The sequence below is a fragment of the Hylemonella sp. P2_B10 genome, assembly GCF_056404875.1.
Genome location: NZ_JBFUDE010000002.1, coordinates 392,561 through 619,620, shown reverse-complemented (window position 1 = coordinate 619,620; position 227,060 = coordinate 392,561). Strand labels below are relative to the sequence as shown.

Annotated in this window: 202 protein-coding genes and 1 pseudogene (2 of these 203 running past the window's edge); 115 read left to right on the top strand and 88 right to left on the bottom strand. The window is 66.3% G+C overall.

Annotated elements, in window-relative coordinates; all coding sequences use genetic code 11:
• Positions 1-1,343, top strand: partial view of an Ig-like domain-containing protein gene (locus AC1DX2_RS10685; protein ID WP_477196320.1) — the 3' portion only. 1,357 nt of this gene lie to the left of the window's left edge; the window shows 1,343 of its 2,700 coding nt (coding positions 1,358-2,700); its start codon lies beyond the left edge, outside the window; the stop codon is at positions 1,341-1,343.
• A gap of 12 nt (positions 1,344-1,355) precedes the next feature.
• On the opposite strand, the gene AC1DX2_RS10680 is transcribed toward AC1DX2_RS10685, so the two are convergent.
• A complete protein-coding gene (locus AC1DX2_RS10680; RefSeq protein ID WP_477196319.1) occupies positions 1,356-1,547 on the bottom strand; it encodes a hypothetical protein in 192 nt (63 codons plus the stop codon).
• Between AC1DX2_RS10680 and AC1DX2_RS10675 the strand changes: the two genes are divergently transcribed.
• The 4 genes from AC1DX2_RS10675 to AC1DX2_RS10660 all read left to right on the top strand — a co-directional run bounded on the left by AC1DX2_RS10675 (position 1,516) and on the right by AC1DX2_RS10660 (position 5,936).
• On the top strand, positions 1,516-2,430 hold the full coding sequence (locus AC1DX2_RS10675) for a diguanylate cyclase domain-containing protein (protein ID WP_477196318.1): 915 nt from the start codon (positions 1,516-1,518) through the stop codon (positions 2,428-2,430). The two genes, AC1DX2_RS10680 and AC1DX2_RS10675, sit on opposite strands and share 32 nt — an antisense overlap.
• Positions 2,431-2,564: 134 nt before the next feature.
• Positions 2,565-3,437 (top strand): DUF4394 domain-containing protein, encoded by an 873-nt coding sequence (locus AC1DX2_RS10670; RefSeq protein WP_477196317.1) that lies wholly within the window; start codon positions 2,565-2,567, stop codon positions 3,435-3,437.
• Positions 3,438-3,489: 52 nt separating this feature from the next.
• Positions 3,490-4,449, top strand: coding sequence for a homocysteine S-methyltransferase family protein (locus AC1DX2_RS10665; protein ID WP_477196316.1), 960 nt, complete (start codon positions 3,490-3,492; stop codon positions 4,447-4,449).
• Between the two features lie 14 nt (positions 4,450-4,463).
• The gene (locus tag AC1DX2_RS10660) at positions 4,464-5,936 is read left to right on the top strand and encodes a tetratricopeptide repeat protein (protein WP_477196315.1); all 1,473 of its coding nucleotides are present in this window, start codon (positions 4,464-4,466) and stop codon (positions 5,934-5,936) included.
• Between the two features lie 11 nt (positions 5,937-5,947).
• On the opposite strand, the gene AC1DX2_RS10655 is transcribed toward AC1DX2_RS10660, so the two are convergent.
• Positions 5,948-7,366 (bottom strand): tetratricopeptide repeat protein, encoded by a 1,419-nt coding sequence (locus AC1DX2_RS10655; RefSeq protein WP_477196314.1) that lies wholly within the window; start codon positions 7,364-7,366, stop codon positions 5,948-5,950.
• A 333-nt stretch (positions 7,367-7,699) separates the two neighbouring features.
• On the opposite strand from AC1DX2_RS10655, the gene AC1DX2_RS10650 reads away from it, so the two are divergent.
• The 3 genes from AC1DX2_RS10650 (at position 7,700) to AC1DX2_RS10640 (ending at position 10,642) form a co-directional block, all read left to right on the top strand.
• Positions 7,700-8,458 carry a PEP-CTERM sorting domain-containing protein gene (locus tag AC1DX2_RS10650; RefSeq protein WP_477196313.1) on the top strand — a complete coding sequence of 253 codons (759 nt, stop codon included), beginning with the start codon at positions 7,700-7,702 and terminating at the stop codon, positions 8,456-8,458.
• A 152-nt stretch (positions 8,459-8,610) separates the two neighbouring features.
• Entirely contained in the window at positions 8,611-9,768 is a 1,158-nt protein-coding gene (locus AC1DX2_RS10645; protein WP_477196312.1) for a GGDEF domain-containing protein, read from the top strand.
• A 22-nt stretch (positions 9,769-9,790) separates the two neighbouring features.
• Positions 9,791-10,642 carry a DUF4349 domain-containing protein gene (locus AC1DX2_RS10640; protein ID WP_477196311.1) on the top strand — a complete coding sequence of 284 codons (852 nt, stop codon included), beginning with the start codon at positions 9,791-9,793 and terminating at the stop codon, positions 10,640-10,642.
• 60 nt (positions 10,643-10,702) lie between these two features.
• Here AC1DX2_RS10640 and AC1DX2_RS10635 read toward each other — a convergent pair whose 3' ends face one another.
• Complete coding sequence (locus AC1DX2_RS10635; RefSeq protein ID WP_477196310.1) at positions 10,703-11,407, bottom strand: hypothetical protein; 705 nt, start codon at positions 11,405-11,407, stop codon at positions 10,703-10,705.
• Between the two features lie 84 nt (positions 11,408-11,491).
• Here AC1DX2_RS10635 and AC1DX2_RS10630 point away from each other — a divergent pair, with 84 nt between their 5' ends.
• Positions 11,492-13,132 carry a sensor domain-containing diguanylate cyclase gene (locus tag AC1DX2_RS10630; protein ID WP_477196309.1) on the top strand — a complete coding sequence of 547 codons (1,641 nt, stop codon included), beginning with the start codon at positions 11,492-11,494 and terminating at the stop codon, positions 13,130-13,132.
• A 30-nt stretch (positions 13,133-13,162) separates the two neighbouring features.
• On the opposite strand, the gene AC1DX2_RS10625 is transcribed toward AC1DX2_RS10630, so the two are convergent.
• From AC1DX2_RS10625 to AC1DX2_RS10615, 3 genes and pseudogenes are all read right to left on the bottom strand, one after another.
• Positions 13,163-13,510 carry a GFA family protein gene (locus AC1DX2_RS10625; protein ID WP_477196308.1) on the bottom strand — a complete coding sequence of 116 codons (348 nt, stop codon included), beginning with the start codon at positions 13,508-13,510 and terminating at the stop codon, positions 13,163-13,165.
• 8 nt (positions 13,511-13,518) lie between these two features.
• Positions 13,519-13,884: pseudogene (locus AC1DX2_RS10620) on the bottom strand (SRPBCC family protein); the annotation flags it as partial.
• 8 nt (positions 13,885-13,892) lie between these two features.
• Positions 13,893-14,396 (bottom strand): ArsR/SmtB family transcription factor, encoded by a 504-nt coding sequence (locus AC1DX2_RS10615; RefSeq protein WP_477196307.1) that lies wholly within the window; start codon positions 14,394-14,396, stop codon positions 13,893-13,895.
• Between the two features lie 316 nt (positions 14,397-14,712).
• Here AC1DX2_RS10615 and AC1DX2_RS10610 point away from each other — a divergent pair, with 316 nt between their 5' ends.
• From AC1DX2_RS10610 to AC1DX2_RS10570, 9 genes are all read left to right on the top strand, one after another.
• On the top strand, positions 14,713-15,642 hold the full coding sequence (locus AC1DX2_RS10610) for a branched-chain amino acid ABC transporter permease (RefSeq protein ID WP_477196306.1): 930 nt from the start codon (positions 14,713-14,715) through the stop codon (positions 15,640-15,642).
• Between the two features lie 13 nt (positions 15,643-15,655).
• Positions 15,656-16,795, top strand: a complete 1,140-nt coding sequence (locus AC1DX2_RS10605) for a branched-chain amino acid ABC transporter permease (protein ID WP_477196305.1) — start codon at positions 15,656-15,658, stop codon at positions 16,793-16,795.
• A 4-nt stretch (positions 16,796-16,799) separates the two neighbouring features.
• Positions 16,800-17,657: an ABC transporter ATP-binding protein gene (locus AC1DX2_RS10600; RefSeq protein WP_477196304.1), complete on the top strand. Its 858-nt coding sequence runs from the start codon at positions 16,800-16,802 to the stop codon at positions 17,655-17,657.
• Positions 17,654-18,391: an ABC transporter ATP-binding protein gene (locus AC1DX2_RS10595; protein WP_477196303.1), complete on the top strand. Its 738-nt coding sequence runs from the start codon at positions 17,654-17,656 to the stop codon at positions 18,389-18,391. The genes AC1DX2_RS10600 and AC1DX2_RS10595 overlap by 4 nt, the downstream gene beginning before the upstream one ends.
• A complete protein-coding gene (locus tag AC1DX2_RS10590; protein WP_477196302.1) occupies positions 18,388-18,972 on the top strand; it encodes a GNAT family N-acetyltransferase in 585 nt (194 codons plus the stop codon). Before AC1DX2_RS10595 ends, AC1DX2_RS10590 begins: the two co-directional genes overlap by 4 nt.
• The gene (locus AC1DX2_RS10585; RefSeq protein ID WP_477196301.1) at positions 18,972-19,874 is read left to right on the top strand and encodes a DMT family transporter; all 903 of its coding nucleotides are present in this window, start codon (positions 18,972-18,974) and stop codon (positions 19,872-19,874) included. Before AC1DX2_RS10590 ends, AC1DX2_RS10585 begins: the two co-directional genes overlap by 1 nt.
• Positions 19,875-20,014: 140 nt before the next feature.
• Positions 20,015-21,403, top strand: coding sequence for a crotonase/enoyl-CoA hydratase family protein (locus AC1DX2_RS10580; protein ID WP_477196667.1), 1,389 nt, complete (start codon positions 20,015-20,017; stop codon positions 21,401-21,403).
• Between the two features lie 89 nt (positions 21,404-21,492).
• Entirely contained in the window at positions 21,493-22,341 is an 849-nt protein-coding gene (locus AC1DX2_RS10575; RefSeq protein ID WP_477196300.1) for a hypothetical protein, read from the top strand.
• A gap of 86 nt (positions 22,342-22,427) precedes the next feature.
• Positions 22,428-23,729 (top strand): MFS transporter, encoded by a 1,302-nt coding sequence (locus AC1DX2_RS10570; RefSeq protein WP_477196299.1) that lies wholly within the window; start codon positions 22,428-22,430, stop codon positions 23,727-23,729.
• Between the two features lie 25 nt (positions 23,730-23,754).
• Here AC1DX2_RS10570 and AC1DX2_RS10565 read toward each other — a convergent pair whose 3' ends face one another.
• The 3 genes from AC1DX2_RS10565 to AC1DX2_RS10555 all read right to left on the bottom strand — a co-directional run bounded on the left by AC1DX2_RS10565 (position 23,755) and on the right by AC1DX2_RS10555 (position 27,302).
• Positions 23,755-25,419, bottom strand: coding sequence for an alpha/beta hydrolase (locus AC1DX2_RS10565; protein ID WP_477196298.1), 1,665 nt, complete (start codon positions 25,417-25,419; stop codon positions 23,755-23,757).
• Positions 25,420-25,537: 118 nt separating this feature from the next.
• Entirely contained in the window at positions 25,538-26,284 is a 747-nt protein-coding gene (locus AC1DX2_RS10560; RefSeq protein WP_477196297.1) for a polysaccharide deacetylase family protein, read from the bottom strand.
• A gap of 13 nt (positions 26,285-26,297) precedes the next feature.
• Positions 26,298-27,302, bottom strand: a complete 1,005-nt coding sequence (locus AC1DX2_RS10555) for a Bug family tripartite tricarboxylate transporter substrate binding protein (RefSeq protein ID WP_477196296.1) — start codon at positions 27,300-27,302, stop codon at positions 26,298-26,300.
• Positions 27,303-27,455: 153 nt separating this feature from the next.
• On the opposite strand from AC1DX2_RS10555, the gene AC1DX2_RS10550 reads away from it, so the two are divergent.
• A complete protein-coding gene (locus AC1DX2_RS10550) occupies positions 27,456-27,827 on the top strand; it encodes a hypothetical protein (RefSeq protein WP_477196295.1) in 372 nt (123 codons plus the stop codon).
• A gap of 679 nt (positions 27,828-28,506) precedes the next feature.
• Here AC1DX2_RS10550 and AC1DX2_RS10545 read toward each other — a convergent pair.
• Complete coding sequence (locus AC1DX2_RS10545) at positions 28,507-29,598, bottom strand: CDP-6-deoxy-delta-3,4-glucoseen reductase (protein WP_477196294.1); 1,092 nt, start codon at positions 29,596-29,598, stop codon at positions 28,507-28,509.
• Between the two features lie 44 nt (positions 29,599-29,642).
• On the opposite strand from AC1DX2_RS10545, the gene AC1DX2_RS10540 reads away from it, so the two are divergent.
• The 3 genes from AC1DX2_RS10540 (at position 29,643) to AC1DX2_RS10530 (ending at position 32,398) form a co-directional block, all read left to right on the top strand.
• The gene (locus AC1DX2_RS10540; RefSeq protein WP_477196293.1) at positions 29,643-30,551 is read left to right on the top strand and encodes an NAD-dependent epimerase/dehydratase family protein; all 909 of its coding nucleotides are present in this window, start codon (positions 29,643-29,645) and stop codon (positions 30,549-30,551) included.
• Positions 30,552-30,559: 8 nt separating this feature from the next.
• Positions 30,560-31,510: a TIGR02285 family protein gene (locus AC1DX2_RS10535; protein WP_477196292.1), complete on the top strand. Its 951-nt coding sequence runs from the start codon at positions 30,560-30,562 to the stop codon at positions 31,508-31,510.
• Positions 31,511-31,627: 117 nt separating this feature from the next.
• A complete protein-coding gene (locus AC1DX2_RS10530) occupies positions 31,628-32,398 on the top strand; it encodes a VOC family protein (protein WP_477196291.1) in 771 nt (256 codons plus the stop codon).
• 24 nt (positions 32,399-32,422) lie between these two features.
• Here the strand turns inward: AC1DX2_RS10530 and AC1DX2_RS10525 are convergent, their stop codons facing one another.
• Positions 32,423-33,475, bottom strand: a complete 1,053-nt coding sequence (locus AC1DX2_RS10525) for a S1C family serine protease (protein ID WP_477196290.1) — start codon at positions 33,473-33,475, stop codon at positions 32,423-32,425.
• A 161-nt stretch (positions 33,476-33,636) separates the two neighbouring features.
• Between AC1DX2_RS10525 and AC1DX2_RS10520 the strand changes: the two genes are divergently transcribed.
• Complete coding sequence (locus AC1DX2_RS10520) at positions 33,637-35,763, top strand: GumC family protein (protein ID WP_477196289.1); 2,127 nt, start codon at positions 33,637-33,639, stop codon at positions 35,761-35,763.
• 19 nt (positions 35,764-35,782) lie between these two features.
• Here the strand turns inward: AC1DX2_RS10520 and trxC are convergent, their stop codons facing one another.
• On the bottom strand, positions 35,783-36,232 hold the full coding sequence (gene trxC, locus AC1DX2_RS10515) for a thioredoxin TrxC (protein ID WP_477196288.1): 450 nt from the start codon (positions 36,230-36,232) through the stop codon (positions 35,783-35,785).
• A gap of 209 nt (positions 36,233-36,441) precedes the next feature.
• Between trxC and ahpC the strand changes: the two genes are divergently transcribed.
• The 11 genes from ahpC to AC1DX2_RS10460 all read left to right on the top strand — a co-directional run bounded on the left by ahpC (position 36,442) and on the right by AC1DX2_RS10460 (position 43,609).
• Positions 36,442-37,005, top strand: coding sequence for an alkyl hydroperoxide reductase subunit C (gene ahpC, locus AC1DX2_RS10510; protein WP_477196287.1), 564 nt, complete (start codon positions 36,442-36,444; stop codon positions 37,003-37,005).
• A gap of 129 nt (positions 37,006-37,134) precedes the next feature.
• A complete protein-coding gene (gene ahpF, locus AC1DX2_RS10505; protein ID WP_477196286.1) occupies positions 37,135-38,736 on the top strand; it encodes an alkyl hydroperoxide reductase subunit F in 1,602 nt (533 codons plus the stop codon).
• Between the two features lie 229 nt (positions 38,737-38,965).
• Complete coding sequence (locus AC1DX2_RS10500) at positions 38,966-39,094, top strand: hypothetical protein (RefSeq protein ID WP_477196285.1); 129 nt, start codon at positions 38,966-38,968, stop codon at positions 39,092-39,094.
• A gap of 56 nt (positions 39,095-39,150) precedes the next feature.
• A complete protein-coding gene (locus AC1DX2_RS10495; protein ID WP_477196284.1) occupies positions 39,151-39,858 on the top strand; it encodes a TerC family protein in 708 nt (235 codons plus the stop codon).
• A gap of 48 nt (positions 39,859-39,906) precedes the next feature.
• A complete protein-coding gene (locus AC1DX2_RS10490; RefSeq protein ID WP_477196283.1) occupies positions 39,907-40,359 on the top strand; it encodes a hypothetical protein in 453 nt (150 codons plus the stop codon).
• Between the two features lie 36 nt (positions 40,360-40,395).
• Complete coding sequence (locus AC1DX2_RS10485; protein ID WP_477196282.1) at positions 40,396-41,337, top strand: DUF6910 family protein; 942 nt, start codon at positions 40,396-40,398, stop codon at positions 41,335-41,337.
• A gap of 80 nt (positions 41,338-41,417) precedes the next feature.
• Positions 41,418-41,903, top strand: a complete 486-nt coding sequence (locus AC1DX2_RS10480; RefSeq protein WP_477196281.1) for a GFA family protein — start codon at positions 41,418-41,420, stop codon at positions 41,901-41,903.
• Positions 41,904-41,937: 34 nt separating this feature from the next.
• A complete protein-coding gene (locus AC1DX2_RS10475; RefSeq protein WP_477196280.1) occupies positions 41,938-42,297 on the top strand; it encodes a DUF2200 domain-containing protein in 360 nt (119 codons plus the stop codon).
• Positions 42,290-42,664 carry a VOC family protein gene (locus AC1DX2_RS10470; RefSeq protein ID WP_477196279.1) on the top strand — a complete coding sequence of 125 codons (375 nt, stop codon included), beginning with the start codon at positions 42,290-42,292 and terminating at the stop codon, positions 42,662-42,664. The genes AC1DX2_RS10475 and AC1DX2_RS10470 overlap by 8 nt, the downstream gene beginning before the upstream one ends.
• A gap of 3 nt (positions 42,665-42,667) precedes the next feature.
• On the top strand, positions 42,668-43,087 hold the full coding sequence (locus AC1DX2_RS10465; RefSeq protein WP_477196278.1) for a hypothetical protein: 420 nt from the start codon (positions 42,668-42,670) through the stop codon (positions 43,085-43,087).
• A gap of 21 nt (positions 43,088-43,108) precedes the next feature.
• Positions 43,109-43,609: a GFA family protein gene (locus AC1DX2_RS10460; RefSeq protein ID WP_477196277.1), complete on the top strand. Its 501-nt coding sequence runs from the start codon at positions 43,109-43,111 to the stop codon at positions 43,607-43,609.
• On the opposite strand, the gene AC1DX2_RS10455 is transcribed toward AC1DX2_RS10460, so the two are convergent.
• Positions 43,569-44,438, bottom strand: a complete 870-nt coding sequence (locus tag AC1DX2_RS10455) for a LysR family transcriptional regulator (RefSeq protein ID WP_477196276.1) — start codon at positions 44,436-44,438, stop codon at positions 43,569-43,571. The genes AC1DX2_RS10460 and AC1DX2_RS10455 overlap by 41 nt on opposite strands.
• Positions 44,439-44,551: 113 nt before the next feature.
• On the opposite strand from AC1DX2_RS10455, the gene AC1DX2_RS10450 reads away from it, so the two are divergent.
• A complete protein-coding gene (locus AC1DX2_RS10450) occupies positions 44,552-45,586 on the top strand; it encodes a zinc-dependent alcohol dehydrogenase family protein (RefSeq protein ID WP_477196275.1) in 1,035 nt (344 codons plus the stop codon).
• Between the two features lie 309 nt (positions 45,587-45,895).
• On the opposite strand, the gene AC1DX2_RS10445 is transcribed toward AC1DX2_RS10450, so the two are convergent.
• The 3 genes from AC1DX2_RS10445 to AC1DX2_RS10435 are packed head-to-tail and all read right to left on the bottom strand — an operon-like array spanning position 45,896 to position 49,530.
• Positions 45,896-46,537, bottom strand: coding sequence for an MAE_28990/MAE_18760 family HEPN-like nuclease (locus tag AC1DX2_RS10445; RefSeq protein WP_477196274.1), 642 nt, complete (start codon positions 46,535-46,537; stop codon positions 45,896-45,898).
• Between the two features lie 3 nt (positions 46,538-46,540).
• The gene (locus AC1DX2_RS10440) at positions 46,541-47,638 is read right to left on the bottom strand and encodes a GmrSD restriction endonuclease domain-containing protein (protein WP_477196273.1); all 1,098 of its coding nucleotides are present in this window, start codon (positions 47,636-47,638) and stop codon (positions 46,541-46,543) included.
• 53 nt (positions 47,639-47,691) lie between these two features.
• A complete protein-coding gene (locus AC1DX2_RS10435; RefSeq protein WP_477196272.1) occupies positions 47,692-49,530 on the bottom strand; it encodes a glutamine--tRNA ligase/YqeY domain fusion protein in 1,839 nt (612 codons plus the stop codon).
• Between the two features lie 77 nt (positions 49,531-49,607).
• Between AC1DX2_RS10435 and AC1DX2_RS10430 the strand changes: the two genes are divergently transcribed.
• Together AC1DX2_RS10430 and AC1DX2_RS10425 are read left to right on the top strand one after the other, a co-directional pair.
• Entirely contained in the window at positions 49,608-50,132 is a 525-nt protein-coding gene (locus AC1DX2_RS10430) for a metal-dependent hydrolase (protein WP_477196271.1), read from the top strand.
• Positions 50,133-50,269: 137 nt separating this feature from the next.
• Positions 50,270-50,722 carry a hypothetical protein gene (locus AC1DX2_RS10425; protein WP_477196270.1) on the top strand — a complete coding sequence of 151 codons (453 nt, stop codon included), beginning with the start codon at positions 50,270-50,272 and terminating at the stop codon, positions 50,720-50,722.
• A gap of 18 nt (positions 50,723-50,740) precedes the next feature.
• On the opposite strand, the gene AC1DX2_RS10420 is transcribed toward AC1DX2_RS10425, so the two are convergent.
• Entirely contained in the window at positions 50,741-51,652 is a 912-nt protein-coding gene (locus AC1DX2_RS10420) for a LysR family transcriptional regulator (protein ID WP_477196269.1), read from the bottom strand.
• A gap of 135 nt (positions 51,653-51,787) precedes the next feature.
• Here AC1DX2_RS10420 and AC1DX2_RS10415 point away from each other — a divergent pair, with 135 nt between their 5' ends.
• Positions 51,788-52,801, top strand: coding sequence for a zinc-binding alcohol dehydrogenase family protein (locus tag AC1DX2_RS10415; RefSeq protein ID WP_477196268.1), 1,014 nt, complete (start codon positions 51,788-51,790; stop codon positions 52,799-52,801).
• A gap of 37 nt (positions 52,802-52,838) precedes the next feature.
• Here the strand turns inward: AC1DX2_RS10415 and eutC are convergent, their stop codons facing one another.
• The 3 genes from eutC to AC1DX2_RS10400 form a co-directional block, all read right to left on the bottom strand.
• Positions 52,839-53,651, bottom strand: coding sequence for an ethanolamine ammonia-lyase subunit EutC (gene eutC, locus AC1DX2_RS10410; RefSeq protein WP_477196267.1), 813 nt, complete (start codon positions 53,649-53,651; stop codon positions 52,839-52,841).
• Positions 53,648-55,060, bottom strand: a complete 1,413-nt coding sequence (locus AC1DX2_RS10405; RefSeq protein ID WP_477196266.1) for an ethanolamine ammonia-lyase subunit EutB — start codon at positions 55,058-55,060, stop codon at positions 53,648-53,650. The genes eutC and AC1DX2_RS10405 overlap by 4 nt, the downstream gene beginning before the upstream one ends.
• Positions 55,061-55,121: 61 nt before the next feature.
• The gene (locus AC1DX2_RS10400) at positions 55,122-56,039 is read right to left on the bottom strand and encodes a DUF3667 domain-containing protein (RefSeq protein WP_477196265.1); all 918 of its coding nucleotides are present in this window, start codon (positions 56,037-56,039) and stop codon (positions 55,122-55,124) included.
• 193 nt (positions 56,040-56,232) lie between these two features.
• On the opposite strand from AC1DX2_RS10400, the gene AC1DX2_RS10395 reads away from it, so the two are divergent.
• The 7 genes from AC1DX2_RS10395 to AC1DX2_RS10365 are packed head-to-tail and all read left to right on the top strand — an operon-like array spanning position 56,233 to position 62,004.
• The gene (locus tag AC1DX2_RS10395; protein ID WP_477196264.1) at positions 56,233-56,886 is read left to right on the top strand and encodes a hypothetical protein; all 654 of its coding nucleotides are present in this window, start codon (positions 56,233-56,235) and stop codon (positions 56,884-56,886) included.
• A complete protein-coding gene (locus tag AC1DX2_RS10390; RefSeq protein WP_477196263.1) occupies positions 56,883-57,653 on the top strand; it encodes an ABC transporter ATP-binding protein in 771 nt (256 codons plus the stop codon). Before AC1DX2_RS10395 ends, AC1DX2_RS10390 begins: the two co-directional genes overlap by 4 nt.
• Entirely contained in the window at positions 57,650-58,873 is a 1,224-nt protein-coding gene (locus AC1DX2_RS10385; protein ID WP_477196262.1) for an ABC transporter permease, read from the top strand. The genes AC1DX2_RS10390 and AC1DX2_RS10385 overlap by 4 nt, the downstream gene beginning before the upstream one ends.
• Positions 58,874-58,900: 27 nt before the next feature.
• On the top strand, positions 58,901-59,644 hold the full coding sequence (locus AC1DX2_RS10380) for an outer membrane lipoprotein-sorting protein (RefSeq protein WP_477196261.1): 744 nt from the start codon (positions 58,901-58,903) through the stop codon (positions 59,642-59,644).
• A gap of 5 nt (positions 59,645-59,649) precedes the next feature.
• The gene (locus tag AC1DX2_RS10375) at positions 59,650-60,888 is read left to right on the top strand and encodes a hypothetical protein (RefSeq protein ID WP_477196260.1); all 1,239 of its coding nucleotides are present in this window, start codon (positions 59,650-59,652) and stop codon (positions 60,886-60,888) included.
• A gap of 50 nt (positions 60,889-60,938) precedes the next feature.
• Positions 60,939-61,463 carry a DUF2059 domain-containing protein gene (locus tag AC1DX2_RS10370; RefSeq protein WP_477196259.1) on the top strand — a complete coding sequence of 175 codons (525 nt, stop codon included), beginning with the start codon at positions 60,939-60,941 and terminating at the stop codon, positions 61,461-61,463.
• 25 nt (positions 61,464-61,488) lie between these two features.
• Positions 61,489-62,004 (top strand): DUF2059 domain-containing protein, encoded by a 516-nt coding sequence (locus AC1DX2_RS10365; RefSeq protein WP_477196258.1) that lies wholly within the window; start codon positions 61,489-61,491, stop codon positions 62,002-62,004.
• Positions 62,005-62,033: 29 nt separating this feature from the next.
• On the opposite strand, the gene AC1DX2_RS10360 is transcribed toward AC1DX2_RS10365, so the two are convergent.
• Genes AC1DX2_RS10360 through AC1DX2_RS10325 form a run of 8 tightly spaced genes read right to left on the bottom strand, consistent with a single transcriptional unit; the run spans position 62,034 to position 67,172 of the window.
• Positions 62,034-62,504, bottom strand: a complete 471-nt coding sequence (locus tag AC1DX2_RS10360) for a hypothetical protein (protein ID WP_477196257.1) — start codon at positions 62,502-62,504, stop codon at positions 62,034-62,036.
• A gap of 29 nt (positions 62,505-62,533) precedes the next feature.
• Positions 62,534-63,190 (bottom strand): LON peptidase substrate-binding domain-containing protein, encoded by a 657-nt coding sequence (locus tag AC1DX2_RS10355; protein ID WP_477196256.1) that lies wholly within the window; start codon positions 63,188-63,190, stop codon positions 62,534-62,536.
• A complete protein-coding gene (locus tag AC1DX2_RS10350; protein ID WP_477196255.1) occupies positions 63,187-63,582 on the bottom strand; it encodes a Rieske (2Fe-2S) protein in 396 nt (131 codons plus the stop codon). The genes AC1DX2_RS10355 and AC1DX2_RS10350 overlap by 4 nt, the downstream gene beginning before the upstream one ends.
• Entirely contained in the window at positions 63,583-64,212 is a 630-nt protein-coding gene (locus AC1DX2_RS10345) for a DUF924 family protein (protein ID WP_477196254.1), read from the bottom strand. It abuts the gene before it with no gap.
• A gap of 7 nt (positions 64,213-64,219) precedes the next feature.
• Positions 64,220-65,050 (bottom strand): LytR/AlgR family response regulator transcription factor, encoded by an 831-nt coding sequence (locus tag AC1DX2_RS10340; RefSeq protein WP_477196253.1) that lies wholly within the window; start codon positions 65,048-65,050, stop codon positions 64,220-64,222.
• Positions 65,047-66,105, bottom strand: a complete 1,059-nt coding sequence (locus AC1DX2_RS10335) for a sensor histidine kinase (RefSeq protein WP_477196252.1) — start codon at positions 66,103-66,105, stop codon at positions 65,047-65,049. Before AC1DX2_RS10335 ends, AC1DX2_RS10340 begins: the two co-directional genes overlap by 4 nt.
• Positions 66,106-66,155: 50 nt before the next feature.
• On the bottom strand, positions 66,156-66,722 hold the full coding sequence (locus AC1DX2_RS10330; protein ID WP_477196251.1) for a DUF6622 family protein: 567 nt from the start codon (positions 66,720-66,722) through the stop codon (positions 66,156-66,158).
• Between the two features lie 39 nt (positions 66,723-66,761).
• Positions 66,762-67,172, bottom strand: a complete 411-nt coding sequence (locus tag AC1DX2_RS10325; protein ID WP_477196250.1) for a DUF2306 domain-containing protein — start codon at positions 67,170-67,172, stop codon at positions 66,762-66,764.
• Positions 67,173-67,421: 249 nt separating this feature from the next.
• Here AC1DX2_RS10325 and AC1DX2_RS10320 point away from each other — a divergent pair, with 249 nt between their 5' ends.
• From AC1DX2_RS10320 to AC1DX2_RS10310, 3 genes are all read left to right on the top strand, one after another.
• On the top strand, positions 67,422-68,255 hold the full coding sequence (locus AC1DX2_RS10320) for an undecaprenyl-diphosphate phosphatase (RefSeq protein WP_477196249.1): 834 nt from the start codon (positions 67,422-67,424) through the stop codon (positions 68,253-68,255).
• Between the two features lie 168 nt (positions 68,256-68,423).
• On the top strand, positions 68,424-69,134 hold the full coding sequence (locus AC1DX2_RS10315; protein ID WP_477196248.1) for a calcium-binding protein: 711 nt from the start codon (positions 68,424-68,426) through the stop codon (positions 69,132-69,134).
• Positions 69,131-71,599: an RCC1 domain-containing protein gene (locus AC1DX2_RS10310; protein WP_477196247.1), complete on the top strand. Its 2,469-nt coding sequence runs from the start codon at positions 69,131-69,133 to the stop codon at positions 71,597-71,599. Before AC1DX2_RS10315 ends, AC1DX2_RS10310 begins: the two co-directional genes overlap by 4 nt.
• A 76-nt stretch (positions 71,600-71,675) precedes the next feature.
• Here AC1DX2_RS10310 and AC1DX2_RS10305 read toward each other — a convergent pair whose 3' ends face one another.
• From AC1DX2_RS10305 to mutS, 5 genes are all read right to left on the bottom strand, one after another.
• On the bottom strand, positions 71,676-74,045 hold the full coding sequence (locus AC1DX2_RS10305) for a TonB-dependent receptor (RefSeq protein ID WP_477196246.1): 2,370 nt from the start codon (positions 74,043-74,045) through the stop codon (positions 71,676-71,678).
• Between the two features lie 80 nt (positions 74,046-74,125).
• On the bottom strand, positions 74,126-74,842 hold the full coding sequence (locus AC1DX2_RS10300) for an energy transducer TonB (RefSeq protein WP_477196245.1): 717 nt from the start codon (positions 74,840-74,842) through the stop codon (positions 74,126-74,128).
• 209 nt (positions 74,843-75,051) lie between these two features.
• A complete protein-coding gene (locus tag AC1DX2_RS10295; protein ID WP_477196244.1) occupies positions 75,052-75,855 on the bottom strand; it encodes an alpha/beta fold hydrolase in 804 nt (267 codons plus the stop codon).
• Positions 75,856-75,865: 10 nt separating this feature from the next.
• Positions 75,866-76,693 carry a proteasome-type protease gene (locus tag AC1DX2_RS10290; RefSeq protein WP_477196243.1) on the bottom strand — a complete coding sequence of 276 codons (828 nt, stop codon included), beginning with the start codon at positions 76,691-76,693 and terminating at the stop codon, positions 75,866-75,868.
• A 60-nt stretch (positions 76,694-76,753) separates the two neighbouring features.
• Positions 76,754-79,348, bottom strand: a complete 2,595-nt coding sequence (gene mutS, locus AC1DX2_RS10285; protein ID WP_477196242.1) for a DNA mismatch repair protein MutS — start codon at positions 79,346-79,348, stop codon at positions 76,754-76,756.
• Between the two features lie 477 nt (positions 79,349-79,825).
• Between mutS and AC1DX2_RS10280 the strand changes: the two genes are divergently transcribed.
• The 5 genes from AC1DX2_RS10280 to AC1DX2_RS10260 are packed head-to-tail and all read left to right on the top strand — an operon-like array spanning position 79,826 to position 87,157.
• Complete coding sequence (locus AC1DX2_RS10280; protein ID WP_477196241.1) at positions 79,826-82,174, top strand: bifunctional salicylyl-CoA 5-hydroxylase/oxidoreductase; 2,349 nt, start codon at positions 79,826-79,828, stop codon at positions 82,172-82,174.
• 22 nt (positions 82,175-82,196) lie between these two features.
• Entirely contained in the window at positions 82,197-83,060 is an 864-nt protein-coding gene (locus AC1DX2_RS10275; protein WP_477196240.1) for an enoyl-CoA hydratase family protein, read from the top strand.
• A gap of 2 nt (positions 83,061-83,062) precedes the next feature.
• The gene (locus AC1DX2_RS10270; protein ID WP_477196239.1) at positions 83,063-84,229 is read left to right on the top strand and encodes an acyl-CoA dehydrogenase family protein; all 1,167 of its coding nucleotides are present in this window, start codon (positions 83,063-83,065) and stop codon (positions 84,227-84,229) included.
• A gap of 20 nt (positions 84,230-84,249) precedes the next feature.
• On the top strand, positions 84,250-84,645 hold the full coding sequence (locus tag AC1DX2_RS10265) for a RidA family protein (RefSeq protein WP_477196238.1): 396 nt from the start codon (positions 84,250-84,252) through the stop codon (positions 84,643-84,645).
• 13 nt (positions 84,646-84,658) lie between these two features.
• Positions 84,659-87,157, top strand: coding sequence for a two-component system response regulator (locus AC1DX2_RS10260; protein WP_477196237.1), 2,499 nt, complete (start codon positions 84,659-84,661; stop codon positions 87,155-87,157).
• Positions 87,158-87,576: 419 nt separating this feature from the next.
• Here the strand turns inward: AC1DX2_RS10260 and AC1DX2_RS10255 are convergent, their stop codons facing one another.
• A complete protein-coding gene (locus AC1DX2_RS10255; protein ID WP_477196236.1) occupies positions 87,577-90,714 on the bottom strand; it encodes an efflux RND transporter permease subunit in 3,138 nt (1,045 codons plus the stop codon).
• Between the two features lie 36 nt (positions 90,715-90,750).
• Positions 90,751-91,989 (bottom strand): efflux RND transporter periplasmic adaptor subunit, encoded by a 1,239-nt coding sequence (locus tag AC1DX2_RS10250; RefSeq protein ID WP_477196235.1) that lies wholly within the window; start codon positions 91,987-91,989, stop codon positions 90,751-90,753.
• 158 nt (positions 91,990-92,147) lie between these two features.
• Here AC1DX2_RS10250 and AC1DX2_RS10245 point away from each other — a divergent pair, with 158 nt between their 5' ends.
• Positions 92,148-95,129: a sensor domain-containing protein gene (locus AC1DX2_RS10245; protein WP_477196234.1), complete on the top strand. Its 2,982-nt coding sequence runs from the start codon at positions 92,148-92,150 to the stop codon at positions 95,127-95,129.
• 316 nt (positions 95,130-95,445) lie between these two features.
• The gene (locus tag AC1DX2_RS10240) at positions 95,446-98,310 is read left to right on the top strand and encodes a sensor domain-containing protein (protein ID WP_477196233.1); all 2,865 of its coding nucleotides are present in this window, start codon (positions 95,446-95,448) and stop codon (positions 98,308-98,310) included.
• A 12-nt stretch (positions 98,311-98,322) separates the two neighbouring features.
• Here the strand turns inward: AC1DX2_RS10240 and AC1DX2_RS10235 are convergent, their stop codons facing one another.
• Together AC1DX2_RS10235 and AC1DX2_RS10230 are read right to left on the bottom strand one after the other, a co-directional pair.
• Complete coding sequence (locus AC1DX2_RS10235; RefSeq protein ID WP_477196232.1) at positions 98,323-99,222, bottom strand: inositol monophosphatase family protein; 900 nt, start codon at positions 99,220-99,222, stop codon at positions 98,323-98,325.
• Between the two features lie 141 nt (positions 99,223-99,363).
• On the bottom strand, positions 99,364-99,933 hold the full coding sequence (locus AC1DX2_RS10230) for a hypothetical protein (protein ID WP_477196231.1): 570 nt from the start codon (positions 99,931-99,933) through the stop codon (positions 99,364-99,366).
• Positions 99,934-99,994: 61 nt separating this feature from the next.
• Here AC1DX2_RS10230 and AC1DX2_RS10225 point away from each other — a divergent pair, with 61 nt between their 5' ends.
• Both AC1DX2_RS10225 and cysE read left to right on the top strand, forming a co-directional pair.
• Positions 99,995-100,768: an RNA methyltransferase gene (locus tag AC1DX2_RS10225; RefSeq protein WP_477196230.1), complete on the top strand. Its 774-nt coding sequence runs from the start codon at positions 99,995-99,997 to the stop codon at positions 100,766-100,768.
• Between the two features lie 10 nt (positions 100,769-100,778).
• Positions 100,779-101,558 carry a serine O-acetyltransferase gene (gene cysE / locus AC1DX2_RS10220; RefSeq protein WP_477196229.1) on the top strand — a complete coding sequence of 260 codons (780 nt, stop codon included), beginning with the start codon at positions 100,779-100,781 and terminating at the stop codon, positions 101,556-101,558.
• Between the two features lie 306 nt (positions 101,559-101,864).
• Here the strand turns inward: cysE and mog are convergent, their stop codons facing one another.
• Together mog and yjgA are read right to left on the bottom strand one after the other, a co-directional pair.
• Positions 101,865-102,473: a molybdopterin adenylyltransferase gene (gene mog / locus AC1DX2_RS10215; protein ID WP_477196228.1), complete on the bottom strand. Its 609-nt coding sequence runs from the start codon at positions 102,471-102,473 to the stop codon at positions 101,865-101,867.
• The gene (yjgA, locus tag AC1DX2_RS10210; protein ID WP_477196227.1) at positions 102,470-103,120 is read right to left on the bottom strand and encodes a ribosome biogenesis factor YjgA; all 651 of its coding nucleotides are present in this window, start codon (positions 103,118-103,120) and stop codon (positions 102,470-102,472) included. The genes mog and yjgA overlap by 4 nt, the downstream gene beginning before the upstream one ends.
• A 38-nt stretch (positions 103,121-103,158) precedes the next feature.
• Between yjgA and pmbA the strand changes: the two genes are divergently transcribed.
• The 4 genes from pmbA to AC1DX2_RS10190 all read left to right on the top strand — a co-directional run bounded on the left by pmbA (position 103,159) and on the right by AC1DX2_RS10190 (position 109,467).
• A complete protein-coding gene (gene pmbA, locus AC1DX2_RS10205; protein ID WP_477196226.1) occupies positions 103,159-104,541 on the top strand; it encodes a metalloprotease PmbA in 1,383 nt (460 codons plus the stop codon).
• Positions 104,542-104,575: 34 nt separating this feature from the next.
• The gene (locus tag AC1DX2_RS10200) at positions 104,576-106,900 is read left to right on the top strand and encodes a xanthine dehydrogenase family protein molybdopterin-binding subunit (protein WP_477196225.1); all 2,325 of its coding nucleotides are present in this window, start codon (positions 104,576-104,578) and stop codon (positions 106,898-106,900) included.
• A gap of 34 nt (positions 106,901-106,934) precedes the next feature.
• Positions 106,935-107,723: a substrate-binding periplasmic protein gene (locus AC1DX2_RS10195; protein WP_477196224.1), complete on the top strand. Its 789-nt coding sequence runs from the start codon at positions 106,935-106,937 to the stop codon at positions 107,721-107,723.
• Between the two features lie 103 nt (positions 107,724-107,826).
• A complete protein-coding gene (locus AC1DX2_RS10190) occupies positions 107,827-109,467 on the top strand; it encodes a matrixin family metalloprotease (RefSeq protein ID WP_477196223.1) in 1,641 nt (546 codons plus the stop codon).
• Positions 109,468-109,527: 60 nt separating this feature from the next.
• On the opposite strand, the gene AC1DX2_RS10185 is transcribed toward AC1DX2_RS10190, so the two are convergent.
• The 15 genes from AC1DX2_RS10185 to AC1DX2_RS10115 form a co-directional block, all read right to left on the bottom strand.
• Complete coding sequence (locus AC1DX2_RS10185; protein WP_477196222.1) at positions 109,528-109,926, bottom strand: diacylglycerol kinase; 399 nt, start codon at positions 109,924-109,926, stop codon at positions 109,528-109,530.
• Between the two features lie 52 nt (positions 109,927-109,978).
• A complete protein-coding gene (locus tag AC1DX2_RS10180; protein ID WP_477196221.1) occupies positions 109,979-110,917 on the bottom strand; it encodes a hypothetical protein in 939 nt (312 codons plus the stop codon).
• 121 nt (positions 110,918-111,038) lie between these two features.
• A complete protein-coding gene (locus AC1DX2_RS10175; RefSeq protein ID WP_477196220.1) occupies positions 111,039-112,043 on the bottom strand; it encodes a S1C family serine protease in 1,005 nt (334 codons plus the stop codon).
• Positions 112,044-112,133: 90 nt separating this feature from the next.
• Positions 112,134-112,595, bottom strand: coding sequence for a GatB/YqeY domain-containing protein (locus AC1DX2_RS10170; protein WP_477196219.1), 462 nt, complete (start codon positions 112,593-112,595; stop codon positions 112,134-112,136).
• Between the two features lie 118 nt (positions 112,596-112,713).
• Positions 112,714-112,926 (bottom strand): 30S ribosomal protein S21, encoded by a 213-nt coding sequence (gene rpsU / locus AC1DX2_RS10165; RefSeq protein ID WP_006296472.1) that lies wholly within the window; start codon positions 112,924-112,926, stop codon positions 112,714-112,716.
• Positions 112,927-113,134: 208 nt separating this feature from the next.
• Positions 113,135-114,361: a BaiN/RdsA family NAD(P)/FAD-dependent oxidoreductase gene (locus AC1DX2_RS10160; protein ID WP_477196218.1), complete on the bottom strand. Its 1,227-nt coding sequence runs from the start codon at positions 114,359-114,361 to the stop codon at positions 113,135-113,137.
• Positions 114,362-114,389: 28 nt separating this feature from the next.
• Positions 114,390-115,514: a sterol desaturase family protein gene (locus AC1DX2_RS10155; RefSeq protein ID WP_477196217.1), complete on the bottom strand. Its 1,125-nt coding sequence runs from the start codon at positions 115,512-115,514 to the stop codon at positions 114,390-114,392.
• A gap of 104 nt (positions 115,515-115,618) precedes the next feature.
• A complete protein-coding gene (gene cobA, locus AC1DX2_RS10150) occupies positions 115,619-116,422 on the bottom strand; it encodes a uroporphyrinogen-III C-methyltransferase (RefSeq protein WP_477196216.1) in 804 nt (267 codons plus the stop codon).
• A complete protein-coding gene (gene ybiB, locus AC1DX2_RS10145; protein WP_477196215.1) occupies positions 116,419-117,324 on the bottom strand; it encodes a DNA-binding protein YbiB in 906 nt (301 codons plus the stop codon). Before ybiB ends, cobA begins: the two co-directional genes overlap by 4 nt.
• Before the next feature lie 68 nt (positions 117,325-117,392).
• Positions 117,393-120,437 (bottom strand): VIT domain-containing protein, encoded by a 3,045-nt coding sequence (locus AC1DX2_RS10140; protein ID WP_477196214.1) that lies wholly within the window; start codon positions 120,435-120,437, stop codon positions 117,393-117,395.
• Positions 120,438-120,582: 145 nt separating this feature from the next.
• Positions 120,583-121,416: an ABC transporter ATP-binding protein gene (locus AC1DX2_RS10135; protein ID WP_477196213.1), complete on the bottom strand. Its 834-nt coding sequence runs from the start codon at positions 121,414-121,416 to the stop codon at positions 120,583-120,585.
• Entirely contained in the window at positions 121,413-122,363 is a 951-nt protein-coding gene (gene ntrB, locus AC1DX2_RS10130; protein ID WP_477196212.1) for a nitrate ABC transporter permease, read from the bottom strand. The genes AC1DX2_RS10135 and ntrB overlap by 4 nt, the downstream gene beginning before the upstream one ends.
• 76 nt (positions 122,364-122,439) lie before the next feature.
• On the bottom strand, positions 122,440-123,684 hold the full coding sequence (locus tag AC1DX2_RS10125; RefSeq protein WP_477196211.1) for a CmpA/NrtA family ABC transporter substrate-binding protein: 1,245 nt from the start codon (positions 123,682-123,684) through the stop codon (positions 122,440-122,442).
• 390 nt (positions 123,685-124,074) lie between these two features.
• Entirely contained in the window at positions 124,075-124,743 is a 669-nt protein-coding gene (locus tag AC1DX2_RS10120; RefSeq protein WP_477196210.1) for an ANTAR domain-containing response regulator, read from the bottom strand.
• Positions 124,744-124,949: 206 nt separating this feature from the next.
• A complete protein-coding gene (locus AC1DX2_RS10115; RefSeq protein ID WP_477196209.1) occupies positions 124,950-125,702 on the bottom strand; it encodes a GNAT family N-acetyltransferase in 753 nt (250 codons plus the stop codon).
• Between the two features lie 78 nt (positions 125,703-125,780).
• Between AC1DX2_RS10115 and tsaD the strand changes: the two genes are divergently transcribed.
• Together tsaD and AC1DX2_RS10105 are read left to right on the top strand one after the other, a co-directional pair.
• Complete coding sequence (tsaD, locus tag AC1DX2_RS10110; protein WP_477196666.1) at positions 125,781-126,902, top strand: tRNA (adenosine(37)-N6)-threonylcarbamoyltransferase complex transferase subunit TsaD; 1,122 nt, start codon at positions 125,781-125,783, stop codon at positions 126,900-126,902.
• A gap of 56 nt (positions 126,903-126,958) precedes the next feature.
• Positions 126,959-129,610: a zinc-dependent metalloprotease gene (locus AC1DX2_RS10105; RefSeq protein ID WP_477196208.1), complete on the top strand. Its 2,652-nt coding sequence runs from the start codon at positions 126,959-126,961 to the stop codon at positions 129,608-129,610.
• 61 nt (positions 129,611-129,671) lie between these two features.
• Here AC1DX2_RS10105 and AC1DX2_RS10100 read toward each other — a convergent pair whose 3' ends face one another.
• Positions 129,672-130,049, bottom strand: coding sequence for an Hsp20/alpha crystallin family protein (locus AC1DX2_RS10100; protein WP_477196207.1), 378 nt, complete (start codon positions 130,047-130,049; stop codon positions 129,672-129,674).
• A gap of 96 nt (positions 130,050-130,145) precedes the next feature.
• On the opposite strand from AC1DX2_RS10100, the gene AC1DX2_RS10095 reads away from it, so the two are divergent.
• The 5 genes from AC1DX2_RS10095 to AC1DX2_RS10075 all read left to right on the top strand — a co-directional run bounded on the left by AC1DX2_RS10095 (position 130,146) and on the right by AC1DX2_RS10075 (position 134,786).
• Complete coding sequence (locus AC1DX2_RS10095; protein ID WP_477196206.1) at positions 130,146-131,465, top strand: branched-chain amino acid ABC transporter substrate-binding protein; 1,320 nt, start codon at positions 130,146-130,148, stop codon at positions 131,463-131,465.
• A gap of 114 nt (positions 131,466-131,579) precedes the next feature.
• Positions 131,580-132,125, top strand: a complete 546-nt coding sequence (locus tag AC1DX2_RS10090) for a CcdC protein domain-containing protein (RefSeq protein WP_477196205.1) — start codon at positions 131,580-131,582, stop codon at positions 132,123-132,125.
• Between the two features lie 70 nt (positions 132,126-132,195).
• Positions 132,196-132,930 (top strand): queuosine precursor transporter, encoded by a 735-nt coding sequence (locus AC1DX2_RS10085; protein WP_477196204.1) that lies wholly within the window; start codon positions 132,196-132,198, stop codon positions 132,928-132,930.
• A 91-nt stretch (positions 132,931-133,021) separates the two neighbouring features.
• Entirely contained in the window at positions 133,022-133,765 is a 744-nt protein-coding gene (locus tag AC1DX2_RS10080; RefSeq protein WP_477196203.1) for a hypothetical protein, read from the top strand.
• A 118-nt stretch (positions 133,766-133,883) separates the two neighbouring features.
• Positions 133,884-134,786, top strand: a complete 903-nt coding sequence (locus AC1DX2_RS10075; RefSeq protein ID WP_477196202.1) for an alpha/beta hydrolase family protein — start codon at positions 133,884-133,886, stop codon at positions 134,784-134,786.
• 10 nt (positions 134,787-134,796) lie between these two features.
• Here the strand turns inward: AC1DX2_RS10075 and AC1DX2_RS10070 are convergent, their stop codons facing one another.
• Positions 134,797-135,642 (bottom strand): enoyl-CoA hydratase-related protein, encoded by an 846-nt coding sequence (locus AC1DX2_RS10070; RefSeq protein ID WP_477196201.1) that lies wholly within the window; start codon positions 135,640-135,642, stop codon positions 134,797-134,799.
• 75 nt (positions 135,643-135,717) lie between these two features.
• Here AC1DX2_RS10070 and AC1DX2_RS10065 point away from each other — a divergent pair, with 75 nt between their 5' ends.
• The gene (locus tag AC1DX2_RS10065; protein ID WP_477196200.1) at positions 135,718-136,674 is read left to right on the top strand and encodes an MBL fold metallo-hydrolase; all 957 of its coding nucleotides are present in this window, start codon (positions 135,718-135,720) and stop codon (positions 136,672-136,674) included.
• Between the two features lie 88 nt (positions 136,675-136,762).
• Here the strand turns inward: AC1DX2_RS10065 and AC1DX2_RS10060 are convergent, their stop codons facing one another.
• Both AC1DX2_RS10060 and AC1DX2_RS10055 read right to left on the bottom strand, forming a co-directional pair.
• The gene (locus AC1DX2_RS10060; RefSeq protein WP_477196199.1) at positions 136,763-137,200 is read right to left on the bottom strand and encodes a group I truncated hemoglobin; all 438 of its coding nucleotides are present in this window, start codon (positions 137,198-137,200) and stop codon (positions 136,763-136,765) included.
• A gap of 41 nt (positions 137,201-137,241) precedes the next feature.
• Positions 137,242-138,447: a Y-family DNA polymerase gene (locus tag AC1DX2_RS10055; RefSeq protein WP_477196198.1), complete on the bottom strand. Its 1,206-nt coding sequence runs from the start codon at positions 138,445-138,447 to the stop codon at positions 137,242-137,244.
• Between the two features lie 55 nt (positions 138,448-138,502).
• On the opposite strand from AC1DX2_RS10055, the gene AC1DX2_RS10050 reads away from it, so the two are divergent.
• Entirely contained in the window at positions 138,503-139,837 is a 1,335-nt protein-coding gene (locus AC1DX2_RS10050; RefSeq protein WP_477196197.1) for an ABC transporter substrate-binding protein, read from the top strand.
• 8 nt (positions 139,838-139,845) lie between these two features.
• On the top strand, positions 139,846-140,253 hold the full coding sequence (locus AC1DX2_RS10045) for a hypothetical protein (RefSeq protein ID WP_477196196.1): 408 nt from the start codon (positions 139,846-139,848) through the stop codon (positions 140,251-140,253).
• 16 nt (positions 140,254-140,269) lie between these two features.
• On the opposite strand, the gene AC1DX2_RS10040 is transcribed toward AC1DX2_RS10045, so the two are convergent.
• From AC1DX2_RS10040 to AC1DX2_RS10000, 9 genes are all read right to left on the bottom strand, one after another.
• Positions 140,270-141,415, bottom strand: coding sequence for an alpha-hydroxy acid oxidase (locus tag AC1DX2_RS10040; protein WP_477196195.1), 1,146 nt, complete (start codon positions 141,413-141,415; stop codon positions 140,270-140,272).
• Positions 141,416-141,484: 69 nt separating this feature from the next.
• The gene (pbpC, locus tag AC1DX2_RS10035; RefSeq protein ID WP_477196194.1) at positions 141,485-143,782 is read right to left on the bottom strand and encodes a penicillin-binding protein 1C; all 2,298 of its coding nucleotides are present in this window, start codon (positions 143,780-143,782) and stop codon (positions 141,485-141,487) included.
• Positions 143,770-144,453, bottom strand: a complete 684-nt coding sequence (locus AC1DX2_RS10030; protein WP_477196193.1) for a hypothetical protein — start codon at positions 144,451-144,453, stop codon at positions 143,770-143,772. The genes pbpC and AC1DX2_RS10030 overlap by 13 nt, the downstream gene beginning before the upstream one ends.
• The gene (locus AC1DX2_RS10025) at positions 144,450-150,380 is read right to left on the bottom strand and encodes an alpha-2-macroglobulin family protein (RefSeq protein WP_477196665.1); all 5,931 of its coding nucleotides are present in this window, start codon (positions 150,378-150,380) and stop codon (positions 144,450-144,452) included. The genes AC1DX2_RS10030 and AC1DX2_RS10025 overlap by 4 nt, the downstream gene beginning before the upstream one ends.
• Before the next feature lie 128 nt (positions 150,381-150,508).
• Positions 150,509-151,963, bottom strand: a complete 1,455-nt coding sequence (gene creC, locus AC1DX2_RS10020; protein WP_477196192.1) for a two-component system sensor histidine kinase CreC — start codon at positions 151,961-151,963, stop codon at positions 150,509-150,511.
• 15 nt (positions 151,964-151,978) lie between these two features.
• A complete protein-coding gene (gene creB / locus AC1DX2_RS10015) occupies positions 151,979-152,716 on the bottom strand; it encodes a two-component system response regulator CreB (protein WP_477196191.1) in 738 nt (245 codons plus the stop codon).
• A gap of 16 nt (positions 152,717-152,732) precedes the next feature.
• Complete coding sequence (gene creD, locus AC1DX2_RS10010) at positions 152,733-154,178, bottom strand: cell envelope integrity protein CreD (protein WP_477196190.1); 1,446 nt, start codon at positions 154,176-154,178, stop codon at positions 152,733-152,735.
• A 101-nt stretch (positions 154,179-154,279) separates the two neighbouring features.
• Positions 154,280-156,502 carry a gluconolaconase gene (locus tag AC1DX2_RS10005; RefSeq protein WP_477196189.1) on the bottom strand — a complete coding sequence of 741 codons (2,223 nt, stop codon included), beginning with the start codon at positions 156,500-156,502 and terminating at the stop codon, positions 154,280-154,282.
• Between the two features lie 63 nt (positions 156,503-156,565).
• Positions 156,566-157,486 carry a LysR substrate-binding domain-containing protein gene (locus AC1DX2_RS10000; RefSeq protein WP_477196188.1) on the bottom strand — a complete coding sequence of 307 codons (921 nt, stop codon included), beginning with the start codon at positions 157,484-157,486 and terminating at the stop codon, positions 156,566-156,568.
• A gap of 170 nt (positions 157,487-157,656) precedes the next feature.
• On the opposite strand from AC1DX2_RS10000, the gene AC1DX2_RS09995 reads away from it, so the two are divergent.
• The 3 genes from AC1DX2_RS09995 (at position 157,657) to AC1DX2_RS09985 (ending at position 161,553) form a co-directional block, all read left to right on the top strand.
• Positions 157,657-158,853 carry an acyl-CoA dehydrogenase gene (locus AC1DX2_RS09995; RefSeq protein ID WP_477196187.1) on the top strand — a complete coding sequence of 399 codons (1,197 nt, stop codon included), beginning with the start codon at positions 157,657-157,659 and terminating at the stop codon, positions 158,851-158,853.
• Positions 158,854-158,873: 20 nt separating this feature from the next.
• Positions 158,874-160,127: a CaiB/BaiF CoA transferase family protein gene (locus AC1DX2_RS09990; protein WP_477196186.1), complete on the top strand. Its 1,254-nt coding sequence runs from the start codon at positions 158,874-158,876 to the stop codon at positions 160,125-160,127.
• A 172-nt stretch (positions 160,128-160,299) separates the two neighbouring features.
• A complete protein-coding gene (locus AC1DX2_RS09985) occupies positions 160,300-161,553 on the top strand; it encodes an EAL domain-containing protein (RefSeq protein ID WP_477196185.1) in 1,254 nt (417 codons plus the stop codon).
• A gap of 2 nt (positions 161,554-161,555) precedes the next feature.
• Here the strand turns inward: AC1DX2_RS09985 and AC1DX2_RS09980 are convergent, their stop codons facing one another.
• On the bottom strand, positions 161,556-162,437 hold the full coding sequence (locus AC1DX2_RS09980) for a DUF2817 domain-containing protein (protein ID WP_477196184.1): 882 nt from the start codon (positions 162,435-162,437) through the stop codon (positions 161,556-161,558).
• A gap of 187 nt (positions 162,438-162,624) precedes the next feature.
• Here AC1DX2_RS09980 and AC1DX2_RS09975 point away from each other — a divergent pair, with 187 nt between their 5' ends.
• The gene (locus tag AC1DX2_RS09975; RefSeq protein WP_477196664.1) at positions 162,625-163,068 is read left to right on the top strand and encodes a flavin reductase family protein; all 444 of its coding nucleotides are present in this window, start codon (positions 162,625-162,627) and stop codon (positions 163,066-163,068) included.
• 92 nt (positions 163,069-163,160) lie between these two features.
• Here the strand turns inward: AC1DX2_RS09975 and AC1DX2_RS09970 are convergent, their stop codons facing one another.
• Together AC1DX2_RS09970 and argH are read right to left on the bottom strand one after the other, a co-directional pair.
• Positions 163,161-165,062 (bottom strand): M61 family metallopeptidase, encoded by a 1,902-nt coding sequence (locus tag AC1DX2_RS09970; RefSeq protein WP_477196183.1) that lies wholly within the window; start codon positions 165,060-165,062, stop codon positions 163,161-163,163.
• 181 nt (positions 165,063-165,243) lie between these two features.
• Entirely contained in the window at positions 165,244-166,641 is a 1,398-nt protein-coding gene (gene argH, locus AC1DX2_RS09965) for an argininosuccinate lyase (protein WP_477196182.1), read from the bottom strand.
• Positions 166,642-166,661: 20 nt separating this feature from the next.
• On the opposite strand from argH, the gene AC1DX2_RS09960 reads away from it, so the two are divergent.
• From AC1DX2_RS09960 to AC1DX2_RS09935, 6 genes are all read left to right on the top strand, one after another.
• Positions 166,662-167,696 carry a sensor histidine kinase gene (locus tag AC1DX2_RS09960; RefSeq protein WP_477196181.1) on the top strand — a complete coding sequence of 345 codons (1,035 nt, stop codon included), beginning with the start codon at positions 166,662-166,664 and terminating at the stop codon, positions 167,694-167,696.
• A 13-nt stretch (positions 167,697-167,709) separates the two neighbouring features.
• Complete coding sequence (locus AC1DX2_RS09955; protein ID WP_477196180.1) at positions 167,710-168,459, top strand: LytR/AlgR family response regulator transcription factor; 750 nt, start codon at positions 167,710-167,712, stop codon at positions 168,457-168,459.
• Positions 168,460-168,595: 136 nt separating this feature from the next.
• Positions 168,596-169,633 (top strand): hypothetical protein, encoded by a 1,038-nt coding sequence (locus tag AC1DX2_RS09950; protein WP_477196179.1) that lies wholly within the window; start codon positions 168,596-168,598, stop codon positions 169,631-169,633.
• A gap of 90 nt (positions 169,634-169,723) precedes the next feature.
• Positions 169,724-170,359: a 7-carboxy-7-deazaguanine synthase gene (gene queE / locus AC1DX2_RS09945; protein ID WP_477196178.1), complete on the top strand. Its 636-nt coding sequence runs from the start codon at positions 169,724-169,726 to the stop codon at positions 170,357-170,359.
• Between the two features lie 9 nt (positions 170,360-170,368).
• Positions 170,369-170,755 (top strand): 6-pyruvoyl trahydropterin synthase family protein, encoded by a 387-nt coding sequence (locus tag AC1DX2_RS09940; protein ID WP_477196177.1) that lies wholly within the window; start codon positions 170,369-170,371, stop codon positions 170,753-170,755.
• A 3-nt stretch (positions 170,756-170,758) separates the two neighbouring features.
• Entirely contained in the window at positions 170,759-171,394 is a 636-nt protein-coding gene (locus tag AC1DX2_RS09935) for a hypothetical protein (protein ID WP_477196176.1), read from the top strand.
• A 39-nt stretch (positions 171,395-171,433) separates the two neighbouring features.
• Here AC1DX2_RS09935 and AC1DX2_RS09930 read toward each other — a convergent pair whose 3' ends face one another.
• Genes AC1DX2_RS09930 through AC1DX2_RS09920 form a run of 3 tightly spaced genes read right to left on the bottom strand, consistent with a single transcriptional unit; the run spans position 171,434 to position 174,349 of the window.
• Entirely contained in the window at positions 171,434-172,453 is a 1,020-nt protein-coding gene (locus AC1DX2_RS09930; protein WP_477196175.1) for an ATP-binding cassette domain-containing protein, read from the bottom strand.
• A complete protein-coding gene (locus AC1DX2_RS09925; RefSeq protein WP_477196174.1) occupies positions 172,440-173,327 on the bottom strand; it encodes an ABC transporter permease in 888 nt (295 codons plus the stop codon). Before AC1DX2_RS09925 ends, AC1DX2_RS09930 begins: the two co-directional genes overlap by 14 nt.
• Positions 173,327-174,349: an ABC transporter substrate-binding protein gene (locus AC1DX2_RS09920; RefSeq protein ID WP_477196173.1), complete on the bottom strand. Its 1,023-nt coding sequence runs from the start codon at positions 174,347-174,349 to the stop codon at positions 173,327-173,329. Before AC1DX2_RS09920 ends, AC1DX2_RS09925 begins: the two co-directional genes overlap by 1 nt.
• Before the next feature lie 103 nt (positions 174,350-174,452).
• Between AC1DX2_RS09920 and selD the strand changes: the two genes are divergently transcribed.
• Complete coding sequence (gene selD, locus AC1DX2_RS09915) at positions 174,453-175,547, top strand: selenide, water dikinase SelD (RefSeq protein WP_477196172.1); 1,095 nt, start codon at positions 174,453-174,455, stop codon at positions 175,545-175,547.
• A 77-nt stretch (positions 175,548-175,624) separates the two neighbouring features.
• A complete protein-coding gene (locus tag AC1DX2_RS09910; RefSeq protein ID WP_477196171.1) occupies positions 175,625-177,691 on the top strand; it encodes a PAS domain S-box protein in 2,067 nt (688 codons plus the stop codon).
• Here the strand turns inward: AC1DX2_RS09910 and ppc are convergent, their stop codons facing one another.
• Positions 177,692-180,562, bottom strand: coding sequence for a phosphoenolpyruvate carboxylase (gene ppc, locus AC1DX2_RS09905; RefSeq protein WP_477196170.1), 2,871 nt, complete (start codon positions 180,560-180,562; stop codon positions 177,692-177,694). It abuts the gene before it with no gap.
• 52 nt (positions 180,563-180,614) lie between these two features.
• On the opposite strand from ppc, the gene hemC reads away from it, so the two are divergent.
• From hemC to AC1DX2_RS09875, 6 genes are all read left to right on the top strand, one after another.
• Positions 180,615-181,583, top strand: coding sequence for a hydroxymethylbilane synthase (gene hemC / locus AC1DX2_RS09900; RefSeq protein WP_477196169.1), 969 nt, complete (start codon positions 180,615-180,617; stop codon positions 181,581-181,583).
• Position 181,584: 1 nt separating this feature from the next.
• The gene (locus AC1DX2_RS09895; protein WP_477196168.1) at positions 181,585-182,400 is read left to right on the top strand and encodes a uroporphyrinogen-III synthase; all 816 of its coding nucleotides are present in this window, start codon (positions 181,585-181,587) and stop codon (positions 182,398-182,400) included.
• Positions 182,397-183,458, top strand: coding sequence for a uroporphyrinogen-III C-methyltransferase (locus AC1DX2_RS09890; RefSeq protein ID WP_477196167.1), 1,062 nt, complete (start codon positions 182,397-182,399; stop codon positions 183,456-183,458). The genes AC1DX2_RS09895 and AC1DX2_RS09890 overlap by 4 nt, the downstream gene beginning before the upstream one ends.
• Positions 183,459-183,463: 5 nt before the next feature.
• Positions 183,464-184,741 carry a heme biosynthesis HemY N-terminal domain-containing protein gene (locus AC1DX2_RS09885; RefSeq protein WP_477196166.1) on the top strand — a complete coding sequence of 426 codons (1,278 nt, stop codon included), beginning with the start codon at positions 183,464-183,466 and terminating at the stop codon, positions 184,739-184,741.
• Between the two features lie 214 nt (positions 184,742-184,955).
• The gene (locus tag AC1DX2_RS09880) at positions 184,956-186,035 is read left to right on the top strand and encodes a GGDEF domain-containing protein (protein ID WP_477196165.1); all 1,080 of its coding nucleotides are present in this window, start codon (positions 184,956-184,958) and stop codon (positions 186,033-186,035) included.
• 8 nt (positions 186,036-186,043) lie between these two features.
• Positions 186,044-186,673 carry a TOPRIM nucleotidyl transferase/hydrolase domain-containing protein gene (locus AC1DX2_RS09875; RefSeq protein WP_477196164.1) on the top strand — a complete coding sequence of 210 codons (630 nt, stop codon included), beginning with the start codon at positions 186,044-186,046 and terminating at the stop codon, positions 186,671-186,673.
• Positions 186,674-186,719: 46 nt separating this feature from the next.
• On the opposite strand, the gene AC1DX2_RS09870 is transcribed toward AC1DX2_RS09875, so the two are convergent.
• Positions 186,720-189,752, bottom strand: coding sequence for an Rne/Rng family ribonuclease (locus tag AC1DX2_RS09870; RefSeq protein ID WP_477196163.1), 3,033 nt, complete (start codon positions 189,750-189,752; stop codon positions 186,720-186,722).
• Positions 189,753-190,327: 575 nt separating this feature from the next.
• Between AC1DX2_RS09870 and AC1DX2_RS09865 the strand changes: the two genes are divergently transcribed.
• The 4 genes from AC1DX2_RS09865 to AC1DX2_RS09850 all read left to right on the top strand — a co-directional run bounded on the left by AC1DX2_RS09865 (position 190,328) and on the right by AC1DX2_RS09850 (position 193,497).
• A complete protein-coding gene (locus AC1DX2_RS09865; protein WP_477196162.1) occupies positions 190,328-191,368 on the top strand; it encodes an RluA family pseudouridine synthase in 1,041 nt (346 codons plus the stop codon).
• A 76-nt stretch (positions 191,369-191,444) separates the two neighbouring features.
• Positions 191,445-192,113, top strand: a complete 669-nt coding sequence (locus AC1DX2_RS09860) for an HAD family hydrolase (RefSeq protein ID WP_477196161.1) — start codon at positions 191,445-191,447, stop codon at positions 192,111-192,113.
• Positions 192,106-192,489 (top strand): Rieske (2Fe-2S) protein, encoded by a 384-nt coding sequence (locus AC1DX2_RS09855; protein WP_477196160.1) that lies wholly within the window; start codon positions 192,106-192,108, stop codon positions 192,487-192,489. The genes AC1DX2_RS09860 and AC1DX2_RS09855 overlap by 8 nt, the downstream gene beginning before the upstream one ends.
• Complete coding sequence (locus AC1DX2_RS09850) at positions 192,490-193,497, top strand: S49 family peptidase (protein ID WP_477196159.1); 1,008 nt, start codon at positions 192,490-192,492, stop codon at positions 193,495-193,497.
• A gap of 507 nt (positions 193,498-194,004) precedes the next feature.
• On the opposite strand, the gene AC1DX2_RS09845 is transcribed toward AC1DX2_RS09850, so the two are convergent.
• Both AC1DX2_RS09845 and AC1DX2_RS09840 read right to left on the bottom strand, forming a co-directional pair.
• Positions 194,005-194,706, bottom strand: a complete 702-nt coding sequence (locus AC1DX2_RS09845) for an SAM-dependent methyltransferase (RefSeq protein WP_477196663.1) — start codon at positions 194,704-194,706, stop codon at positions 194,005-194,007.
• A gap of 74 nt (positions 194,707-194,780) precedes the next feature.
• Positions 194,781-195,386 (bottom strand): Maf family nucleotide pyrophosphatase, encoded by a 606-nt coding sequence (locus tag AC1DX2_RS09840; RefSeq protein WP_477196158.1) that lies wholly within the window; start codon positions 195,384-195,386, stop codon positions 194,781-194,783.
• A gap of 25 nt (positions 195,387-195,411) precedes the next feature.
• Between AC1DX2_RS09840 and AC1DX2_RS09835 the strand changes: the two genes are divergently transcribed.
• From AC1DX2_RS09835 to AC1DX2_RS09730, 22 genes are all read left to right on the top strand, one after another.
• Positions 195,412-195,960, top strand: a complete 549-nt coding sequence (locus AC1DX2_RS09835) for a YceD family protein (protein WP_477196157.1) — start codon at positions 195,412-195,414, stop codon at positions 195,958-195,960.
• A 220-nt stretch (positions 195,961-196,180) separates the two neighbouring features.
• The gene (gene rpmF, locus AC1DX2_RS09830) at positions 196,181-196,363 is read left to right on the top strand and encodes a 50S ribosomal protein L32 (protein WP_087496852.1); all 183 of its coding nucleotides are present in this window, start codon (positions 196,181-196,183) and stop codon (positions 196,361-196,363) included.
• Positions 196,364-196,462: 99 nt separating this feature from the next.
• Positions 196,463-197,515, top strand: coding sequence for a phosphate acyltransferase PlsX (plsX, locus tag AC1DX2_RS09825; protein ID WP_477196156.1), 1,053 nt, complete (start codon positions 196,463-196,465; stop codon positions 197,513-197,515).
• A gap of 2 nt (positions 197,516-197,517) precedes the next feature.
• A complete protein-coding gene (locus tag AC1DX2_RS09820) occupies positions 197,518-198,495 on the top strand; it encodes a beta-ketoacyl-ACP synthase III (protein ID WP_477196155.1) in 978 nt (325 codons plus the stop codon).
• A gap of 69 nt (positions 198,496-198,564) precedes the next feature.
• On the top strand, positions 198,565-199,521 hold the full coding sequence (fabD, locus tag AC1DX2_RS09815) for an ACP S-malonyltransferase (protein ID WP_477196154.1): 957 nt from the start codon (positions 198,565-198,567) through the stop codon (positions 199,519-199,521).
• Between the two features lies 1 nt (position 199,522).
• Positions 199,523-200,272, top strand: coding sequence for a 3-oxoacyl-ACP reductase FabG (gene fabG / locus AC1DX2_RS09810; protein ID WP_477196153.1), 750 nt, complete (start codon positions 199,523-199,525; stop codon positions 200,270-200,272).
• A 115-nt stretch (positions 200,273-200,387) separates the two neighbouring features.
• Positions 200,388-200,627: an acyl carrier protein gene (gene acpP / locus AC1DX2_RS09805; RefSeq protein ID WP_477196152.1), complete on the top strand. Its 240-nt coding sequence runs from the start codon at positions 200,388-200,390 to the stop codon at positions 200,625-200,627.
• Positions 200,628-200,756: 129 nt separating this feature from the next.
• Complete coding sequence (fabF, locus tag AC1DX2_RS09800; RefSeq protein WP_477196151.1) at positions 200,757-202,001, top strand: beta-ketoacyl-ACP synthase II; 1,245 nt, start codon at positions 200,757-200,759, stop codon at positions 201,999-202,001.
• Between the two features lie 57 nt (positions 202,002-202,058).
• Positions 202,059-202,556, top strand: a complete 498-nt coding sequence (locus AC1DX2_RS09795) for a hypothetical protein (protein ID WP_477196150.1) — start codon at positions 202,059-202,061, stop codon at positions 202,554-202,556.
• Positions 202,553-203,185: an RNA polymerase sigma factor RpoE gene (gene rpoE, locus AC1DX2_RS09790; RefSeq protein WP_477196149.1), complete on the top strand. Its 633-nt coding sequence runs from the start codon at positions 202,553-202,555 to the stop codon at positions 203,183-203,185. The genes AC1DX2_RS09795 and rpoE overlap by 4 nt, the downstream gene beginning before the upstream one ends.
• Positions 203,186-203,210: 25 nt before the next feature.
• Positions 203,211-203,843, top strand: a complete 633-nt coding sequence (locus AC1DX2_RS09785; RefSeq protein ID WP_477196148.1) for a sigma-E factor negative regulatory protein — start codon at positions 203,211-203,213, stop codon at positions 203,841-203,843.
• 34 nt (positions 203,844-203,877) lie between these two features.
• Positions 203,878-204,972, top strand: coding sequence for a MucB/RseB C-terminal domain-containing protein (locus AC1DX2_RS09780; protein ID WP_477196147.1), 1,095 nt, complete (start codon positions 203,878-203,880; stop codon positions 204,970-204,972).
• Positions 204,973-205,110: 138 nt separating this feature from the next.
• The gene (locus AC1DX2_RS09775; RefSeq protein WP_477196146.1) at positions 205,111-206,577 is read left to right on the top strand and encodes a Do family serine endopeptidase; all 1,467 of its coding nucleotides are present in this window, start codon (positions 205,111-205,113) and stop codon (positions 206,575-206,577) included.
• A 517-nt stretch (positions 206,578-207,094) separates the two neighbouring features.
• On the top strand, positions 207,095-208,906 hold the full coding sequence (lepA, locus tag AC1DX2_RS09770; RefSeq protein WP_477196145.1) for a translation elongation factor 4: 1,812 nt from the start codon (positions 207,095-207,097) through the stop codon (positions 208,904-208,906).
• On the top strand, positions 208,906-209,877 hold the full coding sequence (lepB, locus tag AC1DX2_RS09765; RefSeq protein WP_477196144.1) for a signal peptidase I: 972 nt from the start codon (positions 208,906-208,908) through the stop codon (positions 209,875-209,877). The genes lepA and lepB overlap by 1 nt, the downstream gene beginning before the upstream one ends.
• Before the next feature lie 22 nt (positions 209,878-209,899).
• The gene (locus tag AC1DX2_RS09760; protein WP_477196143.1) at positions 209,900-210,253 is read left to right on the top strand and encodes a DUF4845 domain-containing protein; all 354 of its coding nucleotides are present in this window, start codon (positions 209,900-209,902) and stop codon (positions 210,251-210,253) included.
• Between the two features lies 1 nt (position 210,254).
• The gene (rnc, locus tag AC1DX2_RS09755; RefSeq protein ID WP_477196142.1) at positions 210,255-210,938 is read left to right on the top strand and encodes a ribonuclease III; all 684 of its coding nucleotides are present in this window, start codon (positions 210,255-210,257) and stop codon (positions 210,936-210,938) included.
• Between the two features lie 3 nt (positions 210,939-210,941).
• Positions 210,942-211,916, top strand: coding sequence for a GTPase Era (gene era, locus AC1DX2_RS09750; RefSeq protein WP_477196141.1), 975 nt, complete (start codon positions 210,942-210,944; stop codon positions 211,914-211,916).
• 5 nt (positions 211,917-211,921) lie between these two features.
• Complete coding sequence (gene recO, locus AC1DX2_RS09745; protein ID WP_477196140.1) at positions 211,922-212,671, top strand: DNA repair protein RecO; 750 nt, start codon at positions 211,922-211,924, stop codon at positions 212,669-212,671.
• Between the two features lie 4 nt (positions 212,672-212,675).
• Complete coding sequence (locus AC1DX2_RS09740; RefSeq protein ID WP_477196139.1) at positions 212,676-213,431, top strand: pyridoxine 5'-phosphate synthase; 756 nt, start codon at positions 212,676-212,678, stop codon at positions 213,429-213,431.
• 7 nt (positions 213,432-213,438) lie between these two features.
• A complete protein-coding gene (acpS, locus tag AC1DX2_RS09735; RefSeq protein ID WP_477196138.1) occupies positions 213,439-213,843 on the top strand; it encodes a holo-ACP synthase in 405 nt (134 codons plus the stop codon).
• A gap of 3 nt (positions 213,844-213,846) precedes the next feature.
• Positions 213,847-215,046, top strand: coding sequence for a patatin-like phospholipase family protein (locus AC1DX2_RS09730; protein WP_477196137.1), 1,200 nt, complete (start codon positions 213,847-213,849; stop codon positions 215,044-215,046).
• A 40-nt stretch (positions 215,047-215,086) separates the two neighbouring features.
• Here the strand turns inward: AC1DX2_RS09730 and lysS are convergent, their stop codons facing one another.
• The 11 genes from lysS to AC1DX2_RS09675 form a co-directional block, all read right to left on the bottom strand.
• Entirely contained in the window at positions 215,087-216,631 is a 1,545-nt protein-coding gene (lysS, locus tag AC1DX2_RS09725; protein WP_477196136.1) for a lysine--tRNA ligase, read from the bottom strand.
• Positions 216,632-216,752: 121 nt separating this feature from the next.
• Positions 216,753-217,313, bottom strand: coding sequence for a sugar transferase (locus tag AC1DX2_RS09720; protein WP_477196135.1), 561 nt, complete (start codon positions 217,311-217,313; stop codon positions 216,753-216,755).
• On the bottom strand, positions 217,310-218,248 hold the full coding sequence (locus tag AC1DX2_RS09715; protein ID WP_477196134.1) for an NAD-dependent epimerase/dehydratase family protein: 939 nt from the start codon (positions 218,246-218,248) through the stop codon (positions 217,310-217,312). Before AC1DX2_RS09715 ends, AC1DX2_RS09720 begins: the two co-directional genes overlap by 4 nt.
• Positions 218,245-219,180: a glycosyltransferase gene (locus tag AC1DX2_RS09710; protein ID WP_477196133.1), complete on the bottom strand. Its 936-nt coding sequence runs from the start codon at positions 219,178-219,180 to the stop codon at positions 218,245-218,247. The genes AC1DX2_RS09715 and AC1DX2_RS09710 overlap by 4 nt, the downstream gene beginning before the upstream one ends.
• Entirely contained in the window at positions 219,180-219,773 is a 594-nt protein-coding gene (locus AC1DX2_RS09705) for a class I SAM-dependent methyltransferase (RefSeq protein ID WP_477196132.1), read from the bottom strand. The genes AC1DX2_RS09710 and AC1DX2_RS09705 overlap by 1 nt, the downstream gene beginning before the upstream one ends.
• 12 nt (positions 219,774-219,785) lie before the next feature.
• A complete protein-coding gene (locus AC1DX2_RS09700; protein ID WP_477196131.1) occupies positions 219,786-220,979 on the bottom strand; it encodes a glycosyltransferase WbsX family protein in 1,194 nt (397 codons plus the stop codon).
• Positions 220,980-221,047: 68 nt separating this feature from the next.
• Complete coding sequence (locus AC1DX2_RS09695) at positions 221,048-221,701, bottom strand: DapH/DapD/GlmU-related protein (RefSeq protein ID WP_477196130.1); 654 nt, start codon at positions 221,699-221,701, stop codon at positions 221,048-221,050.
• An 8-nt stretch (positions 221,702-221,709) separates the two neighbouring features.
• Positions 221,710-223,275, bottom strand: coding sequence for a lipid II flippase MurJ (locus tag AC1DX2_RS09690; protein WP_477196129.1), 1,566 nt, complete (start codon positions 223,273-223,275; stop codon positions 221,710-221,712).
• 2 nt (positions 223,276-223,277) lie between these two features.
• Positions 223,278-224,516, bottom strand: coding sequence for a glycosyltransferase (locus tag AC1DX2_RS09685; protein ID WP_477196128.1), 1,239 nt, complete (start codon positions 224,514-224,516; stop codon positions 223,278-223,280).
• 17 nt (positions 224,517-224,533) lie between these two features.
• A complete protein-coding gene (locus tag AC1DX2_RS09680; RefSeq protein WP_477196127.1) occupies positions 224,534-225,673 on the bottom strand; it encodes a class I SAM-dependent methyltransferase in 1,140 nt (379 codons plus the stop codon).
• Positions 225,674-227,060 carry the 3' portion of a phosphotransferase gene (locus AC1DX2_RS09675; RefSeq protein WP_477196126.1) on the bottom strand. It continues 185 nt past the right edge of the window, so 1,387 of the gene's 1,572 nt are visible here — the last part of the coding sequence; the start codon falls outside the window, past its right edge; it ends in the stop codon at positions 225,674-225,676.

Below are 227,060 nucleotides of genomic sequence, written 5' to 3'. Positions count from 1 at the left end.
CCTTTGACGTGGCCACCAGCACCGCGCTGACGTTCAACGGCCTGGTGCTGACCATCAACCCCACCAAGGACATGCCGGCTGACGCCACGCTGTCGTTCGATTTCCCCTATGGCAGCGTGCGCGACGCGGCCGGCAATGCCTGGGCGGGTTCCACCAACTACAGCTTCAGCACCGCCAAGGGCATTGCCGCCAGCCCCACCTTTGTCGGCACCGCCGGCAACGACACCCAGGGCGGCAGCGCGGGCAATGACTACATGACCGCGCTGGCCGGCAATGATGTGATGGTGACCTCTTTCGGCAACGACACGCTGGACGGCGGCACCGGCTCTGACCTGGTGGACTATTCCGGCGCGCCGGGCGCCGTCAACGTCAACCTGGCCACCGGCGTGGCCACCAAGGGTGGCGCCGGCACGGACAAGCTGATCAGCGTGGAGCGGCTGTTTGGCACCGGCTTCAACGACAGCTTCACCGGCAGCGCGGCCGATGAGACCTTTGAAGCCCTGGGCGGCAATGACACGCTGGACGGCGGCGCCGGGTACGACTATGCCGCCTACCGCTTTGCCAGCGGCCCCATCACCGCCAACCTGGCCACCGGCAAGGTGACGGGCGCAGCGGGCAACGACACGCTGATCAACATGGAGGACGTGGAAGGCTCCGAGTATGCAGACAGCCTCACCGGCTCGGACCAGCGCGACGGCCTGACGGGCTGGGGCGGCAACGACAGCATCAGCGCCGGTGGCGGCAACGACGAGCTGATGGGCGGCGCCGGCAACGACACGCTGGACGGCGGCAGCGGCCTGGACGTGGCTTACTTCAACGGCTTGCGCGGCAACTACACGCTGGGCAAGAGCGGGGGCGGCTTTGTCGTCACCGACAGCAAAGGCAGCGAAGGGGTGGACAACGTCAGCAACGTGGAGCGCCTCATCTTCACCGATGTATCGCTGGCCACCGACATGGCCGCCAGTGACGCCGGTGGCAAGACGGTGCTGATGATGGCCGCCGTGCTGGGCACCGGCTTCGTGGCCGACAAGAAGTTTGCCGGCCTGTTCCTGGGCTTTTTCGACAGCGGCGCCACGCTGCTGAGCGGCGCCCAGTTGCTGGTGGACACCGGCATCATGGCGGCCTTTGCCGGCGGCGCGGACAATGCGTCATTCGTCAAGTTTGTCTACGCCAACGTCAACGGCAGCGCGCCTGACGCGGCCACGCTGGCCAGCCTGGTGGCGCCGCTGAACGCGCACACCACCACGCAGGCGCAGTGGATGGCCGACATGGCCGCCTCTGCCGCCAACCAGTCGCATGTGGGGTTGGCGGGGTATGCCGGCACGGGGTTGGCGTACCTTTGAATCCCGCGCGCATCAAGCTGCCGGCAATGGCGATGCCTGCAAGTGCTCATCAACCGGGCGCAGTTCCATAGACCGCCAAACCGGCCATGCGTAGGGGTTTCTCCGCATCGCCTGCTCCTCGGTCAGTTTCTCTTCGGTGATCCAGGTTTCCTTGCCCTTGAAGGTGGAGGGCATGTTCCAGTGGAAGTGGGGTTCGAGCGTCATGGGGCCATGGTGCTGGGTGGGCACCCTGGCCAGGATTGATTTGCGTCAAATCGGCTGGGGCGATTGTGGCGGGATTGTGTACAACCTCTCAACGGGTCGCCAATTTGGCTCACCTCCTCTTGCCCTGGAAGTACGCTTCCAGCCTGGTCACGCTGTTGCCCACCATGCCATGCGCATGTTAGACAGCGAACAGACCGCTCGCGACGCCGATGCTCAAATCCATTCCTGTCGTTGGAGTCGAAGGATGGCTGTCACTTCTGTTGATCGATTGAAGACGGGGGCGTTCGAGTCATCCCCGCCCCTTGATACACGTCCGCGCATGCCAGAGTCCTTGGCTACAGCCAGTCTGATGGCGCGAGTCCAGCAAGCACGTGAATGTGTGCTCAGTTCAGCCCAGAGGCTTGACAGGCGGTTGCAGCCACGCGGTTGCGACGCTGCAACCGGTCTTCCCAACCGCAGTTCCTTTACCGCACACTTGGACAATGAGTTGCAACGCAGGTCCGGGCACCCGTGGCGGCTGGCCGTTCTCAGCCTGCGGGTGCCGGATATTGTGTTGGTGCGAGAACGCTACGGCAGCTTGATTGCGGACGAACTGTCTCGTGTTGTTGCAGCGCGGCTGACACGTCGATTGAAGACGGAACAAATGCTGAGTCGCCTGGCTGAGTGCGAATTTGGCTGCACGGCAGGCGCGGCTGAGGGGCGCAGGCGCTTGGATGACATTGCCATGGGTCTGCTGGATATGCTGGCGGACCCCATCAAACTGCTGGGTCGCCCTGTGTTGGTTCACCCCAACATTGGCATCGCTGAGGCTTGTCCACAACTGTCTGGCGGCGCGGCGCTTTTGCGGGCAGCCAGCAATGCCTTGGACCATCAGCCCCCTTGAATGGGCTAGCCCATCCTTTGGGCACGGCCACGCTCTCGATGTTGACACCCACGGGCAGGCCCTTGCTCTGGGCATACTCGCGGTATAGTTGTCGCGTCGTGCCTGAGCAGCACCCATTTTGTAGGAGAGATGCCATGAGTTTTCTTCGGTCAAGGGTGTTTGCCTCGGTAGGCAGTCTGGTGCTGGGTCTGGCGGGCTTGCTCGCTGGATGCGCGACGCAAGAGGCCGCGGAAGGCCCACCGCGCAAGGAAAGCCTGCATGTACTCACCCAAGACCTGCAACTGCTGACGGTCAACGCCGGTCAACCCGGCCGCGTGCTGCAGCGCGTCGCCCTGCAAAACCTGCCCGCCGGTGAGCGCCTGGTTGGCATGGACTACCGCATCAGCAAGGGCGTGCTGTTCACCCTGTCGCGCAGCGGGCGGCTCTACACCATCAACACCGATACCGGTGTGGTCACCCCCGTGGGCACAGCCGCCCCGGCGGCGCTGGAGGGCGCCGTCTTCGGTGTGGACTTCAACCCGGTGGCCGACCGCATTCGCGTGGTCAGCAACAGCGGCCAAAGCTTGCGCCTGCATCCCGATACCGGCGCCGTTGCCGCCGTAGACCCGGCGGTGGCCTACGAACCGGGCGACGCCCAGGCTGGGCAAAAACCCGCACTGATGGCGGCGGCCTACACCTACAACAAGAAAGACGAAAAACTCACCACCAACTACGCCATCGACGGCCGCAGTGGCATGTTGGTGCGCCAGGGTTCGGTGGAGGGCGTGCAGCCCGTGGTGTCCCCCAATACCGGGCGGCTGTTCACCGTGGGGCCTTTGGGCACCGGTGCACTGCAGGATGCGGCCCTGGACATTGCAGATGTCAGCGGCGCCGCCTTTGCCGCCCTGCAAACTGCGACGCAGGGCCCTTACCGCCTGTACCTGGTCAACCTCGATTCCGGCAAAGCCGAAGCGCTGGGCACGCTGGCGGGTGGCGCAGCGGTGGTGGGCATCGCAGTGATTCCCTGACGCACCCCGCGCGGGGTGCGGGCACTTCCCTCTGGCTGCAAGGAGTACCAACATGGCCAACGCGCTTCCTCAACTGTCGGGACAACTGTTCTTTGGCGATGGCGGGCTGGAGACCACGCTGGTCTTCCTCGACAAGGTCGAGCTGCCGCACTTCGCCGCCTTCACCCTGATGGCCGATGAGGTGGGGCGCGAGCGCCTGAAGGGCTATTACGTGCCCTACCTGGAGCTCTGCGCCGACACGCCGGGCGCGGGCTTCGTGCTGGAAACGCCGACCTGGCGCGCCAACCCGGACTGGACCACGCTGCTGGGCCTGGACGCGGCGGGCCTGCGGCAGGTGAACCTGGACGCCGCCCGCATGCTGGTGGCCCTGCGCGCGCGCTGGGCGCCACGGCTGAGCGGGCCGGTGGTGGTCAGCGGCGTCATCGGGCCGCGCGGTGACGGCTACATGGCCGACGCGCCCAACAGTGTCGAGGAGGCGGCCCGCTACCACCAGGCCCAGGCGCAGGCGCTGGCCGACGGCGGAGTGGACATGCTGTCGGCCGTCACCATGACGACGTCGGCCGAGGCCTTGGGCGTCTCGCTGGCGGCGCAGCGGGTTGGCCTGCCGGTGGCGCTGTCGTTCACGGTGGAGACGGATGGCCGGCTGCCCAGTGGTGAGTCGCTGGGCGAGGCCATCGCGCGCGTGGATGCGGCCGCGCCGCCGGCCTACTTTGGCATCAACTGCGCCCACCCCACGCATTTCGCCGACGTGCTGCGCGGCGCGCCGGCCTGGGCAGGGCGCATCCGCGCGCTGCGCGCCAATGCCTCGACCAAGAGCCACGCGGAACTGGATGAGTCGACGGAGCTGGACATTGGCGACCCGCGCGACCTGGCCCAGCGCTACCGTGGCCTGAAGGGCGCGCTGCCGAACCTGAATGTGCTGGGCGGCTGTTGCGGCACCGACTGGCGCCACCTGCGGGCGGTGCGCGAAGCCTGGACGGGGGCTGCATACAATGGCGCGCACACCACATAGGGAGTGAGAACGGCGTGGCAAAAGTCTTCAAGGCACAGCGCCACCCCTTGCAGGCTGAGGTAGCCGTGCCGCCAGCGGGCACTGCGCCCACCGCCGCACCACCGGGTCGTTTCTCCCGGCTGGTGGGCAAGCTCAAACACGTCAAGGGTGCCATCGTGGCCGTTGCCGGCGTGGGCGCGGTGCTGAGCGGCCTGGTGGGCTGGTACACCACCTACAGGGTTGTGGCCACCACGGCCGCCGCGCCGGCTGGCGCCAGTGCGCCGGCAGCCGATGGCATCAACCCGCTGTCGGTGATGGTGCTGCCGTTTGCCAACCAGACGGGTGATGCCGGCAAGGCCTACATTGCCGACGGCATGACCAGCTCCATCACCGCCGACGCCTCGCGCATACGCGACGCCGTGGTGCTGCCGGTGTCCACCGCGCAGAGTTACCGCGACAAGAACCTGGGGCTGAAGGAGCTGGGCCAGGCGGCGCGGGTGCGCTTTGTGCTGACCGGCGGCGTGCGCGCCAGCGGCGACACGCTGCGCATAGACGCCCAGCTGTCGGACACCGCCAGCGGCGCGCAGCTGTGGAGCGAGAGCTTCGAGGGCCAGCTGGCCAACCTGTTTGCGCTGCAAGACCAGGTGACGGCGCGCATAGGCAACAGCATGGGCTCGCAAATGGTCATCCTGGCCGCGCGCGACAGCCTGAAGCGGCAAGACTCCCCCAAGGTGGCCGACCTGATGTTGCGCGTGCGCGCCCTGGGCTTCCAAACCACCACCCTGGAGGCGTCCCGGCAGATGGAAAAACTGCTGCGCCAGGTGCTGGCGCTGGAGCCTCAGCACGCCGGGGCGCTGGTGCGGCTGGCCTTCGTGCTGAACGACAGGGGCATCAACTTTGGCCACCAGCTGGACGCACCGCAGCAGGCCAAGCTGAAGGAAGAGGCTGACCAGCTGCTGCTGCAGGCCCAGGCGCTGGACCCCGGCGACCCGATGCTGTACGGGCCGCTGAGCCGCTACCTGATACGCAGGGGCGACAGAACCGGCGCGCTGAAGGCGCTGGAACGCTGGGTGGAGCTGGACCCCAAGAACCCCAACGCCTACAACGGCCTGGGGCTGTTCCTGACGGTGGACGACCCGCAGCGTTCCATTGCGGTGCTGAAGCAGGGCCTGGCCTTGCAGGACCCGCGCCAGGTCACCTTCCTGTTCAACAACCTGGCGGCCTCCTACTTTGTGGCGGGCGACTACCGCCAGGCGATTGACTACGCCAACCGTTGCACGCAGAACAACCCCAAGTTCTCTTTCTGCCTGGAGCCCAAGGCCTGGTCTTATGCCCTGCTGGGCGAGCTGGACAACGCCAAAGCCGCCACCGCGGAGTTGCTGCGCCTGGACCCTGGCTACCAGACCTCCAAGGCGGCACTCTACCCGGAGAAGAACGCCACGCCTGCCCGCCTGGCGTTCAACAAGCGCGTCTTGCAGGCCGCCAAGCTGGCCGGCATACCCGAATGACGCCTGCTGCCTCAGGGCAGGCCGGCGTTCTTCCACTGCGGCACGTAGCGCGTCTGGTAATACGTGATGTAGCCCTGTGACATGCCCGCCGGCAGTGCCTCTATGCCGGTCTTGACGCCTGCCGCCAGCGCCAGGCGCTTGTATTCGGCGACATGCTGCTGGGCCTTGGCCATGTCGCCTTTGTTGGCGTAGGCGATGGCCAGATGCGTGTGGGAAGGGAAATAGTCGGCATCCTTGTCCAATGCCTTTTGGGCCCAGCTGATCGCGGCGTCGTCGTCCCCCAGCATCAAGCTGTTGTTGGCCATGTTGGCGAACACGGAAATGCTGCCCTTGGGGTGCAGTGCCAAGGCCTGCTTCAGCAAATCCATGGCGCGCTGCGGTTCGCCCAAGTAAGTGAGCACGGTAGACAGGTTGATGTAGGCGGACGGGTTCTTGGGGTCCAGCGCAAGCCGCTCCTCCATCATGCGCCGTGAGCCATCCAGGTCATTGTGCAGGCCCGCGTAGACGGACAGCGCGATGTAGATGTTGGGCAGGTTGGGGTCCAGCGGCTTGGCCCGCAGCGCCAGCTCCCGCGCTTCGTCCACCAGGGGCCCTTGCGCCGGGTCGCCGGTTTGCATGAAGTTGAAGGCGTGCAGTGCCAAGATGCTGGCCAGGTCCGCCATGGCGACGGCATTGCCGGGGTCCAGCGCCAGCACCTCGCGGTACAGCTTTTCCATCTGGATGAAGTTGGCCAGCGACTGGCGGTGCGCCCGCAGTGCGCGGGCGCGCAGCATCAGGTCGGCCACCTTGGGGCTGTTGGCGCGCTTGGCGCTGTCGCGCGCCGCCACCACCACCATCTCGGGCCCTATGCTGTTGCCTATGCGGGCGGTCACCAGGTCTTGCAGCTCGAACAGTTTGCCCAACTCGCCTTCGAAGGTGTCGTTCCACAACTGCGCGCCGGTTTGCGCGTCTGACAGCTGTGCGCCGATGCGCAGCTTCTCGCCGCTGGCCAGCACGTTGCCTTGCAGCACAAAGCGCACGCCGGCGGCCTGGCCGATCTGCTGCACGCTCAGGGCCTTGTCCTTGAAGGTGAACGCGGTGGCGGTGGGCACCACAAAGGCATCGCGTATGCGGTTGAGGTCGGCGCTGATGCTGGAGGTGAGTGCATCGGCGATGTAGGCCTTTTGCGCGTCGCCCGTCTGGTTGGCAAACGGCAGCACGAGGATGGAGAGTGGGGCCACCGGCGCGGCGCTTGCCACTGGCGCAGCGGGCCCTGCCACGGTTCTGTAAGTGGTGTACCACCCCACCAGGCCGCTCAGCACCGCCCCGACACCGGCCACCGCGACGACAACCGCTTTGAAGCGTTTCAGCTTGTCCAGCCAGCGCGTGAAGCGGGACGGTTCACGGGTGGTTGCGTTCGCGCTGACATCCGTTGCATGGGGGCTGGTCACGGTTTGGCACGCCTCAGTGGTTTGCCCCGGATTCTAGTCCGGTTGGACGTGCCAAAGCCCTCGACAAGCTCGAGCGTTTTGACGATATCCCGTTCAACCATTGCCGTATGTGCGCTACCCCACACAACAGTCGCGCTTGAAATGTCGAACCGTTTGACAGCGCCATTTCAAATCTGCAATGGATCGCCGCGCGCACTACAAAAAAGCTAGCAATATCAACCTCTCGCCTGATCACACCTTTTGGGGCTCGAATATTGCTTTGCAGTGCAAGACGCAGCTTTGCGTTTCCCTCAACCCCGCACTATGTGCGTCGTCACACAAAGGAGATTTAACTTGAACAAGATCAAATCACTCAGCCTCATCGCTGCAGCACTGGCTGCGTGCAGCGCATTCGCGGCCCCCGTGGGCACGATCACCAACGGCAACGTGACCCCCACGGTCATCTTCGGCACCGGCGGCAACCAGAATGGCGACTTCACCATTTCGAGCGTCAGCTCGTCCGGGCTGGAACTGGGCTTGCGTGGCCGGGTGCGCTTCCAGACCGAAACCATGGACCAGAACAACGGCACCTACGGCAGCTTTGCCACCAGCGCCGGCCCGCTGGCACTGTGGAATTTCGACTGGACGGTCAATTCCAACTACAACGGCAATGGCTCGAATCTGTCTGCCAACGGGTTGACCTATCTGCTGGGTATGGACTTCAACCCGGCTGTCGGCAACGCGTTCTCGTCTGTCCTCAACCTCAGCACCACGTGCATTGACAGCCAGTTCGGCAACAACGGCACGGCCAGCAATGCAGGCATCGCGGCCAACTGCACGCCAGGCAACTATGCCTCGCTGATGGCAGGCAACAATGCGATGCAGAACTCGGGCAACCTGGGTTGGTTCGCGGCACCGTTTGGCCAGACCTTCGACGCCTCTGCATCGGGTGAATACTCGTTCTTCCTGCGCGCTGTCGACGCTAACGGTGGCATCGTGGGTGAGACGGACATCACCATCACCGTTCCTGAGCCGGCCTCGCTGGCCCTGGTCAGCCTGGCGCTGGTTGGCGTTGGCGTGGCAACCCGCCGCCGCCGCAAGACCCAGGCTTGAGCTTCTGAGCTTTTGCCCCTGACAAAGAGCCCGGCTTGCCGGGCTCTTTGCTTTGGGGCGTGCAAACGCGCAACACCGCCTGGCGCGCAGTGGTGATACGCTCTGGAGCCATGTCGCTAGCGCCCACCCCACCCATGGCCCCGCCTACGCTCATGACCGCAATTCCTGCGGCGCCACATTCAGCTTCACCCATTCCCCCGCCGGACAACCCGCCTTCGCCCTACGAAACGCTGGTGCGCGCCGATACGCTGGCGCTGCTGTTCAAGCAGTCGTTCCCGGCGGTGTTTTACAGCCTGGGCATTGGCGCGCTGATGTGCTGGATCTTGTGGGGCCGCTTGCCGGCCGCGTCGCTGCAGCTGTGGCTGGGTGCGCTGGCGGGCGGTTTTGCCATCCGGCTGGCCATGTTCATCGTCTACTTTCGCGCCAAGCCGGCGGGTGAGGCGGTGCTGGGGTGGAAGTGGCCCTACATTGCCACGCTGGTGCTGGCCGCTGGCGTGTGGGGCTTTGGCGCGCCGTGGCTGCTGGCGCAGTGTGATGAGGTGGCGCAGCTGATCATCCTGTTTTTCATCATCGGCATGACGGCCGGCGCGGTGACCACGTATTCGGCCCACCGGGGCATCACCATCACGGCCATGCTGGTGGTGATGGTGCCCAGCATGCTGTGGCTGGTGCTGCAGCCGGGCCAGATGGCGCCGGGCATGGCGTTGGGGGGCACGCTGTTCATCCTGGGCGCGATACGCGGCACCCAGGTGCTGGCCGAGGCCATGCGCAACCAGATCGAGATTGGCTACCGCCTGAAGTCCGCGCACGACGCGGCGCAAAAGCTGGCGCGCGCCGACGCGCTGACGGGCCTGAACAACCGCCGCGCCTTCATGGAGGTGGGCGAGGGCCTGGCTGCGCTGTGCCGGCGCAATGCGACGCCGTGTAGTTGCCTGCTGGTGGATGTGGACCACTTCAAGCAGGTGAACGATGTGCACGGCCACGCCGCCGGCGACCTGGTGCTGCAGCACATTGGCAACCTGCTGACGCGCGAGTTTCGCGCCTCAGACGTGGCGGGCCGCCTGGGCGGTGAAGAGTTTGCGGTGATGCTGCCCGACACCGATTCGACCTCTGCCACGCAGGTGGCCGACAAGTTTCGCCTGGCGGTGGCGGCGCACAGCATCAAGTGGCAAAAAACCACCATCCAGGTGACGGTGAGCATAGGCGTGGCCACCCGCCACGACGGCCTGGCCGACCTGCTGCAGCATGCCGACGCGGCCATGTACCAGGCCAAGGGCACGGGGCGTAACCGGGTGGTGTGCCACGGCTGATAGAACAGAGGGAGGAAGAACAATGATTGGATTCAATGCGCGGCGCGCAGGCTTGCGCGTAGGCTCGTCGCTGTTGCTGGCTGTTGCACTGGCGGGCTGCGGCAACAAAGGCGAAGGCCAGGTCAAGGCCCTGGCGATGAAGGAGATGAAGCCGCTGGAGGCGGCGCTGCGCCAGGAAGCCACCGCCCAGGCAGTGAGCCCCAACCGTTACCTGGCTTATGAACACAGCCTGACCATCGACGTGCCGGCGCAGCAGGTGCCCACGGTGTTCGAAGCCGCGCAGGCCGCCTGCCGCGAGGCAGTGGCCGATGTGTGCGCGGTGCTGCATTCCAACGTCACCACTGGGCGGCACGCCGGTGCGTCGCTGAAGTTTCGCGCCAAGCCGGCTGGCATACGCAAGTTGATCGCGACGCTGGGCAAGCAGGGCGAGATCGTCAGCCAGTCCACCAGCGCCGAAGACCTGGCCGGCCCGATTGCCGACACCGACAAGCAGCTTGCCATGTTGAACGACTACCGCACCAAGCTGGAGGCGCTGCGCGGCCGCGCCGCCAGCGATGTGGACGCGTTGATCAAGGTGAACCGCGAGCTGGCCCAGGTGCAGAGCCAGTTGGAGGCCGCCACCGGCAGCCGTGCGCACCTGATGCAGCGGGTGGACACAGAGATTTTGAACGTCAGCATCATCTCCTACCAAAACCTGTCGTTCTGGCGGCCCATCAGCCTGGCGGCGGGGGACTTCGGCGGCAACCTGGCGCAGGGCATCTCATCCACCATCACCGGCATTGCCTTCCTCATCCCCTGGGTGCTGTTGCTCAGCCTGGCGGTGTGGGTGGGTCGCGTGTTGTGGCGCTGGCGCAAGCGCCGGGCGCAGGGCTAATGGATGCTGGTTGAAATGGGGTGCGCGGTTGTGCCGCCCAGGCCGCGTCGTGGCGCAACGTCACTGCGGCTGGCGTGGTGGCGGTAGCGGCGGGATGGAGGGTGCGGTGGGCGCCACTGGGGCAGTAGGCGCCACGGGCACAGCCTGCTCCTTCGCCTTCTCCCCCATCTTCAAGCACCCATGCGCCTGCATCAGCCCCTTGAGGTAGGCGCGTCTTGCCATGCCGGCGGCCAGGGCGGCGGCGACATCGCGCTCGTGCTGGTCGGCACCGCTCAGGCGGCGCACCCAGCCGCGAAAGGGCACCAGGTTTTCCACCGTGTTGCGAAAGGCGTTGACGGCCGCGTCGCCCACCACCTGGGTGCCGGTGTCGGCGGCGCTGCGGTCTTGCGTGGCGGGGGGTGGGGCGTCCACATCGGGGCCGAGCGCGGCGTCCAGCGCCAGCACGTCGTTCAGCATGGGGGCGCACTCCAGCTTGGCCGGGGTGGTGTAGGGGCGCGCCCGGGCTTCCAGCAGCACCGGGGGAATGTCGATCTGCATCAGGTTGAAGTCGTTCAGCGGTGACGCCACCGCTGCGCCCAGCTGCTCGCTGCGGGTGGCCGGGGCCTGGGCGCCAGCGGTGGCGGCGCGGGTGGCACAGCCGCTGGCCATGAATGCGGTGGCCAGCACGAGCGCAACCAGCGCTGCCTGGTGGGGGCGGGCGGCCAGCAAGGGCTGGCGGGTGACGCTGATGCCGCTGGTGCGCGAGGTGACAGACGCTGTGTCCATGCCCAAATGGTATCGCAGGCGGGTGGTGTTGGCGGGTCGTTTACACAGGGCGCGGCCATTTCACTGGTCTATGATGTTGCCCCAATGGCGCTAAAAATCAACAAGAGCATCGTCACCCGGCTGGTCGCATTCGTATTGCTGCTGGTGATTGCGGACGCGGCGGCGCGCTACTTTCTGCTGACCAACTTCCTGCGCGAGGATTTGACGCACGTGGTGGCGCGCCAGCAGGAGTCGCTGGCCAACTACGTGGCGCAGGACGTGGACCGCAAGGTCATGACCCGCAAGGTGGTGCTGCAGCAGATGGCCGAGGCGCTGCCGCTGGCGTTGCTGAGCAAGCCCGACGAGCTGAGCCAGTGGCTGGGCGAGCACTACAAGCTGCAGGCGCTGTTTTCCGAGTCGCTGTTCGTCACCGACACCGCCGGCATACCGATAGCCGACTACCCGCGCCGGCCCGAGCGCCGTGGCATCGTCTACGCCGACCGCGACTACATCCAGGGCGCGGTGAACGGCCACGCCACCATCGGCAGCCCGGTGGTGGGCAAGCTGGCGCGCAAGCCCATCCTGCCTATGGGTGCGCCCATCATGGACGCCAGCGGCCGCGTGCGCGCGGTGTTGGCTGGCATCACCGCCATTGATGACTCGGGCTTTTTGGCGTTTCCCGAGCAAAGCCGCATTGGCAACCATGGCGGCTTTTTGCTGGTGTCGCCGAACGACAAGCTGTTTGTGGCCGCCAGCCAGGCCAACATGGCGCTCAAGCCCACGCCGGCGGTGGGCGTCAACCTGCTGCACGACAAGGCCATGGCCGGTTACCGTGGCAGTGGCGTAACCATCAACGCCCAGGGGCGCGAGGAGATTTCGGGCATTGCCTCGGTGGCCACCACCGGCTGGTTTGTGGTGGCGCGCATCTCTACCGAAGAGGCGCTGGCCACGGTGGCGCGCACGCAGCGCTACCTGCAGTGGTCGAGCGTGGTGGTGGTGGTGGTGATTGGCGTGCTGGCCACGCTGGGGCTGCTGTGGATCTTTCGCCCGCTGCACCGGGCCGCCCAGCATGCTGACCGCATGACGCGCGGAGAGATCCCCATGGAGCCGCTGCCGGTGGCGCGGGCAGACGAGGTGGGCCATCTCACCGCCGCCTTCAACCGCCTGCTGGCGCGGCTGGGCGCCACCCAGACCGAGCTGCAGCGCGTGGCCCACCACGACCCCTTGACCGGCCTGGCCAACCGCACCTTGTTCGCCGACCGGCTGGCCAATGCGCTGGCGCGCAGCCAGCGCACCGGCAAGCGCATCGCGCTGATGTACCTGGACCTGGACGGCTTCAAGCCCATCAACGACGAGCTGGGCCACCAGGCGGGCGACGCCGCACTGGTGGAGGTGGCGCGCCGGCTGGCGGGCATCGTGCGCGAATCAGACACACTGGCGCGCGTGGGCGGCGACGAGTTCATGATGCTGATGGACCACATGGTGACGCAGCCGTCGGTGGCCGAGCTGGCGGCGCAGACGGTGGCCGGCAAATGCCTGGAGGCGCTGCGCCAGCCCATCGAGGTGATGGGGCAGACGCGGCAACTCACCGTCTCCATCGGCGTGGCCATTGGCAATGGCCAAAGCTCGGCAGCGGTGCTGCAGCGCGTGGCCGACGAGGCCATGTACACCGTGAAGCGCGCGGGGGGCGACAACTTCTGCATCACCCCGCAGGCGGAGACGACGGGGATGATGCCGCTGGCCTGAGTTTGTCCCAGTCCGTTCGGGCTGAGCGCGCTACAGCGCCCGCCCATCAAACTCCGTCACCGGCACCGCCTTCAGGTCAATGCCTTCAATGCAGCGCAGGTTGACGGCAGCCATGGGCTGGCCATTGGGCGCGGTGGCCTCGCCGTAGGGGTGCATGCCGCAGTGGGTGCAGAAGCGGTGCTGGATGTGGTGCTTGTTGAAGGTGTAGGTGGCTGCGTCCGCCTCGGGCGTGAGCAGCGTCAGCTGCTCGCGCGGCACAAACCACAGCAGCGAACCCCGGCGCTGGCAGATGGAGCAGTTGCAGGCCAGGGCGCTGGTGATCTCGCCTTCGACTTCGAATTTGATGCGGCCGCAGTGGCAGCTTCCAATGTGCTTCATGGTGTGTCTCAGGCCTCTTCTTGTTGCGCGCTGGCGTGCAGGCTGAGCAGGTACGCGTCCAGCTGGGCCATGGTCCGGTTCCAGCCGCGTTCGTGGTTGGCGCGGGCGGCGTCGTCAAAGAAGCGATCATGCACAAAGCGCATCTCGCTGCCCCAGGGCGTGGGCGCCAGGCTGATGCTGACGCGCGACACGCGCTCGGGCGTGCTGCCCCAGGCCCAGGTGAACACCAGGCGTTCAAAGGGGCGCACTTCCTGGTAGGTGCCAAAGACCTCGTTCTGTTCGCCATTGGCCATGGTGAAGCGCACGCGGTAGTGGCCGCCCACGCGCACGTCCAGCTCGGCGCTGTCGGTGGCGGCGGGCTTGCCGTCGGTGAACCAGCTGACTAGCGCTTGCGGCTCGGTCCACGCTTGCCAGACCCTTTCGGGCGCGGCGTCGTAGCTGCGGGTGAGGCGGACTTGGGCTTGCTTTTGGCGCTGGAAGGCGGGCTGGCTGGGTTGGGCGTGTTGGGAGGCTGTGGGCTCCATGGGGCGATCTCCTGCTGGTGGTAAAGGAAGCGGCCGAGCGCGTCCAGGCGCTCGTTCCAGAAATGGGCATAACGGTCTATCCACATGGCCGCCTCCTGCATGGGCAAGGCGTCGATCTCGCAGCGCACCACCCGCCCTTCCTTGGCGCGGGCAATCAGCCCGGCGGCCTCGAGCACGGCCAGGTGCTTCATGAAGCCGGGCAGCGACATGGCATGCCCCTGTGCCAGCTCGCTGATGCTGACCGGCCCGCTGCCCTGGTCCAGCTGCGCCAGCACGCGCCGGCGCGTGGCGTCGGACAGGGCGGCGAAGACGCGGTCGAGCTGGGCTTCGGCTTCGGGGGTGGCGGCGTTAAGGTTAACCATTTGGTTTAGTTTATGCGCGGTCGCCAGGCATTGTCAAGTGAGGCCCGGTAGAAATGGGCCTGCGCGGTTTGGCTCCATCGGGCCTGGTAGGGGATGCCCACTTAAAACACCGTTAAGACAGGGTTAACCCTCAAAGGCGGGCCAAAGCGCGTCTTTTGCTTCGGTACAATGCCCCGCAAACCCGCCCGGTTACCCTAGTGGCGGGTTTTTTGCTACCGGATGGATGGCGGCCAAACACGTGCACCAGAGTCGGGCAGCGGGCGGGGCCGCACCCACAGGGCGGAGGGCCGCCTTATTTCGGAGTCGGGAAAATATTATGGATATCTTGCTACAGCAGATCATCAACGGTCTGGTACTGGGCAGCATGTATGCGCTGGTCGCCCTGGGTTACACCATGGTGTACGGCATCATCAACCTGATCAATTTCGCCCACGGCGAGGTGCTGATGGTGGGCGCGCTCACCAGCTGGACCATCATCGGCCTGATGCGCGACGCCATGCCCGGCACGCCGGGCTGGATCATCCTGCTGGTGGCGCTCATCATTGCCTGCGTGGTGGCGGCGGTGCTGAACTTTGTGATCGAAAAGGTGGCCTACCGGCCGCTGCGCAACAGCCCGAAGCTGGCTACGCTGATCACCGCCATCGGCATGTCCATCCTGCTGCAGACGCTGGCCATGATCATCTGGAAGCCCAATTACAAGCCTTACCCCACGCTGCTGCCCAGTGCGCCCTTCAACATAGGCGGCGCCGTCATCACGCCCACGCAGGTGCTGATCCTCTCCGTCACCGCCATTTCGCTGGCCATTCTGAGCTGGGTGGTCAGCCGCACGCGGCTGGGCCGGGCGATGCGCGCCACCGCCGAGAACCCGCGCGTGGCCGGCCTGATGGGCGTCAAGCCCGACATGGTGATCTCGGCCACCTTCATCATCGGCGCCGTGCTGGCGGCCATTGCCGGCGTGATGTGGGCGGCCAACTACGGCACGGTGCAGCACACCATGGGTTTCCTGCCGGGGCTGAAGGCCTTCACGGCGGCGGTGTTCGGCGGCATTGGCAACCTGGCCGGCGCGGTGGTGGGCGGCATCCTGCTGGGGCTGATCGAATCGATCGGCGCCGGCTACATCGGCCAGCTGACCGGCGGCGTGCTGGGCAGCAACTACTCGGACATCTTCGCCTTCATCGTGCTCATCATCATGCTGACGCTGCGGCCTTCGGGCCTGCTGGGCGAGCGGGTGGCGGACCGGGCTTAAGGGAAGGCACGACATGACGAACTTCCTCGACAAACTGAGCCCGCAGCAAAAACTGGCCGCCATGCTGGTGGTCGCCGCGCTGCTGCTGGTGCTGCCGCTGGGCCTGCAGGGCTTTGGCAACGCCTGGGTGCGCATTCTGGACGTGGCGCTGCTGTACGTGCTGCTGGCGCTGGGCCTGAACATCGTGGTGGGCTATGCCGGCCTGCTGGACCTGGGCTACGTGGCCTTCTTCGCCATTGGTGCCTATGTGTATGGGCTGCTGGCTTCGCCCCACCTGACCGAGGCCTTTGAGGGCATGGCCGCGCTGTTCCCCAACGGGCTGCATGCACCGCTGTGGGTCATCATCCCGCTGGGGGCGGCGGTGGCGGCCGTCTTTGGGGTGCTGCTGGGCGCACCCACGCTGCGGCTGCGTGGCGACTACCTGGCCATCGTCACGCTGGGCTTTGGCGAGATCATCCGTGTGTTCATGAACAACCTGGACCACCCGTTCAACATCACCAACGGCCCCAAGGGCGTGGACCAGATCGACCCCATCCATTTCTTCGGGCTGAACCTGGGCCGGCCGGTCACGGTGGCGGGCTTCGAGATTGCGTCGGTGTCGCTGTACTACTACCTGTTCCTGGTGCTGGTGGTGGTGAGCGTGGTGATCTGCCACCGGCTCGAACTGTCGCGCGTGGGCCGCGCCTGGATGGCCATCCGCGAGGACGAGATCGCCGCCAAGGCCATGGGCATCAACACCCGCAACCTGAAGCTGCTGGCATTCGGCATGGGCGCCACTTTTGGCGGCGTGTCGGGCACCATGTTCGCGGCCTTCCAGGGCTTCATCTCGCCGGAGTCGTTCAGCCTAATGGAGTCGGTGATGATCGTCGCCATGGTGGTGCTGGGCGGCATTGGGCATTTGCCGGGTGTCATCCTGGGCTCGCTGCTGCTGGCGGCCTTGCCCGAGGTGCTGCGCTATGTGGCCGGCCCGCTGCAGAACATGACGGGCGGGCGGCTGGATGCGTCGATATTGCGCCAGCTGCTGATCGCGCTGGCCATGATTGGTGTGATGCTGTCGCGCCCGCGCGGACTGTGGCCGGCGCCCGAGCACGGCAAGTCGCTGCGCAACGCGGCCAATGCCGCTGCCGCTGCCGCTGCTGCCAACAAGGTCTGATGCCATGAGCAACACCGCATCCAACCCCAACACCATCCTGCACGTGGCCGGCGTCTCCAAGCGCTTTGGCGGCCTGCAGGCACTGAGCGACGTGGGCATCCACATCGAGCGCGGCCAGGTGTATGGCCTGATCGGCCCCAACGGCGCCGGCAAAACCACCTTCTTCAACGTGCTGACCGGCCTGTACGAACCCGACAGCGGCAGCTTCGAGCTGGCCGGCAAGGCCTACAAGCCCACGGCGGTGCACCAGGTGGCCAAGGCCGGCATTGCGCGCACGTTCCAGAACATCCGCCTGTTCGCCGACATGACGGCGCTGGAAAACGTGATGGTGGGCCGCCATGTGCGCACGCATTCGGGGCTGTTTGGCGCCATCTTCCGCACCCCCAGCTTCAAGGCCGAGGAAAAAGCCATCGCCGCGCGCGCCCAGGAACTGCTGGACTACGTGGGTATAGGCAAATACGCCGACTACAAGGCCCGCACGCTGAGCTATGGCGACCAGCGCCGGCTGGAGATTGCCCGGGCGCTGGCCACCGACCCGCAGCTGATCGCGCTGGACGAGCCGGCCGCCGGCATGAACGCCACCGAAAAGGTGCTGCTGCGCGAGCTGATTTCGCGCATACGCCAGGACAACCGCACCGTGCTGCTGATCGAGCACGACGTGAAGCTGGTGATGGGCCTGTGCGACCAGGTCTGCGTGCTGGACTACGGCAAATGCATCGCCCAGGGCACGCCGGCCGCGGTGCAGAAGAACGAGAAGGTGATCGAGGCCTATCTGGGCCACGGCGGCGCGCACACGGCGGCCAAAGCGACAGCCGAGACAGCCGCAACAGCAGCAGCGACAGCGGCCAAGGCAGCAACATGACGACGACTCCAATGACTTCTGACAAGGTGCTGCTCAAGGTCACGGGCCTGCAGGTGGCCTATGGCGGCATACAGGCCGTCAAGGGCGTGGACTTCGAGGTGCGCGAGGGCGAGCTGGTGTCGCTGATCGGCTCCAACGGTGCCGGCAAGACCACCACCATGAAGGCCATCACCGGCCTGCTGCCGATTGCCGGCGGCGACATCGAATACCTGGGCCACAGCATTCGCGGCAAGGGCCCGTGGGACCTGGTGAAGCAGGGCCTGGCCATGGTGCCGGAAGGGCGTGGCGTGTTCACGCGCATGAGCATCACCGAAAACCTGCTGATGGGTGCCTACATACGCAACGACAAGGCGGAGATTGCCGCCGACATCGAGCGTGTGTTTGGCATCTTCCCCCGCCTCAAAGAGCGCAAGGACCAGCTGGCCGGCACCATGTCGGGCGGCGAGCAGCAGATGCTGGCCATGGGCCGCGCGCTGATGAGCCGGCCCAAGGTGCTGCTGCTGGATGAACCGTCGATGGGCCTGTCGCCCATCATGGTGGACAAGATCTTCGAGGTGGTGCGCGACGTCTACGCCCAGGGCGTGACGGTGCTGCTGGTGGAGCAGAACGCCAGCCGCGCGCTGGACATCGCCAACCGCGGCTATGTGATGGAGTCCGGCCTGGTGACCATGAGCGGCGACGCCAAGGACATGCTGAACGACCCGCGCGTGCGCGCCGCCTACCTGGGCGAATGAGCATGGCGGAGCGGGCAGAAGCTGGACCACAAGCTGGTCGTGTTGTCCTGCAGACCGAGCGCCTGCGGCTGCGGCTGCTGACCGAGGACGACGCGCCTTTCTATCTGGCGCTGATCAACTCGCCCGGCTGGCTGCGCTTCATCGGTGACCGGGGCGCGCGCACGGTGGAAGATGCGCGCAAAATCATGCTGGAAGGCACCATGGCCCAGCAGCACAAATACGGCTTCAGCTTCTATGCGGTGGAGTTGAAGGACGCACCGGCGGGCACAGAGCCTTTGGGCATCTGCGGCATGGTCAAGCGCGACACGCTGCCCGACCCGGAGATTGGCTACGCCTTCATGGAATCGCACTGGGGCAAGGGCTATGTGAAAGAGGCCGCCAGCGCCGTGTTTGCCCACGCGCGCGACGTGCTGAAGCTGCCGCGCCTGCTGGCCATCACCTCGCCGGACAATGACGTGTCGATCGCCATCCTGCTGAAGCTGGGTTTGAGCTTTCAGCAGGTGATCCACATGAAGGCGGACGATCCGACCAACCTGTACCTGATCGAGTTCCCGCAGAACCAGCACAAGAGGATGGCCTGATGGGCACTGGGAGTGGCGCCGGCAAGGGCTTGGGCATGGGCTGGAGCGTGGCGATGCTGCTGGGCGTCACGCTGGTGTGGGGCACCACGTTTCCACTGCTGAAGGCCGCGTCCGCCTCACTGAGCGGGGTGGAGATCTCGGCGGTGCGCTTTTGCATCGCCGGCCTGTGCATGCTGCCGTTCGCCTGGGGCGCACCGCGCCAGACCTGGAAGGACGGCGTCATCCTCGGCGCGCTGGCGCTGGTGTCGTATGTGGCGCAGGCTTTCGGCTTGGAATACATCAGCAGCAACCGCAGCGCCTTCCTGACCGCGCTGAACGTGCTGATGACGCCGCTGCTGGGCCTGGCGTTCGGTGCCAGCCTGTCCGTGGTGGTGCTGCTGGCGGCGGGCATCGCGCTGGCCGGCATTGGCCTGATGTCGTGGGAGGGCGGCGCCCACCTGCTGGGCGACAGCGCCACCGTGTTGTGCGCGCTGGCCTATGCGCTGTATGTCATCGTGTTGTCGCAGCGCTCCAGCAATCACAATTCGCGCCAGTTGGCGGCGACGCAGATCGTGCTGATGGCGGCGTTCGCGCTGCTGTGGGTGCTGGGCAGTGGGGCCATCCACCCCGACGCCCTATTGAGCCTGCCGGCGCGCATCCTGCCACAACTGCCGCAGTTGCTGTACCTGGGCATCATCGCCACCGCCGGCATGCTGTTCCTGCAGGCCGTGGCCCAGCGCCAGGTGCCGGCCGACAAGGCGGCGGTCATTTACGCCATGGAGCCGGTGTTTGCGGCGCTGTTCGGCTGGCTGTGGCTGAACGAGACGCTGAGCATGCGGGCGGCGATTGGTGGGGTGATGGTGGTGGGGGCGGTCATCATCAGCGAGTTGAAGCCTGGCGTTGGCAAGAAGGCGCCCGCCTAGCTAGCAACTCCGTTCGGGCCGAGCCCCAACCGTTCGGGCTGAGCCTGTTGAAGCCTGGTCAAACCAAGCTGGCGCCGAACGTGTCCGGCTGGCAGGCGCGCCGGGCAGCCGTATCCGGACTGCCGGCGGACCGCGCGCAGATGATGTGTGTGGCACACCATGCAATTGGCGCGACCGCCATGGTCTGGGCGCGTGACTCTGTAGCATGCGTCGCATGCCACCGGCAACCCGGATACGTCAGCCCGGTGCGCCGCGTGTCTTGGCTGGCGGTGGTGGGCTTTCGCGCCGTGGTCTCTGGAGCTCTGCCGACTTTGCCCGGGCGGCGCAGCGGCTGTTGCTCACTTACGAAGAAGCGACCCGCAGGCGTGCCGGGTGGCTGTAGCCAGGTTGCCGGTGCCATTCGCGCATGCTACAGAGTCACGCACGCCAGCCAAGGCGGTCGCGCAGCCAATCCGCCTTACCAGAAGCGTCATCTGCGCGAGGTGCGCCGGCAGTCTGGCTACGGACGCCCGGTGCGCTCGCCAACCGGCAATCCCGGGCGAAGCCTACGTGACAGCGGCCACCCCGCCAAGCGAAGATACTGCGAACACAAGAGGAGACAGGACACCATGCCCACCTACACCACGCTGAAGATCGACAAGGACGCCAGCAACCCCCGCATCGCAAGGTTGCTACTTAACCGCCCCGACAAGCTCAACGCCATCAACGACGCCATGCCGCGTGAGATCCGCGCCGCGGTGGACTGGGCGGCGGCTGAAGACGAGGTGCACGTGATCGTGGTCGAGGGCGCTGGCAAGGGCTTCTGTGGCGGCTATGACCTGAGCCAGTTCGCCGAGGGGCAGATCGACCACCCCTGCCAGCAGGAGCGCCACCCGTGGGACCCGATGGTGGACTACTCGTACATGAAGCGCAACACCGAGGACTTCATGGCGTTGTGGCGCAGCCCCAAGCCCACCATCGCCAAGGTGCACGGCTATGCGGCGGCGGGTGGCAGCGACATCGCGCTGTGTTGCGACCTGCTGGTGATGGCCGAGGACGCCCGCATCGGCTACATGCCCACGCGCGTGTGGGGTTGCCCCACCACGGCCATGTGGACCTACCGGCTGGGGCCCACGCGGGCCAAGCAGCTGATGTTCACCGGCGATACGATTGACGGCAACAAGGCCCTGGCATGGGGCTTGGCGAATGACTGTGTGCCGCTGGATCAACTGGAGACGGCGACCATGGCCCTGGCCAACCGCATTGCCGGCGTGCCCAGTTCGCACCTGGCCATGCACAAGCTGGTGGTGAACCAGGTGCTGCTGACCATGGGTCTGGAGCAATCGCAAACCATGGCCACGGTGTTTGACGGCATCACCCGCCACAACCCGGAGGGCCTGTGGTTCCGCCGCCAGGCGCAGGCCAATGGCTTCAAGAGCGCGGTGCAGTGGCGTGACAGTGGCCGGCCGATTCCCGAGGGGGACGAGGCTCGGGCGTTCATTGCCGAACTGGAGCAGCAGCTGGCCGAGGCCAAGGCGCGGCTGGGCTAGCGCTGGTCGTATGCGCGCCACCGCACGGAAACGGCGGCGCGGCATGGGGATACTGCCTGCTTTTCGGCCTTCCCCGCAGGCAGGTTTCCATGGCATTCACCCACTCCATCACCCTCGGGCCCCAAGCGTTGCGCAGCGGCAACTTTGGGTTTGGCATGTTTCCAATGCCCACCTACCGCGAGGCCAGCCAGGGCGACTGGCGCGTGCGCCTGCACCTGCCAGGCTTGGGCGACGGCTACCTGGCCACCACAGCGATGCAAGCGCGTGCGGTGCTGTCGTGCGGCCGCACCGTGTGGATGTCCACCGGCCTGCTGGAGCAGGAGAGTCATGCCTGGCATGTGCACTGCGCCCGCGGCGTGGTGGTCACCGCCGGGCTGGGCCTGGGGATGTATGTCTATGCAGCAGCGATGAAGCCGGAAGTGGAGCAGGTGGTGGTGGTGGAACGTTCGGCCGATGTCATCGCGCTGATGCGGCAGGCCTCGGGGTTCGACCACTGGCCTTGCCGCGACAAGGTGCGCCTGCTGCATGCCGATGCGCTGGCCCCCAGCTTTGCGGCTCGCGTGGCGCAGCGCACGGGTGGGCGGCCTGTGGACTACCTGTATGCCGACATCTGGCCCAAGCTCCCCGCCGTGCAGGCGCCCACCCAGACGGCGCAGATGGTGCGCGCCCTGCATCCCCGGGCGGCTGGCTGGTGGGGCCAGGAGCTGTCATTTGCGCATTGGTGCCGTGCGTGGGGCTTTGCCATGACGCTGGACAACCTGGACAGTTATTTCGAAGACGTGGATGTGCCCGCTCCGCCGCTGACGCCGGGTTACCTGGCTTTCTGTCTTGAAGCCATCACGGCCAATGGCCTGCACCGGCCCCCGCCGCTGTGGCAGCGGCTGGCCAGCTGGTGGCGCGGTGGTCATTCCGGCGGTGCGGCCACGGGCTTGACCTGAGCGTCTGGTGGCGCCCGCCGACTGTCGGCGGCCGTTTACCGAATCGTTGTGCAGCGCAGCGGAATAACGGCTACCATTCGCCCCCTATGAAAAAAACCAACCCCAAACCGCAGGCGGCTGCGGGAGGCAGTTCAGCGGGGGCGGGTGCCGCGCCGGCGCCCATAGCCTTCACCCCTTACCAGCGCTTCGTGGCCGGCATGCTGGCGGTGCTGCAGTTCGCCGTCATCCTGGACTTCATGATCATGTCGCCGCTGGGCGCGATGATCATGCCGGCGCTGAACATCAGCACCCAGCAGTTCGGCCTGGTGGTGTCGGCCTATGCCTTCAGCGCCGGCATCTCCAGCATCGTCACCGCCGGTTTTGCCGACCGCTTTGACCGCAAGCGCCTGCTGGTGTTCTTCTATGCCGGTTTCCTGCTGGGCACCTTATGGTGCGGGCTGGCGCCCAATTTCGAGCAGTTGCTGGTGGCGCGCATCGTCACCGGCATCTTCGGCGGCGTCATCGGCTCCATCGTGATGGCCATCGCGGCCGACCTGTTTGTGCCGCAGCAGCGCGGGCGCGTGATGGGCATCATCCAGACCGCGTTTGCCGCCAGCCAGGTGATGGGCCTGCCGCTGGGGCTGTACCTGTCCAACCACTGGGGCTGGCACGCGCCCTTCCTGGCCATGGTGGTGTTTGGCGCCGTGGGCGGCGCCGTCATCCTGTGGCGCATGCAGCCGGTGGACGCGCACCTGGCGGCCAAGCAGGAAAAGAGCGCCTTCATGCACCTGGCGCACACGCTGATGGACATGCGCTATGTGCCGGTGTTTGCCGCCACCGCGCTGCTGACCACCGGCGGCTTCATGCTGATGCCGTTTGCCAGCGCCTTCACGGTGAACAACCTGGGCATCCCGCTGACGCAGCTGCCCACCATCTACCTGGTCACCGGGGTGTTCACCATCTTCATCGGGCCTCTGGTGGGCCGGATGGCCGACAAGCTGGGCAAGATGTCGGTGTTCCTGGCCGGCAGCACGCTGTCAGTCATCATGGTGATGATCTACACGCACCTGTCGGCGGTGCCGCTGTGGCTGGTGATCGTGGTCAACGTGGTGATGTTTGTCGGCATCTTCTCGCGCATGATCCCTTTCCAGGCCATGGCCGCGGGCGTTCCCGAGCCGCAACAGCGCGGCGCCTTCAACGCCGTCAGCTCGGCCATCCAGTCGCTGGCGGGTGGCGTGGCTTCGCTGGTGGCCGGGCACATCGTCACCTTTGGCGCCGACGGCAAGCTGCAGCACTTCGAGGTGGTGGGTTATGTGATGCTGGGCACCGCCTCGGTGGCGGCCTGGCTGGGCTGGCGCGTGCATGTGGGCATACAAGAGCGGGCGGCGCTGGTGGCCAAGCCGGTCTGAACTCGCACGCCGCTGGCGACAGCGGTCACTGCGGTTTGGGTTCGATGGGCTTCAGCGTCGAACCCGGCCGCGCAACGGCATACATGTCCCAGCTGAAGCGCTTGAGCAGCGCCCAGCGGTCCTTGCCTTCGACATAGACGTCGAAGTGCGTGCGCCCGGGCAGGAACTGGAAGCTGCTCTTGGCGCCCAGGCCGTCCAGCACGGCTTTGAGCCGCCGGGACGCGCCGTCCAGGTAAAACGTGTCGGCATCGCCCACGGCGACGTGGATCTTGCCGTCCAGGTCGGGCCGCAGGCGGTCCCAGTTCGTTTGCACCAGGTGGGCGATGTCGTAGTTGGCGCGCCAGTAGGCCACGACCTGGGCGTTGACGGCACCCGTGTCGCGGTCAAACAGCGGCACCGGCGCACCGTCCGGGCCGCGCGGGGAGAACACCCATTCCAGCGACGACAACTGGCCGCCGTAGTTGCCCAGCACCCGCTCCAGCCTGGCGAACTGCTCCAGCGTGCCCTTCACCTGGCCGCCGTCGCGCACCAACGGGTAGGGGCTGCCGTCGGCCTTGCGGTACACATTGGCGTTGGCGGCGTACAGGTCCACGCCGGTGAAGTCGTGGAAGTCGCTGGGGTCGGGCGAGGTGGACCAGGTGCCGCCAAACAGCTTGGGGTAGCGGGTCTGCAGCCACAGCGTGGCCCAGCCGCCTGACGAGTGACCCTGCAGCAGGCGCCCGCTGGGCTTGGCGTCCATGGCGGGAAAGCGCGCCTCCAGATGCGGGATGAGCTCGGTGGTCAGCGCCTGGCCCCAGGGGCCGTTGTTGACCGAATCGGCAAACTCGTGCGTGCCCGTGGGGCTGGATTCGTCCAGCAGCACCCAGATCATGGGCGGCATGCTGCCTTCCTGCATGGCTGCGTACATGGTGCGCATGGGGCCCACCAGGCCGTCGATGTCGCCGCCAAAGCCATGCGTGAAGTACACGGTGGGGTAGCGGGTGGGGCTGTTGGCGTCATAGCCGGGGGGCGTCAGCACCCAGGCGCGCATGACGACGGGACGGCCCCAGAAGGCGCTCAGCGCCGGGCTGGTGAAGGCAATGGCCTGCGCATGCGCGCGCACGGCCGGCAGCAACTCGCGCGCGGCGGCGGGGGCGCTTGGCGGCAGTTGCCAGGGGTCGCGGGCCGGCAGCACGCGCGTCAGGGTCAGCGCTGGCAGGGCGGCGGCAGGCAGCTTCAGCTTCACCACCTCGCTGACCAGGTCGCCGCCGTGGCGGCCGGTGTAGTTGTAGCTGTGGTCCACGTCCAGCACGGCTTGCATGTAATAGTCGCCCGGTGGCAGCTTGGAGAAGCCGGCCGGAAAGGCGAGGTCATCCCCATCCAGCGCCACAGTCTGGCCTGGCTCCAGCCGCGATACCTCGCGCGCGGCCACGGTGGTCTGGGTGGCGGCAAAGGGGTTGGCGTCAACGTTGGTCACGGCGGGCGACTGGCCTTTCGATGCCTCCAGCGCGGCAGCTTCCGCCACCTTGGCCTCCATCGCAAACACCAGCAGCCGCCCGCTGGTGGCCTGTGTGCTGGCGCTGCTCAGTTGCACCCGCAGAGGGGGGCTGGCGCCTGCGCCGTCGGACGTCGCCGGCGAGGGTTGCAGGGGGGCGCAGGCGCACAGAAGCAGTGCGGCGCAAGCGGCTGTCACAGGCAGGCGCAAGAACATGGCTAAACCTTGGCGTTAGGGTGTGTGGCGTGGTGGAAGGGCCGCCGCGTTCGGGTGGGGCAGGCTGGCGCGCCCCACTGTAGCGGCCATCGGACCGTGGTGCAACTGCCGGCGGCTCTCACGCGGTGATCCAGCGCAGGTGCACCACACGGTAACCGTTGTCCTTCAAGGCTTTCAGCAGGGCAGGCAGTGCGTTGGCGGTGACGGCTTGCGGGTCGTGCATCAGGATGATGCCGCCGCCCTTGTCTTTCAGCCGCTGCAGCATGCGCGCCACCAGCAGTTCGGTGGTTTGTTCGGGCAGCCAATCGTCAATCGCCAGATCAATGGACATCACCGTGACGGCCTGGGCCTTGAAGGCTTCCATCAGCACGGGCGACTCTTCCAGGAACGGAAAGCGAAACGCTGGTGGCTTGTAGCCGTAGGTGGCGGTGAAGACCTGTTGCATTTGGCGCAGATCGGTCAACTGCTCTGTCTCACCCAGCGTAGCGAAGTGGGGGTGCCGAAAGCCGTGCATGGCCACGCTGTGGCCTTGTGCCACCAGGCGGCGGCCCAGCGCGGGCGCAGCCTTCAGCGCCCCGCCGGTGAGGAAGAAGGTGGCCTGCACGCACTGCGCGGCCAGCGTGGCCAGCACCTGCGGCGTGGTGGCGGGGCTGGGGCCATCGTCAAAGGTCAATACCACTTCGCCGGGCTGCAGCGTGGGCAACGGTGCGTGCTGCGCGCTGCCCCAGGCAGCAGCCTCACGTTTCAGCGTCAGCGTGCGCGTGGTGCCTAGTGCGTTGGCATCACAAGCCGCGTGGCTGGCCGGCGCGGCCAGCAGTGACAGCAACGAAACCAGCACGGGGGCGAGCAAGCGGCGCAGGGTCATGCCGGTCCTTCTGTCAATCCACCTTGGCGCCCGAAGCCTTCACCACCTTTTCGTACTTGGCCCGCTCGGCCGCCATGAAGGCGCCAAACTGCTGTGGCGTGCTGGGCACCGGCTCGGCCATCAGCAGCGCGAAGCGGGCCTTGGTGTCCGGGTGGTTCAGCGCCGCCACGAAGGCCTGGTTCAGCCGGGCGACGGTGTCCTTGGGCGTGGCTGCGGGCGCCACCAGACCCCACCAGGTGTCGACCTCGAAGCCGGGCAGCAGCTCGGCCACGGTGGGCACATCAGGCAGCACGGCACTGCGTTGGTGTGTGGTCACCGCCAGGGCCTTGAGCTTGCCGGCGCGGATGTTGGGCGCGGCGGTGGCCAGGTTGTCGAAGTTGAAGTCCACCTGGCCGCTGAGCAGCGCCAGCTGCGCCGGGCTGCCACCGTTGTAGGGGATGTGCACCGCAAAGATGCCCGCCTGCGCCTTGAACATCTCGCCCGCCAGGTGCCCGGCGCTGCCGTTGCCGCCACTGGCATAGTTCAGCTTGGCCGGGTTGGCCTTGGCGTAGGTCACCAGCTCGCGCAGCGAGTTGATGCGCAGGCGCTGTGCAGTTTCAGCATTCATCACCAGCACATTGGGCACGCGCAGCATCTGGGTGATGGGGGCGAAATCCGTCGCGGCGTTGTACGGCATCTTTCTGTATAGCCAGGGGTTCACCGCGTGCGTGGCGGTGGCGGCGATGCCAATGGTCAGCCCATCGGGCGCCGCCTTGGCGATGGCGTCAGCCCCGATGTTGCCACCGGCGCCGGCCCGGTTGTCGATGATCACCGTGCCCAGTGTGTCGCGCACCTTGTCGGCCAGCAGGCGGGCAGTGGTGTCTATCGGGCCGCCGGGGGCATAGGGCACGATCAGGTGGATGGGCTTGCCGCTGTTGCCCTGGCTCCAGGCGGGCAGGGCCAGCGTGCCGGCGGTGGCGGCCAGGGCGCCCAACAGGCGACGGCGCGGGTGCGAAAAATGTTTGGCAATAGGTTGCATGCCGCTATTGTGCAGAAACCGGCCGGCGCCGGTATCGTGACACTCCCTTACAAAGCGTTGCGTTTCGTATGTCAGGCCGTGGCCGTGCTGAGACGTTGTAACTGCATGGAGACTTTCCATGCCGCTTTTCCAACAACTGGAGTTCCCCGCATCATGATCAAGAAGATTCACGCCGTCGCCGCAGCCGTTCTCGCCCTGGGCATTGCCGGTGCCTCGTTCGCGCAGACCGCGCCCACCACCAGCCCCACTGCCACCCCGAAGCTGGACAAGCAGCAGGCCAACCAGCAAGCGCGCATTGACCAAGGCGTGGCCTCTGGCCAGCTGACCGCCAAGGAAGCCAATCGGCTGGACAAGGGCCAGGCCAAGCTGCAAGCCGACAAGGTGGCCGCCAAGGCAGACGGCAAGGTGACGACCGCCGAGCGCCGCAAGCTGCGCCGCCAAGCCAAGCGCAACAGCAAGGCCATCCACGCGCAAAAGCATGACGCCCAGATCGCCGCGCCCGCCGTCGCACCGGCCACCAAGTAAACACAAGGTCTGAATCACAGACAACAAGCAAGAAGACTGCGGCAGAACAACTACACGCCGCGATTCATGGCCGGTGAGCACTCTAGGGCTCACTGGCCTTTTTCGTTTGCCGCGCCCGGCCGTTCGGGCTGAGCCTGTCGAAGCCAGCGCCCTGGTTCAGCTGCCGCCGCACGCTTCCGGTAGGCAGGCGCACCGGGCAGCCGTATCCGGACTGCCGGCGGACCGCGCGCAGATGATGTTTGTGGCGCACCATGGGGTAGGCGCGACCACGATAGTTTGGGCGCGTGACTCTGTAGCATGCGTCGCATGCCACCGGCAACCCGGATACGTCAGCCCGGCGCGCCGCGTGTCATGGTTGGTGCTCGCGGGCCTTCGCGCTGCGGCCTCTGCGGCTCGCGTGGCGAAGCGACTGTCCGGCTCTTGGTCACGTTGACCAAGAGCGACACGTGGCGCGCTGGGTGGCTGCATTGGGGCGCAGGGGGACATTCGTGCCCACGAGCAGTAACCACAGTCAAAAGCAGTGTTGAGGCCAGCCAAGCTGGTGTGAGAAGGGCCTCCCACCGCGCGGCTCCCCCGGAGAACCAATGCGGACGCCCGGCGTGCCTGCCAAGGGGGTACGTGCGGCGCTAGCTGAACCAGGGCGCTGGCTTCGACAGGCTCAGCCCGAACGGCAATGCAATCAGTGCGCTTTATCCGCCTCCGTCGTGAACGCGTCGGCGTAAAACTCGTCCTCCGGCAGCCCGCCCAGCTTCACGTAGTCAGCCCGTGCCGAGTCCACCACGATGGGCGCGCCGCAGGCATACACCTGGTGGCCCGACAGGTCGGGCAGGTCCTGCAGCACCGCCTGGTGCACGAAGCCGGTGCGGCCGGTCCAGTTGTCTTCGGGCAGGGCGTTGGAGATCACCGGCACGTAGCGCAGGTTGGGCATCTCGGCCAGTTTGGCTTGCACCCAGTCGTTCAGGTACAGGTCGTCCGGCCGGCGGCCGCCCCAGTACAGCACGGCGGGGCGTGTGCTGCCCAGGTGCTGCATATGCTCGATCAGCGCCTTGATGGGGGCAAAGCCCGTGCCCGATGCCAGCAGCACCATGGGCTTGTCGGAATCCTCGCGCAGGAAGAAGCTGCCGAAAGGGCCTTCGATGCGCTGGATCTCCTTTTCCTTCATCACGTTGAACACGTGGTCGGTGAACTTGCCGCCCGGCATGTGGCGCACGTGCAGCTCCAGCGCGTTGTTGTCGGGCGTCACCGTGTGCGGCGCGTTGGCCATGGAGTAGCTGCGCCGCGCGCCGTCACGCAGCAAAAATTCAATGTATTGGCCGGCGTGGTAGGCAAAAACGTCGTTGGCCGGCAGTTGCAGGCGTATGGCCATCACGTCGTGCGATTTCTTTTCCAGCGTGGTCACGCGCGAAGGCATGCGCTTGATGGGCAGCGCGCCGGCTTCGGTCACCTGGCGCGATTCCAGCACCACATCGCTGTGCGGCACGCCGCAGCAGGTCAGCACGTAGCCGGCCGCCTCTTCCTCGGCGCTCAGGGCTTTGGGCTGGTGCACGCCATGCACCACCGTGCCGGAGAGCTTCTTGCACTTGCAGGAACCGCAGGCACCGTCCTTGCAGCCATAGGGCAGGCCAATGCCCTGGCGTATGCCGGCGGCCAGCATGGCCTCGCCCGCCATGGCGGTGAAGGCGCGCCCGCTGGGCTGCACGGTGATCTGGAAGGTGGTGTTGTTGGTTTCCGGCAGGCCGTTGTTGGTAAGGGTGGCCGCGGGGGTGCTCATGTTTTGGGTATCCTTGGGAACAGACTGTCTGACAACCCTCGATTTTGCCCGGAAACCAGAGCCCCCTTGGCGCGCTGCCCAAGCGCTTTCGCCGCCCGCGCCTGCTGATCGTCGGCTGTGGCGACGTGGGCCTGCGCGTGGCGCGCCAGGCCAGCCCGGGTGTGCGCCTGCTGGCACTGACGTCTTCCCCCGACAAGGTGACTGCCCTGCGCGCGGCCGGCATCACGCCGCTGCGGGGCAACCTGGACCAGCCCACCAGCCTGCGCCGCCTGGCTGGCCTGGCCACTCGGGTGCTGCACCTGGCGCCGCCGCCGGGTGAGGGGGAGGGCGATCCGCGCACATTGGCGCTGCTGCGCGCGCTGCGCTTGCGCACGCCACCCCAGGCGCTGGCCTATGCCTCCACCAGCGGCGTGTATGGCGACCAGCAGGGCGATTGGGTGGACGAAACCCGCCCGCTGCGCGCCGCCACCGCACGCGCACGCCGCCGTGTACATGCCGAAGCTGCCGTGCGCTTTTTCGGCCGCTCTGGCGTGCGCGCCAGCATCCTGCGCGTGCCCGGCATCTATGCGCCCGACCGGGCGGGTGGCACGCCCATTGAGCGGCTGAAGAAAGGCACGCCGGTGCTGGCCGCTGGCGACGACGTCTACACCAACCACATCCATGCCGATGACCTGGCCCGCGCCTGCCTGGCCGCGCTGTGGCGCGGCGCCGCCCAGCGCGTGTACAACGCCAACGACGACACGGTGCTGAAGATGGGTGACTACTTTGACCTGGCGGCCGGCCTGTATGGCCTGCCACGACCGCCGCGCATCAGCCGTGTGGAGGCGCAAGCGCAGTTGCCCGCCAGCCTGCTGAGCTTCATGAGCGAGTCGCGCCGCATGGCCAATGGCCGGCTGAAGCGCGAGCTCAGGGTACGCCTGGCTTACCCTGCGGTGGCAGAAGGTTTAGCATAGTGTGGCTCATGAGCCAGCTCAACTGCACCCGTATCCGCACCTGGCCAAGTGCCCTGGCTGTGCTGGCTGCCGTGGCGCTGGCGTGTGCGCCTGTGGGGGCCCAGCCGGTGCAAGGCGGGCAGGCGCCAGCAGCCGTTTCCGCCGCCGCGCCTGAACGCCAGATAACCTGGGCCGTCAAGGACTGGCCACCGGTGATGATCCTGAACAACGGACTCACCCCCACCACCAGCGCCCAGCTGGGCCGTGGCTGGGTGGACCGCATGCTGGCCGAGATCATCGCCCGCATGCCGCAATACCGCCACAGCTTCCAGCTGATGAACCGCCAGCGCATCCTGGGGGCCATGCAAGGCGGCCAGCCGGTGTGCGACCCCTCCACGTTGAAGACGGCAGAGCGCGAGCAGTGGGCCGTCTTCACCCCGGCGATGCCGATACCACCGGTGTCGCTGGTGCTGCGCGCGCAGAGCAAGGCCGCCATCACCCGCGGCGCGCCCATGGTGTCGCTGGACGAGCTGGCACTGCGCAAGGAGGTGTCCGGCCGCTTCGAGGCCAAGCGCAGCTATGGCACCGCGCTGGACCAGATCCTGCTGCGCGAGGGCGACAACCTCAGCGCCGAGGTGGTGTCGCGCCCCGGCCAGCTCACCAGCCTGGTGGCCAAGGGCCGCTACGACTACACGCTGGAGTACCCGATGGTGGTGGAATACCTGCAGCAACAGGAGCCATCGTCCACCCCCCTGGACACCGTGCCGCTGAAAGAGGCCCAGCAGTGGACTGTCAACTTCGTCGGCTGCACCCGGGGCGCCTGGGGCGACGCGGTGATACGCGACGTCGACGCTGCCATCCGCGCCGCCGCCAGCGCGCGCGAGTACCGCGAGGCGCTGCACCCCTGGCTGCCAGCCGCCTACCTGCAGAAAAACCGTGCGCGCATGACCGAGTTTTTTGACGAACGCGCGCGGCGTTGAGCGGCCCAAACGGCCGTCATCAAAGCTTCATCGCGCGCCGCTTGCGCTGCTCCTTGGGCGCGCGCATACTGGCCGCCCCATTTCGTTGGTTTTCATCGCTTAACAAGGAGCACCGCCATGGCCTTCGTCACCGCACACCCGCCCGGCGCCTTTTGCTGGGTCGAGCTGGCCACCCCCAACCATCCGGCTTCCAAGGCCTTCTACGGCCAGCTCTTCGGCTGGGAAGCCAATGACATGGACATGGGCCCCAATGGCATCTACACCATCTTCAAGCTGAAAGGCCAGGACGTGGCCGCCGCCTACACGCTGAACGCCGAGCAGATGCCCGGCGTGCCGCCGCACTGGGGCCTGTACGTGGCCAGCGCCAACGTGGACGCCACCGCCAAGCGCTGCGCCGAGCTGGGCGGCCAGGTGGTGATGCAACCCTTTGACGTGCCTGACGCCGGCCGCATGACGGTGATGCAAGACCCCACCGGCGGCACCATCAGCGCCTGGCAGCCGAACAAGAACGCCGGCGTGGGCGTGCACAACGAGCACGGCGCCTTGTGCTGGGGCCAGATCAACAGCAGCGACACCGCCAAGGCGCAGGCCTTCTACACGCAGCTGTTCGGCTGGGGCGCCAAGACCAGTGGCGAAGGCCCGCAGGCCTACACCGAATGGCAGCTGGGCGACACATCCATTGGCGGCATGATGGCGCTGCCCCCCGGCGCGCCCATGCCCTCGCACTGGTTGGCCTACTTCTGGGTGGACGATTGCGATGGCGTGGCCAGCCAGGCCGCAGCGCTGGGCGCCACCGTTTGCGTGCCGCCCACCGACATTCCCGGTACCGGGCGCTTTGCCGTGCTGAGCGATCCGCAGGGCGTGTTCTTCGCCATCTACAAGGGCTAGGCAGGGCGCCAGCGCGCCCCGGGGCTAGATGCCCTCCGGCCGCTTCAGGTAGGTGGCGCGGTCCACCGCTGGCAGCAGCAGTGTCTTCACCTCGCCGCCCAGGGCACGCACGGTCAGGCGTATGGGCGAGCGGTCGGCATGCGCCCACAGCTTCTTGTAGAAGGCCTCCAGTGTGCTCACCGGGGTGCCGTCCACCGCCAGGATGATGTCGCCCAGGCCCACGCCGCCCTGGCCGGCCGGCGTGTCCTCGGCCACCCGCACCACCTGCACGCGCCCGCGCAGCTCGGCCGAGGTCAGGCCCAGCCAGGGCCGGGCGCTGGCGCGGCTGCTGCCGGTGCGCTGCAGCTCGGCCAGCACCGGCTTGAGCAGGTCCACCGGCACATACATGTTGCCCGGCAGCAGGCCGTCGCGGCCCAGCGTGTCACGCACGAACAGGCTGCCTATGCCCACCAGCTCGCCGTCATGGTTGAACAGTGCTGCACCCGAGTGGTTGGCAATGGCGGGGATGGTGAAGATGGCCGTGTCCAGGTGGTATTCCCAACTGCCGGAAAACGCCCGCTTGCTGATCAGCCGCAGCGGCGTGATCTCGGCCGGCGTGCCATCGCTCTGGCCGGCCGTCACCACCACCAGCTGCTGCCCTTCCAGCACCGGTTTGCTGGGCCCCAGCTTGACCGGCTGCAGGCCGGCCATGGGCAACAGCGAGCGCACCAGGCCGAAGCCGGTGGCCGGGTCGTAGGCCACCACGCGCGCCGGCAGGCTTTTGCCGTCGGCGGTGGCGATCACCACCGTCTCGGCCTCCACCATCAGGTAACCAATGGTCAGAACCAGGCCGTTGGCATCGATCAGCACGCCCGAGCCGGTGCGCCGCTCGCCCAGCGTCTCGGCGGTGCGCGCGCCCTCTATGGCCTGCACCTCCAGGCCCACCACGGCGGCGCTGGCGCGCGACAGCGCCTGCACGGCAGCCGGCGGCAACTCATCCAGACCAGGCGCTGCGGACACGCTGGTCGACGCCAGCCACAGCGCCGCCATGCCCAGGGCGCGTAAGGGTTGCCGCAACAAATGCCAAAAAGCGTTCATGGGCGTGGGCCGTGAAGGCCGTGGAGGAGGGTTTGAAACAGTGTAGCGGTCCCCCAGGTTTGTTGCAGCAACTGCGTGCACGCTGGGGTCTATCGGCCTTCTCACGCCGTTAACGGGGGCGGTTTATAGTTGCGCCATAACAGCCTCAGGGAATCACCCAAGTGCGCCAAGACACGCTCCATTCCGTCTACCCGCCGGGCCTTGGCCCCGCGCCCGAGAGCGGCGCGCCGCCGGCCTCGCGCAGCCGCGCCATGCGCCGGCGCATCCAGGTGTTTGTGGCGGTGTTCGGCGGCTGCCTGTTGCTCAGCCAGGGTTACAACTTCACACGCACGGCCATCTACCAGGCCAATGCGCGGGTGGAGATCACCCCCGCTGCCCAGGTGGTGGCCACGCCGCTGCCGTCCGCGCCGGTGGTGGTGTCGGGCAGTGGCTCGGTGCGCACGCCGGGCACCGGCGTCAGCACCGCCACCGTGGGCGCCGGCACGCCGGCCTTCCTGGCCGAGGTGCAGCTGCTCAGCAGCCGGCCGCTGCTGGAAAAGGCGGTCAAAAGCCTGCAGCAGCAAGGCAAGTTCACCCCCGCTGCGGTGGATGGCGACGCGGTGCTGGCCGCGCAGGCCATGCTGAGCGTGACGCCGCTGGAGGGCACGCAGATCGTGCAGTTGCAGGCCCAGGGTGCGGACGCCGCGCTCACCGCTCAGTTGCTCAACGCGCTGCTGACCGCTTATGCCGATCAGCTGGCCAGCAGCGGCGACGCCAGCGCGCAGACCGGGCTGGACAACGCGCGCAGCGAGGTCAAGGTGATCGAGGCCAAGGTGGCCGACAAGCGCCGCGCCATGGAAGCCTTCAAGCAGAAGGCCGACATCGTCTCCGGTGAGCGCGACGAGAACGAATCGCTGGCCCGCGTGAAAGGCCTGAACACCTCGCTGGCCGCCGCCACCGAGCGCGAGGCGCTGGCCGCCGGCAAGGTGCGGTCACTGGAGCAGGCCGCCACAGAAGGTCGGCGTGGCCCCAGCGCCAAGGACAACCCCACCGTGGCCGGCATGGAAGCGCGGTTGTCGCAAATGCGCGAGGACTGGCGCGGGCTGGAGCGCCAGTTCACCCCGCAGTACCTGGACATGGACGCCAACGCCCGCGCGCTGAAAACCCGCATCACCAACCTGGAGCAGCAGCTGGAAGCTGAGCGGCTCAAAGGCAACCAATCCGCACTGGCCGATGCCCGCGAAGAGCTGGCCAGCGCCCAGGCCACCAGCCAGCGGCTGCGCCAGCAGCTGTCGGAGGGTCGCCAGGGCGTGCAAGTCTTCAGCCGCCGCTTTGGCGACTTCCAGGGCCTGCAGACCGAGCTGAGCGGCCTGGAGCAGATGCAACAGGCTGCGCGCCAGAAGCTGCTGGCGCTGGAGGCCGGCGAGGCCGGCCGCAAGCCGCGCCTGCAGGTGCTGGAGCCGGCTGTCACGCCGCAGTCGCCTGCCTATCCGCTGTACTGGCGTGACGCCGGCATTGGCCTGGTTGCCTCCGTGTTGCTGGGCTTCCTGGCGGTGTGGTTTGTGGAATTTTTCAACCGCAGCGAGCCGGCCGCCCAGCCGCAGCAACCGGCACCCACCGTCATCGTGCAGCAGCCCTGGATGGCTGTGCCGGGGCAGGGCGGCATGGCGCAATTGGGTGGCGGGCCGGGTGCTCCCATGGGGGTGCTGGAGCATGCGCCCGGCCATGGCGCCGGCGGGCTGGGCACCCCGATGCTGCTCGCCGCCGGCCTGCCGCGCGAGCTCAGCGATGCCGAAGTGGCGCTGTTGCTGAGCCACGCCGCACCACCCAGCGTGCCCATTCTCGCCTGCCTGCTGTGCGGTCTGAGCGCCACCGAGCTGGCGGCCTTGCAGATTGGCCATGTGGACGGTGCTGCCGGCGTGCTGCAGGTGCCCGGCGATTCACCGCGCGCTGTGCCGCTGCCCGCGCCGCTGCGCGGCTTGCCGGCGCCGCAGCCAATCGAGAGTCCAGAGACGCCGCTGTTCAGCAAGCCTGGTGGTCGCGCGCTGGACGCCGACGACGTGGCCAGCACCGTCACCTCCAGCGCCTACGACGCCGGGCTGGACCAGCCCCAAACCGTCACCCCTGAGGCGCTGCGCCACACCTACATTGCCTTCCTGGTGCGCCAGGGCCTGCGCTTTGGTGAGCTGGGCGCGCTGGTGGGCCGGCTGAATGCCGACGCCATCAACGCGCTGGCGCCACTGGCCCCCCCGGGGCCGCGTGTGGGGCTGGATGGGGTGGAAAAGCTGCTGCCGGCGCTGCGGGGCTGAGAGCGGGTCTGCCTGCCGGTCAGCGCGGCAGGTTTCCGCGCGCCCAACGCACGATGTCCGCCGTGCCCATGGCGCCGGGTTGCCGCGCCACCTCACGCCCGCCCACAAACAGCGCCAGCGTGGGGATGCTGCGGATGTTGAAGCGCGCGCCCAGCTCAGGCAGCGCCTCGGTGTCCACCTTGGCCAGGCGCATCTGTGGCTCCAGCTGCGTGGCGGCCTGCGCGTAGGCCGGCGCCATCATCCGGCAGGGGCCGCACCAGGGGGCCCAGAAGTCCACCAGCACCGGGATGTGGCTGCGGCCCACGTGCTTGTCAAACGCCGCCACGCTGTCCAGCGCCAGCGGCTGGCCGGTGAACAGCTCGCCCTTGCACTGGCCGCAGGTGGGCGCGCTGCCCAATTGCTCCGCGCGCACCCGGTTGGTGGTGTGGCAGTGGGGGCAGACGATGTGCAGGGCTTCGGCGGTGGTCATGCCTGTTAGCTAAGGGCCCCCTGCCCAAATGCAAGCTTTGAGCCCGCCACCGCGTGACAGTACGGTGGCAGAGGGCAAGGCATTGGCAATGACGCTCATTGACACAACCTATTGGCTGGGCGCTGTGCGATTGCAACAATCGCCTATAATTAATGTCAATGACAAAAGTCATTCGATAGTTTTTATCAACCAGCGCAAAGGAAGCAACCATGTCTCTGATCAACACCCAAGTCCAACCCTTCAAGGCCCAGGCTTTCCACAACGGCAAGTTCGTCCAGGTGTCCAACGAGACGCTGAAGGGCGAGTGGTCCGTGCTGATTTTCATGCCCGCCGCCTTCACCTTCAACTGCCCGACCGAAGTGGAAGACGCCGCCGACAACTACGCCGAATTCCAGAAGGCCGGTGCCGAGGTCTACATCGTCACCACCGACACGCATTTCGCCCACAAGGTGTGGCACGAAACCTCGCCCGCCGTGGGCAAGGCCAAGTTCCCGCTGATCGGCGACCCCACGCACCAGCTGACCCGCGCCTTTGGCGTGCACATTGAAGAAGAAGGCCTGGCGCTGCGCGGCACCTTCATCATCAACCCCGAAGGCGTGATCAAGACCGCCGAAGTGCACGACAACGCCATCGCCCGTGACGTCAAGGAAACCGTCCGCAAGCTGAAGGCCGCCCAGTTCGTGGCCAACAACCCCGGCCAGGTGTGCCCGGCCAAGTGGAACGAAGGCGCCAAGACGCTGACCCCGTCGCTGGACCTGGTTGGCAAGATCTAAGCGATCACCCTCCAGCAGTTTCGCTGCTGGAGAGGGTGTATTCCTCCAACCGGATGCGCCCTCTCTGGCAGAGGCATTGCCCTCCACAGAATCTCCACTCCACCGCTAACCAAGCGAAAGGAACGCACCATGCTCGACGCCGCCCTGAAGACGCAACTGCAGGCCTACCTGCAAAACCTGCGGACCCCCATTCGCCTGATCGCCACGCTGGACGCCAGCGACAAGAGCGCCGAGCTGCGCGCGCTGCTGCAAGACATCGCCAGCCTGTCCGACAAGGTCACGTTCAGCGAAGACGGCACCGCCAAGCGCAAGCCCTCTTTCATCATCGCCAAAGAAGGCCAGACCACTGGGGTGAGCTTCGCCGCCATCCCGCTGGGCCACGAGTTCACCTCGCTGGTGCTGGCACTGCTGTGGACCGGCGGCCACCCGCCCAAGGTGGAGGCTGAGGTGCTGGAGCAGATCAAGTCGCTGCCCGGCCCGCTGAACTTCGAAGTCTTCATGTCCCTGTCGTGCCACAACTGCCCGGACGTGGTGCAGGCCGCCACGCTGATGGCCGTGTACAACCCCGGCATCACCACCACCGTGCTGGACGGCGCCATGAACGTGGCTGAAGCCGAAGCGCGCCAGGTGATGGCCGTGCCCATGGTGTTCGTCAACGACGCGCTGTTCGGCTCCGGCCGCATGACGCTGGAAGAGATCGTCGCCAAGCTGGACACCAACTCCGCCGCCCGCGAAGCCGCCAAGCTGAGCGACAAGGAACCGTATGACGTGCTCATCGTCGGTGGTGGCCCGGCCGGCGCCGCCGCTGCCGTGTACGCCGCCCGCAAGGGCATCCGCGTGGGCGTGGCCGCCGAGCGCTTTGGCGGCCAGGTGAACGACACCATGGCGATCGAGAACTACATCTCGGTGCTGGAGACCGATGGCCCCAAGTTCGCCGCCGCGCTGGAGGCGCAAGTGCGCCACTACGAGGTGGACATCATGAACCTGCAGCGCGCCGACAAGCTGGTGCCCGCCAGCACCCCCGGCGGCCTGACCGAAGTGCACATGGCCAATGGTGGCGTTTTGCGCGCCAAGAGCGTCATCCTCAGCACCGGCGCACGGTGGCGCAACATCAACGTGCCCGGCGAAGCCGAGTACAAGAACAAGGGCGTGGCTTATTGCCCGCACTGCGACGGCCCGCTGTTCAAGGGCAAGCGCGTGGCGGTGATTGGCGGCGGCAACTCGGGCGTGGAAGCCGCCATCGACCTGGCCGGCGTGGTGCAGCACGTGGCGCTGGTGGAGTTTGCCGATGCGCTGAAGGCCGACGCCGTGCTGGTGAGCAAGCTCAAGAGCCTGCCCAACGTCACCATCCACACCAATGCGCAGACGACCGAGGTGACCGGCGACGGCCAGCGCGTCAACGGCCTGAGCTACAAGGACCGCGCCACCGGCGAGGCCAAGCATGTGGCGCTGGAAGGCGTGTTCGTGCAGATCGGCCTGGTGCCCAACACCGAGTTCCTGAAGGGCACGCTGGAGCTGAGCAAGTTCGGCGAGATCGTGGTGGACGCCAAGTGCCACACCAATGTGCCGGGCGTGTTCGCCGCCGGTGATGTGACGACCGTGCCCTACAAACAGATCGTCATCGCCGCGGGCGAGGGCGCCACGGCTGCGCTGAGTGCGTTTGACTACCTGATCCGCCTGCCGGTGGCGGCAGCGCCTGCTGTGAAGGCCGAGGAAGCCGTCGCGGCCTGACCAACCAGCCAACCGGGGCGCCGCCGCGCCCCGGTTGGACAAAAAGGCCCGCAAGTGGTCTAATACGGGCACGAAGGGGAGTAGCTCCCGCCCGTTGCAGCACAGGGAGGCGCCAGGCACTGACACACGTACAGGGCCGGCACCGTTGCAACAGGCATCAGCAAGTCGTCAATACGAAGCATGCAGACAAAGATGCTTCCGGCTTGTTGGGCACATACCGCATGACACCATGCCGAGCAAGACCTTCGATTGGAACCCGCACCGGGTTCGGTCGAAGCACGCATGGAGTCTTGCCTTCTCACCAGCAGGCAAACTCACCCACACCACCCGCGCGGTGATGCACATGCGCCTGCGTTGACCGTTCCCGTTGCCGGATTTTCGAATCGACGGTAACCCGGAAGGACAGTCAACGTTATGGAATTTCTATCCGCACCCTGGTGGTCAGCCCTGCTGGCCATCATCCTCATCGACCTCGTGCTGGCTGGCGACAACGCCATCGTCATCGCGCTGGCCGCACGCAATTTACCCAAACACCTGCAGAAGAAGGCCATCATCTGGGGCACCGTGGGCGCCATCGCCGTGCGCTCGGTGATGACGCTGGCCGTCGTCTGGCTGCTGCAAATCCCCGGCCTGATGCTACTGGGCGGCCTGGGCCTGCTGTGGATCGCATGGAAGCTGCTGGCCGACCAGGGCGGCGGCGAGCACGACGGCCCCGTGGCCAGCACCTTCTGGGGCGCCATGAAAACCATCGTGGTGGCCGACGCGCTGATGGGCATCGACAACGTGCTGGGCGTGGCCGGTGCCGCGCACGGTGCGTTTGACCTGGTCGTCATCGGCCTGCTGGTCAGCGTGCCCATCGTGGTGTTTGGCAGCACGCTGGTGCTCAAGCTGGTGGAGCGCTTCCCCATCATCATCAAGCTGGGCGCCGCCGTGCTGGCCTACACCGGCGCGCACATGATCATCGCCGAGCCGCTGCTGGACGCCGTGTTTGACCCGCCCGAGGCCATCCACGCCGCAGCCCGCTGGGGCACTTATGCGCTGGCCATCGTGGGCGTGCTGGCTGCCGGCTGGTGGAGCACCCGCCGCCAGACGCACGCACCTGACCACACCCGCGAAGCCTGACCCGTTCGTTCCCTTTCATCTTTCAACAAGACAAGCAAGGAGCACAGCATGGACAAGATCATCGTGTACCTGGACGACGCCGCCTACGCGCATCAGCAACTGGCGCCCATGTTGGCCGCCGGTGGCCCCACGCACTGGATCCTGGTGGCCTGCGCGCCGCGCCTGACGCAGCACGTCAGCAAGTGGGTCAGCCACTCGGCACGCGAGAGCTGGCGCGCCAAATGGTCTGGCGAGCTGTTCGGCCAGCTGGTGCCGGGGCTGGAGCAGCGCGGCCACACCGTCACCTCGGTGGTGGCCGCCAAGAAAACGCCGCTGCTGGCGCAGACGCAGCAACTGCTGTTGCAACACGGCGGCGCCCGCGTGCTGGACGCCCGCCGGCCCAAGCTGGGCCAGGAGCAGCAACCGGTGGTGGCCGGCCAGCCCATGGCCACGGACCAGCGCTGGGTGGTGCCGGGAGCGGCCGCAGGGCTGGCAGCGGCGCTGCTGCTGGCGGCCGATTAACGGTTGATCAGCCAGCCGGCTGTGCCATGATGGGGAATGCTCAGCCCCATCCCCTTGCGCGACCTGCTGGTTGACCCGGCGCTGCACCCGCTGGGCCACCCGCACCTGAGTGCGGCCAGTGGCCTGGTGCGCGTGCAGGACAAGCTGTATGTGGTGGCAGACGATGAACTGCACCTGGGCGTGCTGGACGACATCCAGGCGCCGCCCGCCGCCGGCGAAGCGCCACCACCCTCGGTGCGCCTGGTGCGCGTGGTTGGCGGCAAGCTGCCGCACGATAGCGCCAAGCGCAAGCAACAAAAACCCGACCTCGAATCCCTGGCCCTGCTGCCGCCCATGGCTGGCTGCCCTTATGGCGCGCTGCTGGCGTTTGGCTCCGGCTCGCGCCCCAACCGCGAGGCCGGCGTGCTGGTGCTGCTGGACGCCCATGGCAACACCACCGAACGCATCGCCCAGATTGACCTGGCCCCGCTGTATGCGCCGCTGCACGCGCGCTTTGCCGACCTGAACATCGAAGGCGCCTTCATCGCCAGTGGTGAGTTGCGCCTGCTGCAGCGTGGCAACAAGGGTGAGGCGCGCAACGCCTGCATCAGCTTCGACTGGAACCACGTGGCGCCCTGGCTTCTGGGCCAGCGCCCCGCGCCGCCCGCCATCAAGGCGGTGCAGACCATCGCGCTGGGCGAGGTGGATGGCGTGCCGCTGGGGCTGACCGACGGCGCGGCGCTGAGCGGCGGCGCCTGGGTCTTCAGCGCCGTGGCGGAAGATACCGACAACAGCTATGCGGACGGCGCCTGCGCAGGCTCTGCCGTGGGCATTGTGGAAGCCGATGGACAGCTGCGGCTGATGCACCAGCTGGCAGGCGCGCCCAAGGTGGAAGGCGTGGCCGTGCGCGTGCTGGAGGGTGGCGCGCTGGAATTGACGATGGTGACGGATGGGGACGACCCGGCCGTGGCCGGCAAGGTGCTGAGCATCCGCATGTAGCAGCCGCCTTGTAAGATCATGCATCGACAAATCAGGCATCGCATGGCACCGTACCCGCGGCACTTCCACAGGAGACCCACGTGAGCACGCAACGTGAGGGCGGTTGCCTGTGCGGCGCCGTGCGCTTTCGCGCCCTGGGTGAGCCCCTGCGCACCTTGCAATGCCACTGCAGGTTCTGCCAGCGGGTGACGGGGTCAACGTCTTACGCAGAGTCCATGTACCCGGTGGACGCGGTGCAGTTCTCGGGTGAACCCATGGCGCGCTACGCGCACACTTCGGAAGGCAGCGCCAAGCAGGTGCATGTGCACTTCTGCCCCAAATGCGGCAGCACGCTCACGCTGACGTTTGAGCGCTGGCCCGAATACCGGGGCATCTCGCGCGGCGCTTTCGACGACCCGAACTCCGTGGAGATCAGCTCACACATCTGGACCAGCTCTGCGCAGACCGGCGTGGTGCTGCCCGCCGGCACAGACTGCTTCCAGTTTGCCCGCGCCGATCTGGCTGACGCGCCGCAGACCCCTGCGCGCTTCGACACACCCCAGATGGCGCGCACGCCTGCGGCGTGAAGCCGGGTCATCAACCGAGGAGGGAGCCAACACCATGTCTGAGCACCGCATTTTTGCCATGGCCTTCGCCAAGGTGTACCCGTTGTATGTGCAAAAGGTGGAACGCAAAGGCCGCACCAAGGCGGAGGTGGACGAAGTCATCCGCTGGCTGACCGGCTACACCCAGGCGGGGCTGGACAAGCAGATCGCGCAGCAGAACGACTTCAAAACCTTCTTCGCCCAAGCGCCGGCCATGAACCCCAACACGTCGCTGATCAAGGGCCTGGTGTGCGGCGTGCGCGTGGAAGAGGTTGCCGACCCGCTGATGCAGAAAATACGCTACATGGACAAGCTGGTGGACGAGCTTGCCAAGGGAAAAGCCATGCACAAAATTCTACGGAGTACCGATGTTTGACCACGTGAAATTCGGCGTCAGCAACTTTGAGGCCAGCAAGGCCTTCTACCTGAAGGCGCTGGCGCCGCTGAACCCCAAGGAAGTCTCATGGGGCGCGCAAGGCGTCGAGATTGTGGACCCCAAAACCAAGTCGTCGCTGTGCCTGTTTCAGACCGACCAGAAACCGGCGCACCTGCACATCGCCTTCATCGCCGACAACCGCCAGCAGGTGCATGACTTCTACCGCCTGGCGCTGGAGGCGGGCGCCAAAAACAATGGCCCGCCTGGCTTGCGCCCGCAGTACCACGCCAACTACTACGCGGCCTTTGTCATCGACCCGGACGGCCACAACATCGAAATGGTCTGCAGCAAACCTGAAGAGGCTTGAACCATGAGCGTGAAAGACCAGATCCAGGGCTACATCGCCAGCCTGCCCGAAGCCAAGCAGGCCGATATGCAGACGCTGCACAGTGCCATCCTGAAGGCGATGCCCAAGTGCCAGCTGTGGTTTCTGGATGGCAAGAACGAGCAAGGCAAGGTCGTTTCCAACCCCAACATCGGCTATGGCCTGCGCGTCATCGAGTACGCGGATGGTAAGAGCCGCGAGTTCTACCAGGTGGGCCTGAGCGGCAACACCACTGGTATCTCGGTCTACGTCATGGGCATTGAGAACAAGAAGTACCTGCCCGACACCTATGGCAAGACGCTGGGCAAGGCCAGCGTCACCGGCTATTGCATCAAGTTCAAGGCGCTGAAAGACATCAACCTGGAGGTGCTTCTGGCGGCCGTCAAGGACGGGGCGAGCCGGTGAAGGACAAGGAGACAGTCCACCATGTCGCCACCCTACCTGGGCCACTGCCTGTGCGGACGCATCAGGTTTCAGCTGACGCGTGAGCCGCTGACGCTCTATGCCTGCCATTGCACCGACTGCCAGCGCCACTCCGGCGGCGCGCTGCGGCTGTCCATGTGGGTGCATCGCGACGCGCTGGAGGTGCTGCAGGGCAGTCCGCAGCTGGTGACGTCCATTGCCAACGACGAGCGGCCGCGCGTGAACCAGGTCTGCCCGGACTGCCAGGTTCGCCTGTGGGCGGAGCCGGTGCACCGGCCCACGCTGGCCATCCTGCGGCCCGGTCTGCTGCTGCAGGCGAAGGCTTTCACGCCCATCGCCCACCAGTTTGTGCGCAGCGCGCTGCCGTGGTTTGTGTTTCCGCCAGGTGTGGCGCGGTATGAAACCACGCCGGATGACCCTACCGAGTTGGTCCGGCTGTGGCAGAGCGCCGCATCCAGGCCGCTCACTGCCCCGGGTCTGCCGCCCCCAACGCCTGAGCCGTGAACTCCAGCAGGCGGCGCAGCCGCAGCAGCCGCCGCAAATCCGGGTGGTAGCCCACCCACACCTCGCGCGGCGGCGGCGCCTCTCCTAAATCAGCGCGCACCAGTCCGGGCGCCTTGTCGCCCAGCTGCGTGGGCAGCACGGCCCAGCCGCGGCCGGCCACGCATAAAGCGGTCTGCACGCCCCGGTTGTTGCTGCGCATGGCAACATGCGCGTGCGGCAGCAGGCGCTGCAGCCAGCGCACGTCGGGCATGCTGGCGAAGGCGGTGTCCATGGTCACCAGCGGCGTGCCGCTGCCGTCACCGGCAACGGGCTTGGCCAACTGCCGCGCGCCATACAGCGCGTAGCGGACGGTGCAGATGCGCCGCTGCACCACGTCGGCCTCGTCAAACGGGCGGATGCGAAACACCAGGTCCGCCTCGCGCCGCGCCAGGCTCAGCAGCCGCTGCTCGGTGATCAGCTCAATGCACACCTGCGGGTGCTGCTCTTGAAAGCGCGCAAAGATGGGCGCCAGCACGTTCAGCCCAAACCAGTCGGACGACGACACGCGCAGCAGCCCTTCCAGCTGCTGCTGTTGCCCCAGCAGCGTGCGCTGAAAGGCCAGCGCTTCTTCCTCCATGCGCTCGGCATGGGCCAGCACGGCGGCACCCTCGTCACTGAGCACAAAGCCGCTTTTTGAGCCGCGCTGGAAGAGCGCCACGCCCAACTGCTCCTCAAACGCCCGCAGCCGCCGCCCCATGGTGGGCTGCGTCTGCCCCAGCGCCCGAGCCGCACCACCCAGCGACTGGGCCCGCGCCACGGCCAGGAATACCTTGATGTCGTCCCAATCCATAGGTTGATCATACAAAAATGCATGAAGTACGTGCATGAAATGTAGTTTTCATGCGATTAGGTTTGGATCACAGTGAGGCCATCGCTTACTTCACCCGCCCCAGGAGCCTCACCATGACCGTCCGCACCACCCCCAGCACCCAGCTGCCCACCACCATGCGCGCCCTGTCCGCCCCCGCTGCCGGGGCCGATTTCGAGCTGGTGCACCTGCCCGTGCCCACCCCCGCCGCCGGCCAGGTGCTGGTGAAGATCGCCGCCAGCGGCGTCAACCCGTTGGACACCAAAATCCGCGCCGGCAAAGCCGCGCACGCCCAGCAGCCGCTGCCCGCCGGGCTGGGCATGGACCTGGCCGGCACCGTGGTGGCCGTGGGCGAAGGTGTCACCGACTTCCAGCCCGGCGACGAGGTCTATGGCATGGCCGGTGGCATAGGCGGCCTGCAAGGCACACTGGCCGAATACATCGCGGCCGACGCGCGGTTGATCGCGCTGAAGCCGCGCAACTTGAGCATGCGCGAGGCTGCCGCACTGCCGCTGGCCGCCATCACCGCGTGGGAAGGTCTGGTGGACCAGGCCAAGGTGGCTGCCGGCGACACCGTGCTGGTGCACGGCGGTGCCGGTGGCGTGGGGCACGTTGTCGTGCAGCTGGCCCGTGCCTTCGGCGCCCAGGTGTTCACCACCGTGAGCCGCGAGCAGTTTGACACGGTGAAGGCCTACGGCGCTACCCCTATCGACTACCGCGCCAGCACCGTGGCGCAGTACGTGGCCGAGCACACGGCCGGCGGCAAGGGCTTTGACATCGTTTATGACACCGTGGGCGGCGCCACGCTGGACGCGTCCTTCACCGCCGCACGCAAATACGGCGGCCATGTGGTCAGCGTGCTGGGCTGGGGCACGCACAGCCTGGCGCCGCTGTCCTTCCGCGCGGCGACTTATTCAGGGGTGTTCACGCTGATGCCCATGCTGACGGGGGAGGGGCAGGAACGGCATGGGCGGATTTTGCAGGAGGTGGCTGGGCTGGTGGAGGCGGGGAAGATCACGCCCCGTGTGGATGTGCATCGGTTCGGTCTGGATGCGGGCTCTACTATGGAGGCACATCAGCTTGTTGAAGCTGGTCAGGCGGTTGGCAAGGTCGTGGTCGACGTCACTTGACTTGGTGGGCGAGCGCACCGGTCGTCCGTAGCCGGACTGCCTTCGGACCTCGCGCAGATGATGTGTGTTGCGCGCCCGGCTGGCTGGCGCGACCACCGGGGTTTGGACGCGTGACTCTGTAGCATGCGCGAATGCCTGCGGCAACCCGGCTACAGCCACCCGGCGCGCCTACGGGGCTGAATGGTCAGCGATCCAAGAACTCGACAACCCTGCTTGTGTATCCAGATCGCGCTTGCATCTCGTAGCAGTAACAATTGCCCTGGCTCAAACCGGATGTATCGATTTTCATCAAAGCGATTTGCGATGCGGTTAGGAAGTTTTGAACTGATCCAAAGTAACGATATTTTCCAAATCGTTTTTGTACATACGAATTAGGGCGTCGACACGATCTACCAGGGCATGAAAATTGTCTGCACTTAAGTCCAAAAACTCACCGTGAGCAATTTTGTTCCGAGAGTGGACAATAGATGCATCTATGTATGGGTAGTACAGCTGATATTTTGCTGTATCGATTCCGACCGATTTTGCAATTTGATCAAAGACTTCAGATGAAAGATTTGATTCAGTGTCGACAAAATTCTTGTGCCGAATGTTTGCCTTTTCATTCCCCGCATCTCGAACGTAACATGCCGCATCAACGGCACTGGCAAGACGTGAGCTCTGAGTTAGTTGTGCAATGTATGTTTTGACGGAGTGAGCAAAATAAATATCCGACAAATCCTTATTCGTCAAATTCTGCTGACTGACAAAATTGAGTAGTAGTTCAGTCCCGGATTTTACAAACCCTTCCCAGTGTGCATATGCGAGTGGTACTCCGGCACGCAGCAGGACTTTCTGAAAAATCAAATTTGAAGTTCTGGTTTGCAGTCTGTAGTCTAATAATTCCTTAACACGCCAAGAGAATTCATCTCTTAAGGCATGCGTGAAATGACTTGCTGTGCGAAGTTTCATCGCTTAAATGTGAAACCACTCTTTCGCGAAAGGCAGCAATTTTTCAACTCTAGTAGAACCTCGGGTACCGGCTTTAGTTGTATCAACGAACTTGGGGCTGGCCCATATGTCTCGTGCTTTTGCTAGCACCAAAGGATGCTTTTCCGGGGGCTCCAAGGCATCGACGTTCATCGAAATGCCGTGTGAAATAGCTTCAAAGGCTGCGATTGAAAACCCACCCGTATAACCACCACCTGCATAACGTCGGAAAGCGTCACTGCCAAGCAATGTCTTAATGAGGACAAAAGTTCTTTGGAATACGCTTTTTTCAGCGTGTACATCAAAGGCGTCATCTTGCGATAGATCGATCAGCGTCTCATCTAACCATTCGTGAACGTCAATTCCCGGTTGATAGGGTTTATATCGATAGGCGACAAATCGTAAAACAAGCTCAACGTGCTTTTGCTCCTCCGTTGCACGCTCAGTTAGGCTAATCGTATCTCTGAAGTCCTGGCTATTTGCCATGCCCAGCAGCTCAGCAAAAAAAACTGGATTCAGCATGGTTGCGACACAGTTCCGCGCTTCTTGAGGCGATAACTCAGTGCCTCCTGAGTTCAGTCTCTGAAAGAGTTCATACTTAGCGCGCACATCACTTTCGCGCTTCAGAATTTCAACTCTGATTCGAACACGTTCGATATCCAGTCTGACCGACAATGGTAAATCTTCGATGCCGGGTTCCTCGGTTTCCCAGACAATTTCATTTAGAGATGGAACCAATTTGGTTCCTGAAGGGATGAAGCCTGGTTCGAATTCTTCGCTTTCCGGTTTCCTCAACACTCCAGCAAATTGAAAGATCGTGGACAGCCGTTGTAGCCCATCAATCAACTCCCATTTCCCGTGCTCGTCGGTGAAAACGAATATTGGGGGTATCGGTATTCCGAGAATCAATGATTCAATAAATCTAGTCTTTCGGGATTCATCCCAGCGGAAATTTCGCTGGTAAACCGGATTGATGGTCAGCTCTTTTTTCTCGTAAATGCGAATAAGTTCGCCGATGGACATATCAAATCCATCTTTAACAATTTTTTGCCGGGCCGCAGTGATTTCTTCTTTTATCGCCATACATCCTCCCAGTACAGAGTCGAGTGCTGAGTCTCGATTGTCTTGTTAACGATTTACTTCCCCCACGAATCCTTCAACCCCACCGCCAAATTAAACACAGCCTTACCGTCCTTGCCGTGATCCTTCCGGTCCGCCACAAAGTACCCATGCCGCTCAAACTGGAACTTGTCGTCAGCCTTGGCGTTGACCATTGACGGCTCCAGCACCGCCTGCGTCACGCGCAGGCTGTTGGGGTTCAGGCTGGCCAGGTAGTCTTTGCCGCCAGCATCGGGGTGGGGGTCGGTGAACAGGCGGTCATACATGCGCACTTCGGCGGGGATGCCGTCGGCCGCAGCCACCCAGGTGATGACGCCTTTCACCTTCACGGCGTCGCTGCCGGGGGTGCCGCTCTTGGTGTCGGGCACCAGCGCAGCCTGCACTTCGGTGATGTTGCCGGCGGCGTCCTTGGTGCAGCCCAGGCATTCGATGACGTGGCCATACTTCAGGCGCACCTTGTTGCCGGGGAACAGGCGGAAGAAGCCCTTGGGCGGCGTCTCTTCAAAGTCGGTGCGCTCTATCCAGATGTCCTTGCCGATCTTGAAATCGCGCTTGCCCATTTCGGGGTGGTGCGGGTGCACCGGGGCGCTGCAGGGGTCCAGCAGCAGGCCGCTGCTGTCTTCCTTCATCGCCATGGGGCTGATCAGTGCTTCGTCCCAGTTGGTGATGACCAGCTTCAGCGGGTCCAGCACCGCCATGGCACGGGGGGCGATGTGGTCCAGCGTTTCGCGCAGGCAGCCCTCCAGCGTGCTGTAGTCGATCCAACTGTCGCTCTTGGTCACGCCAATGCGTTCGGCAAACAGCTGGATCGCTTCGGGCGTGTAGCCGCGGCGGCGCAGGCCCACGATGGTGGGCATGCGCGGGTCGTCCCAGCCGTTGACCTTGCCCTCGTTCACCAGCGCGGCCAGCTTGCGCTTGCTGGTCACCACATAGGTCAGGTTCAGGCGGGCAAATTCATATTGGCGCGGCGGCGGGCTGGTCAGCAGGCCGCCTTCGATCAGCTGGGCCAGCAGCCAGTCGTACCAGGGGCGCTGGTCTTCAAATTCCAGCGTGCAGATGCTGTGGGTGATCTGCTCCAGCGCGTCCTCAATCGGGTGCGCGTAGGCATACATGGGGTAGATGCACCACTTGGTGCCGGTCAGGTGGTGCTCGGCGTGACGTATGCGGTAGATGGCGGGGTCGCGCAGGTTGATGTTGGGCGCGGCCATGTCGATCTTGGCGCGCAGCACCATGCTGCCGTCCGGGTGCTTGCCGTCGCGCATCTCGCGCAGCAGCGCAATGCTCTCGGCGGCGGGGCGGTCGCGCCAGGGGCTGTTGGTGCCGGGCTTGCCGAAGTCGCCCCGGTTGGCGCGGATTTCGTCCGCACTTTGCTGGTCCACATAGGCGTGGCCGGATTCGATCAAATATTCCGCCGCGCGGTACATGAAGTCGAAATATTCACTGGCGTGGTACAGGTGGTCGGTGCCGTTGGCCTCCCAGCCATAGCCCAGCCAGTGGATGGCGTCCAGGATGCCGTTGACGAACTCCATGTCCTCCTTCTCGGGGTTGGTGTCGTCAAAGCGCATGTGGCACACGCCGCCGTAGTCGCGCGCCAGGCCAAAGTTCAGGCAGATGCTCTTGGCGTGGCCCACGTGCAGGTAGCCGTTGGGCTCGGGCGGGAAGCGCAGGCGCACCTTGGCCGGGTCCAGCGGGCCGGCGGCCTGGTGGGCACCGTCGCCGGGGCTGCCGGCCCAGCGGCGCTGGGCATAGGTGCCGTTGGCCAGGTCGCTCTCGATGATCTGGCGCAGGAAGTTGCTGGCAGGCTTGGCGGCGGCGTTGCCGGACGAATCTTTGTTGTCGGTGGGCGAGGAACTCATATCCCTTGATTTTAGGCGGCAGCGCAGGCGGCACCCGGATTGCGGGGCATCCCGGTTAGCATGGCGGCTCTAAACCCATGCCCACCGTCTTCTCGCACATCGCTGTTCCGCTGGCCATTGGCCTGGGCCTGGGGCCTAAAGTGATACCGCGCCGGCTGCTGTTCACCGGCATGGTGGCCAGCGTGCTGCCGGATGCGGACGTGGCCATCATGCAGTTGGTGGACTATGCGGATGCGCTGGGCCATCGGGGTTTCAGCCATTCGCTGGCGTTTGCCGCTTTTTTGGGCATATTGGCGGCCTGCTGCGCGCGGCGCTGGCTGGGGGCTGGGCCGTGGCTGGCCTTTGGCTTTGTGGCGCTGGGGGCGGCTTCGCACGGGCTGCTGGACATGTTCACCAACGGCGGCAGGGGTGTGGCGCTGTTCTGGCCGTTCACGGATGAGCGGTTTTTCTTCCCTGACCGGCCCATTGCCGTGTCGCCCATAGGCCTGAAAAAACTGCTGACGCAGCGCGGCGTGACCGTGGCGCTGTCTGAGCTGGTGTGGGTCTGGCTGCCGGCCTGCGTGGTGATTGCCGGGCTGCGCTTGCTGAGGCGCGTGCGCTAGCCCCAAAAGCCCCAAAACCCCCCAAACGGGGTTACGTCTTGCAACGGACTTCACTCAAACCCTGCCAGCCCGGTAACGTTTTGGCGCGTTAATAGGGCACGGGGCTTCGCTTTGCAGGCCCTGATAAGGAGCAAGTCATGACATCATCAAGCAAGAAGAGCCTGGTCCGCAACCTGGCCATCAGCGCCGGCGCCATGGCGTTGGCCGCAGTGGGCACCTTGGGCCTGGCGGGCAGCGCCCAGGCGCAGCAGGTGGCGTGGTCGGTGGGCATCAACTCGCCGGGGGTGAGCGTGGGCTTCACCAATGCCGCGCCGGTGCGCTATTACCAGCCGCGCTACTACGCCGCCCCGCGCGTGGTGTACAGCACGCCCGCGCCGGTGTATTACACGCAGCCGGCGCCGGTGTACTACAACGAAGCGGCCCCGGTGTATTACGAAACGGCTTATGCCCCCAGCGTGGTCTACCCGGCCAGCTACTACGTCGGCTGGCGCCAGGGCTACGTGCGCTACAACAACCGTTGGGTGCACCCCAGCTACGTGCGCGGCAACAGCTATGGCCACGGCAACGGGCACGGCAACGGCCACCGTTGAGCGCCTACCGAGCAGCAGTTAGCTGACCCCCGGCAACGGCGCCAGCGGCTCCAGCCGGGCGCGCAGGTAGCTCAGCAGCGCCCGTGCCCGCAGCGTGGTGCCATGCCGGTGGGTGTAGACCACGTTCAGCGGGTATTCGGGGCCGCTCCACTGCGGCAGCAACCGCACCAGGCGGCCGGCGTGCAAGTCGTCGCGCACGTCCAGGCCGCTTTTCAGCGCAATGCCCAAGCCGGCCACCGCCCATTCGCGCACCACGCTGCCGTCGTTGGCGGTGCGGTCACCGCGCACTTTCACGTCCACGGTTTCGCCTTCACGGCTCAACGGCCAGGTGTTGAAGGTGCCTTTGCGGATCTGGTACAGCACACAGTTGTGGCGCGCCAGGTCTTTTGGGCTTTGCGGTGCACCGTGGCGCTTCAGATAGGCGGGCGAGGCGACGACGATGGGCCGGTTGTCAATCAGCTTTTGTGACACCAGGCTAGAGTCGCTGAGCCTCCCGTAGCGGAAGGCCAGGTCCACCGGCTCGCGCACCAGGTCCACCACGTCGTCGGAAAACAGCAGGCTCAACGTCACCTCGGGGTGCTCCTGCTGAAAGGCGGTCAGCCACGGCAGCAGCACAAAGCGGCCCAGGTCGCACGAGGCAGAGATGCGGATGTTGCCGCGTATCACCCGCTCGCCGGCGCTGATCATGGCCTCGCCCTCGTCCAGCAGCGCCAGCGCGTTGCGCGCGTAGTCCAGAAAGATGTCGCCCTCGGGCGTGGGCCGCATGCTGCGGGTGGAGCGCACGAACAGGCGGTGCTTCAGCCGTGCTTCCAGCCGTTTCAGCCCGGCGCTGGCCACGGCTGGCGACAGGCCCAGGTCGCGCGCCGCCTGCGACAGGTTGCCGGCCTCGGCGGCGCGCACGAACAGCTGCAGGTCGGCGGTGTTGTACATGGCTGAGATTAATTATCAAAAAAATATTGAAATTCATTCAATCTTAAAGCCATTTATCAAATGAATGACTGGCCTCAAACTTCGCCCCATGCCGGCACGGTGCCGGCGCAACATCAGCCCTAAGGAGTTTGAAACATGAAAGCCATCGCCGCCATCCAGGCCCTGCCCGTCAGCCACCCCGAGGCGTTGATCGACATCACGCTGGACAAGCCCGTGCCCGCCGGCCGCGACATCCTGGTGGCGGTGCAGGCCATTGCCGTCAACCCGGTGGACACCAAGGTGCGTGCCCGCCTGTCGGCCACGCCGGCCGCGCCGCGCGTGCTGGGCTGGGACGCCGCCGGTGTGGTGGAGGCGGTGGGGCCTGACGTGACGGCCTTCAAGCCGGGCGACAAGGTGTATTACGCCGGCGACATCACCCGCCCCGGCACCAATGCACAGTTTCAGCTGGTGGACGAGCGCATCGTTGGTCGCATGCCGGCCACGCTGTCGTTCGAGCAGGCCGCCGCGCTGCCGCTGACGGCCATCACGGCTTGGGAATCGCTGTTTGACCGCATGGGGGTGCCCAAGACCGGTGGCCAGGGCCAGACGGTGCTGCTGGTGGGTGGTGCGGGTGGCGTGGGTTCCATCGCCATCCAGCTGGCGGCCAAGGTGGCGGGGCTGACGGTGCTGGCCACCGCGTCACGGCCGGATTCGGTCAAGTGGGCCAGGGACCTGGGCGCGCACCATGTGATCAACCACTTCGAGGACATGCCGGCGCAGTTGCAGGCGTTGGGCATCAAGGAGGTGGACTACGTGCTGATCCTCAGCAACACCGACCAGCATTTCGCCGCCGCAGCAGCCATGGTCAAGCCCCAGGGCGTGGTGGGCATCATCAACGACACCGAGGCGCCGCTGGACGTCAACAAGCTCAAGGGCAAGAGCGCCAAGCTGGTGTGGGAGATGATGTTCACCCGCGCCATGTTCCAGACGCCGGACATGGCCGAGCAGGGCAAGCTGCTGAACGAGGTGGCCGCGCTGGTGGACGCCGGCACCGTGCGCACCACGCTGAACCGCGTGCTCACCCCCATCAACGCCACCACGCTGCGCGAAGCCCATGCGGCGCTGGAGCAGGGTGGGGTGGTGGGCAAGATTGTGCTGAGCGGATTTTGAGGGCCGGCCCTGGTTGCACCCGGCCAGCTCTGCGGCGCTAACCGGGCAGCTGGCCCTGCCCGCCAAGGGCGGCTGACTCGTCCTTCAAGTCCACACCGCTGAGCTGCAGGCTGCGGGCGCGCGCCAGCAGGTAGTGCAGCTTGGCGGCTGCCGCTTCCACCTGCAGCCCGGTTGGCCGCACGTTGGAAATGCAATTGCGCTGCGCGTCGGTCAGGCCTACGCGGGGCGCCCACGACAGATACAGCCCGAGGCTGTCCGGCGAACTCAAACCCGGGCGCTCGCCAATCAGCACCACCACGCAGCGCGCTTGCAGCGCCTGGCTCACCTCGTCACCCACCGCCACGCGGCCCTGCTGCACCAGTGCGATGGGGGCGATGCGCCAGGGCTGGTCTGCGTCAGCGCGCAGGCGCCCCAGCACGGCGGCCAGCAGCGGTGCGGCGTTCTGGTGGATGGCCAGGGCTGACAGGCCGTCGGCGACGGCGAAGGCGAGGTCAAATGGTTCACCGGCAGGGGTTTGCGCCATCCGGTCTTGCAAGGCTTGGCGCGAGGCTGCGTTCAACTGCCGCCCCAGGTCCGGCCGCTGCAAATAGGTGTTGCGGTCTGGAGCCGCGCTGTGCAGTGTCAACACCTCCAGGCCACTGGCCTCCTTCAGCGCCTGCGCCATGCCCAAGGTATCCAGCGGCAGGTGCACGGCGTCGCGCGCCTGGGCGTGGGCCAGCTGAAAGTCCAGATGTGCGGCGGTGGGCAGGCTGTGGCCGGCGCGGCCCAGTGCGATGCGGGCGTCGGTGAAGCGGCGCAAACTGTCCCAGGGGGCGGGGGTGACCAGCGGCTTAGCGGGGGGTTGCGTCATGACGACTCCAGCCGGCGCAAGCTGTTGGCAAACGCGGCCTCGGGCTGTGCGGTCAGGCGTGGCTGCTCACCAGGCTCGAACACGCCCATGCGCTGCAGCCAGGCCTCGAACTCGGGGGCCGGGCGCAAGCCCAGGATCTGCCGCATGGCCAGCGCGTCGTGGAACGAGGTGCTCTGGTAGTTCAGCATGATGTCGTCCGCCCCAGGCACGCCCATGATGAAGTTGCAGCCGGCCGCAGCCAGCAGCGTCAGCAGCGCGTCCATGTCGTCCGAGTCGGCTTCGGCGTGGTTGGTGTAGCAGACGTCGCAGCCCATGGGCAGGCCCAGCAGCTTGCCGCAGAAGTGGTCTTCCAGCCCGGCGCGCAATATCTGTTTGCCGTTGTACAGGTACTCGGGGCCGATGAAGCCGACCACGGTGTTGACCAGCAGCGGCTTGTAGGCCCTGGCCACCGCGTAGGCGCGGGCCTCCAGCGTTTGCTGGTCGCAGCCGTGGTGCGCGTTGGCTGACAGCGCGCTGCCCTGGCCGGTTTCGAAGTACATCACGTGGTCGCCCATCTGCCCATCTTCAAAGCGCGCGCCGCGTTGCAAAGCGAGCGCCGCTGCGCGGGCCTGGCCCAGCAGCGCCAGGTCGATGCCAAAAGCCGCGTTGGCGGCCTGCGTGCCGGCGACGGACTGGAACACCAGGTCCACCGGCGCGCCGCGCTCCATCGCCTGCAGCGTGTTGGTCACGTGCGTCAGCAGGCAGCTCTGGGTGGGGATGCCGTGGCCGGTGATCAGCTCGTCCAGCATCTGCAGCAGGCGCACCACCTGGGGCACGTTGTCGCTGGCGGGGTTGATGCCGATGACGGCGTCGCCGCTGCCATGCAGCAGGCCGTCCAGCAGGCTGGCGGCAATGCCACGGGCGTCGTCGATGGGGTGGTTGGGCTGCAGCCGGGTGGCCAGCCTCCCCTGCAGGCCCAGCGTGTTGCGAAAGCGGGTGACGACCTGGCATTTGCGGGCGATCAGCACCAGGTCTTGCAGCCGGCACAGCTTGCTGACGGCGGCCACCATCTCGGGCGTCAGGCCCGGGGCCAGCGCCTGCAGCGCGGCGGTGCTGGCCTGGTCGCCCAGCAGCCAGTTGCGGAAGTCGCCCACCGTCAGGTGCGCCACAGGGGCGAAGGCGGTGGCGTCGTGGCGGTCGATGATGAGGCGGGTGACTTCATCCATCTCATACGGCACCACGGCTTCGGTCAGGAAGCTGCGCAGCGGCAGCTCGGCCAGCGCCATCTGCGCCGCCACACGTTCTTGCGCGCTGTCGGCGGCCACACCGGCCAGCTGGTCGCCCGAGCGCAGCGGGCTGGCGCGCGCCAACAGCGTGCGCAGGTCGGCAAACTGGTAGCTGTGGGAGCCGAGTGTGTGGGTGTAACCCATGGGGCCATTGTGCATGCGCGCCCTGGCGCGTGCATGTCAGCCCTGCAACGCGCTCAACCAATCAACTGATCAGCGCCCAGATCAGCAGCGCCCACAGCACTGCCAGCACCATCACGCCGTGCAACAGGCTGATGGTCAGGCCGCGCAGCAGGTTCTTCCACACTGGCCCGCCAAACACCTTGTGCAGCGCGATCAGCGGGTAAACGAAGGTGCCGGCAAAGGCGACCACTTTCATCGGCCCCCACGGCACCTGGCCCAGCGCCAGCATCAGGAACGAGAAGGCATGGATATTGAGCGCCAGCACCAGGTGCTCGGTGTAGTAGCGGCCGCGCCGCCAGTACAGCAGCTTGGTCAAGACGGCGAACATGGGCAACAAGATGAACATGGCTTGGCCGAAGTGGTCCGACGCACGGTCCAGCACGCCCAGCAGCCAGTGCATGGCCACGGCCGGGTCGCCCTGCATGCGCTTGTGGATGGGCTCGCAGATCCACTGCGGCAGGTTGCAGCTGAACTGGCCCTTTTCGATCGTGACCTGCCCCAGCGGCCCCATGCCGACGATGTTGAAATGGTCGCCCTTGATGAAGGACTGCGTGATGCGTGCCTCCACCTTGGGGTCCACGGTGGTGGAGCCGGTCAACTTCATCAGCACCAGTGCCAGCACGCTGATGGTCAGGTACAGCCGCAGCGGCAGCACGTAGTGCTTGCGCCGGCCCCGCCAGTATTCCAGTGTCAGCTGGCCTGGCCGCGTCAGCAGCAGGCGCAGGCTGCGCCACAGTGCGCCCTCGGTGGAGATATAGGCGCCGGCAAACTGCTGGCCGAACTCCCCCAATGTGGGCGGGCGCACATGGGCCTCTTGCCCGCAGTGGGGGCAGAAGCGGGCGCCAGGGGGCGTCAGCGGCTGGGCGCAGTTGAGGCAACTGGCCGGAGCGGGTGTTTCCGCGGACAGGGCGGCTGGCAGTGCGGCGGCGGTGTCGGTCATGGCCGGTGGGTGGGCGGGGTCCTGAGGCCGCATTAAGCCACAGTCAGCGCCTGCGCCCAGGCCGCCGGCGGCTGCATTTCGCGCCGGCTGGCCGCATCTGGCGCCGCCGCGCCTCATTTCGTCTCAGCGCGGCTGCACCGCAGGGGCTGCTTTCTTAAGCTTCGCCCCATTCCCACCCAACCGGAGCTTCACCATGCCTCTTTCCCCCTATACCAAGTCTGCCATCCGCATGGCCGTGGCCAGCGCCGTGCTGGCGCTGACCGGCACCGCCCAGGCCATCCCGGACGCCCAGTTTCAGCCGGCGTTCGAGCACTTTCTGGCCGCCAACAAGGGCGACAGCAGCGCCGTCGACAAGGCGGCCGATGCCTTTGCCGACCTGCTGAAGGCCGAGCCCACCAATCCGGTGTTGATGGCCTATGCCGGCTCCACCACCGCCCTGCGGGCCTCCACCGTGTCGGCACCGATGAAGAAGCTGGCGTTTGCCGAAGACGGCATGGCGCTGCTGGACAAGTCGCTGGCGCTGCTGAAGCCCGCGCACGACGCGGTGGTGCAGCACGGCACGCCGGGCTCGCTGGAGGTGCGCTTTACCGCCGCCAGCACCTTCCTGGCCGTGCCCGCCTTCATGAACCGCAAGGCCCGTGGCACCAAGCTGCTTGACGAGGTGGTGAGCAGCCCGCTGCTGGCCCAGGCACCGCTGCCTTTCCAGGGCAATGTGTGGATGCGCGCGGCCAAGCTGGCGGCGGACGACAAGCGCGTCGAGGACGCCCGCAAGTACCTGAACCTGGTGATCGAGCGCAACGCGCCGCAGGCACCGACCGCCAAGGCGCAGTTGGCGAGCCTATCATGAGAGCAGCGAGCGAGAACTTGAGCGCCGCCGGGCCGCCCCAAGGCGCGAAGGCCTCCTCGGGGGGCAGCGAGTCACACGCAGTGGGCGAGCGTGGGGGCCATCTTGTGGCTGAACTGCGCGGCGTGCGCAAAACTTACCGGCTTGGCAGTCATGTGATCCCCGCATTGCAAGGCGTGGACCTGCAGGTGCAGCGCGGCGAGCTGCTGGCGCTGACCGGCCCCTCGGGCAGCGGCAAGAGCACCATCCTGAACCTGTGCGGTCTGATCGACACCGCCGACGAGGGCGAGGTGGTGCTGGGCGGCGTGACCGCGAACGGCATGAACGAAGACCAGCGCACGCTGCTGCGGCGCGACGCGCTGGGCTTCGTGTTCCAGAACTTCAACCTGGTGCCGGTGATGACGGTGGCCGAGAACGTGGATTACCCGCTGTTCCTGGCCGGCGTGCCGGCGGCCGAGCGCAAGGCCCGCGTGCGGGCGCAACTGGAGGCCGTGGGCCTGCAGGACCATGCGCAGCACCGGCCCGACGCGCTGTCGGGCGGGCAGCGCCAGCGCGTGGCGATTGCCCGTGCCTTGATCAAGCGGCCCCGGCTGGTGATTGCCGACGAGCCCACTGCCAGCCTGGACTCGGCCACCGCCGATCAGGTGCTGGAGCTGATGCGCGAGCGCTGCCACGCCGAGGGCGCCGCCTTTGTGATCGCCACGCACGACAGCCGGCTGACCAGCCGCTGCGACCGCGTGCTGGCCCTGCTGGACGGGAGGCTGCAATGAACACGTCGCTGACCTGGCTGAAATTTGCCATCCAGAACACGCTGCGCAACCGCCGCCGCTCACTGGTGACGGTGAGCATCGCCGCGCTGGGCACCGCTGCCATCTTGTTGGCCGGGGGCTTTGCGCTGTTCACCTACCAGGCGCTGGCGCAGGCCGCCGCGCGCAACACCGGCCACCTGATCCTGGGCAAGCCCGAGCAGTTCAGCAAGGACGAAGACACGCCCTTGCAAAACGGCCTTGAGAATGCCGAGGCACTGAGCGCCGCGCTGCTGGCCGACCCGCAGGTGCGCAACGTGCTGCCGCAGATCGAGTTCGGCGGGCTGATCAGCAATGGTGACAAGTCCACCATCATGATGGCCACCGGGGTGGACCCGGATGCCGAGTTTTCCGTCAAGGGGCCGTTCCTGAAGATCGTCGAGGGCGAGGCCCTGGTCAGCGGCGCCAAGGACGCCGAGGTGATGCTGGGTGACGGCCTGGCGCGCAGCCTGAAGGCCAAGCCGGGCACCAGTCTGACGCTGCTGGCCAGCACCACCGAAGGCGCGTTGAATGCGCTGGACGTGACGGTGAAGGGCATCTTCTCCACCGGCGTGCCGGCACAGGACAAGCGGTTGGTCTACACCGACTTGGCCACGGCGCAACGCTTGCTGGTGACGAAGAAGGTGTCCACGCTGGGCGTGTTCCTGACCGGCATGGACGCGGTGGACGGTGCGCAGCAGCGCGTGGCCGCCGCCAACCCCGGCTTGAAGGTGCAGACCTGGCTGGACCAGGCCTTCTTCTACACCTCGGTGCGCGACCTGTACAACCGCATCTTTGGTGCCTTGGGGCTCATCATCGGTGTCATCGTGGTGTTTGTGGTGACCAATGCCATGGCCATGGCCATCATCGAGCGCACCCGCGAGATCGGCACGCTGCGCGCCCTGGGCACGCTGCCCGGCCAGCTGCGGCGCACGCTGGCGCTGGAAGGCATGGTGCTGGGCGGTGCCGGTGCGCTGTGCGGCGCGGGCATGGCGCTGGGGGTGTCGCTGCTGCTGTATGTGGTGCCGGTGCAAATGCCACCGCCCCCGGGCCGCAGCAGCGGTTACCCGCTGAACGTGGCCATCGACCCCACGCTGTACCTGCTGACCTTCATCGCCGTGGTGGCGCTGACCATGCTGGCATCCGCCTGGGTGGCACGCAAGACCGTGCACATGCCGGTGGTGGATGCGCTGGCCCACACCTGACAACCAGCAACCTGATCTGGAAATCTCATGAAAACACTTTTTCGCATCACCGCCATCGCCGCCTTGCTGGGCGCCGCCCTGCAAGCCCAAGCGCAAGACGTACCCGCGCTGCTGAAAGCCGCCGACCGCTTTCGCACCAGCGCCGACAACATGCAGGTGGACACGCAGATTGCCGTCTTCAACAAGGACGGCTCGGCCGACAAGGAGCGCCGCTATACCGTGTTTGCCCAGGCCAAGCGGCAGTCGCTGGTGTTGATGCAGAGCCCGGCCGAGAAGGGCCAGAAGATGCTGATGCTGGCCGATGACTACTGGATGCTGCTGCCCGGCAGCCAGCGCCCGGTGCGCATCACCCCCATGCAAAAGCTGCTGGGCGATGCCTCGGTGGGTGACATCGCCACGCTGAGCTGGGCCGAGGACTACACCGGCACGGTGGCCGGCGAAGAGCGCTGTGGCGAGCAAGCCTGTGTGCACCTGAGCCTGAGCGCGAACCGCAAGGGCGTGACCTACCAGCGCATTGAGTTGTGGGTGGGCAAGGTGAAACACGAGCCGTTGAAGGCGGACTTGTTCGTGCAGTCTGACAAGTTGGCGAAGCAGGCCCGCTTTGTGATGGACAAGCCCACTGCTCCCACGGCCGTGACCGAGATGGTGCTGCTGGACCAGCTCAGCAACCACAAGGAAACCCGGGTGCGCTACCTGGCGCGCAAGGAGCGTGTGGTGCCTGAGGCCTGGCTGAACCCCATGTACCTGGCCAAGAACCCGGTGCTGGAGTGAGCCGCATGACGCTGTCGCGAATCGCCTTGGGCCTGCTGGCGTTGTGCTGCGCCGCCACTGCCGCCGCGCAGGCGCAGGGCGAGCTCAGCGGCCAGGTGCGCGCGCAGTGGAACGCGCCCAGCGCCAATGGTGACGGCCCGCTGGCCCAGGCCAATGCGTTGCAGCCCGGCACCGCCGCGCCGCCGGCCAGCGGCCTGCTGCTGGAGGCGGAGCTGCGCGCCAGCAGCAAGTTCGTCACGGCTGTGGCTACTTTTCAGCAACAGGGGCTGGAAGGCCGCGGCTGGACCCCGCGCGCCTGGTTCAACGAGCTGTACACCACCGTAGATGCCGGCAGCTGGCAGTTCAGCGCCGGCCGGCGCATCGTCGCCTGGGACGTGGGCTATGCCTTTCGCCCCAACGACTTTGTGCAGCAGGAGGAGCGCCGCATGCTGGTCACCAGCACGCCGCAGGGCCGCCCGGTGCTGGTGGCCGAGCATTTCAATGCCGACACGGCGTGGTCGCTGGTGTGGGTCAACCCGACGGCGGACGCCGAGGCACGCGGCGCGCAGGAGCCGGCGCTGGCCGCCCGCGTGTACCGGCGCGACGGCGCGCTGGACTGGCATGGCTTTGCCCGCGTCGGCGCGCGCACCGGCGTCAGCGTGGGCGCTGCCGTGGCCTGGGTGGCCACCGAGTCCACCGAGCTGCATGCGTCGCTGCGCCTGTTGCAGCGCGCCGACGCCAAAGCACTTACAGGCGCTGCCGGCGCGCTGGCCAGCGCCAGCCCCTGGCAGCCCGCCACCGTGCAGCACCCGGTGCAGGCACTGGTGGGCGGCACTTGGACCAATGCCGACCAGATCAGCCTGCTGGTGGAAGCCTGGTGGGACGGCACGGCGCTGAGCAATGCGCAATGGGATGACTGGCGCCAGCGCAATGCCGCTTTGGCCGCGCTGGCCAGTCGGGCGCCGGCTGCCGCCGTGGCCGGCAACCTGGCCTGGCAGATGGATGCCTTTGGCGCCGCCAGCAGCCTGCGCCGCGCCAACACCTATGCGCGCCTGAGCTGGCAGCATGACAAGTGGACGCCTTCGGTGGATGTGCTTTACACGCCGGCCGATGGCGGCTGGGTGCTGAGCAGCGCGCTGGGCTGGCAGGGCGACCGGTTGCTGCTGCAAGGCGGCGTGCGTCGCTATGGCGGCGGCGACGGGGCGCTGTATGCGCAACTGCCCACGCGGCAGACGGCCTATGTAAACGCCACCTGGTCGTTCTAAAAAGGGGGCAGCGCTGCATTACAGTTGCATATCTGATTCGGAGGTATGCCATGAAACGCACCGTCACCCTGCTGGCCCTGGCCTGTCTGTCCATCGCGGCTCAAGTGGCCCACGCGGCCCAGCCCACCCCCCAGTCCATAGAGCGCCTGCTGGCGGTTTCGAAAAGCGACAAGATGCTGGAGGCCATGAAGCCGCAGATGGGCGCCATGATGAAGGCCGGCATTGACCAGGCGCTAGCCGGGCGCAACCCCGGGGCCGAGGAGCAGAAGGTCATCGACAAGTTTGTGGCCAAGGCGAGCGCGGCGATGGTGGAGGACTTGTCGATGGAGAAATTCAGACCCATGTTCCTGGAGATCTACGGCGCCAATTTCTCGCAGGAGGAGGTCGACGGCATGATCACCTTCTATGAAAGCCCCGTGGGCCAATCCATGCTGAGCAAGATGCCTGCGGTGATGCAGTCCATCATGGGCGGCATGCCCAAGCGCATGGCGCCGCTGATGGAAAAGATCCAGCAGGCGGGCAAGGAGATGGCGGCGGAGCTGGCAGCCTTGAAAAAGAAGCAGTCCGGACAGTGAACGTGATCCCACCAAGGAGTACCACATGAAACACATTGCCACGCTGATCTTGCTGTTTTGCACGTCGCTGGCGGCCCAGGCCGCGCCGCCCACGCTGGAATCCATTGAGCGGCTGATGGCGGTCAGCCAGGCCGACAAGATGGCCGAGGGGGTGCGGGCGCAGATTCGCGGCTCCATGAAGCTGGTGACCGACCAGATGCTGCAGGGCCAGCCGGTGATACCGGCCGAGCAGCGCGCCCTGGACAACTTCAGCAACAAGGTCAGCAGCATGATGAACGAGGAGCTGTCGGTGGACAAGCTGCGCCCCATCTATGTGGTGATGTACCGCGAGACCTTCACCCAGGAAGAGGTGGACGGCATGATCGCCTTCTACCAAAGCCCCATAGGCCAGAGCATGCTGAACAAGATGCCCCGCGCCATGCAGGGCATCAACAACGAGCTGAACCGCCGCATGGGCCCGGTGATGGAGCGCATGAAGCAGGCCGCCCAGGACTTGGGGCGCGAGCTGGACGCTGCGCGCGGCCCCGCCCAGCGGCGCTGAGCGCCGGTGCCTGCAGGGCTTTCGCGCCGCTAAGGGAGGGCCACTGGCCTCTGGTGCGCCTGCACCAGATCTGACACATCGGCATCGGCCCAGCGCAACGCCACTTCGCAATGCCTGCGGCCCGGCTGGGCCTGCGATTGCAGCACCAGGAACTGCCCGCCTGCATGCTGGGCCACCGCTCGGTCATAGCCCATCATGCGATGGCAGGCTTGCAAGTCACCACTGCCGCGCAGCGGGCAGGGAGTGTGGATTTCGGCCAGTACGGTGGTGCCTCTGATGGCAGTGATGGGCACCTGCTTGCGGGACGGAAAGCTGCGCTGCCATTGCTCGCCGAGGTCTGCCAATGTGTTGGCGCGGCGCAGGCCCTTGGTACGAATGGTGGTGCTGGCCATGCCGCGCACCAGCCGCTCGGTGGTGCCGCCAAAGACCGGCCGGCGGGCGAAGAAGGCCAGCAGCCTGAGCGCGCCTTGCATGCCGTGTTTGATGAGGAATTTGCGCATGGTGCTCCTGCTTCGCTTCGGCCGCGCTCTCAGTCCAGAGGGATGCCGCTGCGCTCCAGCAGATCACTCACCAACTCCAGGCGCACCAAGGGGTTCTCCAGCGCCATCCACTGCTGCTTTTGCTCCACCGGCAGGTTCAGCAGTTCGCACCAGCGGTTGGCCACCCAGGCGCAGTCGTCCAGCAGGTAGGGCGAGCGCAGCGGCATCTGCTCAATCGGCACCTGGCGCTCGTGCAGGGTGTTGATCAGCCGCTCCAGTGCCCTGGCCACCGGCTTCAGGTCGTCCGGCACGGGTAGGCTCATGTCGGCTGGCAGGTGCGTCACATCGGCCACCCACAGGCCATGCTTGAGCCGCTCGCTGCGGTTGATGCGAAAGCGCTGCTGGCCCACGCAGCGTATCAGCATCAGCCCCGGCTGCGGCTGGGAGAATTCGACAATGCTGGCCAGCGTGCCCACGGCCTGAAAGGCCTCTTGCGGGCGCTCCACGCCGTCGCCGGCGCGGGCAACCTCGTGGCCTTGCGTCAGCCCGACGACGCCGAAGGGCGCGCCCAGCTTGTGGCACTTGCCCACCATGTCCAGGTAGCGCACCTCGAAGATCTGCAGCGGCAGCGAGCCGCCGGGAAACAGCACCGTGCCCAGCGGGAACAGCGGCAGGGATTGCAGCGTCAGCGGTGAATCAGCGCTCATACAGGGCCATTGTCGGCGATGCGGATGCTGCCGTCAGCCGCCACCGCCAGCGGTATGGGAATCAGCGCCTCACCGGCGCAGTCGCCCGCCTCGCAGGCGCCATCGCGCCAGCGGTAGCGCGCGTAGTGCACGTTGCAGGTGATGTGGGCGTTCGGGGTGTAGATCAGCTGCTGCTGCTTCTCGGCCAGCGGCACGCCGAAGTGCGCGCAGCGGTTGGCATAGGCCAGCACCTGCTGGCCGCTGCGCAGCAGCAGCAGGCGGAAGGGCTCGGCGCCGGCTTGGGGGGCCGGCAGTTCCAGCATTCGCGCCTGGCCATCGGTGAGGTCATCGCGTTGACCTACCCATTGGCCCGGCTGCGGCGCATTCGGCAATTCATGCCAGATAGAAGCCATTCACTGTCCGAAACGTGGGCCGTCTTTGAGGAAGTCCAGCTCCTGCGGCGTGCACTCGCGCTGCAACACCGCATTGCGGTACGGAAAGCGGCCGAACTGGGCCACCAGCGTGCGGTGCTGGTGGGCATATTTCAGGTGGCCTTCGAAGGTGGGCTTCAGCGCATCGGGCGCCTGCGCCACCAGGTTGACGAAGCTTTGCACGCATTGGTCCTGCAATGCCAGGTTTTCGGCGTGCATCAGCGGCATGTAATAGAACAGCCGGGCCACCCAGGGCAGATGCGCATCCCAGTGGCGTGCCAGCGCGTCGCTTACCAGGTGCTGGGCGCGGGCGTCGCCGGCAAAGGCTTCGGGCTGCTTGCGAAACACGTTGCGGCTGAACTGGTCCAGCAGCAGCACCAGGGCCAAGCGCGTCCAGGGGTCACCTTCCCAATCCACCAGGTCGCCGGTCTGGGCCTGGCGCACGAGTTCGCCAAAGCGCTGGCGCATGCTGTCGTCCAGCTCAGGCCCGCCGCCAAACCACAGCTTGCCCATGTCCTGGCTGGGCCAGCCTTTGGCGATGCCGTCGCCCAGCCAGTAGTGCAGGATGGCGCCGGCCGGTGTGTCGGGGCTGGGTGCAGCGGTGGTGCTCATGGGGTGCTCACAAAGCTTTGAACAGGTGCGCGTACAGGCGGCTGACCACCAGTTTATCGGTTCGGCCGCGCAGCAGCAGCGTCAGCTTGCCGGCCTCGTCGCGCGTCACGCTGTCGATGGCGCTGCCGCGCACCACGGTGCCGCGGTGGATCTGCCAGAACTGCTGCGCGTCCAGCTGCGGCAGCAACTCCTTCAGCGGCGTGCGTATCAGGTACTCGCGCTCTGCGGTCAGCACCCGCACGTACTTGTCGGCAGCCTCGAAATACAACACCTCCTCAATGGGCACCATGCGTATGCTGTTGCCGACGGCGACCGGCACCACCTGCAGCAGCGCGGTTGCGGGCGTGGCACCGCCGGCCGCGCCTGCGGCCCCCAGCATCCGGCCCAGGCGCTCCAGCGTGGCGTCCACATCGTTGCCCGCACCTTGCGCCCGGCTGGCCAGCGTGGCCTGCAACTTGGCCACGGTCTTTTGCAGGCGTGCCGCCTGCACCGGCTTCATCAGGTAGTCCAGCGCCTGGGCTTCGAAGGCCTGCACCGCGTACTGGTCATAGGCGGTGATGAACACCAGCGCGGGAAAGGGCTTGGCGCCGGGGCCGGCGGGCCAGGCGTCGGCCAGCTCGGCAGCGGCTTCCAGGCCGCTCATGCCGGGCATGCGGATGTCAAAGAACAGCACGTCGGGCTGCAGCGCCAGCGCCTGGCTCACGGCCGAGGCGCCGTCGCCCACGCTGGCCAGCACTTGCAACTGCGGCCAGGCTTGTGTCAGTTCGCTGCGCAGGCCGGCGGCCAGCAGCGGTTCGTCTTCGGCGATCAGGGCGGTGGGCGACAAGGAGGTGTTCATACGGGCAAGGGCAGGGTGATGGTGGCCAGCGTGCCGCCATCGGGCGCGGGCTGCAAGGCCAGTGTGGCGCGCTCGCCATAGGTGGTGTGCAGGCGCTCGCGCACCTGCACCAGGCCGAAGCCACTGTCGGGTGTAGGCGCCGAGGCGCCTTGTGGCATGCCGACGCCGCTGTCACGTACCTGCAGCGTCAGTAGCCGACCATCGGACTGGGCGCTGATATGGATGTCGCCGCCCTCCACCTTGGGCTCCAGCCCGTGTTTGATGCTGTTCTCGACCACGGCTTGCAGCAGCAGGCCCGGCACCGGCAACTCGCGCAGTGCCTCGGGTAGCGCGAAGCTGAAACGCAGGCGCGGGCCCATGCGTATGGCCATCAGCGTCAGGTAGTCGTTCAGGCGTTCGAACTCGGTGGCCAGGCTTTGCGTGCTGGCGCGCGATGCGCCCAGCGTGGCGCGCAAGTAGGCCACCAGATGGTCCAGCATCTGCTGCGCGCGCTGCGGATCGGTGCTGACCAGGATGCGCAGGTTGGACAGCGTGTTGAACAGCATGTGCGGCTCCAGCTGCGTTTCCAGCAGCTTCAGCTGCGCCTGCGCGGCGTGGCGTTTTGCGGCTTCGGCCTGGGCGTCGGCCAGGGCCAGTTTTTCGCGCGCATTGGCCAGTTGTTCGCGGCTCATGAAGAAATAGGAAATGGCGCTGCCTATCAACAACCCGAAGGCGATGGTGCCGGCGAAGCGGCCCGAGTAGTTGCCCCAAGTCGGCATGTTGGCCAGGCCTGACAGGGCGTCGCCCACGAAGATGCCGATTGAGGCGCCTATGCACACACCCAGCGGCACGACGAAGATCAGCCGGCGCCAGCGCTCGGCCTGGTCGCGTATCAGCCACCAGCCCAGCAGGTCGATGGCGGTCCAGGTGCTCAGGCCTATGCACTGTGAATAGACCATGTTGCCCCAGAAATGCCGGCCACCCCCCATGACGGTGAGCACCACCGCGATGACCGTGTTGATGGCCCCCGAGGTCAGCACTTTGCGCGGCAGGCTCTGCTTGTTGAAGTGGCGCATGGAGAGGAAGTATGCCGTGGTTTTCCGGCCGCCTGGCCGCTGCCCGCAAGTCAGGCCTGTGCCAGCGCGGCCTCAGCCTGGGTGTTGCCGCGCAGCGCCAGCAGCCACAGGCGGGCCGCGCGCCCCAGGAAGCCACCGCTGAACACACCATACAGGCCGCCCACCACCACCGTGTACAGGCCGTGGTGCGCCAACTCGGGTTGCATGGCCATGTCGGCACCCACCACGTACTTGACCAGGAAGATGGCCATGATCAGAGCCAGCGGCGCCCAGCTGCCCGGCACATGAAAGCTGCGCTTGGCAGCGTCAAAGCGGGAGCCGGCGGGTGCCTTTCGCGGCGCGATCAACGCCGCCATCAGTGCCACCCCGGCCACCCAGGCCAGCAGCACGTAGGCGAACAGCGGCGAAGCGCTGAAGGCCGACACCATGCCCCAGATGGACAACGCCGGCATGGCCAGCGGCAGGATGGCCATGCGCGTCAGGCTGACGTCGCGGGTGCGCACCTGGCTCAACCCCAGGGCCAGCAGCGCGGCCAGCAGGCCCCAGACCCAGGTGGGCGTGCCCTTGAGCACCATGAACAGGGCTTGCGGGTGTTGAAACAGAAGTTGCAGCAGCATGTTATTTCTCCGGTGGAAGGTCAGTGATGGGGTGTGTTGTCAGATCAGGCCCAGGCTGCCCCAAAGCAGGTGGCCGAGGTAGCGCTGGGGCAGCAGCGTGAAGGCGCCGGCCGCCACGCAGGCGCCGTAATACAGCATCTGCATGCGCTGGCGGTGCAGCCGTATGTCGCCCTTGGCCAGCGCGTGGAAGGCGCCCAGCAGCCCAAACAGCGTGAACGGCACCAGCAGGTGGATGGGCGTGTAACCGGCCACATTGGGCATGCCATGGTCGCGGATGAAGAGAGCCGACACGGCGGTGGCCAGCATCAGCGTGACCCAGGCGTAGCCGAAGGCGCGGTGCAGCCGTGGCCGCTGCAGGCGGCCTTTGCGCGCCCACAGCGCCACCGGGCCGATGACCAGCGCGCCCAAGGCGGCGGCCAGGTGGATGGCGATGGCGGGTGGCAGTGGCATGGCGGGCTCCGGTAGTGGGCGGGGGTGTCCTTGGATGTGGACTGTGCCGCCGGCAGCCGGTAGGGGCCACCGGGCTGAGACGAAACGCCGCCGGCCGGCGCGAAGTGGCGCACAGGCGCCGCCGGCGGTGCGCCGCAAGCTGCGTGCGGCGGGCTGTTTACAACGGATTTACAGCCTCAATGCGCCCGTCAACACCGGGCCGGGTGCCCGGGTGGCGATAATCGGCCCACCTGTTTTGGAGATGGTTGTATGGATTTGGTGTTGCTGATGAAGGCCGTGGTGATGGGCATCGTGGAGGGGTTGACCGAATTTCTCCCCATTTCATCCACCGGCCACCTGATATTGGCCGGCGCACTGCTGGACTTTGAGGGTGGCAAGGCCAAGGTGTTCGAGATCGCCATCCAGATGGGCGCCATCTTCGCGGTGATCCTGGTCTACTGGCAAAAAATCCGCGAGACGCTGGCCGGTCTGGCCACGCAGCGCCAGGCGCAGCGTTTCGCGCTGAATGTGGTGGTGGGTTTCCTGCCGGCGGCGGTGATAGGCGTCACCGTCTACAAGATCATCTCGGCCTACCTGTTCACACCGGTGGTGGTGGCTTCGGCCTTCATCGTCGGCGCCTTCATCATCCTGTGGGTGGAGAAACGCCAGGCGGCCAGCACGGTGCCGGCGCGTATCCAGTCGGTGGACGACATGACGCTGTGGGACGCGTTGAAGGTGGGCCTGGTGCAGTGCCTGGGCATGATCCCCGGCACCAGCCGCAGCGGTGCCACCATCATCGGCGGCATGTTGCTGGGCCTGTCGCGCAAGGCGGCCACCGAGTTCTCGTTCTACCTGGCCATTCCCACGCTGGTGGGTGCCGGCGTGTACAGCCTGTACAAGGAGCGCCACATCCTGTCCACGGCCGACCTGCCGATGTTCGCAGTGGGTCTGGTGGTGTCCTTCATCAGCGCCTGGTTCTGCGTGCGCTGGCTGCTGCGCTACATTGGCAGCCACAGCTTCGTGCCGTTTGCCTGGTACCGCATTGCCTTTGGCATCGTGGTGCTGGTCACCGCCTGGACGGGCTGGGTCAACTGGGCCAAGTGAAGGTCAGCCAGACGCCAGGTGTTGCGAATTTGATGCTTTACACCGTTTGGCACACCTGCCGCGCGCGATTTGTCAGCCTCGGCATGCTATAAATCCCGCGCAACAGGGCGGTGAAAGCAGCCGGGTCAGGCCGCAGCCGCACTGCACAACAAAGCAGGGAGGTGGAGGATGGCAAGTGCCAACAGCGGTGCTGCGGGCGAGTTCCTGGTGGGAACCAGCGGCAATGATGTGATCAAGGGCGGCCCGGGGGCCGACACCCTGATCGGCGCGGATGGCAGCGACAACTTGACCGGCGGCGCCGGCGACGACGTGCTGGCAGGCGGTGCGGGTCTGGACACCGCGCAGTTCAGCGGCAAGCTGGCGGACTACATGGTGGCCGGTGCCTCAGCGGCGGTGACCATCACCGACAAGCGTGCTGGCGGCGATGGCAGCGACCTGTTGAGCGGCGTGGAGCGCTTGCAGTTTGCCGATGGCCGCCTGGCCCTGGACATGGGGGTGGACCAGGCCGGCGGCAAGGCCATGCTGACCATGGCGGCCACGCTGGGCACGTTCTTCCCGACGCAGAAGGACTGGGCCGGCGTCTTCCTCGGCTTTTTCGACAGCGGCGCCACGGTGGCGGATGGCGCGGCCTTGCTGCTGTCCTCAGGCATCATCGCCGCCTTTGCTGGCGCCAGCGACGATGCCACGGTGATCAGCTTCATCTATGCCAACGCCTATGGCGGCGCGCCCAGCAACAGCGTGGTGCAGGCGCAGCTGGCTGCCCTGGCCAACCACAGCTCGACCATGCCGGAGTGGTTTGCCGGCATCATCGCCTCCAGCGCCAACCAGGCCCATGTGGGTCTGACGGGGTTTGCGCAAACCGGTTGGGTGGTGGCATGAAGCGCCGTTTGCAATACCGGGTTGCCCTGGCGCTGGCCTGGGCCTTCTGTTCGTTGGTGATGCTGGCATCTCCGGCCCGGGCGGCCACGCCCATGGTGGCCGCGGGTTCCAGCCACACCTGTGCCGTGCTCACCGACGGCAGCCTGCGCTGTTGGGGCTTCAACCAGCGCGGTGGCTTGGGCAATGGCACCGCGGTGGACGGCTCCATCACCACGCCGGTGGTGGTCAGCGGCATCGCCAACGCCACCCAGGTGGCCGGTGGTGTCACCTTCACCTGCGCCGCGCTGGCTACGGGCAGTGCCCAATGCTGGGGCTGGAATTTTACGGCCCAGCTGGGCAACGGCACCACGACGGACAGCTACGTGCCCAGCACGGTGGTGGGCATCAGCAACGTGGCGGCGGTGTCGGCCGGCGCCAGGTCAGGGTGTGCGCTGCAGACCACCGGCGCCGTGCAGTGCTGGGGCTCCAACGCCCAGGGGCAGCTGGGTGTCAGCGGCATCGCCGGCAGCCTGGGGCCGATGGCGGTGCCGGGCATCAGCACCGCCAAGGCGCTGTCGGTCGGCAACCAACATGCCTGCGTGGTGCTGGCCAGTGGCGTGGTGCAGTGCTGGGGCTGGAACCTGTATTTCCAGGCTGGCAACGCCGGTGCCGTGAACACCTTCGCGCCCAGCACGGTGGCTGGCATTTCGAACGCCAAGGCGGTGGCCGCCGGCACCTACTTCAGCTGCGCCCTGCTGACCACGGGCAGCGTGCAGTGCTGGGGCAACAACAGCTTTGGCGAGTTGGGAGATGGCAGCTTTGTCAGCAAGTCGGCGCCGGTCGCGGTCAAGGGCATCAGCAACGCCACCGCGCTGGTGGCGGGCCAGGGCCACGCCTGCGCGCTGCTGGCCACCGGCACGGTGCAATGCTGGGGTGCCAATTCCATGGGGCAACTGGGCAACGGTTCGTCGCTGGACAGCGCGTCGCCGGTGGCCGTCAGTGGCCTGGCCGGCGTGACGTCGTTGACCGCGGGGGTCGAGCACAATTGCGCTGCCACCGCGGCTGGCGGCGTGACCTGCTGGGGCGCGAACTATGTGGGCCAGCTTGGCATAGGCCGCACGACCAACAGCGACGCGCCGGTGCCTGTGATGGCGCTGTCGGATACCGTGTCGGTGGAAGCCGGCTTCAGCCATGGCTGCGCGCTGCTGAGCGGCGGCAGCGTGAAATGCTGGGGCCGCAACACCTCTGGCGAGGTCACCGGCATCCCCAGCGACGCCGACCTGACGACCCCGGTCACCCACCCCGGCATCAGCGGCGCGACTGCGCTGGGCGTGGGCACATCGCACTCGTGCGCCTTGGGCAGCAACGGCACGGTGAAGTGCTGGGGCCAGAACACGTTTTACCAACTGGGCGGCACCTTGGGCGCCGGGTTTCCCGTTGGCACACCGATCGCCGTCTTCGGGCTTAGCAATGCGGTGGCGCTGTCATCCGGCGCCAACCACAATTGCACGGTGCAGAGCAACGGCGCCGTGCAGTGCTGGGGACAGGGCACGGCCGGCCAGCTGGGCAATGGGTCGTTCGCCAACAACCTCAACGCGACCGTCGTGGGTGGCGTCAGCGGGGCTGTTGCCGTGTCGGCCGGCACCAATGCCAGCTGCGTGGTGCTCGCCAGCGGCGCCGTGCAGTGCTGGGGGGCGAACGCCAGCGGGCAGCTGGGCAACGGCAGCGTCGTCACGTCGCCGGTGCCGGTGGCCGTCAGTGGCATGGCCAACGCCGTCAAGGTGTCTGTGGGGGGCACTCATGCCTGCGCCTTGCTGGCCACCGGCGGCATCCGTTGCTGGGGCGACAACAGCAGCGGCCAGTTGGGCAATGGCGGCAGCACCAACAGCAATGTGCCGGTCACCGTCAGCGGCATCAGCACGGCTGTGGCGGTGTCTGCGGGCAGCGGCCAGACCTGCGCCGTGCTGGCCAGCGGGCAGCTGCGCTGCTGGGGGCTGAATGCCTACAACCAGCTGGGCATTGGTGGCTTGACCAACAGCGCGCTGCCGGCGCAGGTCACAGGCATCGGCACCGCGACCCGGGTGTCCGCGACCAGCGGCACCACCTGCGCCACCCTGGCCAACGGCACCGGCCAGTGCTGGGGCTCGGACGACTTTGGCCAGCGCGGCACCGGCCGGGCGTTGACGTTCACGCCCACTCCCGTGCTCGGGGTTGCCGGCCAGGGGACGCTGAACCTATTGGCGCTGAACGTGGCCGACGCCGACAAGGTGTTCGCCTGGGCCGAGCGCATGTACCCGCAGTATTTTGCCCCGACCGGCCAGGCCTCGCAGTCGGCCGGCGGTTACCGCTCGCGCAGCTACGGCACCCATACCCTGCTGGTCAATGAAAGTGGCGCGGCCCGCCTGTACTACAAAGGCCCGCTCAGTGGTGGTGTGCAGTTGGACCTGGATCTGCTGGCGTTCTGGCTGGCCGTGGCCAACCGCTGAAATTCCAGGCCCATGAAAAAAAGCCGGCCCAAGGGCCGGCTTTTTGTTGTGCACGGGCGCCAAGCCCGCGTGACGGTCAGAAGTCCGACTTCAGCGTGATGGACGTGAAGCGCGGCGAACCGACGTAGTAGAACGGCTGGGAGCTGCCGGCACCCACCGCACGGGTCACGAAGTTGCTGCCGCTGGGCGAGTTGACGCGGAAGTACTCGACGCCGAACAGGTTGGACACGTTGAGCTGGATGGTCGGCGTCTTCAGGAAGCTGGTGGGCTTGAACTTGTAGCCCAGGGTCAGGTCCCATTGCGTGTAGCCGGCCACGTCCTGGTCGTTGACCAGCGTGGAGTACACGTGGCCGTTGTACTTGCCTTGCAGGCTGCCGTACAGGCTGTCGCTGGCGTAGTTGATGGACAGGCTGGACAGCCAGTTCGGGGTGTCGGGCAACTGCTTGCCGCCGGTCAACTCGAACACCGTGGCGCTGGTGTACAGGTTGTCGTGCATGATGGCGCTGGTGTTGGACAGCGAGCCGTACACCGACCAGTTGGGCGTGAAGCGGTAGCCAGCTTCCAGCTCGAAGCCCTTGATCGTCACGTCGCCGACGTTGAAGTCGGTGGACAGGTTGGCGATCGGGTCGAAGGAGCGGGCGATGCGGTTCTTGAAGCGGTTGTAGTACACCGAGCCCGAGAACGTCAGCGCATCGCCGTTATAGCGGTAGCCGAGGTCCAGGTTGGTCGACGTTTCCATCTGCACGTTGGGGGTGCGCTGGGTGAAGGCGCCGGTCAGCGCGCCGTTCACGACGGTGCCGCCGTTCAACAGGCTCTGGTAGCTGAAGTTGCCGGGCGCCTTCATGTTGTCGGCGATGTTGACGTACACCTGCTGCTGTGCGTCCAGCGCGTACTTGGCGCCGAAGCTGCCCATGGTCTTGGCGTACGTCTGGCTGTAGAAGTACGTCGCGCCCTGGCCGGTGCCTTCGTTGGCGAAGTTGGTGAAGTCGCGCTTGATCTCCGTGCGGCGCACACCCAGTTGCAGGTTCAGGCGGTCCTGCATCAGCTTGATGCTGTCCGACAGGAACACGGACGAGGCCGTGCTGATGGTCTGCTGGTCGCGGCCCTGGTACAGGCTGCCGTCGGCGCGACGGATCAGCTTGCTTTCATCGGCCAGCCACAGGTCGTCGATGTTGCCGTTGTTGTCCACGCGGGTACCGGGCTGGGTCTGGATGTGGCGGGCTTGCTCATACCAGTAGCCGACCAGGATGTCGTTGTTGTCCAGGCGGAAATTGCTCTTCAGCGTGATACCGGGGCGGTAGGTGCGCGTGACGGAACCGCGGTAGATGATGACCTGGTCCAGCGAGTCGCTGTCGCCGTTGATGTCCTTGATGCCGCCGCCGATCAGCGGGGCACGGTTGGCGGCTGCGCCAGACTCGCCCAGGATGACCTGCTGCACACCACCGGTGCCGTAACCGAACCAGAAGTACGGCTCGGCGGCGAAGGACAGGTCCTTGTTGGCCTTGTACTCGAGCTTGCCGGTCCACAGCCAGTTGCGGAACGGGTTCAGCGCATAGCCGTAGTACGGAGCGATGGGCGACACGGTGTCGATCTGGGCGCCGGCGCCAGGCGTCTTGTGCTGGGGCGGTGTGTCGGTGAACTCATACGAGGTGCCGAACTGCGCGAAGTTGGCGTAGCTGCCAGTCTGGTAGTTGTTGTTGATCGCCTTGTTGTACAGGAAGCTGGTGGCGGCGAACCAGTTGGCGTTGGGGCGGAACTCGGCGCCGAAGTCGACGTGCTCCTTGTCGGCCTTGCCCGAGCCCTTGAACTTGTCGGCCTCGGACTTGGTGTACGAGATGAACAGCTTGGCCATGTCATTGGCAAACTTGCCGGAGTCGACACGGATGAAGGTCTTGTAGAAGCGCAGGTCGCCGAACGACTGCGAAATCTTGAAGCCGAACACGTCCTTGGGCGAGCAGGTGGTCATGCCGATGTTGCCGCCGGAAGCACCCACGTGGGGGGCTTCGGTGTCGGTGGAACCTTGCGTGACGAAGATTTCGCACAGGTTTTCCGTGTCCGAATACTCTTGCGGGAAGACCGAGAAGCTGCCGGAGTCATTCACCGGCGCGCCGTTGATGGTGAAGCCCATCTGGTCGCTGTTGGCACCGCGCACGCGCATGCCGCCGCCGAACAGGCCGGTGGCGTCGTAGCTGAAGGTGCTCACGCCAGGCAGCAGCGCGATGGCCTGGTAGGGGTTGTTGGCCGGGTTCAGCGAGTCCATGTAGGCCTTGTTGACCGAGCTGCGTGCCTTGGGCGTGTCTTCCGCCTGGATCAGGCCGCCGGCGCCTTGGCCTTCAACGGAGATGCGACCCACATCGGTGGGCTGGCTTTGGGCCCACAGGGCCGGGGCTGCGAACAGCGCGCTGACGAGAATCGCAAGTTGCGTGGGTTTGAGGCTCTTTTTCATGATTTCTTATGTTCTAAGGGTTGATGAGGTTGGGGTTGGTGAAAAGCTGCTTATCCGGCAGCGCTGGTTAGGAAACTTGATCAGGGCGCCTTGAAGTTCAATTCGACCTGGAACTTGTGCTGCTCCTGCCCGGTCCAGGTGTTGGGCGGGAAGGGCGGGTAGGTGGCACGGCGCACACCGGCCAGTGCTGCGTCGTCCAGCAGGTTGGAATTGCTGGATTCCATCACGCCGGAATCCACCAGCGCGCCGGTGCGGGTCAGCGTGAACCAGATGCGTACCTTGCCTTCCGGGCGTTCCTGGCTGGCACGCCGGCCGGTGGGGTAGCGCTTGGTGCTGTCCAGCATGGCGCGCAGGCTGACCATGTACTCGTTTTCCATCGACGCGGCGATGGCCTTGGAGTTGTCCGGCGCCGGCGGCGGTGGCGGGGCGATCACCGGCGGTGCGGTGGGCACTTGCTGTGTGGACTGAATGCTAGGTGCCGTGGTCGACTGGTTGACCGGCACGTCCGGTGGCGGCACAAAGGCCGGCGGTGGCGGTGTATCGATCTTGACCACGCTTTGCGGCTCGGGCGGCTTGATTTCCTTCGGCGGCGGTGGCGGCGGTGGTGGGATGAACACCTCCTGGATCACCGCGGCCTCCAGCGTCTTCTTGACCAGCTTGGTGGCGTCACGCGCCAGGCCGGTGGCCAGCACCCAGAGGATGAGCGCGTGCAGCGCGATCACCAGGATCACGCCCTTGTACCGGCTCGCAGGATCCTGCGGGCGGTAGCTGTATTGCTGCATTCCTATCGTGGCCATGGGGTATCAAACAACGGTGTCAAACAACGGACTTTTTGGAGTCCGGCAAACAGGTGTGAAAAGGGGCTTTGAGCGTATGACAAATCAGTGTATCAAGGCGTTGTGACGAAAATTAGGCAGTCCGTCGGTTTGGCTGAAATGATGCATTTTTGCAACTTTCGTGCCAGTTTTTTAGGCAATTTCAGCCCCAAAATGTCGCAAAAAACTGACTAAACGGTCAGGCTGCGCAAGTTTGCCTCGATCGCGGCGGCGGTTGCCAGCGGGTTTTCCATGGGAAACAGGTGGCTGCCGTCCAAAATGGTGATGCGGCCTTTGGTCAACTTTTCGGTCATGGCCATGCCCACCTGCTTCATTTCCTGCGAGTGGCGGCCGCCCACGAAAGCCACCGGGCATTTGAGGGGGTGGCGCGCCAGCAGGCGATCCAGGTTGTCGGGCAGGGTGTTGTAGATGGCGGTTTCCACGTCGCGGTCGAAACCCAGCACCCATTGGCCATCCTGCTCCTGCATGGCCCGGTGCGCATAGTCGTGCAACACCTCCGGATCCCAGCGCGAAAACACCTTTTTGGTGCGGAAATGCGCCAATGCGGCCTCGGCACTGGGCCAACTGGTGCGCCGGCGCCGGCTGACGGCACCTGGCGACACCGAACCCACCAATTGGGTGCGCTTGATCACGCCCAACGTGGTGGCGCGCCAGCCGCCCAGGATGGGTGAATCCAGCAGCAGCACGGCGCGCGCCAGTTCCGGGCGGCGGGCCGCCGCCATCACGCTGAGGAAACCGCCCAGCGAGTGGCCCACCAGGTAGGCCGGTTCACCGGCCTTGGCGGTCTGCTCGTGCGCAAAGTCCACCAGCTGCTGCACCAGGTGGGGCCAGTTGTTGGTCGGCGGGTAGTTGGCGTCGTGGCCGAATTTGTCCACCGCCTTGACCGTGTAGCCGCGGGCGCGCAGGCTCTTGAAGAGCACGCGGTAGACGCTGGCGGGGAAGCCGTTGGCGTGGGAAAAGATCAACAGGGACATCAGCCGCCCGTCAGATGAGCTTCTCTTGGGGGGTTGTGATTTTTTTCAGCGGCTTGCTGCGGCTGCTGGGCAGCATCAGCGGCACGGTGGTCTGTTCGCCGTTCCACATCGGGTCTTCGATGCTGTCGAACACGGCGCGCAGCTTCTGGCCCCAGCTGTCGTGCAGCATGCGGAAATAGGGGTTGTTCTCGTCCACGCAGACGATCTTCTCGCTCTGGTACTGGTTGGCTTCGTACACCACCAGGTCCAGCGGCAGGCCTACCGACAGGTTGGACTTCAGCGTCGAGTCCATAGACACCAGCGCGCACTTGGCGGCCTCGTCCAGCGGCGTCTCGGGGTTGAGCACGCGGTCCAGCACCGGCTTGCCGTATTTGGATTCGCCGGCCTGGAAGTAGGGCGTTTCGGGTGTGGCTTCGATGAAGTTGCCAGCCGCATAGACCTGGAACAGGCGCATTGCCTCGCCCTTGATCTGGCCGCCGAAGATCAGCGTGACGTTGAAATCCACCCCCGACTGGCGCAGGGATTCGGCGTCGCGCTCATAGATGTGGCGCACCGCCGCGCCCAGCACCCGGGTGGCGTCGAACATGCTGGTGGCGTTCCAGATGGTGATGGGGGCGCTGTCCTCGTGTTCCTTGATCTGCTCCACCTGCAGGATCTCGCGCACCGATTGCGAGATCGACAGGTTGCCGGCCGACAACAGCACCATGAAGCGGTCGTCCGGCTTCTCGTAGATGATCATTTTGCGGAAGGTGCTGATCTGGTCCAACCCGGCGTTGGTGCGCGAGTCGGACAGGAACACCAGCCCGGCATTGAGTTTGATGGCGACGCAATAAGTCATGGCAGGGGCCCTGGCAAGGGCTTTCGGTTACCCCGCTATTGTCGCCGCAACGGCTGGCGGCTACTGCGCGCGGCTGAGCTTTTTCAACTGGTACAAGGCTTCCAGCGCATCGCGCGGGCTCAAGGCGTCGGGGTCCAGCGCCGCCAGGGCTTTTTCGACGGTGCTGGCGGCAGGCGCGGCGCTGGCTGGGGGCGGTGCGAACAGGTCCACCTGCGCTTGGGTCTGGCTGGCCTTGGATTCCAGGGCCTCCAGCGCGTGCTGCGCGTGGTTTACCACTCCTGCCGGCATGCCCGCCAGGCGTGCCACCTGGATGCCGTAGCTGCGGCTGGCCGGGCCGGCCTCGATGGCATGCAGGAACACCACGTCGCGGCCCGACTCCACCGCGCTGACGTGCACGTTCTGCGCCGCGTGGTGCTTGGCCGGAAACTCGGTCAACTCGAAGTAATGGGTGGCAAACAGCGTGAAGGCCTGGGTGCGGTCGTGTAACTGGGCGGCAATGCCGCTGGCCAGCGCCAGCCCGTCGAAAGTGGAGGTGCCGCGGCCGATCTCGTCCATCAGCACCAGCGAGTGGGGCGTGGCGGCATGCAGGATCTGCGCCGCCTCGGTCATCTCCAGCATGAAGGTGGACTGGGCGTTGGCCAGGTCGTCCGCCGCGCCGATGCGGGTGTGGATGGCGTCTATCGGCCCCAGCCGGCAGGCGGCGGCGGGCACGTAGCTGCCGATGCTGGCCAGCAGGGTGATGATGGCGACCTGGCGCATGTAGGTCGATTTGCCGCCCATGTTGGGGCCGGTGATGACCTGCATGCGCATCTTGCTGCCCAGGCGGGTGTCGTTGGCGATGAAACTACCACTGCTCATTTCTGCCAGCCGGGCCTCCACCACCGGGTGGCGGCCTTGGGAAATGTCGATGGCCGGCTCGCGCACGAACTGCGGCGCGCACCAGCCCAAGGTGAGCGCGCGCTCGGTCAGCGCGCACAGCGCGTCCAGCGCCGCCACCGCGCGGGCCACGCGGGTGAGCTGCGGCACGAAGGCCTGCAACTGGTCCAGCACCTGCTCATACAACCATTTCTCACGCGCCAGCGCGCGCTCCTGCGCGCTCAGCGCCTTGTCCTCGAAAGCCTTCAGCTCGGGGGTGATGAAGCGCTCGGCATTCTTCAGCGTCTGGCGGCGCCGGTAGTCGTCGGGCACCTTGTCGACCTGGCCTTGCGTGACCTCGATGTAGAAGCCATGCACCTTGTTGAATTGCACGCGCAAATTTGCAATGCCGGTGCGCGCGCGTTCGCGCTGCTCCAGGTCCAGCAGGAAGTCGTCGCAGTTGGTCTGGATGGCGCGCAGCTCGTCCAGCTCGGCATCAAAGCCGGTGGCCATGACGCCGCCGTCGCGCACCAGCGCGGCGGGTTCTTCCATGATGGCGCGGCCCAGCAGCACAATGGCATCGGCCGGTGGTTGCAGGTGGTCGGCCATGCGTTCCAGCAGGCCAGGCTGGTCTTGCAGCAGCGGCGCCAGGCCAGCGGCCTTTTGCAGTGTCAGCTGCAGGCCCACCAGCTCGCGCGGGCGCACCTGGCGCAGCGCGATGCGGGCAGTCACCCGCTCGACGTCGGTGCTGCCTTTCAGTTGCGCGCGCAGCGATTGCCACAGCGCAGGGCGCAAGGCCGAGATGGCGTCTATGCGCTGCTGCGCCTCCATGCGGTCGCGCCGGGGGGTCAGCAGCCAGTTCTTCAGCAGCCGGCTGCCCATGCCGGTCATGCAGGTGTCCAGCAGCGAAAACAGCGTGGGCGCGTCCTCGCCACGCAGCGTCTGCACCAGCTCCAGGTTGCGCCGGGTGGTCAGCGGCAAGTCGATCAGCTCGTCGTCGCGCTGCACGCGCACGCTGTGCACATGGCTCAGCGCCCGGCCCTGGGTGTGTTCGGCATAGCCCAGCAGCGCAGCGGCGGCGGCGTGGGCCTGCACCAGGTCCTGGGCGTTCCAGGAGCTCAGGCTGGCCGCGCCCAGCAGCTCCAGCAGCTTGCGCTGGCCCAGGGCGCTGTCGAAATGCCATTGGGCGCGCGCCGTCAGCGACGGGCCGGTGCTTGAGGCCAGGTGCATGGCCTTCAGCCGACCCTCAAAGCTGGCGGTGATGTCGGCCCCATAGAGCAACTCGCTCGGGCCCAGGCGGGCCACCCAATCAGCCACCTCGTCGCCGGCGCATTCGGCCAGGTTCATCTCGCCCTGCGTCACGCTGAGCCAGGCCAGGCCATAGGTGTTGCGCGGGCCCTGGTGCACCGCCATCAACAGCGATTCGGTCTTGTCGCTCAGCAACTCGGTGTCGGTCACGGTGCCGGGTGTCACCACCCGCATCACCTTGCGTTCCACCGGCCCCTTGCCGCCTACTTCGCCCACCTGCTCGCAGATGGCCACCGACTCGCCCAGCTTGATCAGCTTGGCCAGGTAGTTTTCCAGTGCATGAAAGGGCACGCCGGCCATCACCACCGGCTGCCCGGCCGACTGCCCGCGCCGGGTCAGCGTGATGCCCAGCAGCCGCGCGGCCTTCTCGGCATCGGCGAAGAAGACCTCGTAGAAATCCCCCATGCGATAGAACACCAGCGTGTCGGGGTGGTCCTTCTTCAGCAGCAGGTACTGCTGCATCATGGGCGTGTGTTGGGAAAGATCCTCCATGGGGCGCGCTGTCTTGATCTCGTCGAGGCGGGGAAAGGGGCGTGTTCGTCTGTCTCGGGCGCTTGGCCCAGCGCGCTATTAGACACGATCTTCCGGTTCGCTTCCTCCAACGGCTGGGCGCTGATCGAAGAGCGGGGGAGGGCCTTGGCGGTCTGCCGACGCCGCTGGTGCGCGTGGCTACGGGAATGTCCTCCGGCCCTGCGGGCCCCCCCCTTGATTTCCCTCCGCCACGCGCCCCAGCGACATCGGGTCCGTTGGCTAACGTAACGCCGGCATACCGACGTTGGCGCGCCAGCCACGTTCGTAGGATCAGGTCGCCATGGCATTCGGCGCAGCGGCATCAAGGAGGAGGCCGCAGGCCGGGGGACAGCCGCGGAGCGGAGTGCCGTGGCGGCCTGATCCTCCACAAACCAAACCCGTGTGGAAGGACTTCACGTTGCCCTAAACTGTAGCCCTAGAGAGAGACAAAGCGCCAACATGAATATCGTTTGCATAGGCGGCGGCCCGGCCGGCCTGTATTTCGGGCTGCTGATGAAGCGGCAAAACCCGGCGCACGACATCACCGTGGTGGAGCGCAACAAGCCATATGACACCTTTGGCTGGGGCGTGGTGTTTTCCGACGCCACCATGGACAACATGCGCCAGTGGGACCCCGAGACCGCCGCCACCATCCAGCAGGCGTTCAACCACTGGGACGACATCGAGCTGGAGTTCAAGGGCCGGTACATCCGCAGCGGTGGCCATGGGTTTGTCGGCATCGGGCGAAAGAAGCTGCTGAATATCTTGCAGGCCCGTTGCGAGGAACTGGGCGTCAAGCTGGTGTTCGAGCAAGAGGTGGCGTCGGACCTGGACTTTCCTGATGCGGATTTGATCATCGCCTCCGACGGCATCAACTCCCGCATCCGCAACCGCTACCCGGAGGTGTTCAAGCCCGACGTGGTGACGCGGCCCAACCGCTTCATCTGGCTGGGCACGCACAAGCTGTACGACGCCTTCAACTTCACGTTTGAGAAGACCGAGCACGGCTGGTTCCAGGCCCACGTGTACAAGTTTGACGACAGCACCACCACCTTCATCGTCGAGACGCCGGAAGACGTCTGGTTGGCGCATGGGCTCGACAAGCTGAATGCCGAGGAATCGGTGGCGTTCTGCGAGCAGCTGTTTGCCAAGCATTTGGGCGGGCACAAGCTGATGACCAATGCGCGCCACCTGCGCGGCTCGGCCTGGCTGAACTTTCAGCGCATCAAGTGCGAGCGCTGGTGGCATTTCAACGGCCACAGCCATGTGGTGCTGATGGGCGACGCGGTGCACACCGCGCACTTCGCCATCGGCTCGGGCACCAAGCTGGCGATAGAAGACGCCATTGAGCTGGCGCGCCAGTTTGGCCAGCAGCCGGATGCGGAACACCACCTGCCCGAGGTGCTGGCACGCTACCAGGCGCTGCGCGAGGTGGACGTGCTGCGGCTGCAAAACGCCGCCTGGAACGCCATGGAGTGGTTCGAGGTGGTGGGCCAGCGCTATGCCGACACACTGCCGCCGGAGCAGTTCATGTACTCCATGCTGACGCGCAGCCAGCGTATCTCGCACGAAAACCTGCGCCTGCGCGATGCCGCCTGGCTGGGCGGCTACGAGCGCTGGTTTGCGCGCCAGGCTGGCCTGGAGGTGCCCGACCATGCCCCGCCACCGCCCCCCATGTTCACCCCCTACCAGGTGCGCAGCGTGCGGCTGAAGAACCGCGTGGTGGTGTCCCCCATGGCCCAATACTCGGCGGTGGACGGTCTGGTGGGCGATTACCACCTGGTGCACCTGGGCGCGCGCGCCATGGGCGGCGCCGGCCTGGTGTTTGCCGAGATGACCTGCGTCAGCCCCGAGGGCCGCATCACCCCCGGCTGCCCCGGCCTGTACACCCCCGAGCAGGTGGCCGGCTTCAAGCGCATTGGCGACTGGATACACGCCCACAGCGACGCCAAGTTCGCCATCCAGATCGGCCATGCCGGCGCCAAGGCCTCCACCCGCGTGGCCTGGGAGGGCACCGACCAGCCGCTGGTGCAGGGCAACTGGCCGCTGATGTCGGCGTCCGAGCAGCAGTATTTGCCAGGCGTGAGCCAGGTGTCGCGCGCGATGACGCGCGACGACATGGACCTGGTCACTGCGCAGTTTGTGCAGGCCACCTTGGGCGCGGTGCAGGCCGGCGCCGACTGGCTGGAGCTGCACTGCGCGCACGGCTACCTGCTGTCATCCTTCATCTCCCCGCTGACCAACCAACGCACCGATGCGTACGGCGGCAGTCTGGACAACCGGCTGCGCTACCCGCTGGAAGTGTTTGCCGCCGTGCGCGCGGCCTGGCCCGAGCACCTGCCGATGTCGGTGCGCATCTCGGCGCACGACTGGGTGGAAGGCGGCATCACGCCAGATGATGCGGTGCACATCGCCAAGGCCTTCAAGGCCGCCGGCGCGGACCTGATCGACTGCTCGTCCGGCCAGGTCAGCAAGCAGGAAAAACCGGTCTATGGCCGCATGTTCCAGACGCCGTTTGCCGACCGCGTGCGCAACGAGGCCGGCATCGCCACCATCGCGGTGGGCGCCATCTCCGAGGCCGACCATGTGAACAGCATCATCGCCGCCGGCCGCGCCGACCTGTGCGCCGTCGCCCGTCCGCACCTGGCCAACCCAGCCTGGACGCTGACTGAGGCGGCCCGCATAGGCTACACGCTGGTGGACTGGCCCAAACAATACCGGTCGGGCAAGAGCCAGCTGGAAGCCGGTTTTGCACGTGCCAAGGCGCAGGCGGCGGCGGGTGCCCCGGCGCCCAAGGAACCCATCTGAAGAACAACATCACGGAGACCCCATGAGCAACCCCATCGCCAGCCCTGTGGATCCGGCCCTGCTGGCCGGCAACCGCCGGCCCTGCGCCAACTACCAGGCCACGCATTTCCTGTGGTCTGTGCAGGACGGCGTGGCCTCCATCACGCTGAACCGCCCCGAGCGCAAGAACCCGCTGACGTTTGATTCCTACGCCGAGCTGCGCGACCTGTTTGGCCGACTGCGTCATGCCAACGACGTCACGGTGGTGGTGCTGCACGGCGCTGGCGACAACTTCTGCTCCGGTGGCGACGTGCACGACATCATCGGCCCGCTGGTGAAGCTGAAGGCGCCGGAGTTGCTGATGTTCACCCGCATGACCGGCGACCTGGTCAAGGCCATGCGCCATTGCCCGCAGCCCATCGTGGCCAGCATCGATGGCGTGTGCGCTGGTGCCGGTGCCATCATGGCCATGGCGTCGGATTTGCGGCTGGGCACTGCGCGCAGCAAGACCGCCTTCCTGTTCAACCGCGTGGGGCTGGCCGGCTGCGACATGGGCGCCTGCGCCATGCTGCCGCGCATCGTTGGCCAGGGGCGTGCGTCGGAGCTGCTGTACACCGGCCGCGCGCTCGGTGGCGAGGAGGCTTACCAGTGGGGCTTTTTCAACCGCTTGTGCGCGCCCGAGGACGTGCTGAGCCAGGCCACGGCCATGGCGCGTGACCTGGCCAGCGGCCCCACGTTTGCCAACGGCATCACCAAGACCATGCTGCATCAGGAGTGGGACATGGGCATAGACCAGGCCATAGAAGCCGAGGCTCAGGCCCAGGCCCTGTGCATGTTGACGGAAGACTTCAACCGCGCTTACGAGGCCTTTGCCGCCAAGCAAAAGCCGGTGTTCCAGGGCAATTGACCATGGCAGACTTTCTGGATTGGCCTTTTTTTGAAGAGCGTCACCGCACGCTGGCGCGCGAGCTGGATGCCTGGGCTGCGCGTGAGGTGCGCGGGCTGCCGCACGGTGACGTGGACACCCAATGCCGCAACCTGGTGCGCGCGCTGGGCCAGGCCGGCTGGCTGCGCCACGCGGTGGCCGGCACCGCGCACGGCGGTGCGGCTGACGTCATCGACACCCGTGCCATCTGCCTGCTGCGCGAGACACTGGCGCGCCACAACGGCCTGGCGGACTTCGCCTTTGCCATGCAGGGCCTGGGTTCCGGCGCCATCTCGTTGCAAGGTACACCTGAGCAGCAGCAGCGTTACCTGCCTCGTGTGGCGGCCGGCCAGGCGTTGGCGGCCTTCGCGCTGTCCGAGCCCGAAGCAGGCTCCGACGTGGCGGCCATGGCCTGCACTGCGGAAATGCAGGGCGACACGGTGGTGCTGAACGGCGAGAAGACCTGGATTTCCAATGGCGGCATTGCCGACTTCTACGTCGTGTTTGCCCGCACCGGCGAGGCGCCTGGCGCGCGCGGCATCTCGGCCTTTATCGTCGATGCCGACGCGCCTGGTTTCCATATCGCCGAGCGCATCGAGGTGATGGCGCCGCACCCGCTGGCGCGGTTGCGCTTTGACAACTGCCGCATCCCGTTGACCCAGCGGCTGGGCGGGGCGGGCGAGGGTTTCAAGCTGGCCATGCGCACGCTGGACGTGTTTCGCACCTCGGTGGCCGCTGCGGCTTTGGGTTTTGGCCGCCGCGCGCTGGAAGAGGCGCTGGCGCGGGCCGCTTCCCGCAAGCTGTTTGGCGGCGTGCTGGGCGACCTGCAGTTGACCCAGGTCAAGCTGGCGCAAATGGCCACCACCGTGGATTCGGCGGCCCTGTTAACCTACCGGGCCGCCTGGATGCGCGATCAGGGCCACAATGTGACCCGTGAGGCCGCCATGGCCAAGCTGGCCGCTACCGAGGGTGCCCAGCAGGTCATTGATGCGGCATTGCAGATGTGGGGTGGCCTGGGCGTGGTCAGCGGGCAGCCGGTGGAGTCGCTGTACCGCGAAATCCGCGCGCTGCGCATTTACGAAGGCGCCACCGAGGTGCAGCAATTGATCATCGGCAAGGACCTGCTGAAGCAGGCTTCGCCACCGACTTGAAACGCAAAGGACAGACGCAGATGCATCAGGCATTGCTTCCCCCCGGCTGGCCGCGCCCGCGCGGCTATGCCAACGGCGTGGCCGCCCAGGGCCGCACGATTTTCGTGGCCGGCATGATTGGCTGGGATGCACAGGAGCGCTTCCAGAGCGACGCGCTGGTGGACCAGGTGCGCCAGGCGCTGCTCAACATCGTGGCCGTGCTGGCGGCGGGCGGCGCTGAGCCCAAGCACATCACGCGCATGACCTGGTACCTGACCGACAAGCGGGACTATCTGGCCAGCGTGGCGCAGATCGGGCCGCTGTTCAAGGAGATCATCGGCAACTACACCATCGCCATGACGGCGGTGCAGGTGTCGGCGCTGATCGAGGACCGGGCCAAGGTCGAGATCGAAGTCACGGCCGTGGTGCCGGACTAGGGGGATAAGTCCCGTGGCGGACAGACCCAGCCTGCTGGTGGTGGACGACCAGACCCACTACTGGGAGGCCCTGGTCAATGCAGCGGCCCAAGGGGGGACGTTTCCCTACACGGTGGCGTTCGCCCGGTCGGGGGAGGATGCCAAACGCATGCTGGCGGCGCAGCCGTTCGCCGCCGCGCTGGTGCGCCACCAGTTGCCCGATGGCTCGGCCTTCGATCTGTTGGCGCAGCTGGACTGCCCGGTGCTCATTGCGGCGGCGGAAGAGGTGGAGTTGCAGGTGGCGGCGCGCGCGCTGCACGCCGGCTTCAACGACTACCTGCTGCGCGACCCCGGCGGCGAATATGTGGAACTGCTGGCGGCCAAGCTCGCGGCAGCCGCGCGACACGTGGAGGTGGTGGCGCAGTTGCGCGAGAGTGGGCAGGAGTTGACACGCAAGTCGCAAGACCTGCAGGCCACGTTGGAGAGCATCAGCCAGGGTATTTCCAAGGTGGAGCCCGATGGTCGCATCAGCCTGATGAACCGGCGCACGTTGGAACTGCTGGACTTGCCGGAGTCGTTGCTGGCGCAACCGCTGACATTGGTGGACCTGCTGCGCTTCCAGCACGAGCGCGGCGATTTCGGCGACGACTATGAACTGGTGCAAGGGCCAGCGAAGAAGCGCATACGCGACGCCCGCAGCAGCAATTTTCGCAACAGCAGCGTGGGCAGCGTGCCCGAGCAGTACTTGCGCCAGACCCGTTCCGGCCGCACTTTGGAAGTGAAGACGCGCACCGTTGCAGGTGGCGGCGTGGTGCGCACCTACACCGACGTCACCGATTACATGCAGGCGCAGGTGGCGCTGCGCGACAGCGAGGAGCGCTACCGCAACCTGACGAACCTGTCCTCGGACTGGGATTGGGAGACCGATGCCGAGTTGCGCTTCACCCGGTTCGGCGGCAAGACCGACCTGTCCAGCATGGATTTGAAAGCCCGCCTGGGGCACCACCCCTGGGACGCCTCGGCCGCCAACATGACGGCTGAGGACTGGCAGGCGCATGAGGCGCAAATGCTGGCGCACGAGAGCTTTCACAACCTGGAGTTGCAGCGGGTCACGCCGGACGGCCATATCCAATGGACGGCCGTCAGCGGCGCGCCGGTGTTTGCCGCTGATGGCAGTTTCCAGGGCTACCGTGGCATAGGGCGCGACATCACCGAGCACAAGCGGGTGGAGGCCGAGATCGAGCGCCTGGCTTTCTACGACCCGCTGACCAGCCTGCCCAACCGCCGCCTGCTGCTGGACCGCCTGCGCCAGGCGCTGCCGGCCTGCGAGCGCCGGCACGACCATGGGGCGCTGCTGTTCCTGGACCTGGACAACTTCAAGATCATCAATGACACGCTGGGCCACCATGTGGGCGACGCGCTGCTGCAGCAGGTGGCCGAGCGGCTGTTGCGCTGTGTGCGCCAGATCGACACCGTGGCGCGACTCGGTGGTGACGAGTTCGTGGTGATGCTGGAAGAACTCAGCAGCGAGGCCGAGGAGGCCGCCGCCCAGGTGGAGGTGGTGGGCAAGAAGATTCTCGCCAGCCTGAACCAGGCCTTCCGCCTGGCCGGGCAGGACCACAGCGCCACGCCCAGCATAGGCGTGGCCTTGTTTTCGGACCAGTTGCAGGACGTGGACGAGTTGTTGAAGCGCGCCGACATGGCCATGTACCAGGCCAAGGCGGCCGGGCGCAACACGCTGCGCTTTTTTGACCCGCGCATGCAGGCAGCGGCATCAGCGCGCGCCGCGCTGGAGGTGGACCTGCGCCTGGGGCTGCAGCGCGACGAGCTGGTGCTGCATTACCAGCCGGTGGTGGATGTGGAGCGCCGCGTCACCGGTGTGGAGGCGTTGGTGCGCTGGCGGCATCCGCAGCGCGGCCTGGTGTCGCCGGGCGAATTCATCCCGGTGGCCGAACAAAGCGGCCTGATCCTGCCGCTGGGCCAGTGGGTGCTGGAGACGGCCTGCCAGCAACTGGTGACCTGGAACGGCGCGGCGGCCACGCGCTCGCTGAGCATCGCCGTCAACGTCAGCGCGCGCCAGTTCCGCCACCCGGAGTTCGCCACGCAGATCCTGTCGCTGCTGCGCAAGACGGGCGCCAACCCTTACCGGCTCAAACTCGAGCTGACCGAAAGCCTGCTGCTGTCGGACCTGGACGACGCCATCGTCAAGATGACGGAGCTGCGCTCGATAGGCGTGAGTTTCGCGCTGGACGATTTCGGTACCGGTTACTCGTCGTTGAGTTACCTGAAGCTGTTGCCGCTGGATCAGCTGAAGATCGACCAGTCCTTCGTGCGCGACGTGCTGACCGACCCCAACGACGCCGCCATCGCCCGCACCATCCTGACGCTGGCCCACAGCCTGGATCTGGCCGTGGTGGCCGAAGGCGTGGAGACGGACGGCCAGTGGCGCTTTCTACTGCGCAGCGGTTGCAAGGCGTTCCAGGGTTACCTTTTCGGGCGGCCGGTTCTTGTGGAAGAGCTGGTACTCGGCTAACTGAGGCAACCCGTTCGGGCTGAGCTTGTCGAAGCCCTTATGCGCCCAGTTGATTGGCAAGGATCAGGCCGCCACGGCACTCCGCTCCGCGGCTGTCCCCCGCGCCTACGGCGCTCCTCCTTGATGCCGCTGCGCAGAGTGCCATGACGACCTGATCCGGTGAACACGGTCGGCGTGCGGGCGTTTGGTGGTCCGGTGTTCGTTATTCGAACGCTTCCTCCGCCAACGGTCCCGATGTCGCTGGGGCGTGTGGCGCAGCGGCATCAAGGAGGAGSGCCGWAGGCSCGGGGGACAGCCGCGGAGCCACGCGCACTAGCGGCGTCGGCAGCGAACAGACCGGCGCCTCGCGATTGTTTGTTCGGCTTTGACGGGGCAAAAAAAAGCCCGGCGAACCGGGCTGAGTTGGGGTGGAAAGGGTGTCAATCCTTGTTCTTGTCGGCCAACACGTGCGCGCCGGTGGCGGCCCCGCTGCCATGCTCTTCCGGTTCGTTGCGCAGCAGCCAGGCCTTGGCCTTGCGGCCCCAGGCGTCGAAGTAGGTGAACAGCACTGGCACCACCACCAGCGTGAACAGCGTCGAGGTGACGATGCCGCCAATCACCGCGTGTGCCATCGGCGACTGCTGCTCCGAGCCCGGGCCCAGCGCCAGGGCCAGCGGCATCATGCCGCCAATCATGGCTGCCGTGGTCATCAGGATCGGGCGCAGGCGCACCTGGCCGGCTTGCAGGATGGCCTCGTTGCGTGACAAGCCCTCGCGCAGGCCATGGTTGGTGAAGTCCACCAGCAAAATGGCGTTCTTGGTCACCAGGCCCATCAGCATGATGAAGCCGATCACCGAGAACAGGTTCAGCGTCGAGCCGAAGATCAGCAGCGCCAGCAGCACCCCGATCAGGGACAGCGGCAGCGAGGCCATGATCGCCACCGGCTGCAGGTAGCTGCCGAATTGCGAAGCCAGGATCAGGTAGATGAAGACCACGCCCAGCGCCAGCGCGGCGATGGCGAAGCCCAAGGATTCCTGCATGTCCTGCGACGAGCCGCCGAACTGGAACTGGTAGCCCGGCGGCAGCGAGATGTCCTTGACAGATTCGCGCAACGCGGCCGACACGTCACCCACGTTGGCGTCCTTGGAAACGCCTGTGAAGATGCGGATCTGGCGCTGCAGGCTGCGGCGGTCGATCTGGCGCTCGGCAAACGCCGGCTTGAACTCGGCGATCTGGCGCAGCGGCACCATGCGGGCCACGCCTTCGGGTGTCACCGAGCTGCTGGCCACATAAATGCGGTTCATGTCACTGGAGCCGGTGCGCTCGGCCTGCGGCAGGCGCACCAGGATCTGGTGGTTTTCGCCGTCCGGGCCTTCCCACTGGCCGGCCGGCTCGCCGCCTATCATGGCGCGGGTGGTGGCGGTGATCTGTGCCATGCTGACGCCGACGTCGCTGGCCAGATCGCGGTTGACCACCACGTCCAGCGTGGGCGTGGTCGGCTTGTAGGAGCTGTCGATGTCCACGATGCCCTTGATGGCCTTCATCTTCGTGATCACCTGCTTGGTGATGCGGTCCAGCTCGCCGATGTCCGGCCCGAGCACGAAGACCTGGATCGGACGGTTCCAGCCGATGTTGACGTCCAGCCCGGCGACCTTGGCCAGGCGGCCGCGGATGTCGTCGTCAATGTCCTTCTTGCCGCGCTTGCGGTCTTTCTTCTTGCCGATTTCCAGGTCGAACCAGGCGCCGTTCTTGTTGACGAACTTGGAGATGCGCTTGATCTCGGGGATTTCGCGCAGCAAACCTTCCACCTGCTGCGCCTTGTTGTTGGTGTACTCCAGCGACGAACCTATGGGCGTCTGGATGCGCACATTGGTGGAGCCGTTGTCATCCTCGGGCACGAATTCAGAGCCGATCAGCGGCGTCAGGAAGAAGCTGGCGACAAAGATGGCAAACACCCCGGCCAGTGTGGCCTTGCGCCAGTTCAGCGCCCACCGCAGCACGCGGTCGTAGAAAGCGTGCAGCCAGGTGATGAAGCGCTCCTGCGTGTCAAGCACCCACTTGATCGGCCCCCAGGTCATCCACTTGGACGGTCGGTCACGCCACAGGCTGGACAGCATCGGGTCCAGCGTGAACGACACGAACAGAGACACCAGCACCGACACCACCACGGTGATGCCGAACTGGTAGAAGAACTTGCCGATGATGCCGCCCATGAAGGCCACCGGCAGGAACACCGCCACGATGGTGAAGCTGGTGGCCATCACCGCCAGCCCGATTTCCTGCGTGGCCTCCAACGAGGCCTGCCGGTGGCTCTTGCCCATGGCGACGTGGCGCACGATGTTCTCGCGCACCACGATGGCATCGTCGATCAGGATGCCGATGGACAAGGACAGCGCCAGCAGCGTGATGAAGTTCAGCGTGAAGCCGAAGGCATACAGCGCAATGAAGGCGGCGAACACCGAGATCGGCAGCGTCAGGCCGGTGATCACCGTGGAACGCCAGGAATGCAGGAACAGGAACACGATCAGGATGGTCAGCAGCGCGCCTTCCAGGATGGTGTGCTTGACGTTGTCCACCCCGTCCTTGATGAACTCCGAGCCGTCCTCGGTGATGTTCAGGCGGATGTCCGGCGGCAGGCCCTTCTTGATCTCGGTGACCTGCTTGCGTATGGCTTCGGCCATCTCGATGGTGTTGGCGCCGTGCGTCTTGCGCACCTGCAGCGAGATCACGCGTTTGCCGTTTTCGGTGGCGATCGAGGTTTCCTCGCGCTGGGCGTCCTGGATGCTGGCCACCTGGCCCAGCTTCACCGGCACCGTGTTGGTGCCGGTGCCGGTGCGCCCGACGATGATGTTCTCGAAGTTTTCCACCGTCTTGAGCTTGGCCATCACCCGCACCAGCTTCTCGCTGGTGGGGGAGGCCAGCGCGCCAGCCGGGGCGTCCTGGTTTTCCATCTGGATGGCGGCCACCACCGTGTCCACGCCAATGCCAAAGGCAGCCAGCTTCTCCGGGTTCAGCAGGATGGACATTTCCCGCTCCACCGCGCCGTTGACCTCGATGTTGCCCACGCCGGGCGCGCCCTGCAGGCGCTTGACCACCAGGCGCTGCCCCAGGTCGGACAGTTCGCGCAGCGAGCGCGAATCGGAGCCTATGGACATGTAGATCAGCGGCTGGTCGTTGTCGTTGTCGGCGCGCGTCACGGTGGGTTCGCCCACGTCCTTGTTGAAGTTGCGGCGTGCCTGCGCCACCTTGTCGCGCACGTCCTGCACGGCGGTCTTGATGTCCACGCTCAGCTCGAACTCGGCCACCACCCAGGACCAGCCTTCGCGCGAGGTGGAGCGCAGCACCTTGATGCCGCTGACGGTGTTGATGGCTTCTTCGATGGGGCGGGTGACGTCCTGCTCCACCGCCTTGGCCGATGCGCCGGGGTAGGGTGTGCCGATCACCGCCACGGGGATGGAGATGTCGGGCATCTGCTCCACCGGCAAGCGCAGGTAGGAAAACAGGCCCAACACCATGATGGCCAACATGACCATGGTGGCGAAAACCGGGTTGTTGATGCTGACGCGTGTGAACCACATGGCAGTGCTCCTTATTCTTGAGGGATGCCGGGTGGCTTAGCTGTCGGTCTTGGGGGTGTTGCTGGCGTTGGGTGCGGGTGACGAGGCGGCTGCCTGTGCCACCTTCAGCACGGCCTTGGCGCCTTGTTTCAGGCCGTCGGCTTTCACGGCCACCACCTGCGTGCCCGGGGCCAGGCCCTCCCGGATCTCCACGTAGTCAGAGTCCCCGTTCTTGCGGCCCAGGCTGACCGGCTTGCGGTCCAGTTGGCCATCTTTCAGGGTGTAGACAAAGGACTGGCCGCCTTCTTCACGCACCGCCTGGGCCGGCAGTGCGTTCACCGGCGCGGTGCCGGCGATCAATACTTTGCCGGCGGCGAACATGCCGCCCTTCAGCGCCAGATCGGCGTTGGGCAGCGTCACGAAGACCGAGATCGAGCGGGTGCCAGGCTCGGCCGCCGGGTTGATGCGGCCCACCTGGCCGTTGAAGGCGCGGCCGTCAAAGCCGTCCACCTTGAAGCTGATTTCCTGCCCCAGCTTGATCAGCGGGATCTCGGCCACCGGCACCTGGGTCTCGATCTCCATCTGGGCCAGGTCCACCACCTGCATCAGCGGGGTATCGGGCGACACCTTCTCGCCGGGGTTGATCATGCGCTTGGCCACGATGCCAGCAAACGGCGCGCGCACTTGGGTGTCTTCCAGCGCGCGCTTGGCGATGTCCAGCTGCGCCTGGGTGTTGTTGACGTTGGCCTGGGCCACGTCGACGGCGTTCTGCGTGGTGTCCACCGCGTTTTGCGAGATGAAGTTCTTGGCCAGCAACTGGGCGTTGGTGTCCTGGTTTTTGTTGGCCAGCGACAGCCTGGCCTTGGCCTCGGCCAACGCGGCCTGGGCCGAGTCGACCCGCGCCTTCAGGTCGCGCGTGTCCAGCACCAGCAGCAACTGGCCAGCCTTGACATGCTCGCCTTCCTTCACCTGCACGCTGGCCACTTCGGCTGCCTGCTTGGATTTGACGGTGGCAAACAACACCGGGCGCATGCTGCCCGAGACCGGGATCACCTTGCCAATCTGGCGCGCTTCCAGCCGCGCCATGTCGTTGGCGCTGAACTCGAACACCTTTTCAGCGGTTGGTTTCTTGCCGTCGTCCTTTTTGGCCGCCGAGGCACGCCAGGCCACCAGCGAGCCGGCCACGGCGGCCAGCACCACCACGGAGGCGGTGGCCTTGACCCAGGTGCGGCGTTTGGGGCGGGTGGTGGTGGCGGCGGTAGAAGAAACCTGTTCGGAATGGCTTGTGGAGGACATGGTCAGTTTCTTGTGAAAATGTGTAAGTGACGGCGGAGAATGGGGCTTATGCTGACAAAGTTCCAGCGTGATGCGATGAATTGCGGATTTTGGGCGCTGACTGGTGGATACAGGCGGCTGCCGGCTGGCCCATTTTCCCTGCTGAAAAGAGGAAGAGGATGACAGTACAGCGTCAGGATCACGGGAGGGTGGCCGGCGATCATGCCGTGCGCTCGCTGCGGGAGTCGTTGCGCCAAGCCAACGCTCATCTGCAGGCGGTGCCGGATGGTGCCGATGCCGCTCAGACCCTGGCCATGCTGGCCGCCGTGTTTGTCCAGAGCCCCTTGCCGGTCAGCCTGACGCGGGCGGTCGACGGCCACTATGTTGAAGTGAACGACGAATGGGTTCGCCTGCTGGGCTTCACGCGCGAAGAGGCGCTGGGCCGTTCCGCCGTTGAACTGGGCATTTGGCCCAGTCAGGGCGACCGCGCCGAGTTGCTGGCACCGCTGCGACAGCAGGGCCGGCTGCGCAACGTGGAGATGGGGTTTGCCGCCAAGGATGGCCGGCAATTGCGGGCCCTGCTGTCAGGTTGGGCCCAGACTATCTCTGGCGAGGTGTATTACCTTGTCTTCCTGACGGATCTGACCGCCACGCACGCTGCGCAGAGCGCCTTGCAGGCCAGCCAGGCCTCCCTGCAGCAACTCAACGAGCAGTTGAACCACCAGCTGACGCTGTACGACCTGACCGAGCGGCTGGCCAAGGTGGGCCACTGGATAGGCACCGCCGACGGCGGCTTTTCGCACTGGTCGCCCAGCATGTATGCGCTGGCCGGGTTGCCTGTGGGCACCGTCACCAGCCGCGAGCAGGCCCGTGCCGGCATCGTGGACGAGGACAAGGAGTTGTTCAACCAGGCGCGCCAGCGCATGGATGGCCAGGAAATCGAGTACCGCTTCAACCATGTGGACGGCGGCGTGCGCTGGGTGCGCTCGCGCCTGGCGCGTCAATACAGCCAGGACGGCCAGGTGCAGTTTGATTTTGGCGTGGTGCACGACATCACCGCCGAGCACCAGGTCCGCCAGGCGCTGCAGGAGCAGCTGGATTTTCTCAACAAGATCACCGGCAAGGTGCCGGGCATGCTGTTCCAGTACCAGCGCAACACCGCCGGCCATGCCTGGTATGCCTTTGCCAGCGAGGGCATACGGGAGCTGTTCCGGGTCACGCCGGCGCAGGCGCGCGAGAGCGCCGCCTGTGTGTTCGCCGCCATCCACCCCGACGACCTCGCCAGCGTGGAACGCTCGCTGCTGAACGCCGGGCGCGGCTCCAACCAGTGGGCGCAGGAATTCCGGGTGGCGTTTGACGATGGCAGCCAGCGCTTCCTGTTCGGCAACGCGCTGGTGTACCAGGAGGCCGATGGCAGCATCGTCTCTTACGGCTCCATCACCGACATCACCGAGCGCAAGCAGGCCCTGGCCCGGCTGCAAGAGAGCGAGGCGCGCTTTCGCAGCCTGACCGAGCTGTCGTCCGACTGGTATTGGGAGCAGGACGAGCACTACCGTTTTGTGCGCTTCGAGGGCACGCACGGCGACCTGGACGGCCCGGCCGACACCGACCTGGGCCGGATGCGCTGGGAAATCCCTGCGCCCAACATGACCGAGCAGGACTGGCGAGCGCACAAGGCCATATTGGAAGCGCGCCAGCCGTTTCGCGACTTCGAGTTGCAGCGCGCCGCCGCCGATGGCGAGCCGACCTGGTTCCTGATCAGCGGTGTGCCGGTGTTCGACGCCCAGGGCAGTTTCCGCGGCTATCGCGGCACCGGGCGCGACATCACCGAGCGCAAGCGCGCCGAGGCCAAGATACAGCATCTGGCGTTTTTTGACGTGCTGACCGGCCTGCCCAACCGGCGCATGCTGCTGGACCGGCTGCAGACCGCACTGGCCGCCAGCGGGCGCTACCAGCAGCGCGGCGCGCTGCTGTTCATCGACCTGGACAACTTCAAGGACCTGAACGACACGCAGGGCCATGACGTGGGCGACCAACTGCTGCAGCAGGTGGCGCAGCGCCTGTCGGGCTGCGTGCGCGAAATCGACACCGTGGCCCGGCTGGGCGGTGACGAGTTCGTGGTCATGTTGGAGGAGCTGGACGTCGCCGTGGAAGGGGCGGCGGCCCAGGCCGAGGCGGTGGGCAAGAAGATACTCTCGGCGCTGAACCAGCCCTATTACTTCGCCGGCGGCGAGCACCACAGCACGCCCAGCATGGGGGTGACGCTGTTCTACGCCCAGCAGGAGAGTGTGGACGAGCTGCTCAAGCGCGCCGACCTGGCCATGTACCAGGCCAAGTCCGCCGGGCGCAACACGCTGCGCTTCTTTGACCCCCGCATGCAGGCGGCCGTGAGTGCGCGAGCCGCGCTGGAGAGTGATTTGCGCCAGGGCCTGCAGCGCCAGGAGTTGCTGCTGTATTACCAGCCGGTGGTCAACGAGGCCTTGCGCATCACCGGCTTCGAGGGGCTGGTGCGCTGGCGGCACCCCCAGCGCGGCATGGTGATGCCGGGCGAGTTCATCCCGTTGGCCGAACAGACCGGGTTGATCTTGCCGATGGGCCAATGGGTGATGGAGCAGGCCCTGCGCCAGCTGGTGCAGTGGAACGGCGACCCCCGCACCCGTGCGCTGACCGTGGCCGTCAACGTCAGCGCCCGCCAGTTCCGCCACCCCGACTTCGCTTCGCAAGTGCTGGAGCTGCTCAAGCGCACCGGCGCGAACCCCTACCGGCTGAAGCTCGAGCTGACCGAAAGCCTGCTGCTGGTGGACGTGCAGGACGCCATCAACAAGATGACCGAGTTGCGCTCCATAGGCGTCAGCTTCTCGCTGGACGACTTCGGCACCGGCTATTCCTCGCTGTCTTACCTGAAGCGCTTGCCGCTGGACCAGCTGAAGATTGACCAGTCCTTTGTGCGCGACATCCTCACCGATCCCAATGACGCTGCCATCGCCCGCACCGTGCTGGCACTGGCCAGCAGCCTGGACCTGGCGGTGGTGGCCGAGGGTGTGGAATCCGAGGGGCAGCGGGACTTCCTGGTGCGCAACGGCTGCAAAGCCTTCCAGGGCTACCTGTTCGGACGTCCAGCCCCGATAGAGGACTTCTCTGCCCGCCTGTTGGGCGATTGAGTTGCTTGGGCCCACGGGCCAGCGGCATCGCCTATGCTGTCAGAGCCCCCCTTTTGGGGGATGGCCATACACAGGTGTTGGTGGTAAATTTTTGGGCACAGTGGCGGGTGGGGGAGAGGGAAGCAAGCAAAACAGCGAGGCCGGTGCACGGTCCTTGGGCAAGTTTGTGCTGAAAAACACCAGCTTTTCGGGGCCTAGCGCGCATCGGTGCGCGCTACGCTAGCGTGGCTTGCAGTCTGCCCGCCCATCGCACGGTGTGGCAGGACGCAGGCGTTGTTTGATGGCACAGGCTGAAGTGATTGCTATGCATCCCGTCTTGCTTTTGGTTGAAAGTGATCTGCCCTGCGCCACCGCGGTTGTGCAGGCCTTCGCCTCCAAGGCGCCGGCCTGGCAACTGGAGGTGGCGGGTACGGTGGTGCGCGCGCGCCAATTGCTGGCTGAGCACAGCGTCACCGCCTGCATCATCAATTACGAACTCGCCGATGGCATTGCCTTCGACCTGTGGGACGCGGTGGCAGGCCTGCCCAACATTCTGTGCGTCAACCCTGGCCAGGAGGCGCGTGCCGCGCGCGCGCTGAAGATAGGTTTTCGCGACTACGTGGTGAAGGATGCCGAGCTGGGCCATGTGGCCATGCTGCCTGGTCTGCTGGAGCGCGTGGCGGCCAAGGACCGCGAGGCCCGGCGGCTGCGCGATGCCGCGGTGCGGCTGGAGCTGGCGCTGCGCGGCGCCGACCTGGGCTTTTGGGACTACAGCCTGGTCACCGGTGAGACCCACATCAATGAGCGTTGGGCCAGCATGCTGGGCCTTGACGTGAAGGAGGCGCCCACCACGCTGACGGCCTTCCACGCGCTGGTGCACCTCGAGGACGTGGCCCGGTTGACCGAGGCCCACCAGGCCCATGTGGAGGGCCACCTGCCGGTGTTTGCCTGCGAGTTCCGCATGCGCCACCGGGCCGGGCATTGGGTCTGGGTGTACAGCCACGGCAAGGTGATGGAGCGCGACGACCAGGGCACGCCACTGCGCATGCTGGGTACGCACATGGACATCACCGAGCGCAAGTTCTCCGAACTGGCCTTGCGCGACAGCGAGGCGCGCTTTCGCAGCCTGACGGATCTGTCCTCCGACTGGTATTGGGAGCAGGATGCGGAGTTCCGCTTCGTGCGCTTTGAGGGCTTCAAGCCTGAAAAGGCCGGAAAGAGCCAGCAAACCAGCCTGGGCACCAAGCGCTGGGACTGGGGCGCCACCAACCTGAGCGAGGCCGATTGGGCCGCGCACCGCAAGATTCTGGACGCGCGCCAGCCTTTCCATGATTTCGAGCTGTGCCGCCTGGACGCCAGTGGTGAGCCCTACTGGATCACGCTCAGCGGCACGCCGATGTTCGACGACGAGGGGCGCTTTGCCGGCTACCGTGGCATAGGCAAGGACGTCACCGTGCGCAAGCAGGCGCAGATGCAAAGCCTGGCCTACAACAACCAGCTCAGCGCCATCCTGCAGGCCATTCCGGACTTGCTGATGGAGCTGGACCTGGAAGGCGTGGTGCATGAGTGCCACGCACACCGGGCCGAGGATTTGCTTTTCTTGCCACAACAGGCGGTGGGCCGCTCGGTGACGGAGCTGCTGTCGAATCAGGCCGGCGAGGTGGTGCTGCAGGCGCTGGACGAAGCTGCCGCCCAGGGCTATTCCGCCGGCCGGCAGTACGCGTTGGCGCTGCCCCAGGGCACCACCTGGTACGAGCTGTCGGTGTCCAAGAAATCTTACACACCCGAGCAAGGCATGCGTTTCATCGTGCTGGCGCGCGACATCAGCCAGCGGGTGCTGGCCAACCAGGCGATGCGGGACATCAGCGAGCGCTTCGACCTGGCCGTGCGCGGCTCCAGCGACGGCATCTGGGATTGGGACCTGCTGAAGGACGAAGCCCACCTGTCCGAACGCTGGTATGAACTGTTGGGTTATGGCCAGGGTGACGAGCGGCCGGACTGGAAGCAGTGGCTGGATTGGCTGCACCCCGAGGACCGGCTGCCCGTTCAGGAAGCCTTGCAGCGCCACTTGGCGCATCGCGAAGTGTTTGCCGTCGAAATGCGTCTGCGTGGCAAGAATGGGACCTACGGCTGGTTCTTGTCACGCGGCCAGGCGGTATGGGACGCAAATGGCAAGCCGGTGCGCATGGCCGGCTCGCTGACCGATATCCACTCGCGCATCGCCGCCGAGCGCGCGCTGCGCGAGTCCGAGGCCTTCAACCGCGACGTCATCAACTCCTTCAAGGAGCATGTGGCGGTGCTGGACGCCGAAGGCACGGTGGTGTCCGTCAACCTGGCCTGGCGCCAGTGGGCCTCGGGCAATCCGGCGTTGAGCGGCAACCGCGACTTCGTCGGCAAGAACTATCTGGCGTTGTGCGGCCAGGGCACGGTGTATTCCAACGAGGCCGATGGCGACGCCGCCCTGGCCGGCATACAGGCGGTGATGAGCGGCGGCAAGCCCAGCTTCTCGATGGAGTATGTGGTCGACTACCCGCACGACAAGGGCTGGTTCGAGCTCAACGTGGTGCCGCTGAAGAGCTCCAACCGGGGCGTGCTGGTGATCCACCAAGACATCACCCAGCGCAAGCACGACCAGCAGGAAATCCACCGCCTGGCCTTCCACGACGCACTCACCGGCCTGCCCAACCGGCGCTTGCTGGTGGAGCGGCTGCGCCATGCACTGCTGGGCAGCGAGCGGCGCAAGCAATATGGCGCCATCTTCTTCCTTGATCTGGACCGCTTCAAGCTGCTCAACGACACCCGTGGCCACGAAATGGGCGACCAGTTGCTGAAGCAGGCCGCCGAACGCCTGAGCGCCTGCGTGCGCGAGGTCGACACCGTGGCCCGGCTGGGCGGTGACGAGTTTGTGGTGATGCTGGAAAACCTGGGCGAGGTGGGCAGCTGGGCCCATTCGCAGGCGCGCAAGGTGGGCGAGAAGATCTGCGCGTCGCTGAACCAGCCTTACGAGCTGCCCGGCGGCTTCACACACCTGAGCTCGGCCAGCGTGGGCTTCACCACGTTCCTGGGGCAGTCCCGTACGGTGGAGGAGGTGCTGAAACAGGCCGACACCGCCATGTACGAGGCCAAGGCGTCAGGCCGAAACACCATCTGCCATTTCGGCGAGCACGACGACCTGTTTGGCGGCCAGGCCGCAGAGCAATAAGGCCTTGCCGGCTTATTCGCCTGCTGCCGGATCGGCTGCTTTGTCGGCCGCCGCTTTCACCGCTTTCTTGGCTTCAGCCGCCTGCGCTTTGGCTTCCGCCCCGGCAAACTTGCTGTATTTGCCCAGAATGGACACCAACTGGCCGTAGATGCGCGGGTTGCCGGCCACGCATTCCTTTTGCTCCAGGAAGTCGGCGTCGCCGGTGAAGTTGCCCACCAGGCCACCGGCCTCGGTCACCAGCAGTGCGCCGGCCGCCACGTCCCATGGGTTCAGGCCGGTTTCGAAGAAGCCATCGGTGAAGCCGGCCGCCACATAGGCCAGGTCCAACGCGGCGGCGCCGGGACGGCGCAGGCCGGCGGTGCGCTGCATCACGTCGCCCATCATGGCCAGGTAGGCGTGGAAGTCGTCACCCTTGCGGAATGGGAAACCGGTGGAAACCAGGCATTCCTTCAACTGCGTGCGCTTGGAGACGCGCAAGCGGCGGTCGTTCATGTAGGCGCCGCGGCCCTTGGTGGCGGTGAACAGGTCGTTGCGGCTGGGGTCGTAGATGACGGCCTGCTCCAGCTTGCCCTTGAACGACAGCGCAATGCTGACGCAGTAGACCGGGAAGCCGTGGATGAAGTTGGTGGTGCCATCCAGCGGGTCGATGATCCAGACAAAGTCTGAATCCTTGGCGCCGTGTTCCCGGCCCGATTCTTCGGCCAGGATGCCGTGGCCCGGGTAGGCGGTCAACAGGGTTTCGATGATGGCTTGCTCTGCCGCATGGTCCACCTCGGTGACAAAGTCGTTTACCTGCTTTTGCGAGATCCGCACCGATTCCACGTCCAGCGCTGCGCGGTTGATGATGGCGCCAGCGGCGCGGGCGGCCTTGACGGCCACATTGAGCATGGGATGCAGGGTGGAGGAGGACATGGGCAAAGCAGGCAGATTGTGAGGATGGAGCGGCGGTCCCGGCGCCAAATGCTTGGCTGGCCAGGCGGACCCGGACGCGATGGCGCGGGCGCAGGCCTCTATTTTCCCACGAAATGGGCGCTGTCGAACCGAGAGGGCCGTCTAAGGTTTTTGGGCCGCCCTCGGTAAGCTGACACGGATGGGGCTGAGGCTGTCTAGATAGGTCACTACAGCCAGGTCATCCTTGCTGTAGGCATCCGCCGGCCCTGCGGTCAGGACATGGTCGGTTGCATGCAGGGGCACTACCGCTGCGCGTGGCATTGGGGACGCCCGCTCGGCGAGGTAGTTCCTGGCAAACAGGGAGCGATTGCGATGGCCGAACAGGATGACACGCGTGGCGACTTTGGGCGTGAAATTCAGGCCGGAGCAGGAAATATCGGTTGGCCACCAAAGCAATTCAACTGGCTGGCCATCGGACTTGAAGAACCGCCGCACATGCAAGCGGACAAGTACATATTTTTCGCTGCGAGTGACGGCGTCGATCTCCGCCTCGAAGACCAACTCAGCATTGGCAAAATCACGCCGCAAGAAGTATTCTTGGCGCTGTTCGCTGGAAAGGCTTTGCCAGTTATCCGGGTAGATTCCGCCAAGCAGGCAGGCCCGCGCGCCTCCGTTGCTGAGCAGTGCCGCCAAGAACGCGATCGCCGCCACGCGGCCTCGCCAGTCAGTCATCACCATGCCTCCATCTGGCCCTGCAGCCAAGATCCCTGCAGGTCAAGCGACAATCTTACCCATGCGAACCCGTTTTGTGCTCATCAACACCAGCCACGCCGGCAATGTGGGCGCCACCGCCCGCGCCATGAAGGTGATGGGCTTTGACGACCTGGTGCTGGTGGCGCCACGCTGGGCCAATGTGTTGCGGCGCGAGGAAACCATCCAACGTGCCAGCGGCGCCCTGGACGTGCTGGAAAAGTGCCGCATCGTGGCCACGCTGGACGAGGCGCTGGACGGCATGACCCATCTGTGCGCCACGGCGATGACGCCGCGCGACTTTGGTCCGCCCACGCGCACGCCGCGGGAGCATTTCCAGGCCATCCTTCAGGGCGAGGCGGGCGATACGCTGAAGGCCGAGGGCGGTGTGGCCTTCCTGTTCGGTTCCGAGCGCTTCGGCATGGCCAATGAGGACGTGTACCGGTGCCATGCCTGCCTGAGCATCCCCACCAACCCCAAGTTCGGCTCGCTGAACATTGGTGCGGCGGTGCAGGTGGTCGCCTACGACTGGCGCCAGGCGCTGGGCGGGTTCGAGCCGGAAGCAGACGCGGCTCCCATGGTCGCCAACACCGCTGCCAGCGGCCAGCCAGCGGACGCCCGCCAGGTGGCCGGCATGCTGGCGCATTGGGAAGAGGCGCTGGTGGCCATAGGCTTTCTGGATCCGGCTGCGCCCAAGAAGCTGATGCCACGGCTCAACCAGCTTTTCAACCGCAGCGCACTGACGCAGGAAGAAATCCACATCCTGCGCGGTGTTGCCAAGACCATGCTGGAAGCGGCCGAGCGCGGCAAACGCTAGACTGTAGGCCATGTTTGCCCACCTCCGCTCCGACATCCAGTGCATTCTGGACCGCGACCCCGCGGCCCGCAGCGCCTGGGAGGTGCTGACCTGTTACCCGGGTTTGCATGCGTTGGTGTTGCACCGTCGTGCCTATTGGTGCTGGAACCACGGCTTGAAGTGGCTGGGCCGCTTTGTGTCGAATTTCAGCCGCTGGGTCACCGGCATCGAGATCCACCCCGGCGCCAAGATCGGTGAGCGGGTGTTTTTCGACCACGCCATGGGCGTGGTGGTGGGCGAAACGGCCGAGATCGGCGACGGTTGCACCATCTACCAGGGCGTGACGCTGGGCGGCACGTCGCTGTACAAGGGTTCCAAGCGCCATCCCACCTTGGGCAAGGATGTGGTGGTGAGCGCAGGCGCCAAGGTGTTGGGCGGGTTCACGGTGGGCGACGGTGCGCGCATCGGCGCCAATGCGGTGGTGATCAAGCCGGTGCCTGCCGGGGCCACGGCAGTGGGCATCCCGGCGCGCATCATCGAGGCGAAGGCGGATGCAGCGCGCGAGGAGGCTGCGTCCAAGATGGGCTTCTCAGCCTACGGCGTGACCCAGCAAGACGACCCGCTCAGCCAGGCGATGCGCGGCCTGATCGACAGCGCCTCGGCGCAAGACCACCAGATCGCGCTGCTGTGGCACGCCATCGAAACCCTGTCGGCCCACCGAAACGTGGCCACCAAGGACTGCGTGCCGCAGGACGCCGCCTTGAGCGAATGCTTCGAAGCTGAGAAGATCACGCAGTTGATCGGCAAGTAGCCGTCGCGCGCTGCCTCGGCTTGTGCTCTGCCGACGCCGCTGGTGCGCGTGACTCCGCGAATGTCCCCCGGGCCTGCGGCCCTCCTCCTTGATTTCGCTCCGCCACGCGCCCCAGCGACATCGGGTTAATTGGCGCATATGACGTCGGAATGCCGGAATACCGCACGCGAGCCAGGTTCTCAGGATCAGGACGTCATGGCACTCTGCGTAGCGGCATCAAGGAGGAGGGCCGAAGGCCCGGGGGACAGCCGCGGAACTGAGCGCCGTGGTGGCCTGATCCCAGCCAGCCATTGCGGCCAGGCGGTGTTATGTCGGCTTGCGCACGGCAGATTTCGGCCGAAAGGCCTTGCACACCGCGTCGTCGGTTTCCAGGTACGGCCCGCCGATCAGGTCGATGCAATAGGGCACAGCGGCGAAGATGCCTGGGACCACGGATTCGTTGGCGGGGCCTTTGACGCCTTCCAGCGTCTCCTGGATGGCCTTGGGCTGGCCCGGCAGGTTGATGATCAGGCAATTGCCGCGTATCACCGCCACCTGGCGCGACAGCAGTGCGGTGGGCACGAAGTGCAGGCTGATCTGGCGCATCTGCTCGCCAAAGCCGGGCATTTCCTTGTGCGCCACTGCCATCGTGGCCTCGGGCGTGACGTCGCGGGCGGCCGGGCCGGTGCCGCCGGTGGTCAGCACCAGCGCGCAGCCGGCGTCCACCAGCTCGATCAGTGCGGCGCTGATGGCCTCTGTTTCGTCGGGAATCAGCCGGGGTTCGAAGCTGATGGGGTTCTTCAGCGCCCGGCCCAGCCAGTCCCGCAACGCCGGCAGGCCTTTGTCTTCGTACTGGCCGCTGGAGGCGCGGTCGCTGATCGACACGATGCCGATCTTGACCGGGTCGTGGGTGGCGGTTGTGCTGTCGCTGCTCATGGCGTGTCCTCCGCAGGCGTGGCTTGGCTGTCATCGCCATCGTCGCCCGGCTGCGCGAGCTGGGCGCGCACCAGTTGGAAAATCTCGCGGTAGGCGCGGCCGTGGCGGGGTGCCGCGCCGGCTTTTTCCGGCTTGGCGTCCTTGCGTGCCTGGCGCACCAGCGCGCGCAACTGCTGGCTGTCGGTGTCCGGGGCCAGGCGCAGCCATTCACCCACGGCATCGTCGTCGGCGATCAGGCGAGCGCGCCAGCCTTCCGCCTGGTGCAGCAGCATGGCCTCGCGGGCCGGGCCGGACTGCTGCTCCGCCAAGGCGGCGCGCACCGCCGCAATCTGGTCCTCGTCCAGCAGGCGCATCAGCTTGCCGATGAACTGCATCTGGCGCCGTTTGCCCTCGAAGTTGGTGATGCGTTTGGCCTCGGCCAGAGCCTCCATCAGCTTGTCGGACAGGGCCAGGCCCGCCAGCAGGTCGGCCCGCAGCGTCAGCAGGCTTTCGCCCAGGGTCTGGATCTCTTCGCTTTCGCGTTTCAGCTCGGTGCGGCTGGGCGCGTCGCCGCCCTTGAGCTCGCGTTTGAGCTCCAGGTCCAGCTCGCTGCCCTCGGCGACGAACTGGCCGCGCACGAAATAGCCTTTTTTAGGTTTGCGTGACATGAGCCAAGTATCATAGCTGCCGCCACTACCATCCCCAAATGAAGCAAGATTCCTCCACAGCCGCCGCAGCCGGCTTCAGCTACAGCCGTGCATTTTTCGCCAACCTGGTCGACACCGCCCTGGGCCACGCCAAACGGCTGGGCGCCACCGCTGCCGGTGCCGAAGCCTCCGAGGGCTGCGGCCTGAGCGTCTCCGTGCGCAAGGGTGAGCTGGAAAACGTGGAGCGCAACCGCGACAAGTCGCTGGGCGTGACCGTCTACATGGGCAACCGCCGGGGCAACGCCAGCACGTCGGATTTTTCCGAAGCCGCCATTGCCCAGACGGTGCAGGCCGCCTACGACATTGCCCGCTTCACCGCCGAAGACCCGATGGCTGGCCTGCCGGACGCCGACGACATTGCCCTGGAGGCCGAGCAGCGCACCGACCTGGACCTGTTCCACCCCTGGGCCGTCAGCAGCGAGCAGGCCGCCAAGCTGGCCACCGAATGTGAAGCGGCGGCGCTGGGCGTCAGCAAGGACATCACCAACAGCGAAGGTGCCGGCGTGTCGGCCCAGCAGTCGCACTTTTTCAGCGCGCACACCAGCGGCTTTCGCGGTGGCTACGCCACCTCGCGCCATTCCATCTCGGTGTCACCCATCGCCGGCAAGGGCGACAACATGCAGCGCGACGCCTGGTACAGCTCCATGCGCAGCGCCGACGAGCTGGCGTCGGGCGAATCGGTGGGTCGCTATGCCGCCCAGCGCGCGCTGGCGCGCCTGGGCTCGCGCAAGATTTCCACCACCGAATGCCCGGTGCTGTTCGAGTCGCCCATGGCGGCTGGGCTGCTGGGCGGCTTTGTGCAAGCCGTCAGCGGCGGCGCGCTGTACCGGCGCAGCAGCTTCCTGCTGGACGCTTTAGGCAAGCAGGTCTTCCCCAAGCACATCGACATCGCCGAAGACCCGTTCGTCAAGCGCGGCAAGGGCAGTTCGCCGTTTGACGACGAGGGCGTGCGCGTGAAGGCACGCACGGTGGTGGAGGGCGGCAAGGTGCAGGGCTACTTCCTCAGCAGTTATTCGGCACGCAAGCTGGGGATGAAGACCACCGGCAATGCAGGCGGCTCGCACAACATGACGTTGACCTCACGCCTGACAAAACCTGGCGACGATCTGGATGAAATGCTGCGCAGGCTGGGCACCGGCCTGTTCGTCACCGAGATGATGGGCCAGGGCGTCAACTACGTCACCGGCGACTACTCGCGCGGTGCCAGCGGTTTTTGGGTGGAAAAAGGCCGCATCGCCTTCCCGGTGCACGAGATCACCATTGCCGGCAACATGCGCCAGATGTTCAAGGACATCGTGGCCATCGGTGCCGACACCTACAACTACGGCGCCAAGACGGTGGGCTCGGTGCTGGTGGCCAAGATGAAGGTCGCCGGCAGCTGAGCCGGTGCCGCTGACACACAGAGGATGCACAGCCGTGGATGACAAGCAACAGACATTTGCCCGCTTTGGCAGCGGCCAGGCGGTGCAGCGCATCGAGGACGAAGGCCTGCTCAAGGGCCTGGGCCGCTACACCGACGACTTCCAGCCGCAGGGTTTGACGCACCTGTGCTTCGTGCGCTCGCCGTACCCGCATGCGCGCATCGTGTCGGTGGACGCCTCCGGCGCGCAGGGCATGCCCGGCGTGCTGGGTGTGTTCAGCGGCGCCGACCTGGTGGCCGACGGCGTCAAGCCCATGGCGGGCAACGCCGGTTTCAAGCGTGCCGATGGCGTGGCCGCGTCGCCGCCGCGCCATGTGCTGGCGCACGAGCGTGTGCGCTTTGTCGGCGAAGCGGTGGTGGCCGTGGTGGCCGAGACGCTGGCGCAGGCGCGCGACGCCGCCGAGGCGGTGTTGGTGGATTTTGAGGAACTGCCCATGGTGGTGCGCCAGGACCTCGCCGTGGCGCCCGGTGCACCTGCGCTGTGTGACGAGGCCCCCGACAACGTGGCCGGCGAGATGCGCCATGGGGATGCAGCCGCTTGCGACGCCGCCTTTGCCCAGGCCAAGCATGTGGTGAAGCTGCAGGTGGTCAACCAGCGGCTGGCCGCGCTGACCTTGGAGCCGCGCTCGGTGCTGGGCTACCTGGACCCGGCCGACGGCCGCCTCACCCTGCAGATGAGCACCCAAATGCCTTCCGGCGTGCGCGACACGCTGATGCAGACCATGGACCTGCCGCGCGAGCAACTGCGCGTGCTGGTCAGCGACGTGGGCGGTGGTTTCGGCATGAAGACCGGCGCCTACCCGGAAGACGTGGTGGTGGCCTGGGCCACCCGCCGACTGGGCCGACCGGTCAAGTGGGTGGCCGACCGCAGCGAAGAGTTTCTCGCCTCCCACCATGGGCGCGACCTGCACACCCAGGCCGAGCTGGCGCTGGCCGCCGACGGCAAGCTGCTGGGCCTGCGCCTGCACTCGCTGGCCAATGTGGGGGCGTACGCCACCGGCGCCGGTGTTGCCATTCAGGTGCTGATAGGGCCCTGGGTGCAGACCAGCGTCTACGACCTGCAGACCATAGACTTTCACATCAAGGCTGTGCTGACCAACACCGCGCCCACCGGCCCCTACCGGGGTGCCGGCCGGCCCGAGGCCATCTTCACCATGGAGCGGCTGATGGACGAGGCAGCGCGTCAGATCGGCATGGACCGCATCGCGCTGCGCCGGCGCAACTTCATCCGCCCCGAGCAGATGCCCTACAAGAACCCCATGGGCCAGACCTATGACAGCGGTAGCTTTGAGACCGTGATGGACCAGGCGTTGCAGTTGGCTGACTGGAATGGCTTCGCCGCCCGGGCCGAGGCATCAAAGCAGCGCGGCCTGCTGCGCGGCCAGGGCATCGCCACCTTCCTGGAATGGACCGGCGGCAATGTGTTCAAGGAGCGCGTCACTGTCACGGTGTTGGGCGATGGCGGCATCGAGGTGTATTCGGCTGTCAACGCCATGGGCCAGGGCATTGCCACCACGCTGGCGCAACTGGTGGTGGACGTGTTCCAGGTGCCTATAGACAAGGTGCGCGTGGTGCTGGGCGACACGGACCGGGGCGACGGCTTTGGCAGTGCCGGCTCGCGTTCGCTGTTCACCGGTGGCTCGGCGCTGCGTGTGGGTGCGGAGAAAGCCATGGACGAGGCGCGCCAGCTCGCGGCCGCCAGGCTGGAAGTGGCGCCGCAGGATCTGGACTACCAGGGCGGCGAATTCAGCGTCAAGGGCACTGACCTGCGGCTGGACCTGTTCACGCTGGCCGGCGCGCAAGCCGGTGGCCGCATCCATGTGGACTCCACCAGCCAGGTGGCCGGCCCGTCGTGGCCCAATGGCTGCCACACCTGCGAGGTGGAGCTGGACCCGCAGACCGGGGACGTGAAGGTGGTGGCCTATGCATCGGTCAATGATGTGGGGCGCGTGGTCAACCCGCTGATCGTGCGTGGCCAGCTGGATGGCGGCGCCGTGCAGGGCCTGGGCCAGGCGCTGGGCGAGAACCTGCTGTACGACGCCGACAGCGGCCAGCTGGTGGCCGGCAGCCTGATGGACTATGCCGCGCCGCGCGCCGACATCTCGCCCGATTTCAAGACCGAGATGGACCAGTCCATTCCCTGCAAGAACAACCCGCTGGGCGTCAAGGGCGTGGGCGAGCTGGGCACCATAGGCGCCACGCCCACGCTGGTGAACGCCGTGGCCGATGCGCTGGCGCGCGCTGGCCATGGCGCGCTGGCACCGGCTTTACAGATGCCGCTGAGCCCGCACCGGGTATGGCAATTGCTTCACCCGGCGTGATGATGTTGAAAATCACCTGGAAAGTCGTGGGCTGATGGGGTGCCGCAGTCTGCTGGCGCTGGCCTGGCTTGCGCTTTTCAGCACCGCCGCCCTGGCGGCAGAAGAACCCCCGGTCAGCATCTGTGCCGACGCCGACCCACCGCCGGCCATTTACTGGGCGCGCGACGCCACGGGCAAGAAGACGCGCGAACTGGTGGGCTTTGAGGTGGACCTGATGCGCGCCGCCTTTGCCAAGCTGGGCCGGGGCGTCGAGTTCACCGGTGACCTGCCATGGAAGCGCTGCCTGCTGATGGTGGAGCAGGGCCGCTTTGATTACGCCATGGGTGCCTACCATGACGAGGACCGGGCCAAGCGCTTTGCCTATTCCGTGCACTACCACTCGCTGACGCCGCAGGTGTTCACCCGCCGGGCCAATCCGCCTGCCATCAAGCAGCTCGCTGACCTGCGCCGCTACCGCGGCTGCGGCATGATGGGTGCCAGCTACGCCCATTACGGGCTGGATGGCGCCACGATGGACCAGGGCAAGACCTATGAGCAGTTGGTGCAAAAGCTCAAGTTCAAGCGTTGCGACTTCTTTGTCGAGGAGCTGGAGGTGTTCCTGGGCTACAAGCTGCTGGGCACCGATTACCTGGCCGACCCGGAGTTGCAACACTTCGGCCTGCCCAACGTGAAGGCACCCGCCACGCACGTGGTGGCGGCCAAGGGCAGCCGGGCCGCTGAGCTGGTCCCCAAGCTGAATGTGGCGCTGGAGGAGTTGATCAAGTCCGGCGCGGCGGCGGCGATGTGGAAGAAGCACGCCGGGGACATGCCCTACAAGCCCTAGCCGTCGGCTGACGCGGCCTGGGCTGGCTTGCTGCGGGCTTTGCGCGTATGCTTCCTGCGCGCCCGGGTTACTGTGGGCGTTCTCCCCACCGCAGGAGGCCCGCATGTCTGTCCCGCACCTTGTTCGCAGCAGCATCGCCGCGCTGACCTTGCTGTTGTTGTCCCTGGCCGCACAGGCCAGCATGTACAACATCAGGATCCCCGGTGCCTGGCCCGGTGGGCGCATCACCTGGTATTACAACCCTGTCAATCGACCGGCCAACCTGACGGACGATGAAGTCATCGCCGCTGTCAGCGCCGCTTTTGCGGCCTGGAAGCAGGTCTGCCAGGTGGAAGGGGTGTACGGCGGGTTGACCAGCACGCCCGTCACGCCCACACCCGGCAACCTGTTCGTGGTGGGGTACCTGGACTTCGGCGGTGGCCAGTTCCATGCCCGCGGCACGCACACCAGCAGCACCAGCAGTGGCAACTACCGGCCCTTCACCGGCGGCAGTATCCAGATCAACAGCGTCAACACCGAATTGCGAGGGTTGTTCGATGGCGTGCTGGGCAACAACATGATCAGCCTGTTCCAGCATGAGATCGGCCACGCGCTGGGCCTGGCGCACAGCGACGACCCCCGTTCCATCATGTTTGCCAACCCGTACAACACGGCGGCGTATGAGGCCACCCTGCAGGGGGACGACATCACCGCCTGCGCCAGCTTGTACGGCGGGCGCGGCCTGGTGACTCAGCCTGACCTGCGCAATGCGCCCATCACCTCGCCGCTGGCCGCCGCCATGCAGTCTTACGTGCATTCGACGCAACCCACCAGCGCGCAGCCGGCCAGCAGCGTGGCGCAGATCGACGCCGCCAGTGGTGCTTCGTACTACTTCTCTGCCTACTGGAAGAACCTGCCGCTGGGCACCGAGTTCTACCGCCGCTGGATCACGCCCCAGGGCAACTACTACCAGAACACCACCCGGTTCACCAGCAGTTCGGTCAATGGTTTCAACTACAGCAGTTACCCGGCCGACTACAGCTTTCGCTATGCCGGCAAATGGGCGCTGCAGGTGGTGGTGAATGGCCAGGTGGCAACCAATGTGCCGTTCGAAGTCACGCGTGGTGAACTGGAGCCCGTGGCGCCGTTCGAAATGGCCTTGCTGGGTGAGCGTGAGACCGCCAGTGGGCAGATCAAGTGGCGGGCTGCTCCCTATGGACGAGGCGGCACCACCAGCACCCAGGTGCTGGTGGTCAACGGCCAACCAGTGGGTACCCTGACCGCGCCCACGCAAGCGGGCAGCAACAGTGTGGCGCTGTGGCTGGAAAGCGATCGCCCGCGCTACAAGCTGGACCAGGACGACGGGCAGCCGGCCCACTCGTACGACGTGGTGCGGCAGCTCAGCTTCAGCACGGCGGCCTCCAATGGCGTCATCAGCGCCGCCGAGCCGGTGGTGGTGCTCAGCGGCAGCACGGCCGCGGCCGGCATCAGCGCCCAACTGAGCCTGCCTGCTGCGCGCGACTACAACATCTACGCCGTGATGTTGTGGAACGGCCAATTGCTGTTTCGCGGCCCCGGGGGTTGGACGACGCAGTTCGCCACGCCGCTGGTCAGCGCGCGCGGGCCGGCAGTGGCCAGCGTGGACCTGCTGCGCAATTTCGACATCCGGGCCTTGCCGGCTGGCCTGACCTTGTGGGTGGGCTGGGGCACGGACCTGCTCGACGTGCTCAACAGCGGGCAGTTTGCGCTGGTGCGGCAGTTCTGAAGAGGAGCGGCGGACGGGCGGGCAGGCAGGTTGCCCGTATCGCCCTGTGGACAGCGCGCCTCAGCGCGTCAGCAGCGCCCACAGCGTGGGCCCAGCCAGCGTGACCCAGGCGCCGCCCAGCAGCAGCAGCGTGATGAACACGGCGGCGCTGCCGCAGTCCTTGGCCTTGCCGGCCAACGCGTGGAAGTCGGGCGACGCCATGTCCACCACGGCTTCCAGGCCAGAGTTCAGCAGCTCGGCCACCAGCACCAGGGCCATCAATGCCAGCAGCAGCACGGTGTCCAGGCGCGGCAGGCCCAACCACAGTGTCAGCGGCGCCAGCAGCAATGCGGCCACCAGTTCCTGGCGGAAGGCGGCTTCGTCTCTCCAGGCGCTGCGAATGCCCTGCTCGGAGTACTGCGCCGCACGCCAGACGCGGGTGACGCTGAGCGCGGTGGTGGATTTCATCATCGTGGACATGGAGGTTCCTTCAGTCAATTCGCAAGCTCAATCAGCGCTGGGGAAGAGCGGTTCAGCGCGGCACCAACAGGCCGTAAACGCCTGGCTGTTGCGGCGCAGCGGGTTGGCCCGCATCTTGCGGCGCGTGCGATGCCAGCCGGCTGCTGAAGTGCGCGAGCCCCACGCTGAGCCAGACCGCGACGCTGAAATACAGCGACATCCACCCCACCTCGGTGTGCCAGTCGGCCCATTGGTGCGACACCGTCCAGCGGCTCGAGGCGTCCGCCAACCCCTGCGTGACGCTGAGGACGGTACGGCCCTGGTCCACGTCGTGCACCCAGCGCGCCCAGTACATGGGCACGTCGACCTGGAACATGTAGAGGGCGTAGGCCAGACCGGCCAGCGCGGCACCGGCCAACGCCGGGCGCAGGCCCGGGCGGCTGCGCGGGCCGGCATGCACAAAGCCGGCCACGGCCAGCAGCGCGCACAGGCCCCACAGCGATTCCTCGAACACATGGCCCAGGTTGGACGTGGTCAGCACGGCGTTCCACGAGCACACCTCGGCCAGCACGATCAGCGGCAGGATCAGCCTGCCCGCCCAGGCCGCCACCGTGCTGCCGCTGTCCTGCCCCAGCCAGCGCAGCAGCAGCGCCCATTGAGCGGCGAAGCACAGCTCGGCCACCGTGGCCACCGAGCGGCCGACGACGACACTTCCCAGCCACGAATCCACCATGGACAGGCGCGCGATGTCATACACCGGGAACACCGAGCGGTAGCCGCAACCCAGCACGTAGCCCGCCGACAGCAGCAGCTGCAGCCGCACCAGCGGCAACGTGGGGTGGCTGGCCAAGCCAGCGGCGCGCCGGCGCACCAGCGTGGCGGTGGCCAGCCAGGCCAGCACATTGGCCAGTGCCAGCGCGCACAGTAGCGACCACCACGCCTGGGTGGGGCTGGTGGCGGGCCAGTTGGCGGCCAGGTCCCAGGGGGTCAGGGGGAAGTCGTGGAGGGTCATGGCGGTTAAAACAATTTATACAGTTTATACAATATAAATCGTTTTAACTCGACTGACAAGACACCTGAGATTTGTCATGCGGACGTCATGAATCTGTCATGACGTTCATGCGGGGCTGGCGTCAGCCGGTCCGGTCAGCCGGCCGCACGTTCAGGTACAGCGGCTGCGGCGAGCGCACGCCGCGCAGGAGCTTCAGCAGGCAGTCCCGGGCGACGCGGCTCTCGTCCAGCGCCTGGTGCAGCGCATCCACCGACGTGATTTCCAGGCCGTCCAGCCCGACGATGACGTCGCCCTCGCGCACACCGGCCAGCGCCGCCGGGCTGCCGGCTTCCACCGATTGCACGCGCACGCCACTGGCCTGCTGCAGCCCGTGGGCCAGCACCACGCGGCGGTGCAGTTCCTGCGTCATGCCGCCCACGCCCAGGTGGCCGCGGCGCACGCGGCCGTGGCGCAGCAGCTGCGGGATGACCCAGCGCGCCACGTCGGCCGCCACGGCGAAGCACAACGCCTGCGCGCCGGCAATGATGGCGGTGTTGACGCCTATCACCTCGGCACGGGCGTTCAGCAGCGGGCCGCCAGAGTTGCCGGGGTTCAGCGCCGCGTCAGTCTGTATCACGTTGGGAATCAGCCGTCCGGTGCTGGCGCGCATGCTGCGCCCCAGCGCGCTGACGATGCCGGAGGTGACGGTGTGCTCAAACCCCATGGGGTTGCCGATGGCAATGGCGATCTCACCGCGTTTCAGCGTCGCTGCGCTGCCCAGTGCCACATGGCTGAGCGCGCCTTGCGACTGGCCGTCGATGTGCAGCACAGCCAGGTCGGTGTCGGGGTCATCGCCGACCCAGCGGGCGTCGTACTCGCGGCCATCGGCCAGCGAGATGGTCCAGTGCGCCTTGGGTGGCTGACCCCAGTCGCCCTTGCGGCCGGCGCGCACCACGTGCGAGTTGCTCAGCACATAGCCATCGGGGGTGAAGAGAAAGCCAGAGCCAGAACCGCCCCCGCGATCGACGCGGCCGCCGCCACCGCCGGCCAGCGTGCGCACTGCGGCCACGCTGCCGGCCGCCTGTTCCACCACGCCGCTAACGGTTTGCGAATACGCGTCCAGCAATAACTGGTCTGATGCACCCACGTTGTTCTCCTGCTGAGCAGGGCAGGTGGGGGCTGCGGGCAGGAACGCAAGCCGGGCTGTTTCAGCCCGGTGCCTGGTGAAAGGCGGACGTCAACCCGCCAGGGCAGCCTTCACGGCGGCGGAAATCTGCGCCATCTCGGCCTTGCCGGCCAGGTGGGCCTTGGCCGCACCCATCACCTTGCCCATGTCGCCGGGGGCTGCCGGGCGGCCCAGTTCGGTGGCCACCTGGGCCACGATGGCCTTCACCTCGGTGGCCACCTCGTCGGCGCTCAGGCGCGCGGGCAGGTAGGCTTCCAGCACCTTGATCTCGGCCGCTTCCTTGTCGGCCAGGTCCTGGCGGGCGGCCTGCTGGAAGGCGGCCAGCGAGTCCTTGCGCTGCTTGATCAGCTTGTCCACGATGGCGATGACGGCGGTGTCGTCCAGCACCACGCGCTCGTCCACTTCCTTTTGCTTGCAGGCAGCCAGCAGCATGCGTATGGTGCCCAGGCGCTCGGCGTCCTTGGCACGCATGGCGGTCTTCATGTCTTCGGTGATCTGGTCTTTGAGGGACATGGTGGTTGCTTTCTCTGTGGGAATCAACAATCAGAAACACAAAACCCGCGCCTGGCGTCCCGAGCGCGGGTTTTTCAATCTCCCGACGGCTGCCGCATGGGCAGCCGCAGCCGTGCGATCAGTACAGCTTCTTGGGCAACTGCATCGAGCGGATGCGCTTGTAGTTGCGCTTGACGGCGGCAGCCTTCTTGCGCTTGCGCTCGGCAGTGGGCTTTTCGTAGAACTCGCGGGCGCGCAGGTCGGTCAGCAGGCCCAGTTTTTCAATGGTGCGCTTGAAGCGGCGCAGAGCCACGTCAAACGGCTCGTTTTCTTTAACACGGATGGTTGTCATTACGTAATGTTGTTCCGAAGTGTGCCTGGGGAAGATCGGGCCCCGGGCGGGGGTCCCCCGCTCAATCAATGATCAGTTGGCAGCGGAGGTTTGCCAGCAAAGCCTTGGATTATAACGTTTTTTGAGCCGGTTTCAACCGCCGGAGCATGTTGGCCCCCACGTCCGGCATTGCGTGTCCGTCCTGCCCCCTAAGGGGGCCGCAAGTCCCCTAGGGGCGGCCCGTCGGGGACTTGGCCTTCAACCCGTGGGCGCAGGCAAACCCGCTGGCCCAGGCCCACTGGAAGTTGTAACCGCCCAGCCAGCCGGTCACGTCCACCACCTCGCCGATGAAATACAGGCCCGGCTGGCGGCTGGCTTCCAGCGTCTGGCTGGACAGTTCGCGCGTGTCCACGCCACCGGCCGTCACCTCCGCCTTGCGGTAGCCCTCGGTGCCGGTCGGTTTGAGCTGCCATTGGCTGAAGCGCTGGGCCAGCGCTGCCAGAGCCTTGTCGCCGGCCTCGTTGATGGGGCGCTGCCAGGCTGCATCCTGCTGCACCCAGGTGTCGGCCAGGCGGGTGGGCACCAGCGCGGCCAATTCATTGGCAATCAGCTTGCGGGAATGCTGCTTGGCCTGCATCAGTCGGGCCAAAATGTCTTCTTCGGGTGCCAAATTGATTGAAATTTCGGTATCCGGCTTCCAAAAGCTGGAAATCTGCAAAACCGCCGGGCCGCTCAGTCCGCGGTGGGTGAGCAGCAGATCCTCATGAAAGCTGGCTTTGGCTTTCTTGCTGCCGGTGGAAATCAGCACCGGCAGCGACAGGCCCGACAATTGGGCAAACGGAGCCCAGGCCTGCTCGTCAAACGTCAGAGGCACCAAAGCGGGGCGCGTTTCCACCAGCTTCAGGCCGAACTGGCGGGCCATGCGGTAGCCGAAATCGGTGGCGCCAATCTTCGGGATGGACAGGCCGCCGGTGGCGACCACCACCGCGCGGCTGCGCACCGGGCCCCGGGCGGTGTCCAACTCGTACCAGCCGCCATCGGCCTCACTGTGCCGGATGGCCTGCACGCCGCAGGGCTGCCAGTGAGTGACGCCGCCTGCGGCGCATTCGGCCAGCAGCATGTCGATGATGTTTTGCGCCGAATGGTCGCAAAACAGCTGGCCCTTGTGCTTTTCGTGGAAGGCGATGCCGTGGCGCTGCACCAGCTCGATGAACTGCTTGGGCGTGTAGCGTGACAGTGCCGAGCGGCAGAAATGCGGGTTGTCGCCGAGGAAGTTCGCCGGTGTGGCCTCGCGGTTGGTGAAGTTACAGCGCCCGCCGCCGGAGATGCGGATTTTCTCCGCCACCTTGTCCGCGTGGTCCAGCAGCAGCATGCGCAGGCCCAGCTGGCCGGCCACGCCGGCGCAGAACAGGCCGGCCGCGCCGGCGCCGACCACGACCGCGTCAAACGATTCCATCAGCCGGCGGTCGCAGGGGCGTCACGGGTCAGCCCTTCCAGACGAAAGGGAACTTCAACTGCTTGAAGAATCCATCGGGCACATAGTCGCCCAGCACGCCATAGCGCTCGGGCCACGGCTTGTCGCTCTTCACGGCGGTGCCGAACAGGTAGTCGATGAAGGCGTAGTGCGCTGAATAGTTGCGGTCCAGCGCCTCCTGGTCCTGGCTGTGGTGCCAGTGGTGGAAGTTGGGTGTGACGATGATGTAGCGCAGCGGCCCCAGCCGCACGCTGACGTTGGCATGGTTGAAGACCGCCTGGAAGCCGACGATGACGATGTAGGTGTCTATCACGTCCTTGGAAAAACCCAGCACGAAGATTGGCGCCAGCACCAGCGTGCGGGTGATCAGCAGCTCCAGGATGTGCTGGCGCGAGCCGGCCATCCAGTCCATGCTCTTGGCGCTGTGGTGCACCGCGTGCAGCCGCCACAGCAGCGGCACCTCGTGGTAGGCGCGGTGCGTCCAGTACTGCACCAGGTCAGCCACCAGGATGATCAGCAGCACGCCCGCCACATAGGGCAGGTCGCGCACCCAGGCCTGAATGCCGTCCTTGGCGGCCCAGCCGAACAGCTTGTGCACCAGCAGGTTGGTGGCCAGCAGCACAAAGCCCACCACCATGTGGTTGACGATGAAGTGGTGAAAATCGGTCTGCCACTCGGGGCGGAAGATCGGCTGGTCGCGGCGCAGCGCAAACAGCTTCTCGATGAACATGAAGATCAGCGACGAGCCCAGCAGGTCCAGGATGAACCAGTCCAGACCGATGTAGGGCGTGTTGTCGGCAAAGTCGTTCACCGGCACCTTGTGGCCGCCCAGCAGCGCCGTCAGCGCCACCAGCAGGAAGGCAAAGGCCGACAGCCAGCGCGCGCGGTTGAAGATGACGTTGACCAGCGAGATGCCGCCGGCGATCACCATGGCGGTGAACATGATGATGCGGATCACGTTGACGTCGTAGCTCTTGCGCAGCTCCGGTGTCGTCAGGTACTGCGGAAAATGGAAGGCCAGCACACCCAGAAAGCACAGGATGGCCAGCGTCAGCGCGATGACGCCGCTGACCATGCCGTGGCCGCGTTGCAGAGCGCCGTGGCCTTCGGACAGTTCGTTGAGTTTCCCGAGCATGTTCTTACCCCCTTTTTGCGGTTGGCCGGCTTGCAAGGCCGGCTCGTGGGCAGCAGTGTAGCGCCGCGTGGGTCTGGCGCGGCAACTGCTGGTGGGGGGCTCACCTAGCCGGTGAGGCGCTGTGCTTCGGCCTGATCGAACTCGCCGGTGGCAGCCGCCAGGCCGCGCAGCACGTCGCCGACGACGATGATGCTGGGGCTGGCCAATTGCGACAGCGCCAGGTCGCGCTGCAGGTGCCGCAGGCTGCTGACGATGTGGCGCTGCGAGGGCAGGCTGGCGTTGTGCACCACGGCCACCGGCGTGTCGCCGGGCAGGCCGGTCAGCAGCTCGTCCTGGATGCGCTGGGCACCGGCCACACCCATGTAGATGACCAGGGTCAGGCGCGCGCTGTGGGCGGCGGCGGCCAGTGTGCGCCAGTCGGTGTCGTCGGCGCCGGGCTTGGCATGGCCGGTGACGAAGACCACGCCGCGCGCATGCGCGCGGTGCGTCAACGGCACGCCCAGGGCGCTGACCGCCGCCAGGCCAGAGGTGATGCCGTTGACCACGCCCACCGGTATGCCGGCGGCGCGCAGTGCTTCCATCTCTTCGCCGCCGCGGCCGAAGATGAAGGGGTCGCCACCCTTCAGCCGCACCACGGTTTCACCTTCCTGCGCGGCCATCAGCATCAGCTTGTCGATGAAGGCCTGCGGCGTGGACTTGCAGCCGCCACGCTTGCCCACCCGTACAACCCGGGCCGTGGGCGAGGCCAGTGCCACGATCTCTTCGCTGACCAGGTCGTCCACCAGCAACACCGTGGCGGCCTGGATGGCCCGGACGGCCTTCAGCGTCAGCAGCTCGGGATCGCCCGGGCCAGCGCCCACCAGGGTGCAACTGCCCAGGTTTGTGCGGGGATGGGTGGGGTGGTTCATAGCTGCTTGAGCATATGCAAGATATGTTCCACCTGCCTGGCAATCGGTGCTGGCACAGGGGTATTGCCGGCCAGCACGTTGCGCACGTACTGTGCCGTGGTGGCGGCATCAGTCGTCTTGGGCAGATCGGGCAGTTGCGCCAGGCTGCCGGCTTGCGCCTCTTGCAGCAGGCTGCGCTGACCGCGCAAGAAACCTTCCATCTGCGGCAGGCGGCGCGCATCGGCCACCGCCTCGCCCTCGGTGCCGCGCAGTAGCAGGGCGTTGGACTGCATCAGCTCGAAGGTGGCCGCCATGGACAGCGCGTATTCCGGGTGCGTGTAACTGCTGATGACCAGTGCCTCACCGTCGCAGGGGTTCATCAGCTTGACCAGGCTGTGCGCCGGGTTGCGCAGGCCCACGGTGCGGCGCACGTCCAGCAGCCGTTGCAGGCCGCCATGCAACACGGCGGTGGGCACAAAGGCCACTTGGCCGGCGGCGACGGCGCTCGGGGTCTTCAGCACCGGCACGTCCAAGGCTTCCAGCACGGCAGAGGTGTAGACGCGGGTGGATTCGGTGGCCACGCCGTGCACCAGCACCGGAACCCCTTGGCGTGCCAGCAGCTGTGCCAGCAAAGGTGTCAGCACCGGCAGCTTGCGCGCGCCGTTGTAACTGGGGATGACCACCACTGGCTGACCACTGGTAGGCACACGTGCCAGCCGCTGGTGGGTGGCATCCAGGAAACCGGCCATCTCCTGTGGCGTTTCACCCTTGATCCGCATGGCCAGGCAGAAGGCGCCGATCTCCAGGTCGGTGACGGCGCCATCCAGCACCTGGCCAAACAGGTCAGCTGCATGCTCACGCGTCAGTGCGCGCGCGCCTTCCTTGCCGCGGCCGATTTCCTTGATGTAGTGGCTGATGCCCATGCCCGATTGTGCGGGAAGCTTGATGACTTTCGGTCATATCCATATACAAGCTTTCGGCGGATTGGCGCTCACTTCACCTCCACCTCAGCCACCTTGGCCACCTCCTGGCCGGCCGTCAACCGCAGGCTGACCCACTCGTCGCGCGCCTGCGGGGTGCCAAAGCCGGTGGTGATGCGCACCATCACCGTGGTGCCGGCCGACAGCACCTGCTGGCGGTTGCCGTAGAACTGGGCCTGCACCCCGTACTTGCCGGGTTTGGCCTCTTTCAGTGCGAACTCTTCGGGGCCGTAGCCACCGGTGGCGTCGGGGCTCATGGCGCCGCCCTGGTAGCTGAGGCGGTGGCCGTAGAAGGCTTTTTCGCCGTTAGGGTCGGTCACCCACAGGTCCACATCGGTTTCGTCGGTGTCCCAGGCCATCACCACGCGCAGGTCCAGCGGCAGGTTGCGGCGCAGCCGGCTGTCGACCTGATTCAGGTCCAGCGGGCGGCCCTGGCCTTGTTGCTGGGCGGCGATGGCGTTCAGCTCGGCCAGCGCGATCATGTGCACGCCGGTAAAGCGGCCGTCCCAGGGGCGCGACACCACCTGCCACAGCGCGTTGACCGCCTGCTGCGGCTGGCCGCAGTCGGCCAGCGCCAGGCCCAGGTCACGCCAGGATTGCGGCTCGTTGGGTGCCAGCACGCTGATGCGCTCGAACACCGGCAGCGCCAGCTCGGGGTGGCGGGCCTGTTGCAGGCGGTAGGCATACAGGCGCAGCAACTGGCGGTTTTCCAGGTTCATCTCGGCCAGGTTGGACAGCACGCGCAAGCCCAGCTCAGGCAGGTCGCGCTCCAGGAGCAGGCCGGCCACATCCAGGTAGAAGGCGCTGCTGTTGGCGTGCATTTGGCGCTCGTCCAGGTAGATGCGGTAGAGCTGGGCTTGGGGGGCAGCTTGCAGCCGCTTCAGGTACGGCACATCCGGGCTCCAGGCTTGCAGCGCGATGCTGGCGGAGGCGGCGCCGGTGGCGTCGGCAGCCCGGGCCTTGGCCATGGGGGCGGCTTGCGCCGGCGGGGCCATCGCGGGGGCGGGTACCGGGGGCGGCATGGCCGGCGCGCCTCGCACGTCCTGGCGCATCTCGGCGGACTTGGCCGCCCGGTCGCTGCCGGCCATGCTGGCGGACTCGCGCTGCGCCCTCAGTTCCGACATTGCGGCCGGTGCCGCCAAGGTGTTGCCCAGGCCGCCGGAAATCTGCAGCGCCGGCTCACGTTTCGGTGGCGCATCTTTGGCAAAGGCCTTGTCCCACCAGCCTTGCCGCTGCGCGAACTGGCGTGCGATGTTCTCCAGATGGGCGCGCTGCTGCTGCGCCATGCTGGCCTGGCGCAACTGGCCCAGCCGCGCCACCTCGTCGGCCAGCTCGGGCGGGGCGGGCAGGTCAAAGCGGGCATAGTCTGCCGCCAGTTCCAGCACGATCAGCGAACTGTTCGGCCCCACGATGCCATGGCGCGCGGCGATGGTGGCCAGCTCCGTGCTGTGCAGGCTGGGGTTGTCCGCCAGTTCGGCACTGCGCCACAGCGCCCATTGTTGGGCCGGCCAACGGCTGGCCTGGGGCCGGCTGCCGTCCACCGTGACGCTGACGGTGCGGGTGCGTCCGCCGGCCTGGCTCAGCGTGATGTCTATGCGCGCTTCCCGCTCCAGCAATTCACCCGCCAGCGCGATGCGGCCCTGCTGCACCCGCAACGAGGGCGCCACCAGGTTGCGTGCCGACAGGCTGCTGATGGCGCTGATGCGCCAGCCGTCCCGGTGCATCGCGCGCGCGGCTTCGTCGGGGCTCACTTGCGTGGCGTCTATCAGCTCGCCGCCGCTGCGCTCGGCCAGGCGGCGCAGCCGTGGCAGGTCGGCGCTGGCAGCGCCATTGATGACGAACAGCGGCGCCCGGGCGGTGTAGTTGATCAACCGGTGGCCATCGGTCATCAGGCCGTCGGTGACCATCAGCGTGGTGTCCACGTCCGCGGGGATGGGAAGGTCGTCAAAGTTGCTGGAACCGTCCAGCGGTTCGCTGCGCAGTTGTTCGGCCAGCGCGGCAAAGCCGCCGGGCGCCACGGTCAGGCTGCGCACCGGCTCGGGGCGGTTGCGCATCACCAGCAAGCTGAGCTTCACAGGCTGGCGCAGCGTGCGGAAATACGCCTCCAGCACCGGCAGCACGCGCGTTTGCGTGGCGGCCGAGCCCGAGGCGTCCCACACCAGCGCGATGTGGCGCGGGGTGGGGCGTTGCACGGGCTCGCCGTGGACAAGGAATTGGCCGGCAAAGAAGTGCTGGCCGGCGGACTCCCCCACCAACCATTGCGGTTTGGCCGGCTGGCGCAGCGCCAATTGCAGCCAGCCCAGTGTGCCGGTGGGGGCCAGCCAGTTGTCGCGCTGCAGGCTCAGCGTCATGCCCTGGCCGTCCCATTGCCAGCGCGCGTCCGCCGGCACCTGCAGGGCATGCGCGTCCTGGCGGCTGAGGCCGGGGGCCTGCACCAGCACTTCCAGGTGGCCCACGCTGGCGGCAAAGGCCAGTGGCAGGCGCAGCAGCGCGCTGCCGTTGGCCTGGCGCGGCAGTGTCTCGGTCAGCGTGATGGCCACGCGTCGCTCGCCCTGGGCAGGAATCGGGTACACGCGCAGCTTGTACTGGTTGTTGGCGGTGGCTTCCAGCAGGCCGGGGTCCACCCGGCGGCGCCGGATGTCCTCAAAGATCTCTTGCCCGCGCGCCTTGGGCACCGGCACCGCGTCGCGCAGCCGGCCGTTGACGTCCAGCGCGAAGCCGGTCACCACCTGGCCGTCCAGCAGCGGAAACTGCAGTTCGCCCTCCAGCACGCGCGGGTTGGGGTTGTACAGCCGCAGTTCCACCCGTGTCTGCGCCTGGTCGTCCATCAGTTGCACCAGCACGCGCGCCTCGCGCAACTGGATGGGCTGGCCTTGTGCGAAGTTGCTGGTGATGGCCGTGGGCCGCCAGGTGGGGGGCGGTGGGCTGATGGCCAGCGGGGGTGGCGCGGTCTGGGCCAGGGCGCCCAGTGCGGCCAGGCCGAGCGCGGCGGTACAGGCCAGGGGGGCCAGGTGGCGTAAGTGGCGTAACGGGTGAAGAATGCTGGACAGGGACATGACAACCTCGTTCAGTGTGTTGGACGAGGGTTTCACGGCCCAGCAGGTCGCGCGGGGTTAAAGCCCGCCAAATATTTTCAGCGCACCGGGTTCATGCGCGCCGGAGCCCGGTGGCCGCAAGGTTGCCGTGCGGTTGCGCCAAGCCTCAGGCGGCCTGCTTTTCCACGTGCGACTGCCGCGTGTACAGGAAATCAATCACCGCCTTGCGACAGTGCACGTAATACGGATCCTCGGCCAGCGCCACGCGGTCGCGCGGGCGCGGGATGTCGACTGGCAGGATCTCGCCGATGGTGGCGGCCGGGCCATTGGTCAGCATCACGATGCGGTCGGACAACAGCACCGCCTCGTCCACATCGTGCGTCACCATCACCACCGTGCTGTGGGTCTTCTGCACGATGGCCAGCAGCTCGTCCTGCAGCTTGGCGCGCGTCAGCGCGTCCAGCGCGCCGAAGGGCTCGTCCATCAGCAGCACCTTGGGCTCCATGGCCAGCGCCCGGGCAATGCCCACGCGCTGCTTCATGCCGCCGGAGATTTCGCCCGGGCGTTTGTGCGCGGCGGCGGTCAGGCCCACCATGGCCAGCACGTCATCGGTGCGGGCCTTCAGCTGCGCCTTGTTTTCCGCCGCTGCGCCGGTGCTCTTGCCGCCGGCGCCAAACACGCGTTCCACGCCCAGGTAGACGTTTTCGAAGCAGGTCAGCCAGGGCAGCAGCGAGTGGTTCTGGAACACCACCGCGCGCTCCGGACCGGGGCCGGCGATCTCGCGGTTGGCGCAGATCAGCGAGCCGGCCGTGGGCATGGTGAGCCCGGCGATCAGGTTCAGCAACGTGGACTTGCCGCAACCCGAGTGGCCGATCAGCGTGACGAACTCGCCCTTGGCCACGTTCAGGTGGATGTCGCGCAGCGCCTGGAACGGGCCTTTGCGCGTCTTGAACACCTGCTCAACACCCGTGATCTCGATGAATTTGGACGTGTCGTTCATGATTTCACCTCTTCAAACGTGAATGCGGTCGCCAGCTTGATCAGCGCATGCTCCAGCACCAGCCCCACGATGCCGATGACGAAGATGGCGATGATGATGTTCTTGACGTTCAGGTTGTTCCACTCGTCCCAGACCCAGAAGCCTATGCCCACGCCGCCGGTCAGCATCTCGGCCGCCACGATCACCAGCCAGGCTGTGCCCACCGCCAGGCGCACGCCGGTCAGCATGTAGGGCAGCGTGGCGGGGAACAAGATCTTGGTGACGATCTTCCATTCCGACAGGTTCAGTACCCGGGCCACGTTCATGTAGTCCTGCGGCACCCGCTGCACGCCCACCGCGGTGTTGATCACCATGGGCCAGATCGAGCAGATGAAGATGGTCCAGATGGCAGCCGGGTTGGCGCCCTTGAACACCAGCAGGCCAATCGGCAGCCAGGCCAGTGGCGACACCGGACGCAGCAGGCTGATCAGCGGGTTGAACATGCGGCTCAGGAAGGTGAAGCGGCCAATCAGGAAGCCGGCCGGAATGCCCACCAGCGCCGCCAGGCCGAAGCCCATGGCCACGCGCTTCAACGAACTGAGGATGTTCCAGCCCACGCCCTGGTCGTTGGGACCCTTTTGATAGAACGGGTCGCTGAACACCTGCACCGCCTGCTTGAAGGTTTCTGCAGGCGACGGGATGGAACTGCTGGTGCCCAGCGATACCAACGCCCAGATGCCCACCAGCAGGCCCAGGCCCAGCAGCGGCGGGATCACCTTCAGCGCCCACTCGCGCCAGTCTATGGGCACACGCGTGGTGTMCGCAGGGGCCAGGGCGGGTGCCACCGGCTCATTGGCGGCCGCTGGCAGGCTGAACGCGATGTTGTGCATGGCGGTCTTGGCCGCACGGGTGGGTGGTGCGCCCACGGCAGTGGGCTCCAGGGGGGTGTGAAAAACGGCGCTGACCATGGCGGGCTCCTAGTTTCTACAATCCATTGAAGACAGAGCAAATTGCTGCGCAATGTGTGGTCTGTCCCGCAAGTTCTCAGGCTTTGACCTTGAAGCTGTCGGCGTACTTCTTCGGGTCCTTGCCGTCCCACACCACGCCGTCCATCAGCTTGGAGGTGCGCAGTACGTCCTTCGGCACCGGTGTGCCGGAGGCAGCGGCGGCCTGCTTGTAGATGTCGATCTGGTTGATCTGCTTGGCCACCGCCAGGTAATCGGGGTGGTCCTTGATCAGGCCCCAGCGCTTGTGCTGCGTCAGGAACCACATGCCGTCGGACAGCCAGGGGAAGGTCACCGCGCCGTCGTTGTAGAACTTCATGTAGTTGGGGTCGTCCCAGGTCTTGCCCAGGCCGTTCTGGTAGCGGCCCAGGATGCGCTGGTTGATCACGTCCACGCTGGTGTTGACGTAGGACTTGTCGGCCACCGTGTCGGCCATCTTCAACTTGTTCTGCAGGCCGGCGTCAATCCACTTGCCGGCTTCCAGGATGGCGGCGGTGACGGCGCGTGCGGTGTTGGGGTATTTCTTGACGAACTCGCCGGTGGTGCCCAGCACCTTCTCCGGGTGGTCTTTCCAGATGTCCTGAGTGGTGATGGCGGTGATGCCAATGCCATCGGCAATCGCGCGGTGGCCCCAGGGCTCGCCCACGCAGTAGCCGTCCATGTTGCCCACCCGCATATTGGCCACCATCTGCGGCGGCGGCACGGTGATCACCTTGGCGTCGGTCATCGGGTTGATGCCATTGGCCGCCATCCAGTAATACAGCCACATCGCGTGGGTGCCGGTGGGAAAGGTCTGCGCGAAGGTGTACTCGCGCTTTTCCGCCTTCATCAGCTTGGCCAGGCCGGCGCCATCCACGGCGCCCTTGTCGGCCAGTTTCTTGGACAGCGTGATGGCCTGGCCGTTGTTGTTCAGCGTCATCAGGATGGCCATGTCTTTCTTCGGGCCGCTGACGCCCAGGTGCACGCCATAGATCAGCCCGTAGAGCACGTGGGCAAAGTCCAGTTCGCCATTGACCAGCTTGTCGCGCACGCCGGCCCAGCTGGCTTCCTTGCTGGGGATGATCTTGACGCCGTATTTCTTGTCGATGCCCAGCACCGAGGCCATCACCACGCTGGCGCAGTCGGTCAGCGGGATGAAGCCGATCTTGACCTCCTCCTTCTCCGGCTTGTCGGAGCCGGCCGCGTAGACCGCGGCGCGCAGCGCCGGGTTGATGCCCACGGCACCCACGGCGGCCGTCTGCAGGATGGCTCGTCGGGAGAGTCTGGTTTTCAGAAGATCGGTCATGGCAAAAATCCTCGGTGGAATGGAAAAAGCGATCGCACGAGAAAGCCGGAAAAACAAAAAGGCGCCCGCATCGTCAGTTACGCCCTTTCCGCGACGGAAAAGCACAACCAACCGATGGGGACGCCTTTGTCCTTTTGCGCACCCCAGCCCGTCTTTGGACCCGGGTGTGCATGGCTTTCTCAAGCCTTGTCAGGTTCTATGCAAGGCACGTGCCAACACGGATTGCTCGCGATTCGCTATAAAAATTGTAGCGTCGAAGTACCGCCGGCCGATGGTCTCAGGCGGTTCCCGGGCGATTCGGGCCGGTAGCCCGTCAAAAGCCCGTCGCTGCACTGATTTTGTGCATCGCACCATTCCGGCCCGTTGCGCGCTGTCAACCGCCGTGCAGACTCAGCCCCACAGGTCCGACAAATCCAGCACCCGCTGGGCCACGTCCACCAGCCGCAGGTTCTTGTTCATCGCGGTCTTGCGCAGCTTGTCATGGGCCTGCTGCTCGCTCAGCCCTTGGCTGTGCATCAGCACGCCTTTGGCGCGCTCGATCAGCTTGCGGTCGTTCAGCGTGGCATTCAGTTCGCGCAGTTCCTGGCTTTGTTCCTGCAACTCGGTGCGGGTGGCGGCCAGTTCCTGGCGCAACCGCTCCTCGTGCTGGAAGCGCGCCAGCGCCACGTCCAGGATGGGGCGTATGCGCTCGCTGGACAGGCCGGCCACCACATAGGCGGTCACGCCGGCGTCCATGGCGGCGTCCACCGTCTGCTTGGCGCCGTCGTTGGTGAACATCACGATGGGGCGGCGGGCGTCGCGCGTGGCCATCACCACGTGCTCCAGCGCGTCGCGCGCCTCGCTTTCGGCGTCGACGATGATGATGTCTGGCGCCAGCTGTGCCAGCCGCTCGGTCAGGAACACGTCAGCCGGCAGCGAGGCCACCAGGTTGAAGCCGTTTTCCAGCAGGCCTATGCGCAGGCTGCGCGAGCGCTCGGCCTGGGTGAGCGCGTAGCTGTCGCCCGGGTCGCTGACGGCCAGGTCGGGCGAGATGACGACGATGCGCAGCGGTTCGGACATGCGCTGTTTGCGCAAGAATCGCGCCAACCAGTCGCTTCAGCGCTGGTTTTAGAGCGCTCACCCGGTCCGGGTGGCGCATCATGGGCTCGGCTCAGGGCCGCCGGTACAGCGTGCCGCCCTTCATCACCAGGCTGACGCCATAGAGCGCGCCTATGTCGGGCAGCGCGATGCGCTGCGCATCCGCCGGGTCGGGTCGCTGGTGCCACTCAGGCCTTGCGCCAGTAGCGGTAACGCCAGACGGTGCTGAACCCGGCGCGCTGGTACAGCGCCAACGCGGAGGTGTTGTCCTCTTCCACCTGCAAAAACACCCGGTGCAGCCCGCGCGCCAGCGCCGCGTCAGCCAGCCCGCCCAACAGGCGCCCGGCCAGGCCACGGCCGCGCTGCGCCAGCACCGTGCGCATGCCGTGCACGCTGGCCCAGCCGAAGCCAAAGGCGGCGATGCCGGCGGCCAGCGGCAGGCCTGTGGCATCCACCACGCTGGCATAGGCCGCATCACCGGCACGGCTCAGCACCTGCACGCGGCTGGCACCGTCCACGGCGTCGAAGCCCGGCGCGGTGTACACGGCGGCCCAGGCCGGGTAGGGCCTGTCGCGGACTGCGGCCGGCTCGCCCCGGCTGACCTGGCGCATGGCGTCCACGCTGCCCACCTGCACCAGCGTGGGCTGTTCGGCATGGAAGCCCAGGCGCGCCAGTTCGGCGTGCAACGGCGCCAGGCCTGGCAGGTCGGCCACGCGGAAAGCCGGCGGCAGGCCGCGTGCGGCGTAGCGCTGGGCAATCTCGGCCAGCACCTCGGGGGCCAGCCCTTGGTGGCGCAGCGGCACCGCACTTTTGGCGCGGCCGATGGTGCTGTCGTCAAACGGCAGCAGCCAGCCGTCCAGTGCTTCCACCGCCTGCGGCGAGACGGCGTCCAGCGTGGCGCGCTCCAGGTCAGCAATGTCGTTTTCCGTCAATTCCGTCATGGTCTGATTGTGCACAAGCCCTTGAGAACGCTCGCGCAGGGGTGTGGGGCCGTCCCCTACACTTGAGGTATGGACAGCTTGTTGGTGTTGGGCATCGAATCCTCCTGTGACGAAACCGGCGTGGCGCTGGTGCAAGGGCAAGGCCATGGTGTGCCGACGCTGTTGGCGCACGCGCTGCACAGCCAGATCACCATGCACCAGGCCTATGGTGGCGTGGTGCCCGAGCTGGCCAGCCGCGACCACATACGCCGCGTGCTGCCGCTGACCGAGCAGGTGATGCAGGAATCCGGCCGCGCGCTGACCGAGGTGGATGTGGTGGCCTACACCCGCGGGCCTGGTCTGGCCGGCGCGTTGCTGGTGGGTGCCGGTGTGGCCTGCGCCCTGGGTGCCGCCTTGGGCAAGCCGGTGCTGGGCGTGCACCACCTGGAAGGGCATTTGCTGTCGCCTTTCCTGAGCATCGATCCGCCCGAGTTTCCCTTCGTCGCGTTGCTGGTGTCCGGCGGCCACACCCAGCTGATGCGGGTGGATGGCGTGGGCCGCTATGAGATGCTGGGCGAAACCATTGACGACGCGGCCGGCGAGGCCTTCGACAAATCCGCCAAGCTGATGGGCCTGGGCTACCCCGGCGGGCCGGCGCTGGCGCGGCTGGCCCATGGCGGCAATCCCGAGGCTTACAAGCTGCCGCGGCCGTTGCTGCACAGCGGGAACCTGGATTTTTCCTTCGCCGGCCTGAAGACAGCCGTGCTGGTGCAGACCAAGAAACTGATGGCCAGCCAGCTGGGTGCCGATGCCCCCGCGCCGTCGGGCACCGGTAGCTTTTCTTTGCCACCGGCCCCGTTGGATGTGCTGCCACACCAGGTGCTGAACGACCTGGCCGCATCCACCCAGGCTGCCATCGTGGAAGTGCTGCTGAAAAAGTCACTGGCGGCTCTGAAAGCCACCGGGCTCAAACGCCTGGTGGTGGCCGGCGGCGTGGGCGCCAACCAGTCGCTGCGCGAGCAGTTGAACATCGCCTGCGAACGCCGGGGCGTGCGTGTGCACTACCCCGAGTTGCACCTGTGCACCGACAACGGCGCCATGATTGCCATGGCGGCGGCCATGCGGCTGGAATCCGGCCTGCAGCAAGCCAATGCCGCCTACGCCTTTGACGTCAAGCCGCGCTGGCCGCTGGGCTCTCTGGACGCAGCGGCCATGCCCTAAGATTCAGTCCCCGGTTTCTTTTTTTCTCGCACTTTAATAAGTCCAGGACAACTCAGGTGAAGCAGAGCACGACCCCCCGCATCCCCCGTTCCAACCTCATCGGGCTGGCCGCCCTGGTGTGCGCGCTGGCTGGCACCAGCCAGGCGCAGACGCCGGCGCCCGCGCCCACGACCGCCGCGCCCGGCCCCAACGTGTTGCCGCCGCCCCCGGCACCCGCACCGGCGCCACCGGCCCCGGCGCCGCGCCCGTTCAAGGAAATCGTCAAGGACGCCAAGGAGCTCAAGGGCTTCTTCACGCTGTACCAGAAGGACGAGAAGGTGTGGCTGGAGATCAAGCCCGAGCAGTTCGGCAAGCCCTTCTTCTTCTCGTACAACATCGCCAACGGTCTGGGTGAGCGCGGCCTGTACGGCAGCCAGATGGGCCGCAGCTACCAGGCCGAGTTCCGCAAGATCGGCTCGCAGGTGCAGTTGATCGCCAACAACACCGAGTATGTGGCCACCCCCGGTACGCCGCAAGCGCGCGCTGTGGCCCAGGCTTTTTCCGCCAGCTTGCTGGCCAGCGCCAGCGTGCTCAGCGCGCCCCATCCCGACAGCAAGGGCGTGCTGGTGGATGCCAGCGCGCTGCTGTTCAACGACATCGCCGGCTACACCACCGCGCTGGAAAATGCTTACCGTCTGGTCTACGCGCTGGACAAGCCCAACACCAGCTTCGGCCCGTTGAACGTGGAGGACAAGCTGACCGGCATGCTGGTCAACGCGCACTTCTCGGTCACCCGCATTGCCGCGCCGCCGCTGACACCGCCGACCACGCCGGTGCCCACGCCGCCCACGACCACGCCAGACCCGCGCAGCTTTTTCGTCGGCTTCTACTACAACTTCGCGGCGCTGCCCGAGCAGCCCATGCGAGCGCGCCTGGCTGACGACCGGGTGGGCCACTTCGTCACCACCAGCCAGGACTTCACCGAGGACACCAAGCCCAAGACCTCGCGCCACTACGTCAACCGCTGGCGGCTGGAAAAGAAAGACCCGGCGGCCGCCGTGTCCGAGCCGGTACAGCCCATCGTCTTCTGGCTGGACAAGAACATTCCGCAGAAGTACCGCAAGTCCATCACCGAGGGCGTGCTGGAGTGGAACAAGGCGTTTGAGAAGATTGGCTTCAAGAATGCGCTGGTGGCCCGCCAGCAGCAGGACAGCGACAGCTTCGACACGCTGGACGCGCGCCACGCGTCCATTCGCTGGTTCGTGGGCGCCGACGTGGGCTTTGCCATCGGCCCGTCCAAGGTGGATGCACGCAGCGGCGAGATCCTGGACGCCGACATCGGCATGTCCGACGTGTTTGCCCGTGGCATACGCCGCATGGTGGCCGAGGACCAGCCGGGCAGCGCCACGCACAGGCACGACGGCAGTTGCGACTACGCGCAGGAAGCCTCGATGGAAATGGGTTTCGCCATGGAGTTGCTGGAGGCGCGCGGCGACATGGACATGGACAGCCCGCAGGCCGAGGCGCTGGCCCAGGCCTATGTGAAGAACGTCATCGTGCACGAGGTGGGCCACACGCTGGGTCTGCGGCACAACTTCCGCTCGTCCACCATCTACACGCTCAAGCAGCTGCAGGACAAGGCCTTCACCCAGGCCAATGGCCTGGCCGGTTCGGTGATGGACTACATCCCCTTCAACCTGGCCGTCAAGGGCGAGCCGCAGGGTGAGTACATCATGTCCAACCTGGGGCCCTACGACTACTGGGCGGTGGAGTACGCCTACAAGCCGATAGATGCCGACAAGGAGAAGGACGAACTGGCGCGCATCGCGGGCCGCTCCACCGAGCCGCTGCTGGCCTACGGCACCGACGAGGACTCCAGCGGTACCCAGGTGTCCGACCCGGCCGTCAACACCTTCGACCTGGGCGCCGAGCCGTTGGTTTACGTGCAAAAGCGCCTGACCATGTCGCGCGAGCTGTGGGACCGGCTGCAAAAGCGCAAGTTGAAGGACGGCGACAGCTACGAGTCGCTGCGCCGCAGCTTTGAATACGGCTTTGGCCAGTTCGCACGCACCGTGCCGCTGGCCACCAAGTACGTGGGCGGCACCACCTTCCTGCGCGACCACGCCGGCACAGGCCGGGCCACCTACACGCCGGTGCCGGTGCAGCAGCAGCGCCAGGCGCTCAAACTGGTGTCCGACAGCCTGTTCACCGCCAAGAGCTTTGTCTTCTCGCCCGAGCTGCTCAGCCGCTTGGGTGTGGACCACCTGCAGCGCGGCAGCAACCGCAACGACATCACGGTGTCGGCGCGCCTGCTGGGCCTGCAGACCGCCGCGCTGGACCAACTGATGTCCGACACGGTGGCGCAGCGCCTGCTGTCCACCGCCGAGAAGGTGCGCAGCCCCAAGGACGCGCTGCCCCTGGATGAGCTGTATGGCAGCCTGCAGACCGCCATCTGGAGTGAGTTGACCACGGGTGGCGACATCAGCGGCGCGCGCCGCAACCTGCAGCGCGAGCACCTGAAGCGCCTGGCCAACGGTCTGATACGCCCCAGCGCGGCCACCCCGGCCGACGTGCGCAGTCTGCAGCGCGAGCAGGCCACCCGGCTGCTGGCCAGCCTGCGCGCGGCCCAGGGCAAGCCCATGAGCCCGGCGGCACGTGCCCACCTGCTGGAGAGCCAGGCGACGCTGGCGGAGGTGTTGAAGGCCTCCCTCGTGCGCAGCGGCGTTTGAGCCTTCCGAGCATGAAAAAGCGGCCCTTCGGGGCCGCTTTGCTTTGGGGGGCTGGGTGGACTCAGTTGATGGTCAGCTGGGCCACGTTGCTGACCGGCAGCTTCTTGGTCAGCGTCAGCGTCAGCACGCCGTTTTCCAGCTTGGCTTGGCTGGAACCGGTGTCGATGTCCAGCGGCAACTCGTAGGCGGCGCGGTACTTGCGCGGAGCGTCTTCCTTGGACTCCACGCGCACCACATTGCCTTCAATGCCGATGCTCAGTTGTTCCTTGGTCACGCCGGGGACGTCAAACGTCAGCGTGTAGCTCTTGTCGTCCTGCGTGAAGGCTTGCGTGCGCTGGTGGGTGGTGGTCAGGGCGTCGTTCAGAAAACGCTCCAGCGAGCGGGTTGCCGGGGTGTAGGCTTGGCGGCGCAGGGCGGGGGCGGTGGTGGCGAAAAACATGGTTGGTGGCTCCTAGTAAACTTCGCGGCTCCCTCTTTGTTCGCCGCATGTCCAGAAGCTGGTGCGTTGGTCGTTGATTTTCAAGAGTTTTTTCAAATGAATATTGTTGTGCGCCGGGCCTTGAAATTGGTTGCGACGGCGTTATCTGTCGCGGTTTTTGCCGGTTTCCCCGCATCCGCGCAGCCGACGGGGGGCCCCATCAAGCTGGCCATGGTCGACGGTCTCAGCGGCCCTTTCGCCAACACCGGCGAGGCGGTTTTCCGCAACCTGGTGTGGGCGGTGGAGCGTGTCAATGCACGCGGCGGCGTGAAGATTGCCCAGCCGGGTGGTGGCAGCGTGGCCAGGCCACTGCAACTGCTGCGCTACGACAGCAAGGGCCAGAACGAGGAGACACTGTCGGCGCTGAAGTCCGCCATCGACGATGGCGCGCAGTTCGTGCTGCAAGGCAATGGCTCGGGCGCGGCGGCGGCATTGCTGGATGCCGTGAACAAGCACAACGAGCGCGACCCCGAGCACCGTGTGCTGTACCTGAACTATTCGGCCGTGGACCCGGTGCTGACCAATGAGAAATGCAGCTTCTGGCACTTCCGCTTCGACGCCCACGCCGACATGCGGCTGGCTGCGCTGATGGGGCTGCTGAAGGACGACAGACAGGTCAACAGCGTCTACATCCTGGGACAGGACTACAGCTTTGGGCAGGCTGTGTCGGCCGAGACCAAGCGCCAACTGGCCCAGCTGCGGCCGGACATCCGCATCGTCGGCGACGAGCTGCACCCGCTGGGCCGGGTGAAAGATTTCTCGCCTTATGCCACCAAGATCAAGACCAGCGGCGCGCAGGCGGTGGTCACCGGCAACTGGGGCAATGATTTGACATTGCTGGTCAAGGCCGCACGCGAGATTGGTTTCGACGGCAAGTTCTACACCTTCTATGGCAATGCGCTGGGCGCACCGGCCGCCATTGGCGACGCCGGTGTGGGCCGCGTGCTGGCGGTGGCCGACTGGCTGCCCAATGTGCCGGGTGCCGCCAGTGAGACCTTTTACCAGGCCTTCAAGGCGCGCTTCCCCAAGCCGGCTGACGACTACGTGCACATGCGCATGCAGCTGATGGTGGAGGCGCTGGCACAGGCGCTGGAGGCCGCGCCAGCGGTGGCCAAGGGTAAGGCGGCCCCCGACGTGACGGCGGTGGCAACCCAACTGGAAAAAGCCCAGGTCAGCCTGGGTGGGCAAGGTGGCGCCATGCGCGCGGCTGACCACCAGTTCCAACAGCCGCTGGTGGTGGGGTTGATGGAGCGCCAGGGCAGCCCAGGCGTGAAGTTCGACGTCGAGGGCTCGGGTTACGGCTTTCGCGTCGTCAAGGCCCTGAGCGCCCCCGCGGCGCAGCAGCCCACCAGCTGCAAGATGCAGCGGCCTCAGTAGGTCGCCACCGACAGCGCGCTGGGGGCTGTGTGAGCGGGTTGTAAAGTTGGCGGATGCGCGGGTCGCCGCGTGTATCCTTGCGCGCAGTTGATTTTTTGACCGCTCCCCGCTCGCATGGCCGTCCCGTCCAACCCATCCAGCCTGGTTTTCCTCGTCATGCTGCCGCTGATCGCCTGGCGGCTGTATGCGCGTGTGCGCCGCATGGTGGGGCGGCAAAAGTCGTCCGCACCGCGCCACTGGTTCACGGTGGTGTTTTTTCCGTTGCTGCTGCTCTTGCTGGGCACCACGGCAGCCTTGCACGACGACGGCCTGCTCAGTGTGGCGGGCATGGTCGCTGGCCTGGCCTGCGGCGTAGGCTTGGCGCTGTACGGGTTGAAGCTGACGCGCTTTGAAGCCACGCAAGAAGGTTTCTTCTACACGCCCAATGCGCACATCGGCATCGCGCTGTCGGCGCTGTTCATCGGCCGCATGCTGTACCGCTTTGGCGTGATGTACATGGCCGGCATGCCGACCGGTCATGCGCCGGCGCAGCAGTTCGTCAACAGCCCGCTGACGCTGGCCATTTTCGGCATGCTGGCGGGCTACTACGTGGCTTACGCGCTGGGGGTGTTGCGCTGGCGCCACCAAGTGCTGGCCAGTCGGGCCGCCGGCTCCGGCTGAGTGGCGCTGCCTGCGGCCCCGTGCTGCACAATGGCCCGAATTCCCATGGCCTGCAACCCCTGACAACGACATGACTGCCGACACCGCCGCCGCGCCGCCCGCCCAGCGCAACTACCGCTATTACGACTTCGTGATGGCGGCCTTTGTCTGCGTGCTGCTGTGCTCCAACTTCATCGGCGCGGCCAAGCAGGCGGTGGTGGACCTGCCGCTGCTGGGACCGACGCCGTTTGGGGCCGGTGTGCTGTTCTTTCCCATCAGCTACATCTTTGGCGACATCCTGACCGAGGTCTACGGCTACGGCCGTGACCGCCGCGTGGTCTGGGCCGGTTTTGGCGCGCTGGTGTTCGCCTCTTTCATGGCCTGGGTGGTGGTGCACCTGCCACCCGGCCCCAGCGACTACATGAAGAGCTACCAGCCGGCGCTGGAGGCCGTGTTTGGCAACGCCTGGCGCATCGCCGCCGGCTCCATGATCGCCTTCTGGTGCGGCAGCTTCGTCAACAGCTACGTGCTGGCCAAGATGAAGGTCATGACGCAAGGCAAGTGGCTGTGGACGCGCACCATAGGCTCCACCATCGTCGGCGAGGCGGTGGATTCGTCGCTGTTCTACGTCATCGCCTTCTACGGCATCTGGGACACGGCGACGCTGGTCAGCGTGGTTCTGGCGCAGTACCTGTTGAAGACCGGCTGGGAAGTGGTGATGACGCCGGTGACCTACAAGGTGGTGAACTTCCTGAAGCGCAAGGAGCAGGAAGACTATTTCGACAAGAACACCAATTTCAACCCCTTCAAGCTGCATGGCAACTGAACGCCCAACCGCTTAAGAAGGGCCTCGGTCGGCGCGTGGGCCGCGCCGGGGTAGGGAGGGATCCGCGTGAACGCAGGTGGGGATTCTCCGCATGAGGACACTGACCGTCGCTTTGCTCCCGTTGGCCCTTGCGGCTGGCCCGGCCCTGGCTGGCGCACCGCCCGGCTACTACCTGGTGTCGGTGTACGACAACGAAGGCCTGCGCACGCTGGACTTCCGTTACTGGGCGGTGCAGCAAAAGCCAGGCACGCCGTCCACCACCTGGCCCGAAATCGGCCTGGGCTGGAACGTGACCAAGCGCTGGTACACCGAGTTCCTGCTCAGCTACATCGGTGGCCCCGGCCAGCCCAACACGCTGGCCGACTACAACTGGCAGAACGACTTCCTGCTGACGCAGGGGCAGTACCCGTTCGACTTGGCGCTGCACAGCAACATCAAGTGGGCTAACGAGTCGTATGAGGGCAAGGGCATCGAGTTTGGCCTGGTGTTCCAGACCGAACTGGCGGCGCGCCTGCAGTTCAATGCCAACCTGTTCCTGGAGCGCCATGTGGGGGGTGACGACGGCTCCAAGCCGACGGAGATGAACTACCAGTGGCAGCTCAAGTACCGCTGGCGCCCGGGTTTCCAGTTTGGCGCCCAGGGCTTTGGCGAACTGGGCGAGTGGAGCCACTGGGCGCCGCGCGACAAGCAGTCGCACCGCGCCGGCCCGGCGATTTTTGGCACGCTGCCGCTGGGCAATGGGCAGAACTTCAGGTACGAGGCCGCGTACCTCTATGGCTCCATCTACACCAAGCATTCCAAGATGGTGACGGCGCGGCTGCGCTACGAATTCTGAAAGACCTGCTGCCGCGATGAATCCATTGAAAAGGACTCTGCTCGCACTGTGCCTCGCTGCCGGTTTGTCGTCTGTGCACAGTGCCTGGGCGCAGAGCGGCGCTGCCGCTTATGACCCGATGTCCGTCAGCAGCGCAGCGCCATCCGCGCCGCTGGACCTGACGGTGCATGACGCCACGCGTCACCGGGACATCCCGGTGCGTGTCTACCTGCCGGCCACCAACGCGCCAGCGCCCGTGGTGTTGTTCAGCCATGGCCTGGGCGGCTCGCGCGAGGGCTATGCCTACCTGGGCCAGCACTGGTCGGCCCACGGCCTGGTCACCGTGGCCTTGCAGCACCCGGGCAGCGACGATGCTGTGTGGAAACAGGCGGCGCCAGCGCAGCGCCTGGCGGCTTTGAAGTCCGCCGCCAGCATTCGCAACGCCCTGCTGCGCATGAAGGACGTGCCGGCCGTACTGGATCAATTGACGCAGTGGAACCAGACGCCAGGCCATCCCCTGGCCGGGCGGCTGGACATGGCACACGTGGGCATGTCCGGTCATTCGTTCGGTGCCATCACGACACAGGCCGTCAGCGGCCAGACCGATGTCACCGGCCAGACCCGCTTCACCGATGCGCGCATACGCGCCGCCTTGCCGATGAGCCCCAGCAGCCCGCCGCCCGCACGCAATGCGGCGCCGTTCGACAAGGTGGCCATCCCCTGGCTGCTGATGACCGGCACCCACGACCAGGGCATGGTGGGCGAGGCCACGCCGGCCACCCGGCAAGCGGTGTTCACCGCGCTGCCGCCCGGCCACAAGTACGGCTTGGTGCTGGACGGTGCCGAGCACTCTGCCTTCAGCGACCGCCCGCTGCCCGGCGACACGCAGCCGCGCAACCCCAACCATTACCGCGTGATCCTGGGCTTGAGCACCGCGTTCTGGGACGCCTACCTGCGCGACGATGCACAGGCGCGGGCTTGGCTGGATGGGGCAGGGCCTGCCAGCGTGTTGCAGCCAGGGGATCGCTGGCAGCGGAAGTGATTTCCCTCCGCTAAGCGCCCATGTCCTTGAAGTCTCGCAGCTCGGAGAGGGAAGTGAAGTTCCCCGCGCGCTTGTCCTTCATCGCGTGGATGGCTTCCAGCACGTGGGCGTTGCTCCAGATCGCGCCTTGCACCCAGCCCATCTGCTTCAGCGCGTCGTCCACCGTGTGGTCGCGTGCGTAGTGGATCACCTGTTTGCTGCCCCAGATGGCCACCGGCGGCTTGGCGGCGATCTCTTTCGCGCACTGCAGGGCGGCGCCCAGCATCGCCTCTTGCGTGTCGAAGACCTCGTTGACCAGGCCGTAACCCAGCGCCTTGGCAGCGGGCAGTCGCCGGCCCGTATAGGCCAGTTCCTTCACCACGGCCAGCGGGATCAGCTTGGGCAGGCGCTGCAGCGTGCCGACGTCAGCCACCATGCCGATGTTGATTTCTTGAATGCAGAAGAAGGCATCTGCGGTGGCATAGCGGATGCAACAGGCGGTGACCATGTCCACCGCGCCGCCTATGCAGCCGCCGTGGATGGCGGCGATCACCGGGATGCGCAGCGCCTCCAGCTTGGTGAAGGTGGCTTGCAATTCGCCCAGCGTGTCGAACATGGCCGCGCGGCCTTCGGGGCTGCGGTCGTCCATGGCGATGGCGCCGCCAAAGGTGTCCAGCGCCATGCCGGCGCTGAAATGCTTGCCGGTGCTGGACATCACCAGCACACGCGCTGTGTTGTCCTTGTGCAGCTGGGTCAGCACCTGGTCCAGCTCGCGCCAGAAGGTCGGGCCCATGGTGTTCAGCGCCTCGGGGCGGTTCAGCACCAGGTGGGCGATGTGGTCGGTGATGCTGAGGGAAAAGCAGGTCAGGGTGTTCATGGGCAGCACTATAGGCGTGCCGGGGCCAGGCCGGCTGTCACGCAGGTGCACTGGCATACTCGGGCGACACACACCATGATGAACACCCCCCATCCTTTCAAGCGCTGGCTGAGCGCCGGTGCCCTGCTGCTGAGCGCCGCGCTGGCCGCGGCCCAGACCGCGCCGCCGGTGCGCATGAGCATGCAGACGGCGGCCGACTTGCAGTTGCCGGCGCTCGCCAGCCCGGTGCCGCTGCAGTTCGCCATCGTCAAGACCTCGGACCTGACCAGTCTGGAGGGTTTGTTGTACCAATCCGGCAGCTGGTTCAAGCGGGCCAAGGTCAACCACACGGCGGTGCTGGTGCGCCACCCGCAGGGCAGCTTCCTGTGGGACACCGGCCTGGGCCAGGGCATAGACCAGCAATTCGCGCAGGACATGCCGTGGTGGGCCAAACCCTTCTTCAGCTACGGGTCGGTGCAGCCTGTGCGCCGCCAGCTGGAGCAGGCCGGCGAGCCGATACCGGGGCGCATCATCCTGTCGCACGCGCACTGGGACCACGCGTCCGCATTGGGCGAATTCCCCGGCGCCGAGATCTGGATCAATGACGCTGAGCGGGCCTTCATCGCCGCCCACCAGGGCATGGTGTTCCCCAGCCAGGTGGCACAGACCGGCCTGCGCTGGAAGACCTATGCGTTTGCCGCCCGGCGCTATGCCGGTTTTCCGCAATCGCTGGACCTGTTTGGCGACGGCAGCGCGGTGCTGGTGCTGCTGGGCGGCCACACGCCGGGCTCCACCGGCCTGATGCTGACCACCGCCGGCGGCACGCCGTATTTCTTCGTCGGCGACGCGGTGTGGAAGCTGGAGGCCATCACCACCCAGTCGCCCAAATTTCTGGTGGCGCGCAAGCTGGTGGACAACGACGCGCTGGCCACCCAAGGGCTGCTGGCGCAGTTGCAGGCGCTGATGGTGGCCAACCCGCGCATGGTGGTGGTGCCGGCGCACGATGCGCGGGTGCACGACCAGCTGGGTTATTTTCCGAACTGGGTGAAATAACCCCCACGGTCGCTCACTTCGTGTAGTTCCCTGCCCCCAAGGGGCCGTCATCGCTTTGGGGCGGCCCGGCGGCGATGGTCCGCCGCGCTCATTTCACGGTGATGACGTCGGTGTGCATGGGCGCCAGCCGCGCCAGCAACTGGTTTTGCACCGGGAAGGGGATGCCCTTGGCATCCATCGCGTCCTGCAGCACCTCCACCAGGCGGTTGAAGTCGCCGGTGTTGATCTTCAGCGACGCGTGGGCCTTCTTCATGTCCTCGCCGTCGTAGACGCAGGCGCCGCCGGCCACCTTGCAGATCTGGTCGGTCAGCTGCTTCTTCAGAAACGCCGGTTTCACGTCCTTGAACTGGCTGCCTATGCGGGCATCGGCGCGTAGCCGGTTGACGAAATCATCCATCAGCGTGGCGATGCCGGCTTGTTCACCCAGGGCCTGGTACAGCGGGTCGGCGGCGGTGGTTTGTGCCAACGCCGGGGCGGTGGCGCACAGGCCCAGCAGCAGGGTGCAGATGGTCAACAGTGCTCGCATGACGGACTCCTCGCAATGAAACCTGATGGCTTGATGCCGGCCTAAAACAGCTCGCCGTTCACCGGCTCGCGCAGCGTGTTCAGCGCCTCCAGGGCCTCGTAAGCTTCCAGCTTGTACAGCGTGCCCACCCGCACCCCCAGCAGGCGCAGGCGCCGGCCCAGGTCAACCCGTTTCAGGCATTGCCCGGCAGTATGCCGTATCGTGCGCGCGTCTGCCGTGGCATGCGCCAGCGTCTGGTCGCGGGTGACGATCTTGAAATCGTCAAAGCGCAGCTTGACGCCAATCGTCTTGCCCACGTAGCCCTTGCGCTGCAAATCCTGCGCCACGGCCTCGCACAGCTCGGTGAAGATGGCGCCCAGCTCGGCCTTGTCGCGCACCGCGTGCAGGTCGCGCTCAAACGTGGTTTCGCGGCTCATGGACACCGGCTCGCTTTCGGTCACCACCTCGCGCTGGTCGCGGCCATGGGCGGCGTTGTGCAGCCAGGCGCCGGTCTTGCGGCCGAAGGTTTCCATCAGCCAGGCCGGGTCGCGCGCCGCCAGCTCACCGATGGTGTGTATGCCCCTGGCCTGCAGCTTGGCGTCGGCCTTGGGGCCTATGCCGTTGATCTTGCGGCAGGGCAGCGGCCACACTTTCGTTTCCACATCCTGCGGGAATACGATGGACACGCCATTGGGCTTGTTGAACTCGCTGGCCATCTTGGCCAGCAGCTTGTTGGGCGCCACGCCCACCGAGCAGGTCAGGCCGGTGTCGTCAAAGATCGCCTTCTGGATGCGCAGGGCCAGCGTGCGGCCGCCGTCCTCCTGGCCGCCGGGAACGTCGGTGAAATCGATGTAGACCTCGTCCACGCCGCGGTCCTCCATCTGCGGCGCCATGGCGGTGATGAGGCTCTTGAAGCGGCGCGAGTACAGGCGCACCTGAGCGAAGTCCACCGGCAGCAGGATGGCCTGCGGGCACAGCTTGGCCGCCTTCATCAGCCCCAGAGCCGAGCCGACGCCGAACTGGCGTGCCGCATAGGTGGCGGTGGTGATGACGCCGCGGCCTACGTAGTCCTTCAGCTGGCCGAACGCTTCCACCGGGATGTCGGCGCGCCGCTCGCCATACTGGGCGCGCAAGGCTTCGTCACGCGCACTGCGCGGGCCGCCGATGACCACCGGCAGGCCCTTCAGTTGGGGGTAGCGCAGCAGCTCCACGGACGCGTAGAAGGCGTCCATGTCCAGGTGGGCGATTCGGCGTTGCGGTTTGGTCATGACGTGGCTGGCAAGCCGTGAGGATAGCAAGACCGCCGGGCACTATCATGGGCGCATGTGCAGCAGCAGAAGATCGTTCCTGGGCCAGGCGGCTGTCAGCGTGTTCGGCGCCGGCTTGCCGCTGGCCTCCAGCCGGGCGCAGGGCCGCCACAGCAAGTTCCAGGGGCAGACGGTGGGCTTCAGCATCCCTGAGCATGCGCACTACGACGCCATGCTGAAGCTGCTACCCGAGTTCACCGCACAGACTGGCATCAAGGTGGAAGTGGCGCGCGAGCACATGCTGCGCATGAAATTCCAGCAGTTGGGCGAGATGAGCAAACCCCAGGGCCATCTGGATCTGGTGTGCTATGTGGTGATGTGGAAGGGCGAGTACGTGGCCAAGAACCTGGTGCGTGAACTGGCCCCGTTCCTGGCTGACCCGCAGCTGGCCGACCCGGCGTTCGACCTGGCCGACATCGTGCCCGGGTACCTGCAGAACCTGGGCCTGGTGGGCGGCCCTAAAGGCTACCTGGCCGGCCCAGGCGCCAAGCTGTATGGCCTGCCCTATGGCGCCGAGACCTCCATCCTGGCTTACCGGCGCGATGTGTTCGCCCAGGCCGGCCTGCAGCCGCCCAAAACCTATGCCGAGTTGCGCCAACTGCTGCAGGTGCTGAAAGCGCGCGTGGGCATGCCGGCACTGGCCTCGCGCGGGCAAGCCGGCCACCCCTGCGTGCATGCCTGGCTGCTGCACCTGAACCCGCTGGGCGGCAAGGTGTTTGACGACCATTGGCGGCCCGCCTTTACCAAACCCGAGGGCGTGGCGGCGCTGGCGCTGCTGAAAGAGATCGCCGACACCGGCCACCCTGACACGGCGCAGATGGGCCAGGCTGAGATGATGCGCGCCTTCCTGCAAGGGCAGACGGCGATGTACCTGGATTCCACCATCATCTTCGGCCCGGTGCGCGATGCCGCGCAGTCCAAAGTGGACGGCAAGGTCAGTTACGTGCTGCATCCGCGCGGCGTGCGCCATTCGTCGCAGTCGGGTGGCCTGGGCCTGGCAGTGGCGCGCAATGCGAAGAACCCCGAGGCCGCTTTCCTGCTGATGCAGTGGCTGACGGCCAAGGCCCAGGACAAGGCGGTGTGCCGCCTGGGCGGCGGCCCCACCCGCTGGTCCACGCTGGGCGACGCCGAGCTGGTGCGCAGGTACCCCGAGTACATCACCCTGAAGGAGCAGTTGCGCCATGCTGACCCGGACTGGCGGCCCATCATCCCGCCCTGGGACGACATCAACACCGGGCCGCTGGGCGCCGTCGTGCACCAGGGCCTGACCGGGCAGAAGACGCCGGCCCAGGCGCTGCAGGCGGTGGTGCCGCGCGTGAACGAGATCATGCAGCGGGCTGGGTACGTGTAGGGGGCCGCGTGTACGCCATCAAGATCGAAATACAGGAGCCGGGCGCCAAGACCTTTGAGTTCACCGCGCAAAAGACCATGTACGGTGGCAAGCTGATCACCGAAGGCGACGAGATCTTCATCTTCGCCAGCGAGAACGAGGTTGGGCAGGGTTTGATCGCTTGCGGTGTGGTCATTTCGGCCGCGGCGACGCCGCGAAAAGCCGGTGTAGAGCGCCAGACGCCGCGTGTCAGCATCACCGTGCGCCGCACCGCGCTGGCCAGGCGGCGCCTGGGGCGCGCCGAACTGAAACCATTTGCCAACTGGGACGACGGCCGGCCCGAGACCGAGCTGAACTTCAAGTTCTACCGCCAGGCCACCAACAAGATCGTCGGCCTGTCGGATCAGGCCACCACCTTTCTGCGCGGCTTTTTCTAGCCCGGCTGGCGCTGGTTCAGCCGTTCAGCAGCACGCTGCGGTCCACCGTGTTGATGTCGGTCTTCCCGCAAAAGGCCATGGTCAGGTCCAGCTCCTTGTGAATGATCTGCAGTGCCTTGGTGACGCCGGCCTCGCCCATGGCGCCCAGCGCGTACAAAAAGGCGCGGCCGATGTAGCAGCCCTGGGCGCCCAGCGCCTTGGCCTTCAGCACGTCCTGCCCGCTGCGTATGCCGCCGTCCATGTGCACCTCGATCTTGTCGCCCACGGCGGCCACGATGGATGGCAGCATGGAGATGGAGGAGGGCGCGCCGTCCAGCTGGCGGCCACCGTGGTTGGAGACGATCAGTGCGTCGGCCCCGGTGGCCACGGCCAGCTTGGCGTCTTCCACGTCCTGGATGCCCTTCAGGATCAGCTTGCCGCCCCAGCGCTTCTTGATCCATTCCACATCGGCCCAGTTCAGCGCCGGGTCGAACTGGCTGGCGGTCCAGTCCATCAGCGAGGACATGTCGCCCACGCCCTGCACATGGCCCACGATGTTGCCGAACTGGCGGCGTTTGGTACCCAGCATGCCGAAGGCCCAGGCGGGCTTGGTGGCGATGTTCAGGATGTTGGGGAGGGTCAGCTTGGGCGGCGCCGACAGGCCGTTCTTCAAGTCCTTGTGGCGCTGGCCCAGGATCTGCAGGTCCAAGGTGAGCACCAGCGCCGAGCAGTTGGCGGCCTTGGCACGGTCTATCAGCCGCTCGATGAAGCCTTTGTCCTTCATCACATACAGCTGGAACCAGAACGGATGGCGGCCGGTGTGCTCGGCAATGTCCTCGATGGAGCAGATGCTCATGGTGGACAGCGTGAACGGAATGCCAAACGCCTTGGCCGCGCGCGCGCCCAGGATCTCGCCGTCCGGGTGCTGCATGCCGGTCATGCCGGTGGGGGCAATGGCCAGCGGCATGGTCACGTCCTGGCCGATCATGGTGGTGCGCGTGCTGCGACCTTCCAGGTTCACGGCCACGCGCTGGCGCAGCTTGATGGTCTGGAAGTCGTCCGAGTTGGCCCGGTAGGTGCTTTCGGTCCAGGAGCCGGAGTCGGCGTAGTCGTAAAACATGCGCGGCACGCGCTTTTGCGCCAGCACGCGCAGGTCTTCAATGTTGGTGATCACTGCGGCCATGGTTGTTTTTCCTTGTCAGCCGCCATGTTAGCCGCTGTGCCGGCCAGCCGCCTTGTCCTGGCTCAAGCGCTACCTGGGTGTGTACCTGGCCTTCAGCACGCCAGCGCCGCGCACCTCGATGCGCACCTCATCCACCACCTGGCCCTGGTTGTTCAGCAGTTGCACCTGGTGCTTGCCAGGCCAGGGCAGCCAGGCCACCTGGGCGCCGCGGCCGAATTCCTTGCCGTCCATCAGCCAGCGGCCGGCGGTGCCTTCCTGGGTGAAGCGCAGCCGCTGGTGCGTGGGCGGGATATCCGGGTCCAGCGCCACGATGGTGCCCGACACCGGGCTGGTGATGCGGGCTGGCGCGGGCTCTGCGGCGCGGCCGCGCGCCTTGGTCGGTGGCGTGGTGGTGGAGGCGATCACGTCCTGCCCGGTGCCGCGCAGGAACCATTCGCTGCGGTTGGCCTCCTGCTGCTGGGCAAAGCGCATGGCGTGCTGTTCCAGGCCGGGGGGCGGTGCGGGTGCCTTGCTGGGCTCGCTGCGGTGCAGAAAATTCATGACAGCGGCCCAGATCGGCGCGGCGCCGCTGGTGCCGCTGACGTCCCACATGGCGGCGCCGCTGGCGTTGCCCACCCACACGCCCACCGTGTAGCGGCGTGAGTAGCCTACGGCCCAGTTGTCGCGCATGTCCTTGCTGGTGCCAGTCTTCACAGCCGTCCAGAAGCGGGTGGCCAGCACGCTGTCGGTGCCGAAGGTGCGCGCGCGGGCGTTGCCGTCGCTGAGGATGTCGCTGACGATGTAGGCGGCGCGTGCGTCCAGCGCCTGGGAGGCGGGGCTGGCGGGCGTGGGCTTGCCGTTGCCAGCCAGTGCCAGCGGCGCCACGCGGCTGTAGCGGCCGTTGTTGGCCAGTGCGCGGTAGGCGTTGGCCAGGTCCAGCAGGCTGACCTCGGCGCTGCCCAGCGCCAGGCTGTAACCGAAATAGTCGCCTGACTCGCGCAGTGGCAGCCCCAGGGCGCGCAGCTGGCGGTGAAACGCATTGGGCGACACCATCTCCAGCGTGCGCACCGCCGGCACGTTCAGCGACGCACCCAGCGCCGTGCGCACCGACACCCAGCCCTTGAACTGACGGTCGTAGTTCTGCGGGATGTACAGGCCGCTGGCGGTGGCGATCTGGTTGGGTGAATCCTCCAGCAGCGAGGCGGCGGTGAGCCGGCGCTCGGCGATGGCTTCGCCGTAGAGGAACGGTTTCAGCGTGGAGCCGGGCTGGCGCAGCGCAGTGACGGCGTCCACATCGGCAGCGCTGCTCAAGGCACCCGACGAGCCCACCCAGGCCAGTACCTGGCCGCTGGCGTTGTCCAGCACCACCAGCGCAGCGTCTTCCACATGGCGGCCGCGCAGCTCGCGCAACTGGGTTTGCAGGGTCTGTTGGGCGAAGCGCTGCAGCGGGGCGCGCAGCGTGGTCCGGATGGAGGAGGGGGCAATGGTCGCCACTGGGAGCTTGGCAGGCTTGCCCTGGGCTTCGACCCCTTCGACACGGCTCAGGACAGTCTGCTCAGCCCGAACGGAAACCAGCCGTTGCGCGACATGGGGTGCGATGCCCGTGCTGGCATCAAAGTCGCGCCGCTGCAAAGCGGCGGCGGTGAACATGTCCAGCGCCTGGCAGTTCACCGCCGTGGGGTTGGCGCGCGCCATGTCCTGCAACACGCCGCAGGCGCGGCGCGCCACCATGTCCGGCTTGGCATTGGGGGCACGCACCAGCGCGGCGGTGACAGCAGCCTCGCGCTCGTCCAAGCCATGCGGCGCCTTGCCGAACAGCGTGTGGCTGAGCGCGTCCACACCCACCAGCTCGCCGCGCAGCGGCACCAGGTTCAGGTAAGCCTCCAGGATCTGGTCCTTGCGCCAGCCACGCTCCAGCGACTGCGCGGCCAGCGTCTGGCCCAGCTTTTGCACCAGGCTGCGGCCACTGCCGGCACGCCGGTAGTCGTCGTCCAGCAAGCCGGCCAGTTGCATGGTGATGGTGGAGGCGCCGCGCGTGCGGGTGTTCCACAGGTTGGCCCAGGCAGCCGCGCTGGCGGCTTGCCAATCCACGCCGCTGTGCTCGTAGAAGCGCTTGTCCTCGCTCAACACCATGGCGTTGCGCAGTGCCGGCGAAATATCGGCCAGCGCCACCCACTGGCCACGCCGCACTGATCTGTCGTTGCGCAGGCTGTGCAGCAGCTCGCCGTGGCGGTCCAGCACCTGCACATCCGAAGGCTTGAAGTCTTTCTTCACCTCGGCGAAGGTGGGCAGTCCCCAGGCGCAGGAGGCGGCCAGGCCGTTGGCCGCCAGCAGCAGTGCGGCGCGGCGGGCCAGCTTCAGCAGGCGGGGGCGGTTTATTCCTTGCATTTCTTCAGGTTGGTGCGCGCTGCCCGCACCACCGGCAGGTAGCTGTCGGCGTCGGACGGCGGTAAGTCGTCGCGCACCTGCGCGTCGGTCTTGGCTGCGTCTTCGCTCAGGTCCTTCAGCGTGGCCAAGCAGCCGGCCTTGTCGCCCAGGTGGTATTGGGCTATCGCCAGGTCGTTCTGCACGCGGCCCCGCTCGGTCCAGAACAGGAAGCTGCTGCACTGCGTGACCACGGGTTGCAGCGCCGCCACGGCACCCGGGTAGTCCTTGGCGTCGTACTTCTTCTTGAACGTGGCACGCGACTGGGCCATCGCCGTCTTCTGGCATGCCGGCGGCGGTTTCTTGTACACGCCCTCGAAACCGCCGCGCGCACCGCAAAACTCCTGGCAGCCACCATTGGCGTTGCCCTGCACCTGCACATCGGCACCCTGCAGCTTGAAGCTGACCACGCAGGCCGAGTCCTTCATCTTGGCCTTGCCGGCCACGATCACACCCTCCAGGTCACAGGTGTGGAAATTGCCGCCCACGGTGCTGATGGTGAAGCGGTTGCCGGCCTTCACCTCCAGGCTGCCAAAGGCGCCTTCGCTGATGACGTAGCTGCCTGGCGCCGGGTTGGTCTGGGCCTGTGCCATCCCGCAGCCCACCAGTACCATTGCGATCAGGGTCGTCTTCATTTCGCCGCCTCCACCTTCACCTTGGCATTCGGCGCCTCGCCAAACATCTCGGGCGCGTACATCGCCTCCACCCGGCTGGGCGGCAGCGAGAATTCGCCCACGTTGTTCAGCCGCACGGTGTATTCCATCTTCATCACCCCCTTGGGCAGGTACTCGTAGTAGCTGCGGAAGGCCTCGAAGCTGCGCTCCTCGAACGCCGGCCAGGCCCAGCCCTCGCGCTTTTCGTCCTTGGTGGCGATTTCGGAGTCGCGCCCCAGCCCGCTGCCCAGGATGGTGGCGCCGCCGGGCACCGGGTCGGTGATCGCCACCCAGGTCATGTCAGCCGAGGCGTTCACTTCCAGCGTGATGCGCAGGACGTCGCCGCGGGTGTACTTGCCGGGCACCGCCTGCTCCACGGGCGTGATGGTCTTCTTGATCTGGTAGCCGGCGTTGAAGGGCGCCTTCAGGTCAATCGCAGCCAGCGACTGCAGCGTCAGCCAGGGCTTGCCTGACCCAGAGTGGGTGACGCTCAGTTGGCCTTCACCGGCTGCCCAGGGCAGGAACATGCTGTTGTTGCGCAGGTTGCCGGGCGAGGCCGGGGCGCCGAACAGCGTGCCCTGGTGGGGCGCGCCCGTGGCATCGGTGGGCTTCACCCGCTCCACCTTGCTCCACTCCACGGCCGCGCTGTTGGCGCCCAGGTTGGCGCGGGTAGCACCGGCCACGGTGACGGCTTCAAACTTGGCCGAGAACTTCTCCAGTGCCAGACCGCCCCACAGGTTGGCGGTGGTGGTCAGCCAGGCGCCGCGTTGCTGGCGGGCGATGAAGCCGTTGGCCAGGCGGCCCATGTCATCCTTCCAGGCCGGGTCGTCCATCACCGCCAGCAGCAGGCGGGCGGTGTTGACGTCGCCATTGCCCATCAGCCACCACCAGTAGTCGTCGCGCTCGGTGCTGAAGATCAGCTTGGTGCCCTGGTAGCTCAGGCGGGCCTTCAACACCTGGATGGCCTCCGCCAGCCGCTGCTCGCGCTGCGGCACATCCATCACGCGCTTGAGGATGTTCAGCCAGTCGATCACCGCGCCGGTAGGCCACTGGTTGGGTGCGATGGTGATGCTGCCCAGCATGCGGCCCTGCGCCTTGCCGTAGCGCGACAACGCCTCCAGCGCGGCCAGCTTGCGCACGTCCAGGTCGGCGCGCGGACTCCAGAACTTGCGCTCTATGCGCCCTTCCACAAACGCGATCAACCCGCGTTCCATGGGCGCACGCACCTCGTCCGGCAGTGCGAAGGCGGGGTCTATCCCTGCCGCCTCATGGGTGGCGGCCAGCACATAGGCGGTCAGCGTGTCGCTGCCCCGGTTGGCGTCGCCATCGCGTGGCGGGAAGTAGCTGGCCAGGCCGTCGCTGTCCAGATAGGTGGGCAGTTGCGCCACCACATTGGCCCACAGCTTGCTGTCGCGCAGGCCTACCGACTTGCTGGTTTTTTGTTCCAGGCAGATGAAGGGGTAGTTGGCGAAGTAGTCCTTCACGCCCGGCAGGCCCTCGGCCAGCTTGGGTTGCAGCGACAGCTTCAGGCCGCCGCGCGGCTGGCCATTGGTGACGATGCCGTCCGCCGGGGCTTTGACCGCCAGCGTGTACGGGCCGTCCAACTGCACCAGCGTGGCCTGCTGCACCGTCAACGGCACGGCGGGGATGATGCGCTGCTGCGCCTTCAGCGCGTCGCGCGCGCCGCCCAGCGTGTCCTTGGCCTCGATCTCCCACAGGATGGCCTGCGTGCGGATCTGCGCCAGCTGGGCTGGCGCGGTGACCATCCAGGCCACTTCACGCGCCTCACCAGCGGGAATGTCCACCTGCTGCGGCTTCAGGTCCAGCAGCGTGGCGCGCGGTGTCACGTCCACCTTCATTGCCTTTTGCGTGGTGTTGCGCAGTGTGATTTGCGCGCGGAACTGGTCGTCCTCGCGCACCAGCGGCGGCAGGCCGCTGATGATCTGCAGGTCCTGCGTGGCGCGTATGCTGGTCTGGCCGGTGCCGAACAGGCCGGTGCCGCTGTCGGCCACGGCCACGATCTTGAAGCTGGTCAGCGCGTCGTTCAGCGGCACCGTCACCGTGGCCTGGCCGTTGGCATCCAGCTGCACTTTCGGGTTCCACAGCAGCAGCGTTTCCAGCAACTCACGGGCGCCGCTGTGGCCACCGCCGCCGCCGGCCGGCACCGCCTTGCGGCCGTAGTGCCTGCGGCCAATGATTTCCATCTGCGCGGTGGACGTCTCCACGCCCCAGCTGCGGCGTTGCAGCATGGCATCCAGCACATTCCAGCTGGTGTTGGGCATCAGCTCCAGCAGCGCCTGGTCCACGGCGGCCAGTGCCACCTCGGCATTGGCAGCCGGCTGGCCGTTGGGCAGCTTGGCCGAGATGGTGACGCGGGCCTGGCCGCGCACCGGGTAACTTTCCTTGTCGGCCTTCACGGTCACGGCGATCTGGTGCGCCTTGGTGCCGACGCGGATTTCGGCCAGCCCCAGCCGGTAGGCCGGCTTGCTCAGGTCCACCAGCGCGGTGGGCGCCACGTATTCACGGCCCTCGTACCAGAAGGCCGTCCACCACTCGCGCGGCGCCTTGTAGCCCCAGCTGAAGAACGAGTACCACGGCACCTCGCGCAGCCGCCCGCGCAGTGCCAGCACACTGATGTACACGTTGGGCCCCCAACTGTCCTTGATCTGCAGCTTGAAGGTCGGGTCCTGGCCGTTGAGCTGCACCACTTGCGTGTCGATGATGCCCTCACGCTCTATCGCCACCAACGCGGTGGCATAGCGGAACGGCATGCGCACCTGGAAGACCGCAGTGTCGCCAGGCTGGTAGCTTTTCTTCTCGGGCAGCACGTCCATGCGGTCGTGGTCTTCGCCGCCGAACCACAGCTCGCCCTGGCGTGTCACATACACCGAGGCCGCCGCCTGGATGCTGTTGCCGGCCGTGTCCTTGGCGGTGACGATCAGCTCCACCTCACCCGGCTCGCCCAGCTTGGCCTCGCACAGCAGCAGGCCGCGCGAATCGCTCTTGCCTGAGCACACCGAACCCAGGTCTTTCAGCTCGGTCTTGTTGTCGTAGGTGTAGAAGCCGCCCACCATGCGCTTGCGGCTGGTGGTGACGATGCGCGCCACCGCCTTCACCTCAAGCGCCACGTCGGCCTGCGGTTTGCCGCTCAAGTCCAGCGCCAGCGCCTGGAAGCGCATCTGCTGCTTGGCCGACACCCAGCCTTCGGTCTTGATGCCGGCCACCACGCCGGCCGGCCACAGCGTCTGCGTGCTGCGCAGCGTCTGCACCTCGCCATTGGGGTCGGCGTAGGTGGCTTCCAGCAGCAGGTCTTGCGGCTGGGCGGACTTGGGCAGCTTGTCCACCGTCACCTTGCCGGCACCGCTCTTGTTCAGGGTGAGGGGCAGCTTGTCGGCCACCACGCGCTGGTCCTGGGCGGTCGGGGCCTCATCGCCCTCATCGGGGTTGCTGTTGCTGGTGCTGCCGTCGCGCGCCTTGCGCGGTGGGCTGAAGCTGAAGTCCTCAAAGTCGCCATAGCTCAGGGACTTGCTGCGCACCAGGGCCGACAGGCGCACCGGCAGGTTGGCCGCGCCGCCGCCGGCCACGTAGTTGATCTGCACGTCCACCGGCACCGTCTGCACGTTGACCAGCGGTTTCTTGTCAGTCGGCGTCACCCGACCCTCCAACACAGGCAAGCGGAACTCTTCCACGCGGAACTCACCGCTGGAGAATGTGCGCGCTTTGTCATCCGCGCCGCGCAGCTCCACCGAGTACATCCCCAGCTTGGCCGCCGGTGGTACAGAGAACGTGTTTTCAGCGCTCTGGCCGCCGGTGGCGGTCTTGCGCCAGGCCAGCGGCTGGGTGAAGCGCTGGCCACTGCCCTGGTGGGTGATGACCAGCGTGTCCGGCAGGGCTTGCGGCAGGTCGAAGCCCTTGCTGGTCTGCGACCGTATCAGGTGTTTCATGGACACCGTCTCACCGGCGCGCAGCAGCGTGCGGTCGAAGATGGTGTGGGCCAGTTCGTCCGGCCGGGCGTCGCGGCTGGTGGGCACGTTGAAGCGCCAGGGCTCGATGCCGCGGTACCAGTTGCTCCAGGTGAAGGCCATGTCCTGCACGCCGCCGGCGTCCTTGGCGCGGGCGCTGACGAAATAGGCGCCGCTGCCTTCACCGTCCCCATCGTTGTTGCGGTTGCAGGGGGGGGCCTGCACCGGCACGTCCTTCAACTGGGCCACACCTTGGGCGTCGGTGGTGGCGGTGGCCACTTCCTTGCCGCGGCAGTCCGACACGCGCACCGTGGCGTTGGCCACCGGCCTGCCTTTGTCCAGCGTGGTGACCCAGGCGACGGCGTTTTCGCGCCCCAGCTTGAAGTGCACGCCCAGGTTGGTCACCAGCGCTGAGGTGCGCACGTACATGGTGCGGTTGCCGCCGTGGCGCTCGTCCAGCAGGCTGCCTCCCAACTTTTGCGACGCGATTTCCACCACGTGGAAACCGGGGGTGAGCGGTATGCCCACCACCTCAAACGGCCTGGGGTCGCCGCCTTCCACCGGCTTGGGCAGGTCCAGCGTCTTCACGCCGCTCTGGCCGGCCAGCAGCGACACCATGCGCGATTGCACCCAGTCCTTGTCGCCGCTCTCCAGGCTTTGGGGCAGCGGGCCCTTGACGTCGCGCTGGGCTAAGGCGCGCTGCACGGTGAAGTTGTCGTAGCGCTTGACCTTGCGGAACCAGGCGATGATCTCGGCGTCCGTGCTGGGCGCCAGGTCGCTGACCTTGCCCGGTGCCAGGCCCTGCACGGCCAGCTTCTGCTCCACGTTGCGCAGCGTCACCGGCAGCATGGGCGGGCCGTCCGGCTCGGCGAAGCGCTCCACGATGCCAAACGGCGCCGCCGCAAACTTGGCCAGCGGCGGCATGGGGCCGGTAGCCACCTTCAGCGGGAAGCTGTCGGCGTTTTTCAGCGCGCGGCCCGAGGCGTCCGCGAAACCCTGGGGCAGCTGCAGCGTGAAAGCGGTCTGTTCCGCAAAAATGCCCTTGAAGGTGACGCTGGTGACCACGTTGTCACCATCACTCTCGCCCTTGTCGAAATCGGGCCTCAACGTGTCCTTGCCGCCGGTCAGGACAATGCCCTGGGCCAGCTTGCGCGGCACCGGTGCGTTGAACGTCAGGTTCATCGGGCGAATCGGCAGGCAGGCGGCCTGCGCGTTCTCGCGCTCGCAACTGAAGCTGGCGGTGAAGGGCTCGCGCACCTTGAAGGCAAAGCGCTTCTCCACCTTGTTGGCGATGCCTGGGGCGCCGGCGGCATCCGGCGTGGCCACGCCGGCGCCGAACACGATCTGCACCTTGGACGCCGGCGTCAGCCGCCGGTTGCAAGCCAGCGTGACGAATTTCAGCGGGGCCGACGCAGCGGCTTTTTCATAGCCCTGCGATTTCAGCAACTGGTCACGCTCCTTGCCGTCAATCAGCCGCACCGGCACGCGTTCGCCCAGGCCCTCCAGCGCGCACCACACACTGGCTTGCACGCTGGCCAGTGTGGCTGCGCCATTGAGCTGCAGCACGAAATACTGCTCTTCGTCGATGGCCTGGTAGACGGAGGGGCGTATGTTTTGCACAAACGGCCCGCCGGTGTTGAACTTGTAGCTGCTTGTGCCGCTCAGCTCGGCACCCTGGGGCGACTTGAAGCCGGCGCGGGTTTGCAGCGCGCAGCTGACGCCGGGCGGCAGGTCGGCCTCGAACTCGAAGGCCCACTCCTTGTCGCTGATCCAGCGACCCGACCCCTTGGTGGCCTGGGCATCGCTGCAACTCAGGGCTACCGGCGCTGGTGCCTTGGGGTCGCCAAAGGTGACGGCCGATTCGTTGAACTTGACCACCACCTGGCGCACCCGCGCCACTTCGCCTTGCGGCGACAGACTGGTGATCTGGAGGGCCTGGGCTGACATGGCGCCCAGCAGCAACCCGAAAGCGATGAGAGTTTTCTTGATTTTCACGCTATCCCCTGTGAAGAGCCCACAGCGTAGCGGAAATGACTGACTCGGCAAAGTCAGCCGGACAGCTTTTACATAGCGGCCTATGCCATGGACAGTGTCAACACGGCTTCCACGCCGGCCACCCCATCGGCGCGGTTGTGCAGTTCCACATCGCCCCGGTGCAGCCTGGCAATGGCGCGCACCAGTGCCAGGCCCAGGCCGCTGCCCTTGCCCTTGCGGTGCGGGCCGGGCAGCGAGTAGAAGCGCTCGAACAGGCGCGGCTGCGCATAGTCGGGGATGGTGCTGCCGGGGTTGCTGACGCTGATGCGCCAGCGCGTGTCCTGCGGGCTGATGCTGAGGTGGATGGTCTGGCCGTCGGGCGTGAAATCCAGCGCGTTTTGCAGCAGGTTGCGCAGCGCCTGTGAGATCAGGAAGGCTTCGCCGCTGCACGTGCAGGGTGGGTTGGCCTGCAGTTCTATGCGCCGGCTGCCCAGTTGCGGGCTCAGGGTTTCGATCAACTCTCGCGCCAGCGCCGCCAGGTCCAGCGGCTCATGGGCGATGGCTTCGCGCGCTTCCACCCGGGCCAGTTCCAGCAGACGGTCCACGGTGTCGCGCATGCGCAGGGCCTCGGCCTGGATGTGGCCCAGGAAGCGCTGGCGCTGGGCGGCATCCAGGCCAGTGTCCTCCAGCAGTTCCACCGCACCCAGGATGCCGCTGAGAGGTGACTTCAGCTCGTGCGTCATGTCGTGCACATGGCGCTCCACATAGGCCTTGCCGTCCAGCTGGCGGCGCATCTGCTCCAGCGCGCGGGCCAGCTCGGCCAGTTCGCGGTTGGCGGGAAAGGCCGGCATGGGCTGGGTATGGCCCTGGCTGGTGGCGCGGGCATAGAGCGTCAGCTGTGTGATGCCGCGCGACAGCCACCAGGAGAACAACGCGCCCAGCACCAGGCCGCCGGCCAGCAGGGCCCAACCCAGGCGGGTGACCTTGCGCTCGGCGCGCGTCAGGTAAGGCAGCAGGCTGTTGGATGGCTTGGCCACCGTCAGCACACCCAGCAGCGCTGGCCGGCTGGCCGCGCCGCCAGACGCTTGCGCATAGATGGGCGCGGACACATACATGGCGGTGCTGGCGGCGTCGCGGGGGTCGGCGCGGCTGGTGCGGCTGCCGTATTGGCCGCGCAGGGTCAACGCCACGTCGCGCCACTGGCTGTGGTCTTCACCCATACCCAGTCCCTTGGAGTCGGCCATGACGATGCCGCGCGCGTCGGTGACGGTGATACGCAGATCGATGCTGTTCTTGCGCAAGCCCCAGATTTCCGCGTTCGGGTGGCGCAGCGCCAGTTCCTGCCCCAGCCGGACCAGGCGTTGGCTGTCCAGCCGGCCTGCACGCATGTCTTCGCCCAGCAATGCGGCCAGCGTGTTGGCCGTCTCCACCAGCGATTCCTCGGTGGACTGGCGCAGCGCCGGTTGCAGGTCGTCGCGCAGCACATTCAGGCCATACCAGCCGCCGGCCGCGATCAGCAGGAAGAAGCCCAGGAAGATGCGCAGCGAGAACCGCATGCGTTGCCCAGCCTTTCAACCGGCTTCGGGCAGGTTCAGCCGGTAGCCAAACCCCCGGTGCGTTTGCACTGGATCGTCCTCGGCGCTGACCGCACGCAGCTTGGCGCGCAGGCTGCGGATGTGGCTGTCCACGGTGCGCTCGGAGTTGTCTTCCTTGGCGTCACCCAGCGCGTCCAGCAACTGGGCGCGGCTGAACACCCGGCCCGGGCGCGACAGCAGCGTGGACAGCAGCCGGTACTCGGACGGCGTCAACGCCAGCCAACTGCCGTGAAAGCGTATGCGCAGGCCAGCCAGGTCATGCACGAAGGGGTTGGCCGGCGCGGTGGCAGCATCGTCGCGCGCCGGGGCAGGTGTGCCGTTGCTGACCGCCGGTGGCTGCGCCCGCCGCAAGATGGTCTTGATGCGGGCGGCCACCTCGCGCGGGCTGAAGGGCTTGACCACATAGTCGTCAGCCCCCAGCTCCAGCCCGGTGACGCGGTCGATTTCCTCGCCGCGTGCGGTCAGCAGCATCACCGGCAGGGTGCTGGTCGGTCCGGCGGCCTGGCGCAGCTGGCGCAGCACATCCAGGCCGTTGGCGTCGGGCAGGCCGACGTCCAGCACCAGCAGGTCCACAGTCTCGCGCGCCAGCAGGGCCTGGGCCTCTTGCGCCAGCCGGCAGTGCCTGACCTGCATGCCCTCGCGGGTCAGCGCGAACTGCAGGGTTTCGGCAATGGCGGTTTCGTCTTCCACCAGAAGGATGCGCGGCGGCGTCATGGGGGGAGTGTAAGACTCAGGCCGGGGTGGACGGTGCGGGACGGTGCAGCGGACCCTCCAGCGTCGACCAGTCCACATGCCGGGTCAGCACCATGATGGTGGCCAGCAGCGCGAACAGCGCGCCGCTGCCCAGCAGCAAGGCGGTGCTTTCGCTTTGCAGGATGGCGAACAGCACGCCCAACAGCCCCAGCACCAGCGCACCGAACAACACGCCGGCCTGCCAGCCGCGCAGCACATAGCTGGCGTAGTAGGTCAACAAAGCGGCGCAGGCCAGCGAGGCGCCCCAATAGGCCTGCCAGAACGGCACATGCTCACCCAGCGCCAGCACCAGCAGGAAGAACAGCGCCAGCGCCGCCCCTACCAGTGCGTACTGGATGGGGTGCACGCTGACGCGGCGCACCACCTCCATCACGAACACGGCGGCGCACACCATCAGCAGGAACAGTTCGGCGTACTTCAGCGTGCGCTCGGACAGCGCGTAATGGTCCACCGGGTCGATCAGGTTCACGCCCACCATGGCGGCCGGCAGGCGTTCACAGCCTTCGCTGCCCGGCCCTTGGAGCAGCAAAGAGGAACCGCCGACCCGGGGCAGCGCGCTGTTGCCGCCTTTGCATTTCGCCTGGGCGGTGCCGGTGGCCAGCTGGTTGATGGCCCATTGGGTGTTGAAGCCGGCGGCCGACACCTCGCGCGCGGTGGGCGCCATGCTGCCGACAAAGCTGGGGTGCTGCCAATTGGAGCGCAGGCTGATGTGGGTCTGCCCAGCCGAGGGTTCGATCTGCAGCGACTCGCTGCCGGCCAGCTCCAGCCGCACATCGAACTCCACCGTGCTGTTGCCCGCCAATATTGCCGGCGCGTTCCACTGCGGCGTCAGCGCGTGCACGCCGTGGGCCTGCCAGGCCACGCCGGTGCCGGAGTCAAAGCGCAGCGCGGCGTCGCCCAGCTTGCCGGCCAGCGCGCGTATGCCGCGCGTGTCGCCCAGGCCCAGCAGCAGCGACGGTTGGCCCCATTGCAACTCCAGCCGCTGGCCGTCGGCACTGCTGGCGGCCAGACTGGCGGGGTTGATGCCCGGCAACTCGAACTGGCCGGTCAGCACCACCGGGCCGGAGAAGATGCGGGCCTCGAAGATGCCACGCTTCAGCGTCTCGGTCTGCAGCTGGCCGTCCACTTTCAATGTCTTGGGCGCCAGCACCAGGCTGCGTTGCAGCAGTTGCTGCTCGTTCCAGCTGCCAGCACCGCTGCCGGGCTTGCCGGGGCCGCTCCAGGTCTGCACCGACACCTGGTAGGGGAACACCAGCAGCGGCCCGTTCAGCGTCTGGCTGCCGGCGCTGTAAGAGGCCATGGACGCCTGCACTTCGTGCGCGCGCTGCTGGCGCTCGCGCACCAGGTGGCGCACCGAGCCGACCGCGATCAACAGGCTGACGGCCACCATGGCCATGGCGGCAATGCGCAGGAAAAATTTCATGGCCCATCTCCCGTGTTGGTGATGGGCCGCACTCTAGAGGTGGCGTTTGCAGGTTGGGGCCGTGCGGTGTGCAGTTTGTGTGCAGCCGGGCCAGCGTGCGCCTACTCGATGAGGATGGCCAGGTCGCGCCCGGCGATGGCTTGGTTGCCGGCAAAGTCGGCCGCCAGGATGCGGATGCGGTATGCACCGGGCGGCAGCGTGCCGGGGTTCCAATTGCCGCTACCGGCCTGGCCGTCGCGCAGCGTGTTGGTCACGGTGTAGCGAAAGCGCGTGGCGGCGGCGCCGTGCACGGTGACGCCGCTGTCGGCCCAGTAGGCGGTCTTCACCGCTTCGCGGTCTGCGGGCAGGCGGTTGAATTCGAGGTTCACCAACGGCTGCTCGTAGCCAGGTACGGCGGATCCATCGGCGTGCAGCAGCTGGTAGCCCAGCTTGTACAGGCCCAGGCGGCGCCGGGGCAGGTTGCCGTTCACCAGGTCCAGCGCATCGACCACGATGCTCAGGGGGCCGGCATCGCGCGACACGCGCAGCGCACCGTCAGTTTTGCCGCCTGCCTTGCCGTCCCGCTTGCTGCCCAGCCGTTGGCCGGCCGCGTCATACAACGCAATGCCCAGGATGCGCGGTGGCAGCGTGTCCTGCATGTCGGCAAACGGCAGCACCAGTGGGTTCTCCACCTGGCCCTGCGGGCTGTACTCCAGATGCACATGGGCCATGCGGTTCACCGTGCCCAGCGCGTCGCCTACTTCGAAACGCGTGCCGCGGCGCACCCGTACGCGCTCGGTTTTGCCGTCGTCGCCGTTCACCAGCGCAAAGCGCGCGGGATCCAGCAAGCGGTGGACCGGGGTTCGACCCACCCGCATGTGGATGTAGGCCGTCTCGGCGACGTTCAGCCCTTCGCTGAGCGTATTGAAACCCCAGTTCGGCAGCGCCAGCGCCACCTTGCCGCGCGCCACCGCCAGCACGGTGTCGCCCACCTCGGCCTGCACGTCCAGGCCGGCGTGCAGGTGGTGGCGGCTTTCGCCATCGAAATTGCCACGCACCTCGCCCACCACGCCCACCACCTCATGCCAGACGTGTTGTGGTCTGGTGGGCCAAGGGAAGGGTTTGGCAGGCAGCGCAGGCGCTGGTGCGCTGGCTGCGAGCGGGGTGATTGGCTGCGCCACTGCGGAAGCTGCTGGCACGGCGCTGGCAGGCGACGTGGGCGCGCTGGCGGGCTGCGCGGACAGCTGCCACACGGTGTGACTGGCCTGATCGGCCACCACCAACCGGCCGGCGCGATCCAGCACCAGGCCTGCAGGACGCCTGAGGCGCAACGCGGCGCGCTGGGCGGGTGCGGTGCCGGCGGGGCCGCTGGCCACGGTTGCGACGGCGGGTACGGTGGCGGGTTTGCTGGCGTCTGGCAGTGCCAGCACCTGGCCGCCGGGCGTGAGCTGCACCACACGGCCACTGGCGCCATCGCTGGCGTAGATGAGGCCGTCATGCGTGACGGCCATGCCCATGGGGCGGCGCAGCAGGGCGGTGTCGTCTTCCGGGTCGGCGCGCAGCAAGGTGCTGACGTTGCCGTCGGCGTCGAGCTTGCGCAACGCCCGGTTGCCGCTGTCGGCCACCAGCAAGGTGCCACCGGGCAGGGCCAGCAGCAGCGTGGGGGTGTCGAAACGGGCCTGCGCGCCCAGCCCATCCTGCCAGCCGGGGCGTTCGCCGCCGGCCAGCGTGCTGACGTTGCCAGCGGCATCAACGACGCGCACACGGTCGTTGTAGCTGTCGGCCACATAGATTTTGCCGGTGGCGTCGTCCAGGGCCACGCCCATGGGGCCATTGAGCAGCGCCTGTGCACCAGGGCCATCGCGCCAGCCCGGCTGGCCGGTGCCGGCCACCGTGCTGACCAGCCCTTGCGGCGTGATTTTTCGCACGGCGTGGTTGCCGGTGTCGGCCACATACAGGTTGCCTTGTCTGTCCACCGCCAGCCCGGATGGCGTGTGGAACGCGGCAGCGGCGCCCTGACCGTCGGCCAGGCCTTCGCGCTGGCCGCCGGCCAGCAGGGTCAGTGCACCTTCTGGCGCCAGTTTGTAGATGGCATTGGCATCGCCGCCATCGCTGAGGTACAGGTTGCCTTGGGCGTCATACGCCAGGCCGAACGGGTCTTGCAGACCAGAGGCGGGGTTGGCATGGGCGCCGAGGATGGCGCGGGTGTGGGCGGGCCAACCCAGTGGCGTTGCCGCGCGGCGCATGAAATTGTGTGTGGGGGACAGGTACCACCAGGTGGCAAAGCCGGCGGCGGCCAGCAGCGCCAGCGCCACCAGGGAGCGGATGAGAAAACGGGAATTCACAGAGACAGCAGATGCACAAAACCGTCGATTGTGGCAGGCCAGCGTGTGGCGGCGCTGCGGGTCTTACACCGGCAGGCAATCCGGGCTGGCCTGGGCTGCCTGGCGCAGCCACTGGCTGAAAGTGGCCAGCGCCGGGTGCGGGTCACCGCGCTGTGGCGTCACCAGGTAGTAGCCGCGCTGTTGGGGCAAGGCTTGGGGGCAGGCGACGACCAGTTCGCGGCGCGCCAGCTCGGCTTCGATCAGCAGCGCGGGCACCAGGGCCACGCCCATGCCGCAGGCGGCGGCCGCAGCCGTCAGCGAGAACAGCTCGTAGCGCGGGCCGGACAGCGCCAGCGGTGCCGCCACGCCCTGGGCGTCGAACCATTGGCGCCAGGCATTGGGCCGGGTGCTTTGCTGCAGCAAGGGGAGGGTGGCGATGTCCTGCGGGCTCAGGCTTCTTCGCTTGCCCAGCAATGCCGGCGCGCACACTGGCAACACCTGTTCGCGCAGCAAGGGCAGGGCCAGCGTGCCGGCCCAGTTGGCCACCTGTTCGGGCGTGCCGGAGTACAGCGCGACGTCGAAAGGGGAGCCGGTGAACAGGAAGGGGCGGGTTTGCGTTTCCAGGTGCACCACCAGCTCACTGTGCTGATGCGCCAACTGCGCCAACCGGGGGATCAACCAGCGGGTGGCGAAGGTGGGCACGGTGGCCAGGTGGATGGCGCTGCCACGGCCCTGGTGGGCCATGGCGTCCAGCGTGTCGCGCTCCAGTGCCTGCAGGCGTGGCGCGATCTGCCGCGCATACTGGGCGCCGCTGGTGGTCAGCGCCACGCCGTGGCGCGTGCGGCGAAACAGCGCCAGGCCCAGAAACTGTTCCAGCGCAGCCACCTGGCGCGACACCGCGCTCTGGCTCAGCGCCAACTCCTGCGCCGCGCGGGTGTAACTTTCGTGGCGGGCGGCGGCGTCAAAGCAGGCCAGGGCCTGCAGCGACGGGATTTTCTTGCGCATGATGTGCTGAATATACACAAATGGTGACGCTTGGGTAGCGCCATATCTTGGTGATCGCCTGCCGCACGGGCACTTTAATATGCTGAAATTGCATATCTCGGTGCCAAATTGTGGTTTGCCCGCGCACCCCATGGCGGCTAACATAGCCTCCAACGACTTTGGAGACTGACATGGCCCACGCCGCCTTTCAATGGAACGACCCCTTCCTGCTGGACCAGCAACTGAGCGATGACGAGCGCATGGTGCGCGATGCCGCCGCTGCCTATTGCCAGGACAAGCTGCTGCCGCGCGTGACGGACGCCTTTCGTGCCGAGAAGACCGACGCCGCCATCTTCCGCGAGATGGGCGAGCTGGGCCTGCTGGGCCCCACCATTCCTGAAGCCTACGGTGGCCCCGGCCTGAATTACGTCGCCTATGGCCTGATCGCGCGCGAGGTGGAACGGGTGGACTCCGGCTACCGCTCGATGATGAGCGTGCAGTCCTCGCTGGTGATGGTGCCCATCTTTGAATTCGGCACCACAGCACAAAAGCAGAAGTACCTGCCCAAACTGGCCACCGGCGAGTGGATTGGTTGCTTCGGCCTGACCGAGCCCGACCACGGTTCTGACCCCGGTTCCATGGCCACGCGTGCGCACAAGGTGGCTGGCGGCTACAAGCTCACCGGCAGCAAGATGTGGATTTCTAACAGCCCGATTGCCGACGTGTTCGTGGTCTGGGCCAAGGAGGTGTCAGAGGGCGGCCAGGTCGGCCCGATACGCGGCTTCGTGCTGGAAAAGGGCATGGCGGGCCTGAGCGCGCCGGCCATCAAGGGCAAAGTGGGCCTGCGCGCTTCCATCACCGGCGAGATCGTGATGGACGGCGTGTTCTGCCCCGAAGAAAACGCCTTCCCTGAAGTGCAGGGCCTGAAAGGCCCATTTACCTGCCTGAACTCGGCCCGCTACGGCATCGCCTGGGGCGCTTTGGGCGCAGCGGAAGACTGCTGGTTCCGCGCCCGCCAGTACACGCTGGACCGCAAGCAGTTCGGCCGCCCGCTGGCCGCCAACCAGCTGATCCAGAAGAAGCTGGCCGACATGCAGACCGAAATCGCGCTCGGCCTGCAAGGTTGCCTGCGCCTGGGCCGCATGAAGGACGAGGGCACGGCTTCGGTGGAGATCACCTCCATCCTGAAGCGCAACTCCTGCGGCAAGGCGCTGGACATTGCCCGCATGGCGCGCGACATGATGGGCGGCAACGGCATTTCCGACGAATTCGGCGTCGCCCGCCACCTGGTGAACCTGGAGGTGGTCAACACCTACGAAGGCACGCACGACATCCATGCGCTGATCCTGGGCCGGGCACAGACCGGCATTGCCGCGTTCTCCAATTGAGTGTTCGGAAAAAGTCCAAGATGACCACCCCCAACGCCGGCGCGCTCGCGCACCTGAAAGTCCTGGACCTGTCGCGTGTGCTGGCCGGCCCGTGGTGTGGCCAGATCCTGGCCGACCTGGGCGCTGACGTCATCAAGGTGGAGCGGCCCGGCGCCGGTGACGACACCCGCCATTGGGGCCCTCCCTTCCTGAAGGATGCCGACGGCAACGACACCGACCAGGCCAGCTACTTCACCTGCGCCAACCGCAACAAGCGCGCCCTCACCGTGGACATGGCCAAGGCCGAGGGCCAGGCGCTGATACGCCAGCTGGCGGCGCAAAGCGACATCCTGGTGGAGAACTTCAAGGTCGGCGGGCTGAAGCACTACGGGCTGGATTTCGACAGCCTGAAGGCCGTCAACCCGCGCCTCATTTACTGCTCTATCACCGGCTTCGGGCAGGACGGCCCGTATGCGCCGCGCGCCGGTTACGACCTGATGATCCAGGCCATGAGCGGCATGATGAGCATCACCGGCCGGCCCGACGATGTGCCCGGCGGCGGCCCGCTGCGCGTGGGGGTGGCGTTGACCGACCTGTTCACCGGCGTCTACGCCGCCACCGCCATCCTGGCCGCCGTGGAGGTGCGCAACCGCACCGGCGCGGGCCAGCACATCGACATGTCGTTGCTGGACGTGGGCCTGGCCATCCTGGCCAACCAGGCCACCGGTTTTTTGAACACCGGCCAAACGCCGCAGCGCCAGGGCAACAGCCACCCCAGCCTGGTGCCCTACCAGGAATTTCCCACGCAGGACGGCGCCATGTTGCTGGCCATTGGCAACGACGGCCAGTTCGCCCGCTTTTGCGAAGCCTGCGGCAAGCCCGAATGGGCGCTGGACGAGCGCTTCATCACCAACACGCTGCGCGTGCGGCACCGCGAGGAGCTGGTGCCGGCCATGGTGGACGTCACCCGTACGCGTACCACTGCACAGTGGGTGGCGCTGCTGGAAGACCGTGCCGTGCCCTGCGGCCCCATCAACGACATCGCTCAGGCCTTTGATGACGCACAGGTGAAGGCGCGCGGCCTGGCCGTCACACAGCCGCGTGACCCGCGCGTGGTCGCGCAGGACGGCATCGCGCAGATCAGCACCGTGGCCAGCCCGCTGCGGCTGCTGGACACACCGCCGGTGCTGCACCGGCCGCCACCGGCGCTGGGCGAGCACACCGACGAGGTGCTGACTGAGCTGGGCTTGTCGGCCGATCGCATCGCGCAACTGCGCCAGCAAGGCGTGGTCTGAGTTGTTTTGACAATGGCCTATTTGCCTGCTGTGGTGTCATGCCAGGAAAAAGCGTTGCGCCAGCGCAAATGATGGTGGGTTGCCCACCCTCATAAAAGGGCGCTTGCCGGTCTTGCCCCCCATAATGCGGTATTCCAATACGGCAGGTAAAAAGGGCGGGCAAGTGACAGGGATGTCTGGGGAGCTGACGGTGGAACTGTTCAAGCGCGAACGTTTTGGCGGGCAGGAGGTGGTGTTCCACCTCGGCGGGCCGGGCGACTCCGCCTACGTCATCGAAGAAGGTTGCGTCGAGGTGCTGAGTGGCAGCGGCGACAACCTGCGCCGCATCGCCGTGCTGGCCCAGGGCGCCATGTTTGGCGAAGTGGCCCTGATGGACCGGCTGCCACGCACCGCCACCGTGCGCACGCTGGTGCCCACGAATCTGATCCGCATAGACCGCAGCCATGTGGAAGAGTTGCTGCTGCGGGCCGACCCGGTCATCCAGTACCTGATGCGCCTGCTGCTGGCACGCTTTCGCAATTCGCACGGTTTCGCCTCGCAACCGGACAAGCAGCACGACCTGTCGGCGCAGGCAGACCACGAAGCCCAAGCTGTGCAGGACCTGCAGCGCGCCGCCGTGCGCACGCTGACGCTGGTGCAAGACCTGGCCGAGGCGATCGAGCAGGGGCAGCTGGAAATCCACTACCAGCCGCTGATCACCTTTACCAGCATGCAGCCGATTGGCTTCGAGGCTTTGATACGCTGGCGCCACCCGGTGCTCGGTATGGTCACGCCGGTGGAATTCATCCCGTTGGCCGAAAAAACCGGGCTGATCCACAAGCTGGGTGCCTGGGTGCTGCAGCGCGCGGCCACCGATTGGGCGGACCTGAAGCGCTATTGCCAGCCCGATGGGGCGCAGCCGCCTTTCATGAGCGTCAACCTGTCGGCACCCGAGTTGGACAGCGGCGACATCGTGGCGGCGGTCAAGCAGTGCCTGGACAGCCATGGCATGGCTGCTGAGGAACTGCGCATCGAGTTGACCGAGTCCATCATCATCAACAACATCGCCGTGGTCTCGGGCACGCTGCAGCGCCTGCGCACGCTGGGCGTGGGCGTGGCGCTGGACGATTTTGGTACTGGCTACGCCGGCTTGGACTATTTGCAAACGCTGCCGTTCTCTTGCCTGAAGATCGACAAGGTGTTCGTGCAGCAGCTCAACATCTCGGACCGCAGTTTCCACATCGTGCAGTCGGCGCTGGAGCTGGCCCGCTCACTGGGCCTGACCACCGTGGCCGAAGGCATAGAAGACGCCGCCATCGGCCGCAAACTGGCCGAGATGGGCTGCACCTATGCCCAGGGCTATTGCTACGGCAAGCCCATGGACAAGGCGGCCGTGGCCGCCTGGCATGCGGCCTACAAGCCGACACCGGCCGCTGCCACGACCTGACATCACGGCAGCACAGCAGCAGCCGGCGGGACCAAGCCGCTGGGCCCACCGACAGGCACGCGCTTGGCCTGCCGGTTCCCCATCCAGTGCCGCAGGTCGGCCCACATCTGCTTCAGCTCGGCATCTTGCGGCACGCGCTGCGCATTGGGAAGCTCAATCGTCACCACTGGCATGCCCTTGTGCACGCCGCCGTAATTGCCCAGCGAGCCGGGGAATACGCCCACCGGGTCCAGGCGCAAACGCCCCAGGCGGGTAGGCGCGGGCGCCGGGCCATCGAAATCCAGCACGCCATAGGGCGCGTGGATGCTGACCACCAGATCGGGGTTGAAGCTTTTCAGTTGCTGGTCCAGAAAGCGTGTCTCCGGCTCGCTCAGCGGCGCGCGGCCGGGCCAGCGGCGCGGGTCCTTGCGGGTGCGCTGCTGCCAGTAGGTGGGTGCGTCCTTTTCCCAGCGCGGGGTGGGGAAGTTGCGGTTCAGGTCCACCCCGTTGGCGTTCACCCGGCGCGCCGGCCGGCTGAAGAGGCCATCGGGGTTCAGCGCCGGCACGAAGCGCCACAACACCGGCGCGCCCTCGCGCTGCGCCAACGCCGCCCAGTGCAAGGCCACTGACACCGAGGACATCTCGTCGCCATGGATGCCGCCCACCACCAGCACGCGTACCGGTGCATTGGCCGGCCCGACGTCGCCCCAGTACAGCGGCCGACCCTTGACGCTGCGTGCGCTGCCCGGCTGCAGCCGCGCCGACTCGCACAAGGCGGTCTTGACGCCCGGCAGGCGGGCGGAAAAGTCATCGCAGGCGGTCTTGCCGGCCGCGCGGGCGCTGGCGGCCTGCAGAACGGCCAGGCAAACCAGGCATGTCCAACGAACAAATGTGGGAAAACGCATCACAACAGCGGCAACAGGATGAGCGGGTGTCCCCCCAGGTGCCGCCGGGTTGCCGCCACGGCGACAATGGCTGCACGTGGGTGAACGCGATAATCACGGCAACCGCAATTATCCCTGCCCTACCTTGTCGCCCACCCGCGCTCTGCCGCCCGCCTTCTCGGCCGCCGAATTCCGGCTCGCCCTGGGCATGTTCGCCACCGGCGTCACCATCGTCACCGCGCGCGGGGCCGATGGCAGGCTGCTGGGGCTGACAGCCAATTCATTCAACTCGGTATCCCTGGCGCCACCGCTGGTGCTGTGGAGCCTGGCCAAGGCGGCCGGCTCGCTGGCCGAGTTCAGCGCCGGCTCGCATTACGCCATCAACATCCTGGCAGCCGACCAGCACGACCTGGCGGTGCGCTTTTCCGCCCGCGGCGTGGACCGCTGGGCCGACGTGGCCTACAGCGTCAGCGCCAGCGGCGCGCCACTGCTGGATGGCGCCGCGGCCACCTTCGAGTGCTTCAACCGCAGCCGCTACGACGAGGGCGACCACGTGATCTTCGTTGGCGAGGTGGAGCACTGCGCGCACCGTATCGGCGCCTCACCACTGCTGTTCCACGGCGGCAAGTTCTACACCGAACATCCGTTGTGAATGTAGCCCCCACGGTCGCTCACTGCGTGTAGCTCCCTGCCCCCCGAGGGGGCCGCAAATCCCCTTGGGGCGGCCCGGCGGGGATTTCGACCTCACTTCGCCTTGATGATGGCGTCCAGCCGCTCCGCTGTGCCATCCACCCGCACCAGCTTCGGGTAGCGCTGGCCGCCGTAATACGGCACGTTGATGGTCCAGTAGTTGCCGGCGCTCTTGACCAGCATGGCCATGGGCTTGCGGCTGGCGGCGGCATCAAGAATGGCGGCGTCCAGCGCGTCGGGTGTGTAGTCGTCGCCATTGACGGCGATCAGCTTCATGCCTGGTGCCATGCCCGCTTCGAAGGCGGCACTGCCCCATTGCACATCCACCAGTTGGCCCTTGTTGTCGTCATTGGCGATCTGGACACCGAGCGAGAAGCTGCGGTCCACCAGCTTGCGTGACTTTTCCGCGCCCTTGTAGCCCTTGGAAGCCTCCGGGCCGTAGTCCAGCTTCCAGCCGGCGCGCTTCAGGCCGTCCAGCGGGGCGCCGGGTTGCACGCTGTCCAGCCGCTGGCGCAGGAAGGCGCGCCAGTCATTGGGTTGCACCGCGTTCAGGGTCTTGACCACGTCGTCGAACTCATAAGTCAGCACCTGCATGCTGCCGTCCTGAACGCCGTGGAAGGCGCGCAGGAAATCATCCAGCGTGCGGGTGCCGTTGGACAGCTCGCGGATGCGGGTGTCCACGTCCAGCCAAAGCAGCTCACCCTCGGGGTAGAAGTCCACCGAGCGGCGCCAGCTGGACCAGCTGCGCGGCGCAAAGTACAGCACCTGGGCGTTGTCGGCGGTGTCCTGCAGCGGGCGCCAGCTGCGGCCGGCCACGTAGTCCATGGCGGCGGCGGTGATGGCCAGCTGGTCGCGGTAGTCGGCATTGCTCCACAGGCCGGAGCGCGCCGCCAGCACGTTGCCCAGGTACTCGGTCAGGCCCTCATACACCCACAGCAACTCGCCCTTCATGGGCGTGTGGAAGTCCGCTGTGGTCAAACCGGCCGGGCGACGGAACTTGCCGTTCCATGAGTGCACATACTCATGCGGCAACAGGCTGCCGGCCTGCACGTACAGGTCGGGGTCGGTGAAGAAATCCGCGCCCACGCGGTCATCGCTGGACTGGTGGTGCTCCAGGCCGAAGGAGCCGGTGTGCTCCGACAAGGCCAGCAGAAAGTCATAGTGCTGGTAGTGCTCGGCGCCAAACATGGCCACCGCCTGCTTGACCAGCGCCCGGTGGCCCTGGATCTGCTCGGGCTTGATGGCCAGGTTGGCGGCGCTGTCGGCCACCAGGTTCAGGTGCACCGGGCGCTTGGCACCCGGCGCCAGGTCAATGCGCTTGAAGTGCTTGCCGGTGAACAAGGGCGAATCCACCAGCATCTCGAAGCTCAGCGGCTTGAAGCGGGTCTTGCCATCCACCACGCCCTCAGTCTCCATCGAGGTGGCGAACTGCCAGCCCTCTGGCACGCGAATGCTGGGCTGCACGGTGATCTTGGCCACCGCGTAGCCAGCCGGGTAAAACGCGACCTGGTTCCATTCCAGCTCGGCCAGGCGCGGCGTGGACGACGGGCTTTGCCCAAAGTTGCCGCCCCCCACCGGCGACAGGAACTGAAAATCCACGTCGATGCTGCTGACGCCTTCCGGTACCTGCAACTGCAGCGAGTACATGTCCACCAGATCGCGCCGCCAGGCGATGCGTTTGCCACCGGCGCTGATGCGCAGGCCGGTCACCCCATCCAGCGGGCCGCTGGGCGAATGCTCGCCGGGTATCCACTTGGGGTAGCGCAGTGTCAGCGCACCGGGCTTGACCGGGATCACCTGGTGCACGCCAAACACCTTGCGGGTGGTGTCGCGCAGGTCCACGTCCAGTGTCATCAGGCCGGGATAGGCGACAGCCGACAGCGGCACCACCGGTGCCTGGCTCCAGGCGGGTGCGACAGCGAACAGCTGAGCCGCAGCCAGGCTCAAAGCGGACAACGCGAGACGGTGGAAGGGTTGGCGAGGGGCGAACGACGGCTTCAAAACGAAACTCCGGTGGTTGGTGCGAGCATGCGCGAGCGCCGGCATGGCGCCATGCCGGCATGTTAGCGCGCACGCTGTTAACGCACGGTTAACGCAGCGTTAATGCACAAGCGGCCGATCGCGCGGTGCAACCCCGCTAGGTCAGTCGCGCCCGATGCAGCGCAATCTGCGCCCGCACCTGCTCAGGCGCCGTGCCGCCCAGGATGTTGCGGGCGTTCAGCGAGCCGCGCAGCGACAGCACGTCGTAGACGTCCTGTTCAATGCTGGGGTTGAATTGCCGCAACACTTCCAGCGGCAGCTGCGACAGGTCCACGCGCTGGGCGATGGCGGCTTTCACCGCATGCGCTACCGTCTCATGGGCGTCACGGAATGGCAGGCCTTTTTTCACCAGGTAGTCGGCCAGGTCGGTGGCGGTGGCATAGCCGCGCAGCGCGGCGCGTTCCATGGCCTCGGGCTTGACGGTGATCCCGCCTACCATTTCGGCGAAGATGCGCAGCGTGTCCTTCAACGTGTCCACGGTGTCGAACAGCGGCTCCTTGTCTTCCTGGTTGTCCTTGTTGTAGGCCAGTGGCTGGCCCTTCATCAAGGTGATCAGGCCCATCAGGTGGCCCACCACGCGGCCGGTCTTGCCGCGCGCCAGCTCGGGCACGTCGGGGTTTTTTTTCTGCGGCATGATGCTGGAGCCGGTGCAGAAGCGGTCGGCGATGTCGATGAAGCCGAAGCTCTGGCTCATCCACAGCACCAGTTCTTCGCTCAGGCGGCTGATGTGCACCATCGCCAGCGAAGCGGCGGCTGTGAACTCGATGGCAAAGTCGCGGTCGCTGACGGCGTCCAGGCTGTTCTGGCACACGCCGTCCATGCCCAAGGTCTTGGCCACGCGCTCGCGGTCCAGCGGGTAGCTGGTGCCGGCCAGTGCGGCGGCACCCAGCGGCAACTGGTTGACGCGTTTGCGCACGTCGGCCATGCGGGCGGCATCGCGGCTGAACATCTCCACATAGGCCAGCATGTGGTGGCCAAAGCTGATCGGCTGGGCCACCTGCAGGTGGGTGAAGCCGGGCAGTATCACGTCCACGTTCTTGTCGGCAATCTCCACCAGCGCCTTTTGCAGGTCACCCAGCAGGCCGGTAATCAGGTCGATCTCGCCGCGCAGCCACAGGCGCACATCGGTGGCCACCTGGTCGTTGCGGCTGCGGCCGGTGTGCAGGCGCTTGCCGGCATCGCCCACCAGCTGGGTCAGGCGCGCCTCGATGTTCAGGTGCACGTCTTCCAGCGCCAGTTTCCACTCAAACGCGCCGGATTCCACCTCGGCCGTGATCTGCGCCATGCCCTTGCGGATGGCCTCGAAGTCCTGCGCCGGGATGATGCCTTGCGCGGCCAGCATCTCGGCATGGGCCAGCGAACCGGTGATGTCGGCCTGCCACAGCCGCTTGTCGAAAAACACGCTGGCGGTGTAGCGCTGCACCAGCTCGCTCATGGGCTCGGAAAACAGCGCCGACCAGGCTTCGGATTTCTTGTCGAATTGGTTCTGGGACATGTGGGGATAATGTTCTTTGCATGAAAGAAGACACCCAATTATCGGTCTTCCTGGACGACGCCCCGGCTCAGCCGGCCGCCGTGGCTGGCGACGTGGTGTTCGACGCCTGCCATGTCGGGGTGGTGCTGCGCGCGGTGCTGTCGGTGGAGGCGGTGGTGGCCGTGGCCGCCATGTATGGCGCCGGCGACCCGCTGGCCTGGTTGTCGGGCTTCGCGCTGCTGTCGGGCGCTGCGGTGCCAGCCACGCTGGTGTGGCTGGTGGCGTCATGTGCGTTCAAGCGTTGGCTGATCCCTCTGGCCACCGGCTGGCAGACCGCGCTGGTGCTGCTGCTGGGCATGCTGGCGGCGCTGTACGGCTGCGGTGTGCTGGTGCTGCTGGGCCTGGCGGACTCGGCGCCCTGGGTCGCCAGTGCCGGCACCGGCGCGCTGCTGGCGGCGGCGCTGATCGCCGGCTTTCGCCTGCGCGCCAAGGGCCGCACCCCGGCCGCCACGGCGGCGCGGTTGGTGGAGCTGCAGGCCCGCATCCGCCCGCATTTCCTGTTCAACACGCTGAACAGCGCCATCGCGCTGGTGAGGGCCGAGCCGGCCAAAGCCGAGGCGCTGCTGGAGGATTTGAGCGATTTGTTCCGCCATGCGCTGCTGGAGCAGGGCGAATCCAGCACGGTGGCCGAAGAGATCGAACTGGCCGGCCGCTACCTGGCCATAGAGCAGGTGCGCTTTGCAGAGCGCTTGCGGGTGGAGTGGGCGCTGGACCCACAGGCTGGCCAGGCGCGCCTGCCGCCGCTGCTGCTGCAGCCGCTGGTGGAAAACGCCGTGCGCCATGGCGTGGAGCCCAGCGACACCGGCGCCCAGGTGCGCGTTTCCACCGAGCGGCGCGGCTCGGTGGTGGTGATCAAGGTGTCCAACACCGTGCCGGCCGGCCAGGGCCCGGCCGGCCATGGCGTGGCGCTGCAGAACGTGCGCGACCGCCTGAACCTGCTGCACGACGTGCAGGGGCAGTTCCGCACCGGGCTGAAGGACGGCGTCTACCAGGTGCGCATCCAGGTGCCGGCATGAAGGGAGCGACCCCATGGGCCTGAGGGTGTTGATCGTCGACGACGAGGCGCTGGCGCGCGCCCGGCTGAAAACGCTGCTGGGTGAATGTGGCGCCGTGCCGTTGCAGGTGGAGGCCGAGGCCGCCAACGCCAGCCAGGCGGTGGAACTGCTGCGCCGCCAGGTCTTCGACCTGGTGCTGCTGGACGTGCACATGCCCGGCGCGGACGGCTTGACGCTGGCGCAGACGCTGGGCGGCCTGCCCAGCCCGCCCCGGCTGGTGTTTGTCACCGCGCATGCCGAGCACGCGCTGCGCGCCTTCGAGCTGGACGCGGTGGACTACCTGACCAAGCCGGTGCGCCAGGCCCGCTTGCTGCAGGCGCTGCAGAAAGTGGAACGGCTGGTGCTGACCACGGCACCGGCCTCCACGGCGGCGGACGTGCCCGAAGACGTGCTGATCATCCAGGAGCGTGGCCGCACCGAGCGCGTGCCGCTGTCGGAGGTGCTGTACTTCAAGGCCGAGCTGAAATACGTGACGGTGCGCACCCAGGCCAAGAGCTACATCCTGGACGGTTCGTTGTCGGAGCTGGAGGAGCGGTTTGGCCCGCAGTTCATGCGCATCCACCGCAATGCGCTGGTGGCGCGGCGCGCCGTGCGCGCGCTGGAAAAGCACTACGACCCTGAAGAGGGCGAGGGCTGGGCGGTGCGGCTGACCGGCACGGACGAGGTGCTGGCGGTGTCGCGCCGCCAGCTGGCGGCGGTGCGCGAGCTGGTGGCCGCCGCGTGAGCAGGGCTGGCGGGCCCCTACTGGGTTTTTTCACCCGTCATCCGTGCCCTGGCTTTCGCAATCCGTCGCAGTTGGCTGGCGGGGCCGCCCGGCGGGGCCTAGTATTCTCACCATGCTACAGAGTCCCCCCAAGACCATGAAAAACACCTTTTCCACGCTGCTGCTGGTTGCGCTGGTGGCCGCCGGCGCCGTCGGCCCGGCGCTGGCCGCAGGTGACGCGGACCAGGGCACGGCCCAGCCGAACCCGAACCCGAATCCCAACCCGCGCCCCAATCCGAACCCTTACCCCGTGCCCGCTGCGCCGGCCGCACCCGCTGCACCCGCCGCACCGGCGGCGCCTGTGGTGCACGTCGCACCGGTGGTGCCGGCCGTGCCAGCCATTCCCGTGCTGCCGCGCTCCTACGGCAAGATGTACGGTGGCCACCGCGTCATCGTGATGGACCCCCGGCGCAGCGACGACGCCATCGCCGTGATGCGCCCGGCCCAGCAGGGCGAATCCATCGTGTTCGGCGACGGCGGCGACATGCGCAAGGCGCGCAAACTCAATGCCGATCGTTCGACCGACTTTTTGTGGTTCCAGCGCAATGGCCGCTACTACGTGGTGGACGATGCCGCCACGCTGGCCCGCGTCAATGACCTGCTCAAGCCGATGGAGGCGCTGTCGGCCCGCATGGACGATCTGGGCGCCCAGATGGACCAGCACAGCAAGCTGATGAAGGAGCTGGGCAAGCAGATGTCGGGCGCCGGCAAGGGCGTGGACAAGGCCATGGCCAAGCTGGGCGTGCAGATGGCCGCGCTGGGCCGGCGCCAGGGTGAGGTCAGCCTGGAAATCGCCCGCGTCAGCAGCCGCCTGGGCGACGCCGAGACCGAAGCCCAGCGCCGGCCCCTGCAGCGCGAGCTGGACCGTCAGCAGGAGACGATGCGCTCGCTGCAGGAGCAGATGGACATGTATGTGAAGGCCATGGACGAGCAGCGCAAGATGCTGGACGTCAATGGCGCTTCCCTGGAAGCCATAGGCAAGAAGATGGAAGAGGCGGCCAAGCCCATCGAGATCCTGGGCCGCCAGATGGAAGCCCTGGGCCGCCAGCAAGAGGCCGTGGCGCGCGCCGCCGAGCCCGCGTTGCGAGCCATCGCCGACGAAGCGCTGGCCAAGGGCAAGGCCACCGCGCTGTAGGCGCCCGCGCCAGCCCGCTTGAGGGGCTGGACGGACAGCGGTCACCAACTCTGCGAAAATCACCGGTTCGGCAGAGTGGGGCTGGTCAGCATGGCTTATTCGGTGAAAGAGATTTTTTACACCTTGCAGGGTGAGGGCGCGCAGTCGGGCAAGGCGGCGGTGTTTTGCCGTTTTGCCGGCTGCAACCTGTGGAGCGGGCGCGAGGAAGACCGCGCGGGGGCCGTCTGCAAATTCTGCGATACCGATTTCGTCGGCGTGGACGGCACGGGCGGCGGCAAGTTCGCCACTGCCGACGCGCTGGCCGACGCCGTGGCGGCGGCCTGGGAGCCCCGGGATGCCGGCCACCGCATGGTGGTGCTGACCGGCGGCGAGCCGCTGCTGCAGGTGGATGCGGCGCTGACAGCCGCCTTGCACGCACGCGGTTTTCGCGTCTCGGTGGAAACCAATGGCACATTGGCGGCGCCCGAGGGGCTGGACTGGGTGTGCGTCAGCCCCAAGGCCGACACCTTGCTTGCCATCACCCGTGGCGACGAGTTGAAGCTGGTGTTTCCGCAAGAGGGTGTGGACCCCGGCCGCTTTGTGGGCCTGGATTTTGAGCACTTCTTCCTGCAACCCATGGACGGCCCAGAGCGCGCCGCCAACACCGGCAAGGCCATTGCCTACTGCCAGAGCCATCCGCAATGGCGGCTGGGCGTGCAGTCGCACAAGATGATCGGTATCCGATAAAGTCCCGGCATGTTTGAAATCAGCCAGCGTTTTTTCTTCGACGCCGCGCACACGCTGCGCCGCGAGATCGAGGCCGAAGGCAGCCGCCGCACCCATGGCCACACTTACCACGCCGAGGTGTTCGTGCGCGGCGAGGCGGTCGACGACTCCGGCATGGTGCTGGACCTGGGCTTCGTGCGCCGCGAGATTGCCGACGTGCGCGCCAAGCTGGACCACCATTTCCTCGACGACATCGAGGGCCTGGGCCCGGCCACGCTGGAAAACCTGTGCCTGTTCATCTGGCGCAACCTGCAACCTCGCATTCCCGGGCTGGCGGGCGTCACCGTGGAGCGCGGCTCGGTGGGCGACAAATGCGTGTACCGACCGTCGCAGTCTTCAGCATCGCCACAGGCCTGACCCATGAATGAAATTTCCCAATTGGCAAAGCCCAAGGACGGGCCGGCACCGCGCTGGTTCCACATCGCCGTGGCCGCCAGCATGGTCATCAGCGCCGTCAGCGCGCTGATCGCCACCCTGCACACCAGCAGCACCATGAACGCCTTGGTGGAGCAGAACGCCAGGCTGGTGCGGGCCAGCTCCACACCGGTGCTGGAGTTCAGCCATGGCAACGCGCGTGACGACGGCACGGCCAGCCTGGAGTTCAACGTCAAGAACGCCGGCAGCGGCATGGCGCGCGTGGTGTGGTTTGAGCTGAAGCTGGACGGCAAGCCCATGCAGCACATGACGGACGCCATCCGCAGCCTGGCGCCAGAAGAGAAGAACTGGGCGCTGACCTTCAACTCCGGCCCGGTCGCCGGGCGTGTGCTGTCCCCTGGCGTCGACCAGCGTATTTTCAGCTGGCGCCAACCAGCCCCGACGGAGACTGTGGCGCTGAAGGCCTGGGGCGATCTGAACAAGGCGCGGGCCAGCCGCATCACGGTGGAAGCCTGTTTCTGTTCGGTGTTTCAGGAGTGCTGGTTGTCCAACCTGAATGGTGATGTGCCGCGCCTGAGCCCTGCTTGCGCCACTGAGAAACGGGTTTCGCTGAGCGGCTGAAGCCCATCGCGAGGCTTCGCGACCCCTGAGCTTGGGGTCTCAGCGCGTCAGCAGTTCCCGCACTTTGTCCACGCTGACCTGGCCCACCACCGTTTGCGCGCGGCGCACCGCCAGCGGTGTTTCGCGCCCCAGCAACTGCATCAGCACTTGCTCCAGCGCTGCGCCTTCGTCCACCGCCTCTTCCCAGGACGGCAGGGCCAGGCCGGCCGGCCAGGCCACGGTGGCGGCGCTGACGCGCCAGGCCCGCGCCCGGTTGATGCCGCTGGTGAATTCCGCCACATGGGTGTTGGCCGGATGGGTCAGTATGTCGGCCGGCAGGCCGGCCTGCATCAGCTTGCCCTCGTGCAGGATGGCGATGCGACTACCCAGGCGCAGCGCCTCGTCCAGGTCGTGGGTGACGAACACGATGGTCTTGCCGGCCTGGGCCTGCAGCTTCAGCAGCTCGTCTTGCAACTGCGCGCGCGTCAGCGGGTCCAGCGCGGAGAAGGGTTCGTCCATCAGGATGATGTCGGTCTGCGCGCACAGCGCGCGTGCCAGGCCCACGCGCTGGCGCATGCCGCCGGACAGTTGGTCGGGCCGCTGATCGGCCACGCTGGCTAGCTGCACCATGTCCAGCCAGGGCCGGGCCTGCGCCCTGCGTTGGGCCGGCGCCAGGCCGCGCAGTTCCAGCGGCAGCGCCACGTTGTCCAGCACGCTGCGGTGCGACAGCAGGCCAAAGTCCTGGAACACCATGGCCAGGCGCTGGCGGCGCAGCGCCACCTGTTCGGCGGCGGCCAGGCGGGTGATCTCCTGGCCGTCCAGGCACACGATGCCCTCGGTGGGGGCGATCAGGCCGTTCAGGTGCCGCAGCAGCGTGGACTTGCCTGAGCCGGACAGGCCCATGATGACGAACAGTTCGCCGGCTTCGATGCTCAGGCTGACGTCGTCCAGCGCCAGCACATGGCCGCTGTCCGCCAGCAACTGCGCCTTGCCCAGGCCCTGTTGGCGCAGGCGTTGCAGCGCGGTGTGCGGCGTGGCACCGAATACGGTGCTGACGCCGCTGACTTCAATCCGTGCCATGCCGTGCGGGTGCCTGGCGCTGGCCCCAGGCTTGCAGGTTGCGGTCCAGCACGATGGCCAGCAGCACGATGGCCAGGCCGCCCACCAGGCCGGTGCCGGGGTCGTTGCGCTGCAGGCCCAAGAGCACGGTCTCGCCGACACCGCGCGCACCAATCATCGAGGCCACCACCACCATGGCCAGCGCCATCATGGTGGCCTGGTTCAGGCCCTGCAGCACCGAGGGCAGTGCCAGGGGCAGCTCCACCTTGCGGAACAGCTGCCAGGGGGTGGCGCCAAAGGCACGCGCCGCCTCCACCGCCGAGGGGCTGACCTGGCGCAGCCCCAGATCGGTCAGCCGGACCATGGGCGGCGTGGCGTAGACCACCGTGGCCAGCAGCGCCGGCACCTTGCCCAGGCCCAGCAGCATGGCCGCTGGGATCAGGTAGACAAAGCTGGGGATGGTCTGCATCAGGTCCAGCAGCGGCAACACCAGCCGGCGCAGCCGCGCCCAGCGGGCGCAGGCCGCGCCCAGCGGCAAGCCCAGCGCCAGCGCCACGGCCACTGCCGCCAGCACCAGCGCCAGCGTCTGCATGGCCTGCTCCCATTGGCCCAGGGCGCCCACCAGCCACAGGCCGGCGGCGCAAGCCAATGCGAACAGCGGCCGCCGGCTGGCGGCCCAAGCCAGCAGCCCGATGGCCAGCACCAGGCCCCAGGGCGGCAGGGCGCTCAGGGCGCGCTCCAGCAGCAGCAACAGCGCCAGCAGGCTGCTGGCGCCAGCCTCAAAGGCTTCGCCCCAGTGGGTGACCATGGCGTTGACGGCCTGGTTGGTGGTTTCGCGCAGCGGCGTACCCCAGTCCGGGAAACCCGTGGTGGGTGTCTCCGGTGCGAATGCCATCACAGCGCGGCCTTGATGCGTGCCGCAGCGGCCGGCGGCACCCAGTTGGCCCACACCTCGGGGTGGGTGGCCAGGAAGTGCTTGGCGGCTGCATCGGCGCTGCCCTGGTGATCGCGCATGTAGGCCAGGCCCTCCGACACCAGTTGTGCGCTGGTGCGGTAGCGCTGCAGGAACTGGTACAACTGCGGTGCCTTGTCGGCAAAAGCCTTGTTGGCGCCCACCACCACCGGCACCACCGGGTAGGCGGTGGCGGCCCTCGCGTTGCTAGGGTCCTTGGTGTCGGACAAGGTTTTCCACATGGCGGCATCAAACGCCGGCTCCTGCAACTGCACCAGGTCCTTGCCCAACTGGCCCAGCAGCCAGGTGGGGCCCCAGTAGTAGAACAGCACCGGCTTCTTGCGCAGCACCGCGGCGTGGATGGCGGCATCCAGCGCGGCGCCGGTGCCGGGGTGGAAGTTGCTGTAATGCGGCGCTAATCCGTAGGCCACCAGCTTCTTGCTGTTGTACAACTCGCATTGCCAGCCGGCCGGGCAGTTCAGGAAGCGGCCCTTGCCCGGTTGTTCGGGGTCGGCGAACAAGGCCTTGAAGCGCGGCAGGTCCTGCACGCTTTTCAGGCCGGCGGCCGGTGCGCCCGGGCCTTCCACCAGGTAGCGCGGCACATACCAGCCCTGCGTGGCATCGGGAAAGTTGACGCCGGCTTCCACCAGCCGGCCAGCGGCGACGCCGTCCGTCCAACTGGCCGGGGTGTTGGACTTCCACACCTCCATGATCACCTGCACCTCACCGCGCGCCACCGCGTTGATCAGCGGGATGGTGCTGCCCGGCAGCGTGTCCACCGCGCAGCCATAGCCATCGCGCAGGATGCGCTGGGCCACCGCGGTGTGGAAGGCGTTGGAATCCCAGTCCAGCCCGGCGAACATCACCTTGCCCTTCACCTCGCAGGGGGGTGCCGGTTCGGCCGCACACGCCGTGGTGGCCAGGCAGGCCAGTGTCAGGGTCAGCAGGAGCGCGCGCAGCGTCATGGGGTGAAAAATTGCCGGGTGTCAGCCACAGGCCAATGACGTTAACACAGCCTCTGGCGGCCGTGTTTGGGCTATGCTGGGTGCCCCATTTGCCAGCTTTGCCATGAGTACTTCCGATATTTCCCCTACCGCGCAGCCAGCCGGCCCGCGTTTGACGTCGCTTTCGCACGGCGGCGGCTGCGGCTGCAAGATTGCGCCCGGCGTGCTGCGCGACATCCTCAAGGGCACGGCCGCCATGCCGGTGCCGCCGCAACTGCTGGTGGGCATAGAGACCTCGGACGATGCGGCGGTGTACCAGCTCAACGATGAGCAGGCGCTGATCGCCACCACTGATTTCTTCATGCCCATCGTTGATGACCCGTTCGACTTTGGCCGCATTGCCGCCACCAACGCGATCTCTGACGTGTACGCCATGGGCGGCAAGCCCATCCTGGCGCTGGCACTGGTGGGCATGCCCATCAACGTGCTGCCGCTGGAGACCATAGGCCGCATCCTGGCCGGCGGTGAGGCGGTGTGCCGCGAGGCCGGCATCCCGATTGCCGGTGGCCACACCATCGACTCGGTGGAGCCCATCTATGGCCTGGTGGCGCTGGGGCTGGTGCACCCGAAACACGTCAAGCGCAATTCAGCGGCCCAGGCGGGCGACTGCCTGGTACTGGGCAAGCCGCTGGGGGTGGGCGTGATGTCGGCGGCGCTGAAGAAGGACAAACTGGACGCCGCCGGCTACCAGCGCATGCTGGCCAGCACCACGCAGCTGAACACACCCGGTCCCGACCTGGCCGCTTTGCCCGGTGTGCACGCGTTGACCGATGTGACGGGTTTTGGCCTGGCGGGTCACGCGCTGGAACTGGCGCGCGGCGCCCATCTGCAGGTGGCGTTGGACTGGCCCCACGTGCCGCTGCTGGGCGGCGTGCGCGACCTGGCCGCCCAAGGGTTGGTCACCGGCGCCTCCGCCCGCAATTGGGCCGGCTACGGTGCTGATGTGGCCTTGCCGGCCGGCTTTGCCGCCGCCGACCAGGCCCTGCTGACCGACCCGCAGACCAGTGGTGGCCTGCTGGTGTCTTGCGCGCCGCAAGCGCTGCCCCAGGTGCTGGCCGTGTTCCAACGCCACGGCTTTGCCGCCGCTGCACAGATCGGCGAAGTGCTGGAAGCGCCGCCGGGCGCAGCGCCGCTGCGGGTGCGCAGCCAAGGCGGCTGAGGTGGCAGGGACGCGCAGGGCCCGGCATTTACCCTGCTTGAGGGTCAGCCGTTGCCTGCGTTAAGCTGTGCAGGGATATGAGCGACATCCTGATCATTGGTGACGCGAAAGGGCCACTGGTGGCGGCCGTGGATTGGCTGTCCGGCGCCGGCCACGCCGTGCGCCGGGTGGCGCAAGGCGAGGCCGGCCTGGCGCTGATGCAGCAGGCCTTGCCGGACCTGGTGATGCTGGATCTCCCGGGGGCACAGGGCGCCGCCCTGTGCCGCCATTTCAAGACACTGCCCGGAGTGGCCAGCGTTCCGGTGGTGATGCTGGTGCCTGCTGGCGACGCGGTGGCCAAACAGCAGGGCTTTCGAGCCGGTGCCAGCGACTTTCTGGTGCCACCGTTGTCGGCTGAAGAGGTGCTGAGCCGGGTGGGCGCACAGGTTGGTCTGGCCCGCGTCACCCGCGATCTGGTGGCGCTGCGCCACAGCCAGAGCTTCTACCAGACGCTGACGCAGTCCAGCCCGGTCGGCATCTTCCGCACCGACGCTCAGGGGGTGTGCCAATTCGTCAACCCGCGCTGGTGCGAGATCACCGGCCTGAGTGAGCAGCAGGCCGTGGGCGATCGATGGAACCAGCACCTGGTGGAGGCTGACAAGCCGTTGGTGGAAGCGGCCTGGAGCGCCACCCTGAAGACGGGCGTGCCGTTCGACCTCGAATACCGCTTCCTGCGGCCCGACGGCGGCACGCGCTGGGTGCACGGCCAGGCGCTGGCGGCGCACGGTGAGGACGGCGCGGTGGTGGGCTACATCGGCACGCTGACCGACGTCACCGAGCGCAGAATAGCCGACGCCAAGCTGTACGGCCTGAACCAGCAACTTCAGGCGCTGTTCGACGCCGCTGTGGAAGTGGCCATCATCGCCACCGACCCGCGCGGCCTGATCACCATGTTCAACAGCGGCGCCGAGCGCATGCTGGGCTACAGCGCCGCCGAAATGCTGGGCCGCTCCATCGCCGTGCTGCACCGCGAGGGCGACCTGGCCGCGTGTGCGCGCGACCTGTCGCAGCGCCTGGGCCGGCCGGTGGCCGACGTGCAGGTGTTCGTGGAGTTCACGCGCGATGGCCGTTCCGACATTCGCAACTGGGTCTACATGCGCAAGGACGGGCAGGGTGTGCAGGTGTCTTTGGCCTTGAGTGCGGTGCGCAACGAGCAGCGCAAGACCACCGGCTTTCTGGGCATGGCGCGCGACATCACCGAGCAACTGGCGGCGCAGCACAGCCTGCTGCAGCTCAATGCCGAGCTGGACACCCGCGTGCATGAGCGCACGGCGGCGTTGCAGCAGTCCTCCCAGCAGTTGCAGGGGGCGCTGGACGATCTGCGCCGCACCCAGGCGCAACTGGTGCAGTCCGAAAAACTGGCCGGCCTGGGCTCCATCGTGGCGGCCGTGGCGCATGAGCTGAACACCCCCATAGGCAACTGCGTCACCGTGGCCAGCACGCTGCAGCACAAGACCGAGGCGTTCGGCGACCAGGTCAGCGCCGGCGCGCTGCGCCGCTCGCAGCTGGACGACTACCTGCACAGCGCCCGCGAGGGCATGCAGTTGCTGCTGCGCGGGCTCAACCGCACGCACGACCTGGTGGCCAACTTCAAGCGGGTGGCGGTGGACCAGAGCAGTTCACAGCGCCGGGTGTTCGACCTGCGCCAAGCGGTGGACGATGTGGCCGCGCTGATGCAACCCACCTTGCGCACCACGCCCTTTCAATTGCACCTGAGCGTGCCGCACAAGCTGATGATGGACAGCTTTCCCGGCGCGGTGGAGCAGATCGTCACCAACCTGGTGACCAATTCACTGATGCACGGCTTTTTTGGCCGCGAGCTGGGCAACATGTGGCTGCAGGCTGAGCCGTTGCAGGAACAGGGCGGGCAGGTGCGCCTGCTGTACCGCGACGATGGCGTGGGCATGACACCCGAGGTGCTGAGCCACATCTTCGACCCCTTCTTCACCACCGCACTGGGCCTGGGTGGCAGCGGCCTGGGCATGAGCATCTGCTACAACCTGATCACAGGCCCTCTTGGCGGCAGCATCACTGTGGCGAGTGAGCCGGGGCAGGGTAGCAGTTTCACACTGCTGCTGCCGCTGGTGGCGCCCGTAACAGTTTGATCAACCGGTGTTTCGCAGACCGGCGGCAATGCCGTTGATGGAGATGTGGATGCCGTTCTGCACCCGCTGGTCCTTGACGCCAGCCCGGTGCCGTCGCACCAGCTCCACCTGCAGGTGGTGCAGCGGGTCGATGTACGGGAAGCGGTGGCGTATCGAGCGTTGCAGCGCGGCATTGCTGGCCAGACGCTGCTTCTCGCCGGTGACTTGCGCCAGCGCCGCTGCGGTGGCGTGCCACTCGGCCTCGATGGCGGTGAGTATCTTCTTGCGCAACTTGGCGTCCATCACCAGCTCGGCGTAGCGCGAGGCCAGCGCCAGGTCGCTCTTGGCCAGCACCATGTCCATGTTGGACAGCAGGGTCTTGAAGAACGGCCACTGGCGTTGCATTTTCTGCAGCAAGGCCAACCGGTCCTTGCGCTGCTGCGGCGTGCCCTGGTTGATGAAGGCCTGCACCGCCGAGCCGAAACCGAACCAGCCCGGCAAGGCCAGGCGGCATTGGCCCCAGCTGAAACCCCAGGGGATGGCGCGCAAATCCTCAATGCGCTGGGTCGCCTTGCGCGAGGCCGGGCGCGAGCCGATGTTGAGCTCGGCAATCTCGCGGATCGGCGTGGAGCTGAAGAAGTAGTCGGTGAAGCCAGGGGTGTCGTACACCAGCGCGCGGTAGGCCGCCATGCTGGCCAATGACAGCTCGTTGGCGGCCTGCAGGAAGGCCTTGGGCGCGGTCTTGGTGGGCTGCAGCAGCGTGGCCTCCAGCGTGGCGGCGACCAGGGTTTCCAGGTTGCGCCGGCCGATCTCGGGGTTGGCGTATTTGGAGCCTATCACCTCGCCCTGCTCGGTCAGGCGTATCTGGCCGCGCACGGTGCCCGGGGGCTGGGCCAGGATGGCCTGGTAGCTGGGGCCGCCGCCCCGGCCCACGGTGCCGCCACGGCCATGGAACATGCGCAGGCGCACCGTCTTCTCGCCGGCCGGGGTGGCGCCGGCCAGTTGGTCGAACAGGTCCACCAGCGCGATCTCGGCGCGGTAGAGCTCCCAGTTGCTGGTGAAGATGCCGCCATCCTTGTTGCTGTCGGAATAGCCCAGCATGATGTCCTGCTGCGCGCCGCTGCGCCGCACCAGCGCGGCAATGCCCGCCAGCGCATAGAACTCGCGCATGATGGGCGCGGCATTGCGCAAGTCCTCGATGGTCTCGAACAACGGCACCACGATCAGGTCCAGCGTGGACGGCGCCTTGCCGTCGGTGCCCAGCCCGTCCAGCGTGCCGCGCAGCAGGCCCGCTTCCTTTTGCAGCAGCAGCACCTCCAGCAGGTCGCTGACGGCCTCGGTGTGGCTGATGATGTAGTGCTGGATGCTCTGGGCGCCATAGGCCTCGCGCAAGCGCTTGGCGGCCTCGAAGATGGCCAGCTCGCTGCCGGTCAGGGCTGAGTAGCTGGTGTTGGGCACGCGCAGCGGGCGGGGCTCGTTCAGCAAGCGCAGCAGCAGCGCGCGTTTGGCTGCTTCATCCAGCGCGCTGTAGTCGGCTTCCACGCGCGCGGTGCGCAGCAGCTCGGCCACCACTTCCTCGTGCTTGTCAGAGCTCTGGCGCAGGTCCACCGTGGCCAGGTGGAAGCCGAACACGTCCACCGCACGTATCAGGGGCTGCAGCCGGTGCGCCAGCAGCGCGCCGCCATGGTTGGCCTTCAGCGAGGCCTCGATGACGCGCAGGTCGGCCAGGAACTGTTGGGCGTTCTGGTAGGGGTTCTGCGGCGATACCGCGTGGCGCGCGGCGTCGCCGCCGGTCAGGCCTTTGAGCGTGGCGGCCAGGCGGGCGTAGATGCCGGTCAGCGCGCGGCGGTAGGGCTCGTCCTGGCGGTGCTCGTTGGTGTCGGGCGAGCGCGCGGCCAGCGCCTGCATTTCGGGGCTGCATTCCACCAGCAGCGCCGACTGCGACAGTTCGCCGCCCAGCTTGTGCACCTCCGTCAGGTGGTGGCGCAGCGCCACCTCGGCCTGGCGGCGCAAGGCGTATTCCAGCGTCTGCGCGCTGACGTTGGGGTTGCCGTCACGGTCGCCGCCTATCCATTGGCCCATGCGCAGGAAGCTGTGGATGGGGCCCTGGCCCAGCGCCTGTTCCAGGTCGGCATACAGGCGGGGAATTTCGCGCAGGAAGGTGCTTTCGTAGTAGCTCAAGGCGCTTTCCACCTCATCGGCCACCGTCAGCTTGGTGAAGCGCAACAGCCGGGTTTGCCACAGCTGGGTCACGCGGGCGCGCATCTGCGCCTCGTTGGCGGCCAGTTCGCGCGGGGTGAGCGTGTCGCGCTTGGTGTCGGCACCCAGGGCACGCTGCTTGATCTCGTCGCGCTGGGTCAGCAGGTTGGCGATGTCGCGCTCGGCGTCCAGGATGCTCTTGCGCTGCACCTCGGTGGGGTGGGCGGTGAGCACCGGCGCCAGATAGGCGCCCTCCAGCATTTCCACCACCGCCTTGCCGCCTATGCCGGCCCAGCGCAGGCGCGACAGCGCCACGTCGATGCTGCCCTCTTGCGTGTCGCCCACGCGCTCGTGCGCATGGCGGCGGCGGATGTGGTGGCGGTCCTCGGCCAGGTTGGCCAGGTGGCTGAAGTAGGTGAAGGCGCGAATCACGCTCACCGTCTGGTCGGCGCTCAGGCCCTTGAGCAGCTTCTTCAGCGCCTTGTCGGCTTCATGGTCGGCGTCGCGACGGAAGGCCACCGACAGCCGGCGTATCTGCTCGATCAGCTCAAAGGCGGCTGCGCCTTCCTGCTCGCGTATCGTGTCACCCAGGATGCGGCCCAGCAGGCGGATGTCGTCCACCAGCGGCTGCTCGTTGCTCTTGCGGGTCTTGGCGACGCGGTCCTGGGGCTCGTTTTTGGCAAGGCTGTTCATAGAGCCATGCTAGCATCGCCAACCCCCTGGAAATTACCAACAGGTTACGATTTTGAGCAATGCAGTGAGCAATGCGGGGCCGGCCGGACTGAGCCTGGTCATCGCCACCCGCGAAAGCCGCCTGGCCCTGTGGCAGGCCGAACATGTGCAGCAGCGCCTGCGCGTGCTGGGCCATGGCGTCAGCTTACTGGGCATGACCACCAAGGGCGACCAGATCCTGGACCGCACGCTGAGCAAGGTGGGCGGCAAGGGCTTGTTCGTCAAGGAACTGGAAGTGGCACTGGAAGAAGGCCGCGCCGACCTGGCCGTGCATTCGCTGAAGGACGTGCCCATGGACGTGCCCGAAGGCTTTGCGCTGGCCTGCGTGATGGAGCGTGAAGACCCGCGCGACGCGCTGGTGTCCAACCACCACGCCAGCCTGGAGGAACTCCCCCCCGGTGCGGTGGTAGGTACCTCCAGCCTGCGCCGGGTGGCATTGCTGCGCGCCCAGCGCCCGGATTTGAAAATCGAGCCGCTGCGCGGCAACCTGGACACCCGCTTGCGCAAGCTGGACGAGGGGCTGTATGCCGCCATCGTGCTGGCTGCGGCCGGCCTGAAGCGCCTGGGCTTGGGCGGGCGCATACGCCAGTTGTTCGAACCGGCGCAGATGCTGCCGGCCGCCGGCCAGGGCGCGTTGGGCATCGAGGTGCGCAGTGCCCGGCAGGAGGTGGCCGATGCGCTGGCGCCGCTGGCCCACACACCCACCTGGTTGGCGGTGACGGCCGAGCGCGCCGTCAGCCGCGCCATGGGCGGCAGTTGCTCCATGCCGTTGGCGGCTTTTGCCACCTGGCAGGGCCCCACGTTGTCGTTGGATGCCGCCTGGGGTGACCCGGAAGGCCATTTGCCGCTGGTGCGCGCCAGGGGCTCGGCCTCGGTGGCCGACCTGGCCGGCGCCGACGAATTGGGCCGCCGGGTGGCCGCGCAACTGGCGCAGGGCGTGGCCGCGCAGGGTGGCAGCCTGAGTCCTCCCGCAGATACCTGACATGAAAGTCATCGTGACCCGGGCGCAGCCGGACGCCGCGCGCTGGGTGGACGACCTGCGCGCCCAGGGCGTCCAGGCCCAAGCGCTGCCGCTGATCGCGATTCAGCCCGTGACGGACACCGGCGCCTTGCGCCAGGCCGCTGCGGGTTTGGGGCGCTGCGCAGCCGTGATGTTCGTCAGCGCCCATGCGGCACAGGGTTTTTTTGCCGCTGCGCCAGCCGCAGCGTCGATTTTCGGCCAGGCCGGAGGCCCGCGCGCCTGGACCACTGGGCCGGGCACCGCGGCGGCACTGCGCGCTTGCGGTGTGGCGCCCAGCGCGATCGACATGCCAGCGCCGGATGCCACGCAGTTTGATTCCGAAGCGCTGTGGTCGCTGGTGCAGGCCCAGCTGGCGCCGGGTCGGCGGTTGCTGATCGTGCGCGGCAATGATGCCGGCGCGCCTGCGGCGCAGCTTGGGGACCCACCGCAAGAGGGTGATGCCGGCGCCGGCCGCGACTGGTTGGCCAGGCAGGCGCGGGCCTGCGGGGCCGAGGTGGATTTCGTTGTCAGCTACCAGCGCGGCCTGCCGGTGCTGGACGCGCAAGCCATCGCGCTGGCCAACGAGGCGGCGCGGGGTGGGGCGCTGTGGCTGTTCAACAGCTCCCAGGCCGTGACCAACCTGCTGGCGCTGCGGCCGGGCCAGGGCTGGGGCCAGGCCAGCGCCCTGTGCACCCACGAGCGGATTGCCGCCAGCGCGCGCGCCGCCGGTTTCGGTGTTGTACAGGCGTCACGTCCGGGGCTGGTCGATGTGGTGGCCTCGATAGAATCCATGCCATGAACTCCGACGTCTCCGCCGAGCCGGCGCAGCCTGGCCAGGCTGACACCACGCCCCCCAAAGCCGGCGCCACGCCGGTGGCGGTGGCGCGGCCCCTGGTGCTGTTTCTGGCGGTGGTGGCGCTGGCGGCGTTGTTGCTCAGTGGCCTGCTGTGGCAAAAACTCTCCGGCATGCAAGAGGCGCTGGCCCGGCAAAGCGCCGACGCCAGCCAGCAGGCCATGGAGGCGCGCGCCAGTTCCCGCCAGGCGCAAGACCTGGCGCGCGACACCGCCGCCCGGGTGGCGTTGAGCGAGGCCAAGCTCAGCGAGGTGGCCTTGCAGCGCACCCAGCTGGACGAGTTGATGCAAAGCCTGTCGCGCTCGCGCGATGAGAACCTGGTGGTGGACATCGATTCCGCCATTCGCCTGGCGCAGCAGCAGGCGCAGCTGGCGGGCAGCGTGCAGCCGCTGCTGGCGGCGCTGAAGTCCGCCGAGCAGCGCGTGCAGCGTGCCGCCCAACCGCGCCTGGCGCAGTTGCAACGCGCCATTGCCCGTGACATGGACCGCGTGAAGCTCACCGCCGTGTCGGACACCCCGGCGCTGCTGGTCAAGATGGACGAACTGACCCGCCTGGCCGACGAGCTGCCGGTGGCCAACGCCGTGGCCACCGCCGGCTCCATGAGCAACCCGAAGCCGGCGCCGGCCGGCGACAACTTCATCACCTGGTGGCACCGGCTGCTGCAGGTGTTTGGCGACGAGGCGCGCAAGCTGGTGCGCGTCAGCCGGGTGGAGGCGCCCGAGGCGGCGCTGCTGTCGCCTGAGCAGTCGTTCTTCCTGCGCGAAAACCTGAAGCTGCGCCTGCTCAACGCCCGCCTGGGCCTGCTGGCGCGCCAGACGGATGCGTCGCGTGCTGACCTGGCGGCCGCCAGCACCGCCTTGCAGAAATACTTTGACGCCGGCTCGCGCAAGACCCAGGCCGCGCAGGCCTTGCTGCAGCAGATCCAGGGCCAGATGAAGACGCTGGAGCTGCCGCGCGTGGACGACACCTTGACCGCCTTGCAGACGGCGGCGGCGGGACGCTGAGCACCATGCGCGCTGCCCTGTGGTTACTGGCCTTGTTCGGCATCGCGGTGGCGGTGGCGCTGTTTGCCGGCAACAACCAGGGCACGGTGACCGTGTTCTGGCCGCCTTACCGGTTGGACTTGTCGCTGAACCTGGTGCTGCTGGTGCTGGTGGGCCTGTTCATCGTGCTGCACATGGCGCTGCGCGCCCTGGGCCTGTTGTTCGCGTTGCCTGGCGAGGCGCGGCGCTGGCGCCTGCAGCACCAGGAGCGTGCCATGCACGTGGGCCTGCTGGACACCTTGTCGCATTTGACCGCTGGGCGCTTCATCCGCGCGCGCAAGGCCGCCGAGAGCGTGCTGGCGCAGGAGCACTCGCTGGCGCGCAGCGAGCAGAAACTGGCCTACGCCGGGCGGCTGCGCACCGTCTCGCACCTGCTGGCGGCGGAGAGCGCCCATGCGCTGCAGGACCGTGCCTCGCGCCAGGAGCATGTGCGCCAGGCGCTGGAGCAGGCCGCCACGCGCGAAGCGCAGGAAACGCGCGAAGGCGTGCAACTGCGCGCCGCCCGCTGGGCCTTTGACGACCGCGACGCCCGCACCGCCGCGCGTCTGCTGGATGAGCTGCCGCAGGGCGCGGCGCGCCGCACCATCGCACTGCGGCTGCGTTTCAAGGTGGCCCGGCGCGCTGGCGACATCTTGCAGGCCCTGGAAACCGCGCGCCTGCTGGCCAAGCACCGCGCTTTTTCCGAGGCCGCCGGCCAGAGCCTGATACGCGGTCTGGCGCTGGAGCTGATCCAAGGCGCCTACGACTCGACGCAACTGCACAACGCCTGGAACCAGCTGGACCCGGCCGAGCACCAGATGCCGCAGGTAGCCATTGCAGCGGCCGAGCGCATGGTGCAGGTGGGCGGCGAGGTGGGGCAGGCGCGGCGTTGGCTGGTGCCGATCTGGGAGCGCATGCTGCAGCAACCCGAGGCGCTGGACGCCTTGCAGCGCGTGCAGCTGATACGCGTTCTGGAGCATGGCTTTTCGCTGGCTGATGGTGCCCCCGACGCCGCCTGGCTGACGCGCATCGAGTCGGCGCAGATGAGCAACCCGCGCGACGCCGGCCTGCAGTACCTGGCGGGCATAGCCTGCAAGCACCTGCAGCTGTGGGGCAAGGCCCAGCAATTGCTGACGCAGGCGCTGCCGCTGCTGCAGGACGCCGAGCTCAAGCGCAGCGCGTGGCGCGCGCTGGCTGAACTGGCCGAGCAGCGGGGCGACGCCCAGGCCGCAGCAGATGCCTATCGCAGCGCAGCCAGACGTTAGCCCCCACGCTCCCCCACTTCGTGTGGGTCGCTGGACAGGCCTCAGCCAGAGGCTGAGGCTCTTCGGTCCGTTCAAGCCTGCACTCGCAGGCTTGAAGCTGCGGACCTCAGCCCCTCGGGGCCGCGAGTCCCCTTGGGGCGGCCCGGCGGGGACTCAGGCTTCTGTTCACGCTATTGCTGTTGCGGGGTAAAGGCAATCACCCTATCATGGTTGAATGGCAACCCTGATCGAACACATCATCAAGCTCAGCGACCACCGTGACCGTGATCTGCTGGAGTTGACCGTGGCCAAGGCCCTGGTGGATCTGCTGCGCATACAGCGCGTGGTGATTGCCAAGGTGGTGAATGAGGAGGGTGAGCGGCGCTGGCTGGAACTGGCCACGCTGGACGCCAAGGGCGGTGGCAAGGTGACGGACCCGCTGCGCGCCGACTTCAAGAGCTTGAAGCCGCTGGACGACATGAAGGACCGGTGCAGTTGCATCCAGTCGCGCGAGCCGGTGGAGATCGCCTGGGCTGGGCCCGATGGCCCGCGCATCACGTATTTCCCGCTCTATTCCGACACCCGCTCGGACGATCAGGGCGTGATCGAGGTGCATTCGGGCGGGGCGCTGAATTACGACGAGGTGCAGGTCATCACGCAGGTGCGCCACCTGTACCGCAACATGTACACGCTGCTGGAGTACAGCGACCGCGATCCTCTGACCGGCCTGCTGAACCGCAAGTCGCTGGACGACGCCTTCTACAGCGCCATCCTGGCCGAGTACGACGGCGTGGTGCCCTTGCCCAAGACCCAGGTGGCCGACGCCGCGGTGGACCCCGAACAGGAGCGCCGCCACCGCCTGCCGCCCAACTACTGGCTGGGCATGGTGGGGGTGGACAACTTTGGCGTCATCAACGACAAGAACGGCCACCTGATCGCCGAAGAGGTGCTGCTGCTGGTGGCCCGGGTGCTGAACAACACCTTCCGCACGCACGACCGCATCTACCGCTTCGGTGGCGAATACTTCGTGGTGCTGTTCTTCTGCCCGGACGAGGCGCTGGCATTGGGCGCCTTCGAGCGGCTGCGCGCCAACATCGAGAAATTCAACTTCCCCCAGGCCGGGCGCGTGACCATCAGCGCCGGCTTCACCAACATCCTGTCCGACGATTCGCCCAGCACCGCGCTGGAGCGTACCGAGCAGGCGGTGGTGTTCGCGCAGAAGAGCGGCCGCAACAAGGTCTGCAGCCACCTGGAGCTGGTGCGCAAGGGCTTGTATGGCGAGGTGCCGCGCGTTGGGAGCGTGGACGTTTTCTAGGCCCTGGCATGCATGAGCCGGCGGCTGGCGTGCGCCCGCCGTTGACGCCGGCACAGGCCTGCCAATGGGTTACCCGCGTCAAAGGCCATGCCGCCACCCTGGTGGAAGGCTGGAGCGACCAGGCCGCTGTGGAAACGCTGGCCAGACGCCGTGGCCGAAAACTCGATGACGAAGGCGTCTGTGTGCTGGCCATGGGCGGCGTCACCAACATCGACAAGTTTCTCCAGGTCCTGGGGCCGCAGGGACTCAACCTCCGCCTGGCCGGCTTGTGCGACGTGGCTGAGGAACCGCTGGTGCGGCGCGCGCTGCAGCGGATGCGGCCAGGTGAGCATGTCGACCAATGCCAGATGGCGTCACTGGGCTTTTTTGTGTGTGACATCGACCTGGAGGATGAGTTGATACGGGCACTGGGCGCACCGGCTGTGGAGGCAGTGGTCGAGGCTGAGGGCGAGCTGGCGTCTTTCCGCAAATTTCAACAGCAACCGGCTCAGGCCGGCCGCAGCCTGGAGGCGCATTTGCATCGCTTCATGGGCACCCGTGCCGGGCGCAAGATCCGCTACGGTGAACTGCTGGTGCAAGCCTTGCCGCTGGCCAAAGTGCCTGCACCGCTGGATCGCGTGCTGGCCCATCACCCATGAAAAAAGGCACCCTCGGGTGCCTTTTCGTTGCCTGCAGCGGCAGTGTTTACTGCGCCGGCGTCTGCTGCTCAAACGGCAGCGTCATGTTGCGCAGGTCGCGCTTGGTTTCCACCAGCACCAGCTCGCGCTCGTCGATGACCACCGCAGGGGGGCGCTCGCGCGGCACGTGCAAGGGCTTGGGTTCGGCAGCGATGGCGGCCTGGGCGGCAGCGATCTTGTCGGTGTCCGAATTCACCCATTGCAAACCGGAGGAGGAGGCCACCTGCGCCAGATCGGTCACCGGCAGCACGAAGCTCTGCACCTTGGGCAACTCGCGCGACGCCGTGGCCGGTGCTGGTGCCGAGCTCGTGGCCGCTACCGGTGCCGGGCTGGGTGCCGGCGTGGCAGCAACGACGATGGGCTCAGCGGCCGGGCGGTAGACCGGGCTGGGCACAGGCTGGGCCTGCTCGGCCACCGGGGCACTTGCGTCGCCATGGGCCAGCGTTTCCGCCGCAGCGCCATCCGCGCCTTCGGTGCGCGGGCCACGGGGTTCGCGGTCGCCACGCTCGCTGCGCTCACCACGTTCACCGCGCTCGCCACGGTTGCGGCCACCACGCTCGCCGCGCGGGCGGCGTTCACGGGTTTCGCCGTTGCCACGGTTGTCGGCGCTGTTGCCGTCGACCTGGGCCGTGTTGTCGGTGGGCTGCGCGGTCAGTTGCTCGCCTTCAGCCGGTGGCAGCAGGCTTTGCTGTGCCATGTCGGTGTTGGCATCCTGGCGCGGCGGGCGTTGTTGCTCGTCGTCACGGCGCGGGCCGCGTTCGCCGCGGTTGCGGCCGCCGGATTCGCCACGCCCCTCGTCCGGGCGGTCGGCTCGGCCCTCGCCACGGTTGTCCCCACGGCCGTCACCGCGTTCGGTGCGCTCACCGCGGGCTTCGTTGCGCGGTTGTTCGCCGCGGCCTTCCGGGCGTTGCTCGCCGCGCTCGCTGCGTTCACCCCGGTCGTTGCGGTTGCGCTCGCCGCGGCCACCGCGTTCGCCCCGTTCGGAGCGCTCGCCATTGCCGCGCGGCGGGCGTTGCTCGCCGCGTGCCTCGGTCTTGCCGGCTTCGCCGGTCGGGTTGGCGTCAGCGCGGGCTTGGCCCTCGCCGCGCGGCGGACGGTCGGCGCGGTCACCGCGCTCGCCGCCACGGCCGCCACGGCCACTGCGGTTGCCGCGGCCATCGCCACGGCCGCCTTCGCGTGCACCGTCACCACGACCACGTTCGCCGCTGCGCTGAGCGCCACGGCCTTCCGGCTTGTCGCCACTGCTGCTGGTGGCCTGTGCGGCCACCGGTGCGGGCTTGACCTCGGGGGTGCTGCCGAACAGGCCCTTGAGCCAGCCCATGAAGCCTTTTTCCGCCGGAGCAGGTGCTGCCACCACCGGGGCGGGTGCCCGGGCCGGGGCGGCGGCCGGTTGTGCCTTGGGCTCTGCCGGCGGCTTGGGCACGGCCACCGGGGCCGGCGCGTCGGGCAGCACGCCCTTGATGATGGGCGTCTGCTTGTTGGTGGGCTCTTGCGAACGGCGCGTCACGGCGGTGGGGTCTTCCACCTCTTCGGCCATCTTGTAGCTGACTTCCATGCCGTCCAGGCGCGGGTCGTCGTGCTTCAGCCGCTCCAGGCGGTAGTTGGGGGTCTCCAGCGTCTTGTTGGGCACCATCAGCACGCTGATGCGCTGTTTCAACTCGATCTTGGCGATTTCGGTGCGCTTCTCGTTCAGCAGGAAAGACGCCACTTCCACCGGCACCTGGCACAGCACGGAAGCGGTGTTGTCCTTCATGGACTCTTCCTGGATGATGCGCAGGATCTGCAGCGCCGAGCTTTCAGTGTCGCGGATGTGGCCGGAGCCGCCGCAGCGCGGGCAGGGGATGGAGGCGCCCTCAGACAACGCCGGGCGCAGGCGCTGGCGGCTCATTTCCATCAGGCCGAACTTGCTGATGGTGCCGAACTGCACGCGTGCGCGGTCTTGCCGCAGCGCGTCGCGCAGGCGGTTTTCGACGTCGCGGCGGTTGCGGCTTTCTTCCATGTCGATGAAGTCGATGACGATCAGGCCACCCAGGTCGCGCAGGCGCATCTGGCGCGCCACTTCTTCAGCGGCTTCCAGGTTGGTGCGGGTCGCGGTCTCTTCAATGTCGCCGCCACGGATGGCGCGCGCCGAGTTCACGTCCACCGACACCAGCGCTTCGGTGTGGTCGATCACGATGGCGCCGCCGCTGGGCAGTTGCACGGTGCGGGCGTAAGCCGATTCGATCTGGTGCTCGATCTGGAAGCGCGAGAACAGCGGTGCGTCGTCGCGGTAACGCTTGACGCGGGCGGCATGCTCGGGCATCACGTGCGCCATGAACTGCTGCGCCTGGTCGTACACGTCGTCGGTGTCGATCAGGATGTCGCCGATGTCGTTGTTGAAGTAGTCACGGATCGCGCGGATGACCAGCGACGATTCCTGGTAGATCAGGTAGGCGCCCTTGCCGCCCTTGGCCGCGCCGTCAATGGCGTTCCACAATTTGAGCAGGTAGTTCAGGTCCCACTGCAGTTCGGGCGCACTGCGGCCGATGCCGGCGGTGCGCGCGATGATGCTCATGCCGTTGGGGTATTCCAGCTGGTCCAGCGTTTCCTTCAGCTCGGCCCGGTCGTCGCCCTCGATGCGGCGCGACACGCCGCCGCCGCGCGGGTTGTTGGGCATCAGCACCACGTAGCGGCCGGCCAGCGACACAAAGGTGGTCAGCGCCGCGCCCTTGTTGCCGCGTTCTTCCTTTTCGACCTGGACCAGCAGTTCCTGGCCTTCCTTGATGGCATCCTGGATGCGCGCCTGGCTGACCGACACGCCTTGCGCGAAGTAGCTGCGCGAGATTTCCTTGAACGGCAGGAAGCCGTGGCGGTCTTCGCCGTAGTCGACGAAGCAGGCTTCCAGTGACGGCTCCACGCGGGTCACCACCGCCTTGTAGATATTGCCCTTGCGTTGTTCGCGGCCTTCGACCTCGATCTCGTAATCCAGCAGTTTTTGGCCATCCACGATGGCCAGGCGGCGCTCTTCGGTTTGCGTCGCGTTGATCAGCATCCGTTTCATCGGTAGCATCCTTCCTCATTGCCGGAGCTTGCCCGCCTGCTTAGGGTTGCGGCGGGCTGGCCCGGTCGCCTTATGGCGATTTTTTACCTGCTCTTGACGAGCACAGATGCCGGAACCAACAGTTTGAAACGAGGAGGAATGCCGATTCGCCCGCTGCTCAAATCATGAGCCGCGGGGTAGGCGCGTGGATGGGGGCGAGGGGATGCCGTTGTGGGTGCGCGGCCTGTAGGGCTGCGCGGGATGCCCGTGGGTAGGGCGGGATGAGCCGATCGATGCCGGGGCACAGCGCAAAAAACAGGCGCTGCAGGCATACAAGAATCAGGCTCATCAACACAAACATCTCGCTTTGGTCCGTTTGCAAGCCGTGTGGGGCTGCAAACTTGTATTCCGTAACAGTGTTTCAAATCGTCAGCTCGTCCGTCCCCTGGGGCAGGCCACCGCAAGCATTTGGCTTGGGGTCTGCGTGCGCCCGGAATCGGCGGCATCGACCTTTGTCCCAGCGCGGTGCCGCTTGGCAAGGGTTTGGTGCACTGGACTAAACTCCAGCCAAATCAAACACTTACGGCACATCGCTAGTGAAGCACATTATAGGGGCCAAAGCGCCTGCGCCAACACCCGAGGTGAAAACCGTACGGGTAGAGCCGGACGACGCCGGCCAGCGCCTGGACAATTTCCTGCTGCGCCAGTTGAAGGGCGTGCCCAAAACCCACGTCTATCGCATCATTCGCAGCGGTGAGGTGCGCGTCAACAAGGGCCGGGCCGGGGCCGACACGCGCCTGGAAGCCGGGGACATGGTGCGGGTGCCACCGGTGCGGATTTCTGAACGTGTTGCAGAAAAAGCACAGGCCATGGCGGAAGGGGCCGCCAACTTCGTGCCGGGCCGGGAGTTTCCGGCCTTGCTGGAAGACGAGCAGGTGCTGGCGATCGACAAGCCGGCTGGGGTGGCGGTGCACGGCGGCTCGGGCATCAGCTTTGGCGTCATCGAGCAGCTGCGCATGGCGCGGCCGCAGCAGAAGTTCCTGGAGCTGGTGCACCGGCTGGACCGCGAAACCAGCGGCATCCTGCTGGTGGCCAAGAAGCGCAGCGCGCTGAACCAGCTGCAGGACCAGTTTCGCGAGCGCGAAACCGGCAAGACCTACCTGGCGTTGGTGTCAGGCCAGTGGCCGGCCAACAAGAAGGTGCTGGACAAACCGCTGCACAAGTACCTGCTGGCCGACGGTGAGCGCCGCGTCAAGGTGGTGGCCAAGGACGATCCGGACGGCATGAAGTCGGTCACGCTGGTCAAGCTGGCCAAAGTGCTGGCATTGCCGGCGGCGATGGCCAAGGCACTGGGGGGGCTCAGCCAGGCGTCGCTGTTGGAGGTGACCATCAAGACCGGCCGCACCCACCAGATACGCGTGCACCTGGCCAGCGAGGGCCACGCCATCCTGGGTGACGACAAGTACGGCGATTTCGAGTTGAACAAGGCGTTGCAACGGCAGGGCTTGAAGCGCATGTTCCTGCACGCCTGGCGCCTGCAGTTCACCCACCCGCACAGCGGCGAGCGGGTGCAGCTGCAGGCTGAGTTGCCGCCGGCCCTGCAGGCCTTTGTTGAGGCTTGCACGCCAGGGGCTTGACCCGGCCACTGCACCCGGGGTGTGCAGCCGTGGCACACTTGCCGGATGTCGCGCGGCGACGCTGAACAGGCCTTTCATGACCTCTGAGCCACCTCTGCAATTCGACCTGATCGCCTTCGACTGGGACGGCACGCTGTTCGATTCCACCACCGTGATCACCCGCTGCATACAGCAGGCGGTGCGTGACGTCGGCGGCAGCGTGCCGAGCGACAAGGATGCCGCCTATGTGATTGGCATGGGGCTGATGCAGGCGCTGGCGCACGCCGCGCCCGACGTGCCGCAGCACAAGTACCCGGAACTGGGTGCGCGCTACCGCCACTACTACGAGCAGCATCAGAACGACATCTGCCTGTTCGACGGCGTGCTGGCCATGCTGGCGGTGCTGAAAGGCCGCGGCCACAAGCTGGCCGTGGCCACGGGAAAAAGCCGTCGCGGGCTGGACGAGGCGTTGCAGTCGGCCCAGCTCAAGGGGGTGTTCGACAGTTCGCGCGCGGCCGATGAGACCGCCGGCAAGCCGCACCCGCGCATGCTGCATGAGCTGATGGAACAGTTTGGCGTCACGCCGCAGCGCACGCTGATGGTGGGCGACACCACACACGACCTGCAAATGGCGCTGAACGCCCGTTGCGCCAGCGTGGGCGTCAGCTACGGCGCCCATGAGCCGGATGCCTTCCACGCCTTGCAGCCGCGCTTCGTTGCCCACACGGTGCCCGAGCTGCACGACTGGTTGGTGACCCATGGGTGAGCCGGACCCGCAAGGCCAGCAGATCGCGCTGTGCAATTCGGGCGATCTGGTGAACGGCGGCCGGGCGGTGTCGTTCGACGTCATGTATTGCGGCATGAGTTGCCGCGCCTTCGCGGTGCGGCACGATGACCAGGTGCAGGCCTACCTGAACCGCTGCACCCATGTGGCGATGGAGATGGACTACCAGCCCGACCAGTTTTTCGACATGACCGGCCGCTTCCTGATTTGCGCCACGCATGGCGCCGTCTACAGCCCACGCACCGGCGACTGCCGGGGCGGCCCCTGCCGGGGCGGCCTGGTCAAGATAGCCCTGACCGAGCGCGATGGTGTGGTGCACTGGCATACTGCGCTGCATCTGCAACCCCTTGAGTTTTGAATGTCTGATGACCCGTTTGGCCAGGCCCCGGCGCCGCAACCCGCCCCCCAGCCCGTGAGCAAGCCCGGCGACCCGCCCGGTTCCCACTGGGAGCGCACGCTGCTGGAAAAGCTGGCGTTCGCCACGCTGGAGGAGCAGCGCGCCACCCGGCGCTGGCGCACCTTCGTACGGCTGGCCTGGCTGGCGTTTTTCGCCGCGCTGCTGTGGGTGGCTTTGAGTCGGGGCAGCGGCACGGCCGCCAACACCAGCACGCCGCACACGGCACTGGTGGAAGTCAAGGGCGAGATCGCCCCGGGCGCGGATGCCAGCGCCGACACCATCCTGGCCGCCGCCCGCGCCGCGTTTGAAGATGCCAACACCCAGGCGGTGGTGCTGCTGATCAACTCACCCGGCGGCAGCCCGGTGCAGGCCGGCATCATCAACGACGAGATCAAGCGGTTGAAGGCCAAGCACGGCAAGCCGGTGTACGCGGTGGTGGAGGAGACCTGCGCGTCGGCGGCCTACTACATCGCCGTGTCGGCCGACAAGATCTTCGTCGACAAGGCCAGCATCGTGGGCAGCATCGGCGTGCTGATGGATGGCTTCGGCTTCACCGGGCTGATGGAGAAACTGGGCGTGGAGCGCCGGCTGTTGACGGCCGGCGAGAACAAGGGTTTCCTGGACCCATTCAGCCCGCAGACCGACAGGCAGCGCGTCTATGCCCAGGCCATGCTGGACCAGATCCACCGCCAGTTCATCGACGTCGTGAAGACCGGGCGCGGCAAGCGCCTGAAGGAGGCTCCCGAGACCTTCAGCGGCCTGTTCTGGAACGGCCAGCAGGCGGTGGCCATGGGCCTGGCTGACCAGCTGGGCAACCTGGACTACGTGGCGCGCGAAGTGGTCAAGGCCGAGGAGATCGTCGACTACACCCGGCGCGACAACGTGGCCGAGCGCCTGGTCAAGCGATTTGGCGCCGCCATGGGCGAGGGGGCGGTGCGGGCGATGAAGAGCGTGCCGGCGATTCGCTGACCAGCTCGTTCTCCAACCGTCCGGGCTGAGCCGCCCATCAAGCTGGCGCCGCACGTACCCGGTAGACGAGCGCACCGGGCGTCCGTAGCCGGACTGCCTTCGGACCTCGCGCAGATGACGCGTTTGGCTCGGTGGATTGGCTGGCGCGACCGTCATAGCCTGTGCGCGTGACTCTGCAGCATGCGCGAATGCCTGCGGCAACCCGGCTACAGTCACCCGGCACGCCTGCGTGTTTTGGACCCTAGAGGTTGACGAAACCCTCTGTCCAATGGTCCACATCCATCGCGTACGCGTCGAGGTAAAACCCCTTAACGCGATCCTCGCAGCCTTGACGGACCTCGGGAAACTCCTTGAATCCCGGGTGCGAAACGAGGCGCGCAACCGCGGCCAACGCTGATTCGCGTGAACGGTAGACGCCAATGAATTTGATGTCTTCCTCTCTGCCAGCAAGGAGGTGAAGGTGTTGGAGCACAAACACATTGTTCATCTGGCCATCCCCGTGTCGCGCTAGCGCCCAATCGCAAACACCGCCGGTGTGTCGTTCCCCGGCGCCCAGCCAGGCTGCTGCTTCCAGCTTTTCGCCGTCGCGCTGTGGTTGCGGGCCGCTGCCAGCGTCAACCCGGCGCTGACGGCCAGCCGGGTGTTGTGTTGCAGGGTTTGCAGCAGCGCTTGCAGCAGTGCGGCGTTGCGATAAGGCGTTTCTATGAACAGCTGGGTCTGGCCGGTTTTCAACGCCAGGGCCTCCAGTTCACGTATGCGGCTGGTGCGGGCGGCCGCGTCTTGGGGCAGGTAACCCACAAAGGCGAAGTTCTGGCCGCTCAGGCCGCTGGCGGCCAGCGCCAGCAGCAAGGAAACCGGGCCGACCAGCGGCAGCACTTGCAAGCCCAGGTCGTGGGCCGCGCGCACGACGGACGATCCCGGGTCGGCCACGGCCGGCATGCCGGCCTCGCTGAGCAGGCCCATGTCGTGCCCGGCCAACGCCGGCGCCAACAGGGGTTTGGCGTCGAAGCTGCCGCCGTGGTCGCCTTTCTTGTGCACCTCGCGCGGCAATTCCTGCAACGCCATTTCCTGCATGGAGCAGGCCAACGGCGTCACTTCATGGATACGCTTCAGGTAGGCGCGCGCCGTCTTGGCGTTTTCGCACACCCAGTGCTGCAGTTTGGCCGCGGTTTCCAGCGTGTGCAACGGCAGCACATCCTGCAAAGGCATGGCCGCGTCGCAGCCAAAATCCAGTGGCGCCGGCACCAGGAACAGGCGGCCGCGTGCGGCCTCAAGGGGCGCGGTCACGCGGCCTCACCCGGCACTGGCAGGCCGGCCGCGCGCAGCAGCCGGCAGGTGCGTATCAGCGGCAGGCCCACCAGCGCGGTGGGGTCGTCGCTGAGTATGGCGTCCAGCAGTGCGATGCCCAGGCCCTCGCTCTTGGCACTGCCGGCGCAGTCATAGGGCTGCTCGGCGCGCAGGTAGTGCTCGATTTCGGCATCGCTCAGGTCGCGGAACTTCACCTGCACCGGCGCCAGGTCGCTGGCGACAAAGCCGGTTTCCCGGCATACCACCGACAGCGCGGTCTGGAACACCACGGTGCGCCCGCGCATCTGGCGCAGTTGTGCGGTGGCGCGCTCATGGTTGCCGGGCTTGCCCAGCGGCTGGCCTTCCAAGTCAGCCACCTGGTCCGAACCGATGACGATGGCCTGCGGAAAGCGTGTTGCCACCGCCTGGGCCTTGGCCAAGGCCAGGCGGCGCGCCAGGTCCACCGGCGCTTCGCCGGGCAGCGGCGTCTCGTCCACGTCGGGGGCGGCGACCTCGAAGGGCAGGCGCAGCCGGCCCAGCAGTTCACGGCGGTAGACGGAGGTGGAACCCAGCACCAGCGGGCGTTGAATCGTGTCAGGCATGCCGCGATTCTCTTACACTGGCGGCATGACGCACGAGACGCACGCTTTCCGGCTGGATGTACAGTCGTTCGCCCGCACCGCCGGGCATGTGGCGGCGGGCGATCTGCTGTCCAAGTACGAGCGGCTGATGCTGGAGACCCAGGGCCTGGGCGCCAGCAACCTGGTGAACTGGGCGGCCCAGGGTGAGTTGCGCCATGACGCCAGCGGCGGCGAGCAGACCTGGCTGCACCTGGAGGTGGACACCACCTTGCCGCTGACTTGCCAGCGTTGCCTGGGGCTGGTGGACTGGCCGCTGGCGGTGCGGCGCTCGTTCCGCTTCGTCGCCAGCGAGGAATCCGCCGAGCAGCAAGACGAGGAGGCCGAAGAAGACGTGCTGGCTGTGCAGCCCGATTTCGACCTGCGCCAGCTGATAGAAGACGAGTTGCTGATGGACCTGCCCGTGGTGCCGCGCCACGACACCTGCCCCACCGAGGTCAAGCTGGCGGTGGCGGACGCCGATTTCGAGGAGAAATTGGCCGAAAAGCCCAATCCCTTCGCGGTGTTGCAGCAGTTGAAAAAGGGCAAGCCCGAATGAGGGCACGCCATGCCGCAGGCCTGGGCGGCGCCCGATGATCGCCCGCAGCAGCCGAATTGAACAAAATCAATAAGTTAGGCTATAATTGAAGGCTTCGCACGGAAACGCACCGCGCGCATTCAGACCAACCCATTAACCCAGTGGCCCCGCCGGGCGCCCGAACAAGGCGCAACAAGTGCAACAGCACCCCGGCGCGGCACAGAAACCTTAGGAGCCTGCCATGGCCGTCCAACAGAACAAGAAGTCGCCTTCCAAGCGCGGTATGCACCGTTCGCACAATGCACTGAACGTGCCCGGCATCGCCGTGGAACCCACCACCGGCGAAACCCACCTGCGTCACCACATCAGCCCGACCGGCTTTTACCGTGGCCGCAAGGTGCTGAAGACCAAGTCTGAAGCCTGACACAGGCATTCACCGCACCAAGCCCGAAGCTGCAGCAGGCTGTAGCGTCGGGCTTTGTCATTTGCGGCGCACGCATTTGCGCTACATTGCGGGTCTCAGATGATCACGATTGCCGTTGACTGCATGGGGGGTGACCACGGTCCCTCCGTCACCCTGCCTGCCTGCCGGACTTTCCTGGAGCGCCACGCGGATGCCCAGCTGTTGCTGGTGGGCCTGCCCGACAGCCTGGCCGGCTTTTCCCACCCACGTGCCCAGCTGGTGAATGCCAGCGAGGTGGTGGGCATGGACGACCCGCTGGAAGTGGCGCTGCGCCGCAAGAAGGACTCGTCCATGCGCATTGCCGTGGAGCAGGTCAAGAGCGGCGTGGCCCAGGCGGCCGTGTCGGCCGGCAACACCGCCGCGCTGATGGCCATTTCCCGTTATGTGCTGAAAACGCTGGACGGCATAGACCGCCCGGCCATTGCCGCGCAGATTCCCAACGCCAAGGGAGGCGCCACAACGGTGCTGGACATGGGCGCCAACGTGGACTGCACGGCCGAACACCTGTTCCAGTTTGCCGTCATGGGCTCGGCCCTGGTGTCGGTGCTCAGCGGCAACGACAACCCCACGGTGGGCCTGTTGAATATTGGCGAAGAAGCCATCAAAGGGAACGAAGTCATCAAAAAAACAGGCGAACTGCTGCGAACTGCCGCCAACGCCGGCGATTTGAATTTTTACGGCAATGTCGAAGGCAACGACATTTTCAAGGGCAGTTCAGACATCGTGGTTTGTGACGGTTTCGTCGGCAACGTGGCGCTTAAAACCAGTGAAGGCCTGGCCACGATGATCGTGGATTTCCTGAAGGCCGAGTTTTCTCGCAATATCTTTACCAAATTTGCCGCTATCGTGGCTTATCCGGTGATATCGGCGCTGAAAAAGCGCATGGATCACCGGCGCTACAACGGCGGCGCACTGCTGGGCCTGCGTGGCCTGGTGTTCAAGAGCCATGGCTCGGCGGACGCCTTGGCGTTCGAGTACGCTTTGCTTCGGGCGTATGATGCAGCCCGTAACAAATTGCTGGACCGCGTCCAGACCCGCATCGCGCATGCGGCCCCCCTGCTGGTCAGCATGGAGCCGGCTGCAGCAGCGGCGCCTGTCGCGGCCACTGTATAAACATGAGACGTTATGCCCGCATCACCGGCACTGGCAGCTACCTGCCGCCGCGCCGCCTGACCAATGCCGACCTGGCGGCCCAACTGGCCGCCAGCGGCGTGGAAACCTCGGACGAATGGATTGTGGAGCGCACCGGCATCCGGGCGCGCCATTTCGCGGCGCCCGACGTGTGCAGCAGCGACCTCGGGCTGGAAGCCGCACGAGCCGCCCTGGCGGCTGCCAAGCTGGCACCCAGTGACATCGACCTGATCATCGTCGCCACCTCCACGCCCGACATGGTGTTCCCGTCCACCGCCTGCATCCTGCAGCACAAGCTGGGTGCGCATGGCGGTGCGGCTTTTGACATCCAGGCCGTGTGCAGCGGTTTCGTCTACGCGCTCAGCGTGGCCGACGCGATGATCCAGACCGGTGCCGCCAACAGGGCACTGGTGGTCGGCGCCGAGGTGTTCTCGCGCATCCTCGATTTCAAGGACCGCACCACCTGCGTGCTGTTCGGCGACGGTGCCGGTGCCGTGGTGCTGGAGGCATCCGAAACCCCCGGTATCCTGGCCAGCGACCTGCACGCCGATGGCAAGCATGTGGGCATCCTGTGCGTGCCGGGCAATGTGTCCGGCGGCCAGATCCTGGGCGACCCATTGCTGAAGATGGACGGGCAAGCCGTGTTCAAGCTGGCGGTGGGCGTGCTGGAAAGCGCCGCCCGCGCCACGCTGGCCAAGGCCGGCAAGACAGAGGCCGACATTGACTGGCTGATTCCGCACCAGGCCAACATCCGCATCATGCAAAGCACAGCCAGGAAGCTGAAGCTGCCCATGGACAAGGTGGTGGTCACGGTCGACCAGCACGGCAACACCTCGGCTGCCTCCATCCCGCTGGCGCTGGACAGCGCGGTGCGCGCCGGAAACGTGAAGCCTGGCCAGCTGCTGATGCTCGAAGGCGTGGGAGGTGGCTTCACCTGGGGCGCGGTGCTGGTTCAGTATTGAACCGACCGCTGTTGTCTGTGGCCTAGCCGCTTGTCAGGCGGTGCCATTTCAATTTATTCTGTTTCTCCCATGAACAACGCATTCGCTTTTGTTTTCCCCGGCCAGGGCTCGCAGTCCGTAGGCATGCTGGACGCCTGGGGCGATCATCCGGTGGTGGCCCAGACCCTGCAAGAGGCTTCAGACGCGCTGGGCGAGGACGTGGCCAAGCTGATCAAAGAGGGCCCGAAGGAAGCGCTGGCACTGACCACCAACACCCAGCCGGTGATGCTGGTGGCGGCGGTGGCGGCCTATCGCGTGTGGATGTCCGAAGTGGGGCAGGCGCCCGCAGCGGTGGCCGGCCACTCGCTGGGCGAGTATTCGGCCATGGTGGCTGCCGGCGTGCTGAGCCTGGCGCAAGCGGTGCCGCTGGTGCGCTTGCGTGCCCAGGCCATGCAGCAGGCGGTGCCTGTGGGCGTGGGCGCCATGGCCGCCGTGCTCGGGCTGGAGGCGGCCAAGGTGGTGGCCGGCTGCGCAGAGGTGACAGCCGGTTTTGGCGCCGGTTCGATCGAGGTGGTGGAAGCCGCCAATTTCAACGACCCGGGTCAGACTGTGATCGCTGGCAGCAAGGCCGCCGTGGACAAGGCCTGCGAGGTGCTGAAGGCCGCGGGCGCCAAGCGCGCGCTGTTGCTGCCGGTGTCCGCGCCGTTCCACTCCAGCCTGATGAAGCCAGCTGCCGAAGCGCTGAAGGCCCGGCTGGAAGAGCTGGAATTCGGCGCGCCGCAGATTGCGCTGATCAACAACATCGACGTCGCCGTGGAGGTGGATGCCGACCGTATCCGCGATGCGCTGTACCGCCAGGCCTTCGGCCCGGTGCGCTGGGTGGAATGCGTGCAGGCCATCAAGGCACGCGGCCTGACCACGCTGGTGGAATGCGGCCCGGGCAAGGTGCTGGCCGGACTGGTCAAGCGCATCGATGGCGAGCTGAGCGGCGCGGCGCTGTTCGACCCGGCCAGCCTCGCCGATGTGAAGCAATTGTTGGGAGCCTGACGTGTCCGAAATCAAATTCAACGGCCAGGTGGCCCTGGTCACCGGTGCCTCGCGCGGCATAGGCGCGGCCATCGCGCAGGAACTGGCCCAGCAGGGCCTGAAGGTGGTGGGCACGGCCACCAGCGAGCCGGGCGCGGCCAAGATCACGGCCGCATTGGCGGCCTTTCCCGGCTGCGCTGGCCGCGTGCTGGACGTCAACGACGCCGCCGGCGTGGACATGCTGGTGAACGCCGTCATCAAGGAGTATGGTGGCTTGCAGGTGCTGGTCAACAATGCCGGCATTACCCGCGACACCCTGGCCATGCGCATGAAGGACGAGGACTGGGACGCCGTGGCCGACACCAATCTGAAGGCGGTGTTCCGCATGAGCCGCGCGGTGATGCGCCAGATGATGAAGCAGCGCTACGGCCGCATCATCAGCATCACCTCGGTGGTCGGTGCCAGCGGCAACCCGGGCCAGGCCAACTATGCCGCCGCCAAGGCCGGCGTGGCCGGCATGACGCGCGCGTTGGCGCGCGAGCTGGGTTCGCGCAGCATCACCGTCAATTGCGTGGCGCCGGGCTTCATCGAGACCGACATGACCGCGTCGCTGCCCGAAGAGCAGCAACAGGCCCTGCTGGGCCAGATTCCGCTCGGCCACCTGGGCAAGCCTGCCGATGTGGCGCACGCGGTGGCCTACCTGGCCTCGCCGCAGGCCGGCTACATCACCGGGCAGGAGTTGCACGTCAACGGCGGCATGCACATGTCGTAAGGCGTCATAGAGCTGTGTCACAGTCCGCTGCCGGTTCGTCCGTACGGCAGCATACCGGACAGGCCCTCTGGGCCGGATAGAATCACGGATTCATTTACAACCCTTTGAGGGAACCATGAGCGATATCGAAGCACGTGTCAAAAAAATCATTGCCGAACAACTTGGCGTGGAAGAGTCTCAAGTCACCAACGAGAAAGCCTTCGTGGCCGATCTGGGTGCCGACTCGCTGGACACGGTGGAACTGGTGATGGCGCTGGAAGACGAATTCGGCATCGAGATCCCGGATGAGGACGCCGAGAAGATCAACACGGTGCAAAACGCCATCGACTACGCCGTCGCGCACCAAAAGGCCTGAGCCAGGCCGCGCACGTGAGTGCAGCCCCGTGTTGCCTTGCCGTGCTGACATCCTTGCCGGTGGAGCCGCAGACCTTTCTGGAGCTGGCCGTCGGCTAGGGGCCCACCAATTTCACGGATAGATAGAACCATGTCCCGTCGTCGTGTCGTAGTCACCGGCCTGGGCTGCATCAGCCCCATTGGCAACAACGTGGCCGAGAACTGGGCCGGCCTGATGGCGGCGCAGTCGGGTATCGGCCTGATCACCAAGTTCGACGCCTCCGCATTCGCCTGCAAGGTCGCCGGTGAGGTGAAAGGCTTTCAGCTGGAGTCCTACATGAGCGCCAAGGAGGCGCGCAGCATGGACACCTTCGTGCACTTTGGCGTCGCCGCCGCCGCGCAGGCGGTGGCCGATTCCGGCCTGCCAGTTGGCGAGGCGCTGGACGAAGACCTGGCGGTGCGCATAGGCTGCCTGATAGGCTCCGGCATCGGCGGCCTGCCGCTGATCGAGGAGACGCACACCGAGCTGGTCAACCGCGGTCCACGCCGCGTGTCGCCGTTCTTCGTGCCGGCTTCCATCATCAACATGATCTCGGGCCAGGTGTCGATGCGTTTTGGCTTCAAGGGCCCCAACATCGCCATCGTCACCGCCTGTACCACCGGGCTGCACAGCATTGGCGTCGCCGCCCGCATGATCGAGTATGGCGACGCCGACGTCATGGTGGCCGGCGGCTCAGAAGCCACGGTGTCCCCCTTGGGCATAGGCGGCTTCGCCGCGATGCGCGCCATGAGCACCCGCAACGACGATCCCCAAACGGCCTCGCGCCCCTGGGACCGCGACCGCGACGGCTTCGTGCTGGGCGAGGGCGCCGGCGTGGTGGTGCTGGAAGACTACGAGCACGCCAAGGCACGCGGCGCCAAGATTTACGCCGAGGTGGCGGGCTTCGGCATGAGCGCCGACGCCGGCCACATCACCGCGCCCAACATGGACGGCCCGCGCCGCGCCATGCTGGTGGCCATGAAGAATGCCGGCATCAACGCCGACCAGGTCGACCTGCTGAACGCCCACGGCACCTCCACGCCGCTGGGCGACACCAACGAGATCAAGGCCATACGCGCCGCACTGGGCGACCACGCCAGCAAGATCGTGGTGAACTCCACCAAGGGCATGACCGGCCACCTGCTGGGCGGTGCCGGCGGCATTGAGTCGGTGTACACCATCCTGGCCATCCACAACCAGAAATGTCCGCCGTCCATCAACGTGTTCAACCAGGACCCGGAGTGCGACGTCGACGTGTGCGCCAACACCCCGCGTGACATGAAGATCGATGTGGCGCTGAAGAACAACTTCGGTTTCGGCGGCACCAACGGCACGCTGGTGTTCAAACGCGTTTGAGCGCTGACCCGCAGCTACCCCCACACGTGAGCGCAGCACCCGCGCACACCGTTAACAATGCATAGCCGAAATGCACCAGCGGTCGAGTACCCGGTGGGGCGCTCGCGCATGGAGGCCGCTGTGCTGCTGGGGCTGGCCGTCGTCGGCACGCTGGCTGGCCTGGCCTGGGCCTGGCAGCTGGGCGCCGGGCGCGCTGAGCGCGCTTGGGACGGGCGTGCGCTGTTGATGCTGGCCTCCTTATGGGGCGGCTTGGCGTTGGCGGCATGGGCCTGGTGGCGCACGCCGGCTGGCCGGCTGGCCTGGGACGGCGCTGCCTGGGCCTGGTCTGGCGTGCCGGCTGGCACGCTGCAAAGCATTCACCTCGCCGCCGATCTGCAATTCACCGTGCTGCTGCGTCTGGCCGACGCGCGTGGCCGCACGCTGGGCTGGCTGTGGGCTGAAAGGTCCGGCTCGCCAGGCCTGTGGAAGCCGTTGCGGCGGGCGCTGCTGGCCGGCACCCGGGTCGACCCGCCGGGTCAGCCTGGCGAGCCGGCTGACGGCGGGAGGCGCGCATGAACGCTGCCGCGCCGCCGCCAGAGTCCAGCAACGACAGCGACCTGCAGCTGGTGCAGCGCACGCTGGCGGGCGACCAGCGCGCCTTCGGATTGCTGGTGGTCAAGTACGAGCGGCGTATCCAGCGCCTGATCGGCCGCATGGTGCGCGATGTGGACCTGGTGGAGGACATCGCCCAGGAGACCTTCATTCGCGCCTACCGGGCACTGCACCAGTTCCGTGGCGACGCCCAGTTCTACACCTGGCTGTACCGCATTGCCGTCAACACCGCCAAGAAGGCGCTGATGGAACTCAAGCGCGATCCCACGGTGTCTGAGGCTTCGTTGAGGTTGAACGACGAAAACGATGAAACTTACGCCAGCGGAAACGAACCAATATCCGACGAAACGCCGGAGTCGGTGCTGGCGGCCAAGGAAATCGCCGCCACCGTCAACGCCGCGATGGAAGCCCTGCCAGAGGATTTGCGCCAGGCGGTAAGCTTGCGGGAGATCGAAGGCTTGAGTTACGAGGAAATCGCGCAGGTGATGGATTGCCCGATCGGCACCGTGCGCTCGCGCATTTTCAGGGCGCGCGAGGCCATATCGGCCAGGATCAAGCCCTTGCTGGACAAGCAGTCCGGCAAGCGTTGGTGATGAGCGGGAAACTGAGAGGTTGCTGATGTCCAATCAAGCGATGGAACAACATGAATGGCTGTCCGCCCTGGCGGACGGGCAACTGGATGCGGCCGAATTCGCGGCCGCCATGGGCATGCTGGCCAGCGATACCCAGGCCTTGGCCTCGTGGCGTGCCTACCATGTGGTGGGTGATGTGCTGCGCACTGCCGAGTTGTCGAGCCATGCGGCTGACAACGGCTTTGCCGCGCGCTTTCAGGCCCGTCTGGCCGCTGAGGGGCCGGTGCAGCGCCCGGATGTTCAGGCGGTGGTGCAGGTGGCGCAATTGGCACCGGTGGTGTCCGCGCAAGGCGCCAGCGCCAACGACGGGCAGTTCCGCTGGAAGCTGGTCGCCGGTCTGGCCTCGGTGGCGGCGGTGGCCGCGCTCAGCTGGTCGGCCCTGGTGCCTGTGGGCGGCAGCGGTCAGGTCGCGCCCCAGTTGGCCCAGGCGGTGCCTGCTGTGCAGGGCCCGCCCGGTGTGCAAGGGGTGGCCGTGGCCGGCCCGGGCCGGCAGGTGATGATGCGCGATCCGCGGCTGGACCAATTGCTGGTTGCGCACAAGCAGTTTGGGGGCACTTCGGCGTTGCAGATGCCAGCCGGCTTCCTGCGCAACGCCACGTATGAGGAACCGTCCCGCTAAGGGGCGCTGAGCGGAACTGGCTGAGTTGATGCTGATGCTTGCCCGAACGATGATGCGCAGACGCCGGTTGGTGATGACGCTGGCCGCTGGCGCGCTGGGGGTGGCGAGCGCCGCGCATGCCCAGCAGGCTAGCATCCGCATGAGCGTCACCACCGTCACCGACACGCGCCTGAGCGAGCGCAGCGTGTCCGAATGGCTGATGCGCATGCACGATGCGTCGAGCCACCAGCCCTTCATCGGTACCTTCGTGGTGTCGTCGGCCGGTGGCCTGTCCAGCGCCCGCATCTGGCACGCCTGCGAGGGTGACCAGCAGGTGGAGCGGGTGCAGACGCTGACCGGCACGCCGCGCTCGACCTTCCGGCGCAACGAGCAGGTGGTCACCTTCCTGCCCGAAAGCCGCGTGGCCTACAAGGAGCGGCGCACCTCGCTGGGCATGTTCCCCAACCTGCTGGCCGCAGGCGGCTCCGGCATCCCGCAGTTCTATGGTGCCAGCCTGTTGGGCAGCGACCGCATTGCAGGCGTGGAGGCCGACGTGGTGCAGTTGCAGCCCAAGGACACGTTGCGCCTGGGCTACCGCATCTGGACCGAGAAGCGCACCGGCCTGGTGGTCAAGATGCAGACGCTGGACGTCAGCGGCCAGGTGCTGGAGCAGGCTGCCTTTTCCGAGCTGCAGCTGGATGCGCCGGTGAGTGCGGCCAAGCTGATGCAGATGATGGCGCGTACCGAGGGCTACCGGGTGGAAACGCCCGAGATGGTGCAGACCGATGCCGCCAGCGAGGGCTGGGCGGTCAAGGGCGTGGCCCCTGGCTTCAAGCCCCTCAATTGCTACCGCCGGCCGGTTGCCGTTGCCGCCACACCCGGCGCCACGCCTGGTGCGGCAGTGCCCGGTGCAACGTCTGGTGCCGCCGCGGGCAGCACCTTGCAATGCATTTTTTCCGACGGCCTGGCGTCCGTGTCGCTGTTCATGGAGGCCTATGACCCGCGTCGCCACGTCGCCGAGGGCGCCTTGTCGCTGGGGGCCACCCAGACGCTGACGCGGCGTGCCGGCGATTGGTGGGTCACCGCGGTGGGCGAAGTGCCCATGCCCACGCTGGTGGGCTTCGCGCAAGGCCTGGAGCGGCGCAAGTAGACTGCTGGGGCTGGCTTGCGGAACCAAAGGCCGCGCGCGGGTTCATAAGGCGGCAGGCTGACATCCGGACACAGGGTGCCAGGCTGTAGCCGTCACTATTTTTGTTTGTCAAAAGAACGCTCAAAGGAAAGCTCAAAGATGATGCAGTTCGATTGGAAGCTGTTGCGCTCGGCCTTGCTGGGTGCAGCCATCGCGTCAAGCGCCGGCCTGGCATTGCTGCCGGCCACACCTGCCCAGGCGCAGGTGCGTGCGCTGCCCGATTTCACCGACCTGGTGGAGCAAGCCGCCCCCTCGGTGGTGAACATACGCACCTTGGAAAAGGTGGCGCAGCGCCAAGGCAATGGCATGGACGAGGACATGCTGGAGTTCTTCCGCCGCTTCGGCGTGCCTGTGCCCAACGTGCCACGCCAGAACCGGCCGCAGCCCTCACCGCAGGACGAAGAGGCCCAGCCGCGCGGCGTGGGCTCGGGCTTCATCCTGACCACTGACGGTTATGTGATGACCAACGCCCACGTGGTGGACGGCGCCGACGAGGTGCTGGTGACGCTGACCGACAAGCGCGAATTCAAGGCCAAGCTGATCGGCCTGGACAAGCGCACTGACGTGGCCGTGGTGAAGATCGAGGCCACCGGCCTGCCTGCGGTGAAGGTGGGTGACGTCAGCCGCCTGAGGGTGGGTGAATGGGTACTGGCCATCGGGTCGCCCTTCGGCCTGGACAGCACGGTGACGGCCGGCATTGTCAGCGCCAAGCAGCGCGACACCGGTGACTTCCTGCCGCTGCTACAGACGGACGTGGCCATCAACCCCGGCAATTCCGGCGGCCCATTGCTCAACATGCGCGGTGAGGTGGTGGGCATCAACAGCCAGATATATTCGCGTTCCGGCGGCTACATGGGCATTTCCTTTGCCATTCCCATCGACGAAGCGATCCGTGTCAGCGAGCAGTTGCGCGCCAGCGGCCGCGTGGCGCGCGGGCGCATAGGCGTGAACCTGGCGCCGGTGACCAAGGACGTGGCCGAATCGATTGGCCTGGGCAAACCCGTGGGCGCGCTGGTGCGCGGCGTGGAGCCTGGTTTGCCGGCGGACAAGGCTGGCGTGGAGGCGGGCGACATCATCACCAAGTTCGACGGCAAGACGATCGACAAGCTCGGGGATCTGTCACGCCTGGTGGGCAATACCCGCCCGGGCTCCAAGAGCAGCATCACGGTGTTCCGCGGTGGCGCATACAAGGAGCTCAGCCTGGTGGTGGGCGAGGCCGAGGCCGACAACAAACCGCAGGCGCGGGCCCAGCAGCCCGGCAAGGACGATGGCGCCAAGACCTCCAAGGCCGCACAGTTGCTGGGCCTGAGTGTCAGCGAAGTGAGCGAGGCGCAGAAGAAGAAACTCAACCTCAAAGGCGGTGTGCGGGTGGACGCCGCCGTCGACGCCGCGGCGCGTGCCGGCCTGCAGGTGGACGATGTGATCCTGCGCGTGGGCAACAGCGAAGTGCACACGGTCAAAGATTTCGACGCTGCCGTGGCCAAGCTGGAAAAGGGGCGCCCGGTGAGTGTGCTGTACCGGCGCGGGGAGTGGACGCAGTTCGTGGTGATCAACACCGCCAAGTAGTCCGCGCGGCCAGCCCTTTTACCAAAACAACCCCAGAACCCGATTGGGTTTTGGGGTTTTTTTTGGAATTCAGCGCAAAAACCGCAGCGCGCAAAATTTTTTTCCAGCATCGTGTGGTCGGAAAAATATGTTTGCAGTCACTAACTTCTACCCGACCAATGTCGACTTTGGTTAGAATATGGGGTTGCCAGCAGGGATTGACGGCATATCGCGCGTGTCAACGTCTCAATTTGAAGACGTTTTGAATCGGCTCACAGCCGATCCACAGATCACCCACATGTTGTCCAGATGTTACCTGCTTGAAAATGTGAATAAGTTGTGCATAAGGTTCTTGTTGCTGCGTCGCAACGACCATGGCCGGCGAGTTTTTGGACTGTACGTGCAAGCCTTTTTGCCTACAATGAAGTTCCAACTATCGCAGTTGCCATTGATTGTTGGTTTAGGGCGCGTCACAACAGGACGCGCCCTTTTTTCTTTTCAGCGCTGTTTTAATTCAATCACTTAAGCGTTCTCGTTGATGAATCACATCAGAAACTTTTCGATCATTGCGCACATTGATCACGGCAAATCGACGTTGGCGGATCGCTTGATACAGCGTTGTGGCGGCTTGGAAGAGCGCGACATGGAAGCGCAGGTGCTGGATTCGATGGACATCGAGAAAGAGCGTGGGATAACCATCAAGGCGCAGACCGCTGCGTTGCAGTACAAGGCGCAGGATGGGCAGGTCTACAACCTGAATCTGATCGACACACCCGGCCACGTCGACTTCTCTTATGAAGTGAGCCGCTCGCTCAGCGCCTGCGAAGGCGCGCTGCTGGTGGTGGATGCCAGCCAGGGCGTGGAAGCGCAGACGGTGGCCAACTGCTACACCGCGCTGGACCTCGGCGTTGAGGTGGTGCCGGTGCTCAACAAGATGGACCTGCCCAATGCCGACCCGGAGAACGCCAAGGCGGAAGTGGAAGACGTGATCGGCATTGACGCCAGCAACGCCATCCCGTGTTCAGCCAAGACGGGCATGGGCATTGACGAAATTCTGGAAGCCATCGTGGCGCGCATCCCTGCGCCCAAGGGCAACCCCACCGGCCCGTTGCGCGCCATGATCATCGACAGCTGGTTTGACAGCTACGTCGGCGTGGTGATGCTGGTGCGCGTGGTGGACGGCCGCCTGGCCAAGGGTGAGCGCATCAAGATGATGGCCACCGGCACCACGTACAACGCCGACAACCTGGGCGTATTCACACCGGCCAACCAGCCGCGCGAGTCGTTGGAGGCGGGCGAGGTGGGTTACATCATTGCCGGCATCCGCGAACTGCAGGCCGCCAAGGTGGGCGACACCATCACGCTGATCAAGCCCGGCACCGGCGGCGCGGCGTTCACCGCCACCGAGGCGCTGCCCGGCTTCAAGGAAATCCAGCCGCAGGTGTTTGCCGGCTTGTACCCGACCGAGGCCAACCAGTATGAAGGGCTGCGCGACAGCCTGGAAAAGTTGAAGCTCAATGACTCGTCGCTGCACTACGAACCCGAGGTGTCGCAGGCGCTGGGTTTCGGCTTTCGCTGTGGCTTCCTGGGTCTGTTGCACATGGAGATCGTGCAGGAGCGGCTGGAGCGCGAGTTCGACCAGGACCTGATCACCACCGCCCCCAGCGTGGTCTACCAGGTGGTGACCGCCGGCAACGAGGTCACGATGGTGGAAAACCCCTCCAAGATGCCCGACCAGGGCCGTCTGGTGGAGGTGCGCGAGCCCATTGTCACCGTGCACTTGTACATGCCACAGGAATACGTGGGCGCGGTCATGACGCTGGCCAACCAGAAGCGCGGCGTGCAGATGAACATGGCCTACCACGGCCGCCAGGTGATGCTGACCTACGAGATGCCGCTGGGCGAGATCGTGCTGGATTTCTTCGACAAGCTCAAATCGGTGTCGCGTGGCTACGCGTCCATGGATTACGAGTTCAAGGAGTACCGAGCGGCCGACGTGGTCAAGGTAGACATTTTGCTGAATGGCGAGAAGGTGGACGCGCTGTCCATCATCGTGCACCGCAGCCAGTCGGCCTACCGCGGCCGCGCTGTGGTGGCCAAGATGCGCGAGATCATCTCGCGCCAGATGTACGACGTCGCCATACAGGCCGCCATAGGCGCCAACATCATCGCGCGTGAGACAATCAAGGCGCTGCGCAAGAACGTGTTGGCCAAGTGTTATGGCGGCGACATCTCGCGCAAGCGCAAACTCCTTGAAAAGCAAAAGGCGGGCAAGAAGCGCATGAAACAAATCGGTTCGGTGGAAGTGCCCCAAGAGGCATTCCTGGCAATCCTGCAGGTGGAGGACTGATGCAGGTTCTGACTTCCCTGGTTTTGGCGGCGTTCGCCTTTTATATAGGGGCCTGGTGGCACGGAGACGTTGACGGCAATTTCGCGCTGCTGCTGTTCCTGGCCTCGGTGGTGACCGGTCTGTATTGGCTGGCCGAGCGTTTCCACTTCCGGCCTCAGCGTGAGCTGGCGGCGGCTGAGCTGGAGCGGCAGGACGCCGCGCGCCGCGCGGACCTCGCCACCAAAGGCATCAGCCAGGTGGACGGCGACGTCGCCCAGGCCAAGGCCGAGGTGCTGATGCAGCCCTGGTGGCTGGACTGGACGGCTGGCCTGTTCCCGGTGATCATCGTGGTGTTCCTGCTGCGTTCGTTCCTGATCGAGCCGTTCAAGATTCCTTCGGGCTCCATGATCCCCACGCTGCTGGTGGGCGACCTGATCCTGGTCAACAAATTCCACTACGGGCTGCGCCTGCCGGTGGTCAACGTCAAGATCACCGAAGGCGAGAAGCCCAAGGCCGGCGACGTGATGGTGTTCCGCTACCCGCCCAAGCCCAGCCTGGACTACATCAAGCGGGTGGTGGGCGTGCCGGGCGACGAGGTGGCTTACCTCAACAAGCGCCTGACCATCAACGGCAAGCCGGTGCCGGTGGCGGAGCTGCCCAAGTTCCTGGACGAGGACGAGATGCGCTATTACCCGCAGTTCGAGGAACAGCTGGGCGGGGCGAAGCACGGCATATTGAACCGGGAAGACCGTTCGGCGGGGCTGTCCGAGCGCGACGTGTTTGACTTTCCCAACAAGCAGAATTGCCGCTACAGTGTGGAGGGCGTGACATGCAAGGTTCCGCAAGGGCACTACTTCATGATGGGCGACAACCGTGACAATTCGCAGGATTCGCGCTATTGGGGTTTCGTGCCTGACAAGAACATTGTGGGCAAGGCCGTGTTCATCTGGATGAACTTCGGCAACATCAAGCGTATCGGTTCTTTCAACTAGGCTGGGCAAGCCGGGGGAATGTATGGCAGTGCAACTGAGATCTAGGCAGCGCGGTATCACCTTTCTGGGCCTGATCTTCGTCGGCGGTGTGCTGGCGGTGGCCGGCGTGATCGCGGCGCAGGTCTTTCCTACCTTCATCGAATACCAGGCGGTGGTCAAAGCTGCCGGCCGGGCCAAGGAGGGCACTTCGGTGGCCGAGGTGCGTGCCGCTTTTGACCGCTCGGCGGCGGTGGACGACATCAAGTCCATCAGCGGCAAGGACATCGAGGTCACCAAGGAAGGCGAAAAAGTGGTTGTGAAGTTCGCCTACCAGCGTGAGATCCACCTGGTCGGCCCGGCCTGGCTGACGCTGAAGTACGAAGGGCGTACCAAGTAGCGTGGAAGACGGCCTCACCGGCCTGCAGCGCCGTCTGCAGCACGAATTCTCCAATCCGTCCCTGCTGAGCCGGGCGGTCACGCACCGCAGCTTCGCGGCGGACCACAACGAGCGCCTGGAGTTCCTGGGGGACTCGGTGCTGAACCTGGCCGTCGCCGATTTGCTGTATGAACGTCTGCAGGGCCTGCCCGAGGGCGATCTGTCGCGCATCCGCGCCAACCTGGTCAAGCAGGACACCTTGCATGAACTGGCGCTGGAGCTGGGCCTGTCCGAGGTGATACGGCTGGGCGAGGGCGAAGTCCGCTCCGGCGGCCACAAGCGCCCCTCCATCCTGGCCGATGCGCTGGAAGCGGTGCTGGGCGCCGTCTACCTGGATGCCGGCTTTACCGTGGTGCAGGCCTTGGTGCGGCGGCTGTTCAAGGCGGTGGAAATCAACCCTCACATGGAAGCCCTGGGCAAGGACGCCAAGACCGAGTTGCAGGAATGGCTGCAAGGGCGCAAGATGCGCTTGCCGGTGTACAAGGTGGTGGGTACGCTGGGCGCGGCGCACAAGCAGACGTTTGACGTCGAGTGCGAAATTGCCGAGCTGGGCCTGGCCCAGCGCGGCATAGGCGGTTCGCGCCGCGCCGGCGAGCAGGCGGCGGCGGCGGCCATGCTGCAAATGTTGAAATCCAAGACGAGCTGATTGATGGCAACCAAAACCCCGGCTGAAACGCCAACAGGCGCGGCAGCCGATACCCTCGCTACCCCCGCTGACGCGGCCCAGACGCATCGCTGTGGCCTGGTGGCCATCGTCGGTAAGCCCAATGTGGGCAAATCCACCTTGCTCAACGCGCTGGTGGGGCAGAAGATCAGCATCACCTCGCGCAAGGCGCAAACCACACGCCACCGCATCACCGGCATGCGCACCCAGGGCGCCACGCAGTTCGTGTTTGTCGACACACCGGGCTTTCAGACCCGCCACAACAACGCGCTGAACCGCTCGTTGAACAAGACCGTGATGGGCGCCGTGGGTGATGTGGACCTGATCCTGTTTGTGGTGGAAGCCGGCAGGTTCAACCAGGCCGATGCCAAGGTGCTGGATTTGCTGAACAAGGACATCCCTACGCTGTTGGTGGCCAACAAGCTGGACCTGGTGCAGCAACGCGCAGACATTGCACCCTGGCTGCAGGAAATGCAGCAGCGCCGCGCCTTTGCCGAGTTTGTACCGATATCGGCCAAGAATGCCAAGGACATCGAGCGCATGCTGGGCCTGTGCGAGAAATACCTGCCCGAACAGGAATGGTGGTACGACGCCGATGAGCTGACCGACCGCAGCGAGAAATTCCTGGCCTCGGAAACCGTGCGCGAAAAGCTGTTTCGCCTGACGGGCGACGAGCTGCCCTATACCTCCACCGTGATCATCGACAAGTTTGAGGAAGAGGCCGGCCGCGGCAAGCAAAAGCGCCTGGTGAAGATTGCCGCCACCATCGTGGTGGAGCGCGACGGCCACAAGGCGATGGTGATTGGCGACAAGGGCGAACGCATCAAGCGCATAGGCACCGAGACCCGGGTGGAGCTGGAAAAACTGATGGACGCCAAGGTGTTCATCGAACTGTGGGTCAAGGTGCGTTCGGGGTGGGCCGATGATGAGGCGCGCGTGCGCAGCTTTGGATATGAGTAGCCCGCGTGGCCACCAAGCGCATCTCTGACGAACCCGCCTACGTCCTGCACCGCTACGACTGGAGCGAGTCCAGCCTGATCCTGGAGTTGTTCACCCGTCACCACGGCCGGGTGGCGGTGGTGGCCAAGGGGGCCAAGCGGCCCAGTTCCAATTTCCGGCCCATCCTGCTGCCCTTGCAGCCGCTGCATGTCAGCTACGGCGGCGACGCCGAAATCCGCACCCTCAAAGGCGCCGAATGGCAGGGCGGGCATGTGATGCCCACCGGCGACGCGTTGCTGTCGGGCTACTACCTCAATGAGCTGCTGATGACGCTGCTGGGGCGCGAGGATGCGCACGCGCGCTTGTTCGACGTCTACGCCAACGTGGTGCAGGTGATCGCCTCCGAGCACGGCGAGGTGTTGCAGGCGGCGCTGCGCGCCTTCGAGCTGTTGTTGCTGCGCGAAGTGGGCCTGCTGCCGCAGCTGGACACGCAGACCATGACGCTGGCGCCGCTGGGGCCAGACGTGGCCTACACGCTGGTGCCCGAAGGCGGCCTGCGCCAAAGCCACAGCGAAGACCGCGCCAGCTTGAGCGGCGGGCAATGGATGGCCTTGCAGCAGGCGCTGGACGACGAGGCGCCTTTCACCAGCACCTTGCGCGCCTGCGCGGTGCTGGCCGGCGAGCTGAAATCCCAGCTGCGCGCGCTGCTGCATTACCATTGTGGCGGCGTGACCCTGCGCACCCGCAGGATGATGATGGACATCCAGTCGCTATGAGCCTATGAGCAACTCACCCAAGACCCTGCTGTCGGTCAACGTCAACCTGGTGGCGCAGATACGCAACCGGCGCAACCTGGCCTACCCCAGCGTGACCCGCGCGGCCGAGCTGTGCCTGCGGGCCGGCGCCGCCGGCATCACCGTGCACCCGCGCCCCGACGAACGCCACATCCGTGCCAGCGATGTGCCAGAACTGAGCAAGCTGCTGAAGGCCTGGCCCGGCTGCGAGTTCAACATCGAGGGCAACCCCTTTCACAACCTGATGGACCATGTGCGGCGCGAACGCCCGCAGCAGTGCACCTTTGTGCCTGACGCCGAGGGCCAGGCCACCAGCGACCATGGGTTTGATCTGGCCAAGGATGGCGAGCGCCTGCGCCCGCTGATCGCGCAGGCCAAGTCACTGGGCGTGCGCGTCAGCCTGTTCATGGATGCCGAGCCGTCAGCCATGGCGGCGGCCAAGGCCCTGGGCGCGGACCGGGTGGAGCTGTACACCGAGCCGTACGCCGCGGCCTGGGGCACGCCCCGCGAGCAGGCGCAGCTGGACCGCTTCACCAGAGCCGCGCAGGCCGCGCTGGACGCCGGGCTGGTGCTGAACGCCGGCCACGACCTGAACGGTGCCAACCTGAGCACCTTCCTGCGCTGGGTGCCCGGCATCAAGGAGGTGTCCATAGGCCATGCGCTGATCTCCGATGCGCTGGAGCTGGGCTACACCGCCGCGGTGCAGGAATACCTGCGCTGCATTGACGAGGCGTTTGCCTGAAGCGCCGATGATTTACGGCATAGGCACCGACATTTGCGACATACGCCGCATACGCGCTAGCCTGGAGCGCCATGGCGAGCGCTTTGCCGCCAAGATCCTCAGCGATGGCGAGATGGCCACCTGGAAAGCCCGCAGCGCGCGCTGGCCTGAGCGCGGCGTGCGTTATCTGGCCACCCGCTTCAGCGCCAAGGAAGCCTTCAGCAAGGCCATAGGCATGGGCATGCGCATGCCCATGAGCTGGCGGCTGTGCGAGGTGGGCAAGCTGGCCAGCGGTAAACCGACACTGGTGCTGCACGGCGCGCTGAAGGAGTGGTTTGACGCCCAGGGCCTGAGCGCCCACATCAGCGTGACCGATGAGACCGATTACGCCGCCAGCTTTTGCGTGGTGGAACGGCCAGCGCCGGGGGACTGAAGCATGGCGCACCCGCCGTCCACGCCGCCCGGCACGCCCCACATCAACCTGGCGCTGCAGGGTGGTGGCTCGCACGGTGCCTTCACCTGGGGCGTGCTGGATGCGCTGCTGGAAGACGGCCGGGTGGTGCTGGAGGGCATCAGCGGCACCAGCGCCGGAGCCATGAACGCGGTGGCGTTGGCCCATGGGTTTGCGGTGGCCGGCGACCAGGGGCGCGACGCCCGCGAGGCGGCGCGTGAGTCACTGGCCAATTTCTGGAACGGCATCATCGGCATGGGCGCCCTGTCCAACTCGGTGTCGCTGGTGCAGCGCGCGCCTTTCAACATGCTGTTTGGCGGGCTGGGCAGTGCCTCGCCGGCGCAACTGTTTGCCGAGGCGATGACGCACCTGTGGACCAACACCGTCTCGCCCTACCAGAGCAACCCGCTGGACATCAACCCGCTGAAGCGCTTTCTTGAGCAGCACGTGGACTTTGCGCGCCTGGCGCGGCTGAGCGAGCCCAAGGTGTTCGTGGTGGCCACCCGGGTCAGCACCGGCAAGGCGGAGGTGTTTTCCGGCCGGCGGCTGACCTCGGCCGCCGTCATGGCCTCAGCCTGTCTGCCCACGGTGTTCCAGGCGGTAGAGATTGAGGGTGACCATTTCTGGGACGGTGGCTATTCCGGCAACCCGGCCATCCACCCGCTGCTGTACCACTGCGGCAGCCGTGACATCGTGCTGGTGCAGATCAACCCGATACGGCGCGGCGCCGTGCCCACCACCGCCGCCGAGATCATGGACCGGATGAACGAGATCACCTTCAACGCCGGGCTGATCGCGGAAATGCGCGCCATCGACTTCGTCAAGCGCCTGCTGGCCCAGGGCAAGCTGGACCCGGCGCACTACAAGGATGTGCTGATGCACCGCATCGATGGTGGCGAGGAACTGGAGTCCTTCAGCGCCTCCAGCAAGTCGTCCACCGACGGCCAGATGATCCAGCGCCTGCACGAACTGGGTCGCGCCTGCACCAAGACCTGGCTGGCGCGCCACTTCAAACAGCTGGGTGTGGACAGCAGTGTCAACATCGCGCGCGATTACCTGGACGACCTGCGCGTGCCGGTGTCGCGCGCCCGGCAGGCGGCAGCGTCGGAGCCGTTCACAGCGCCGCCTTTCGTCGAGCGGCGCAAGCAGCCCCGGGTGGAGCGGCGCAAGCAACCTCGAACCTAGCCCCGCCGCTTTTGCCTTGGGGCGGCCCGCTGGGAAAACGTCAGGCTTCGCGGCGCAGCGCCGGGAACAGGATGACGTCGCGGATGCTGGGGCTGTCGGTCAGCAGCATCATCAGCCGGTCGATACCGACGCCGCAGCCACCGGTGGGCGGCATGCCGTATTCCAGCGCGCGCACGAAGTCGTGGTCGTAGAACATGGCTTCGTCGTCGCCGCTGTCCTTGGCCGCCACCTGGGCCAGGAAGCGCTGGGCCTGGTCTTCGGCGTCGTTCAGCTCCGAGAAGCCGTTGCCGAACTCGCGCCCGGTGATGTACAGCTCAAAGCGCTCGGTCACCTCGGGGCGGGTGTCGTTGGCGCGCGCCAGCGGCGAGATTTCGGTCGGGTGCTCCATGATGAAGGTGGGCTGCCACAGCTTTTCTTCCACCGTCTCCTCGAAATACAGCACCTGCAGGCTGGCCAGCGTGCGGCCGGCCAGGCGGTTCTTCTCTTCCGTCAGGCCGAGCTTGCGCAGCGCGTTGGTCAGCCAGGTGGCGTCGTCCACGTTCGCGCCGGCTTCGGTGTATTTCAGGATGGCTTCGCGGATCGTCAGGCGCTGGAAGGGGGCTTCCAGGTCCACCGGTTTGCTGGCGTAAGTCAGCTGCAGCGAGCCGGTGGCCTTCAGCGCGGCGTCGCGGATCAGCGCCTCGGTGTAGTCCATCAGGTCCTGGTAGTTCCAGTAGGCCGCGTAGAACTCCATCATCGTGAATTCGGGGTTGTGCCGCACGCTGATGCCTTCGTTGCGGTAGCTGCGGTTGATCTCGAACACGCGCTCGAAGCCACCGACGATCAGGCGCTTCAGGTACAGCTCGGGCGCGATGCGCAGGAACATTTCCTGGTCCAGCGCGTTGTGGTGGGTCTTGAACGGCTTGGCATTGGCGCCGCCCGGGATGGGGTGCAGCATGGGCGTTTCCACCTCCAGGAAGCCGTTGGCCACCATGAACTCGCGCAGCGAGCTGACGGCCTTGCTGCGCGCCATGAAGCGCTTGCGCGCTGCCTCGTCGGTGATCAGGTCCACATAGCGCTGGCGGTACTTCATCTCCTGGTCGGCCATGCCGTGGAACTTGTCAGGCAGCGGACGCAGGTTCTTGGTCAGCAGGCGCACGCTGGTGGCGTGGATGGACAGCTCGCCGGAGCGGGTGCGGAACACCTTGCCCTCGGCGGCCAGGATGTCGCCCAGGTCCCAATGCTTGAAGTCGGCGTACAGGTCTTGGCCGATGTCTTCGCCCTTGACGTAGATCTGAATGCGCCCGCCCGTGGGGCCGAAGGACGAGTCCTGCAGCGTGCAGAAGCTGGCCTTGCCCATCACGCGCTTGAGCATCATGCGCCCGGCCACCTTGGCGGTGGCGCCCAGCGCTTCCAGTTCCTCGGCGGTTTTGCTCTCAAAAGCCGCAAACAGGTCGGCGGCATGGTTGGCCGGCTTGAAGTCGTTCGGGAAGGCCACGCCCTTGCCCTCGGCCTGGCGCTGGCGCAGGGCCTTGAGTTTTTCGCGGCGCTCGGCCATCAGCTGGTTTTCGTCTTGGGGCGCGCTCGGGGTGGTCTGGTCGGACATGGGGTGCTTGTGCAGGTGTGAAAAAAGCGGCTTCTGGGGCCGCATGGGGCTATTTTAGGTTCTTCCGGTGTGCACCGGGCGATGCGGCTCTCTAGGCCGGCAGCGGGGGTGAGCGACCGCCTCAGTGCGACACGCCGTCGGCGCGCAGCACTTTGATGAAGGTCAGCAGCAGGATTTTCAGATCGAAGCCCAACGAGCGGCGTTGCAGGTACTCGGCGTCGAGCGCCACCTTGTCGGGAATGGGCAACTCGTCGCGGCCGTTGACCTGGGCCCAGCCGGTCAGGCCCGGCACCAGCACGTGCACGCCAGCGCGGGTGCGTTGCTCCACCAGGTCGTGCTGGTTGAACAGCGCGGGCCGCGGGCCGACAAAGCTCATGTCGCCGCGCAAGATGCTCCATAGCTGCGGCAATTCGTCCAGGCTGCTCTTGCGCAGAAAGCTGCCCACCGGCGTCAGGTAAGCGGCCGGGTCGGTCAGCAGGTGGGTGGCCACCACCGGCGTGTCCACCCGCATGGAGCGGAACTTGGGCATGCGGAAGATGCGGTTGTGCCGGCCGACCCGGTCTGACCAATAAAGAACCGGGCCGCGCGAGGTCAGCCGTACCGCCAGCGCAGTGAGCACGACCACCGGGCTGAGCAGCAGCACCGCCAACAGCGCCAGCAACAGGTCAAACAGCCGCTTCATGCGCCAGCCTCCATGCCCGCCACCGCCCGCCTCAGGCCCTCGTCCACGCTGAGCGGCGGCTGCCAGCCCAGCAGCGTGCGGGCCTTAGCGTTGTCCACCTGCAGATTGCCGCACAGCCGCTCCACGGCGGCACGCCGGCCCAGCAGGCTGCCGACCGCCAGCAGCAGTGCGGGTGGCACGGGCAATAGGCGCGCCGGCCGGCCCATGGCGCGCGCCAGTCGGTGCACCAGTTCGGCGCTGGACAGGTCGTCGCCATCGCTGGCGAGAAAGACCTGGTTGGCCGCAGCAGCGTGGTCCATGCAGCGGATGATCAGATCGGCCAGGTTGTCCACGCCCACCAGGCTGCGCCGGTTTTGCAGGCTGCCCAGTGGCAGCGGCAGGCCGCGGCGTACCGCGCGCATCAGCGCGGCGAAATTGGCCTTGACGCGGGGGCCGTAGACCAGCGGCGGGCGGATGACCACGACCTGCATGCCGGTTTCATGGGCGATCTGGTGCAAAGCTGTTTCGGCTTCCCATTTGCTGACGGCGTAAGGGTCTGCGGGCGCCGGTGCATCGCTTTCGGTGAATGCGTGGCCCGCAAGTGATTGCTCGCCGTGCACCTTGACGGAACTGATGTAGATAAAGCGGTTGACGCCCTGTGCCGCCACCGCGCGGGCGAGGTTGACGGTGCCGTGGACGTTGGCCAGGCGAAACGCCCGCAGCGGGTCACTTGAGGCGTCCTGCATCACATGCACCCGGGCGGCCAGGTGCACCACCACCTGTGCACCGGCCAGTTCCGGCAGCCCGATCCGCAAATCCGCTGGCGGTGATTCGGTGAGCGCTGCCGGTGGCAATTTCAACGGCCGGCATTCCCAGGCGGCTTCAGTCTTCAGGCGCTGCACCAACACGTTGCCGACAAAGCCACTGGCGCCGGTAACCACCACCACCGGCTTCATGGTCGTGCCTCGCTCTGGGTGCCGACCAGTGCGGTCAACAGGCAAGAGAAGAAAAAGTACACCTGTTCCACACGCCTGCGGCGGCAGTGCCGGGCCTTGAAAGCCAGGCCAAACACGCCGCCGCGCCCTTGCTGCAGCAGGCGCATGACCGTGTGGTCTGCCGCCAGGCCGGCCACACGGGCGATCAGCCGCGCCTGGGACAGCGCTTCGCCGTTGCGCACCTTGGCCGCGCGCCGCAAAAAAGCCCGCAAGCCGGTGTTGGCACCGACCTGGTTGCCGGTGTGCTGGCGGTACGACACGCCGGGGCGAGGGTCTATCAACCAGCGGTGGCCGTGTATGCGCGCGAAGGCATAGACGAACCAGTCGTGGTAGTTCAGCGGTACCAGCTCCTGCTGCCTGGCGCGTACCACCTGCTGCAAGGCGACGGCCAGTTCTGCAGCCAGCACATAGGTGCAGCCCGGTCCGGCAGCCTCAAACAAGTGGTCCCAACGCCGCTGCGGCTGGGCCTTGTCGATCAACTGCTGCCGGCCATCGGGCCAGAACGCCGTGACGTTGCTGGAGTAGCCCTGGGCGCCGGACTCGGCCATGCGCAGGCAGGCATGGGCGAGTTTGTCTGCCGCCCAGATGTCGTCCTGGTCGGCAAAGCAGAAAGCGTCAAAGCCCTGCAGGTCCACCTCCCTGAGCAGGCGCAGAAAATTGGCGGCCGCGCAGCCGAAGCGGCCGGCTGGCGGCAACAGGTGCAGGCGTGGCTCGGTGGCCGCCTGTTGCTGGAACCAGGCCTCGGTGCCGTCGGTCGATGGATCGACGCTGACAAACACGGTCACCGCGACGCCGGTCTGGCCGAGGATGGACGCCAGCTGCGGCGTCAGGTAGGCCACGCCGTTGTAGGCTGCAAGACCCACCGCGATCCGGGGTGACGCCGTTTCCACCATCAGGTTTTCTGGTAAACCGCAACCAGGCAGTATTGGCGCATCTTGCGCGACAGCAGTTCGCTTGTCAGCCGCGACGGCGTGGCCAGCAGGCGCTTGAGCCGCCAGCGCGGGTCCAGGCGCCGGAGCTCGGCTTCGCCGTAGAAGCGCTTGTGGTCGTCATCGCTGGCATAGCCGGCCAGGCCCGGCACCGCGATCACCAGACCGCCATGGGCCGAGGTGATGCGGTGGCATTCGTCCAGGGTCTGGGTGGGATCGGCAATGTGTTCCAGCACGTTGTCCAGTATGCAGGCATCGCAGGTGGCATCGGACAAGGGGTAGCGGCCATCGGCGGGTATCAGTTGGGCGTCCCAACCCTGGGCGCGGCAGTAGTCGACGGCCAGTGGGTTGATCTCCAGCCCGCGCACCTTGTCCGGGTAGCTGCCCAGGCAGCCGCTGCCGGTGCCGCTGCCCACTTCGACCAGCGCCGGGCCGAAGCTTCGGGCGGCACGGTACAGCACGGGGGAGCTGACATGGCGCTTGTACAGCTGGCCCAAGCGGCTGATTTGCCGCAGGTGCGCCATGTAGTGCTCGAAATCGGGGGATGCGGGTGCCATGACGGTTGTCCCTCAGGGCTGGGCGGGCTGCGGCGTCACCAGCGCGTCATGCAGTGCCCGCAGGTAGGCATCGCCATACCGGTCATCAGGTTCCAGATAGGCACCTTCGCTCCATTCGTTCCAGGCATTGAGGAAGATGAAGCTCTCCGGCAGGTGACGCGCTGGCATGGAGTCCAGCAAGCGCTCGAAATTGATCTTGAACGACTCGGGGTTAGCGCCGCGAAAGACGATGGCTCGGCGTTTGTAGCGCGAGGCGTTGTCCCAGTCTGTATAGGCGCCCGGAAATGTGGTGAGCCGCCTGTCGGGCCGAACTTGTGCTGCTTGGCGCCAGGCGGCATCGTAGTCTTGAAAGGTTAGCTCTTTGACGAACTTGGCCCGCAGGCCGCGCAGCCTGTCCTGCCACGATTCCGGCAGACTGCGAATCAGCCGAAACAATGCCGAGTGTTTGATGGAGCCCTTGTCGAAACCCGGTGAATTGATGGCCTCGAAGGGCTGGAACTGGAACAGCGCGTCAAATGATTTCAAGCAGTCGTGCGATGGCAGCTCGTATTGCTTTTGGAAGATGAAATACAGTCCCGGCAGGCCATCGGCCACGGCGCGGCGGCGCCAATAGGCCAGCATGTCGTCAATCTTGGCGATGCGTTGCGGCCGGTAGATGACGAACACCGGCTTGCCGTCCACCTTGATGGCACGCGGGTCGCGCCAGGCGGTGATCAGGTAGTTGTAGTGCCTGGCCCAACTGCTCTCCAGCGGGGGATGGGTCTGCTGTATCAGCACGTGGTGGTCGCGGCCGTCCCAGCGGCGCGACCAGGTCTCGTTGGCCCAGGACAGGCAGAACGGCATATCCAGGTCACGGTTTTGCAGCATCAGGTTGGTGGGCGTTTCCAGCAGCTGCTTGCCGTCGAACCAATAGTGGTAGTGGCAGAAGCCATACACCCCGTGCCGTTTCGCCAGTTCCACCTGAGAGCGCAGCGTCTCCAAGTGTGCTTGGTCGTAGTAAATGCCGCCTTGCGGTACCCGCGGCTGGTAGTGCCCGGGATACTGCGGCTCGGCCGAACGCACATTGTCCCAGTCGGTGAAGCCCTTGCCCCACCAGGCATCGTTCTCGGGAATGGCGTGCAACTGTGGAAAGTAGATGGCGATGACTTTGGCGCGCCGGTGCGCAGCCTGTCCCTGGGATGCGGGTTGCTGGCCTATGTCAGTCATGGCAAGGATGGCTGTCTGTTGGTCATGACTTTTGCGTTCGTTGATCATTGCGCGCAGTGTGGTGGCCTTCAGGCCAGCCGTTCCCAGGCTCGGGTCTGGTGGTTGTATTGCTTCAGCAGTTTGAGGGGTGCGCCTGCCGCCATCACGTGGTCTGGCACATCGCGGGTGACAACAGAATTGGCGCCGACGATACAACCGTGGCCCAGCGTCACCGGGCCGACGATGACCACGTTGTCACCCAGCCAGACATTGGACTTGATGACCACCGGGCCGGCTGGCGCCAGCGCCCGGTCCTTTGGGGCTCGGGTTGGCGGGCTCTGAACGCTGCCGCGGTAGGCACCGTGGTTGTGGTCGCTGATATAGACACCGCTGCCAAACAGGCAATTGTCCCCGATTTCCACCCGCTCCACGCAGGAGACATGCAGCCGCTCCGACGCCAGGAAATGGCTGCCCACGACGATGCGCGGGTTGAAGACCTGCCCGTTGTACTGGAAGATCGCCTCCAGCCAGGCATGGCGCTTGATGGCCGAATAGGGGCCAATGGAGATCGCTCGGGTGCCGATGGTGCGCGCCCCGCTGCCCAGTGACACCCTGGGCCAACCCCGCAGGCGCGCCGCCCACCGGGTGGCCAGCAGCGCCCAGGCATTGCTGAACAGGCTGAGCGGCCCGTAGAGCCCCCGCTCATGGCGGGCGGCCTGGACCAGGTGGGACAGGGCTTGCATATACCGTTTCATGGCAGGGATTGGCTGGCTGGCAAGTGTCTGTTTTTCAGTATGTGGAGCACGGTGTGTCGCAGGGGATTATCCAGCGCCAGCAACACGGCGGCGTAAGCCAACAGGCCGGCGATGATGATGGCCAGGTGGTGCAAGCGCGAGAGGCCTTCGGCACCAGGCATGGCTGCCAACAGTGCCAGGCTGAGCGCGGCCAGTGGCAAACAGGCCAACGTGGACTTCCATCCCGCGTCGACCAGGCCGCGCATGTTGACGGCCACCCCATAGTGCCGCAAGAACAGGAAACCCATGGGCAGAAAGTACAGGGCGTCTGTGCACAGGCGCGCGGCCGGAATGCCCATGTAGCCCCAGCGGTTGGTCAGGTTGAACGTCAGCGCGATCATGGCCAGGTTGCCCACGGTGCCGAACAACGATGGCCAGCCCAGGCGCTGGAAGGATTCCATGCAACGACCGTTGAGCATGAAGATGGAGGTCAGCAACACGGACAAGGCATACACCCGCAGGCAGTTCGCCGTGAGGTCCATGCTGTCCGAAGTATAGGCGCCACTGCCCAGCAGGGCGGCGACCAGACCGTGTGGATAGAGCAGGAACAGTGCTGCGACTGGCACGCTCAGATAGACGGTCCACAGCAGCAACTGGTTGTAGAGGTGCGTGAAGCCCACCTCTTCGTCCCGGGCTCGGTGCTCGGCAAACCTGGCCCGCGCAATCTCCAGCAGGGGAATGATGAGCATGCCGGTCGGCAGCGCGAATATCCGTTGCGCGAAGCTCAGCGAGGCCAGGGTGCCCTGGGGTAGGCCGGTGGCCACATAGTCGAAATAGAACACTGCGTAGTTGGTCACCAGGCTGGCAGACCAGTAGGGCAGTGCTGCCCGCAGGAAGCGCAGCAGTACGCCATCGCCCCGCACGACGGGTCGAAGGCGCAGGCCTTGGCCTTTGAGCAGCGCGACGCCCAGCAGAAGTGCCAGGCACTTGGATGCCAGCAGCGCGGCTGGCAGGCAGGCCGCGCCGTAAGAGGTGGAAAACAGCGCAACGCCCACCACCAGCACCAGCGGTTGCACCACCGAGCCCACTGCCGCCCAGGAGTAGCGACCCAGCGCAATGGTCAGGATGCGGAAATATTCGGCCAGCACCGAGGCAAAAATGATGCCGGGAAGGTAGGCTAGCAACGCGCCCCGCTCGGCGATCTGCTGCGCCGTGAACTTGGAGAAGATGGCGAGAAAGACCCCGGGGCTGGCCTGAACGTACAAGCACAACGTCAAAACCAGCAACACGCACCAGGTCAGCACCACGCTGGCAAACCGAGAGGCTTGGCGAGCGTCCTTGTGCCGCAGCTCCACTAGCAGGGGCATGAACACCGTGCCGAGCACGCTGCCAAACAGGCTGGTTGCGATAGTGGTCAGGGACAGCACGAAAAAATAGGTATCACTCCCCGCGCTGCTGCCGAAGCGGTTCGCGATCAGCAGCAGGGACAGGTAGCTGGCCACTGCCGCCAGGACGCCCAGGGCCAGGTTGACGATGCCGGCGCGGACGAAGGGCTCGCGGCCACTTTGGGCTGGCTCAGCCATGCTCATGCGTTCCGGCGTGGCAGCCTGGTGCGCAGGTCTTCCAGGAATTCGGAGTAGACCTTGGTGGAGTTGAGCGCGCTCTCAACGAAGCGCTTGCCGGTCTCCGCGATAGCCCTCAGCTCCGCGGAGTGCTGTTGGTAGTGGCGCACGCGCGCCATCAGGCCTTCCGGCGTGCCGTCATAAGCGACGAAATGCACGCCGGGCTGCAGGCCCAGGTCGGTGTACATCGGGTCATCCACACCGAAGTAGGCCGCGCCGCACATCATGCCCTCCACGCACCCGATGGCAGGCAGGTCGCAAATCTCTTCCGGCACGGCGAACATCGTGTAACTGTTGTAGATGTCGACGATGTTCTTGCCGTAGTACCGCGCCTGCGGGTGCTGGTAGGTCAGCCGGGCCCAGGCCCGGGCGAAGAACGACCGGGGCGCCGCCGGTGCGGACGCGTCGCGGCTGGCGTTCAGGTCAGACACCAGGCAGTCCATCTCATCCAGGTACTTGTCCTTCTCGTTGAACAGGATACGCCGCATGGGTTGAAGCTCGTCGGTGTGGTAGTAGTCATTGAACTCGGCGTTGCGCATCTTGTAAGTGATGGAGCCAGTGACCACGATCTTGTTGATACGCCCTTCAAACGGCTGGGTCTGGCGGAACCTGGGCGCCGGTGTGTAGGGCAGGCAGCGGAAAGCCGATGGCAGCGCGCCGAAATACCTGTTGAAAAAAGGCGAATTGCGCTGCAGGTTGTTTTCCGCCACCAGCAGGTCGGGCTGGAGCACCGCCAGATTGGTGGCGCCAAGGGTGGGGCAATAGGCGTAGTGGGTCATGTGCACCACCTTGAGCACAGGGCGCGGCGCCAGGTACTCTGCCAGCGCGCGGCAAGCCAGGGCATCCGCAGGGGTTTCCGCCGTCAGATTGCCATAGTGCATGATGAACAGCACGTCCATGCCGTCCAGCGCGCGCGCCGTGGAGATGATGCTGACGCGGCTCAACGGAATGTGGTTGAGCACGCACCACGCCAGCAACTCCAGGCGCTCCTTCACGCGGGCCATGGCGGCGCGCCACCCGCGCTGCGCGCTGAGCCGCGTGCTTAGATGCAGTTTGACATCGGCCTGGCACAGGTAGTCCAGCAATACACCGTATTTTGTGGGCAGCGTGGTCTTCTTGATGACGTTACGGACCGGGTTCTTGAACCAGATGGTGGTGTGCGGCCGGTACAGAACGACCTTGATGGCGGCTCGCGGTTGCATGGGTCAGCCGTTGCTTGTCATTCCAGGAACACGCAGCCGGCGTGGATGTTCTGCAGGATGTCGCGGCGGATCTCATCGTTGTATATGCCGGCCTTCAGGATGACCGTGGGCTGTGCGATGTCCTTCAGCACTTTGGGAGATTGCACAACAAGATGGGTGCCATAAAGGCGCTTGTCCTGCTTGCGCGAGTCGTTATCCAGGATGGCGGTGATGCGCCCGGTGTCCAGGCCAAACGCGATCAGGTACTGGGCGAAGACATGGGCGCCGAAGAGGAACACCGGCCCCGGGGCAGCAGAGATCTGGCGGTTCAGATCAAGGATCAACTGCTCGTGGTACCGCACATAGTCCAGGAACAGCTGCTTGTTCACTTGGTACAAGTCTGGTGGCAGTGCGACCGGTGGCACATCGCTTGCACGCTCCGCCGCGTAGAAAATGCTGTGGTCGCCCATCACGTATTCCTTGATCAGCAGCTTGAAGCCGTGGCGGGCCAGCAGGAAATCGATGTAGGGTTCCGTCAGGAACACCGTGTGCTCGAAGTTGATGCAGTTGGTGTACTTTTTCCCCAGCCAGGCAAACAGGTTGGGCACGGAGAAAATCATCCGTTTGCCCACTGGGAGGAAATGCTCCAGCTGCTGCATGAAGCGCCCGGGCTCGTACATGTGTTCAAACACGTGCGAGTGCACCAGCGTGTCAAACTCGACATTGGCCGTGAATGTCTCGTCAAAGAAGCCACGGATGAAGGCGGCCTGGCAGCCTTCCACCGGTGACGGGTTGGGCTCCAGGATTGTCCAGGGCGTGTGGCCGTAGGCCTGGTCATACTCCTTGGACAGGATGCCATGGGCGCCACCCAGCTCCAGCACCTGGCGTGGTGCATAACGGTGCACGAATTCGGCGAACGCCTTGTGATGTGTCATCCACAGCGCACCGACCGCACTGGTGGTGGTTTGCGACTGGTACAGCACGTCCAACGGCAGCAGTTTTTTCAACTGCACCAGGCCGCTGGCGCGCGAGATGGACCAGGTTTGCTCGGCATTCAGGTCCTCCGCCATCGAATGGCTGACCGTGCCCATGAAGACTGGGAAGCTGGCCAACGAGTGCAGGTCTTCCAGGTTCGGCGAGCCTGTGACCACGTCCACATGCCGTTCAATCAGTTCCATTCAGGGCTCCAACGCATCGGCCAGCATGTCCTTGCCCAATGCAAACAGCAATAGGCTGTAAGGGTTGTGGTGCAACGCGGCGATGTTGAGGAAGATCAGCGCGGTAATGACGCGCACCCGATGCGCATCGAGGCCCTGGGCCTGCACCCAGGCCAGAAAGGCCCGCTCGCATTGCACCAACACCTGTTTGCGGTGAAAGTCGTAGTCGATGGCCCCGGCGCGCCACTGCACGGTGTACAAATCGCGGGCAATCAGTTCGTGGCAGATGACCATGCCGTGCAACAGTTTGGCCAGGTCGTAGTAGATGTCGCCGTTGACCAGATCACCGCCGAAGTCCTGTCGCCAGTCCAAAAAGGTGAAATGCTCGCTGTCGCTGTCCCACAGAATGTTCTCGAAATGAAAGTCACCGTGGAAGCGCACCGGCACGCCCTGCGCCAGCGACTGCCAGTCGACGGCGTGAAGCAGGCTGTCCAGGCGGGGCATGGGCTTGCCGTTGATGGCCTCGGTGCCATCCTGCCGGTCGAAGTTCTTGTAGAACAGCGCCACCCGTTCGAAGGTTTTGTCCCGGTAGAATTTCATGCACAAGGCCTGGAAGCCGTGGGAGGCGACTTCATCGAGCGACTTTTCCGTCCAGAAGCGCTTGCTGTGCGCGAGCAGTTTGTCGAACAGCGGCAAGTTCACCACCTCGGACAGCACCTTCCCTTTCACACGGCTGTAGCGGTACATGTGCGGTTGAACGCCGGTTAACGCGGGGACAAAGCCTTCCAGTTCGCTGGTCCGGGCAGCTCGGTTGGCGATGAACTTCTGGTCGTCCGAGAACTTGATGACCTGCCCGTCCACGAACCAGATGGCCTCGTTGGCTTTCTCCAGGATATTGGGGGCATCCGCCTGCTGGTAGCTTGCGCGCGTGCGCGCCAGGCTGTCAGGGTTGCCGGTGTCATGCCAGATAAAGGGCAACGCCCGCATGCCCAGGGGCAACAGGCTGCGCAGGCCGTGGGCTTCGCCGGTTTGTACGGCGGTATCGCCGCCCTGCACCATGGCCGCCCAGAAAACCTCATGGTCGCGTATGCCTGCCAGCCCGATGTAGGGCTTGTGCGTGCCGATCCGGCCTTCGCCTTTCTCGCATATTGCGCTGACCTGTCCGGCATCCACCGCGACAGTGCGGTAAGGGGCAAGGTCTGCCACGTCGGCATAGGCCATCCAGTTCCCGTCGTCGGGGCTGGGAATGGTGCCGTTGACCAGGGTGTCGCACGACAGGAAGATGAAGGGCTGCTGCAAATGTTCCCGGCAGGCCAGCAGGCTGAGCCCCAGGCCGGAGCCGAGTCCTTCGAACGGCTGAACCTCGGCAAAAAAGAATTTTCGTTCGGGATGGGCCAGGCGGAGGTAT

Bases quoted from the DNA above. Each gene is read 5' to 3' on its own strand.
- AC1DX2_RS10675 (WP_477196318.1), top strand. From the start codon at position 1,516: ATGTTCCAGTGGAAGTGGGGTTCGAGCGTCATGGGGCCATGGTGCTGG.
- AC1DX2_RS10680 (WP_477196319.1), bottom strand. From the start codon at position 1,547: ATGACGCTCGAACCCCACTTCCACTGGAACATGCCCTCCACCTTCAAG.
- AC1DX2_RS10670 (WP_477196317.1), top strand. From the start codon at position 2,565: ATGAGTTTTCTTCGGTCAAGGGTGTTTGCCTCGGTAGGCAGTCTGGTG.
- AC1DX2_RS10665 (WP_477196316.1), top strand. From the start codon at position 3,490: ATGGCCAACGCGCTTCCTCAACTGTCGGGACAACTGTTCTTTGGCGAT.
- AC1DX2_RS10645 (WP_477196312.1), top strand. From the start codon at position 8,611: ATGACCGCAATTCCTGCGGCGCCACATTCAGCTTCACCCATTCCCCCG.
- AC1DX2_RS10640 (WP_477196311.1), top strand. From the start codon at position 9,791: ATGATTGGATTCAATGCGCGGCGCGCAGGCTTGCGCGTAGGCTCGTCG.
- AC1DX2_RS10635 (WP_477196310.1), bottom strand. From the start codon at position 11,407: ATGGACACAGCGTCTGTCACCTCGCGCACCAGCGGCATCAGCGTCACC.
- AC1DX2_RS10630 (WP_477196309.1), top strand. From the start codon at position 11,492: ATGGCGCTAAAAATCAACAAGAGCATCGTCACCCGGCTGGTCGCATTC.
- AC1DX2_RS10625 (WP_477196308.1), bottom strand. From the start codon at position 13,510: ATGAAGCACATTGGAAGCTGCCACTGCGGCCGCATCAAATTCGAAGTC.
- AC1DX2_RS10615 (WP_477196307.1), bottom strand. From the start codon at position 14,396: ATGGTTAACCTTAACGCCGCCACCCCCGAAGCCGAAGCCCAGCTCGAC.
- AC1DX2_RS10610 (WP_477196306.1), top strand. From the start codon at position 14,713: ATGGATATCTTGCTACAGCAGATCATCAACGGTCTGGTACTGGGCAGC.
- AC1DX2_RS10605 (WP_477196305.1), top strand. From the start codon at position 15,656: ATGACGAACTTCCTCGACAAACTGAGCCCGCAGCAAAAACTGGCCGCC.
- AC1DX2_RS10600 (WP_477196304.1), top strand. From the start codon at position 16,800: ATGAGCAACACCGCATCCAACCCCAACACCATCCTGCACGTGGCCGGC.
- AC1DX2_RS10595 (WP_477196303.1), top strand. From the start codon at position 17,654: ATGACGACGACTCCAATGACTTCTGACAAGGTGCTGCTCAAGGTCACG.
- AC1DX2_RS10590 (WP_477196302.1), top strand. From the start codon at position 18,388: ATGAGCATGGCGGAGCGGGCAGAAGCTGGACCACAAGCTGGTCGTGTT.
- AC1DX2_RS10585 (WP_477196301.1), top strand. From the start codon at position 18,972: ATGGGCACTGGGAGTGGCGCCGGCAAGGGCTTGGGCATGGGCTGGAGC.
- AC1DX2_RS10580 (WP_477196667.1), top strand. From the start codon at position 20,015: ATGATGTGTGTGGCACACCATGCAATTGGCGCGACCGCCATGGTCTGG.
- AC1DX2_RS10575 (WP_477196300.1), top strand. From the start codon at position 21,493: ATGGCATTCACCCACTCCATCACCCTCGGGCCCCAAGCGTTGCGCAGC.
- AC1DX2_RS10570 (WP_477196299.1), top strand. From the start codon at position 22,428: ATGAAAAAAACCAACCCCAAACCGCAGGCGGCTGCGGGAGGCAGTTCA.
- AC1DX2_RS10565 (WP_477196298.1), bottom strand. From the start codon at position 25,419: ATGTTCTTGCGCCTGCCTGTGACAGCCGCTTGCGCCGCACTGCTTCTG.
- AC1DX2_RS10560 (WP_477196297.1), bottom strand. From the start codon at position 26,284: ATGACCCTGCGCCGCTTGCTCGCCCCCGTGCTGGTTTCGTTGCTGTCA.
- AC1DX2_RS10555 (WP_477196296.1), bottom strand. From the start codon at position 27,302: ATGCAACCTATTGCCAAACATTTTTCGCACCCGCGCCGTCGCCTGTTG.
- AC1DX2_RS10550 (WP_477196295.1), top strand. From the start codon at position 27,456: ATGATCAAGAAGATTCACGCCGTCGCCGCAGCCGTTCTCGCCCTGGGC.
- AC1DX2_RS10545 (WP_477196294.1), bottom strand. From the start codon at position 29,598: ATGAGCACCCCCGCGGCCACCCTTACCAACAACGGCCTGCCGGAAACC.
- AC1DX2_RS10535 (WP_477196292.1), top strand. From the start codon at position 30,560: ATGAGCCAGCTCAACTGCACCCGTATCCGCACCTGGCCAAGTGCCCTG.
- AC1DX2_RS10530 (WP_477196291.1), top strand. From the start codon at position 31,628: ATGGCCTTCGTCACCGCACACCCGCCCGGCGCCTTTTGCTGGGTCGAG.
- AC1DX2_RS10525 (WP_477196290.1), bottom strand. From the start codon at position 33,475: ATGAACGCTTTTTGGCATTTGTTGCGGCAACCCTTACGCGCCCTGGGC.
- trxC (WP_477196288.1), bottom strand. From the start codon at position 36,232: ATGACCACCGCCGAAGCCCTGCACATCGTCTGCCCCCACTGCCACACC.
- ahpC (WP_477196287.1), top strand. From the start codon at position 36,442: ATGTCTCTGATCAACACCCAAGTCCAACCCTTCAAGGCCCAGGCTTTC.
- ahpF (WP_477196286.1), top strand. From the start codon at position 37,135: ATGCTCGACGCCGCCCTGAAGACGCAACTGCAGGCCTACCTGCAAAAC.
- AC1DX2_RS10500 (WP_477196285.1), top strand. From the start codon at position 38,966: ATGCCGAGCAAGACCTTCGATTGGAACCCGCACCGGGTTCGGTCGAAG.
- AC1DX2_RS10495 (WP_477196284.1), top strand. From the start codon at position 39,151: ATGGAATTTCTATCCGCACCCTGGTGGTCAGCCCTGCTGGCCATCATC.
- AC1DX2_RS10490 (WP_477196283.1), top strand. From the start codon at position 39,907: ATGGACAAGATCATCGTGTACCTGGACGACGCCGCCTACGCGCATCAG.
- AC1DX2_RS10485 (WP_477196282.1), top strand. From the start codon at position 40,396: ATGCTCAGCCCCATCCCCTTGCGCGACCTGCTGGTTGACCCGGCGCTG.
- AC1DX2_RS10475 (WP_477196280.1), top strand. From the start codon at position 41,938: ATGTCTGAGCACCGCATTTTTGCCATGGCCTTCGCCAAGGTGTACCCG.
- AC1DX2_RS10470 (WP_477196279.1), top strand. From the start codon at position 42,290: ATGTTTGACCACGTGAAATTCGGCGTCAGCAACTTTGAGGCCAGCAAG.
- AC1DX2_RS10465 (WP_477196278.1), top strand. From the start codon at position 42,668: ATGAGCGTGAAAGACCAGATCCAGGGCTACATCGCCAGCCTGCCCGAA.
- AC1DX2_RS10460 (WP_477196277.1), top strand. From the start codon at position 43,109: ATGTCGCCACCCTACCTGGGCCACTGCCTGTGCGGACGCATCAGGTTT.
- AC1DX2_RS10455 (WP_477196276.1), bottom strand. From the start codon at position 44,438: ATGGATTGGGACGACATCAAGGTATTCCTGGCCGTGGCGCGGGCCCAG.
- AC1DX2_RS10450 (WP_477196275.1), top strand. From the start codon at position 44,552: ATGACCGTCCGCACCACCCCCAGCACCCAGCTGCCCACCACCATGCGC.
- AC1DX2_RS10445 (WP_477196274.1), bottom strand. From the start codon at position 46,537: ATGAAACTTCGCACAGCAAGTCATTTCACGCATGCCTTAAGAGATGAA.
- AC1DX2_RS10440 (WP_477196273.1), bottom strand. From the start codon at position 47,638: ATGGCGATAAAAGAAGAAATCACTGCGGCCCGGCAAAAAATTGTTAAA.
- AC1DX2_RS10435 (WP_477196272.1), bottom strand. From the start codon at position 49,530: ATGAGTTCCTCGCCCACCGACAACAAAGATTCGTCCGGCAACGCCGCC.
- AC1DX2_RS10430 (WP_477196271.1), top strand. From the start codon at position 49,608: ATGCCCACCGTCTTCTCGCACATCGCTGTTCCGCTGGCCATTGGCCTG.
- AC1DX2_RS10425 (WP_477196270.1), top strand. From the start codon at position 50,270: ATGACATCATCAAGCAAGAAGAGCCTGGTCCGCAACCTGGCCATCAGC.
- AC1DX2_RS10420 (WP_477196269.1), bottom strand. From the start codon at position 51,652: ATGTACAACACCGCCGACCTGCAGCTGTTCGTGCGCGCCGCCGAGGCC.
- AC1DX2_RS10415 (WP_477196268.1), top strand. From the start codon at position 51,788: ATGAAAGCCATCGCCGCCATCCAGGCCCTGCCCGTCAGCCACCCCGAG.
- eutC (WP_477196267.1), bottom strand. From the start codon at position 53,651: ATGACGCAACCCCCCGCTAAGCCGCTGGTCACCCCCGCCCCCTGGGAC.
- AC1DX2_RS10405 (WP_477196266.1), bottom strand. From the start codon at position 55,060: ATGGGTTACACCCACACACTCGGCTCCCACAGCTACCAGTTTGCCGAC.
- AC1DX2_RS10400 (WP_477196265.1), bottom strand. From the start codon at position 56,039: ATGACCGACACCGCCGCCGCACTGCCAGCCGCCCTGTCCGCGGAAACA.
- AC1DX2_RS10395 (WP_477196264.1), top strand. From the start codon at position 56,233: ATGCCTCTTTCCCCCTATACCAAGTCTGCCATCCGCATGGCCGTGGCC.
- AC1DX2_RS10390 (WP_477196263.1), top strand. From the start codon at position 56,883: ATGAGAGCAGCGAGCGAGAACTTGAGCGCCGCCGGGCCGCCCCAAGGC.
- AC1DX2_RS10385 (WP_477196262.1), top strand. From the start codon at position 57,650: ATGAACACGTCGCTGACCTGGCTGAAATTTGCCATCCAGAACACGCTG.
- AC1DX2_RS10380 (WP_477196261.1), top strand. From the start codon at position 58,901: ATGAAAACACTTTTTCGCATCACCGCCATCGCCGCCTTGCTGGGCGCC.
- AC1DX2_RS10375 (WP_477196260.1), top strand. From the start codon at position 59,650: ATGACGCTGTCGCGAATCGCCTTGGGCCTGCTGGCGTTGTGCTGCGCC.
- AC1DX2_RS10370 (WP_477196259.1), top strand. From the start codon at position 60,939: ATGAAACGCACCGTCACCCTGCTGGCCCTGGCCTGTCTGTCCATCGCG.
- AC1DX2_RS10365 (WP_477196258.1), top strand. From the start codon at position 61,489: ATGAAACACATTGCCACGCTGATCTTGCTGTTTTGCACGTCGCTGGCG.
- AC1DX2_RS10360 (WP_477196257.1), bottom strand. From the start codon at position 62,504: ATGCGCAAATTCCTCATCAAACACGGCATGCAAGGCGCGCTCAGGCTG.
- AC1DX2_RS10355 (WP_477196256.1), bottom strand. From the start codon at position 63,190: ATGAGCGCTGATTCACCGCTGACGCTGCAATCCCTGCCGCTGTTCCCG.
- AC1DX2_RS10350 (WP_477196255.1), bottom strand. From the start codon at position 63,582: ATGGCTTCTATCTGGCATGAATTGCCGAATGCGCCGCAGCCGGGCCAA.
- AC1DX2_RS10345 (WP_477196254.1), bottom strand. From the start codon at position 64,212: ATGAGCACCACCGCTGCACCCAGCCCCGACACACCGGCCGGCGCCATC.
- AC1DX2_RS10340 (WP_477196253.1), bottom strand. From the start codon at position 65,050: ATGAACACCTCCTTGTCGCCCACCGCCCTGATCGCCGAAGACGAACCG.
- AC1DX2_RS10335 (WP_477196252.1), bottom strand. From the start codon at position 66,105: ATGCGCCACTTCAACAAGCAGAGCCTGCCGCGCAAAGTGCTGACCTCG.
- AC1DX2_RS10330 (WP_477196251.1), bottom strand. From the start codon at position 66,722: ATGCTGCTGCAACTTCTGTTTCAACACCCGCAAGCCCTGTTCATGGTG.
- AC1DX2_RS10325 (WP_477196250.1), bottom strand. From the start codon at position 67,172: ATGCCACTGCCACCCGCCATCGCCATCCACCTGGCCGCCGCCTTGGGC.
- AC1DX2_RS10320 (WP_477196249.1), top strand. From the start codon at position 67,422: ATGGATTTGGTGTTGCTGATGAAGGCCGTGGTGATGGGCATCGTGGAG.
- AC1DX2_RS10315 (WP_477196248.1), top strand. From the start codon at position 68,424: ATGGCAAGTGCCAACAGCGGTGCTGCGGGCGAGTTCCTGGTGGGAACC.
- AC1DX2_RS10310 (WP_477196247.1), top strand. From the start codon at position 69,131: ATGAAGCGCCGTTTGCAATACCGGGTTGCCCTGGCGCTGGCCTGGGCC.
- AC1DX2_RS10305 (WP_477196246.1), bottom strand. From the start codon at position 74,045: ATGAAAAAGAGCCTCAAACCCACGCAACTTGCGATTCTCGTCAGCGCG.
- AC1DX2_RS10300 (WP_477196245.1), bottom strand. From the start codon at position 74,842: ATGGCCACGATAGGAATGCAGCAATACAGCTACCGCCCGCAGGATCCT.
- AC1DX2_RS10295 (WP_477196244.1), bottom strand. From the start codon at position 75,855: ATGTCCCTGTTGATCTTTTCCCACGCCAACGGCTTCCCCGCCAGCGTC.
- AC1DX2_RS10290 (WP_477196243.1), bottom strand. From the start codon at position 76,693: ATGACTTATTGCGTCGCCATCAAACTCAATGCCGGGCTGGTGTTCCTG.
- mutS (WP_477196242.1), bottom strand. From the start codon at position 79,348: ATGGAGGATCTTTCCCAACACACGCCCATGATGCAGCAGTACCTGCTG.
- AC1DX2_RS10280 (WP_477196241.1), top strand. From the start codon at position 79,826: ATGAATATCGTTTGCATAGGCGGCGGCCCGGCCGGCCTGTATTTCGGG.
- AC1DX2_RS10275 (WP_477196240.1), top strand. From the start codon at position 82,197: ATGAGCAACCCCATCGCCAGCCCTGTGGATCCGGCCCTGCTGGCCGGC.
- AC1DX2_RS10270 (WP_477196239.1), top strand. From the start codon at position 83,063: ATGGCAGACTTTCTGGATTGGCCTTTTTTTGAAGAGCGTCACCGCACG.
- AC1DX2_RS10265 (WP_477196238.1), top strand. From the start codon at position 84,250: ATGCATCAGGCATTGCTTCCCCCCGGCTGGCCGCGCCCGCGCGGCTAT.
- AC1DX2_RS10255 (WP_477196236.1), bottom strand. From the start codon at position 90,714: ATGTGGTTCACACGCGTCAGCATCAACAACCCGGTTTTCGCCACCATG.
- AC1DX2_RS10250 (WP_477196235.1), bottom strand. From the start codon at position 91,989: ATGTCCTCCACAAGCCATTCCGAACAGGTTTCTTCTACCGCCGCCACC.
- AC1DX2_RS10245 (WP_477196234.1), top strand. From the start codon at position 92,148: ATGACAGTACAGCGTCAGGATCACGGGAGGGTGGCCGGCGATCATGCC.
- AC1DX2_RS10235 (WP_477196232.1), bottom strand. From the start codon at position 99,222: ATGTCCTCCTCCACCCTGCATCCCATGCTCAATGTGGCCGTCAAGGCC.
- AC1DX2_RS10230 (WP_477196231.1), bottom strand. From the start codon at position 99,933: ATGACTGACTGGCGAGGCCGCGTGGCGGCGATCGCGTTCTTGGCGGCA.
- AC1DX2_RS10225 (WP_477196230.1), top strand. From the start codon at position 99,995: ATGCGAACCCGTTTTGTGCTCATCAACACCAGCCACGCCGGCAATGTG.
- cysE (WP_477196229.1), top strand. From the start codon at position 100,779: ATGTTTGCCCACCTCCGCTCCGACATCCAGTGCATTCTGGACCGCGAC.
- mog (WP_477196228.1), bottom strand. From the start codon at position 102,473: ATGAGCAGCGACAGCACAACCGCCACCCACGACCCGGTCAAGATCGGC.
- yjgA (WP_477196227.1), bottom strand. From the start codon at position 103,120: ATGTCACGCAAACCTAAAAAAGGCTATTTCGTGCGCGGCCAGTTCGTC.
- pmbA (WP_477196226.1), top strand. From the start codon at position 103,159: ATGAAGCAAGATTCCTCCACAGCCGCCGCAGCCGGCTTCAGCTACAGC.
- AC1DX2_RS10195 (WP_477196224.1), top strand. From the start codon at position 106,935: ATGGGGTGCCGCAGTCTGCTGGCGCTGGCCTGGCTTGCGCTTTTCAGC.
- AC1DX2_RS10190 (WP_477196223.1), top strand. From the start codon at position 107,827: ATGTCTGTCCCGCACCTTGTTCGCAGCAGCATCGCCGCGCTGACCTTG.
- AC1DX2_RS10185 (WP_477196222.1), bottom strand. From the start codon at position 109,926: ATGTCCACGATGATGAAATCCACCACCGCGCTCAGCGTCACCCGCGTC.
- AC1DX2_RS10180 (WP_477196221.1), bottom strand. From the start codon at position 110,917: ATGACCCTCCACGACTTCCCCCTGACCCCCTGGGACCTGGCCGCCAAC.
- AC1DX2_RS10170 (WP_477196219.1), bottom strand. From the start codon at position 112,595: ATGTCCCTCAAAGACCAGATCACCGAAGACATGAAGACCGCCATGCGT.
- rpsU (WP_006296472.1), bottom strand. From the start codon at position 112,926: ATGACAACCATCCGTGTTAAAGAAAACGAGCCGTTTGACGTGGCTCTG.
- AC1DX2_RS10160 (WP_477196218.1), bottom strand. From the start codon at position 114,361: ATGGAATCGTTTGACGCGGTCGTGGTCGGCGCCGGCGCGGCCGGCCTG.
- AC1DX2_RS10155 (WP_477196217.1), bottom strand. From the start codon at position 115,514: ATGCTCGGGAAACTCAACGAACTGTCCGAAGGCCACGGCGCTCTGCAA.
- cobA (WP_477196216.1), bottom strand. From the start codon at position 116,422: ATGAACCACCCCACCCATCCCCGCACAAACCTGGGCAGTTGCACCCTG.
- ybiB (WP_477196215.1), bottom strand. From the start codon at position 117,324: ATGGGCATCAGCCACTACATCAAGGAAATCGGCCGCGGCAAGGAAGGC.
- AC1DX2_RS10140 (WP_477196214.1), bottom strand. From the start codon at position 120,437: ATGTCCCTGTCCAGCATTCTTCACCCGTTACGCCACTTACGCCACCTG.
- AC1DX2_RS10135 (WP_477196213.1), bottom strand. From the start codon at position 121,416: ATGAACGACACGTCCAAATTCATCGAGATCACGGGTGTTGAGCAGGTG.
- AC1DX2_RS10125 (WP_477196211.1), bottom strand. From the start codon at position 123,684: ATGACCGATCTTCTGAAAACCAGACTCTCCCGACGAGCCATCCTGCAG.
- AC1DX2_RS10120 (WP_477196210.1), bottom strand. From the start codon at position 124,743: ATGTCCGAACCGCTGCGCATCGTCGTCATCTCGCCCGACCTGGCCGTC.
- AC1DX2_RS10115 (WP_477196209.1), bottom strand. From the start codon at position 125,702: ATGACGGAATTGACGGAAAACGACATTGCTGACCTGGAGCGCGCCACG.
- AC1DX2_RS10100 (WP_477196207.1), bottom strand. From the start codon at position 130,049: ATGTTTTTCGCCACCACCGCCCCCGCCCTGCGCCGCCAAGCCTACACC.
- AC1DX2_RS10095 (WP_477196206.1), top strand. From the start codon at position 130,146: ATGAATATTGTTGTGCGCCGGGCCTTGAAATTGGTTGCGACGGCGTTA.
- AC1DX2_RS10090 (WP_477196205.1), top strand. From the start codon at position 131,580: ATGGCCGTCCCGTCCAACCCATCCAGCCTGGTTTTCCTCGTCATGCTG.
- AC1DX2_RS10085 (WP_477196204.1), top strand. From the start codon at position 132,196: ATGACTGCCGACACCGCCGCCGCGCCGCCCGCCCAGCGCAACTACCGC.
- AC1DX2_RS10080 (WP_477196203.1), top strand. From the start codon at position 133,022: ATGAGGACACTGACCGTCGCTTTGCTCCCGTTGGCCCTTGCGGCTGGC.
- AC1DX2_RS10075 (WP_477196202.1), top strand. From the start codon at position 133,884: ATGTCCGTCAGCAGCGCAGCGCCATCCGCGCCGCTGGACCTGACGGTG.
- AC1DX2_RS10070 (WP_477196201.1), bottom strand. From the start codon at position 135,642: ATGAACACCCTGACCTGCTTTTCCCTCAGCATCACCGACCACATCGCC.
- AC1DX2_RS10065 (WP_477196200.1), top strand. From the start codon at position 135,718: ATGATGAACACCCCCCATCCTTTCAAGCGCTGGCTGAGCGCCGGTGCC.
- AC1DX2_RS10060 (WP_477196199.1), bottom strand. From the start codon at position 137,200: ATGCGAGCACTGTTGACCATCTGCACCCTGCTGCTGGGCCTGTGCGCC.
- AC1DX2_RS10055 (WP_477196198.1), bottom strand. From the start codon at position 138,447: ATGACCAAACCGCAACGCCGAATCGCCCACCTGGACATGGACGCCTTC.
- AC1DX2_RS10050 (WP_477196197.1), top strand. From the start codon at position 138,503: ATGTGCAGCAGCAGAAGATCGTTCCTGGGCCAGGCGGCTGTCAGCGTG.
- AC1DX2_RS10040 (WP_477196195.1), bottom strand. From the start codon at position 141,415: ATGGCCGCAGTGATCACCAACATTGAAGACCTGCGCGTGCTGGCGCAA.
- pbpC (WP_477196194.1), bottom strand. From the start codon at position 143,782: ATGCAAGGAATAAACCGCCCCCGCCTGCTGAAGCTGGCCCGCCGCGCC.
- AC1DX2_RS10030 (WP_477196193.1), bottom strand. From the start codon at position 144,453: ATGAAGACGACCCTGATCGCAATGGTACTGGTGGGCTGCGGGATGGCA.
- AC1DX2_RS10025 (WP_477196665.1), bottom strand. From the start codon at position 150,380: ATGTCAGCCCAGGCCCTCCAGATCACCAGTCTGTCGCCGCAAGGCGAA.
- creC (WP_477196192.1), bottom strand. From the start codon at position 151,963: ATGCGGTTCTCGCTGCGCATCTTCCTGGGCTTCTTCCTGCTGATCGCG.
- creB (WP_477196191.1), bottom strand. From the start codon at position 152,716: ATGACGCCGCCGCGCATCCTTCTGGTGGAAGACGAAACCGCCATTGCC.
- creD (WP_477196190.1), bottom strand. From the start codon at position 154,178: ATGAAATTTTTCCTGCGCATTGCCGCCATGGCCATGGTGGCCGTCAGC.
- AC1DX2_RS10000 (WP_477196188.1), bottom strand. From the start codon at position 157,486: ATGCGCAAGAAAATCCCGTCGCTGCAGGCCCTGGCCTGCTTTGACGCC.
- AC1DX2_RS09995 (WP_477196187.1), top strand. From the start codon at position 157,657: ATGGCCCACGCCGCCTTTCAATGGAACGACCCCTTCCTGCTGGACCAG.
- AC1DX2_RS09990 (WP_477196186.1), top strand. From the start codon at position 158,874: ATGACCACCCCCAACGCCGGCGCGCTCGCGCACCTGAAAGTCCTGGAC.
- AC1DX2_RS09985 (WP_477196185.1), top strand. From the start codon at position 160,300: ATGTCTGGGGAGCTGACGGTGGAACTGTTCAAGCGCGAACGTTTTGGC.
- AC1DX2_RS09980 (WP_477196184.1), bottom strand. From the start codon at position 162,437: ATGCGTTTTCCCACATTTGTTCGTTGGACATGCCTGGTTTGCCTGGCC.
- AC1DX2_RS09975 (WP_477196664.1), top strand. From the start codon at position 162,625: ATGTTCGCCACCGGCGTCACCATCGTCACCGCGCGCGGGGCCGATGGC.
- argH (WP_477196182.1), bottom strand. From the start codon at position 166,641: ATGTCCCAGAACCAATTCGACAAGAAATCCGAAGCCTGGTCGGCGCTG.
- AC1DX2_RS09960 (WP_477196181.1), top strand. From the start codon at position 166,662: ATGAAAGAAGACACCCAATTATCGGTCTTCCTGGACGACGCCCCGGCT.
- AC1DX2_RS09955 (WP_477196180.1), top strand. From the start codon at position 167,710: ATGGGCCTGAGGGTGTTGATCGTCGACGACGAGGCGCTGGCGCGCGCC.
- AC1DX2_RS09950 (WP_477196179.1), top strand. From the start codon at position 168,596: ATGAAAAACACCTTTTCCACGCTGCTGCTGGTTGCGCTGGTGGCCGCC.
- queE (WP_477196178.1), top strand. From the start codon at position 169,724: ATGGCTTATTCGGTGAAAGAGATTTTTTACACCTTGCAGGGTGAGGGC.
- AC1DX2_RS09940 (WP_477196177.1), top strand. From the start codon at position 170,369: ATGTTTGAAATCAGCCAGCGTTTTTTCTTCGACGCCGCGCACACGCTG.
- AC1DX2_RS09935 (WP_477196176.1), top strand. From the start codon at position 170,759: ATGAATGAAATTTCCCAATTGGCAAAGCCCAAGGACGGGCCGGCACCG.
- AC1DX2_RS09930 (WP_477196175.1), bottom strand. From the start codon at position 172,453: ATGGCACGGATTGAAGTCAGCGGCGTCAGCACCGTATTCGGTGCCACG.
- AC1DX2_RS09925 (WP_477196174.1), bottom strand. From the start codon at position 173,327: ATGGCATTCGCACCGGAGACACCCACCACGGGTTTCCCGGACTGGGGT.
- AC1DX2_RS09920 (WP_477196173.1), bottom strand. From the start codon at position 174,349: ATGACGCTGCGCGCGCTCCTGCTGACCCTGACACTGGCCTGCCTGGCC.
- selD (WP_477196172.1), top strand. From the start codon at position 174,453: ATGAGTACTTCCGATATTTCCCCTACCGCGCAGCCAGCCGGCCCGCGT.
- AC1DX2_RS09910 (WP_477196171.1), top strand. From the start codon at position 175,625: ATGAGCGACATCCTGATCATTGGTGACGCGAAAGGGCCACTGGTGGCG.
- ppc (WP_477196170.1), bottom strand. From the start codon at position 180,562: ATGAACAGCCTTGCCAAAAACGAGCCCCAGGACCGCGTCGCCAAGACC.
- AC1DX2_RS09895 (WP_477196168.1), top strand. From the start codon at position 181,585: ATGAAAGTCATCGTGACCCGGGCGCAGCCGGACGCCGCGCGCTGGGTG.
- AC1DX2_RS09890 (WP_477196167.1), top strand. From the start codon at position 182,397: ATGAACTCCGACGTCTCCGCCGAGCCGGCGCAGCCTGGCCAGGCTGAC.
- AC1DX2_RS09885 (WP_477196166.1), top strand. From the start codon at position 183,464: ATGCGCGCTGCCCTGTGGTTACTGGCCTTGTTCGGCATCGCGGTGGCG.
- AC1DX2_RS09880 (WP_477196165.1), top strand. From the start codon at position 184,956: ATGGCAACCCTGATCGAACACATCATCAAGCTCAGCGACCACCGTGAC.
- AC1DX2_RS09875 (WP_477196164.1), top strand. From the start codon at position 186,044: ATGCATGAGCCGGCGGCTGGCGTGCGCCCGCCGTTGACGCCGGCACAG.
- AC1DX2_RS09870 (WP_477196163.1), bottom strand. From the start codon at position 189,752: ATGAAACGGATGCTGATCAACGCGACGCAAACCGAAGAGCGCCGCCTG.
- AC1DX2_RS09860 (WP_477196161.1), top strand. From the start codon at position 191,445: ATGACCTCTGAGCCACCTCTGCAATTCGACCTGATCGCCTTCGACTGG.
- AC1DX2_RS09855 (WP_477196160.1), top strand. From the start codon at position 192,106: ATGGGTGAGCCGGACCCGCAAGGCCAGCAGATCGCGCTGTGCAATTCG.
- AC1DX2_RS09850 (WP_477196159.1), top strand. From the start codon at position 192,490: ATGTCTGATGACCCGTTTGGCCAGGCCCCGGCGCCGCAACCCGCCCCC.
- AC1DX2_RS09845 (WP_477196663.1), bottom strand. From the start codon at position 194,706: ATGCCTTTGCAGGATGTGCTGCCGTTGCACACGCTGGAAACCGCGGCC.
- AC1DX2_RS09840 (WP_477196158.1), bottom strand. From the start codon at position 195,386: ATGCCTGACACGATTCAACGCCCGCTGGTGCTGGGTTCCACCTCCGTC.
- AC1DX2_RS09835 (WP_477196157.1), top strand. From the start codon at position 195,412: ATGACGCACGAGACGCACGCTTTCCGGCTGGATGTACAGTCGTTCGCC.
- rpmF (WP_087496852.1), top strand. From the start codon at position 196,181: ATGGCCGTCCAACAGAACAAGAAGTCGCCTTCCAAGCGCGGTATGCAC.
- plsX (WP_477196156.1), top strand. From the start codon at position 196,463: ATGATCACGATTGCCGTTGACTGCATGGGGGGTGACCACGGTCCCTCC.
- AC1DX2_RS09820 (WP_477196155.1), top strand. From the start codon at position 197,518: ATGAGACGTTATGCCCGCATCACCGGCACTGGCAGCTACCTGCCGCCG.
- fabD (WP_477196154.1), top strand. From the start codon at position 198,565: ATGAACAACGCATTCGCTTTTGTTTTCCCCGGCCAGGGCTCGCAGTCC.
- acpP (WP_477196152.1), top strand. From the start codon at position 200,388: ATGAGCGATATCGAAGCACGTGTCAAAAAAATCATTGCCGAACAACTT.
- fabF (WP_477196151.1), top strand. From the start codon at position 200,757: ATGTCCCGTCGTCGTGTCGTAGTCACCGGCCTGGGCTGCATCAGCCCC.
- AC1DX2_RS09795 (WP_477196150.1), top strand. From the start codon at position 202,059: ATGCATAGCCGAAATGCACCAGCGGTCGAGTACCCGGTGGGGCGCTCG.
- rpoE (WP_477196149.1), top strand. From the start codon at position 202,553: ATGAACGCTGCCGCGCCGCCGCCAGAGTCCAGCAACGACAGCGACCTG.
- AC1DX2_RS09785 (WP_477196148.1), top strand. From the start codon at position 203,211: ATGTCCAATCAAGCGATGGAACAACATGAATGGCTGTCCGCCCTGGCG.
- AC1DX2_RS09780 (WP_477196147.1), top strand. From the start codon at position 203,878: ATGCTTGCCCGAACGATGATGCGCAGACGCCGGTTGGTGATGACGCTG.
- AC1DX2_RS09775 (WP_477196146.1), top strand. From the start codon at position 205,111: ATGATGCAGTTCGATTGGAAGCTGTTGCGCTCGGCCTTGCTGGGTGCA.
- lepA (WP_477196145.1), top strand. From the start codon at position 207,095: ATGAATCACATCAGAAACTTTTCGATCATTGCGCACATTGATCACGGC.
- lepB (WP_477196144.1), top strand. From the start codon at position 208,906: ATGCAGGTTCTGACTTCCCTGGTTTTGGCGGCGTTCGCCTTTTATATA.
- AC1DX2_RS09760 (WP_477196143.1), top strand. From the start codon at position 209,900: ATGGCAGTGCAACTGAGATCTAGGCAGCGCGGTATCACCTTTCTGGGC.
- era (WP_477196141.1), top strand. From the start codon at position 210,942: ATGGCAACCAAAACCCCGGCTGAAACGCCAACAGGCGCGGCAGCCGAT.
- AC1DX2_RS09740 (WP_477196139.1), top strand. From the start codon at position 212,676: ATGAGCAACTCACCCAAGACCCTGCTGTCGGTCAACGTCAACCTGGTG.
- acpS (WP_477196138.1), top strand. From the start codon at position 213,439: ATGATTTACGGCATAGGCACCGACATTTGCGACATACGCCGCATACGC.
- AC1DX2_RS09730 (WP_477196137.1), top strand. From the start codon at position 213,847: ATGGCGCACCCGCCGTCCACGCCGCCCGGCACGCCCCACATCAACCTG.
- lysS (WP_477196136.1), bottom strand. From the start codon at position 216,631: ATGTCCGACCAGACCACCCCGAGCGCGCCCCAAGACGAAAACCAGCTG.
- AC1DX2_RS09720 (WP_477196135.1), bottom strand. From the start codon at position 217,313: ATGAAGCGGCTGTTTGACCTGTTGCTGGCGCTGTTGGCGGTGCTGCTG.
- AC1DX2_RS09715 (WP_477196134.1), bottom strand. From the start codon at position 218,248: ATGAAGCCGGTGGTGGTGGTTACCGGCGCCAGTGGCTTTGTCGGCAAC.
- AC1DX2_RS09710 (WP_477196133.1), bottom strand. From the start codon at position 219,180: ATGGTGGAAACGGCGTCACCCCGGATCGCGGTGGGTCTTGCAGCCTAC.
- AC1DX2_RS09705 (WP_477196132.1), bottom strand. From the start codon at position 219,773: ATGGCACCCGCATCCCCCGATTTCGAGCACTACATGGCGCACCTGCGG.
- AC1DX2_RS09700 (WP_477196131.1), bottom strand. From the start codon at position 220,979: ATGACTGACATAGGCCAGCAACCCGCATCCCAGGGACAGGCTGCGCAC.
- AC1DX2_RS09695 (WP_477196130.1), bottom strand. From the start codon at position 221,701: ATGCAAGCCCTGTCCCACCTGGTCCAGGCCGCCCGCCATGAGCGGGGG.
- AC1DX2_RS09690 (WP_477196129.1), bottom strand. From the start codon at position 223,275: ATGGCTGAGCCAGCCCAAAGTGGCCGCGAGCCCTTCGTCCGCGCCGGC.
- AC1DX2_RS09685 (WP_477196128.1), bottom strand. From the start codon at position 224,516: ATGCAACCGCGAGCCGCCATCAAGGTCGTTCTGTACCGGCCGCACACC.
- AC1DX2_RS09680 (WP_477196127.1), bottom strand. From the start codon at position 225,673: ATGGAACTGATTGAACGGCATGTGGACGTGGTCACAGGCTCGCCGAAC.